Source organism: Rhizobium sp. TH2, from assembly GCF_024707525.1.
Taxonomy (GTDB): domain Bacteria; phylum Pseudomonadota; class Alphaproteobacteria; order Rhizobiales; family Rhizobiaceae; genus Rhizobium_E.
This window is the reverse complement of the sequence record NZ_CP062231.1, coordinates 2,260,607-2,486,765: the sequence shown is the minus strand read 5'-3', so window position 1 is coordinate 2,486,765 and position 226,159 is coordinate 2,260,607. Positions and strand designations below refer to the sequence as shown.

Here is a 226,159-nt window from a genome sequence, read left to right as displayed (position 1 = left end):
ACCAATTGCCGCCGTCAGCCGGAACAGCAAGCGATTGGATATCAAGGACTCGTCGGTGTCGGATGCGGTCGTCATCGTCATCATCCGTTGGTTGCCTGGCGGAAGTATCGTGCGTGGTGCCTGTGCCAGACTGACGCAAAAAATGCTGGCACGGCGCTTGCTCACCTCATGCTTTTGAGAAGCAACCAGTTTAGGGTTAACCAATGTTTAATGCCGGTGATCTTTTCGTTAGCGTCGTCGTCGGGCTCGCCCTGCCGCTTGCCATACTTGATGGCCTCAGGGCGTTTGTGGGAGCCCGCATGCCGGTGCAGCATGATGGATTCCAGATTGAGACGCGGCTTTCGCCGTGGCTGTTGGCGGTGATCGCAGGTCCGGGCCTGCTGGTCGAAAAGCTCATCGAGGGGTGGAAGGAACAGTCACTGGGTGCCGGCGATCTTCCCGCCGGCGCCTTCATCGCCGTCGGCTGGGCGACGATCTACGGCTATGTGGTGCTGCGCGGCGTGCAGTTCGTGCTGCCGGTCTAAGAAAATGCCGGTCCCGGGGGATACGGGACCGGCAAGCTGGGCTCGGCCGGGGACGGGGATACGGGGTGTGACCGGGCCCTTTAGGTGTGGCGGTTACTGCAGGCTACCAACCGCTGGCGAATGATCGTCCTCGATCTTGACCCACTGGGCAGCGTTCTTCGTCGATTGGCGCTTGAGATAGGTGTACTCCGTGTCCGACCAGAGCAGGACCTTGTTGCGCATATTGTCGAGCACGAAGTCGCCGCGATCGGTGCGCACGACAAGCACGGCATGACCATCGCCGTTCGGCTGCAGCACGACGGTGATCAGCAGGTCGGAGGGTGAAAATCCGCGCTCGACCAGCATCTTCTGCTTGAGGAGGACATAGTCCTCGCAGTCACCAACCGACTTGGGATAGACCCACTTCTCCTCTACGCCGTAGATTTCCTGGTCCGTCAACGGCTCGACCGAGCTGTTGGCGTTGTAGTTGACCTTGAGCAGCGTCTTCCACTTTGCTTCGGTCAATTGCATCGGACCGCCGTCATTGGTCGGTCCGCACTTGCCGGTATTGACCTTGCAGAATTCATAATGGCCGATCGGCGGGTTCGTCTTGCCGAGCGTGATCATATTGGCTGGCGTCGCATAGGCTGATGTAGCGAGGCCGAACAGTGCGGTCGTCAGAAGCCCCTTCAGGAATGTTCTTGTCATTTGGTGTCTCCCCGTTGTGGGAAGACAATGGCACACAGTTTTTTATCGCCCACCAATATTGATAGTAAAATCAAGTATTAAATAGAATAAAACAAATATAAAATGAAGCGAGAATTAGAGTGAAACTCTTTCTTTATTTGATGTGTATTTGATTATTGTTTGAGCTGAATTTGATGAAAATCTTAGGGAATAGGATCTCGGCAGATCGAGGCGGCTGCCTATGTTATTGAAAAATAGTTATGTTCTTGAATTGTTGTGAGCGATGAAAGGTTTGGGGGGTGCCGCCAGGATATCTGGAGCAAAGCGTCCATGGACTGGCCTAGCTCAATGCAGCTGCTTGTCTGTTTGGAAAATGCTTATGGAAAGGCCGCCGACAGCCGTGGAGACCTGTCCATTTGGGGCAGAATAAAGGCGCTGATTTGCGGGATTTGCGGCTTTTCTTGGTAAACAGAGGATTGCCAAACGGCAACCAACGCCCGGAAACGAAAAAGCCGGCATGGCGCCGGCTTGAAAACTCTGCTCTTTTGATGCCGTCAGACGAGCATCTGCAGGCCTTCGCGGGAAAGGACGTTGGCGAATTCGATCGCGACGCCTTCCTGGAAGTGGCGGACGACGCGGCCGCGCATATTGCCGAGCCTGACCGGTGTGCCCATGGCGGGGCGAACATCGATCTCCACCGCAGCGCCCGACATCGACAGGTCGATGATGCGGCAGGGATAGTTGCGGCCGTCGTCGAGGCTCAGTTCGGACGTGTTGTTGTTGGGCGCGACACGCTCGTGGCGGCGATCCTCGGGCAGGTTGAACTGATGCTTGTTGGCAAGCCAGGTCAATTGGGCGGCGAGTTTCTCGCGCTTGCGGTCGGTCGTGCTGATCTTGCAGACAAAGCCATGATCGACATGGCGGGTAACGGTGCATTCCAGCCTGCCGATATGATCGACATAGGCGACGATCCGTTCGCCGATCGCGGGAAATGCCGCGCACTGGAAGACGACTTCCGACGGCGACATTTCGACTGCCTTGCAATCGAATTCCGCGTAGCTGCTCGACAACATGAGACGACCGCTGAGATTGACAACCACGCGTTCGTTCGAGTTGTTCTGTATCTGGATGCGAGCGGCCGCGGGTGCTGTCGTCGAGAATGCCGGCATATTCGAGAATCCATTTTCGCCTATGGATTGAATAATAGGGCGGCGAGGTTAACGAAGCGTTTTTTGTGTGACAAAACTCCTACGGATTCAGCGCTCGTACGAACAAATCCGATTATCGATCATATATCGAGATTGTCGGCGAAAACCGCCCGTTCCTGGATGAACCGGAATCGTGCCTCGGGCTTGGTGCCCATCAGGCCGTCCACGGCTTCCCGCGTGCCTTCGAAGTCGATTTCGTCGATTTCGACTCGCAGAAGCGTGCGGCTCGCCGGATCCATCGTGGTTTCCTTGAGCTGACCGGTCGACATCTCGCCGAGACCCTTGAAACGGCCGATCTCCACCTTCTTGCCGCCCTTGAACTCGGTTTCCATTAATTGCGCCCGGTGCGCGTCGTCCCGTGCATAAAGCGTCTTTGCACCCTGGGTGATGCGATAGAGCGGCGGCACGGCAAGGAACAGATGGCCCTTCCGCACGAGTTCCGTCATTTCCTGGTAAAAGAAGGTGATCAGCAGCGACGCGATATGGGCGCCGTCGACATCGGCGTCGGTCATGATGACGATGCGCTCGTAGCGAAGGTCTTCGTCCCGGTATTTGCTCTTGGTGCCGCAGCCGAGTGCCTGGATGAGATCTGAGATCTGCTGGTTGGCGCCCATTTTCTCGCGGCCGGCAGAGGCAACATTCAGAATCTTGCCCCTGAGCGGCAGGATGGCCTGGTTGGCGCGGTTGCGCGCCTGCTTCGCCGTGCCGCCGGCCGAATCGCCTTCGACGATGAAGAGTTCGGCGCCGTCGGCTGAATTCTGCGAGCAATCGGCCAGCTTGCCCGGCAGGCGCAGCTTGCGCACCGCTGATTTGCGGTTGACTTCCTTTTCCTTGCGACGGCGCATGCGCTCGTCCGAACGCTCGATCACCCATTCGAGCAGTTTGTCCGCCTCATTGGGGTTATCGGCGAGATAGTGGTCGAACGGGTCGCGGATGACGTTTTCGACAATGCGCTGCGCTTCGACGGACGCCAGGCGATCCTTGGTCTGGCCGACGAATTCCGGTTCGCGGATAAAGACCGACAGCATGCCGGCCGCCGAGATCATCACGTCATCCGTCGTGATGTTGGCTGCACGCTTGTTGCCGGTGAGGTCTGCATAGGCCTTGAGGCCCTTGGCCAGCGCGATGCGGAAGCCCGCTTCATGGGTGCCGCCTTCGGGCGTGGGGATGGTGTTGCAATAGGAATGCAGCATCATGTCGCCGCCGTACCAGGTCACGGCCCATTCGACCGATCCATGGCCGCCACGCTCCGTCTTGCCGGAGAAGATTTCGCGGGTGACGGTAAATTCCTTGCCGATCTGTGCGGCGAGGTAATCCTTGAGGCCGCCGGGGAAGTGGAAGACCGCCTTGTCAGGTGTTTCGCTGCCTTCGACCAGCGCAGGATCGCAGCTCCAGCGGATTTCGACGCCGCCGAAGAGGTAGGCCTTCGAGCGCGACATGCGGAAGATCCGGCCGGCATCGAATTTCGCATGCGCGCCGAAAATCTGCGGATCGGGATGGAAGCGCACGCGCGTACCACGCCGGTTGTGGATTTCGCCCAGCTCCTCCAGCGGACCCTGTGGGACACCGCGCGAGAAACGCTGGCGATAGAGCCGCTTGTTGCGGGCGACCTCGACCTCGACGAAATCGGAAAGCGCATTGACCACCGATACGCCGACGCCGTGCAGGCCGCCCGACGTCTCATACGCCTTGCCGTCGAACTTGCCGCCGGCATGCAGCTTGGTCATGATCACTTCGAGCGTCGACTTGCCGGGAACCTGCGGATGCAGTTCGACCGGAATACCGCGACCATTGTCGCTGACCGTCAGGTAGCCCTCGGCATCAAGGCTGACTTCGATGAAATTGGCGTGGCCTGCCACCGCCTCGTCCATAGAATTGTCGATGACTTCGGCAAACAGGTGATGCAGCGCCTTTTCATCGGTGCCGCCGATATACATGCCGGGCCGCATGCGGACCGGTTCCAGGCCTTCGAGGACACGGATCGAGGACGCGCCATAGTCCTCGCCGGATTTTTCTGGCATGGACGTGGTTGTCGGCGGTGGCGGCGGAGGTGGCGACATATTGCCAGCAGCGGCGGGCTTCCGTTCGGGCTTTGGGGCCTCGGGCATATCGTCGAAAAGATTAAGGGCTTGGCTCATGTGTTCCAGTCGGCTCGTTCGTTCCGCGAATCATTGGATTCTGACAGATGGCACAATGATACGCGAACATATAGAGAATGGCGTGTCCGAGACTTGAATGGCAAGATATCGGGCCGAGATAGCGAGGATGGAGGCCTGATGTCCACAGTTCGTTTGCCGAGAAGGATGCTGATCGCTACTTTCTCAACGATTCTCATGCTGACTTCGGCTGCCGCTGGCGAACTCGCAAGCTTCAAGGACAAGCTCTTTGCCTATCCGGGCATTCTCGAACAGGCCGATGACGGTGCGTTCCTGAAGGTCGATTACGACAAGATGCGCGACATCCACAAGCGGGACGAGATCCTGGAGCGCCGGGTCAAGGGCGACTATGTTTCGCTCGGTGTCCGCTGGCGCCAGGATTTCGAGACCGTGGAGCATCAGGGCCGCTCCGTCGATGTCTTCCATATCGGCAAGCTGCGTTCGGCGCGCTTCGCGGTGATCTTCGTCCATGGCCGGGGCGGTGATCGCAAGCTGGGTGCCAACGATTTCACCTTCGGCGGCAATTTCAATCGCCTCAAAAATCTCGTGGACGAGAATTCGGGCGTCTATTTCGCGCCCTCGGCCAAGGATTTCCAAGACCAGGGGGCGGCGGACGTTTCGGCGCTTATCGATTATGTCCATGCCTCCGCGCCGCAGGCAAAGATCGTGCTGACCTGCGCGTCGATGGGCACCTCCATCTGCTGGAAGATCACTGATGACGCGACCGCGTCGGGCCAGCTTTCCGGCATGATGATCTTTGGCGGTCCCGCAAATCCAGCGTTCCCTAGGAGCGCTGCCTATGCCGCGAAGTTGCCGATGTTCTTCAGCCACGGTTCCGACGACAATGTCTATCGCTGGCAGGATCAATATGCGCTCTACAAGAGCCTGATCGGCAAACACTATCCGACGCGTTTTGTGCTTTTCAACACCGGCTCGCACGGCACGCCAATCCGCATGACGGACTGGCGCGTGACCCTGAACTGGATTCTCAAGTAGAGCCCCAGCATCAACCTGAGCGGAGCAGGACCTTGGTCGAATCCACGGCCAGGGAAATCTGCTGGTAATGGGCGTAGCGGCGTTCGGAATTCTCGGCCGAACGGAGGAGCTGTGTCGCGGCCTCCGAGACTGCGGCATTTGCCTCAGCCATCGCGCGCGGCAGGGCTTCCTGCTTCACGGCACGATAGGTACGGCGCTTCTTGAAGCGCGGATTGGCGTTGCGGGGAGCCACGAGCTTTGGCGCGTCGCGATCCTGATATTTGGAGACGATCGAGCCAAGGCGCTTGCTTGTCTTGCGGAGGATACGTTTGGCTTCAGTGTAGTCGCCGCCGTCCGGCATGGAAGCTACGACCATGTCGATGCCCTGACGCAGGCAATCGATGCGATAGACTTCGTCATAATTGCTGCATTCGCGGCGTACCAAGCGCAAATCCTGGATGATACGATCGGTCTCATACCGGCTTATGCGGAATTCCTCGCGCTCGCGACCCTCGTAATTGCCGCCCTGGCCGGGGCTGGTCTTGCCGCCGCCGCTGTCATTGCCGCCACCGTCACCAGGAGGATCGCCGCCGCCGTCGCCGCCGCCGGGATCGACCGTCTGGGCCTTGAACAGGAGGTCGATCGCGTTGAGATCCGGCGATGACAATGTCCGAGGTGCGGGGATGCCGGCATAGACAGGAACGACGCCTGAAAAGGCGATGCAAAACGCAAGGCACGTTCTCACCGCGAATGCCGTCGCTCTCATATACATATGTCCGTCCCCGTTATTCTACCGTTTCACCGAAAGCGATGCGCATGCTGCGCTGCGTGCCTTTGCCTATGGACCCGTCGATCTTGCCCGCATAGAGGCTGTTGCGGGCGAGTTCCGCCTGTAGTGCCTTGCGCGTTGCGGGCTTGAACTGATTGGGGTTGGTCTCGAGTTGTTCGAGCACATCCTTCACGCCCGAGCGAAGGGCGGCATAAAGATACTTCGCCGCATCGTCCGGCGTCTTGCCCTTGACCACGCCGTCATCGATCAATGCCGCGACATTGTACATGGCCTGCGGGTGACGCAGGTCGGCGGCTTGCAGGAAAAGCTCGACGGCCTTGGCCTGGTCGCGCTTCAGGCCGCTCGCTCCCTGGTAATAGAGGAAACCGAGATCGTTGATGGCGTCAGCAAAACCGAGATCGGCGGACTTCTGGTAAAGCTCAAGCGCCTTGGCGACGTCCTGCTTGGTGCCGATGCCCTTTTCATAGAGCTTGCCGAGCTCGAACATGGCTTCCGGGTCGCCTTCCGAGGCTGCTTTGGAGAACAGCTCGTAGGACTTCTCCGGGTTGAAGCGGGCCTTGTCGTTGGTGGACAGGGACATGTAGCCGAGGCCGATCATGGCGCGGACATTACCTTCGTCGGCGAGCGAGGCCAGCTGCAGCGCCTGGTCGGGCGCCAGCGAGCCCCACGCCTGCTTGCGATCGGTGAGCGAGGCGACATTCATGTCGGCCCCACCGAGGAAGAAGGGTACCCCAGACAGCGAGCCGTAGAAATGCGGCTCCTGCTTGTTCTTGGTTTCCTTGATGACGGCATCGCGCACCTGGCGGAACATCATGCCGATCTCGACATTACGTGCCGGCAGGTTTTCGATCAGCGCGCGGGCGAACGGGCTGTGACCGCCTTCGCCGTCGAGCGCCACTTCGCCATCCTTTGCCGCGTAGACGACCAGCATGCCCTTGTCGACCGATGGTGCCGACAGGCCGGCGCGCCTGATCGAACGGGTCGCATTGGAATCGAACTCCTCCGTGCCGGCCTTGGCGACTTCCTGCACGGGCCAGTCGGCGAAAGGATTGTTGCGGCAGGAATCGAGAATGACGATCCGGAGCTTGCGGGCATGCTCGACCGACGCCAGCAGATGCTTGAGCGTGATCGCCTGCGCGCCGATGTCGGACGGCTTGGCGATCTTGACGTCGACCGGGATCAGGAAGTTCTGGCCGTTGAGTTCGACACCATGGCCCGCATAATAGACGAGCGCGATATCCGATGTTTCGGACTTGAAGGAGAATGAATTCATCGTCGAGACCAGATCGGCGAGCGGCTGATCGATGGCCATATCGACCTCGAAGCCCAAGCCCTTGAGTTTCTCGGCGATGACGGTTGCGTCGTTGGTGGCATTGGCAAGCTGGGGAATGCTCTGGTATTTCGACATACCGATGACGAGCGCTACGCGGTTGGCCGCTTCAGCGGCAACGACCGAGATCGTGAGCAGCATGATCGCGATAAGGCCAACCAATGGCCGGCTGATGCGAATGTAGGCGGACATCCAGGTGTTCCTCGGTCCCGGCGGCAATTATATCGAATCCGCTGGAAAGATTGAAGTCGTTGAATCCGATACGGTCAATGTGATTGTTTTATTCTTAAGCCGGAATGTTGCGCGATGACGTCTTCTTAACTTTCGCTTGCGGAATTTTCAGGCTTTCTGGTAGTTCACCTCAGCAAATTCTGTTGGATGGGAAAAGACGATGACAACTCTGGGCATCCGGCCGCTGGTCGCGGGCAATTGGAAAATGAACGGTACGCGAGATTCACTCAATGAGTTGAAGGCGATGGCCGACGGTGCCCCGGCATTGTCCGGCAAGATCGATATGCTGATCTGCCCGCCCGCAACCTTGCTCTACGTCGCCACCGCGCTCGTCATCGACAGCCCACTGAAGATCGGCGCGCAGGATTGCCACACGGCACAGTCCGGCGCGTTCACCGGCGATATCTCGGCTGCGATGATCGCCGATTGCTTCGGCACCTTTGCGATTGTTGGCCACTCCGAACGTCGCACGCTGCATAAGGAAGGCGACGCTCTGGTTCGCGCCAAGGCGGAAGCAGCCATTGCCGCCGGGCTGACCGCGATCGTCTGCATCGGCGAGACTGAAGCCGAGCGCAAGGGTGGATCGACGCTCAATGTTCTCAGAACGCAGCTTGCCGGTTCGGTTCCGGATGGCGCGACGGCCGGGACCGTCGTCATCGCCTATGAACCGGTCTGGGCTATCGGCACCGGTTTGACGCCGACGACAGGCGATGTCGAGGAGGCGCATGCCTTCATGCGCGCCGAGCTCAAGACCCGCTTCGGCGGCGAGGGGGCCAAGATGCGCATTCTCTATGGCGGTTCGGTCAAGCCCTCGAATGCGAGTGAATTGATGGCTGTCGCCAACGTTGATGGTGCGCTGATCGGCGGTGCCAGCTTGAAATCATCGGACTTCCTCGCCATCTCTCGGGTCTATGGCGATCTGATCGCCTGACGACAGCGCCCGGAAGCGCCGCCAAAATCGCGCGCCGAGGGCTTTCAAATCCTCCAAGGCTCGTGTAATAGCGCGCCAACTCTAGACATTTGTCCGCCGCCCGGCGGGCGGGATTGGATATATGCAGACCGTTCTCATCGTAATTCATCTGATGATCGTGCTTGCGCTTGTCGGCGTTGTACTGATCCAGCGTTCGGAAGGCGGCGGCCTCGGCATCGGCGGCGGCTCTGGCTTCATGAGCGCACGCGGCACCGCCAACGCGCTGACGCGGACGACGGCCATCCTGGCTTTGTTGTTCTTCGTCACTTCGCTGGGCCTCGGTATCCTGGCGCGCTACGAATCCAAGCCCACCGACATTCTCGACCGGCTCCCGACCACGACGACGGGAGACAAGAATCTTCTCGATTCGCTGGCGCCCAAGACGGAGGAGAAGAAGGAAGTCCCGGCCGATCCCAACGCGATCCCGCTCGGCGGCGACAATACCAATGCCGCCGATCCTGCAGCCGACCAGAAGCCGGCCGACGCGACCACGACCGACGTCAAGCCGGCCGATCCGATCACCTCTACCGACACCAAGCCTGCGGACACCAAGACCAACACGACATCAGAGGAAAAGCCGGCTCTGCCGCAATAACCTCCTCGGCACAGGCATACAAAACCGGCGGGAATTTCCTGCCGGTTTTTTCATGGGCATGGCGTGCCCACGGGAAAACGTCAGCAACCAAGAATTTCTTCTGGCGGAATCATCCGCAAAGCAGTAGGGGGTAAAGCCCATGGCGCGATATGTTTTTATTACCGGCGGTGTGGTTTCTTCCCTAGGCAAGGGAATCGCATCCGCAGCACTGGGTGCACTGCTTCAGGCCCGCGGATACAGGGTCAGGCTCCGCAAACTCGATCCCTACCTCAATGTCGATCCGGGCACGATGAGCCCGACACAGCACGGTGAAGTGTTCGTGACCGACGACGGCGCAGAGACCGATCTCGATCTCGGACACTACGAGCGGTTTACCGGCCGTTCGGCGACCAAGACCGATAACATCACAACCGGCCGCATCTACAAGAACATCATCGACAAGGAGCGGCGCGGCGATTATCTCGGCGCCACGGTCCAGGTCATTCCGCACGTTACCAATGAAATCAAGAACTTCGTGACCGAAGGCAACGAAGGCTACGACTTCGTGCTCTGCGAGATCGGCGGCACGGTCGGCGATATCGAGGCGATGCCGTTCATCGAGGCGATCCGCCAGCTCGGCAACGAATTGCCGCGCAATTCGGCTGTCTTTGTCCATCTGACCCTGATGCCGTACATCCCGGCTGCCGGCGAGTTGAAGACCAAGCCGACACAGCACTCCGTCAAGGAACTGCAGGCGATGGGCATTCACCCGAATATCCTGTTGGTGCGCGCCGATCGCGAGATTCCCGAACCAGAGCGCCGCAAGCTTTCCCTGTTCTGCAATGTGCGGGAATCGGCCGTGATCCAGGCGCTCGATGCCGCCAGCATCTACGACGTGCCGATCGCCTATCACAAGGAAGGCCTCGACGACGAAGTGCTGGCAGCCTTCGGTATAGAGCCAGCGCCGCAGCCGCGCATGGAGCGTTGGGAAGAGGTTTCGCGCCGGATACACAATCCCGAGGGCGAAGTGACCATCGCCATCGTCGGCAAATATACCGGCCTCAAGGATGCCTATAAGTCGCTGATCGAGGCGCTCTATCACGGCGGCATCGCCAATCAGGTCAAGGTCAAGCTCGACTGGATCGAATCGGAAATCTTCGAGAAGGAAGACCCGTCGCCCTATCTCGAAAAGGTCCACGGCATCCTCGTCCCCGGCGGCTTCGGCGAGCGCGGTTCCGAGGGAAAGATCCAGGCGGCAAAGTTCGCCCGCGAGCGCAAGGTGCCGTATTTCGGCATCTGCTTCGGCATGCAGATGGCCGTGGTTGAAGCCGCGCGCAATCTCGCCGGCGTCGAGAAGGCCTCCTCCACCGAGTTCGGCAAGACATCCGAGCCGGTCGTCGGCCTGATGACGGAATGGGTGAAGGGCAACGAACTCGAAAAGCGCTCCGCAAGCGGTGATCTCGGCGGCACGATGCGTCTCGGCGCCTATCGCGCGGTGCTCAACAAGGGCACCAAGATCGCTGATATCTACGGCTCGACCGAGATTTCGGAACGGCATCGCCATCGCTATGAGGTGAATGTCGATTACAAGGAACGCCTGGAGGATTGCGGGCTGGTATTTTCGGGCATGTCGCCGGACGGCGTCCTGCCGGAGACGATCGAATATCCCGATCATCCGTGGTTCGTCGGCGTGCAGTATCACCCCGAACTCAAGAGCCGGCCGTTCGAGCCGCATCCGCTGTTTGCCAGCTTCATCGAAGCGGCGCTGGAGCAGAGCCGCCTCGTCTGAGGCGGCCCAAATCTTCTCTTGATCAAGCCTGTTCGAAGGCGCGCTGCTTGAGGGCGCGGTCCTTGTTGCGCACCGCGTAGCCAGCCTGCGGCGGCCAACTTGCGTAAGCGCCTTCCGAATGTTCGAGCGCAAGCCGTGCATGGACCGCCCAGTTTGGGTCGTCGAGTGCCGCACGTGCTATCGCGACCAGGTCGGCATCGCCATTCTCGATGATCGACTGGGCCTCGGACGGCTTGGTGATCAGCCCGACCGCGATAGTTGGAACGCCCGTTTCCTTGCGGATCGTGGTCGAGAAATGCAGCTGGTAGAGCGCTTTCGGATTGAACGCCGCGCCATCGAAGCCGCCCGATGAGCAATGGACCGCATCCACGTCCAGCGCCTTCAACTTGCCGACCAGAACGATACTGTCATCGATCGTCCATCCATCCGGATGATTGTCGGATGCCGAAATCCGTACGAAGAGCGGCTTCGCCCGCGGCCATGCGGCGCGGACTTCCTCGGTGAGTTCCAACAGCAGACGCATGCGGTTGTCGCGGCTGCCGCCGTATTCGTCCTGGCGCTTGTTGGCGAGCGGCGACAGGAACTGGTTGAGCAGATAGCCATGCGCCGAGTGGATTTCGACGACGTCGAAGCCCGCTTTTTCCGCACGAAACACCGCTTCCACGAATGAGGTTTTGAAGCGCTTGATATCCTCGATCGTCATTTCGCGCGGTTCCCTGAAACCAGGCGCGGTTGGCGAATGGATGACCGGGCTCGGCGCGATCGGCTGCCAGTCCTCGAAGGCAATCGCCGCCTTCTCCTCGTCGGTCGGGTTGGGGCGGAACGGCACCGGGGTCGAGGCCTTGCGGCCGGCATGGGCAAGCTGGATACCGGCCGCCGCGCCCTGCGAATGCAGGAAATCGACGATGCGGCGGAAGGGTTCGATCTGCTCGTCGCTCCATAGGCCGGTATCGCCGTAGGAAATGCGACCCTCTGGTGAAACAGCGGTCGCTTCGGCGGTCACCAGGCTGAACCCGCCGATGCCGAAGCGCGCGAGATGGGCGAAATGCCAGTCGTTGGCGAAGCCGTGCCGCGCCGTATACTGGCACATGGGGGCGACGGTGATGCGGTTCTTGAGTGTGAGTTCACGGAATGTGATGGGAGAAAATAGCTGGGACATGAACTGGCCTGCAATCTGATGTGAGGACACGTGCCGCGAGGCGGCGGTCTTGCCTTGCGAGGGCCATCACAAACTAGGTAATCAAAATCATGATTGCGAGGAATGATTTTCTAAATCAGCCTCAGCCCCTTGAGGCTTGCATGCCCTTCCTTGCCGATAATGATGTGATCATGAACGGAGATGCCGAGCGGTTTGGCCGTATTGATGATCGTATGGGTCATGTCGATATCGGCGCGCGACGGGGTCGGGTCACCAGAGGGATGGTTATGGACGAGAATGATGGCGGTGGCCGAGAGTTCCAGCGCCCGCTTGACCACTTCGCGCGGATAGACCGGCGTATGGTCCACCGTGCCGCGCTGTTGCACTTCGTCGGCGATCAGCTGGTTGCGCTTGTCGAGGAAAAGGATGCGGAATTGCTCCTTCGTCTCATAGGCCATGGCGGCGTGGCAATATTCGATGACCGCGGACCAGGAACTGAGCAGCTTCTTGCCGGTGATGCCGCTTTTCAGCGAGCGGTGCCCGACAGCGGCGATCAGCTTGATATCCGTGGCGACAGCCTCGCCGACGCCCTTGACCTCCTGCAGCAGATGGATCGGCGCACCAAGGACGGCGGCCAGCGAACCGAAGCGGTCGATCAGCGTCTTGGCGATCGGCTTGGTATCGCGGCGGGGGATCAAGCGGAAGAGCAGCAGTTCCAGCAATTCGTAGTCGGCTAGCGCGGTATCGCCGAGGTCGCGGAACTTGGCCCTCAGCCGCTCGCGGTGGCCGTGATAATGCGCCTCGGCGCCGTTGGCGTCCTTGAGAGGTGTTGATTTCTTGAGCGCATTCTTGCGCGGCATTGTTTCCGAGAAGAAGCCGCGTTCATCCTCGACCGGCTCACCTGCCCCTGAACTGTCCGGGTCCAGGGGATCGCGGGGAATGCCGGAGGAATTGCTCATCGATACCTCAGTTGGGGAGGCCGGGCTTGTCGAGCCCGCCGGGCGAAAGCGTGAAGATCTCGCATCCATCGGCCGTGACACCGACCGTATGCTCGTACTGGGCCGAAAGCGAGCGGTCGCGGGTGACGGCCGTCCAGCCGTCGGAGAGAACCTTCACATGCGGCCGTCCGAGATTGATCATCGGCTCGATGGTGAAGATCATGCCCTCTTTCAATTCCGGACCCTCGTTGGCCTGGCCGTAGTGAAGGATATTAGGCGCATCATGGAACAGCCGGCCGACGCCATGGCCGCAGAAATCGCGCACAACGGAGCAGCGTTCCGCCTCGGCGAACGACTGGATCGCATGTCCGATCGCACCGGTGCGAGCGCCGGGCCGTACGGCGCGCACGCCGCGCATCAGGCATTCGTGGGTGACTTCCATGAGCCGTTCGGCGGCGCGCTTGACCTCGCCGACGGGATACATGCGGCTCGAATCGCCATGCCAGCCGTCGAGGATGAAGGTGACGTCGATATTGACGATCTCGCCTTCGCGCAGCGGCTTGTCGTCGGGAATGCCGTGGCAGACCACGTGATTGATCGAGGTGCAGGAACTCTTGCGATAGCCGCGATAGTTCAGCGTCGCGGGCAGGGCATCGTTCTTCATGCCGAATTCGAAGACGAAGCGGTCGATCTCGTTGGTCGTGACGCCGGGCTTGATCAGCGGCCAGATCTCGTCGAGGCAGCGCGCCGTCAACTGGCAGGCCTTGCGCATGCCCTGGAATGCATCGGGTCCATAAAGACGGATGGCACCGGTGTTCTTCATGGGTGCGGCAAGGGCTTCGATATAGGTGACCATCAGGACCAATCAACTTTCAATACAGGCACGTTCAAGCGGTATTCCAACCTCTATGCTGGGAAAAGCACCTCGTCAAATACGAACCTTGACGTAGGAGCCGGGTGCTTCCTCGATCGGATTGAGCTTGTTGCCGCCCGGTTTCCGCGCATCGACCTTCTTGTCCGACTGGCTTTCGATCCAGGCATGCCAATGCGGCCACCAGGAACCCTCGGTCATTTCGGCCGCCGCGACCCAATCGTCGAAATCGCCCTTGGTTGGGCCGCCATGCCAGAACTGGTACTTCTTCCTGTCAGGCGGATTGACCACGCCTGCAATATGGCCGGAGCCCGACATGATATAGGTCACCGGCCCGCCAAACAGCTTCGAGCCAGTGAAAACGGATTTTGCCGGTGCGATATGGTCCTCGCGGGTGGCGAGGTTATAGACCGGGATCTTGATATCCTTGAGGCTGAGCGTCTTGCCCGCGATCTCCATCTTCCCCTGGGCGAGATTGTTGTCGAGGTAGCAATTGCGCATATAGAAGGAGTGGTTGGCGGCCGGCATGCGGGTGGAATCGGCGTTCCAGTAGAGCAGGTCGAAGGCCGTCGGCTCCTGCCCCTTGAGGTAGTTGTTGACGAAATAAGGCCAGATCAATTCCTGCGAGCGCAGCATGTTGAAGGCCATCGCCATCTTGGTGCCTTCAAGAAAGCCGTCCTCCTCCATGCTCTTCTCGATGCTGCGGATCTGGGCCTCGTCAGCGAACACTTTCAGGTCGCCGGCATAGGTGAAATCGACCTGGGTGGTGAACAGCGTGACAGACTTGATCCGCTTGTCGCCTTCCTGCGCATGTAGTGCTAGCGCTGCCGCCAGCAGCGTGCCGCCGACGCAATAGCCAATGGCGTTCACATCCTTCTCAGCCGTCGCCTTGGTGATCGTGTCGAGCGCGAAACCGATGCCTTCACGGGCATAATCTTCCCAATCCTTGTGCGCGTGGCGCTCGTCGGGGTTGACCCAGGAGACGACGAAGACCGTATGGCCCTGCTCGACGCACCATCTGATGAAGCTCTTCTGCGGGTTGAGGTCGAGGACGTAGAACTTGTTGATCCAGGGCGGCACGATGAGGAGAGGGCGCTTCAGTACCTCCTCGGTCGCGGCGTCATACTGGATGATCTGGCAGATATCGTTCTCGGCGATCACCTTGCCCGGCGTGACCGCCATGTTCTCGCCGACCTTGAATTTCGACGTATCGGTCTGGCGCAGGCGCAGGTCACCGCGGCCTGCCTTGATATCCTCGGCAAGCTTCTTCATGCCTTCGACGAGATTGGCGCCGTTCTGGGCGACGGTTTCCTTGTAGAGGACCGGATTGGTGACGATGAAATTGCTCGGCGAAAGCGCAGACGTGATCTGCTTGACATAGAATTCCGCCTTGTGGCGCGTATGCGGATCAAGTCCCTGGGCTTCCTGCACCAGCTTCTCGGCCCAGTCGGCGGTCACCAGATAAGTCTGCCGTAGGAAATCGAAGAACGGCGTTTCCTTCCAGTCATGTGCCGAGAAGCGTTTGTCCTCCCGCACCTCCGGTACCGCTGGTGCCTTGCCCGCCGCGCGGTTCATGGAATTCATCCAGATGCCGAAATAGGAACTCATCAGATGGGTCTGCGCCTCGAGCGTGCGCGAGGGGTCGGAGACCCAGTATTCGACGACCTTGGAAATGGTGGCGACGATATCGGTGAGCGGCTCGATATCGGCATTGGTCTTCTCGCCCTTTTCGCGCGGCTGCAGCCATTCGGAGGCGGCCTTGCCGAGGTTCTCAAGCGAGCGGGCGATATTCAGCGTCAAGGCCTCGGGATTCTTGACCACGAAGGGCTCGATCTTGGCCGGATCGAAACCGGGCAGGGCATCGCTGGGCGGCTCTTGCCTCGTGTCTCTGTCGGCCATCGTGCCTCGCTCCCCTTATTCTCATTTTGATTATTGACGGATAGATTGCATGAAACGCATTGCAATTTCCACCATTTAGGTGTCAGAAAAATGGGCGCCCCGGCCAAATGCCGAAATTCGATTTTCAGACGCGAGAACGGAATGCCCTCCGCACGGACCCTCAAAAACCTGATCGCACTTGCGGTGTTCTCCACTGGGCTGGTCGCCTGCTCCAGCGCGTCGCGGACAGAGACAGTGCATCCTGTGGATCATCGGCCGGTCCAATCGGACAGGTATCCCGATTTCTCCAAGCCGCTCGACTCGGCCATGCCGCAGATGACGGATGAGGACGCCGCGCGGATGGAGACGCAGCTCTCTGCGCTTGCGCGCCAGCGCAAGGCGGGAACGGTCTCGGAAGCGGAATACAGGCGCCGCGTCGAGGAACTTCAGGCCCTGGGCCGGACAACGGAGTAGTCGAATGCCGTCGCTCGCAAGCTTTCTCGCATTCTCGCTGATCGCATTCGGCATGGTGATCACACCGGGTCCGAACATGGTCTATCTCGTCTCGCGTTCGATCAGCCAGGGCAGGGGCGCGGCTTTCATCTCCCTGATCGGCGTCGGGGCTGGTTTTCTTTTCTACATGTTTTCGGCGGCTGTCGGCATCACGTCGCTGATGCTCGCCGTCCCCTATGCCTATGACGCGTTGCGTTTCGCCGGCGCGCTATACCTGCTCTATCTCGCGTGGCAGGTGGTTCGTCCCGGTGGCCGGTCGCCGTTTCAGGTCCGGGAACTGAAGCCCGACGGCCCGAGAAAACTGCTGGCTATGGGACTGGTGACCAACCTGCTCAATCCGAAGGTCGCGGTCATGTATCTGTCACTGCTGCCCCAGTTCATACATCCCGACGCGGGAAGCGTGATGACGCAACTGCTGGCGCTCGGCTTCACGCAGATCGCCATCAGCCTGACCGTCAACTCAGTGCTGATCATGATCGCCGGCTCGCTCGCGGTGTTTCTGACCAGCCGCCCGACCTGGATGCTGGTGCAGCGCTGGGTGATGGGAACCGTGCTCGCCGGCTTTGCGATGCGGATGGCAACGGAAGCGCAGCGCTAATATAGCCGTCGCGGATGCCCTTTTTGCCCTTGCCTTTCCCGGCGTTTGGACGCAAAGCGTGATTTGCGGCGCGGTGATGCCGCTATTAGCCCAAGAGGTCTATGATGGAAGAGTTTCACAAGGTCCGACGCCTTCCGCCTTATGTTTTCGAACAGGTCAACCGTTTGAAGGCCCAGGCGCGCGCGGCCGGTGCCGACATCATCGATCTGGGCATGGGCAATCCCGACCTGCCGACCAACAAGCTGATCGTCGACAAGCTGGTCGAGTCTGTGCAGCGGCCCGATACCCATGGCTACTCGTCGTCAAAGGGCATTCCCGGCCTGCGCCGCGCACAGGCCGGTTATTATGAGCGGCGCTTCGGCGTCAAGCTCAATCCCGACACGCAGGTTGTCGCGACGCTAGGTTCCAAAGAGGGCTTTGCCAACATGGCCCAGGCGATCACCGCGCCGGGCGACGTGGTGCTGTGCCCGAACCCGTCCTATCCGATCCATGCCTTCGGGTTCCTGATGGTCGGCGGCGTTATCCGCTCCATCCCGGTCGAACCGGATGCCGAGTTCTTCCGGGCGCTGGAACGCGCCGTGGCCCATTCCATCCCCAAGCCGATCGCGATGGTGCTCTGCTATCCATCGAACCCAACCGCGACCGTGGTCGATCTCGATTTCTACAAGGACGTGGTCGCTTTCGCCAAGAAGCACGGCATCTTCGTGCTGTCCGATCTCGCCTATTCCGAAATCTATTTCGACGGCAACCCTCCGCCGTCGCTTCTGCAGGTGCCCGGCGCGATGGATGTCGCGGTCGAATTCACCTCCATGTCGAAGACCTTCTCCATGGCCGGCTGGCGCATGGGCTTTGCCGTCGGCAACGAGCGGCTGATTTCGGCGCTGACACGGGTGAAGTCCTATCTCGATTACGGTGCCTTTACGCCGATCCAGGTGGCGGCGAGTGCTGCGCTCAACGATCCCGACGCCGACAAGCATATCGACGAGGTGCGGCAGGTCTACAAGCGCCGTCGCGACGTGATGGTGGAGAGTTTTGGCCGGGCCGGCTGGGATATCCCGGCGCCGAAGGCTTCGATGTTTGCATGGGTGCCGGTGCCGGAAAAATTCCGCCATCTTGGCAGCCTCGAATTCTCCAAGCTGCTCATCGAGAAGGCCGATGTGGCGGTGGCACCAGGTATCGGATTCGGCGAGCACGGCGATGACTATGTGCGCATTGCCCTGGTCGAAAACGAGCACCGGTTGCGGCAGGCCGCGCGCTCGATCAAGAAATTCTTCGGAACGGCTGATGAGACGCTCCACAACGTTGTCGCGCTGAAATCCGCCAGATAAACATTACGGAAACAGGAATTGAATATGGCTGATGCCCTCAGAATAGGCATTGCAGGCTTGGGCACCGTTGGTGCCGCGCTGATAAAGGTTCTCCAGACGCGCAGTGAACTGCTGACCGTGTCCTGCGGCCGGGCGATCGATGTCGTGGCTGTGTCGGCACGCGATCGGAGCCGTGATCGCGGCTTCGATGCGAGCGACTTCCAATGGTTCGACGATGCGACCGAACTCGCCCGCACGGCCGATATCGACGTCTTCGTGGAGCTTATGGGTGGCAATGGCGACCCCGCTTATTCCTCGGTGAAGGCAGCATTGTCGCGCGGCCTGCATGTCGTCACCGCCAACAAGGCGCTGCTCGCCAGGCATGGCGTCGAACTCGCCGGCTTGGCCGAACAGAACGGCGCGATCCTCAATTTCGAGGCGGCGGTCGCTGGCGGCATTCCCGTCATCAAGGCGCTTCGCGAGTCGCTGACCGGCAACACTGTCAACCGCGTCTACGGCATCATGAACGGCACCTGCAACTACATCCTGACCCGGATGGAGAAGGAAGGCCTGACCTTCGAGGCGTGCCTCAAGGAAGCTCAACGGCTTGGCTATGCCGAGGCCGATCCGGCCTTCGATATCGAGGGTAACGACACAGCCCACAAGCTATCGATCCTGACCACGCTGGCCTTCGGTACGCAGATCGCGGCCGACGATATCTATCTCGAAGGCATCACCAATATCTCGCTCGATGACATCTTGGCGGCGGCCGATCTGGGCTATCGCATCAAGCTGCTTGGCGTGGCGCAGAAGACGGCATCCGGCATCGAGCAGCGCGTGCATCCGACCATGGTGCCGCAGGATTCGGTGATCGCGCAGGTCGATGGCGTGACCAACGCCGTGGCGATCGAATCCGACGTGCTCGGCGAGCTCTTGATGGTCGGCCCCGGTGCGGGCGGTAACGCGACGGCTTCCGCCGTGATGGGCGACATCGCCGACATCGCCAAGAGCCATCCCGGCGCGCAGCTCGTGCCCAGCCTTGGCCGCCCGGCAAAACAGCTTGCACCCTACAAGCGCGGTGAAATCCAGAGCCACGAAGGCGGCTATTTCATCCGCTTGACGGTCGAGGATCGCACCGGCGTCTTCGCCAGCGTCGCTACACGGATGGCCGAGAATTCCATCTCGCTCGAATCCATCGTTCAGCGCCCCAAGAAGCATGACGACAAGGCCGAACGCCAGACGATCATTCTGGTTACCCATGCGACCACAGAGCAATCTGTTCGCCGCGCCGTCGGTGCGATCAAGACCGAGGGCTACCTGATCGGCGAGCCGCAGGTGATCCGTATCGAGCGGCCGAAGGCGGCCTGAGCGCGGCTTTGACTTCGCTAGTGTTTATCCCTACTTCTCAATATGTTGCGGGGAGTTGAGATGAACGAGCGCGTTGATCCGGTCGAAAGGGCCTTTCTCGGTGTCGAGCGCTCGGTGAGCGGCCAGCGCTGGCAGCAGCGCCTCGACCAGGCGGGGCTCAATCGCGCGCTCGCCATGTCCCAGACCCATGGAATGCCGGAATTGATCGCACGGGTGATCGCGGGCAGGGGCGTTGGCGTGGCCGATGCGCCGGCTTTCCTCGATCCGACGCTCCGTGACCTCATGCCCGATCCCTATACGCTCACGGATTGCGAAAAGGCTGCCGAGCGTATCGCGCGCGCCATCGACAGGGGCGAGCATGTCGCGATCTTCGGCGATTACGATGTCGATGGCGCTTCGTCGGCGGCCTTGCTTTACCGCTTCCTTTGGCATTTCGGCCTTGAGGCGACGATCTATATCCCCGACCGCATCTTCGAAGGCTATGGCCCGAACCCAGCCGCGATCAACCAGTTGATCGATGATGGCGCGCAACTCATCGTCACCGTCGATTGCGGTTCGACCAGCATCGACTCGCTGGCGGCGGCCGCGGCGCGCGACATCGATGTCGTCGTCATCGATCACCATCAGGTCGGCCATGAACTGCCGATCGCGCATGCCCTGGTCAATCCGAACCGCGAGGACGATCTGTCGGGGCAGGGGCATCTCTGCGCCGCCGGCGTCGTCTTCCTCGTGCTGGTGGCACTGCACCGCCTGATGCGCCAACGCAATGATCCCCGTGCAGCGAGCCTCGACCTTCTGTCCCTGCTCGATCTCGTGGCGCTGGCCACGGTCTGCGATGTTGTGCCGCTCAAGGGCCTGAACCGGGCTTATGTGGTGAAGGGGTTGATCGCCGCCCGCCATATGAGCAATCCCGGTCTGGCCGCGCTCTTCGTCAAGGCAGGCATCGGCGGGCCGGTGACGCCCTATCATCTCGGCTTTCTCGTTGGCCCTAGAATCAATGCCGGTGGACGGATCGGTGACGCGGCACTTGGGTCGCGCCTGCTGACCATCGATGATGCCGGCAAGGCCGCCGAGATCGCGGCAAAACTTGACGACCTCAATCGCGAGCGCCAGGAAATGGAGAAGATCATGCTGGCCGAGGCGGAGGCCGAGGCACTGGCCGAATACGGCACGGGCGAGGGCGCCTCTGTCATCGTCACGGCGCGCGACAAGTGGCATCCCGGTATTGTCGGGCTGATCGCGGCGCGCCTCAAGGAACGCTTCAGTCGTCCAGCCTTTGCGATAGCCTTCGATCCCTCGGGAAAAGGCACCGGTTCGGGCCGCTCGATCCCGGGCTTCGATATGGGCCGCATGGTGCGCGCTGCCGTTGACGAGGGGATCCTGCTCAAGGGTGGCGGCCATGCCATGGCAGCCGGCCTGACAGTGGAGCGCGGCAATCTCGGCCGTGTGCGGAGCTTCTTCGAGGAGATGGCCGGCAAGCAGGTGTCGGAGCTTGTCGAGGACCAGATGCTCGATATCGATGGCGCGCTCGGTGCCTCCGGTGCCACGTTCGACTTGATCGACCAGTTGGAGAAAGCGGGGCCTTACGGTTCTGGCCACCCGCAGCCGGTCTTCGCACTGCCGTTCCATCGGATCCTGGAATGCCGCTATGTCGGCACCAACCACATCCGCGTTTCGCTGCAGGCGATGGACGGTGCGCGCCTCGAAGCCATGGCCTTCCGCGCCGTCGATACCGATCTCGGGCGCTTCCTGCTCTCCTCGCGTGGCGACCAGGTGCATGTTACCGGGTCGCTCAGCGCGGATTACTGGCAGGGGTCGCGGCGAATCCAGTTCCGGATCACGGATGCGGCGAAGGCTGTGTGAGAAATTGGTACGCCCAAGGGGAATCGAACCCCTGTTCCCGCCGTGAGAGGGCGGTGTCCTGACCGCTAGACGATGGGCGCGCGGTGGACGCGAATATAAGCAAGCGCAAGGCCTGCTGCAAGCGTCATCGCAATGTCATGAAAATCATCGAAGTGGCACGCCCTAGGGGAGTCGAACCCCTCTTCCCAGAATGAAAATCTGGTGTCCTAACCGATAGACGAAGGGCGCGTGCGCTTCGATGGCGCCCTTATAGCAGCGGATTCGATTCACGCAAGCGGGCAGGCGCGGGATTTTCACAGAATCTTCAAAATCACATGAAGAAACGCATGCAATGCGTTCAAACGATTTCATATTCTTTGAAGGGGAGAAACGGTTGGCACGCCCTAGGGGAGTCGAACCCCTCTTCCCAGAATGAAAATCTGGTGTCCTAACCGATAGACGAAGGGCGCGCGAACGGGGCGTATATAGCCAGCTTGTTTGCACACCGCAAGCGCAAAATCCGAATTTCCGCCGGTAAATAAGCCGCATCCACCAAATGCGAAAAAGCAAAATCAGGGCAATGACTTAGGCATGGAATAGCTGGGCCGGGAGGATTGCGCCGGGTGGCCCGACGACTGGATATCAGCCGCGGGCGCGCTTTTTGCGGCGGCAGCGCCAGTTCCAGTCGCGTTCGCTGCCGATATCGATATGCACCGATTCCGTATGGCAATAGGTGCCGATGCCGCCACGGCCCGGCAGCGAGCGGAGATAATCGGCGAGTTCCCACTTGGAGACGCCCTGGACCTGGATATCGGCTGCCGCACAGAGCGTGTGCAGCGAATGGCGTACGCCGCCGGCACGCCTGTTGTGGCGCCGATCACGGAAGCCGGACGTGATGATGGCGGGACGCTTGTAGTGGTTCTCGACCTGGTGGATCAGGTCGACAAGCTGCGGCCTCAGGCAACGGACCTCGACCTTGTCGGTCTGGATATAAAGGCCGTTGGGAGAAAGGCGGGTCATAGATGGCAGCGAAGCCAGTTGCATCAGGCCGGCGGGCGCGTCTTCGTCGTCGCCTTCGTGTTCCTCGTCGTCTGATATGCTGTTCGTCGGGAACATGGCATTGACGTTGACGCCGGGCAGCGCGTTGTCGCTGAGCGCCGCTGTCTGCATGTTGGGGATGCCGCGCGTGAGCGTCTTCTTCTTGGCGAAGCGGTCGCCGTCGAAATCCTTGGAATCCTTCTTGCGGAAGAGGTCGGCGAGCGTGAGCGGCTTTTTCTCGGGCTGTTCTTCCATCTCCGCGGCGACAGGCCCGGCAAGATTTGCCTGCAGCGTATCGAGATCGGCAATCGCGGGATCGGCGGCGGCCAGCTCGGAATCCGGGCCGGTGGCCGTGTCGAGCGCATTGAGCGTCGGATTGGGGTCGAGCACCGGAATTTCGGTATCGGCCATGGCGACATCCTGCACCTGCTCGACGTCCTTGGCATCGGGCATCGGCACCGCCATTCGCTCGGCGAGGCTGTCGTAGCTCGGCAGCGCGTCGGCGGCCGATTGCTCAGCCTGGCTGTCGGCAGCAATGACGGCTTCGACGGAATTGTTGGCGTAGATGCTGGATTTGGTCGCGGCGACGGTTTCCGTGCCGGGCTCGACCTTCAACCGGCCGGTCTTGGGCACAAGACCTTGCTGGGTAAAATTGCCGTCCTGCGTTGAATAGATGCTGTTCTGCGTTGCGGCGATGTTCTTAGGCTGCGTCAACAGACCCTGATTCTGGTTCGCACTCGCATCGTCGGTCACCCCGAGGTCGGCGGAATCGAGCGACCGGACGTCCTGGTGTGCCTGGTTGGCGATCTCGGATTGCTCCTCGCTGGCGGCGGCTTTCTGCTGCGCGGCGAGTTCGATGAGATTGGCGGGACGGGTCGCGGCTGTGGTCTGGATCTGGGCAAGCTGGTCGGCGGGAGAAGACATGCAGCCATGGAGGCCGAGCATGGTGGCGGCAAGAAGCACGTAACGCATAGGTCCGGGTTTGGCTGTGCTGATCCGGTCGCTTGGCAAAATCCGTCCCCACGCTATTTGTATGATTTTCATCCCGGCGACCCTGTTTAGACAGAAAATCGCAAAATGTAAACCAAGGTAAAATTGTCGTGATCGCCGCTACGATGAACAGGGTTTGCAGCAAGTTCCGGGGCTGTCGCCAAGCCCCGGCACTGGATGCGTATCAAATGCGGCGAAAGCGTGTTCCGTCGCAGCCGGGCCTTTTGCCAAGCTTACCACTTTCCCGTATTCGGCATGGAAAGCCACGGTTCGGCCTGGGGCAGCGCTCCGCCCTTCTGCAAAATCTCGATCGAGATGCCGTCTGGCGAGCGGACGAAGGCCATCCTGCCGTCACGCGGTGGCCGGTTTATGGTGACGCCCTTTTCCTGCAGCGACGCGCAAAGGGTATAGATATCATCGACTTCGTAAGCCAGATGACCGAAGTTGCGCCCGCCGCTATAGTCCTCGGGGTCCCAGTTGAACGTCAGCTCGAGGGTCGGCGCGGCGGACGCCTTGGCGGCGTCGATATCGTCGGAGCTCGCGAGGAAGACCAGCGTGTAGCGGCCGGCCTCGTTTTCGATGCGGCGGACCTCGATCATCCCCATCTTGTTGCAATAGAAGTCGAGCGAGGCGTCGATATCGGTGACGCGAACCATCGTATGGAGATAGCGCATTGGGTCCTCGTTTTGGCTGATGTTTGGCGCAAATCTGGACAGAAAGCCAGCTTGAGGCAAGCCATTTATGCGAACACAAGCCATAGGTTTTTTAGCTACCGGGACTTGCATCTGTATCATTTCGGGATGTTAATCTCAGGAGTGAAGAATCAGTTAACCGGTATGTGGCGTAGTAGGGGCAAGACAGTATGGCGGATAGGATTTCTTCCAAGAGCATCTCCCTCTTCGAGGACATGGCTGCCGAGCCGGTTGACCTCCTCGAAATCACCGGCGTCATCAAATGGTTCGATGTAGCCAAGGGCTTCGGCTTCATCATCCCCGATAACGGCGAGGCCGACATCCTCCTTCACGTAACCTGCCTGCGCCGCGACGGCTACCAGACGATCCTCGAAGGCACGCGGGTTGTGGCGCTCGTCCAGAGGCGCGATCGGGGCTATCAGGCGTTTCGCATCCTCTCCATGGATACATCCACCGCCGTGCATCCCTCACAGATGCCGCCAGTGCGGACACATGTGCAGGTCACGCCGTCGAGCGGGCTCGAGCGGGCGATCGTCAAGTGGTTCAACCGCACCAAGGGTTTTGGTTTTCTGACGCGCGGCGAGGGCACCGAGGACATCTTCATCCACATGGAAACGCTGCGCCGCTACGGCATTACAGAACTCCGGCCCGGCCAGAGTGTGCTGGTCCGCTTCGGCGATGGCGACAAGGGGCTGATGGCGGCCGAAATCCATCCTGACATCATCAATCCGGGCAACCGGTCTCACTGATGCGTCGTGCTTTGCAGCGTCTCAATAAAAGCGCGCTTGCCGCGCTTTTTCTATTTGCTCTGGCCTCGGCCATGGCGTTCTCGGCTGGTTTCGAGACCGAAAAGCTTGTGATCCGCACCAAGGCGGGTAAGGAATTCCCATTCACGGTCGAACTCGCGATTGCCGCCGACCAGCGCCAACAGGGGCTGATGAACCGCGACGAGATGGCTGCGGACAAGGGCATGCTGTTCGATTTCGGCGAGACGCGGCGCATCTATATGTGGATGAAGAACACCTATCTGCCGCTCGACATGCTGTTCATCGGGCCGGATGGCCGGATCGCGCTTGTCAGGGCCGACACGATGCCGCTCTCCGAAGAGATCATCGATTCGCGCGATCCCGTGCGCTTCGTGCTCGAACTCAATGCCGGCACGGCGCAGAAGCTGGGAATCGCCGCCGGCGACATGATCGAGAGCGGTCAAATCGCGGCATCTGCGAAGAAGCCTTGAATCACATCACTTTAAGAGTTGCAGGGCAGGGACGACTTGTGTAAGTCCCTCGACATCGGAAGATACGGAGCGTAGCGCAGCCTGGTAGCGCATCTGGTTTGGGACCAGAGGGTCGGGAGTTCGAATCTCTCCGCTCCGACCACTTCCGAAGGGACATGGTCATTTGCTTGCCGTCAATCTTATGGCAGTATGCTTGACCATAAGTGCCAGACGAATTTGGGGTGAATCCAGCATGCCGGCAAAAATCTACCGTCCCGCCAAGACCGCGATGCAATCCGGCAAGGCAAAGACAAATCTCTGGGTGCTGGAATACGATCAGGAGCGCCCGCGCGTCATCGACTCGGTCACCGGCTATACCGGTTCGGGCGACATGCGCCAGCAGCTCAAGCTGATGTTCGAAACGCGCGAACTGGCCGAGGCCTATGCCAAGCGCGAGAATATCGAATACCGGGTCGTCGAGCCCAAGGAAGCCACCCGCAAGACGGTGTCCTACACGGACAATTTCAAATATACCCGCACGCAGCCCTGGACGCATTAGTCGTCACCCGGCTGCCTGAAGCCCTAGACTTTACGGCCTCCGGCCAGTGCGGCCCCTTAGCTCAGCTGGATAGAGCACCTGCCTTCTAAGCAGGTTGTCGCAGGTTCGAGCCCTGCAGGGGTCGCCATTCTTCCCGGGTCACCTCAACCGCCGCTCAATCCGGCCTGCTCACCCAGCCTGCTTCCTTCGAGCACGCTTCCTGGCCGTCCGCGTTCATCTTTTCCCATTCGGAACTGTCGATGTCCTTGCCGTAATTGTCCTGCATCATCTTTTCGTTGGCGCAGGCGCAATAGGTCGCGACGGCGTCCGTTGTCTGGCCCTCGTCGGCATTGTCCTCGAGGCACTGGCCGATAATGTCGCCCTCCGCGGCGGCGAGGGAATAGGTGGGGAAGGCGGATACAAGAAGGAGAATAGAAGCTGCTGCAAGCACGCGCATGAATGTCCTCCCAGACATGAAACCAAATTTCGGAAGAACATAACGTGCCGCGATGCGACACGCTAAGGCTGTTTTGACTTTATTTGGGGGGCAGCCGGCAGCCGGTACGCAACCGCACGGAAACCTTTTGCCACTTCGATCATTTCAATGTCAGCGGAAAAAGGGAGAGGGCCATGGACGATACACAAGACCACCCAATCCGGAAACGGGCCCACCAGATATGGGAAGAAGAAGGCCGCCCCGACGGCAAGCATGACGAGCATTGGCGGCGCGCCAAATCCGAGGTGCATGGTCTCGAAGACCTGCCGGCGTCCGACTCGGTGAAGAAAGCCGCGACCAAGCCAAAGACATCGGCTGGGCAGAAGCCGCGCGGGCTGAAATCAAAGACCTGATGCCAAGATACTTTTTTCACATTCGAACGGACGATGCCTTCATCCGCGATCCGGATGGAAGTGACCTGCCCGACCTTGAGGCCGCGCGTTCCGAGGCCGGGCAGTCGGCACGCGATCTCCTCGCCGATCTGCTGAGAGAGGGTGGCGTGCTCGACGGCCAGGTCTTCGAGATTTCGGACGAGGCTGGCACCGTGCTCGAACGCGTGCCGTTTCGCAGCGTGCTCAGGCTGCCGTGAAAATCACCGCGGCTCAATCATTGCATCGGCCCGATGAGGCGCTGGTATTCCTGTTCCGGCACGCCATAGGCATCGCCCGCGAAAAGTTCGAGCGCGCGGCGGTCGCGGATGGTGATCAGGTTGCGCTCGGAATAGACGAGGTGGTTGCCTTCCAGTACATGCAGTGCCGTGGTCACCGAGGATCGCCGGACCGCGAGCATCACGGACAGGAATTCATGCGTCAAAGCGATCTGGTCGCCGGGGGTGCGGTCATGGCACATCAGGATCCAGCGGGCGAGGCGTTCGTCGATGTGATGAACGGAGTTGGAAAGGCCGGTATAGGCGGTCTGGATCGACAGCGCATAGGCGTAGCGCGACAGGAGCTTGCGCAGGGTTTGGCTCTTTTCGATCGCCGCGCGTAGCGTGTCATTGGCGATGCGGTAGCCGTGGCCGGGAACCTGCATGAAGATGGAGTAGGGCGTCTGCGCGGTTTCGAGCACCAGGCTTGCCGGTGTCATGCCTTCGCGGCCGAAAATGCCGACCTCCGAACGCTGGCCCTGTGGTGTAATGGCGACGATCGAGCCGATGCCCGAGTCGATAAAGTAAGAAAATTCACTCGGCGTATTCGGGTCCGAAAATACAAAGGAGCGCGGGAGCTCGACCAGTTCTATGTCGTCGGCCACCATATTGAACGCATCGTCCGGCATCAGCGCCAAAAGACGGTTACGGACTTTCGCTTGCGATACCATTGCTCTTTCCGGTTCGGCCAGAGCATTGGAACTCCACAGCTTTTCTCCGCGAAATGTAGCCTGGTCTGTCATTTTTGTTCGATCCAATTTGCTTAAGGCCGCTTGAAGGCTCCCGCAAGACGATCGCCCCGGTTGGTGCGATTGCGTACATAACGAGCTTTTCCAATTGGACCGGTTATAACCAGCGGAGACCTTGACTGTGGATTCCCGAATTGCTGGCCGACTACCTGAAAACCATTCTCATCGTCGAGAACGAGCCGCTGATCGCCATGGATGTTGAATCCATGCTCAATGCTTTAGGCGCGGCCAAGGTTCACCATGCGATGACCTGCAGGGATGCCCTGGACTGGATCGACGGCAATCATCCCGATATCGCGATCCTCAACCTTCACCTGCGCGACGGGCCAGGGACGATCGTCGCCGAACGGCTCGCCGATCGCACGATCCCGTTCGTGATCTATTCAGGAGACACGCAGGCGTCTTCCGATCAGAACGACCTCATCACTCAGGCGGTATGGATCACGAAGCCCTGCACCCAGGACGAATTGGTGGACGCCCTCCAGCGCGCGTCAGGGTTTACCACGCGATAGGTCGCGGCCATTGATCGAAGCCGGCACTGCGATCTGTTCCGCCGTATCGCGCGGAAGCGGGATATCGACCTCCTCGGGAACCATCACATGTGCCGCCCCCAAGGCGATGTCCTCAATCGCGCATGCGGTACCGGTCTCATCGATCACATGCGGATGTGCTTTCCAGTAAGTCTCAATGTGTAACATGTCCCTTCCTCTTTTTAAGCGCGGGCGTGTGAAGGCGGCCGTCCGCTTACTGTACTCAACGGGTGGGATGGGATCGGGTTCCAATAAATTTTGAAGAAAATGATCGCACCCAGGAAGGCTGCAATCAGCCCGTCGCGAGGGTCTGGAAGTTGTCGTTGCCGCTCTCGGCTTCGTCCTGAAGACGGCGATAGAGGATGGCGTAGAGGCCGGCGCTGCGCTCCCATGAGAAGCGGGCGGTCATGCCCTGGTTCTGCAGGCGCTGCCACTGGTCGGGCAACTGGAACACCTCGATGGCACGGCGCACACCATGGCGAAGGCCTTCGGTGGTGATCGGATGAAACTGGAAACCGGTAGCGACGCCCGCACCCATGGCGGCATCGTTGGCATCGATCACGGTTTCGGCCAGTCCACCGGTGCGCGAGACGATCGGCACGGCGCCATAGCGCAGGCCGTAAAGCTGGGTCAGCCCGCAGGGCTCGAAGCGCGACGGCTGGATGATCGAATCCGAGCCGCTGTGAATGAGATGGGCGAGGCGCTCGTCATAACCGATATGCACCGCCACCCGTCCCGGAAACCGGTTTGCCTTCGCGGCAAGCAGGTCCTGGATCGCAGCGTCGCCCTGGCCGCAGACGATGAGCTTGCCGCCACGATAGACGATCTCTTCCGCCACGTCGGCGAGCATATCCATGCCCTTCTGCCAGGTCAGGCGGCTGACGCTGGCGAAAATCGGGCCTTCGTCCTCGTCGATGCCAAGTTCGCGGATCAGCGCGGCGCGGTTTTCCCGTCGCAGTTCCGGCGTCGCGGCGTCGAACGGGCGGGCGAGATAGGCATCCGTCGAGGGGTCCCAGACGTCATCATCTATTCCGTTGAGGATGCCCTTGAGCTTGTCGCGCCGGGCGTTCAGCACGCCCTCCATGCCCATGCCGAAACGCGGCGTGAGGATCTCGCGGCTGTAGGTCGGGCTGACCGTTGTGATCGCATCCGATGTCATCAGCCCGCCCTTGAGGTAGGACATATCGCCATAATATTCGAGGCAATCAAGGGAATAGGCACGCACCGGCAGATGCAGGTATGGAAACAGGCCCGCGGGATACTGGCCCTGGAAGGCGAGGTTGTGAATGGTCAGGACGACGGGTTTGTCGTTGCCCATCTCACGCATATAGACCGAAGTCAGCGCCGACTGCCAATCATGGGTGTGAACGATATCGGGCGTCCAGCCCGGAAGGATGCCGTCGGCGATGCGGGCCGCGGCCAGCGAGAGGGCGGCAAACCGTTTCCAATTGTCGGCATGATCGCGTCCGGCCTGGTCGACATAAAGCCCGCCGGGACGATCATAGAGCGTCGGGATATCGAGCACGAAATAGATCTGGTCCTCGGACTGGAAATGCCGGAGCGAGGCGGCTTCGCCGAGGATTTCATCGAAGACCAGAAGCGGTGCGCCGGCACGCGCCATGGGCAGCAGCGCGGGGTAGCCGGGGACGAGGGTGATGGTGCGGATGCCGAACTTCTGGAGGGCCTTCGGCAGTGCCCCGGTGACATCGGCCAGTCCGCCGGTCTTGGCGAACGGAAACACCTCCGATGTCACGGATAGTACCTTCATGCGGGCCGCCCAATCCTAGCCAGAATGCCACTCAAACTAGTCAAACTGTATTAATGCGCGCTTACCCAATCGCGTAACGCTAGAGCTAAATTTCAGTTCCTTGAATCGGGGTATGGCGACGCGGATTCTACGTCGTCGTTTCTGGGATGTTGCGCCGCGATAGAGGGAAAGTCAAAGTGTTTGTCGGGGCAAATTTGGCCTGTATCGAGGCCGTATGGCGGAACCAATTGAAAAGGCAGGGATTGGTCCAAAAACACAAGGAGATCACCATGCTGAATTTCATGGCACCCATGCCCGGCTACGACCCCGGCACAGGCAATCCGGTTCCGCCCATGCCGCCCGATGTCGATCCACCGATCAAGGAGCCCGAGCCCGACCGGCTGCCCGGCGAGGAGCCCTTGCCCAACCCGGACGAGAACGACAAGCCCGGCAAATATATGTGACGAGTGGGCCGGCCACGCCTCAAGGGATTATCCACAGAGGCAAAATTTCGTCTTGCGCTTCGGCCACGAACAGATTACATCCGCCGCACCCTCGGGTCCGGGGGCGATTAGCTCAGTTGGTAGAGCGCTTCGTTTACACCGAAGATGTCGGCGGTTCGAGCCCGTCATCGCCCACCATTTTTCATTAATTTCATTATCCTGTTATGACTTTGCGCCGTCATCCCGCCGCTCTATAATGCGCCAACCATCGCCCAGGAGTGCTCCATGAAAATCCACCCCGCCGGTTCGCGTCCGTCTTCCATTCCGTCCGCCGATTACTTCTCTGGCCGCGTGCGGCAGGATCCATTGGTCGAGGCGCCGGCTCCGGCGCGGGTGAGGGCGGCTTCGGTGACGTTTGAGCCTGGTGCGCGCACGGCTTGGCACACCCATCCGCTGGGGCAGACATTGGTGGTGACCTCGGGCGTCGGGCTTTGCCAGGTCTGGGGCGGCACGATGGAGACGATCCGGGCCGGAGACACGGTCTGGTTCGCGCCTGGCGAAAAGCATTGGCATGGTGCTTCGCCCTCGGTGGCGATGACCCATATCGCGATCCATGAAGCGCTTGATGGCAAGCATGTCGACTGGCTGGAACATGTGACCGACACGCAATATGCAGGCGAGGGCTGACGCCAAGCAAACACGATCGGTGCATCAGCAAATATCATCCGTGCGGGCGCTTTATCGCGGCTGCCTGGCATGCGATCCTCCGTGCCACTGAACGACGGAGAATGCTTCCATGAAGGCCATGTATTACGAACGCTACGGCGAGCGACCCGAGATCCGCACGCTGCCCGACCCGGTGCCGGAACCGCATGGCGTGGTGATCAAGGTTGAAGCATCGGGCGTCTGCCGCAGCGACTGGCACGGCTGGGTGGGCCATGATCCGGATATCGTGCTGCCGCATGTGCCGGGCCACGAACTGGCGGGCGTGATATCGGCTGTCGGCAAGGATGTGATACGGTTCAAGGTCGGCGAACGTGTCACCGTGCCCTTCGTGTCCGGCTGCGGCCGCTGCGAGGAATGCCATTCCGGCAACCAGCAGGTCTGCTCGCATCAGTTCCAGCCGGGTTTCACGCATTGGGGTTCGTTCGCGGAATTTGTCGGCATCCATTATGCCGATACCAACCTCGTGCACCTGCCCGATGATGTCGATTTTGCCACGGCCGCCAGCCTTGGTTGCCGCTTCGCCACCTCCTTCCGCGCGGTGGTCGATCAGGCGCGCACGCGGCCGGGCGAATGGGTCGCCGTGCATGGCTGCGGCGGCGTGGGCATGTCGGCGATCATGATCGCCTCGGCGCTCGGCGCAAATGTCGTGGCGATCGATGTGGCCGACGACAAGCTGAAATTCGCCCAATCGATGGGCGCGGTCGCCGGTATCAATGCGGCCAGCGTCGCCGACGTGCCCGAGGCGGTGCGGGAGATCACGCGCGGCGGCGCGCATGTCTCCATCGATGCGCTCGGCCATAAGGTCACCAGCTTCAACTCGATCGACAATCTCCGGCGTCGTGGCCGGCATGTGCAGGTCGGCTTGATGCTGGGCGATGACGCCACGGCGAGGATACCGATGGCCAAGGTGATCGGCCACGAACTCGAAATCTATGGCAGCCATGGCATGCAGGCCTGGCGCTATGGCGCGATGCTCGACATGATCGCCGCGGGCAAGCTCGCGCCCGCGAAGCTGATCGGCCGCACGATAACGCTGGAAGAGGCGGTGCCGGTGCTGATGGGCATGGAGACGTCGCGCGAGATCGGCATCAGCGTGATCACGCAATTTTAGGCACGATTCTTCCCACAGTTGTAGCGGTTTCCGGAATGCGCTAGGCTGTCCACCTTGGCTGAGAAGGAGGGGCAATCGATGGCAAATGATCTCGAAACCGCATCCGTTCTGTTCCGCAACGCGATGAGGGAAGCATTCAAGAAGCATTCAACCTGGTATCTGATTCAGGGGGCGTTGCTTGTTGTCGCCGGCATGCTGGCGATCATCTATCCGCTGATGTCGGCGGTTGCGGTGGTGGTGCTGATCGGCTGGCTTCTGATGTTCAGCGGCATCATCCAGGCCATCAGCCTGATCGGGGCGAAGCACGCGCCGCATTTCTGGCTGCAACTGATCTCGGCGATCCTCGCGATCCTGGTGGGTTTCCTGTTTGTCCGCGAGCCTGGGCAAGGCCTAGTTACCCTCACGCTGCTGCTGATCATCTTCTTCATGATCGAAGGCGTGTCCAAGATCGTCTTTGCGCTGACGATCCGGCCGATGCCGCAATGGGGTTGGGTGCTGGCCAGCGGCCTCGTCGGTGTTATCCTTTCGGTCCTGCTATTGGCGTTCCTCAAGGTGACGGCCATCTGGCTCGTCGGCCTGATGCTCGGCGTACAGTTGATCAGCATCGGCGCCGCGATCGCCAACATGGCGTGGCAAGCGCGCAAAAGCTGATCGGTCAGGTTTTTCGGAACAGCGGCAGCGCCACGAAGAGGGCGACAAGCGCCGGAAGTGCCATCGATAGATAGAGCCAGAAGCCTGCGCTGATCGCGCCCTCCGTTCCGCCTGGCGTGACGAGGCCCGAGGAATTGGCGACCACGCCTGCCACTGCCGCGCCGAATGCCGCACCTAGCGATTGGATGAGATTGATCGAGGCCGAGGCCTTGTCGGCCTCCGCATCGTCGGACCGGGTGAGTACCAGCGAGACAAGATGTGCCCAGCCGAGGCCCGTCCCGACGCCCATGCCGAATAGTAGGGCAGAGATCGCGACAACGATCCAGATATTGCCTGCTGCGTTGGCCTGGGAGATCACCAGCGCCAGAATGAAGGTCGAAGCGGACAAAACGATCGTTCCCGCAACGATCGCGGCGATAGCCTTGCGCCCCTGGAAAGAAGCAGTGCCGAGACCCGCTGCGGTCCAGCCCAGGGCGACGAGCGCCACGAGATAGCCGGCAACCAGCGGCGTCACGCCATGCAGGGTCTGGAGGAAATAGGGCGCGTAGATATCCGAATTCAGCGACACGATGACCAGGAACATTACGAGATAGACTTTGGCGAGCGGATGGCCCAGCCATGTCGCCTGGGTGGGGAAAAGCCGGGCGGCGGAGTGCCGCTCCCAGAAGAGCAGGGCTGCGATGGCCGCCAGCCCACCGCCGACGAGCACCGTGCGCCAGAGATGGGTCTCGGCCGTGCCGGCGAAGGAAATCGCCAGGATTGCGCCGAGGATCAGCAGGATCTGCGGAAGCGGCACATCTTCCGGCTCGCGGTCGTCCTCGCCCTCGGGCAGCCATTTCGGCGCGGCAAACGCCATGATCACGGCAAACGGGATGAGGATCAGGAACGCCCAGCGCCATTGGCTGCCATTCGCGAACATTCCGCCCATCGTCGGCCCGAGGAACACCGAGACGCCCCATAGCGATGTGTAGAGCGCCGACGCCGCATTCTGCAGGCCAGGCGGATAGACGAATCGGATGAACGAATAGGCCATGGTAACCAGCAGCCCGGCGCCAAACCCCTGCACGACGCGGCCGACCAGAACCATGATCATGTTCGGCGCCAGCCCGATGATGCCGCAGCCGACGGCGAAGAGCAGTGCGCCTGTGATATAGGTCTGGTTCAGCGTCATGTTGCGCGGCCGGATCACCACGCAGATCGATCCCAGCACGATGGCCGCGACGAACAGTGAGGCCGTCCAGGCGAGCAGTTCCAGCCCGCCGATATCGCGGACCATGGAGGGCATCAGGCTGGTCGTGACATAGAATTCCAGCGCCTCTAGACCGACGCCCGCGCCAAGCAGCAGCGTCGCCGGGGTGCGTGATCGCGTAAAGAGATCGCGCAGGCGCGGCGTTTCGATCTCTTGGCTCCCGATCTCCCGCTTGTCAGTCGTCATATGCAATCACCACATCAGGCAGGCGCTGCCGACCATTTTTGGGGCAATCGCATTCGGAATAAATCGGTCTTTGAATACGTCCTTCGATTCATATAGCTATTTCGAGCGAATATGAGGAGTGGGGACGATGCGTTTTTCAACTTTGGCGATACTTGCGGCGGTGGGGCTGATCTCTTCGGTGCAGCCTGCTTTGGCGGACGGCTGCTACGATCTCTGGTGGCAGCGCAACGAGATCTATAACCGCAACGGCTTCTGCTTCAAGACGCAGGACGGCATGGACGCGTTCGACAACAGCGATTGTTATACGGACGATCCGGATTTCACCCGTCGCGAGCAGAAGCAGATCCAGCAGATCAAGCGCCAGGAAAACAACATGGGTTGCTGACTGCGGGCGGCGTCACGCGACTGTCTCGCCGCCATCACAAACCAGGATCTGGCCGGTCACATAGGATGACCGGCTGGAGACCAGGAACAATATCGGTTCGGCGATCTCCTCGACATCGGCCCAACGGCCCATCGGCACGCGCCGCTTGATATAGGCCTCGATCTCGGCCCGGCCGCCGACCTGGCGGATAAACGGCTCGTTGAACGGCGTATCGACCCAGCCGGGGCAGAGCGCATTCACGCGTATACCGAATTTCGCATAGTCACCCGCCATCTGCCGCGTCATCGCGATCACCGCATGCTTGGTGGTGGTGTAGGCGATCATTTCCCGGTCATAGAGAATGCCGGAACTCGATGACGTATTGAGGATGACGCCACGCCCGGCCGCCTTCATGAAGGGCATGACGGCGCGAGCAGCGATGAAATGGGCGCGGACGTTCAAATCCCAGGATTTGTCGAAGCCCTCGACCGCGACATCCTCGAGATTGCCCTCGACCTGCGCGCCGGCGTGGTTGTGCAGGATGTCGATACGGCCTAGTCTCTGGTGGACGCCGGCAATGGTCTCGCCGAGCTTTGCATCATCCGTGACATCGACTTCGATCGCTTCGGCGTTGCCGCCAGACCCCACGATTTTCGATGCGGTTTCGGCAGCACCCGCGCCGTCACGATCCAACACGACGACAAGCGCGCCCTCGCGCGCCATGATCTCCGCGCCCGCTCGGCCGATGCCGGAACCCGCGCCCGTGACGATGGCGACCTGATCTTGAAGGATCATCTCATTCTCCGTCTGCACTCACGTGCTTTTTCTCGCGCATCAGCACGCGCGCCATGCCGATCAGGATCAGCGAGCCGACGAGGACCGATGTGGCAATGGCATTGATCTCGGGTGTCACGCCGCGCCGGATGGAGGCGAAGACATAGATCGGCAGCGTCGTCTCAGAGCCGGCGACGAAGAAGGCGATGATGAAATCATCGAAGGAAAAGGTGAACGCCAGCAGGAAGCCCGCGACGATCGACGGCATGATCTGCGGCAGCACGATCTTGCGGAATGTCGTGAGCGGCGTGGCGTTGAGGTCGGAGGAAGCTTCGACGATGTCACGGCCGAGTGTTGCCACGCGTGCCTTGACGATCATGGTCACCAGCGCCAGCGAAAACAGGCCGTGGGCGGCAATGATCGAGCCATAGCCCAACCCGAGTTTCGGCGGTGTTTCCGATGGCCAGAGGCTGGCGAGCGCCGGATTGACCGCGCCGAAGACGGCGACCAACGCCACCAGCGTCGCAATGCCGATCACCACGCCCGGCACGACGATGGCCGCGGCAAACATGCCGTCGAAAACGGCGCGGCTTCGCGCGCTCATCCGTTCCATGCCGAGTGCCGCCATGGTGCCGAAGACGGCCGCGAGGGCCGCGGAGGTGAAGGCGATGATCAGGCTGTTCTGCAAGGCGTCGGTGAGGAAGCGATTGGCAAAGGCCTTGCCATACCATTCGAGCGAGAAGCCAGTGAACTCGCTGGCATTGCGGCCGGCATTGAACGAGAACAGCACGACGAGTGCGATCGGCGCATAGAGGAACACATAGACCGCGGTGACCAGCGCTCTCATATCAAGTCCACCTGACGTGTTCCGGCGATGCGCCACGCGATCCGCATCGCGGCCATCAGGACGATGACCACGACGAACACCAGCGTCACCGCGATCGCAGAGCCAAAGGGCCAGTTTCGCGACTGGAGGAAGAGATCGACCAGCGCGTTGCCGATGAAGAACACCTTGCCGCCGCCGAGCAGCTGCGGAATCAGGTATTCGCCGAGCAGCAGGATGGTGACCAGCGCCACGCCGGTCATGACACCGGGCAGTGACAGCGGCAGCGTCACCTTGAAGAATGTGGTCAGCGGGTGGGCGCCAAGATCGGACGAGGCATCGATCAGTCGCCGGTCGAGCTTCTCCAGGCTGACATAGATCGGCATGATCATCAGCGGCAGGTAGCCGTAGACGATGCCAACCAGCACCGCGAAGGGCGTGTTGATCAGCCTGACATCATCGAGCCCGATCATGGCGAGCAGATTGGGTATGCCGCGCGAGCCGAGAATGAACATCCAGGCATAGGTGCGCACCAGAAGGCTGGTCCAGAAGGGCACGATGACCAGCGATACCAGCAGCAGCCGGTACCGCCGGTCGGCCTTAACAGCGAGATAATAAGCGACGGGATAGGCGACGACGAGGCAGACGAATGCGCCCAGCGGCGCCAGGATCAGCGTGTTCCAGAAGGCTGTCGCCCGCGATGGCAGCCTGCCGAACTGTTCGAGCGTAAAGGCGGCCTGATAGCCGCCCTCCGGCGCGCGTTCGCCGAAAGCGAAGACGAGCATGGCGATGAACGGCAGTACCAGGAAGACGAACAGCCAGATGGCGGCGGGCGCCATCAGCGCCGCCGTCACCAGGGTTTTTCGTCTCTGCATTGCCGCTGTCATCGTGGTCCTTTGGTTCGGTTTGAAGTCGGCGGCTGGGGTTTGCCCCTCATCTGCCTGCCGGCATCTTCTCCCCATCGGAACGGGGAGAAGGGAATCGTGGTGACGTTTAGTCTCCCGCTGACGGTGAGGCCCTTGGCAAAGTTCGTCGCCCCAGCTTCCTTCTCCCCGCTTGCGGGGAGAAGATGCCGGCAGGCAGATGAGGGGCTATCGCCAGCCCTTACGCCGACTTGAACCGTGCCATCACTTCCGCACGCGCCGGGTCGGTCAGGGTCACGGCGGCGCCGAATTCGAGCGGCGTCAGCGATGCCTCGTCGGGATAGACGATCAGGTTCGACGTCACGTCCTTGGGAAGCAGGCTGAAGATGCGGGAATCCGTGGTCGGCGCGCCGTTGAAAATGTGCTCCTTCTTGGCGACTTCCGGATCCATGAGGTAATTGAGCAGCGCGTAGCCGGCCGGCTTGTTGGCTGCGTCCTTGGGGATCGCGTAGAAATCGCACCAGATCTCGCCGCCATCCTTGCCGAGCACGAACTTGATGTCCGGTATGTCGCGGTTGAGCTGCGCACCGTCATTGGTCCAGCACATGGTCATCCAGGCATCCGTCGCGCGCATCGAGGGCTGGTAGTCGGAATTGATCGCGAAGAGATGCGGCTTGACCTTGATCAGCAGTTCCTCGGCCTTGGCGAGTTCATCCGCCTTGACGGAGTTGAACCCGAAGCCGAGCGCCTTGAGCGCGCTGCCGATCGTGGTGAGCTGATAGTCATGCACCATGACGCGGCCGGTGGCTTCGCCCTGCGCGACCTCGAAGAATTCCTTCCAGCTCGCAACCGGGGTCTTCATCTTTGCCGAGTTGAAGGCGATGCCCGTCGTGCCCCAGTTCTTCGGCACGGCATACGTCTTGCCGTCGATCTTGCCTTCATGGGTGAAGCGCTGGTTCTGGGTCGCATCCGAGAAATTCGGCAGTTTTGCGAGATCGAGCTCATCGATCAGGCCGAGCTTCTGGTAGGTCGAGATCGTGTAATTGGTCGGCACGAACAGATCCCAGCCCGAAGCGCCGGCCTGGAGCTTGGCCAGCATTTCCTCGTTGGAGCCGAAGACATTGACCTCGACGGCAACGCCGGTCTTTGCGGTGAAGGCCTCGAAGGTGGCGGGATCGTGGTAGTTCGGCCAGGTCGCGATCGACATCTGGGTGCCGAGTTCCTGCGCCTGTGCCTCTCCCGCGAGGGGGCCGAGATTGCGGCCGAGCACGGCCGTGGCAAGTCCCAGCCCGGTGACAGCGAGGAAATGGCGGCGGGTGACCGAGCCGCGCTTGTAGCGCATCAGTTCGTCGGCGAATTGGGCCTGCGTAAGCTTGTCATTGTCGATTTTCGTCATGGCACTGTTCCCTTTGGTTATTGTTGAACTGCAAAGACATGCGAGGCATTGGGTGCGATCGAAAGGTCAACCTCGGCGCCCGGCTCGAAGAGTTCGGCAGGCCCGCTCGCGCTCCGGCCGGAAAAGACCAGAATGCTGCCGATACCAGAGACTTCGATGGAGTATTCAGCCGATGCGCCGAGGAAGATGCGATGTGTCACGGCGCCGCGGATGGTTCCGCCGGCGCCCGGCCGAGATACGGAGATCGCCTCGGGCCGGATGGAAAGCGTTGCCTTGCCGTTGGCAAGTCCCGGTGCGGTGACAGGCAGTGCCGCGCCATTGGCGAGCGTCGCGATGCCGGACTTTCCATCGGACCCGGAAATGGTGGCGTCGATCTTGTTGGTCTTGCCGACAAAGTCGGCGACGAAGAGATCGGCGGGTTGATCGTAGATTTCCTGCGGCGAGGCGAACTGCACGATCCTGCCGGCATTCATCACGCAGACCCGGTCGCTCATCGAAAGCGCCTCTTCCTGGTCATGCGTCACCAGCAAGAAGGTGATGCCGAGATTGCGGTGCAGGTTCTGCAATTCCATCTGCATGGCGGTGCGGAGCTTCTTGTCGAGCGCTGCAAGCGGTTCGTCGAGCAGCAGCACGCGCGGCTTGTTGACGATGGCGCGGGCGAGCGCCACGCGCTGCTGCTGGCCGCCCGACATTTCATGGATGCGGCGCTTGGCGAAACGTTCGAGATGGACCATTTCCAGCGCATCGCCGACGCGTCGCATCACCTCGGCATCATCCAGGCGAGGGCGGATCTGCCGCAGGCCATAGGCGATATTCGTCTCGACATCGAAATGCGGAAACAGCGCGTAATGCTGGAACACCATGTTGACCGGCCGGCGATAGGGCGGCACGCCGGTCATGTCCTCGCCGCCGATCAGCACCTGGCCGGTGCTCGGCTGCTCAAAACCGCCGATCATCCTCAGGCACGTGGTCTTGCCACAGCCGGAAGGCCCCAGCAGCGCCACGAAGGAGCCGCGCGGAAGCTGGAAGTCGGTTTCCGAAACCGCGGTCACGTTGCCGAAACGCTTTGCGACCGCCCGGAATTCAACGTCGAATTCGGATCCAGTGCTCACTGATCATTCCCCGTGGCTCTTCGGTTTGTGCGGCAGTCTGTCGCTGCCTCATTAAGCCCCACTGGACGCGAGACTATTCAAATACCGCTTGCGGGGTATATACCCTCAGAGTGGTATTTCTGTAGAATTATTGCGTTTGGGGGAGTAGAGCAGGCGAACCATGCGGACGGATTTCGACCATTTGTTCGAGGCGGCAGCGGCCTTTGTCGGCGTGGCGGCACTTGCCGACGATGAGGCAGGCAAGGCTTTCGTCAATCTGATGAAGTCGCTGTTTCCGTTCGACTATTGTGTCATATTCGCCTATCGCGGAGCCGAGCGGCCAATCGATCTCTTCTCGACATTCGACGCCAGGGAATACGAGATCTTCGTGCGCATGTATCAGGACGGTCCCTACTTGCTGGACCCGTTCTTCTCGGCGGCTTCACTCCCCAAGCCGGGGGTATGGCGGATGCGGGCGCTGGCGCCCGATCGCTTCTTCGCCTCGGAATATTACCGCAGCTATTATGTGAAGACAGGGCTTTCCGAGGAGGTCGGCTTCTTCGTACCGGCGGGCGGGGGCGTCACGGTCGTTCTGTCGCTGATGCGCGGCGAGACGCTCGGCGTGTTCCGGGATGCCGAATATGGGTTGATGCGCAAGGCGGAGCCCTTCGTCGCGGCCATGGTTCGTCATGTCTGGGGCAGGCTCGGTCCGCGTTTCGATCGTGCGGTCACCGGAAGGAGACACGGCGCCTCCAGTGATGGAGCCAGTGCCCGCGCCCGTATCAGTGAGCGTCTGACCGCGCGGGAAACCTCCATCATCGAACTTGTGTTGCAAGGCCATTCCTCGGAATCGATCGGGCTGAGGCTCGGCGTGGCGACCGGTACGGTCAAGGTGCACCGCCGCAACATCTATCGCAAGCTCGGCATATCCTCGCAGGCGCAGCTGATGTCGCTCTATCTCGGACGGCCGAAAGTACCGGAATGATCACAACGCGGCTTTTCGTGACGCGCCCGAACCGCTATTCGTTTATCCCAAAGAATGAGGGAGGATCGCGTGGACCTGAACAACGAGATATTCGCAACGGGAACGTTCGTCGGCCGCGTCTGGTCGACCGAGGATGACGGGCCGGCTATCGTCCATCTGCGCCGTGGCATTCTGCATGACGTAACGTCGAAACAATCGCCGACAATGCGCGACCTTCTTGAGCGCGACGACGCCGTCGCATGGCTGAATGCACAGCCGGACAGGCCCTTGATGGCGCTGGCGGACGCGGCGGCGTCGGGTGTTCTGCTCGCACCCAATGACCTACAGGCAGTCAAGGCCTGCGGCGTCACCTTCGCCCGGTCGATGATAGAGCGCGTCATCGAGGAGAAGGCGGCGGGCAATCCGGACCTGGCCGAGACGATGCGCAAGAAAGTGACCGCGCTGATCGGCGACTCGCTTCGCAACCTGAAGGCCGGCTCGCCCGAGGCTGCGAAGGTGAAAGCGGCGCTGATCGAAGAGGGTATCTGGTCGCAATATCTCGAAGTCGGCATCGGTCCGGACGCCGAAGTCTTCTCCAAGGCCCAGCCCATGGCATCGGTGGGCTATGGTGCTGATGTCGGCCTGCACCCGATCTCGCGCTGGAACAATCCTGAACCCGAAATCGTGCTGGCGGTCAATTCCAGGGGCGAGGTCAAGGGTGCAGCGCTCGGCAATGACGTCAATCTCCGCGACGTCGAGGGCCGTTCGGCGCTGCTGCTCGGCAAGGCCAAGGACAACAACGCGTCCTGCTCGATCGGACCCTTCATCCGGCTGTTCGACGAGACCTATTCGATCGATGACGTGCGCAACGCCGATCTCGATCTGGCGGTAGAGGGCGAGGATGGTTTCAAGCTCTCAGGCAAGAGCTCGATGAAGGAGATCAGCCGCGATCCGCTCGATCTGGTCGCGCAGACCATCGGCAGGCATCATCAATATCCGGATGGCTTCATGTTGTTCATGGGCACGCTGTTCGCCCCGGTCGAGGATCGCGACCACAAGGGGCAGGGGTTTACCCATAAGCTGGGCGATGTCGTGACGATCTCGAACGGCCATCTCGGCAGCCTTGTCAACACCGTGCGCCTTTCGACGGAATGCGCCGCCTGGACGTTCGGGACACGCGCCCTGATGTCCAACCTCGCGCGCCGCGGCCTGCTTTGAATTGATCGCTCAAAAGCAAGAGGCGGGCTTTTGGCCCGCCTCCATAAAGATCGCAGACGTCTCTCGATATCAGAGCAGGAAGTCGCCCGCGTCGAGCTTGAAGCTGCCGTCGAGGATGAAGCTCATGTCCGCTTCGGAATTGCCGTCGATATCGAGATGAACGATGGTCTGGCCGTCGACGCGCTCGTAGTTGACCTGGCCGGCCTTGCCGGTGAAGTCAGCCGTGCCGAGGAACTTGAAGGCCTGGTCGCCGTCTTTTTCCGCGTTGGTATCGATCAGGCGCAGGTCGAAGCGATCCTGCTTGCCGTTGAAGCCGAGGATGTGGTCGGAATCTTCAAGGGTCGCGGAGGAATCGTCGAGATCGAAGATGAAGATGTCCTTGCCCTTGCCGCCGGTCAGCGTGTCGGTGCCGGCGCCGCCATCGATCTTGTCGGCAAACTTGGTGCCGACATAGGTGTCGTCATTCTCCGAGCCGATGAAATACTGCGCCTTGGCGTTGAAGATTTCATAAAGCGCCTGGATCGCGAGTTCACCGTTGGTGAGGGTTTGGCCGGTTGCGACCTCGTCGCTGTTGCCATCGCGGAGCAGGGTCATCAGGTCGTAGAAGTCGTTGCCCGTGCCAAAAGTTGAGCCGGCGCCAGCTTTTTCAAAGATATCGAGGCCCGAGATCTTGAGTTCCTGGAGCACGCCGATGAGAGTGGAGCGCTCCTCGGCGTTCTGGGAGAACAGGGTGTTGGCATCCCAATAACCCAAGGTCACGGAGTCCACGGAACCCGAATAGCTGCCATGGATGCCGACGATGCCGTCATATTGCAGATTCTCGCCTTCCATCAGCACCTGCGCATTGTTGGTGCTGGAAGCGTAGCGAATGCCGACCTGCGTGCCGTCATAATAGGTGTTCGGGCCCATTTGCATGTCGTAGTAGGTGCTGTCGTAATAGGTCGTCGCGCCTTTGGTCGTCGTGCCCATCGAAGCGAAGTAATTCGCGAGGTACGCGGCGTAATCGACGCCTGCCGCCGACTTGGAAGCGTCGATCGTCATAAACTTTTCTGCCATGTTCTTACTCCTTGATACCGGGCGAGGCGCGCCCTGTTGTCCCTCCGCCGGCCGCAAAAAGCACAGCGAAACACGCGCCGGCGGGATGCCAGCGAGCAACTGTCCGATTTGGGTACCGGGCCGACCTCAAGGAGATTTCAGCGGCGGATGCCTGAATGTTCGAGATTGAAAGGCGTTCTAGTAAACATGACAAAGCTAGTCAACAAACTAGATGTCGATTAAGACATTTTTCATGATTATTTTTGTCAAGATAAGCGATGTCGGGAATACATTGCACTTCGCTAATGCAGGAATGGTTGCTTTCTGCGGAACTTAGGGGCTGGACAACCGGCCTATCGCATCGATGAAAGCCCGTTGAGCGTCGTCGAGCGCACCGCTATTATCGACAGCAACAGATTTGCAGTCCGGCTGCCAGTCATGCGTCACGCGTGTCAGGCGCCGCTCGATCTCATCAGGCGTTTCCCGGCCGCGCAGCTTTAGGCGCTCAGCGATAACGTCGGGCCGTGCGGTCACTTCGATGACGGCGAGGGAAGCGAAAGCATCGGTGAATCCGGCCAAGGCGCCCCGTGAGCCGTTGGCGATCAATGTCCTTCCCGCTGCCAGTTCATCGCGCGTCTCAACGGGAATGCCATAGTGAAGACCATGCGCCTGCCACGAGACCGCGAAACGGCCGTCATGTTCCATGGCGGCAAAATCCTCGGGCGAGACGCTCCTATGATCTTCCGTCTCGCCATCAGCCGCCCGGGTGATGACCCGCCGGACGAATCCCACGTCGGGATCGTTGCGGAAATGGTCGCGCGCAGCATTGATCAGGCTGTCCTTGCCGGCACCGCTCGGCCCGACGACCACGATCATCGTGCCCTTCTGTTGCTCTCCGCCGTCCATCAGGCGACGCGCTGGCCTTCGCGCCAGACCGAGCGGACCACTGGTACGCCGCCGGTGTAGCGAACCCGCACGAGGTCGGCACGCAGGCCCGGCCTTATCGAGCCCCGGTCATCTAGGCCGACCGTGCGGGCGGGCGTCGAGGTCACCATGGCGATGGCCTGGGGCAGGCTGATCGCATCTTCGCCCTCGCTCAGCACGAAGGGCGCGTGGATCAGGCTCAGCGGCACGTAATCCGATGAGAGCACGTCGAGGATGCCGTGATTGGCGAGGTCGCGCGCCGAGATGTTGCCGGAATGAGACTTGCCGCGCACGATGTTGGGTGCGCCCATCAGCACGCTGAGACCGGCCTCGTGGGATGCGCGTGCCGCTTCGAGGCTGGTGGGGAATTCGGCCAGGCGAACCCCATACTCGATCGATTCCTCGACGTGATCCAACGTCGCATCGTCGTGCGAGGCGATTGTGATGGCGTGCTGGTTGCAGAAAGCGGCGATGACATCGCGATGGCGCTTGGCGTAGCGCGCCGATGCTTCCTGGCGAACCCTGCAGAACTCGGCAAACGCCTCATCCGACAGGCCGCGCTTGGTTTTGTAGTAGAACGTGTATTGTTCCATGGTCTGGAACTGTCGCTGGCCAGGCGCGTGGTCCATCAGCGACACGAGCCGGACCTGCGAATCCTTCTCGAAATCCGAGAAGTCGTCGAGCACGTTGGCAGCCGAGACCTCACAGCGGAGATGGATCAGATGTGAGGCCTTGAGCCGATCCTCGCTGGCGGCGTTGGCCAGGGCGTCGGCCATTTCCCGCATCTCACCGGCTGCGAAGCCGCCGTCCTCGTCGCTCCCCATGCGCAGACAGTCGAACACCGTCGTGATGCCTGACGACGCGACCTGCGCGTCATGCGCCTGGATCGCAGCGGTTGTCATCCAGCGGACGCCGGGGCGGGGTGAGTAATGCGCCTCAAGATGATCTGTGTGCAGCTCGATGAGACCGGGAATGATGTAGTCGCCGCCGAAATCCTCGCCTGTTGCCGAGTTTCCACGCGAAATCTCGGCGATCTTGCCGTCCCGGATCACGGCGCTGCCCTCGACGATCTCGTCGTCGAGAACGATGCGGGCATTGGAGAACACGGTTTCCTTTGTCATGTCAGGCGGTCTTTCTGATGGCGGGTTCTGGGAGTTGGACGAGGTGCTTCAGAATGAAGGGCGCTCCGCGTGCTGGTTCTACGAAAAGCGCGAGATGGCCGATGCGGCGCGGTGCCGATACATAGTCTCCGAAGAAGCTTTCGATCGCCGCGCGCATCGCCGGCTGTTCCGCCGGTTCGACCTGTCCGGTCAGCGTCATGTGGAAGCGAAAATCCTCGAAGACGTATGGGTATCCCCAGTTGACGAGGTTTTCGCGCCGCTCCGGTGTCAGTTGATCGGGGTTGCGGCGCGCGAAATCGCTCTCACTGAGCGGCGCGCGGAAACTGTCGAAACGGCTGACGCAATCGTCGGCGAGCATCTGCAGTTCCGCACTCCAGTCGGCGGGAATGAGCGCGAAGAAACGGCCGATCTGGCCAAGCACAAGCTCTGGAAGAGTGAAGCCCGAGGTGCCGGCCGAAAAATCATCGAGCGCAGCGATGAGTTCAGCCTCGGCTCGCCCATCAGCCAGCGCGAAGGGTGCCTTCATCGTGGCGTGAAAACCATAGCGGCGGGCATCGTCGGTCAGCGCCTTGAACGCGTCGGCACTAAAACCTTCGACGGCTGGCTGCTTGAGCGCCGCATCGGTGAATGCATCACGGCCGAGCCACTCGGCCGCCCGCCGCGTCAGCGGATCGTCCGCGGGCGGTGTGAAATAGATGGCATAACGCATGAATGATGCCGCGCGGGCGATTCCCGCCGCGTCCCTGATGTTGAGTGCAGGCTCTAACGCCGTATTATGACACTATCGTGATGAGGAGCCCATCAATCGAGAGCGCAGCATATTCGAAGCCGCGTCGAATATGTAGACCACGAGCAGGATGAGTACCACCATATAGGCGACGTTCTCCCAGTCGGAATTTGTTCGCATCGCTTCCCAGAGTTTCAGGCCGATGCCGCCGGCACCGACCGCACCGATAATGGTCGCCGAACGTGTGTTGGATTCCCAGAAATAGAGCGCCTGGCTGGCAAAGACCGGCAGCACCTGCGGCAGGACACCGAAGCGTTGCACGGCAATCGTCGATGCGCCGACGGATTTGACACCCTCGCGCGGCTTGTTGTCGATATTCTCCAGCGCCTCGGCATAGAGCTTGCCGAGCGTGCCGGTGTCGGTGAAGAAGATTGCCGAGATGCCGGCCAGCGGTCCCGGCCCGAAGGCGCGGGTGAAGAACAGCGCCCAGATCAGCATGTCGACCGAGCGCTGGAAATCGAAGAAACGCTTGACGACCTGGTTGGCGATCTTCGAGCGCGTGATGTTGCGCGCCGCAATGAAGGCCAGCGGGAAGGATATGATCGCGGCGAACAGCGTTCCGACGAACGCCATGACGATCGTCTGCAACAGCTTCGTCCAGACGTCGAGATGCTGCCAGGATGGATTGTAGAGAATGTCGTTGGCTGCGAGCGCGGCATTGCTTCGCGTGGGATCGAGGCGTTCGCCCGATGTGATCAGCGAGATGATTTCGCCCGTGGGTTTGCCGAAGAATTTCGAATTGGTGTCGAAGATGAAATTCGCCCAGCCGAAAAAGCGCTTGCGGATTCTGACGCGGTCCGGCTCGACCTCCATCCAGCCGGGCAAGCCGAAGCTGATGATGATCTTGCCGCCGGCATGCGGCTGGCTGGCCCAGGAGGGTAAAGGTGCGTCGAGCCTGATCTCGGTTCCACCCAGCGGGATGGTTAGCACCTCGCCATCGTGCGTAATGATTGCTCGCTGCGGCGTGACATCGGCGGTGGTCGATGCGCTGAATTCGACGACGGTATGGGAGGCAACCTGTTCGGTAATGTCGGCCTTCGCCGCAGGCTCGTTCGTCAGCGTCTTGTCGGCCGTATCCGGCGCCCCGAGAAAACTGAAGGCTGACTTCTTTTCGGCTTCGGCCGGTTGAGCCGCGTCCGGTGCAGCGACCGCGCTGTCGGCGGCGCGTGTGACCGTCGTCTCTTGCCTCTTCAGCCAATCCGGCCGCGGGTTCTTGCCGAGCGTGGAATTGTTGGGAAAGTCGATCCGCATGCCCTCGGGGGCGATGTCGATGTCGGGCCGTTCCTCATAGCTCACCCAGTCGGCGAGATAGCTGCCGGCAATCCCCCAGTTGGCGGTGCCGAGAACCTTGCCGATCGAAAAGAACCAGAAGCAGAAGATCACGTAGAGAATGGCGACCAGCGCGATCAGCGGAATGCGCAGCCGCTGATGCAGCGGCGCCGAGATCAGGTCCGGGTGGCGGGCGGCAAGTGCTTCCATGTCGATTGCGTTCATGTCGTCGCCCCTCAATGAACGAGCTGTAAGGCGTGGTCGCCGGTCAGCCGCTGGCGCAGCCAGGCGGAGAACTGATCGACCGAGATGATGGTGATGAAGAGCAGCAGCATGATCGCCAGCGTCTTGGCTTCATGGCCCTGGCTGATCGATAGCCTGAGCAGTTCGCCGATGCCGCCGCCGCCGACCGCGCCGATGATCGTGGAGGCGCGGACGTTGATCTCCAGCCGAAGCAGCGCATAGGAGGCGAAGTTGGGCATGACCTGCGGCACCATGCCGAAGCGCACCCGTTCGATCCAGTTGCCGCCCGATGCGCGCAGGCCCTCGTCGGGCTTCATGTCGGCGTTTTCGATGACCTCGTAGAACATCTTGCCGAGCGCGCCGATCGTGTGGATCGCCACCGCGATGATCGCCGGGATCGGCCCCAGGGACAGGATCGCCAGGAAGAAACCGGCGATGACCACCTCGGGGAAGGCGCGGAGCACTTCCATCACGCGACGGACAAAGCCGCGTACGAACGGATTCGGCATCATGTTCTTGGCTGCGAAGAAGCTTAGCGGAAAGCCGATGACGAGCCCGATCAGCGTCGAGAAGATCGCGATGTTCACCGTCTCGATCATTTTGTAGAAATATTCGGGAATGTAGATATTCGACGTGATGTAGTAGCGACCGTCGGGATAATTGTACTTGAAGCTGCCGTCGTCATAGGGCGAGGGCAGGTCGAACATCGCCCGGAAAATCTCCCACGGATCGCGCGGGATTAATTCGCCGATGAAATCGAAGAGATAGGGCAAGCGGTCGAGGAACTTGCCGGAATTGCTGTCATTGGCGAACCACAGCGAGCCGGAAAGCGCGATCGCGAAAATCACGAAGCCGATCAGCGTGTAGAGTCGGCGCTTGCCCGCGAGTTCGCGCCAGTGGCGCTCGATCAGCGCGCCGCCTTCGCCCAATGTCTGGGTGGTCGCCATGTTCATGAGATTCGTATCCCCGGTCGCAAGAAGAGCGCCGCGGGATTTCTCCGGCGGCGCTCACTCCTATTGGGCCTGTCAGCCGCCGATGGTTGCCTTGCGGGCGTCGATGATCGGCTTGTAGAAATCGACCGTCACTTCGGTGTAGCTCTTGAAATCGCCGCCCTGGATGGCGGAGAAGCAAGCGGCATCGGTTTCCGGCAGCTTGACCATATAGTCCTTGAACTTCTTCTTCATGTCGTCATTCATCGAGGAGCGGACGACGATCGGGCCGTTCGGGATCAGCGGCGACTTCCAGAGTTCGACCAGGTCATCCATGTTGAGGATCCCCTTGTCGACCATCTTGCGGAGGTTGCCGGAGGTGTAGCCGTCCTTGAAGTCGCCGACGCCCGAACCGAAGGTCGTGCCAGCATCGAAATTGCCCTTCAGGACTTCGAGAACAAGGTTCTCATGGCCGCCGCCGAAACCGGTTTCAGTGAAATATTCCTTCACTGGCGCGCCGGTCTTCTCGGGCAGGGTCACGAGCGGGACCAGGTAGCCCGAGGTGGAGTCCGGATCGGCAAAGCCGAGCTTCTTGCCCTTGATGTCGGCGAGCGTCTTATAGCCCTTGTCCTTGCGGGCGACCATGATGGAGTAATAGCCCATCGAGCCGTCGGTCTGGACGGTGGTCAGGATCGGCTCGACAGCCTTGGCATCGGCGAGATAGATCTTGGCAAAGCCGGAAGCGCCGAGTTCGGCGTAATCGAGCGTACCGCCGAGCAGGCCCTGCACGACGCCGTCATAATCGGCGGCCGGGAACAGCGAAACCTTTTCGACGCCGATGGCAGCCGGAAGCTGATCGACGAGGCACTGGTAGGACTTGAGGCGGTCGGCTTCGTTTTCGCCGCCGAGAATGCCGATGCGGAATTCCTTGAGGTCTTCGGCAGCAGCGGCGGAAGCCAGCGCGAGAAGCGCGGTGGCGGCAAGCAGGGTCTTCTTCAACATGGTGTCTCTCCTGGTCGGTCCGGTCAAACCGGATGTTCTTGTCGATTCGGGAACTGCCTTTGACGCGGGCGGGCGATCGGGTCGGGCGTCTCAGACGCCCAGCAAAACCAGTGGCTTCGGTACATTGTCCGGGACGGGCACGATTGCCGCCGCCGGAATATTGATGCTGGTGGAGGTCATCGACTCGTCAAGCGCGCCCTCGGAGCCGTAGATCGCCGATACGGCGTCGCGCGTGAGTTCATCTGGGCCGCCGTCGAACACGACCTTGCCCGCCGCCATGCCGATGATGCGCTGGCAATAGGCGCGCGCGGTGTCGAGCGTGTGCAGGTTGCAGATGACCGTGATGCCTTCGCGTTCGTTGATGTCGCGCAGTGCATCCATGACGATCTTGGCGTTGAGCGGATCGAGTGAGGCGATGGGCTCGTCGGCGAGCAGCACTTTCGGCTCCTGCATCAGCGCACGCGCGATGGCGACGCGCTGCTGCTGGCCGCCCGACAGCGTGCCGGCGGCTTGCAATGCTGACTGTTCGATGCCGAGCCGCTCGAGTGCGGCGATCGCCATGATCCGCTCTTCGCGGGTGAACATGTTGAGGATGCTGGTGACCGTGGAACGGTGGTTCAGCCGTCCGAGCAGCACATTGGTCAGCACATCGAGACGCGGCACGAGGTTGAACTGCTGGAAGATCATGGCGCAATCGCGCTGCCAGCGGCGCAGTTCGGCGCCCTTCAGGGACGACACTTCACGGCCATCGAAAATAATGGAACCGGCCGACGGGTCCGCCAGCCGGTTGATCATGCGAAGGAACGTGGATTTCCCGGCACCGGAGCGACCGATGATGCCGACCATCTGGCCCGCTGGGATGTCTGTTGTGACGCTGTCGACGGCGGTCTTCGATCCGAATCGTCGCGTGACATTCCTGAATTCAAACATTCCGCCAAATCCCTGTTTCGACTTTTCGCCGTTGTTGGGATCGGGTCTAGAGGGCTTGATTGAAGGTTCGGTGTCGAATTCATGACGGTTGGATGACAATCCACAGCCGGGATTGCCGGGGAGAGCCTATTCCGCAGCTCTTTGAGCGATCTGCTCGCGTTCGGACTCGACCTGGGTCGCCACGGCATCGGTGTGGAGCCATTCACGCCATATCGCGACCAGCAGCGCCATCAGCACCGGGCCGACGAAGAGGCCGAGAAAACCCATCGTCTTGACACCACCGATCAGGCCGAAGAATGTCGGCAGGAAAGGCAGCTTTATCGGCCCGCCGACGAGCTTCGGCCTGAGCGTCTTGTCGACGATGAAGAGTTCCACCGAACCCCAAATGAAGAGCGCCGCGCCGGCGACATGGGAGCCGCTCGCGACGAGATAGAGCGAAACCAGCGTGAAGCTCAGCGGCGCGCCGCCGGGGATGAGCGCCATGATGCCGGTGATCACGCCGAGCGTCACGGGCGAGGGGACGCCGGCGATCCAATAGGCGATGCCGAGCACGATGCCCTCGCCGATGGCGATAACGGTCATCCCCGTCACGGTTGAGCTGATCGTCAGCGGGACGATCCGCGACACGCGCTCCCAGCGTTCGGGAAGAATCCGTTCACCGATTCGATCGAGCTGAAGGACAAGGCCTTCACCGTTGCGATAGACGAAGAACAGCGTGATCAGCATGAAGAGAAGCGTGAGCAGCGCCTGGAAGGCGGTGGCGCCGAATGTGACGACGCCGCGATAGATATTGCCGATATTCGAGCCGCTGATCACCTGGACCAGTTCGCCGAGGCCGCCGGCATGGCCGGCATATCGCACCCATTGCTCGCTCAGCATTTCACCGGCGAAGGGCAAGCCCTGCAGCCAGACCGGAACCGGCGCTCCATGCTTGTTCGCCTCGATCGCCCAGAGCACCCAGACCTTGATTTCCTTCATCGCGTAGACGGTGGCGATCGTAATCGGGATGATGATGAAGGACAAAACCAGCAGCAGCGCGATCGTGGCGCCGAGCGTGCGATTGCCGCCGATGGCATTGAGAATCCGACGGTAGATCGGCCAACTGGCGAAACCGATCACCAGCGCGGCAAGCACTGGCACGATGAAGCCGTGGAAGAAATAGACACCGGCCAGAATCACAAGGACCAGAAGCACGCGCGCGACCGTCGCCGAGGGCACGAGCGCAAATCGCTCCCGCCGGGCAGTTTCTATGTCTGCCCGCTCGACGGTGGAATAGGGTCTGCCGCGGTTGCTCGAATGCATTCGGTCTCCGATATCTGGACCATTTATAGAACCGGCATGACGCCCATATTATGATGGACGTTTGTACGGCGAGCTATAGTCGAAATTGTTTTATCAGGAACCAGAAAAATGGCGGAGGGTAAATATCCGGGATTTGCGCCGGATTGATGATTACCAATCTGGCCCAGGCACCAAATTGCGCTATGATTGCTTCTCGAAACACTTATCGACCTGATCGACGATTATGGTGACCGGCATGATACGGGTACTCTGCGAATGGGATGAAGAGGCGAAAGTCTGGGTCGCGACAAGCACCGACATCGACGGGCTTGTGGTCGAGGCCGAGACCGTCGGTGCTGGCGGTGCTCAGTGACCTCGTCGAATTGAACGGCCGGCCGAAGGCCTTCTAAGCCGCCGCCGTCTCCATATCCTCATGCCGGTCGAGAAACGCCTCGGCGCTCAAATTCCGAAAATCATCCAGCGCCGCCCGCAGCCGGAGATGATCCCAGTCCCACCAAGCCAGTTTCTCGTAACGCTCGGCGACATCGCGCGAGAAGCGTTCGCGGATCGGCTTGGCCGCCACGCCGCCGACCACCATGTAGGGCTCGACATCCTTGGTCACCACGGCGCCGGCGCCGATGGCCGCGCCATTGCCGATCGTCACGCCGGGCAGGATGGTCGCGCCGTGGCCGATCCAGACATCATGGCCAATCGTGATCGCATGGTCGCGCCGCCAGCCGAAGAAGTCCTCGTCGGTGCCGGCATCCGGCCAATAGTCGCCGGAGCGATAGGTGAAGTGGTGCAGCGTCGGCCGCCAGAGCGGATGATTGGTGGCGTTGATCCGCACATTCGCCGCGATATTGGCGAATTTGCCGATCGTCGTGCACCAGATCATGCCGTATTCCATGACATAGGAATAATCGTCGATGGTTGTTTCGGAGATCCGGCAATGCTCGGCGATCTCGGTGTAACGGCCCAGTCTCGTATTGGTGACATTGGCGGTTTCGTGGACAAGCGGGGTTTCCGAGAGCTTGGTCATGCTGCCTGCTTTCGTGCGGAGAATGCGCCGACATCGACAATGCGGTCTGCGACCTGGCTGCGGACATCTTCGTCGTGGAAGATGCCGAGCAGTGCGACGCCATTTTCCTTCTTTTCCCGGATCATTTCGACCACCACGGCGCGGTTGGCGGCATCGAGCGATGCGGTCGGTTCATCGAGCAGCAGCACCGGATGATCGGTGATGAAGCCGCGCGCGATGTTGACGCGCTGCTGTTCACCGCCGGAGAAGGTCGCGGGCGGCAATTGCCAGAGCGCGTCCGGCAGGTTGAGCCGCGACAGCAGGATTGCTGCCGCTTTGCGAGCGTCTTCCACCGGGGTGCCGCGGGCGGTCAGCGGCTCGGCTACGATATCAAGCGCGCCGACGCGCGGCACGGTACGCAGGAACTGGCTGACATAGCCCAATGTACGGCGGCGTATTTCCAGCACCTGGCGCGGGCTGGCCGTGGCGATGTCGTGCGGTTCCCCATCATGCTTGATCAGGATCTCGCCGCGATCGACGGCATAGTTGCCGTAGATCATCTTGAGAATCGAGCTCTTGCCGATGCCGGAGGGGCCGCCGAGCACCACGCATTCGCCCGCGCCGACATTGAGCGAAGCGTTGGACATGACGGGCAGTTTCAGCCCTCCGCGCAGATGCATGGTGAAGGTCTTTTGGAGGCCGGTGACAATCAGGGGGGACGACATATCCATTCTCCTCAGACCTGCAGGATCGATGAAACGAGCAATTGCGTATAGGGCTCCTGCGGGTCGTCGAGCACGCGGTCGGTCAGGCCGTGTTCGATGACCAGCCCGTTCTTCATCACCATCATGCGATGCGAAATCAGCCGGGCGACCGCGAGATCATGCGTGACGATGATGACCGACAGGCCAAGATCCTGGACGAGGCCGCGCAGCAGGTCGAGCAGGCGCGCCTGTACCGAGACGTCGAGACCACCGGTGGGCTCGTCCATGAAGACGAGGCGCGGCGAGGTCACCAGGTTGCGCGCGATCTGCAGGCGCTGGCGCATGCCGCCCGAAAAGGCGCGCGGCTGATCGTCGATGCGATCCTCGTCAATCTCGACGCGGGAGAGCCAGTCGGTCGCGGTGGCGCGGATGTTGCCGTAATGCCGGTCACCCACTGCCATCAGCCGTTCGCCGACATTGGCACCGGCGGACACCGCCATCCTGAGGCCATCGGCCGGGTTCTGGTGCACGAAGCCCCAATCGGTGCGCATCAGGAAGCGGCGTTCAGCCTCACTCATCCGGGCGATGTCGCGGAAGGCATCGTCGCGCATGCGGTACTGAATCATGCCGCTATCGGCCTGCAAACGCGTCGAAAGACAATTGAGCAACGTCGTCTTGCCAGAGCCGGATTCACCGACAATGGCGAGCACTTCGCCGGGCCAGAGATCGAAACTGACATTCATGCAGCCGATGCGGCTGCCGTAGAATTTGGAAAGACCCTGGACTTTCAGAAGCGGTGTGTCGGTCATTCGGCGGCCTCCAGTCCGGCCTGTTCGCCCACATGGCCCTGCGCCCGGCGATCCTCGCAATAATCGGTGTCTGAGCAGACGAACATCCGCTTGCCCTTGTCGTCGAGCACCACTTCATCAAGGTAGACGCCGTGGGCGCCGCAGAGCGCGCAGGGCTTGTTGAAAGACTGCACCGTGAACGGATAGTCCTCGAAATCGAGGCTCACGACTTCGGTGAAGGGCGGGACGGCATAGATCCGCTTCTCGCGGCCGGCGCCGAACAGTTGCAGCGCTTCCGAACGATGCATTTTCGGATTGTCGAATTTCGGGATCGGCGAGGGGTCCATGACATAGCGGCCCTCGATCTTCACCGGATAGGCATAGGTCGTGGCGATCTCGCCGTTGCGGGCGATATCCTCGTAGAGCTTCACATGCATGAGGCCGTATTCCTCGAGCGCATGCATTTTGCGGGTTTCGGTCTCGCGTGGTTCGAGAAAGCGCAGGGGTTCGGGGATCGGCACCTGGTAGACCAGAGTCTGGCCGGCTTTCAGCGTTTCCTCGGGGATGCGGTGGCGCGTCTGGATGATGGTCGCCTCAGACGTTTTGGTCGTTACCGCGACGTTGGCGACCTTCTGGAAGAAGGCGCGGATAGACACAGCATTGGTCGTGTCGTCTGCACCCTGGTCTATGACCTTGAGTACATCGTCCGGCCCGATGATCGCGGCAGTCACCTGCACGCCGCCGGTGCCCCAGCCATAGGGCATCGGCATTTCGCGGGATGCGAACGGCACCTGGTAGCCGGGAATGGCGATCGCCTTGAGGATGGCGCGGCGGATCATCCGCTTGGTCTGTTCGTCGAGATAGGCGAAGTTGTAGCTGGCAATGGTTGTCATCTTGGCTTACCTTCTCGCCATGCGGGCGCGCCCGCCGAATAGGGGCTTTGGTGCATGGACAATATTGTCGTCGGGTTGGTCCTGATGGCCGTCATCGCGGCCGTCATAGGCTATTTCTTCTTCAAAGCTTCGAAGGCGAAGCGGGATCATGGCTCCCACACATCCGGTGATCCGGGTGGAGATGGACGAGGCTGGGACTACAGCCATGCCGATGGGGGCGCCGACGGTGGAGATTGAGGACGCCAGCTCATGACGGACAAAGAGATCACCGTGCTTCTCTTTATCGCCGGCTTTTGCGTGCTGGTCGCCGTCATAGGTATCGTGTTCCAGGACCGTCTCCCGGCAAATTTTGAATCGGGTCCCGACGGAGGCGACAGCGATGGAGGCGGAGACGGCGGGGGCGACTGAGGCCATCATTCCGCGGCCTCCTTGCGTTCGTCGTCACTGTCCTTGCGCCTACGCGCCGCCTCATAGTCTGAACGCATGCGGCGCACGAGATCGAGTTCGGCCTGGAAATCCACGTAATGCGGCAGTTTCAAGTGTTCGACGAAACCCGTCGCCTGCACATTGTCGGAATGCGAGATGACGAATTCCTCGTCCTGCGCCGGTGCCACGACATCCTCGTCGAACTCCTTGGCGCGAAGGGCGCGGTCGCAGAGCGCCATGGCCATCGCCTTGCGCTCGGACTGGCCGAAGACCAGCCCGTAGCCACGGGTGAATTGCGGCGGTTCCTTGGCCGAGCCCTTGAACTGGTTGACCATCTGGCATTCGGTTACCTGGATGCGGCCGAGCGAGACGGAGAAGCCGAGTTCCGGAATATCCATCTCGACCTCCACTTCGCCGATGCGGATCTCGCCGGCAAAAGGATGGGTCCGGGCATAGCCACGCTGGGTCGAATAGCCGAGCGCCAGCAGGAAACCTTCGTCACCACGCGCCAGTGCCTGCAGGCGTGAATCGCGTGTCATCGGAAATTCCAGCGGCGTACGCGTGATGTCGCCGGTCTGATGGTCGCCGGGCATGACGCCATCGGCCTCGATCAGGCCTTCCTGTGCGAGGATTTCGGAGACGCGCATCACGCCTTCTTCGGGCGCTTCCCGCTCGACCGGCATTTCCGGCTCGGTGTCGCCGGCAAGGGACGGATCGATCAGGCGGTGGGTATAGTCGAAGGTCGGTCCCAGCAGCTGCCCGCCGGGTAGGTCCTTATAGGTCGCTGACACACGTCTTGCGACCAGCATCTCCGCCGTATCGATCGGCTTGGTATAGCCGAAACGGGGCAGCGTGGTGCGATGGGCGCGCAGGATGAAGATCGCCTCGATCATGTCGCCGCGCGCCTGCTTCAGCGCGATGGCTGCCAGCGGGCGATCGTAGAGCGAGCCTTCGGCCATGACACGGTCGACGGCCAGGCCGAACTGCTCGACGATCTGTTCGATGGTGACCGAGGGCAGGTTGCGGTCGCCCCGCCGTTTGTCGGCCAGCAGCCGATGGGCATTGGCAATGGCTGTTTCGCCGCCTTTGACAGCTACATACATATCATGCCCCTCTCGTTGCGATTTTGGTTGCGCGCGGCAGGCAGAGAATGTCGGCGCCCGAGACCAGGACCAGATCGACGCCGCGCGGATAGAGCGCGGCATTTTCCCGCCACATGCTTTCGAAATGCGGCGGCAGGCCCTGCGGCGCGATGGTCGCTTCACCATCGATGCCCGGGCCGGAAAGCGTGAGCGTTGCGCCACCGACGAGATCAGGCAGTTCGGCGATAATGGTCGTCGAGCGATCCGGATATTCCTGCGAACCCGTCGAAAAGGTCGACAAGGCAGGGAGCACCGCTCCCTTTTCGAAAAAGGCGAAGGCGGCATCGGTGCGGTCTTCCGTCAGCAGCGATCCGGTCTGGAATGCCAGCCAGCCTTGCACGCCCGCGCCGATCAGCGCCGGTGACAGATAGACCGGCGTGTCGTGGTCGCAGAGCGTAAGCGCGATGGCGCCTGCGCCGGCACTCATGGGTGAGGGCGGCGCGGATGGCGCGCTGACGGTGGCGATGGTGCCGGGCCGGGCCATGCAATCCATCAATGTCTTGAACATCGACTGCGCTTCGAAGACCGGGTCGGCAAAACCGCCGGTGTAGGATTCGGTGCGATAGGCCATCAGTCTTCTCCCCTGACCATGGTGAAGAAATCGACGCGCGTCGCGGCGGTCTCACGGCGGCGGGTCTCATCTGCCTCGGCGATGCCCCGTTCGATATCGGCGGCGAGCGCACTGACAGCATCGTTTGTTTCCGGCCGCTGGCCGAGCGCATCGAAGATCGCGGCGAGTTCGGCCTTGCGTGGGGTCAGGCCGAGCGTCTGGCCGAAACCGATCTCGCCCGTGCCGAGCCGGATCGTCGCGCGGCTGATGCTGGCTTCACCGAGATTGAAAGGTGCGCCGCCGCCGCCGATGCGGCCGCGGATCATGACCAGGCCGGTCTCGGGTCCTCGCACGGCAAAGACATCAGGCTTGTCAGGCCATTCCTCCCAGGCGCTTTCGAGCCTGCTGTCATCCGCCTTTGCCAGAATCTCCATAATGTGCCGGCGCCGGTCATTCTGTCCGTCCAGGCCTGAACTTGAATTTTCCAGAGGCATTGAACATTCTCCAAATGTCTATTAGTCTAGATAACTAGACATCTACAACGGCAATTACGCCCTGACAATGACAGACATGTGACATGAACGAACATTTTCCCATCGATCGCCGGAGCGGCATCTCCGCCTGGAAACAGATCGCCGACCAGATCAGTCGCTCCATTATGTCAGGTGAATATGACGAGACGGGCATGGTGCCGCCGGAAACGGTTCTGGCCGAGCGTTTCGGCGTCAACCGCCACACGGTGCGCAACGCGATCGCGGCACTGGCCGAGGATGGCATGCTGCGCCGGGTGCAGGGCAGGGGCACGCTGATCGAGAAGCGGGAGAGACTGGTCTATCCGGTCGGCCGGCGGACGCGATTCTCCGATGGACTCGGCAGCCAAGCGCATGAACTGGAGATGCGGTTGCTCGGCGCGCAATCCGTCATGGCGCCCGAACAGGTCGCAGCAGCACTCGGTATTCCGGAGACCGCGTCAGTCCTGAAGCTCGAGACCCTGAGCATGGCCGATGGCGAGCCGATCTCGCTTTCAAGCCATTATTTCGACGAGCGTCGTTTTCCCGAGATGGCGATTCATTTCGAACGACACCATTCGATCACGCGTGCGCTGGCTGAACAGGGTGTCGAGGATTACGTCCGCATCTCGACGGAGGTGACGGGACGTCTCGCGACATCAGAAGAGAGTTCAAGGCTCCGGCTCTCGTCAACCTCGGTCGTCCTCGAAACACTGGCGGTGAATGCTGATTCCTCGGGGAGGCCCATCCAGTTCTCACGCACTATTTTCGCGGCCGAGCGCATCACGCTGAGGCTGGAAACACAGGGTGTTTGATCCGCGGGAGTGTATTTGTTCTGTCCAGGGAAACGGATTCGGCCATCTGGCCCCTAGAGCCCGAATTTCCCCGAAAGAGACCCGAGATTCGGGTGCGAGCGAGGCTGCAACGATAGGGCGTCGCCGTGATCGGCTATCGATTTCCCGATTGAAGACAATGGCTTGAAGGAAAATCCTCGAAAATCTCGGTGCCCTTTTCCATTTTGTCACAAAACCTGCTTGACACTTCCACCGGCACCCCTTAGTTAGCCGCTCACGAACGGCGAACAAGCCGTTCGGAAAGAAATGCGCGGGTGTAGCTCAGTTGGTTAGAGTGCCGGCCTGTCACGCCGGAGGTCGCGGGTTCGAGCCCCGTCACTCGCGCCATTTCTCTCTTCCAGATCAAAAGTTTGATCGGCTTGTCCTCAATTGAAAATCGACGAGCTTCGTGCGCTTAGCTCGCGACTGTCGCTCGGACAGCGTCCGCCAGCTCTTGCCATGGACCGATACGCCACGCGCCTGACGCAGCGCCGGATGTGGACGGCAGAACCCATATCGCCGTCTTCCCGATACTCTCTTCATGCTGTCCATAGTCGATCGACTTCCGGTCGAAGAAGGCCTGTGCCGCGGCTTTGCCGTTGAAGGCGAGAGCGCCAGGCTGGATCTCTTCCATGGCTGCCCGCAGGCGACCGGCGTCGAAGCAGTCGGCTGGCAGATCCTTGTCCATTCCGAAATGGTGCTTCGCCATATCGGTGAAGCCGATCCCGAACGCATCGAGCAACCGCCAGTCCTCCGGGGCGACGAGATGTGGGGTGAGGCCGATGACATGGATCGTGCGCCAGAACTTGTTTCCAGGACCGGCGTAATAGGCGCCGATCCGGGCCGATCGTGTGCCGGCCGCCGTTCCGCAAATCACGAGGCGCAGGTTGGGCCGGAGGAGGTCTTCGAGGATATGTATCATCGACGGCGTGCAATCGAGCCAGGCTTGGTTAGTCGTATCGTGGTCTTCGTGGCGGTGATTACCGACAGCGCCCTTTTCGAAGCCCTGTGGACTCATCCACGCCCAGTCAAGCTCTACTTGGTGTGGAAGTTGCCCTTCTGCCCGCCATATCTGCCCGTATCGTTGACCGAGCGATCTTTCGGACTGATAGGCGCGGCACCCTGGCAGCTCGCAAGTGTCAGCATCGCTATTGTGCCGGCTAGAAAAAACGCGAAACGCATCTCTCAGTCTCCTTAATAGGCATCAAGCCGGAGCGGCGACCGCGATTGATTGCGATCCACTCCTGCAACAGGAGATAGGTCGCGTCCAACACCATGTCAAATCGGCAATGATTACGTTGCCTGCCAAGGCAGCGAGCGATCGCATCTTCTTCCTAGGAGTCTTAATTTCAAATGACTTCAAACGTTTGAAACGCGCGAATTGACGCGGTCCGGGCAAATGTGGCGGCAATGCGTTGAAAATGGTTTCAACGTCTTGCTAATCACACATAGCTGCGCTAACCACGACTGCGATGCAACAAATTTCGGCCTGGCCAGGGACGGCTATCGCGCTTGCGAAACGCTCTCCGGCAAGCCAGGCAGGGACCAGGTCAAATGACTGAACTTCTCGGCTCCTACCTCCCGATCGCCATCTTTATCGGTATTGCTCTGGTGATAGGTCTGGCGCTTCTCGTCGCCCCCTTCATCGTGGCTTACAAGGCGCCCGACTCGGAAAAGCTCTCTGCTTACGAGTGCGGCTTCAACGCCTTCGACGATGCCCGCATGAAGTTCGATATCCGCTTCTACCTGGTCTCGATCCTCTTCATCATCTTCGACCTTGAGGTCGCCTTCCTGTTTCCGTGGGCCGTGTCTTTCGGCGCGATCGGCTGGTTCGGCTTCTGGTCCATGATGGTCTTCCTTCTCGTGCTGACCATCGGCTTTATCTATGAATGGAAGAAAGGAGCGCTCGAATGGGATTGACATCCTCCGACGCTACGCTCGTCGCCCCCCAGCCGAAGGGTGTTATCGACCCTTCCACGGGCAAGCCCATTGGCGCCAATGATGCTTTCTTCGGCGAGATCGACAACGAACTCGCCGACAAGGGTTTTCTGGTCACGTCGACCGACGAACTGATCACCTGGGCGCGCACCGGCTCGCTGATGTGGATGCAGTTCGGCCTCGCCTGCTGCGCCGTCGAAGGCCTGATGCAGGTCTCGGGTCCGCGTTACGACATGGAGCGCTTCGGCGTCGCGCCGCGCGCCTCCCCGCGTCAGTCCGACGTGATGATCGTCGCCGGCACGCTGACCAACAAGATGGCGCCGGCGCTGCGCAAGGTCTATGACCAGATGCCCGAGCCGCGTTACGTCATCTCCATGGGCTCCTGCGCCAATGGCGGCGGATACTACCATTATTCTTACTCGGTGGTGCGCGGTTGCGACCGCGTGGTGCCGGTGGATATCTATGTGCCGGGCTGTCCCCCCACGGCAGAAGCACTCCTCTACGGGGTGCTGCTTCTGCAGAAGAAAATCCGCCGCACCGGCACGATCGAGCGCTGAGGGCAGGGCATGTCGAATACACTCGAAGAGCTTTCGGTCTATCTCAGGGAGAGCCGCGGCGAGGCAATCGTCTCCGCGGAAATCGCCTGGGGCGAACTGAACGTCACGACAACGGTCGATAGCTATATCGCTCTCCTGACCTTCCTGCGCGACGATCCGCGTTGCCAGTTCATCAGCTTCATCGATCTCTGCGGTGTCGATTATCCGGAGCGCGAGAAGCGTTTCGACGTGGTCGTCCATCTGCTGTCGCCGAAGGCCAATACGCGCATCCGCGTCAAGGTAGCTGTCGGCGAGGATGAAACGATCGCCTCGGCTACGTCCGTCTTCGTCGGCGCCGACTGGTTCGAGCGCGAGGCCTACGACATGTACGGCATCCTGTTCACCGGCCATCCGGACCTCAGGCGCCTGCTGACGGACTACGGCTTCGAAGGCTATCCGATGCGCAAGGACTTCCCGACGACCGGCTATGTCGAGGTTCGCTACGACGATACGGTGAAGCGGGTGGTCTACGAGCCGGTACAGTTGCGCCAGGAATTTCGAAACTTTGACTTTCTCTCGCCATGGGAAGGGACGGATTACGTTCTTCCCGGTGACGAGAAGAAGAGTTAGCAGGCTGCCACAGGCTCAACTGCCTGAAGCTACGCCAGTATTCGCCTCCACTTCGGAGCACATGGAATGACAGAACATAACGTCCGCAACTTCACGATCAACTTCGGGCCGGAACACCCGTCCGCGCACGGCGTGCTGCGGCTGGTGCTCGAGCTCGACGGGGAAATCGTCGAGCGCGTCGATCCGCATATCGGCCTGTTGCATCGCGGCACCGAGAAGCTGATCGAGACCAAGACCTATCTGCAGGCAGTGCCCTATTTCGACCGGCTCGATTACGTCGCGCCGATGAACCAGGAGCACGCTTTCGCGCTTGCCGTCGAAAAGCTCTGCGGCATCGAGATCCCCAAGCGCGGGCAGCTCATTCGCGTGCTTTATTCCGAGATCGGCCGCATCCTGTCGCATCTGATGAACGTTACCACACAGGCGATGGACGTCGGCGCGCTGACGCCGCCGCTCTGGGGCTTCGAGGAACGCGAAAAGCTGATGGTGTTTTATGAGCGTGCCTGCGGCGCGCGCATGCACTCGGCCTATTTCCGTCCGGGCGGCGTCCACCAGGACCTGCCGCCGGAGCTCGTCGAGGATATCGGCAAGTGGTGCGACCAGTTCGACGAGAAATGCGATGATATCGAGGGCCTGCTGACCGGCAACCGTATCTTCAAGCAGCGCAATGTCGATATCGGGGTGGTGTCGCTGGCCGATGCATGGGCATGGGGCTTCTCCGGCGTCATGGTGCGCGGCTCGGGTGCCGCCTGGGATCTGCGTCGCTCGCAGCCTTACGAATGCTATTCGGAACTGGATTTCGAGATCGCGGTCGGCAAAAACGGCGATTGTTTCGATCGCTACCTGATCCGCATGTTCGAGATGCGCCAGTCCAACAAGATCATGAAGCAATGCGTCGAGCTGCTTCTCGGCAAGGAAAAGACCGGCCCGGTGTCATCCACCGACGGCAAGGTCGTGCCGCCGAAGCGTGGCGAGATGAAGCGCTCGATGGAAGCGCTGATCCATCACTTCAAGCTCTACACCGAGGGCTACCATGTGCCCGCGGGCGAGGTCTATGCCGCCGTCGAAGCGCCGAAGGGCGAGTTCGGCGTCTACGTTGTGGCGGATGGCACCAACAAGCCTTACCGCTGCAAGATCCGGGCACCGGGCTATGCACATCTGCAGGCGATGGACTTCCTCTGCAAGGGCCATCAGCTTGCAGACGTCTCGGCCGTGCTGGGTTCGCTCGATATCGTGTTCGGGGAGGTTGATCGCTGATGCAGAGGATCGCTCTGGCTTTGATGATCGGAATGCTCTCAACTGCCGCGATCGCGCAGGAGGAAGTTCCGAGTCTGACCAGCGGCGCTTCCATGGGACAACTCATTGCGCAAGGCTACGAAATCAAGGCGGCTGTTCCCAACGGCAAGTCCTTCGTTGTCTTCCTGCAAAAAGATTCAACAGGTTACGCATGCCAGATGACGACCTTGTCGCGCGCGGTATGCGGCAAGATAAATTGATAGGGCGCGAAAGAGAATGTCCGTACGTCGATTAGCCGATGACAGCGTCCAGCCGCCGAGCTTTGCCTTTAGCAAGGAAAATGCGGTCTGGGCCAAGGCAACGATCAAGAAATACCCGAAGGGCCGCGAGCAATCCGCGATCATCCCGCTGATGATGCGCGCCCAGGACCAGGACGGCTGGGTGACCAAGGCTGCGATCGAATCGATCGCCGACATGCTCGGCATGGCCTATATCCGTGCGCTCGAGGTCGCGACCTTCTACACGCAGTTCCAGCTGCAGCCGGTTGGCACACGCGCCCATATCCAGGTCTGCGGCACCACGCCCTGTATGCTGCGCGGCTCGGAAGAGCTGATCGCCGTCTGCAAGTCGAAGATCCATCATGATGCGCATCATCTCAATGCCGGCGGCACGTTGTCGTGGGAAGAGGTCGAATGTCTTGGCGCCTGCGTGAATGCACCCATGGTGGCGATCTTCAAGGACACCTATGAGGACCTGACGCCGCGCCAGCTCGAATATATCATCGAGCGTTTCGAAGCCGGCAAGCCGGGCGACGTGAAGACGGGCACGCAGATCGACCGTATCTTCTCCGCGCCCTTCGGTGGCCTGACATCGCTCAACGAGCCGGATCCGGTTGTTGCAAAGCCGAAGGCAGCACGTGCAAAGCCAACGGCTGCGGCTGTCGCCGAAGGCGCAAGTGTTCCGCCGTCCAATGCCGCCAAGCCTAAGACCGATGCGATCGAAACCAGCCCGGCGATTAAGTCGCCTGCCGATGGCAAGGTCGCCGAACCTGCGGCAAAGGCCGAAGCGAAAGCGGCTGAAGTATCAGCGGCATCAGCGGTTGCTGCCACGCCCGCTGCTGTCGTGTCGAAGCCTTCGCTCGAAGACGCTAGCCGCCCCAAGGGTATCGAAAAGCCGGCCACTCCCGATGACCTCAAGCTTATCTCAGGCGTTGGCCCGAAGATCGAGGGCATCCTGAATGGGCTGGGCATCTTTACCTATGTGCAGGTCGCAGGCTGGCAGCAGAATGAACGCGAATGGGTGGATGGCTACCTGAATTTCAAGGGCCGCATCGATCGCGACGATTGGGTGCGTCAAGCCAGGGCCTTGGCCGATGGCGGTGAAGCCGAGTATATTCGTGTCTTCGGCAAGAAGCCGAGATAGGATCAATCATGGCGGAAGTCACCAACGAACTGATATACGAAGTCTTGAAGCAGATGCAGGGTCGACTTACCAATATCGACCACAAGCTCGGTGAGGTGGACAATCGGCTCGCATCGATGACCACGCAACTGCGTGGTCTGTCTTCGAGCGTCGATGCAGCACATGGTGACACTGCCAATATCTACATTTCTCTGGGCCATCTCGACGGTCGCCTCAAGCGGATCGAGAAGCGCCTCGAAATAATCGATGAACCCGCGGAATGACGCCATGCTGACTGACAAGGATCGCATTTTTACCAACATCTACGGCCTCAAGGACAAATCCTTGAAGGGCGCGATGGCGCGTGGCCATTGGGACAATACCAAGGGCCTGCTCGAAAAGGGCCGCGACTGGATCGTCAACGAGGTGAAGGCCTCGGGCCTGCGCGGCCGTGGCGGCGCCGGCTTCCCGACCGGCCTCAAATGGTCCTTCATGCCGAAGGAGAACGACGGCCGTCCGCATTACCTCGTGGTCAATGCCGACGAATCCGAACCCGGTACCTGCAAGGACCGCGACATCATGCGCCACGATCCGCATACGTTGATCGAGGGTTGCGTCGTGGCTTCGTTCGCCATGGCCGCCCATGTCGCGTATATCTATGTGCGCGGCGAGTTCATCCGCGAGCGCGAGGCGCTGCAGGCGGCGATCGACGAATGCTACGAGGCCGGATTGCTGGGCAAAAACAACAAGCTCGGCTACGATATTGATATTTTCGTTCATCACGGCGCGGGCGCCTATATCTGTGGCGAGGAGACCGCGCTGCTCGAAAGCCTCGAGGGCAAGAAAGGCCAGCCGCGCCTCAAGCCGCCGTTCCCGGCCAATATGGGCCTCTATGGCTGCCCGACGACGGTCAACAATGTCGAGTCGATCGCGGTGACGCCGACCATCCTGCGCCGTGGCGCAACCTGGTTCGCGTCCTTCGGCCGTCCGAACAATGTCGGCACCAAGCTCTATTCGATCTCCGGCCACGTCAATCGTCCCTGCACGGTGGAAGACGCCATGTCGATCACCTTCGAGGAACTGATCGAGAAGCATTGCGGCGGCATTCGCGGCGGCTGGGATAACCTGCTTGCCGTCATCCCCGGTGGTGCCTCGGTGCCTTGCGTGCCGGGCGTCACCATGCGCGCCGCGGTCATGGATTTCGACGGCCTGCGCGAGCATGGTTCGGGCCTCGGCACGGCGGCTGTCATCGTCATGGATAAATCGACGGATATCGTCAAAGCGATCTGGCGCCTCTCGGCCTTCTACAAGCATGAGAGCTGCGGCCAGTGCACGCCGTGCCGCGAAGGCACCGGCTGGATGATGCGGGTGATGGAGCGCATGGTGCGCGGCCAGGCGCAGAAGCGCGAGATCGACATGCTGTTCCAGGTCACCAAGCAGGTGGAAGGTCACACGATCTGTGCGCTCGGCGATGCGGCCGCGTGGCCGATCCAGGGCCTGATTCGCCACTTCCGGCCGGTCATGGAAGCCCGTATCGACGAGTATACCCGCAATGCCAGCGCCCATGGCGCGGTTCTCGAAGCCGCCGAGTAAGGGATGATGATGGTCAAGGCCGGCAAACAGGATGACAAGAAGGGGGTGGCTGACGAAGCCGCCTCGTTCTCGAATCTTGCCGAGTCCTCGGCCAAGCTCTTCGCCGAACAGGCGGCTGCGATGACCGTGTTCACAGCGTATGGCATGAGTGTTGCCGCCCAGATGACCGGGATGATGCTCGGGGCTTTGCGCGGTCCGGCTCAAGCCGACGCGCCGACCAAGGCCGAGGTGAAGCCGCAGGCTGAAACCACGGGCAATGTCGTTCCGTTACGTCCTGTGCAGGAGACCAAGCCGCACGCGCCCGTTAAGTCGCCTGTTGCCAAAGCTCCCGTTGCAAAGGTACCGGCGCGTAAAGCTGCGACCGTCAAGCCTGTGGCCAGCAAAGTCGAAACCAAGCCTGTCGCCCCGAAAGTTGCAGCGGCGAAGGCGGAAATGGCTTCTGCGTCCGGCGACGACCTCAAGAAGATCCCGGGCATCGGCCCGCGGCTTGAAAAGGTTCTGAACGATCGCGGCATCGCTCGATTTGGCGACATCGCGGGCCTCAGCAAGGCGGCGCTGAAGAAACTCGATGGCGAACTCGGCCTCGAAGGCCGGGTGATGCGCGATGATTGGGCAGGGCAGGCGAAGGCACTTTCCGGAGGGAAGGGCTGATGCAGCTTGCGGAGTTCAATGTGGGGCACCTCCGTTATCCGATCGACGATCCGCGTGTGCGGCGTTTCGTGATGGCGCTCGACATGGTCAACGGGATTGCAGAACGCATGCCGGGCTTTGTCTGGCGGCTCAAGGGGGACGCCGGTAACGCCACTGACATTCAGGTCTACGACGACCCGAAGATCGTGCCCAATCTCAGTGTCTGGAGCGATATCGGTTCGCTCGAGAATTTCGTCTGGAAGACGGTGCACAAGACGTTCTACGAGCGTCGCGAACAGTGGTTCGAAGTGCTGGAAAAGCAGAATTTCGTGATGTGGCCGGTCGAGGACGGGCACGAGCCGACACTGGCGGAAGCCAAGGACCGGCTCGATCATCTCAATCAATATGGCGATAGCGACCAGGCCTTCGGCTGGTCCTATGTGCCGCAGGCAAGGCTCTGGCTTGAAGCGCGTTGTGCGTGAGGCGGGAAGGCGAATATGACGAAGCTGAAAGTTGACGGAAAAGAAATCGAAGTGCCGGATCACTTCACGCTGTTGCAGGCGTGCGAGGAGGCCGGTGCCGAAGTTCCGCGCTTCTGTTTTCACGAGCGGCTGTCGGTTGCCGGCAATTGCCGCATGTGTCTGATCGAGGTGAAGGGTGGACCGCCGAAGCCTGCGGCCTCCTGTGCCATGGGCGTGCGCGACGTCCGCGGCGGCCCGAATGGCGAGCTTCCCGAAATCTTCACCAACACGCCGATGGTCAAGAAGGCCCGCGAAGGCGTGATGGAATTCCTGCTGATCAACCATCCGCTGGATTGCCCGATCTGCGACCAGGGCGGCGAATGCGACCTGCAGGACCAGGCGATGACCTTCGGTGTCGATGCGTCGCGTTATTCCGAGAACAAGCGCGCCGTCGAAGACAAGTATATCGGACCGCTGGTCAAGACCGTGATGAACCGCTGCATCCATTGCACGCGTTGCGTCCGCTTCACCACCGAAGTTGCCGGTATCAGCGAGCTCGGCCTGATCGGCCGTGGCGAGGATGCCGAGATCACCACCTATCTCGAACAGGCGATGACCTCCGAGCTTCAGGGCAATGTCGTCGATCTCTGCCCGGTCGGTGCGCTGACCTCCAAGCCGTTCGCGTTCACGGCGCGTCCCTGGGAGCTCAACAAGACCGAATCCATCGACGTGATGGATGCGCTGGGCTCCGCGATCCGCATCGACAGCCGTGGCCGCGAGGTCATGCGCATCCTGCCGCGCGTCAACGAGGACATCAACGAGGAATGGATTTCCGACAAGACCCGCCACGTGGTGGATGGCCTCAGGACCCAGCGTCTCGACCGGCCCTATGTCCGCAAGGACGGCCGTCTGGTGCCCGCGACCTGGGCGGAAGCCTTCTCGACCATCAGGTCGGCGGTGGCGAGCACGACGGGCGACAAGATCGGTGCCATCGCCGGTGACCTTTCGACCGTCGAGGAAATGTATGCGCTCGGCGAACTGATGAAGGCGCTCGGCTCCGAAAATGTCGATTGCCGGCAGGATGGCTCAGCGATCGATCCGTCCTTCGGCCGTTCGAGCTACATCTTCAACCCGACCATCGCGCGGATCGAAGAGTCCGACGCGCTGCTCATCATCGGCGCCAATCCGCGCTGGGAAGCGGCGATCCTCAACGCCCGCATCCGCAAGCGCTGGCGTCGTGGCGAATTCCCTGTTGGTCTGATCGGCGAACAGGCGGACCTGCGCTACGATTACGAATATCTCGGCGCCGGCCCGGAAACGTTGACCGAAGTGGTCGATGGAACGTCGAAGTTCTTCTCAAAGCTCAAGCGCGCCAAGAAGCCGATGATCGTCGTCGGGCAGGGCGCTCTATCGCGCAATGATGGTAAGGGCGTTCTGGCAAGCATCGCCTCGCTTGCTTACGCGGCAGGCGCGATCAAGGATGGCTGGAACGGCCTGGGCGTGCTGCACACGGCAGCCTCGCGTGTCGGTGGTCTCGACATCGGCTTCGTGCCGGGCGTGAACGGTGTGGATGCGGCAACGCAGGTCACCACGATGGACGTCCTCTTCCTCCTCGGCGCCGACGAGATCAACCTTTCCAAGAAGGGCGCGAACCTCACCGTCTATATCGGCTCGCATGGCGACAATGGCGCATCGAACGCCGATGTCATCCTGCCGGGTGCCGCCTACACGGAAAAGTCGGGCATCTTCGTCAATACCGAGGGCCGGGTGCAGATGAGCCAGCGCGCCAATTTCGCGCCGGGCGATGCAAGGGAAGACTGGGCTATCATCCGGGCGCTCTCCGACACGCTCGGCAAGCGCTTGCCCTTTGATTCGCTTTCGCAATTGCGCTCGAAACTCTATGCCGCGTTCCCGCATCTCGCTGATGAGGACGAGATCAAGCAGGGCGGAGCCGACGAAATTGCCGCAGTGGCGAAAAAACCGAGGAAAATGGGCAAGTCCGGGTTTGCTTCTCCGGTCAAAGACTTCTATTTGACGAACCCGATAGCGCGCGCTTCGGCCGTCATGGCGGAGTGCTCTGCGCTGGCCCGCAACAACTTCAAAGCTGCGGCGGAATAGGCTGAAGGCAAGGGATTATGGACGCATTCATTTCAACCTATGTCTGGCCGCTTCTGATCATGGTCGCGCAGTCGCTGCTGCTGCTCGTGACCCTTCTGATCTTCATCGCCTTCATCCTGCTGGCCGACCGCAAGATCTGGGCCGCCGTGCAGTTGCGCCGGGGACCGAACGTGGTGGGTCCGTTCGGGCTTTTCCAGTCCTTCGCCGATCTGATCAAGTTCGTGCTCAAGGAGCCGGTCATTCCTTCGGGCGCCAACAAAAGCGTATTCCTGCTGGCCCCGCTGGTGGCCGTGACGCTGGCGCTTGCGACCTACGCCGTCATCCCGCTCAACAATGGTTGGGTGATCGCCAATATCAATGTCGGCATCCTTTACGTCTTCGCTATTTCCTCGCTCGAGGTCTATGGCGTGATCATGGGCGGCTGGGCGTCGAACTCCAAATATCCGTTCCTCGGCGCGCTGCGCTCTGCGGCACAGATGGTATCCTATGAAGTCTCGATCGGCTTCGTCATCGTTTGCGTGCTGCTCTGCGTCGGTTCGCTGAACCTGACCGACATAGTGCTCGCACAGCAGGATGGCCTCGGCACCAAGCTCGGCCTGATCCCGTCCTTCCTGGATTGGCATTGGCTGTCGCTGTTTCCGATGTTCATCGTGTTCTTCATTTCGGCGCTTGCAGAGACCAACCGCCCACCTTTCGACCTTCCGGAAGCGGAATCGGAACTGGTCGCGGGCTTCATGGTCGAATATGGCTCGACGCCATACATGATGTTCATGCTCGGCGAATACGCGGCCATCGTGCTGATGTGCTCGCTGACCACGATCCTATTTCTTGGCGGCTGGCTGCCGCCGGTGGATTTCTGGCTGATCAACTGGGTGCCTGGCATCGTTTGGTTCCTTCTCAAGGTGTGCATGTGCTTCTTCATGTTCGCCATGGTGAAGGCCTTCGTGCCGCGCTACCGCTACGACCAGCTGATGCGCCTGGGCTGGAAGGTGTTCCTGCCGCTCTCGCTGGCCATGGTCGTCATCACTGCATTCGTACTTAAATTGACGGGGTGGGCATAATGGCCGGTCACGATCACGCTGTCGCTTCGACGCCTGCCGCGAGTTCTGGCATGAGCACGATCAAGCAATCCATCCGCTCGCTGTTTCTCCTGGAGTTCATCGGCGCGTTTTTCCTGACGATGCGCTATTTCTTCAAGGCCAAGGCGACGATCAATTATCCCTTCGAAAAAGGCCCGCTCAGCCCGCGTTTCCGTGGCGAGCATGCGTTGCGCCGCTACCCGAACGGCGAGGAACGCTGCATTGCCTGCAAGCTCTGCGAAGCGATCTGTCCTGCCCAGGCGATCACCATCGAAGCCGGGCCGCGCCGCAACGACGGCACCCGCCGCACGGTGCGTTACGACATCGACATGGTGAAGTGCATCTATTGCGGCTTCTGCCAGGAGGCGTGCCCGGTGGACGCGATCGTCGAGGGTCCGAATTTCGAATTCGCCACCGAAAGCCGCGAGGAGCTCTACTACGACAAGGAGCGGCTTCTTGAGAACGGCGACAGGTGGGAGCGGGAAATCGCCCGCAACATCGCTATGGATTCGCCTTACCGCTGATCCGTCGAACATGAGATTGCCCGGTTCGCGCCGGGTGGAATTCTAAGGAAGGCCACGGCGGCGGACAAAGCATCCGCTCCGGGCAAGGACAGGGCAGGGCCGTCAGGCCTCATCGCCCGGGGACGAAAAAGGCGCCATTATGGGTCTGCAGGCTCTGTTTTTCTATCTGTTCGCGTTCGTCGCAGTGGCGTCGGCGTTCATGGTCATCTGGGCGAAGAATCCGGTTCACTCCGTGCTCTTCCTGATCCTGACCTTCGTCAATGCGGCGGGGCTGTTCCTGCTGACCGGCGCCGAATTCCTGGCGATGATCCTGCTCGTCGTTTATGTCGGCGCCGTGGCGGTTCTGTTCCTCTTCGTCGTCATGATGCTGGATATCGATTTCACCAAGCTTCGCGCGACTGCGCTGGACTACGCGCCAATCGGCGTGCTGATCGGCCTGATCCTCGCCGCCGAACTGGTCATCGTGATCGGCGGCTCGAGCTTCACGCCGGAGATCGCCAAGACCATTGCGATGCCGATCCCACCCGTTACCGAACGAACCAATACGGCTGCTCTCGGCGACGTGCTCTATACGCACTACGTCTATTTCTTCCAGATCGCCGGGCTCGTTCTGCTGGTCGCCATGATCGGCGCGATCGTGCTGACGCTCAAGCATCGCACCGACATCAAGCGCCAGAATATTTCCCGCCAGGTGGCGCGCACGCCTGAAACCGCGATCGCGGTTGTCAATCCGAAACCCGGTGAGGGCCTCTGAGGCGAAGGACAAGTCAAATGGAAATCACTCTCGGCCATTACCTCACCGTCAGCGCCATCCTGTTCATGCTGGGCGTCTTCGGCATCTTCCTGAACCGCAAGAACGTCATCATCATCCTGATGTCGATCGAGCTCATGCTGCTCGCCGTCAACATCAACATGGTGGCCTTCTCGTCCTTCCTGAACGACATCACCGGCCAGGTGTTCGCTCTGTTTATCCTGACCGTTGCGGCTGCGGAAGCTGCGATCGGTCTTGCAATTCTCGTCGTCTTCTACCGCAACCGCGGGACGATCGCCGTCGAAGACGTCAATATGATGAAGGGCTGAGGACGCTATGCTCATCTATAAACTCATCGTCTTCCTGCCTCTTCTCGGCGCGTTCATCGTCGGTCTCGGCGGTTCGTCGATCGGCGCCAAAGCTTCTGAATATATCACGACCGGCTTGATGCTGATCGTGGCGGTGCTGTCGTGGTACGTCTTCTTCGACGTTGCGATGAGCGAGAACGGTCAGCATATCACCGTTCCCGTCATGCGCTGGGTCCAGTCCGGCGGCGTCGATGTCGAATGGGCGTTGCGCATCGATACGCTGACCGCCGTGATGTTCGTCGTCGTCAACTCGGTGTCGAGCCTCGTGCATGTCTATTCGATCGGCTACATGCACCACGATCCGCACCGGCCGCGCTTCTTCGCCTATCTCTCGCTCTTCACCTTCGCCATGCTGATGCTGGTGACCGCTGATAATCTGCTGCAGATGTTCTTCGGCTGGGAAGGCGTCGGTCTCGCGTCCTATCTGCTGATCGGCTTCTGGTACAAGAAGCCGTCGGCCAATGCCGCCGCAATCAAGGCCTTCATCGTCAACCGCGTCGGTGACTTCGGCTTCGTGCTTGGTATCGCGGGTTGCTTCGTACTGTTCGGCTCGATCAACCTGGAATCGATCTTCGCGGCCGCCGCGACCTATGTGCCGGCTGCCGCCGAGCATGGTGCGGAAGCCGCAGCCACCGCCGAAGGTGCGGCGCATGTCGCAGGCGATACGGTACTGACCCTGTTCGGCTATCATCTCGACAAGGCTGGCGCGGTCACCGGCGTCTGCCTGCTGCTCTTCATGGGCGCGATGGGCAAGTCGGCGCAGTTCCTGCTGCACACCTGGCTGCCTGATGCAATGGAAGGCCCGACCCCGGTCTCGGCCCTCATCCATGCCGCGACCATGGTCACCGCCGGCGTCTTCCTCGTCGCCCGCATGTCGCCGTTGTTTGAACATTCGCATACGGCGCTCATGGTCGTGACGTTCGTGGGCGCCATCACCGCCTTCTTCGCGGCCTCGGTCGGGCTCGTGCAGAACGACATCAAGCGCGTCATCGCCTATTCGACCTGCTCACAGCTCGGCTACATGTTCGTGGCGCTCGGTCTCGGTGCCTATGGCGCGGCGATCTTCCACCTGTTCACGCACGCCTTTTTCAAAGCGCTGTTGTTCCTTTGCGCCGGCTCGGTCATCCACGCCGTCTCCGACGAGCAGGACATGCGTTACATGGGCGGCTTGCGCAAACATATCCCGAAAACTTTCTGGATGATGATCATCGGTACGATCGCCATCACTGGCGTCGGTATTCCCGGCACGCTGATCGGCACATCGGGCTTCTTCTCGAAGGACGCGATCATCGAGTCGTCCTGGGCAGCCCACAGCCCGCTCGCCGGCTTCGCCTTCTCGCTGCTGGTCATCGCCGCCGTGTTCACCAGCTTCTATTCCTGGCGTCTGATCTTCATGACCTTCTTCGGCAAGCCGCGTGCGTCGCATGACGTGATGCATCACGTCCATGAATCGCCGAATGTCATGCTTGTGCCGCTCTACCTGCTCGCCATCGGCGCGCTGCTCGCCGGCGTGATCTTCCACGGCAACTTCTTCGGCGAGGAATATGCTGGTTTCTGGAAGGGCGCGCTGTTCACTGCGCCCGGCAATGAAATCCTAGAGCACTATCACCACGTCCCGCTGCTGGTGAAATGGTCGTCCTTCATCGCCATGGTGATCGGATTGGCGGTCGCCTACCTCTTCTACATCCGTTCTCCGGAGTTGCCGGGCTACTTCGCCCGCCAGCAGAGCGGTCTCTACAAGTTCCTGCTCAACAAGTGGTATTTCGACGAACTTTACGACTTCCTGTTCGTCCGTTCCTCGAAATGGCTGGGCCGGTTCCTGTGGAAGCAGGGTGACGGCACCGTCATCGATGGGCTCGGGCCGAACGGTATTGCCGCGCGCGTCGTCGATGTCACCGGCCAGGTTGTGCGCGTGCAGACCGGTTACCTCTATCACTACGCCTTCGTGATGCTGATCGGTATCGCCGGCCTTGTTACCTGGATGATGCTCGGGAGTTCCTTCTGATGACCGATTGGCCACTTCTTTCAACGGTCACCTTCCTGCCGATGGTCGGCGTGGCGATCCTGCTCGCCATGCGCGGCGACGGCGAGAGCGGACGCCAGAACGTGCTCTATATCTCGCTGTTCACGACGGTTGCCACCTTCCTTCTGTCGCTGGTCGTCTGGATCAGCTTCGACAATGCCAATGCCGGCTTCCAATTCGTCGAGAAGATGAATTGGCTGAACACCGGAATTTCCTACCATCTCGGCGTCGATGGCATCTCGATGCTGTTCGTGGTGCTGACCACGTTCCTCATGCCGTTCTGCGTGCTGGCGAGTTGGACCTCGATCGAGAACCGGCTGAAGGAATACATGATCGCCTTCCTGCTGCTCGAAACGCTGATGCTCGGCGTCTTCGTGTCGCTCGATATCGTGCTGTTCTACGTGTTCTTCGAAGCCGGCCTGATCCCGATGTTCATCATCATCGGTGTCTGGGGCGGCAAGGACAGGGTCTACGCATCCTACAAGTTCTTCCTCTACACTCTGCTCGGCTCGGTGCTGATGCTGCTCGCCATCATGGCGATGTACTGGGATGCCGGCACGACCGACATCACGGCGCTCCTGGCGCACAAGTTCCCGCCGCAGATGCAGACATATCTGTGGCTCGCCTTCTTCGCCTCTTTCGCGGTGAAGATGCCGATGTGGCCGGTTCATACCTGGCTGCCGGATGCGCACGTCCAGGCACCGACGGCGGGCTCCGTCATTCTGGCGGGCATCCTGCTAAAACTCGGCGGATACGGTTTCCTCCGCTTCTCGCTGCCGATGTTCCCGCTGGCATCTGAGTATTTCGCACCCTTCGTCTTCGCGCTCTCCATCATCGCGATCATCTACACTTCGCTGGTGGCGATGATGCAGGAGGACATGAAGAAGCTGATCGCCTATTCCTCGGTCGCCCATATGGGCTATGTGACGATGGGCATTTTCGCCGCCAATGTGCAGGGTGTACAGGGCGCATTGTTCCAGATGCTGTCGCACGGCATCGTCTCTGGCGCGCTCTTCCTCTGCGTCGGCGTGATCTACGACCGCATGCATACCCGCGACATCGACGCCTATGGCGGCCTCGTCAACATCATGCCGAAATACGCCGTCGCCTTCATGGTCTTCACCATGGCCAATGTCGGTCTGCCCGGCACGTCCGGTTTCGTCGGCGAGTTTCTGACCCTGCTCGGCGCCTTCCGCGCCAACACCTGGGTGGCAATCTTCGCGACATCCGGCGTGATCCTTTCGGCGGCCTATGCGCTCTGGCTCTACCGACGGGTGATCTTCGGGGCGCTGGAGAAGGAAAAGCTGAAGGCGATGCTGGACCTCAGCCCGCGCGAGCAGTTGATCCTCTATCCGCTTGTTGTGCTGACCATCTTCTTCGGCGTCTATCCCGCGCCGGTCTTCGATGCGACCGCGGCGTCCGTCGATCTTCTCGTCAACAATTACACGGCGGCCATCCAGGCAGCCCATGATGTCGCGTCCACGGCGCACTAGGATACTGCAAAATGACCGTTGAAAGCACAATCCTTGCAAGCTTCACACTCTCGGCGCCGGAGTTGATCCTCGCTGTCGGTGCGCTCTTGCTGCTCATGGTCGGCGTGTTTGCAGGCGAGAAATCCTCGGAACCCGTGTCCTGGCTCGCAGTGCTGGTCATCATCATGGCGGGCGGCTGGATCCTGTTCAATCCGGCCGATGGCGGCGCCTATGGCAATGCCTTCATCTCCGATGGCTTCGGCCGCTTCATGAAGATTCTGGTGCTGGTCGGCTCGGCGGGTGCGCTGATCATGTCGATCGCCATGGCCCGGGCCGAGAAGATCGACAAGTTCGAATATCCGGTGCTGATCGTGCTTGCCACGCTCGGCATGCTGCTGATGATCTCGGCCAACGACCTGATCTCGCTCTACATGTCGCTCGAGCTGCAATCGCTCTCGCTCTATGTCGTCGCCGCGATGAACCGGGAGTCCGCCAAGTCGACGGAAGCGGGCCTGAAATACTTCGTCCTCGGTGCATTGTCCTCGGGCATGATGCTCTACGGCATGTCGCTGGTCTATGGCTTCACCGGCCATACTGCTTTCCCACAGATCGCACAGGCGCTCGCCGCCGAAACCCGTTCGCTCGGCCTGGTCTTCGGCCTGGTCTTCGTTTTTGCCGGCCTCGCATTCAAGATCTCCGCAGTGCCGTTCCACATGTGGACGCCGGACGTCTATGAAGGCGCGCCAACCCCGGTCACCGCCTTCTTCGCAGCAGCCCCCAAGGTCGCCGCCATGGCGATGACGGTTCGCATCTCGATCGACGCCTTCCAACCCGTCTTCGCCGATTGGCGGCAGATCGTGGTGTTCATTTCGATCGCCTCGATGGTGCTCGGCTCTTTCGCCGCCATCGGCCAGACCAACATCAAGCGGCTGATGGCTTATTCCTCGATCGGCCACGTCGGTTACGCGCTGGTCGGCCTTGCCGCCGGCAATCAGGAAGGCGTGTCGGGCGTCGCGCTCTACATGGCAATCTACATGGTGATGACGCTCGGCTCCTTCGCCGTCATCCTGTCCATGCGCACGCCCGAGGGCGAAGCGCTGGAACGGGTCGATGACTTGGCCGGCCTCTCGACCACCAATCCCGTGATGGCGACGGTATTGACGATCCTGATGTTCTCGCTCGCCGGCATTCCGCCGCTGGCAGGGTTCTTCGCCAAGTACTTCGTCTTTGTCGCCGCCATAAAGGCCGGGCTCTACGCGCTTTCGGTCATCGGCGTGCTCGCCTCCGTCGTCGGCGCTTATTACTACCTCCGCATCGTCAAGCTGATGTGGTTCGACGCTTCGACGATCACGGTCGGCCGGGCACCGGGTACGCTCAAGCTGGTCTACGGCCTGTCAGGCCTGTTCGTCGTCGGTTATGTCGTGTTCGGCGGACGCATCGGTGCCGCGGCCGAGGCGGCGGCGGCATCGCTGTTCTGATGGCGAATTCCGCGGGCGCACACGCGCCGGAGACGTTCCGGCACATTGCCCTCGATGACGTCACATCCACCAATACGGTGTGTTTCGAACATGCCCGCGCCGGGGATCCGGGCAAGCTCTGGATCACCGGGCGGCGGCAACTCGGCGGTCGTGGCCGCCGTGGCCGCGTCTGGGTGTCCGAGCCCGGCAATCTTTATGCCTCGCTGCTGCTGATCGACCCCGCGCCGCAGGCCGAGCTGGCATCGCTGCCGCTCGTCGTGGCGCTGGCGCTCTATCGCGCGATCGTTTCGGAGATGCCTTATGGCGGGGACCGGGTGGCAATCAAATGGCCGAACGACATCCTGGTCGATCGCCGAAAGGTATCCGGCATCCTCATCGAGGCCGAGACTCTTGCGGACGGCAGGAGCGCCGTGGTTATCGGCTGCGGCGTTAATATCGCCCACAAGCCCGACAATCCGCTCTATCCGGCGATCTCGCTTTCCGAGGCCGGCGTCTCGACCTCTCCAGACACGCTTTTCGCCCATCTGATGATAGAACTCGCTGGTGCGCTCGACGTCTGGGATCGTGGGGAGGGCGTTTCGGAGATCGTTTCGCAGTGGAAAGCGCTCGTCCATGGCATCGGCCAGCCGATCACGGTCAATTTGCCAGACAGGTCGATTTCCGGCATATTTGCCGGCATCGACAAGGACGGATTGCTCGCGCTCCGGCTCGATTCCGGCGACACAATGCGCATTGCCTCGGGCGATGTCTTTTTTTCTCGAAATGATGGATCACATTGATGGCGGGCACGGACGAACTGGTATTCTTGCCATTGGGCGGCGTCGGCGAAATCGGCATGAATCTGGCGCTCTACGGTTTCGGCCCAGCGCAGAAGCGCCAGTGGATCATGGTCGATTGCGGCGTGTCCTTCCCCGGTCCTGATCTGCCCGGCGTCGATCTCGTGCTGCCTGATATCCGCTTCATCATCGGCGAGAAGCATAACCTGCTCGGCATGTTCATCACGCATGCGCATGAAGACCATTACGGCGCGGTCAAGGACCTGTGGCCGAAGCTCCGCGTGCCGCTCTATGCCTCGCCCTTCACCGCCGGGCTGCTCGAAGCCAAGGGCGACTACGACGATTCCGGCGATCCGATCCCGGTCAAGAATCTGCAGGTCGGCATGAAGGTGACGGTCGGGCCGTTCACCATCGAGCCGGTCGAGGTCGCCCATTCGATTCCCGAACCGATGGCGCTGATCATCCGCACGCCGCTCGGCAACGTCGTCCATACCGGCGACTGGAAGATCGATCCCGGCCCGACCATGGGTAAGGGCACCGACGAAAAGAAGTTCCGCGCCATCGGCGACGAGGGCGTGCTGGCGCTTGTCTGCGATTCCACCAATGCGCAGCGCGAAGGCGAGTCGCCATCCGAACTCGAGGTCTCCAAGGGACTGCAGGATATTATCGAGCGCGCCGAGGGCAGGGTGGCGATCACCACCTTCTCGTCGAATGTCGGCCGCATCAAGTCGATCGCCATGGCCGCCGAAAAGGCGGGCCGCGAGGTTCTCCTGCTCGGCACATCGATGCGGCGGACCACCCAGGTGGCGGGCGATCTCGGCCTGATGGAGGGTATCAAGCCTTTCGTTGCCGAGGATGAGTTCGGCTTCCTGCCGCGCGAAAAATCCGTCGTGATTCTCACCGGCAGCCAGGGCGAGGCGCGTGCGGCGCTTGCCAAGATTGCCCGCGACGAGATGCGCGGTATCGGCTTCACCAAGGGTGACACTTTTGTCTTCTCCTCACGCACCATCCCGGGCAACGAGAAGGCAATCCTCGATATCAAGAACGCGCTGATCGACCAGGGCATGATCGTCATCTCCGATACCGATGCGCTGGTGCATGTCTCCGGCCATCCCCGGCGCAACGAGCTCAAGCGCATGTATGAATGGGTGCGGCCGCAGGTGCTGGTGCCGGTGCATGGCGAGGCCGCCCATCTCGTGGCGCAGGCCGAACTCGGACGCTCTGTCGGTATTCCGCAAGTCGCCGAGGTCCGCAACGGTTTCATGATGCGGCTGGCTCCCGGCCCCGCCGAGATCGTCGATGAAGCGCCGCATGGCCGCATCTTCAAGGATGGCAAGCTGGTCGGCGAATTCGACGAGATGGGCATCGGCGACCGTCGCAAGCTCTCCTTCGTCGGTCATGTCGCGGTCAATGTCATTCTCGACACCCGCTACGAGTTCGTCGACGATCCTGACGTCACGGCCATCGGCCTGCCGGCCTTCGACGAGGAAGGCGAGGACATGGAAGACCTGCTGTATGACGCCATTCTCGGCGCGGTCGAAAGCATTCCGCGCGTCCGGCGCAAGGATCTCGACATGGTCAAGGAAGCGGTGCGGCGATCGGTCCGGGCGGCAGCGAACCACAGTTGGGGTAAGAAGCCGGTTGTAACGGTTTTCGTCACCCGAGTCTAAGAACCAATGGTCAGCTTCATTTCCATCTTCGCCGAGTATTTCATCTGTTGGTGGATCACGCTCTTCATGGTCCTGCCGATCGGCCTGCGCACGCAGGCGGATGAGAACGAGGTCGTCAACGGCACGGTGAAAAGTGCGCCGGCGCGATTCCGGTTCTGGCGGATATTCCTCATGACGACGGCCATTTCGGCCGTCATCTATGCCGGCTGGTACACCTTGATCAACGTCTATGGCCTCAATGCCATGTCGCTGCCGCGTTTCGTGCCCGACTTCAAATAGAGTCGGGCCATAGCCGATTTTCACAAAACTGTCACAAGCAGACGATAGATGACAGGGCTGAGAGAGCCCGCATAAAGCCGGACTCCGGGCAAAAAAAAACAAGGCTGAAAGCCTTGTTTTATAGGTAATTTCGCGTGATCCATTCCCAATTAAGGGCGGCGGCGAATGAACGCGCCTAAGATCCCATCCTCCCAAGACTTGACCGCGAAGAATGGCTTGGAGTTGACCTCCATGCCTCTTTTATGACCTGACCGTAGCTTAAAGAATAAGCGCTGTCACCCGTTTTTTTGCAAAAATGAGACAGTATCGGTAAATTTTTTCGTTGACAAAAGAATTTTGGGAAGTGTAGCGGATGTGTTCCATGTGCCACACTGGTTGGGGCAAAGTACCTCAAATTGTTGACAAATTTCAAACGGCGGTTTGGCGTGTTTTGCGAGTGGGCAACTATTCCTAGAGTTAAGCAATCGCTCGCGACCGGAAACGTTTCCATTCCGGCGCATACTTCCGCCACAATTGCCTGATCGGCCCGATGCCGGGTTTTCTTCATCGAAATAAGCCGATATGAACGCCTCATAATTCCGTGCCGATGCGGCGATTCCAGAGACCTTACAGCGAATTGGACATTCCATGCGCCTTTCCCGTTATTTCCTGCCCATCCTGAAAGAGAACCCCAAGGAAGCCGAGATCGTGTCGCACCGGCTGATGTTGCGCGCTGGCATGATCCGCCAGCAGAGCCAGGGCATCTATTCGTGGCTGCCGCTGGGCAAGCGCGTGCTGGATAAGGTCAACAAGATCATCCGCGAGGAGCAGAACCGCTCGGGCGCGATCGAGCTCATCATGCCCACTTTGCAGTCGGCCGATCTCTGGCGTGAAAGCGGCCGTTATGACGCCTATGGCAAGGAAATGCTGCGCATCAAGGACCGCCAGGACCGCGACATGCTCTATGGTCCCACCAATGAGGAAATGATCACCGAGATCTTCCGCTCCTACGTCAAGTCCTACAAGGACTTGCCGCTCAATCTCTATCATATCCAGATCAAGTTCCGCGACGAGATGCGTCCGCGCTTCGGCACGATGCGCTCGCGTGAATTCCTGATGAAGGACGCCTATTCCTTCGACCTGACCAAGGAAGGCGCCGAGCATTCCTATCGCAAGATGTTCACGGCCTATCTCCGCACCTTCGACCGGCTGGGCCTGCGCGCCATCCCCATGCGGGCCGATACCGGTCCGATCGGCGGCGATCTCAGCCACGAATTCATCATCCTGGCCGATACCGGCGAGTCGGAAGTCTTCTCGCACCGGGATTTCGTGAATTTCGACATTCCCGGCGTCGATACCGATTTCGATGATGTTGCCGGCCTGAAGGCGATCTTCGACAAATGGACGTCGGTCTATGCCGCTACATCGGAAATGCATGACGCGGCGGTCTTCGACGCCATTCCCGAGACCGACCGGCTTTCGGCGCGCGGCATCGAAGTCGGCCACATCTTCTATTTCGGCACCAAGTATTCCGACCCCATGGGCGGGACGGTACAGGGGCCCGACGGCAAGCAGCATGCGGTGCATATGGGCTCCTACGGCATCGGCCCCACGCGCCTTGTTCCAGCCATCATTGAAGCCTCACATGACGAGAACGGAATCATCTGGCCGAAATCCGTGGCGCCCTTCGATGTCTCGATCATCAATATGAAGGTGGGCGATCAGGCCTGCGATGCGGCGAGCGAGGGGCTCTACGCGTCACTCTCCAAGGCGGGGCTCGACGTGCTTTACGATGACACCGACGACCGTGCCGGCGCGAAGTTTGCGACGGCCGATCTCATCGGCGTGCCGACACAGATTGTGGTGGGGCCGCGCTCGGTGGCATCAGGCGAGGTCGAACTCAAGGACCGCAAGTCTGGCGCACGCGAGACGCTGTCTATTGAGGCCGCAATCAACAAGATCACGGCAGCCGATTGAACGGAGCGGGTATGGTGAGCGAAACGGCCGATGCGGGGACAGCCGCCGAGGAGCGAGATGAGGCGCCGAGGCCCTCTGCTCGTCCGTTCTCGACCTTCGAGCGCATGGTCGCACTGCGATACCTGCAGCCGCGCCGCAAGGAAGCGTTCATTTCGGTGATCGCGATCTTCTCGTTCATCGGCATCGTTCTCGGCGTTGCGACGCTGATTATCGTGATGGCCGTGATGAACGGCTTCCGCACCGAGCTGATCACCCGCATTCTCGGCATCAACGGCCATATGATCGTGCAGCCGATCGACGGCGTACTCGACAATTACGCCGACCTCGCCAACCGGTTCTCCAAGATCCCCGGCGTCAGGGAAGCGATCCCGTTGGTCGAGGGCCAGACGCTTGCATCGGGCAAGGCGGGCGCTGGCACAGGTGCGCTTGTGCGCGGCGTGCGCGCCGATGATTTCGGCAAACTCAAGATGGTGGCCGACAATATCAGGCAGGGCGACCTGATCCCCTTTGCCGCCGGCGAAGGCGTGGCAATCGGCACCCGCATGGCCGAACAACTCGGGCTCTCCGCCGGCGACACGATCACGCTGATCTCGCCCGAGGGCGACGTGACGCCGCTGGGCGTCAATCCCCGCGTCAAATCCTACAAGGTCTCGGCGATCTTCGAGATCGGCATGTCGGAATACGACGCCTCGATCATCTTCATGCCGTTCGAGGAAGCGCAGCTCTATTTCAACGCCGAAGGCATCGCGCAGTCGATCGAGCTTTTCCTCGATCATCCCGAGGCGATTGACGAGATGCGGCCGCTGATAGAGCAATCGGCGGAACGGCAGATCTTCATCACCGACTGGCGGCAGCGCAACCGCACCTTCTTCTCGGCGCTTTCCGTCGAACGCAACGTGATGTTCATGATATTGACGCTGATCGTGCTGGTCGCGGCGCTCAACATCATCTCGGGCCTGATCATGCTGGTGAAATCCAAGGGGCCGGATATTGCGATTCTCCGCACGATGGGCGCGACATCAGGCGCCATCATGCGGATATTCTTCATGACGGGGGCGACAATCGGGATCGTTGGGACGTTTGCCGGTGTCATCCTGGGCGTCATCGTCTGCCTCAATGTCGAGAGTATCCGGCAATTCTTCTCGTGGCTGTCGGGTACGACGATCTTCAACCCCGAACTCTATTTCCTCAGCCAGTTGCCGGCGGAAATGAACCTCAGCGAGACCGTCACCGTCGTTGTCATGACGCTGACGCTTTCTTTTATCGCCACCATCCTGCCAGCCTGGCGGGCATCCACCATCGATCCTGTGCAGGCTCTCAGATATGAATGAACTGACTGCCGACGTCCTTCAGATCCACAATGTGTCGCGTCATTTCGGTGAGAACGAGCAACGTCTCGACATTCTCAAGGATGCGAACTTCACCATGCGGAAGGGTGAAATCGTCGGTCTTGTCGCGCCTTCGGGCACCGGCAAGTCGACCCTGCTGCATCTCGCGGGCCTCTTGGAAAAGCCGGATAGCGGCCGGGTTCTGGTCAATGGCGTCGATTGCGGCTCGCTGTCCGACAAGGACCGCACGGCGATCCGACGGATGGAGATCGGATTCGTCTATCAGTATCATCACCTGCTGCCGGAATTCTCCGCCGCCGAGAACGTGATGATGCCGCAGATGATTGCCGGCCTACCGCGCAAGGAGGCCGAGCAGCGCGCGGCCCAGCTGCTCGATTATCTCCGCGTCGGCCATCGCGGCCATCACCGTCCGGCCGAGCTTTCGGGTGGCGAACAGCAGCGGGTGGCGATTGCGCGTGCGGTGGCAAATGCACCGCTCGTGCTCCTCGCCGACGAACCGACCGGCAATCTCGATCCGGTGACCGCGCATTATGTCTTCGATGCGTTGGAAGCGCTGGTGCGCCAGTCCGGTCTGGCGGCCCTCATCGCCACGCACAATCATGAGCTTGCAGCCCGCATGGACCGCCGCGTGACGCTCGAAGAGGGCAGGGTCGTCGAGGTTTGATTATTTCAGTTTGAATCGTTGTTCGATGCTCGAACTCTTTTTCGAGTTCACATCGTTGAACGTGTATTTCAGCACATAGTCGCCGGCCGGCACGGCGGATACATCCAGCGTCAAGGGCGTGTAGATCTCGAACAGCGGTTCGCGGCTCTCGACCTTGAAATTGCCGAAGGCCTTCTGCTCGGCGAGAATTTCTCCGGCGGGGTTGCGCAGTTCGAAGTCGACGGTGAAGGCGCTCTTGACGCCGTCTCCATCAGCAACCCAGGCAAGCCCGATCGGCTCGGCATAGGTGATCAGCGACGAGCCCTTGGGGAATTCGTTGCTGGCGACGCGCTTGTAGCTGCCGAAGATCAACGGTTTCTCGCTGACGAAGAATGCCTTGCGGATATCGAAGGGAATGGTGTCGGAGACGGCCGCCAGCGATTGGCGTATCTTGTCATAGGCCGCCGGGCCATCGCCCTTGCCGATCAGTTCCTCTGCCTCGGTGGCGAGATCGGTGACCTGGCCGGCGAATGTCAGTCCGGGCGCTGCTATCATCATCGCTGCCGCAAGAAGCTGGGATATCTTCAACGTCTTCTCCGCCGGGAATCATCTGCTGTCAGGCAGAATAAGAGACGGGCCTTATGGCAGGGTCAAGGAAGGTGCCGCTCAAGATTGCGTCAACGCGGCAGTTCGAGCGTTTCCCTAAGCCAGCTTGCGACCAGTCCGGCGAGTTGAACCGTTGTGCCGGGCGACATTGCATCGCCGGCGAGGACATGGTGGTTTGGATCCTCGACGCCATCGACCTGGATGAGATTGTGCGGGCCGCCCCAGCGTTTCTCGATGTCGCGGGTGATGGCGGGTCGGACGACCTTGTCATCCGCTGAGATCAGGAACAGAGCCGGCTCTGAGATGGTCTCGACCGGTGCGTTGACGGCCATCTTGACGGTTTCCGCCATCGGTAGGAGCGCCTCGACGGGATAGCTCGTGGTCCAGAAGACCCGCTGGCGCTCGGTGCCGGGCTCGAAGGAACGGGTCTCGCCAAGTACGAGGCGGGAGAGTTCGCGGGCGAAAGGCACGGTCAGCAGCGAGGAGCCGAACGCCTGGACGCCATAGTTCGGCGAGAAGAAGACTGCTGCATGGATGCGGTTCTTGAATTCCGGTCGCGTCAGGGACCAGGTCGCAAGTGCGCCGCCGGTGGACGTGCCCATCACGACGACGCGTTCGCCGAGCCGTTCGCCGATCGCAACGGCTTCTGCGAAGTCGTTGATCCAGGCGTTGACGCTGACGTCAGCCATGGCGTCGGTCGTCGTGCCATGCCCTTTGAGGCGGGCGAAATAGAGATTGGCCCTGAGGTTTCCGGCGACGATGTCGGGCAGTGGCCGCATCTCTCCTGGAGAGGCCGAGAAGCCGTGGATGTAGATGATCGAGATCGGGGTCCTGGTCTTGGTCTCCGCATCGGCCCAGACGATGTCCTTGTGCTGGTTGGGCTGGATGCCGCGGATTTTCGCTTCGGCCTTGTCGAGATAGGAGTCGAGATCGTCGCCGATTGTCGCCGGATCGAAAGTGATGGTCGTATCGACGGGGGTTCGCGGGCCGAACAGCCATGCCGCGCCGAGAAGCAGGATCACAATGGCCAGGAGGATTGCGATGGGAAATACGATCTTGGATGCCCTCATCTGCCGCCGCCTCCCACAGCGGAATGTACCGATGCATGGGGCCATTCTAGCATGCGAATGAGGCTTCCTTGACCGAAATCGCTATGCTAGAGCAATCTTATGGCAGGATTTCTTTCAAAATTGTTTGGATTTGGCGGCGGCGATGCCGCTGCTCCCACTGGCGGCAAGCAGCGGATGGAGCGGATCGGCGAATATGCCGTCTATGCGACGCCGATGAAGGAGGGTGGCCAGTGGCGGCTGGCCGGCCGGATCGAGAGCGATACGCCCGACGGTATCAAGGTCCGCAAGTTCATCCGCGCCGACATTTTCTCCAGCGAAGACGATGCGGTGGAGACCACGTTCCGCAAGGCCAAGCAGATTATTGATCAGCATGGTGCGGGATTGTTCGGCGATGGTGCCGCCGAGCGGCAGGTCTGAGCTCGTCGCGTATTTGTTCAATGAAATCGGCCCCTTGCGGGGCCGTTTTTGTTTCTGGAATCAGTTCAGATAATCAGGCTCCTGCTGTTCGAGCAGGATTTTCAGGTCGGCAAGGTGGCGTTCGCACTGGCCGGGATAATCCTCGATCTCCTGGGCGACCTTTTCGGCGACGTCATCGGATAGGACGCGGAGCTTCTGGCCCGTCTGCAGCGCCTTGATATAGGTCTCGGCGGCGCGCTCGAAATAGTACATGCGGTTGAAGGCATCGGCGACGTCCTTGCCGAGCACCAGCACGCCGTGATTGCCCATGATCAGGACTTTGTGCTTGGGATTCTTGAGCAGGCGGGCGCAGCGTTCGCCCTCGTCCTCGAAGGCGAGACCGCCATAGCTGTCGTCGATCGCATAGCGGTTGAAGAAGGTGGCACAGTTCTGGTCGATCGGCAGCAGGCGCGAGTCGGCGAGGGAAGCCAGCACGGTCGCATAGATCGAATGGACATGCATGACGCAGCGGGCGTGCGGCAGATGGCGGTGGATCGAGCCGTGCAGGCCCCAGGCCGTGGGGTCGGGCGCATCGGGCTGGTCCATGGTCTTCGGATCGTTGGCATCTAGCAGCAGCAGCGACGAAGCCTTGATCAGGGAAAAGTGGACCTGATTCGGGTTCATCAGGAAGCGGGTGCCTTCGTCGTTGACGGCGAGCGAGAAGTGGTTGGCGACGGCCTCATGCATGTTGAGGCGTGCCGTCCAGCGGAAGGCGGCAGCGAGATCGACACGCTCTTCGTAGAAGGGCAGGTTGGTCAGTTTCGGCATCGAAGCAACGTTGGCGGACATCGGGTTCTCCCTGAATTCGTGTGACGCCAAAATGCGCTGCCTGCGTCGTCGGGTCAATGCGCCGGGCGGCAATGGCTGCCGCCCGACGCTCAAATTATTCCGTGTCAGAGGGTCATGCGGAATTTCGCGAAGCCATCGGCGCCTTCGCCGGCATCCTCGATTTTCGCGCCCTTGACGTCAGCCATGAAGGAGCGGGCCTTGGGGCCGGTTTCGAAGAGCACGGTCGTGCCGGCCATCGGCTTGAACGTCCAGTTGGCATCGGCGGACGGATTGATCGTGCCCTGGTCGATGATGTAGCGCACCAGCACGTCGCGGTTGGTATCAGGCGCGACCAGCACGACCTTGTCGTCCTTGATGTCGGGGAAATTGCCACCGCCGCCGGCGCGGTAGTTGTTCGTCGCGACGACGAATTTTTGAGCGGGATCAATCGGTTTTCCGTCATAGCTCAAGTTCTGAATCCGGCTTGACTCCGCGCTGATCACATTGCCGTCCTTGTCGTATTTCGGCTTTTGGCTCAAGTCGATCTGGTAGGTCACACCGTCGATGACATCGTAATTGTAGGACGGGAAATCGGGGTTGATCAGGATGGCGTCTTTCGCGCCGGCCTCGACATGGTTGAAGATTCCAGCCGACATTTCGAGCCAGTTCTTGACCTGCTCGCCCGTGATGACGACGGCACGCAGCGTGTTGGGATAGAGGTAGAGGTCGGCGACATTCTTGATCGCCACGGCGCCCACAGGCACATCGGTGTAATATTCGGCGCCGCCACGGCCACCGGCCTTGAAAGGTGCGGCGGCCGAGAGGATGGGAAGATCCTTGTATTCGGTTTTCGCCATCAGGTCCTTGACGTACCAAAGCTGGGCCTGGCTGACGATCTGGACTGATGGATCATCGGCGACCAGCGCGAAATAGGAATAGAGCGGTGCCGAGGTCTTGCCGACGGGCCGGCGGACATAGGCCAGCGTCGCTTCATGCTCTTCCTTCACTGAATCAAGGACTTCGGCCTTGTCCTTGACGTCGGGAATCACCTTTTTCTCCTCGCGGTGATAGATGCCGCGCGCCTCGGTGGTGAAATCGACGATCTTCCATTTGCCGCCATCCATCTCGATCAGAAGGTCGATCAGGCCGAGATGCGAGCCCCAGAAGCCGCCCATGACGGCGGGCTTGCCCTGTAGCGTGCCCTTGACCGGATCGGCGCCGGCAATGCCATCCCAGCCCTTGGGTCCCGGGAAGACGAGATGCTGGTGGCCGGTGAAGATCGCGTCGATGCCCTCGACGCCGGCGAGATAGAGCGAGGCATTTTCCATGCGCTCCTTTTCGCCAGCGCCATCGATGCCGGAATGGGAGAGGGCGATGATGATATCCGCACCGTCCTCTTTCATCTGCGGCACCCAGGCCTTGGCAGCCTGCACGATATCGCGGGTATTGGCCTTGCCCTCGAGATTCTTCGAATCCCAGACCATGATCTGCGGCGGCACGAAGCCGATAAAGCCGACTTTGATCGTGCTCTCAGCGCCCGAACCGTCCTTCACCGTCTTCTCGATGATCATGTAAGGCTTGAGGAAGAGCTCATCCTTGCGGGCGTCCTCGGCGAGTTGGCCCTTGGTCAGGTTGGCGCAGACGTAAGGGAAGTTCGCGCCCTTCGTGACCTTGAACAGATAATCGAGGCCGTAGTTGAATTCGTGATTGCCGAGCGTGCCGCAATCGTAGCCGAGCGTGTTCATCGCCTTGATCACGGGGTGGATATCGCCATTGTTCATGCCGCGCTCATAGGCGATGAAATCGCCGAGCGGATTGCCCTGCAGGAAATCGCCATTGTCGATCAGCATGGAATTGCCGGCCTCGGCGCGGATCTTGTCGATGATCGAGGCGGTGCGCGACAGGCCGAGCTTGTCGTCTGGCGCATCGGCATAATAGTCGTAGGGGTAGACGGCGACGTGAATACGGGTGGTTTCCATGATCCGGAGATGGGCCTGGTTGGCTTGGGCGTGGGCTGCGAAAGGATGAAGCATGACAAGCGCCGAGCTTGCCGCCATGCCCTTGAGCAGCGAACGGCGGGTGGATGTGATGTCCAGAATTTGGCTCATGATGTTCTCCTCTGGTGTCGCTTATGGGTGGGCGTTTTCTGACGCACGCTACAGCCGCTACATGGCGTTCATGACAGATTTTTTACCAGATGATAAAAACTCTTCGTTCGCCAATTGGCAATCCTAAAGTTGCAGGCGCAGTTTCTCGTTCACGCGGCGGGATTCCGTCCGTGGTGTGAGGCATTCTGGTTCCCGATCCCTTTGTCTGGACAACGAGGATCGGCCGGGGCACGTCTCCGTGCCAAGTTATATGGCCGCTTTCGCGGCCGTTAAGACACGTCGCCGTGCCCCGTTAAACGGTGTCTCCATCCCCGAACTCGCCAGCACTGCCCCCGTTGTCCCGCAGCCTTTGAGGAGCCTTGGGGAACGATCATGTGTGCGCTACAGCGCACGTCCGGGGCGAAACTCAGCGTCTCCGCTGCCGTCCCCAGAGGACTGGCCCTTCTCGCGGACGCCCCGCATGGAGACTTACGTCGCTTCTCCATGAAGGTCACCGGTCCCGCCTCGCCCTGACGCCTCAGGGTGTAGCCGATACGGAACGGGGATGATTATAAGGCGGCTGGAGAGCGTGTGGATTTTTTGACGCAAGCGATTGATATTGAACGATAATGATCTGAGGAAATGCATCAAACTCTGCGAAACGATGAATTATTTCCCTGCACTTCTGATAAGTAATTGATTTTGCTGCGAAGAAATTGACGTTAGCCCAAAGAGCACCCCTCACCAAGCGCGTCCATGCGTTCGCTGAAGCTCACGCGGACTTGCTATCCTCTCCCGCAGGGGGAGAGGTAAAACTCGTGGCACCGCCTCGCCTGAAGTGAAGGGCGAGCGCGTGGCACTTTACCTCTCCCCTTGCGGGAGAGGATACGCAGGCCGCGAGAGGCGATAGCCGATCGCCGATCGCTTGGCCGAAGTTGGTGAGGGGTGAACTCGACTGTCAAGAGCAGTGACCAATCCTCGATCTTTACCCAAACGCCGCGACGTTCGGCCGATCGATGATCTCACGCAATGCGAAGCTCGAATTGATCTTCACCACATGGGGCAGGGCCGAGAGCCAGTCGCGGTGGATGCGCTCGTAATCCTCGAGATCCTTGCAGGCGACGCGCAGGATGTAGTCGTATTCGCCCGACATCAGGTAGCAGACGAGGATATTTGGCACGCGTTTTACCGCGGCTTCGAATTCGGCGAGCGTCTTGGCGAACTGGCCGGACAGGGAGATGTGGACGATGGCGATCATCTTGTAGTCGAGCGCCTTATGCGACACCTGGGCATAATAGCCCGATATGACGCCGGATTTTTCGAGGATGTCGAGGCGGCGCGAGCAGGAGGACGGCGACAGGCCGACCTTGCCGGCAAGGTCGGCATTGGAGATGCGGCCATCCTGCTGCAGAGTCTTCAAGATGGCGAGATCGATTTGATCCAGCTTGTCCATTCGCACGTCCTTCGAATTAATCGTTTTGACTTGCAATAATATTCGAATGGTGGCTGTCCGGCAATGCAACTTTGCAAGGACATTTCGTGGGCTTTGCAGTCTAATCCCGCGCATATCGAAACCCGCCCAGAACATCAAAGACAGGGGAATATCCATGCGCGTCGGTTGCCCGAAGGAAATCAAGAATCACGAATACCGCGTCGGCCTGACGCCTGCCTCCGTCCGCGAATATGTGGCGCATGGCCATTCCGTTCTCATCGAGACCAATGCCGGTGCCGGCATCAGCGCCTCGGACGCCGATTATATCGCCGCCGGCGCGAAGATCGCCGCAACCGCCTCTGAAGTCTTCCAGAATTCCGACATGATCGTGAAGGTCAAGGAGCCGCAGCCGTCCGAATGGGTGCAGCTGCGCGAAGGCCAGATCCTCTATACCTACCTGCACCTGGCTCCGGATCCGGAACAGACCAAGGGCCTGCTCGCTTCGGGCGTCACCGCCGTTGCCTATGAGACCGTGACCGACGATCGTGGCGGCCTGCCGCTGCTCGCACCGATGTCGGAAGTGGCCGGACGCCTGTCGATCCAGGCCGGCGCGGTGGCACTCCAGAAGGCCTATGGCGGCCGTGGCGTGCTGCTCGGCGGCGTGCCGGGCGTGCTGCCGGGCAAGGTCGTCGTCATCGGCGGCGGCGTCGTCGGCCTGCATGCGGCCAACATGGCGGTCGGCCTCGGTGCCGACGTTACCATCCTCGACCGTTCGCTGCCGCGTCTGCGCCAGCTCGACGATATCTTCGGCGGCCGGGTTCATACCCGCTTCTCGTCGATCGACGCGCTGGAAAGCGAAGTCTTCTCGGCCGATCTCGTGATCGGCGCGGTGCTGATCCCCGGTGCCGCTGCTCCGAAGCTGGTGACGCGCAAGATGCTCGGCGGCATGAAGAAGGGCGCTGTGATCGTCGACGTTGCGATCGACCAGGGCGGCTGCTTCGAGACCTCGCATGCGACGACGCATTCGGACCCGACCTACGAGGTTGACGGCATCATCCACTATTGTGTCGCCAACATGCCGGGCGCCGTGCCGGTGACCTCGGCGCATGCGCTGAACAATGCCACGATCTTCCACGGCCTGGCGCTTGCCGACAAGGGCATCAAGGCGATCCTCGCCGACAAGCACCTGCGCAACGGCCTCAACGTCCACAAGGGCAAGATCACCAACCTGCCGGTGGCGGAAGCGCTTGGCCTGCAGATGCATGAGGCGGAAGCAGCACTCGCTGCCTGATTGGGCACGCTCAAAAATTCAAAGGCCGGCGGAGCGATCCGCCGGCCTTTTTCGTTCGGGATATGCGGGTCCAGCGTTAGCGCGGGACGCAATAATCCCAATAGCCGCTGGTCTGGCCGTTGTTCGACCAGTACCAGCACAGATCCGGATCAGGCTGCACCGGCACGCGCGATGCGCCCACGACGATGACCGTGCCGAGCGCCACGCCGGCGACGACGCTGCCGTAGTACGGCCGCCGGTTCCAGGCCCTGTAGCCGTGGTTGTAGCGGTTGTTATGATATCTGTTGTTGTTGTTGTAGTTCTTTTTGGTTGTCTTTTTCGTCTTCGTGGTTTTCTTCGTCGTCTTGCCGTTCTTATTTGTCTTCTTGACCGTCTTCTTCTTCTTGACGGTCTTCTTCTTCTTGGCGACAGTGACGAACAGTCCGTTGTCGCTCGACACCGTCGGGTGCGACGGCGCCTGCAGCGGACCGGCTATGGCGGTCCCCATCGACAGGGCCACCGCGGCTGCGATGAGGATGAGAAATGGCTTTCGCATGTTGGCATCTCCGTAGGTAACTCACACCGGGTGCCGCCCGGATCGGTATCAGGGAAGGCGGCCGGTCAAGCCACTATCCGCAGCGCTCGGAATGCTTGTTGAAACATGCTTGTCCCCCCTCGGTTTCTCGGGCGGGTATGTCTGCCGCCCATAGCGAGGTAGCCTGTCGAAAAGAATGGTGTCCCGCAAGTACGTTACAGTAAATGCCGGGGATATACGACCCGCCAACTGGGAGTCAGCGGGTTGACCAAAAGCCTCGGTGATACGGCTTTTCAAGGCGCGTTCACGCCCGGTCGATGCGGCACTGGTAGCAGCTGTTGCGGGCGGAGCGGACGTGGACATAGGCGATATCGTCACGGACGAAAAGCGCCTCGGAATAGCTTGGAATATCTGCAATCGGCGTGACCTTGCCGGTGCCGTAGACGATTCTGTTCTCTTCGTTATAACCGCGCAGGATGAAATCCGGGCTGGTGGCGAGGATGGCGGGGCTGACCTCCTCGGCGGCATAGCGCTTACAGGGTTTGGCGTGCAGGAAGATCGGGCCGGTCTCGGCAAATGCCTGGACTTCAGGGAAGGGCCGGTAAGCGAAGACCAACAGTTTCTCACCCTCGTCGATATTGGCGAGGCAATGACGGCAGGGATGGCCGGGGCCGTCGGACACCATGGTGTCGGGCGTGAGGCCGTAGGCATCGGTGCCGCCGTTCCAGAAGGCTTCGGCGTCTTTGGTCGGCATGGCGGTGAAATGTATGGACATGACAGGCTCCTCGGTTGGTGATGTATCTTCATGATCCACCCGCGCCTTAGCTTCCACCCGGAACTTGTAAAAGCGAACCTGCCGGCACAGGGCGCTGAGTCCGGTGGGAGCTTTGAAATGCAGCAGTCCGTCCCAGCATCAGTCGATGTAACGCGCGGGATTTAGCCGGGAAACCCTGATGGCAATGACATCGCGCTTGGCTACTGGCTGGCCGGTCTCATTTCTTGCCCCCACCAATCACCCTGAATGCGATCGGCTGTCCATCATCCTATCTCACTCTCAGCGGATCATGGAGCGAAGCGAGGATGGTAATTTGATCGGGAATCCTGTGGGCCGGATAGTCAGGACGGAGCCGGAGCCAACGTCTTCCGAGATGAACCTGATGATCGGCGGGCGATCGATAGTGAAAGTCAATACGAGCCCAGGTTATGATATCGGCTCTATCATCACTGGTTTCTCTGAGCCGTTGCAGCACTTCCGCACAAGATGCGACTTTCGATTTGATGGTCCGATGCTTCGGCCGTCTGAGGCTTAGTCGATACCGATTTCTCTCAGTGCTGCACATGACTTCGACGTGCTCGACAGCAACCGCCATGGAAACGTAGTTATGCTTGCGATCCCATATCAGGAATGCGGGGATGGCGGCGCAGCCTAAAAGGAGAACCAAGCAAAAAGAGATAACGAGTCGTTTGACCATGCCGAGCACAACGTGAGATTTCATTCACAATCGGCCAAAGCAATTCAGATATGATTAAACGATGAGATAGAATCCTAATCGTCATTGATCCGGCTTCACGAAGTCAGCCTGCTTGCTGGATAGGCGGACCGTGATGCGGCTGCCGACCTGGATCGGCTGGCCGGCATCGTCCTTTTCACGGACGATCTTGGTGCCGTGGACGTTGCCATCGGCGGGCGAGGTGTAGTCGAAGGAGACGAAGGTCTGCTCGCGGATTTCTGCCGTTGCGTTGCTTCCATACTCGGTCCGGATTTCATCGCATGGGCCGACTTCGCGCGGCACGGGGCTGTCTTCATCGAACGCAGTGCAGAGCGTTTGGACCGATTTGACCTCGACGGTCTGGGTCTCGAAATTCAACCAGTCGTCGATCGGCTCCCAGAAGAACAGAATGGCAGCCGCGATGATGATGAGGGCGTACTGCCAGCGGAACCTCCGCCTGACGACAACCGGTTGGCCCTCGGTATTCATTCGTCAGCCACCCTTATGCATTCTCAGGATCTCGTCGTCGCTGAGCGGGCGCACCAGTGCGTCTGACGTGGAAACGGGCGAGAAGCCGAACATCTGGTATAGCTGCAGCGCGCGGGGATGGTCGAGATTGTTGGTGGTGACCACGACCTTCTTCGGCTCATGCGCCCAGGCCGCATAAAGGGTCTGCAGCAGGAACCACTTGCCGACGCCGAGGCCGCGCGCATGCTCCATCAGACCGAAATGGCGGAGTTCGACGGTGTCCCCGTCCTCGCAGAAGAATTCATAGAAGCCCGCCGGCGCGCCGTTGACGTAGAGCACCGTGACTTCGGTGCGCTTGTCGCGCAGGAGTGCCGTCAAGGCTTCGTCGCTCATCCTGAGCCGGTCGACCCAGTGCCAGCGGCGGCCGACCTGATCGTAGAGGTAACGATAATAGGCGAGCGGAATGTCAGGAACGCGCATCACGGCCGTATGCAGATTAACCGGGAGCGCGATACTCTGGCGCGGTGGCGCGGTCATTTCCAGCCGTGTGATATGCGCCTTGAGTGCCCGCGGCGTCTTCCGTGATGTAATTTTCAAATCTCAATCCTTGCCGGTGACGACGGGCGTATCGTCAAGGCCGCCCCATTCGGTCCAGGAACCATCATAGAGCGTGTTGTCGGCATGGCCAAGCGATGTCAGCGCCAGCGTGATGATCGCCGCTGTTATCCCCGAGCCGCACGACGTGACGATGGGCTTCGAGAGATCGATGCCGGATGCCTCGATGGTCTTCCTGAGTTCCGGCAGCGACTTGAACTTGCCGTTTTCGGCGAAGATGCCCGATGGCAGGCTTTTCGCGCCGGGCATATGGCCGGAGCGCAGCCCGGCGCGGGGCTCGGGATCGACCCCAGTGAAGCGGCCGGCGCTGCGGGCATCGGCGATCTGGATCTTGCCGGCGTCGACGATCCTGCGCATGGCGTCGAGCGTGGTGACCTTCGAGGCGTCGTAGTTCGGCTTGAAGGTTGCGGGTGCAGGTTCGGGCAATTCGGATGTCACCGGGCGGCCATCGCGCTTCCAGCCATCCATGCCGCCGTCGAGCACATAGACATTCCTGGCGCCCATGACCCGGAACAGCCACCAGACGCGGGGCGAGGCGAACATGCCGATGCCGTCATAGACGACGATCGTGTCCGTCTCCGAGATGCCGATCCGGCCGACCTCTTCAGCGAAATATTCGGGCGAGGGGATGGTATGGGCGAGGCTGGACGATTGATCGGCGATCTTGTCCTGGTCGAACAGCACGGCGCCTGGAATGTGCGCCTCGGCATATTCCTCCGCCGCGTTGCGCTTCTGCGCCGGCAGGTAGAAGGAGCAATCGACGATTCTGAATTCGGGCGCGCCGAGGTTTTTCTCGACCCAATCGGCGGAGACGATGAAGCGGCTTCTCTCTTCGGACATAATAGTCTCCTCCCGGTGACTTGACGTTAGGTAAGATCAGGCCTCGGGCGTGCCAAACCTTATCCGGAAGCGCCTGTTTTCCTTGCCCTTCTTCTCGATCCTGGCGATGTGGATATCGCCGACCTCCTGGGTCTCGGAGACATGCGTGCCGCCGCAGGGCTGGCTGTCGATGGCGGCGTTTTCACCAATGCAGACGAGGCTAACCCGGCCGAGGCCCATGGGTGGCCGAACATTCTTGGATTTGACGATGCCTGGATTGGCGGCGAGTTCGGCGTCGGTGATCCATTGCAGATAGACGGGATGGTTGGCGCGGACGATCTCCATCATATCAGCCGTCACCGCGTCCTTGTCGATGGTTTCGGCCATGTCGAAATCGACGCGGCTCTCATCCTCGCCGACTGCGGCGCCGGTGATCGGATACTGGCAGACGACTGAGAGGATGTGGCAGGCGGTGTGCATGCGCATGAGCTTGTAGCGGCGCGGCCAGTCGACGTGGATCGTCAGCTTCTCACCGATCTCGGGTGTGGGTTGGCCCTCGAGCGGGACATGCAGGATGACGCTCTTGTCCTCGCCGTTGACGGTGACGCCGAGTTCGATCCTGGAACCGTCGGCGCGCTCCAGAAAGCCTGTGTCGCCGGGCTGGCCGCCCGACGTGGCGTAGAAACAGGACTGGTCGAGTTCGATCGCTCCGGTTTCCCGTACCGCCGTGACGGTCGCCTCCGCTGTCGAGAGATAGAAATCGTCACGGAAAAGCGGAAGCGTGGGCATGAATTACTCGGCTGTTTCGTAAGGCGGCTTGATAGTGGACTTGCGCGCGATCCATTCGGGGACCGGCAGGCCCTTGGAGCTAAGGAATTCCGGGTTGAACAGCTTGGACTGATAGCGGTTGCCGTAGTCGCAAAGCACGGTGACGATGGTATGGCCCGGGCCGAGGTCCCTGGCAAGGCGGATCGCGCCGGCAATATTGATGCCGGAGGAGCCGCCGAGGCAGAGGCCCTCATGCTGGATGAGGTCGAAGACCAGCGGTATCGCCTCCGAATCCGGGATTCTATAGGAAAAATCAGGCACGAAGCCTTCGAGATTGGCGGTGATGCGGCCCTGGCCGATTCCCTCAGTGATCGAGGAACCGGGCGATTTGAACTCGCCCGATGTGTAATATTCGTAGAGCGCGGCGCCTTCCGGATCGGCGAGGCCGATCTTGATATCCGGGTTGAAACCCTTGAGACCGGCCGCGACACCCGCCAGCGTGCCGCCGGAACCGACGGCGCAGACGAAGCCATCAACCTGGCCTGACGTATCCGACCATATCTCGGGCGCGGTGGTTTCGATATGGGCCTGGCGGTTGATCGTGTTGTCGAACTGGTTGGCCCAGATCGCGCCGTTGGGCTCGGTCTTGGCCAGTTCATCGGCAAGGCGGCCGGAGAGCTTCACGTAATTGTTGGGGTTCTTGTAGGGAACGGCCGGGACTTCCACCAGTTCGGCGCCGAGCAGCTTCAGGGCGTCCTTCTTTTCCTGGCTCTGTGTCTCGGGGATGACGATGACGGTGCGGTAGCCGAGCGCCTGGGCGACCATGGCGAGCCCGATGCCGGTATTGCCGGCCGTGCCTTCGACAATGACGCCACCGGGCTTGAGCAGGCCCCGCTTCTCGGCATCCCTGATGATGTAGAGCGCCGCGCGATCTTTGACCGACTGGCCCGGGTTCATGAACTCGGCCTTGCCATAAATGGCGCAGCCGGTCAGCTCCGAGGCGCGGTTGAGCTTGATGAGCGGCGTGTTGCCGATGGCTTCGAGGACATTGTCATGCGTGGGCATCGGATCATTCCGTTTTCGTGGCGTGAAACTATGCCGCGTCTATTTCATCGGCAAGGGTTCGAGCGCAAGAAATATGTTGCTGCCCGAAGTTGAGGGTGGAGAAAACATTTCCCAGAGCGTTTCAAAACGACTGATTGGAAGGCTTTCAGTCGTCTTCGCGGTCCTGACGCGTGGCGCGGAACGCAGCAAGTGCTGCGTCGCGGGCCTCAGCGTGATCTACGATGGTATGGGGGTAGGTTTTGCCCAGCGTCACTCCTGCTTCTTCCAAGACTTCCCTCGGTGCTTCGAAAGGCTTGTGGATATAGTGGTCCGGCAGGTCTGTGAGTTCCGGGCAGAAGCGCCTGACGTAGGCTCCCTTGGAATCGAATGTCTCGCCCTGTCGAATGGGATTGAAGATGCGGAAGAAGGGCGAGGCATCCGCGCCGCAGCCGGCGACCCATTGCCAGTTGAAGGCATTGCTGGCGCGGTCGGCATCGAGCAGCGTGTCGCGGAACCAGCGTTCGCCCTCACGCCAGTCGATCAGCAGGTCCTTGATCAGGAACGAGGCGACGATCATCCGGACGCGATTGTGCATAGTGCCGGAATGCCAGAGTTCGCGCATGCCGGCATCGACAATGGGGTAGCCGGTCATGCCGCGTTGCCAGGCTTCAAGTTTCTTCGGGGCATGTTTCCAGCCGAAACGGTCGAAGCGGCGGTCGAGATTGGTGTCAGCCATGTCTGGATTGTGAAAATAGACGTGCCAGGCGAATTCGCGCCAGACGATTTCCTTGCGGAAGCGCTCGATATCGCCGGCAGGCGACTTGGAGCCGATCGTTGCGCGCCACAGGGCATGTGGCGAGATTTCACCGAAGGCGAGATGGGGCGACAGGCGCGAGGTGGCTGGCGTCGCCGGAAAATCGCGCTGGTCGCCATAGTCCTGAAGTTGATTGGCAATGAACTCTGCCAGGCACTTATGTGCGCCAGCTTGGCCGGGTTGCCAGAGATCGGCGAATCCCTTTGCCCAGTCGGGCTTTGTCGGCAACAGGTGCCAATCCTTCAGCGACTCGCTTTCGATTTCTTGCCCAGCAGCCGGAATGGACTTCGGAGCCGCTATGGGCGAGGGCGGTTCGTAAGACGCGGAGAATGCTTTCCAGAAGGGCGTGTAGACGGCGTAGCGCTTACCCTGCTTAGTCTGGAGCACGGCAGGATCGTGCATGAGAAAGCCCGAGCAGCTTTCGGCGCGGATGCCCGCCTTGCGGAGTTCGGCCTTGATCTCGGTATGGGTTTGGCGGCCTTGGCCATCATAGCGGCGATTCCAGAAGACAGCTTGCGCACCAGTCTTCGCGGTCAGCCATTCGATGAGATGACGGGGGTCGCCGGTGAGCAGCAGCAGGCGATTGCCCCGCGCCCGGAGTTCCGCATCCAGCGCCACTAGGGAATGGTGCAGCCACCACGCCTGCGCCGCACCACTGGCGCCGGCATGGGGATCGTTCGGCTCGCGGATATAGAGGCAGATGACCGGGGCTCCGGTCGATAAAGCCTTCTCGAGTGCGGGATTGTCGGCCAACCGGAGGTCCCGGCGGAACCAGAGGATGGCGGGCGAGTGCGGGTGGGCTTCATGCGGCATGCTGCGATTCCATTGCGGTCGCAGTTTGATACGGCTTGGCGAAGCAAAAGTTCATTTTGGTGGCGTGGATAATGGATGAAGGGTATAGTCCAACCACGTGAAATGCCTGCTATCCCCGCTTTTCCGCAGAATCTTCAAAAAATCGCTTGGCAAATCGGGAAAGCATTTGTATTAGGCCACCCAACGCTGCGGCAACGCAGACATTCCCTGGTAGCTCAGCGGTAGAGCATTCGACTGTTAATCGACAGGTCGCCGGTTCGAATCCGGCCCGGGGAGCCAAATTCTAAAGGCCTTTGCAGAAATGCAGAGGCCTTTTTCTATGTAAATCAATACGTTACGCTTCCTCCTTCTAAGCGCATCAATCTGGCTGCGGATTTATGCTATACATTTTGCTGTACATTCTGCCTATCCAAGGTATGCTGACCAAGAAAGTGACGCTTCCTTGGACATATGGGCCTCATGAAACTCGTTCTCCGAAACAAGACATGGCAGATAATCCGCCGAGTTCCGAAGCGCTATGCGTCGGTCGAGCCGCGCACCCAGGTATGGATTAGCCTCCACACCGACTCGCAGACCATCGCACAGCAGAAAGCGCCGATTGCATGGGCGCAGATGATCGAAGGATGGGAAGCGGCGCTTGCGGGCGCGACCGACGATGCGGAGCGCCGGTTTGGGGCGGCAAAGGAATTGGCCGCAGTACGCGGCTATAGCTACCTGCCAGCTGATCGCGTGGCGCGGCTGCCGAAAGAGGAGCTGTTGGCACGCATCGAGTCGGTCACGAAGCTTTCCGGGGAGGCTGCCACTATCGAGGCCCGTGCCGTCCTCGGCGGTGCACGTCAGCCAGACATGACCATCAGCAAGGCGCTGGAAACCTATTGGACGCTGGCGAAACAAGATACCCTCGGCAAGAGCGAGGATCAGGTCCGCCGCTGGGAACATCCGCGTCGGCGAGCCATCACCAATTTGATCGAGCTGCTGGGCGACAAAGATATCTCCGATATCAGCCCGGACGACATGCTGGATTTTCGTCAGTCGTGGATGGACCGTATTGTTGCAGGGGAAGCTCAGCCCGATACCGCCAATAAGGATTTGCAGCACATTGGCAACATCCTGAAAACCGTTGTGAAGATGAAGAGGCTCGGCCTTGTTCTGCCGCTGGATGGCCTGACCTTTAAGGCAGACAAAAATCGCACCCGCCCGACGTTTTCGGTTGAGTGGATCAAGACCAAGCTTCTGGCATCGGGGGCGCTCGCCGAATTGAACAAGGAAGCGCGTTGCATCGTTCTGGGCATGATCAACACGGGATATCGCCCCGGCGAGGCCGCGGGCCTCCTGCCGCATCATATCCGGCTCGACGTGGACTTGCCTCATATCTCGATTGAGCCGGAAGGCCGACAACTTAAGAACAAGGTTTCGGAGCGGGTCATTCCTTTGGTCGGCGTAAGCCTAGAGGCGTTCAAGGAATGCCCTAATGGGTTCCCCCGCTATCAGACCTCTAGCGCCAGCCTTAGTGCCACTGTTAACAAGTTTCTGCGCCAACACGGGCTACTCGAAACGGAGGACCACGTTCTGTACAGCTTGCGACACACATTCGAGGATCGCATGCTGGCGGCGGGAATAGATGAACGTATCCGGCGTGACCTCTTCGGCCATTCGCTTGGCCGTGAGCGATACGGCGAAGGTGCTACACTGGCGCATAAGCGCGACGTGCTTCAAGCCATCGCGCTCTGAGTAGCAACAATTGCCCGAGCGCGGGCGAGGGGGTCACCCTTCGCCTCTTCTGCCGCTATCTCATTCTCGAGCCGAATAAATATCGGCGCATAGATCGGGTCTTCCTCCAGCAGTTGCGCGACCGTCACGCGGGCGGCTTTAAGCCGTTCCAACGTGAAGTCACGCTCGCTGTGTTTGTGACGAGAATGAAACATTCTATGCACGTCGCCCGCTGCTCTTTAATATTGTCGCCAATGTGCAAAGTAGATGTTGACGAAAACTTCGTATATTGCTAGATCAATTGTATAAACAGTAACATGAAAAGACTGGAGCGCGCAATAAGTGTCGCCTCTTGTGCCGTAAATTTGTCTCCTGAAAATTTTATTTTACCCATGGATATCCTCCCACCTCGGGACCTTCCCAAAATCGTAAACGCCTTCAATCAAAGAAGAGGAAGATGGCTCAGCTATGTTTCTTTCTTGAAGATCATACTTGGCGCGCAAGGCGTCCTTCTCCCTAAGTTCTGCCTCGACCTCCTCTCGATATTCCTGCTCGCGCCTCTGACTTGCCTCGCGCCGTATTTCCATCGCGCGCTGCGACTTGGGATGTATCGGCAAGGCTCCGTATCGTTTCGCGTCCTCCTGCATACGCAGTGCTGAGTGATATTTTTGGGATGCTGCCAATTCGACCGCATTGTTCTTCTCCCACATCCGGCTCACGGCGCGTTTTTCGGCGATCTTCATGCGGGCCTCTTCCTGGGTCAAGCCACCCTTGAGGGTTAGACGGGCAAACTCAGCCTTTTCGTGATCCTTGATCGAGCGTAACCACCCTTCCGTCATGTCGGAAGCATAAGCTTTGCGGAAGTGCGCCAGCATTGAAATCAGGAACGAAAGCGTCGGGATTTCCGGGCGGTCATGCTTTACCCAGGAGAAGCGATAGGACATGATCTGTGTCCAGTTGGTGACCGCCCAGCGCAAGAACTCGTGCAAATCTTCGGGTTTTCTCTCCCATTTTTTGATCAGGGCGTTGTTGACTATGGCACGTTCTTTCCCGGTCCAGCCTACCCAGATTGCGCCGGGATAGTCCCGGAAGGCATCATCGAATGCAGCGCGGAACGTTTCCTCAATTGCACCCGGTTTCACTTTTTGCTGTGCCTGGGTGGGCCGATCATGGGTCTTGCGCAGTTCCTTAGTGGGGGTGCCGGTTGGCACTTGGGGCGACGAGGAACTCTGCGGAGCTGGAGGTTCTTGCGCCGAGGGTGAGGCAGGCTCCACTTCCTCAATAAAATTAAAATCGGAAGAACCGATCACTCGGTTCTGCGAAGCGGGAGCCGAGTAAAATGCTTCTCCTCTTATTTCTTCTTCTCGTACATCTTCTTCTCTTATGGGTGACATCCCTGTCACTGCCGGGGGTGACATCCCTGTCACTGGACGGGTGACACGCGTGTCACCCATTTTCCTTGTCGGTGCCTTTTTTCGGTCCTCATACGCACGCCGCTGACCGGGTTGGGGTCTCCAGTTCAGATTGAATGTTATCTGAACACCCTTGGGATTGGGTTCCTTGATGATAACTCCGATCTCTGCCAGTTGCGCCACGAGGCGTTTAGCTGTTCGTTCGTCGCAGCCGACGCCGTTAGTCATGGTGTCGCCTTTGGCTATCCTCATGTAGGTAAACCCCCAACTGTCTCGGCCCATTTGAATTGTCTGGTCGAAGAGGTGGCGAAGCATAGAGTAAACGTTGAGATCGAAGTAATCTCGAAGTTGGCGATCAAAAAAGCGCGATAAATCCATCTGACACTTGGGATTTCCCTTGTCGGCATACCAAGCGCGGGCGAGCCCGCCCAGCGGGTCTTGCTCGCTCATCTCATGAATAAGGGCGTGCGAAGTCAGTCGGCCGAAATTGGGCCGTAGTACGTTTTCCATTTGAAACCCTTTTATACCCGATGCGCCGATGCCCGTTCAAAGGGCAAAAGTCGGGCATCGGCGTCACTCTGCAACACAACCGTCGTCGTGATCACGTCTTGAAAACGCGATAGTACACACTAACAAAAAAATGCGCTCCGAGCAATACTATGAGCAGCATAACGGTGTTGGAGAAAAGAGTGTCGATAACTATTTCGCGTGAACAGAAAGCAACATAAAAGTATATTTTGAAACTTGTTGTAGGATAACGTGAGAGCGTTCGATCATGGATTTTAATAGGCCTGGTGTGCTGAATACATGTTATCGATTTACACTATGATGCGCGAAACTGGTTTCCAAAAATTTCATCAGAAACGCTGCCGTAGTATCAAAATGTTCGTGCCAGGCGTTGCTGAGAAGAGCCGCTGGCAGATTGCGTTTAGTCATGGGGATTTCTCTCAGACGGGGCGAGAGCTTAAATTTGGCAGATTGTATCGGGAAGGGCGTTTTCCCGATGATTTGAGCCCTGTACAGAAATAGTGAAACCGGGTGCAAAAATTTCGGATGTTGATGCGGAGGAGCAGTCCGCGTTTGCTATCGATTGAAGCGTCCCGAGTTGACCCGTGGTGAGCGCTTGGCGGCTTTGCGGTCCTATTATCACCGGACAACGAGAGCTTCCCAATAGCATTGCGTTCTTCCCGTTACGCCATGAGAGAATTTTCCCGTTATACGCCAGAGAAATGCCCCGATTATTCCCGCATTTCCCCTAACGTTTAAAAGCTCTTGCTCGACCGCCGCTAGGGATCATTCCGCTAGGTTTGGCAAGGGGTTAGCGGTTGCCACTGTTTTCGATTTCACGCGTCACAGCGGGAGAAATTCGGCGATATCACTGCTCGCCCATGTCGGCACCAAATGCCGGTTCGTCGGTGACTGGGTATTAATGATAATTAGAAAGGGTGAATAGCCTGACATCATGAAATCACACTGCATGGGCTGGTTCATTATGAGTATGCTTCCAATGAACCAGACCTGCGCTGGTTCAATAAATGGTGTTTGACCATTCAAAGTAAACCACTTATATGTAGACCATCCTAATTAAACTTTCGGGGAATTTTCGAATGCTTGCAAGACTCTACCTTCGGGCTTCTACGAATGAACAGGATGCAAGCCGAGCCCGTGCCGAGCTTGAGGCATTCGCCACAGAACGTGGGCTAACCATCGCCGCAGCCTATGCTGAGAATGAAAGCGGATCGACACTCTCCCGTCCCGAACTCTTCCGACTGCTTTCCGACGCGCGCCCCGGCGACGTGCTATTGATCGAGCAAGTGGACCGCCTGTCACGCCTTACCGCCGCCGACTGGCAGAAGCTCCGCGTCCAATTGGACGCCCGACAGGTCCGCGTCGTCGCGATGGACCTTCCGACCTCTTGGATGCTCACCGCCGTCTCCACAGATGATTTCACCGGGCGCATGTTCTCGGCGATAAATGGTATGATGCTGGACGTCCTCGCTGCTGTCGCGCGGAAGGATTATGAGGACCGCCGACGCCGACAGGCTCAGGGTCAAGCCAAGGCCAAGGAGGAGGGACGGTATCGAGGCCGGATCGAAGACGTAAAGCGGAACGAAGGTATCGCTTCCATGCTGAAAGCAGGGATATCATGGACGCAAATACAAAATGCAACTGGCGCATCTCGTGCAACTGTTGCAAAAATCGCGAAAAGGAAAATTTGAACCCGGTTTCATTTTTGAAAGAAATTGCAGGAGACCGAGAGTGGCCGCGATTGGTAAATTCGATCCCCCATTTAGCCTCCACGCTAATCTTGTGTGTCTGAAAGCATAGCGAACTGGCGGCTCTTATATTGGCCGCACCGCTTGCGCTCGCGATCTGCTAAAATGCCACTGCATCGTTACGACTAAACGTTCGCTAAGAAACTTGGAGGTCCCGAGCCCGCGATCTTATTGCCGAGCCGATCGTAGACACCAGCGACATCTTCAAGTGTACCAATCTCCACTTCCAGCACACCACCGGCGGCGATAGGAGGACCGCTACCAGGGTCCAGCACCAAGCGAACCTCTCGCTGATAGGCATATCGCATTAATTTATGACGGACTGCGGACATCCTTTCTGCGGGTGGGTTGTACGGATCGAAATAAATATTTCGAACCGTTTCGAACGTAGTTCCTGGTGCTGCTCGGAAAAGCAGTGGTACCGCTCTATGGACAAAAGCTGCAACGTCAAAGATGACCAGGGCGGCGTCTTCGATAGGGTCATTGCTTGGAAGATCGTCAAAAATTCGGGGGTCCAGATCGCTGCTGAAGGACATCATCCAGTAAGGCCGGTCGACAAGAGAACCTGAAAATTCAACGCGCCTTTCTGTTGCAAACCTCACGTCCCCAATCGGATTTATCGAGTTGCCATCCGTCGTGGTGATCCGAAGCGCGTTGCCGGGTCGGATGTAGCCCTTACTCATCTCGTCATCGGCTCTCGCTTCATTTAGGGCACTGTTTTGATATGCAGCAGCGGGAGAAAATCGCAATTTACCCAGCGTCAGCGCATCTAGCAGCCACTGTCTGCGGCTGACCCTAACGAGCAACTCGGTTCCGCCTGCGTAGGCGCCTCGAAATAGCGGAAGAAGCGTTGGTGCTGGCGCGAGTTCACGACTCTGTTCAGGAACCATATGGCGGCGTTGGAACTCTAATAGCGTCCAATGTCGTGCACGGTACCACCACCAGGGAGAGCCCCACCCTCCGTTGTGATCACGATCTTGATAGTCACTTACGCCGTCATCCAAGTATTGGATATTAAGCTCGATCTGTGCCAGCCTCTTTACGAGATCATTTGGGGTCATCTGATGCAATCGACTACCACCGTGTTGCTGGGAGTCAACCAAATCCATAAAATCCCACACCTCTGTATCGAAGCGTTTGGTGTCTGACTTCCGAATGGTGATGAGTTCTTGAATTAAGGTCATATGTGATGACGTAGCGAACTAGTGTTTGAGTCTCAATATAGGTTCAGCTACTTGCGCGTTTCGGCTCGTATAAATTTCCCTTCGAGACGTACCGCCTCAGCCGACAGCGACGCAAAGTCGGATCGAAGCATCGAAGGCCGCTTTACGAACGACATGTGCGCGCTAGTAATCTTTCCCCTAGAGTTGACTCCAATCTCGATCAGACGGACACGATCTTCCCTGAGTGCCATTGCGAGAGCCTCGGTTTCAAATATCAAGTCCCGACGGGCGTTGCGGGCGTCTTCCCTTATCACGCCGAAAACCGCACCCGCGTCACCGGATGTTGCGAAATACGTAAAAGGCTTCGCTCTCAGGTTAGGCAAAGCACGCTCGAAACTATCTTGTATTTGGCGTCTGCCAACGTCATCCAAATCCCTGATGAATTCGTCCGCCGCCAGCCAAAGCGGTGCAGCCGCCAGTTCAAGAGCCTCTAGAAGCTCAAGGACAATCGGCGGATAATCTTGCTTTGGCTTTTTGGCGTTAGGCCAATCGGCATCCGAAAAGTAAGGACCGATGATGTCTTGATCCATTCCGTCAAGCCAAAGGTAGTCCGCTTCATGTTCACTGAGCATTTCCTTGATGCGGAGATCGGCGCGGTTCTGTGAGATGTATGCTCCTAAATGATCCATTTCATCGAAAAGCATCGCGTTTTTGATACCTGCGAGCCCCTGTCGGACAGCGAGGTAGTGCAAGAACTCTCCCGTACCGCTCAATATCCGCCGCACAACCAAGAGATCATCCATTGAAATTGAAATGAAGTCGTAACGATCTGCAATCGCGACTACTGATGCATTCTCCTTAATAGAGGAAGAAAATGGAGTGAACGCTTCAACAGTAAGCCCAATAGGAAATACGTGTCGAAGTTCCGAGTGTCTTATTCGAGCAATTTCTTCATGTTTTCCGTCAGGCAGCCGTCGATAAATCGGCGCCTCAGGCTTCTGATGGACATAATCGAGAAATCTTTTTGTCTGCCGATAAGCGCTCTCAATGAGTTCTTCGATCTGTTTAACGTGGCGTGCTAGGTTTTCGGCAGGCGCACTTAAGGCTTCCGCACCCGCCTTGGCTTCCACATTAATCAATACATCGTTTATAAGTATCACGCAGTCAGTCTCGGCCCATTGGTTCTTTCCAATGGGATAATAAACATCCTTGAACACACGGGCACCCTTAAGGTGCGCTGCCATAATGTCGGCAAATGCGTCCTCGGACATTCGTTTCTGCCGCTTGTTCCATTCTTCGCGATATGTGGGCTTCCGAGTAACCAGCGCTCGCTGGATGGCGCGGTAGGAGGCGTCACGAACAAAGTTGGGATCTGTGCAATAGTAATCTGCCCCAAGCTTAATGAATGGCTTTACCCGAGCGGGCAGGGTCATGAATGGCGTCCCGCCAATTTTGGACCCTTTGTCAAAATCGCTATTCTCGCCCGGTTGAAACGAGAGATCCTCAAGCAGTTTTTGCGGAATTGAGCTATGTTTGGTTACATTGAACAAACCACCCAGAAATAGGTCGTCGAATATTGCTTTTAACTCCCCGGCTAATTCGGGTTTTTTCTTGTTCGCACTTTCGATCGCCGCCTGCATGTCGATGCCGTTTTTACCGATCCCCGACCTTATCTCAAGAAATATTTGCATCATTCTAGTCTGGGCCTTATCGAAACCGGCACGAATGGCATCCGCTACCTTTTGAATTTCATTTGCGAGCTCAAACGACGAAATGCCGTAAGTAGACTGGATTTGATCGTTATGCGGAGCTAACACATAGGAAAAAAACTCCTGTTCCAAAACCTGAAACCTACGACCCCTTATTAGTATCCAGTTAGTAAGTATCTGAAAGGCCAACTTTTTATCGACCGTAGGTAAAGCAGAAGCGTCTAACGCCGTGTCGACCATCGCATATTGAAAGCACAGGCCCTTTGCTTTTTCAGATAGGTCAACGATCTGCTTGGCGATTGCCTCGTCGACCTTATTTTCAGTTTCGGCGAGGCCGTCTACCACAACGGTCGCATGGATGTATTCCATGGCGAACATTATCGTGTTCTCATCGGTGGACACATTTGGCAATTGCGCCTTCTTCGGACTTGATGACGATTTGCCAAGAAGCGACATCAGCACTTGCGCCCAAAGATAACCTATGAGGGCTTTTGGCGACTGAGTTCGGACCAGCCTCCGAATTTCTAGGCAGGTACCCCTGAGTTCTGCCAAAACTTTCTCAGCAGAATTGCCGTCAGGCAGTGCAATCATCGCGTTGTCTAGATCCTATTTGGTTGAGAGACCCGATCGGCAACCATACATTGCCGATATTGCCTCTGCAAGCGCGGGCCACGGTTTGTGCCTAGCTAGGCTAACTTCATCCGTATGCTCGACGTTCGATGCCTGCGGGGTGCAGGATGTCGGCAACCCAGTTTGAGATTGATCGGAGGAAGCTGAGTGCGCCGCATTTCGATCGATTAGCTCGATATCAGCAACGGGGTCAGCTACATCGGATCGGGTCAAAAGCGGGCATTGTTTGAACCGGGATTTGGGGCTGTGAGGCGATGATTACACGTAGCGGGCTATCGCTTAGACGCTGATAGCGATGGTGTGGGCTGCGAGTAGCCGTCATACGCACATCGACGGCAGGTCTGAAATTTTTGCACCCGGTTTCAAAAAGAGGCGGGTGGGCAAGCGTCTCCGGAAATCATTGCGGCGTGAACGCTCGCTCGGCGCCAAATGCTCCTCGGATACATCGCTTCCGCTCTGCCGAGCGGCGCTCCGATCTGGCGATGAGCCCGCTCTTGCGTCGAGGGACGTTCACACCCGTCGTTTCATCTTCTTCTTCAAGGTGACCACATCAATCAAGTCGTTATGACGATGAACCATTCTATGACAATTTGAACATAGAACGGTGAAGTCGTTCTTGATGTCATATTCAACGGGAGCCCCTTCAATCAGAGAAGAAAGTGGTTTGATATGGTGAGCTTCGATATAGTGTTTGCCCCGATCGCCATATTCTTCAGCAAAATCGAATTCGCAACATTTGCAAACGTAGCCGTGTACTTTCTTCGCCTCCTTTGATGCTTTTGGATTTCGTTCAATTCGCTTATGTAGGCGATAGGCACGAACCTCGGTAAGGGTTTTTTTTGAACCCGCCGGGTCCGGTTTTTGGTCTTCGAAGTCGAGCCCCCCTCGAAAAATAAGAGTTCGATACACCTTCATCAAATGCTGAAGATCCGCCTCGATTTCACCGAGGCCGGGAAGGTTTTCCCCTTCATAGGTTCGTCCCACAATATGCCCGGCCGCGTAGTTTGTTGCGAGAGAGCTGTTGTGCCCGAAGGTTATTCGAGTCGTATCAAACCCGGTAGAAACATCGGAAATCTTGCGTCGCATTAGTGCCGCTCGATCCAAGAGCACTTCGGTCGCCCTGAACTTGAATTCTTGTTGCACCGAATACGTGCCTTGATTGAGGCTCAGGTGCACCGCTTTGCGCGGTGCATCGAACAGATACACGACGTAATATCCGTGCATTGCACCGGCGGATGCTAAGGGATCATAGACCGCAAGCCACGGAACATATGCCCAATCATCTTGGCCAGGACTGCCCTTTGTTGTCGTGAAATTCGACTGGCCTAAGGCGACACAGTCATAGAGTACTTCTGCTGCTTCGTTGCGGATGAGCGATGCCAGTTGATGCCCAACGTAGTTTCCCGGCTCCTTCGGTCGAGATTTAGTGGCTGCTATATCTCTGATGGCGATGGAGTGGTATGTGGTACTGATCGCGTGAAGAACGTCTCTTAAATTCATACTCTTGCCCTCAATGTCTTGAGAGTTTTGAAGGCCCGAGGTTGAAAATCCGTAAATCAATGGCGCAATCTTTGCGGGCAGCGCGCTACCAATTTTCCATTCAAGCGCACCTGACGGAAAAGCACTATCGTTACGCTGCGCCGGATCGGTGTTATAGCTTCAGTGGCCACTCTACTCCGTCAAGCCGAGCGCTTTGGCTATGGATCAATGCTAAGCCCTGCAATGGAACTTCCGATGACTGAACCGCAAGTGCAAGGCCGTTCACTAAGGACTTTGCTTGAAACGGGGAACGAGGGGATGGCGCAAGTACACGGAGCGGGATTGTAGCGACAAAGAGATACGAAATTTTGCACCCGGTTTCAAAAAAAGCGACGGGCTCATGCCGCTAATTTGCCCCTGACTCGATTTTTCCGCTGCTCAGCTCAACTGCCCTAGCTAGGTGCGCCCAATCTGACTACTCTCACAGCATTTGTGGCGGAGATTTAACGTGGCGAAATCGAAAGAACTTGTTCCTACGCTTGCAGCAATTGATCCGCCAGTTCAAGAGGCGCTAACCCCTCCCCAGCGTGTCGCACAGTATCGCCGCAACATCTTTCCTCACAATGTGGTTTTATCCGCCGACGACCTCTATGAGTTCACTCAAATTCTGTCGAAAGCCAATGATAGGGCCCGAGTCATCGAGTACAACGCCCTCGACATTGCCTCTTTTGATACTCCAGAATTGGCAAGAGCGCGGGTGGAAGAATTCGTCGCAATCGAATACGAGTACACTGCGGCGTCAGACGATATCACGCAGGGGCGAGGCATGCCTAATACAAGAGACCTGGAGTTTCCCGACGATCTGAAGGGGTTCTTTGTTTCGAACGCCACGTACGCACAGCGCGCGATAAACACGCGCCCCTTAAATGTTGTGGACGCATTTTTAAGCTTTGAGAAGCCATCATTGAAGATCGATTGGCAGACCGTGCCGTCAAACGCCACCGCGAACCGTAGCGTGATAAATATCTATGGGCGCGATGAAGATTGGGTCATCTCGACGGAAGCTCGTATCCAAGACTTTCTTAGAAGGAAGAAGTCGTACAGACCAGCAATACACGGCTCTGGCACCTACGACTATCTCGTTTACTTGGTCTTTCTACCGACATTGATCTGGCTCTACCACCAGAATTCGGGATTTTTCGGTGACTGGCTTCGTACGCAGACAACTTTCATTAACGTCATCATAGGAATATACGCGCTACTTTTATCGTTACTGTTCATACGTTTCGTGTTCCAGTACGTGCGCTGGCTATTCCCACCGATGGAATTCTACAAGACGAGCCGCTGGCGTGCGTACTTACATCGTACCGTTGCCGGCTTGGTGCTTTCGACTGTTGTGTTGAACGCGATCTATGACATGGGAAAATCTACTGTCATCGGATGGTTTGGTCCCTGATCGCCCAGGCTGTTCGCGCCGACCGACCAGCAAATTATTTCCACCAACACTGGTCACTCCGTCTTTTCTGGCGGATAAGCTTGCATATGCAGCAGCCCGTCCTCTGCAATCTTTGCCATAAACGCCTGTCCTCCGCCGAGGGTCCCTCCGTTTCGAGCGGCCGACATATAATTGAATATCAATATTTCTTCCCACCGGTCTCCGTCGAGATCGGCTCTCATCAACTCCCGAAGCGTCACATCGAGACCGTGGTGAACAATGAAACTGACCTCGTGATCTTCGAGACTTTCGACCTTACAGAGGCCTGCGTCGACCACATCCGAGATAGTCTTAAGTCCAGCGATTTTTTCCAAGTCATCATGATCAACGAGGCCGCCGGCCACCCATTCTGCCGCCCAACGGTCCAAATGTCTTAGCTTCACGATCGGCTCACGCAACTCGGACTCATCAGCGAACGTGGAGTCTCGGATGGCCCGCAACGCCTCAGTTGTCTCACTGGCCATGCTGGCAATCTTGATATCCGTCTGGGTTAAGGCGAAGTAGCCGAGTTGTTGAGCCCGAATGAATTCGTTGCTCGTAGTGCAAGTTAGCGAATGGCCGTTCGATGAATGCACGATGACCTCGGTCACCGTTCCTCCACCCAAGGCAAAGGGCCTGTCCATCAGTGTGGCGGCCACAGATGAATTGGCGGTAGCGAGATTTGCCCCTTCGATTGCTGGAGTGATACGAAGGGTGACGGCGCCCTCGGCTCGATGAGCGAAAACGGTAAGCATTTCCTCAAGCGAAACGTCATTCTTCTCGGATGCGGCCTTCAGATCGAGGTAGGCTTTAAGCTCAGCGTTCGACCTGTATCGCGCTGCAAGACGCCTCTGGATTTCTGGCTTTTTCTGCCGGGCCAGCTCAAGATAATAGACCAAGGCATTCTCCTCCATCTGCTTAGCGGATTTTCCTTGGTTTTGGAAATTGGCGGAGGGAAGCAGGTTTTCGAAGCCATTAATATCGAAGTCAGCTGGGGCTAGCCTCTTGCTTTGAAGGTCCGCCAGCAGTTTTGGCTTCTTGACAGGAATGACGTGGTCGACATGCAAATTTGGCCACGCCACCGGCTCGCCCGTATAGGCCGACTTCTTATCCCAAGCTTCCCAGATCGCCTGTCTAACTTCAGTTGAAGGCTGCTTTCTCTCTCCACTCATGCGCCCTTAACCCTACCTTGCTTCATCGTTTGTCCTGACGGCGCACTTACCTACGAACAGCACCTTAGCGTTGCTCTAGGGTTCGGCGCTATCCATGCCTATCTGGAAATCGGCATAGAAATCTGAAAGCGGCTTGGTGGCGTCATCTAAGGCGCTCGACGCTTCGTTGCTCACCTTTCCGTAAAGCTCACCCAGTTTTTCGCCGGTCGATTTCTGGCTCTCGGCATATCGGTTCTCCGCAGCCTTGACATATCCGGTGCACCGTTCCTCATGGGCGGCAACGGAGCCCATGTGCTTTCCGAATGCGCGATATAGGTAGCCGTATTGATCGCGATATCTGCCGAGCTTCTCTTCGCGGTCCGCACCCTTCAAAGTCTCGTACGCAGAAGAATAACTCCGACAATCGTTATCCAGAACCTTTTCAAGGATACCGCCCGGTATGGGCTTCGAAATCTGAAACGGGCCTTTGAGATAGCGGTCTAGCCTGATGATTATCGGCTCCATCTTTCGATCATTGTAAATCCGAGAAAAGGACGAGCTGTTGTAGTAATTGGTGATTGTCTCGAATTCTCGGACCGAAGCTTCACTCGCGGTCGTAATCTGGTCAAAACGATCGAGCGCGATTTGATCCTGTCGGGTCTGCTCTTGTGCTCGTTGCTTACTGACTTCACTCTGCCGCCAAATCATAATGCCAATAACGGAAACAACGACGGCAGCGACAATCCGCGACCTCGTCCAGAAAGTAGCGTTCGTCTTCATTACGGTCGCTCCTAAATTCTGGGCCAGATGGTGAAGTAGGTCTGGATTGCCGCCAGCGCCAATGCGGCATACGCAATGATGCGGGTTTCCAATTGGAGTTTGATCGCCACGCCGTGGGTCCGATTGTGGATAATATCGCGAAGGACACCGACGTGCGAGGCAAAGCCCAACTCGTTCTCGTAGCGGCGAACGGCGCTCTCAAGGTCTTCAACTGTTCCCCACATTGCGCGAATTCGGAGAGGAGTAGTTCCCTCATTTTTGCGAAGTTCAAATGCCATGTAGCCTTCCCCCAAGCTGCTTGCATTTCGGCTTAAACCAGCCCAATCCACGATCAGCGCTCAGTTGCACCTGATCAGGGGCCGGTCCCATCCGATAGCTAATGACACCCCGAAAGCCCGAAGTATGCGCGGCTTTGATTTCAACCGCAAGGACACGCCAACAGAAGACAGAGAGAGCCGTAAGGGGTTTTGTAGGCCTTTTCTCTGCTTATTGTTGCTCGTAGCGCTGATCAATAATGGGAGCCTCTCCCACATGCGCATGAGGAAGGCTGATGCGATCATCCACCCGGACTGGGGTCCGATTTGCAACCGGGTTCAAAAGGCGCGCTGTGACCTGCGTTTGGTTCCAACATTGGTTCCAACATTGCGAAAAATAACGTTGATTTTATTAGATAAAAACGTGTTGGTTGCCCTCCCTCCGGGCCCACTTACGTGGCGACTGCGACGCTCGCGGCTGTGCTTTTGTGAACCCGGGTGCAAAATCGACAAGATGCCCCTTCAACGGTACGCCGGGTCTTTGCAATTGTGCGAGGGAGAGAATACGGGAGGCTCGCGTTCTAAGCCCCAAATCTTGTTGCCAGCTCGTTTGGGGTTGGCGCGAAAATGCGCATTTCTTTCCGCAAAGTACCTGTCAATCGCGCGCACGGCGGCGTCAGCGGTCTCATAGCTGCTGTTATGAATAATGGCCCTTGCCATTCCGCTGAAGACCGACTCTATCACGTTCAAGAACTGCGCGCCCGCCGGAAGTGGAACTAGCTCGACCATGGGACATCGGCCTGATTTGGCATCGCGGTTATGCGCCTCAACTGTACCCAAAAGCTTCTTCGACATGTGCCATGATGCAGCATCCCAAGACAGAAAAATGCGAGAATACCCCTGATACTGGTCGGCGAGAAGGCGCAACATCTTGATCATCTCGTCGGTGTCCTTTTTCAAGCTGTAGAAATGTGCGACCTGATTTTCCGATAACTCAAGGGCCGCCGTCAAAATCAGGCATCCCCGAGACTTTTGCCATTGATCCACGGATGGCGCCTTACCCGGCGGCGCCAAAACGCGGCCAGGCTTCGTTTTCACTGCGAATGGCCCAAACTCGTCAACCGAAAAAAATGCCTCGTCTGGCCTCAGATTGCGTAAAATGTGCTGAAGTTTTGCTAGCTTGACCGCGTATTCTGGATCACTCGAAGTTAGTACAATTCTTGCCTTTCGCCATTTGTAGCCGGCCTTTTTAGTGATTTCTCTAATTACGGCTAAACACGCGGGCGTACCTTTCACTGACAAGACCTCCGCTAAGTCCTCCATCCGCCACGACGTTCTATTAAGCCCGTACGCAGATGGCGGCTCATGGAGCACGCTAAAGACATTTTCACAAAGTGTTCGATCCTCACTTTTTCGACTGCGTCGGCGCTGTCTGGTGAACAGATTGTCCGCACCTCCCTCTCCATAGGCGCGGTTGTACACGAGATAAGTATGCCTATTCAGGCCAAGGAATTTGCATGTCACGGCTCCAGGTATACCTTGCACTTTTGCCAATACGGCTAGCGCCTTCTTGCGGTCGCGGAGGTCGCCGGTGCGCATTCGTTGTGTGATCTGAGCAAGGTCGGTCAACTGACGCATTTGCTCATTAGGTTCCTCGTCGCCGCTCCGAGAACTCAGAACCTCAAGCAACCATCCAATTGCCCGCCGACCCGCGTCATTTCCGTACTGAAGCCGGATCAATGGCGTCTCAGCACGCCGCCTGAACCCGTCTGATGGAAAGGCCTCGCTGCCCCGGAGCCTTTGGATGTTAGTTGTCTCTCGCAAGAAGGCAATCGCGTCCGCTCGCCTCAAGCCTAAGATATGGTCAAGGGCAACACCCCAGATCGTCTCGTCCAAACATATGGAACGGACAGCTCGCCTCACGGAGCTGTAGCTTCCTTCGTATCCGCGTAGGGTTTTCAGCTGATGGTAAATGGCAGTCACGTTTTGACGCTCACCGTCACGACGTAGGCTGAGCAGCTTCATAAGATATTCATTGTGGTCACCCATCACCGTATGCGCGACGGAACACCTCTTATATGGCCGAGGCTTTCCGGTCCTTAGAATTTTTCTGACTGTGTTCCGGGAAATACCTTCCTCCCGAGCCACCTCCCGCATACTCTTTTGTCCGACTAGGACCGACCGTTGTATTCGCAACCAAAAAGCAGCATCGTACATCGCGACCTCCAGTTAGCGGGTAATATGTAGCACAGCGAACACCCGCACTAACAAGCAATAGGTCTGAATAGCCCCTAGATTTGTAGACGCCTTCTTTCCTAATTTTGAGGCAAGAAGAGCACCATGAACAAATCGAATTTCAGCGAAGATTTTAAGCGCGACGCCGTGCGTCAGATCACGGAGCGAGGCTATCCGGTTGCGGAGGTTTCTCAGCGCCTCGGCGTGAGCCAGCATTCCCTGTATGAATGGAAGAAGAAGTTCGCGGCGTCTAACGCCAAGGGCAACGACGAGGCCGAGGAGATCAGGCGGCTGAAGAAGGAACTGGCTCGCGTCACCGAGGAGCGAGACATCCTAAAAAAAGCAGCCGCGTATTTCGCCAGGGATGCAAAGTGAAGTACGCGTTCATTGCTTTGCATCGCTTGCAGTTTTCGGTGCGGACGATGTGCCGCCTTCTGCGGGTTCACCCGAGTGGATTTTACACCTGGCTGAAGACCCCGCTGAGCAGGCGAGCCAACGAGGACAAGCGACAGACCGAGTTGCTCCTGAAGGCATGGGAAGAGAGCGGCAAAGTCTACGGTTATCGCAAGCTGCACGACGACCTTCTCGATCAGGGAGAGATGTGCTGCCCGAACCGGGTCGCGCGTCTGACGCGTCTCGCCGGGATCAAGGCGCAGATCGGCTACAAACGCCGTCCCGGCATCTATGGCGGCAGGCCTGCCGTCGCTATCGACAACACACTCGACCGGCAATTTGGCGTAGCGGCTCCGGACAAGGCCTGGGTCACGGACATCACTTACATCCGGACCTGCGAGGGTTTTGCCTATCTCGCCGTCGTCATCGATCTCTATTCGCGCCGGGTCATCGGTTGGGCGATGCAGAGCCGCCAGACCACGGACGTCGTGCTGCAGGCTCTGCTCATGGCGGTGTGGCGACGTAAGCCAAGGAACCAGGTGCTGATCCATTCGGACCAAGGCTCGCAATTCACGAGCATGGACTGGGCCGCGTTCCTCAAGCACCACAATCTGGTTCACTCGATGAGCCGACGCGGCAACTGCCATGATAATGCGGTGGCCGAGAGCTTCTTCAATCTTCTGAAGCGAGAGAGAATACGCCGCAGGGTCTACCGTTCACGAGATGAAGCTCGACAGGACGTGTTCGACTACATCGAGATGTTCTATAACGCGAAACGCAAACACGTCAGGAACGGGATGCTGTCGCCCGTCGAGTTCGAAAAGCAGCAGAAAATCTAACCCGAGGGTGTCTACGAAACTCGGGGCTATTCAGTCTGCTCTTGGGCGCCGGTTTCAACATTGCTTTCAACATCGCCTTATTATATGTTGATATTATTAGACAAATTCGACTGGGTTCTCCTCCCGTCATCCGCACCAACTCGGCACTAAATAGGGGCGATGGAGACCGAGCGCGAGGATCGAGCTTGACGCAGCGATGGAAGACACCTGTAAGTTATTGCAACCAGTTTTACAGCAGAGTGACCGATGCCAAGCCGACAAGTCCAGAGCATTACGGAGCGACTGCCCTATTCTTTGAGAGAAGGTGTGAACGGCTACGTTGACGCCGTTGCCGCAGTAGTTCCTGATATCGCGAGGGACGCCCGCGTCGAGATCAACGGTGACAGACTGGACCAGTTCCTGCTTATTGTCGCCATCCGTCGGATCTGGTCCGCTGTAAACAGCCAGTTCTGGATAATGAACGACTGCATCAGCATTGCAACGCGAACAGCTCCAGGATCGGAAGGTCCGCCTCAAACACGCGGCTTCCGCATCGGGCGAGACGAAATCAGCCAAAATTCCTCGGCAGTCACTGAGGGTAGAAACCTTCGTCAGGAACTCTACATGTTGATAGATAAGCTCGACATCGAGGACCTAGTTGTGGAAAGCGGTAGTCTCAGTGATGTGGCCGCGATGATGTTTGCGAGAGAACGTTGAACGTCGCCGATATCGAGAAGGAGCTTAAAGCCTTCATCAGTAAGCACTCCGTTCAATTCGAGCACCTAGCGGTTAGAGAGACCGCACTTCTAGAGTTGGGCGCCCTCACCATGGCGACCGAACACTACCGGCTGGCAGGGTTCACGGTAACGGTGGAGAACGCGATTAATGGCCTCTTTGTGGCCAAGCTGTCGTCTCGTGGTTACCCTTATAATTTCTCATGGTTCAAGTGTGTCAAAGCTGATGAGCTTTACGAGATACATTCCAACCTCGCGGTGATGGGGGGCCACAAGGATGAGGCAGTCTATGTTGTGGACGTGGCCGTCGTTGTAGGCGACGACAAGGTGCCAAAGGCGAAAGCAAAGCAAAAATGGGTGGCGCTGGACAATAACGCGCTGGCGACGTTCGCTGAAGTGAAAAAGCTGGTAGTCTACCCGATGCTGCTCGCTCAGTTCATCGGAATTGTGCACGAAATTGCGCCATCCAGGCTAAAAAAGCTTAAAGCAGGGCTACCTGCCGACGACCACTTCCCACCTTCTCTGATCACGCTTGGTTATCTAACCGCAACCTCAAGTAAAGCGCTGAAGGGGTTTGCAAAAAGAAAGTTCAGGGTTTGCGTCCTTCACAACTTCGATATGTATCTCTCGCAGATGAGGCGTGGCGAGGCATCGAAGTCGCCGTTCGTGATGATACAGACAATCCTTTAATAGAAAGCAGCCTGAAGGGTTGTCCCAGTCAAATCGGCGCAAGAAGGGACTGGCACGGGACACATCGCGCGCGCTGAAAGGACATCCAAATCGAACTATTCCAAGTCGGCCGCACTCAAGGCAAATTTCAAGGCGTTGCTGGGTAAGCCGACGGCTGGCCTCATTGAGGCTGCGGTGTTGGAGGCGCGGGTCATTTCAACGTCCTTTCGAGCGGTTTGCATCCGGTCGAGATAGCTTACCAGGATGACCGTTATCGCCACCAATCGGCCGTGACGTCGTCTCAGTGATGCGCCCATACTGCGGCCACCCATTTCTTTTACCCTCAGGCGCTCCCGCCCTGGCGCCGTCAAGGAATTGTTGGAGTTGACGGAACGCGAACGCATAATCGAGGAGGTTCAAGCGGCTCGCACGGTCGTGGAGAACGGCGCGCAAACTCCTATAATTCGCACCGGATGTCAGGATCGAGTTCGCCGGCTTTCCCCGGAAGAAGTTCTGTGATCAAGCTGCCTTTCGATTTCGGACACTCGAACCAAACAGGCGAAATCCACTTGAAAGACGCTCCGCTAGGAAACAATCCAGAAGCTTCTACGGATCTATACCGCGAGTCCCTGACCGAGCTTATCCTCCGGAACGTCGAGGAGATGGCGTTCCCAGCTACGCAGGCGGAGGCGGATGCTTTAACGGAAGTCCTTGCGCTCCCAAGGGTGGCGGTTACGCGACCCCCGAGAGACCATCTGCTGAAAATTGGGATGGTTCCTTACAACTGCCATGTGAACTGTGCGCAATACGCCGCAGGCGACCCGCAAGGATTGACCCGCCACGTTTGGGGTTGGATCATTCTCCACTCAGTTGTCCAGAGGGAGGGGCTCTGGCGTTGCCTAACGCCGCAGCTAATCGATGTCCCCGAACACTTCATCTTCATACCAGACCCAAATATTCTATGGGTGGACACGGCTGACGGGACTAGTGAGCCCTTTCGTGGCGGCGCGAAGCTGCCGTCTGCACTTCGGAAACATCCAGAAGACCATATCCTGATGCGGGATCGGTTTAGCGAACTTGTGTCGTCAGGGATGTCGCCGATCGACGCCCGAGCCATGGTCGCCCGCACGTTGGGCGCCGAACTCGCAGTGAAGAGATTCCCAGTCTAAGTCCCTCCGCCCACGCCTCTCGTGTGCGCGGTCCCGGATACCGATACCCGCTAGGGCCTGTTTCTCCGGATAGTAGTCCCGTGGTTTTGCGCTCGGTTCAATAAATGACGACGTGGCAACAGCGGTTCCAACACTAGTTCCAACATCGTTGAATTTCTTATTGATTTTATTGGATAATTTGACTTAGGTTGCCTTCCCTTGATCCCCACAAGTGCCTGAATACCTAAGGTTATTTTTTCCTCGAAACTTTGCACCCGGGTGCAATGTTTGAATGGCCGCGCTTTGCGCCAAAATATAGAAATGGAGCGCGTTGAGCGGGGACCGATATGGAGCCGAATCCAGACCGACCGCTTTGCGGCACCTATAGTCGAGCACCTCGCTCTTCTCCTTTGAGCCCCTAAACTTCTTCCAAACTTTGGTTGAGTCCCTCAGCGGTATGCCGCGACACCTACCATACCAAGGTATCGCCGATACCATCGTGCAATAGATTTTCCGCTGCTGACGGTCGATTTATCCCCCAACCAAACGGGGTCGAGTAAATCGAGGAGGACGTTATGTCAGCAGCATTCTCAATTCTCAATCGGCAAGGATTGTTGGCCGCGACGATTGCAACTGGCGCCATCAAGCTCCTCCCCGAAGCAGCGCAAGCAGCGACTGAGGGTTCTTTAATTCGACCGTTCACCATCAATATCCCGGAAGAAGACATCGTCGACCTCCGCCTGCGCATCGCGGCGACACGTTGGCCCGATCGTGAAACGGTCGATGACCGGTCACAAGGAATTCAACACGCCAGTCTACAGGAGATACTTCATTACTGGAGGACCGAATATGACTGGCGCAGGGCAGAGGCGACGCTGAATGCTCTCCCGCAGTTCATCAGCGAGATCGACGGGCTCGACATCCACTTCATCCATGTTCGGTCGAGACATCCCAATGCGCTGCCGCTGATCATGACGCATGGCTGGCCGGGCTCTGTATTCGAATTGCTCAAGACCGTCGGTCCCCTCACTGACCCGGCGGCGTTCGGCGGTCGAGCGGAAGATGCTTTCGACCTGGTTCTGCCCTCGATGCCGGGCTTCGGATTCTCTGGAAAGCCAAAGGGCAAGGGCTGGAATCCTGATCGCATCGCCCACGCTTGGGCAGAACTCATGCAGCGCCTGGGCTACGAGCATTATGTCGCTCAGGGCGGCGACTGGGGCTCGCCTGTTTCCAGCGCGATGGCGCGGCATGAGGCGAAGGGCCTGGCAGGTATTCACATCAACCTGCCCGCGACCATAACGCCCGACATCGCGGCAGCGCTCGCCGGCGGAGGCCCGGCGCCGGCTGATCTCAGCGAAAAGGAGCGCACTGCGTTCAATGCGCTTGGCACTTTCTACAAGAAGTATCGCGCCTATGCGGCAATGATGGGAACGCGGCCACAGACCATCGGCTACACCCTGACGGATTCTCCTGTCGGGCTTGCCGCATGGATGTACGACTACAACAATGCTGAACCCGAGCGCTTCCTGACAAAGGACGAGATGCTCGATGATGTCACGCTCTACTGGTTGACGAACACCGCCACATCCGCGGCCCGGATCTATTGGGAAACCATGGGGCAGAGCGTGCTTCTCTCCACGGCGCAGAAGACCGCAGAAATTTCATTGCCGGTCGCCATCACCGTATTTCCCGACGAGGTCTATCGAGCGCCCGAGACGTGGGCGCGGCGCGCCTATCGCAACCTGAGTTATTTCAACGAGGTGGACAAAGGCGGGCACTTCGCCGCGTGGGAAGAGCCGGAACTCTTCTCCGCCGAATTGCGCGCAGCTTTCCGGCCGCTTCGGATGCCTCTCTGACCAATGTGAAACGAAAGGAAGATCCACATGAAAGCCATCCTTCTCATCTCGGCGACCGCACTGCTCGTCGGCAGCAGTCTGTTGCACGCGGCGCAATCACACTCGGAAGTGAAGCGCACCGATCTTGTGCGGCAGGACCTAGACGCGGCGGACCGTGAAGTCATTCAGGTGCGCGTCGATTTCCCCCATGGCGTGGCTTTCCCCCCGCACAGCCATCCCGGCGTGGAAATAGCGTACGTCATCGAGGGAGAGTTCGAATACCAGTTTAAGGGTCAGCCACCCGTGACACTGAAAGCTGGTGACTCCCTGTTCATTCCGGCCGGAACGATCCACTCGGCGAGGAATATCGGAGACGGCAACGCGTCCGAGCTGGCCACCTACATCGTCGAGAAGGGAAAACCCCTCCTCAAGCTCAATGAGCCGGCCCCGGCTAACTGAGCGAAAGCTTGTGTGATTCCAGACAACCAACAGAGCAAAGGAAACTAGCCGTGAATCAGATCGTGATTGAGAGAGACGTCGCACACTCCGCAGCAACGGGCGACATGAAGCTTGAGGTCGTTGTTGTCCCCATTTCGAACCCCGACCGCGCCAAGCGCTTCTACAGCAACCTGGGCTGGCGGCTCGACGCAGATTTCGCCGTCGGGGACGATTTTCACGTCATGCAGTTCACGCCTCCCGGCTCGCCGGCCTCGATCCACGTCGGCAAGGGCATGACATCGGACGCTCCGGGATCGGCGCGCGGAATGTTTCTTGTCGTATCCGACATCGTCGCAGCCCGCGCCGAACTCGTCAGGCGTGGGGTCGAGGTGGGCGAAATATTCCATCGGCCCGGTCCGGGAAAGCCGGCTGTCAATGGTCCGGATCCCGAGCGTCGCAGCTACTTTACCTACGCGACGTTCAGCGACCCCGACGGCAACGAATGGCTATTGCAGGAGGTCACCAACCGGTTCCCGGGGCGGATCGACTCGAATGTCACAAGCTTCGCCTCGGCATCAGATCTGGCAAGCGCCTTCCGGCGCGCGTCCACCGCTCACGGCGAGCATGAGGCACGGAATGGCGGCCAGCGGGACGAAAACTGGCCGGACTGGTATGCCGCTTACATGGTGGCTGAGCAGTCGGGCAAGCCGCTGCCGCTTTGAACAAACGGTTGCGACGCCATCGTCGCCACCGAAACGCCGTGCTGCAAATCGGCACGTGCGTCCTCGATGACACGTGAGGTCCAACTCCGCCGTTGAGGACGACGCACGGTAGCAGCCAACGACCACAATCTTAGCGCGGATCCTGACGTCGCATATGCGACGGCGGCCGGGATTTCTTCCCGCCGCTCAGTGATTGCATTCGAAACCGAGGAGGATGACATGTCATCGACATCACTATCGCCGACACGGCGACAACTGCTTGCCGCCACCGCTACTGTTGGCGCCGCCAGCCTGCTGCCCAAGACTTTGCTCGGGGCAACGAACCGCGACGCGGTTCGTCCCTTCATCATCAACATCCCGGGCGAAGAGCTCACCGAGCTTCGCCGACGGATTGCTGCTACGCGCTGGCCCGACCGGGAGACGGTCGCGGACGCAACGCAAGGCGTGCAACTCGACGTGATCGAGAATCTTGCCCGCTACTGGGCCACGGAATATGACTGGCGCAAATGTGAGGCAAAGCTGAATGCTCTGCCTCAGTTCATCACCGAAATCGACGGGCTCGACATCCATTTCATTCATGTCCGCTCGAAGCACGAGAATGCGCTGCCGCTTATCGTCACGCATGGCTGGCCCGGCTCCATCGTCGAGCAGTTGAAGATCATCGATCCGCTCACCAACCCAACCGCGCATGGCGGGAAGGCGTCGGATGCTTTCGACGTGGTGATCCCGTCGCTGCCGGGTTACGGCTTCTCCGGCAGGCCGACCACGACCGGCTGGGATCCTGTCCATATCGCACGGACGTGGACTGTGCTCATGAAGCGCCTCGGCTACCGAAAATTTGTCGCGCAGGGCGGCGATTGGGGGGCGGTCATCACGGAGCAGATGGGCGCACAGGCGCCGGAGGAGCTGCTTGGGATCCACACCAACATGCCGTCTGCCGTGCCGGCGGAAATTTTCAAGGCACTCGCCGGTCACAAGCCGCCGCCAGGTCTCTCTGCTGACGAACGATACGCATTCGAACGGCTCGACGTGTTCTTCTCGCATGGCGTGGCTTACGCTCAGCAGATGGGTAGCCGGCCGCAGACGCTATACGGGATTGCGGATTCGCCGGTCGGACTGGCCGCCTGGTTCCTCGATCACGACGTCCGCAGTTACGAACTCATTGCGCGCGCCTTCGACGGGCAGCCCGAGGGTCTCACGCGAGACGACGTTCTCGACAACATCACGATCACCTGGCTGACCAATACGGCACTCTCCGGGGCTCGTCTCTACTGGGAGAACAAGCTTCCCTTCTTTGCCGCGATGGGCGTCACCATCCCTGTGGCCGTGAGCGCATTTCCCGACGAGCTCTATCAGGTGCCGCGGAGCTGGGCAGAGCGGGCCTATCCCAATCTGATCTACTACAACAGGCTCGAAAAGGGCGGACACTTTGCGGCCTGGGAACAGCCGCAGATCTTTTCCTCCGAGCTCCGGGCTGCGTTTCGACCGCTACGGCAATCAATCTGAAGCGGATGGGGCGGCAACGCCGCCCTGTCACCTCCCGAGCGTGCCGATGCCGCCGTTCACTCGAAGAGGGCAACGTTAAAATTCGCCTTTTTGAATATTCAATTGCCTTCCATTTCTTTCATCTCAGCGACCATCGCTTGATTTGGTCATAGCGCTTCAGGCGTTCAAGGCGCACTGAGCGCCGAACTTAGCGCCTCGAGAAGTGCCGTATCGCTGAATGGCTTGAACAGGCACTCGACAGCACCCTGCTCCATCAGGCGCGGACGAATGGTGTCGTCCGCATTCGCCGTGATGAAGACGATCGGGATCGACTCGCCCCGGCGGGCCAGTTCGCGCTGCAGCTCGGGACCTGTCATTCCTGGCATTGCGACGTCCAGGACCAGGCATCTTGTCGTGCCGACACTATCGGAGGCGAGAAATTCTTCGGCAGAAGCGAACGTCTTCGCGCTGAAGCCGAACTCGTTGAGCAGATCGGGTAGTGACTCGCGTACGGACTCGTCGTCATCGACGATTGATACGGCTGGATGCGTTACTTTCATAAAGTCTCCGCTAGCCCATTGGGCAGTGCTGACAACGACGTCCGTGCGGCGTCAATATTTTGCGCGGGCGCCTGATCCATTGAATATGTGGGGACAGAGAACGAGAACGTGGCCCCGGCACCATCACTGGATGATGCCCACAGGCGGCCGCTGTGGTTCTCGATTATCGATCGACTGACGAACAAGCCGATCCCCATGCCGTCGCTCTTAGTCGTGTAAAACGCGTCGAAGAGCCGACCCAGATCCTCTGTTCTGAACCCGACGCCGGCGTCCTGCACGGACAAACGCACATGATCGTCCTCATCCAGTTCGGTACTTACCAGCAACCGTCTGGGGCGATCGCCGACATCGCCCATGGCATCCGTAGCGTTGCGGAGCAAGTTCATGATCACCTGCTGAAGCTGGACGCGGTCGCCGCTGACGAACGGAAGGTTGTCGGCAAAAGCCGTGCGGAGAACCACGCGGTTTGCTTGGAGATCGCTCCACAACAGCTCGATGACCTCTCGAACCGCTGCGTTAAGATCAACCGGTCGGACCGTGGTTCTCTTGCTGAAAAGTGCGCGCAGGCGTTTGATCACATCGGCGGCACGATTGCCGTCGCGGATGGTGCGCCGTGCCGTCTCGCGCGCGCCGTCCATGTTTGGTGGGTCTGCCGCCAGCATGCGAAGGCAGGTGCCGGCATTTGTTATGATTCCGGAAAGCGGCTGATTGACTTCATGCGCGATCGACGCCGTCAGTGCCCCGAGGCTCGTGATCCTCGCCACGTGGACAAGTTCGGAGCGAGCCTTGCCGAGTGCCTCATCCGCGAGGCGGCTTGCGGTTACGTCCTGTACCGCGGCCAGGCACTCCAGCCGGCCGTCCTGATGGCAAATCACCTGGCCAAAAGTACGAAGGTATTTTACCCTATTGTCCGGCATCATGAGACGGATTTCATAACCGGAATAGTCGTGGCCGGCACGCACCCGATCCAATTGCGCTGCCACAAGAGACATATCTTCCGGATGCACGCGCGTACGAAACAGCTCGAGGGTTATCGCGGTGCCCGCGTCGAACTCGAAAATATTATGGAGCTCTTCTGAAAACGTGATCTCGTCCGTGTCCACTCGCCATGAAAATGTCCCTGTCGCACTGAGCCGCTGACCTTCCGCGAGAAGCGTCTCGCTGCGCTTGAGCGCTGCCTCGGTTCGCGACCGCTCAATGGCGATGCTTGCGATGTGGGACGCGTGCGCAATAAGATTTTGGTGATGAGCCGAGGGCGTCGCCGGGCTGCGTTGATAGACACAGAAGGTGCCGAGGACGCGCCCGTCCTTTGCGCAAATCGGCGTGCTCCAGACCGACCTGAGACCGTGCTGCAGAGCATGGGTTCGAAGATCTGACACCTGCCAGCGCGAGTCCGTTTCGAAGTCCTCCGTGACTACCTGCACTTTCTGACGCGCAGCGACCGCGCAGGGCAAATCATCACCACGGACCGATAGTCCCGCGATCAGATCGGTGTAGGTTTTAGGAAGCGTGGAGGACACGCTATATTCGATGGTCTGATCGCTCCAATTCATTGGGTGGACATCGCAAAAGCAATCGGGGGCAAGCTCTTCGACCATCCGGCAGAGCGCGCCGAGGACATCGCGAAGCGGACTTCCGGAAACAATCATCTCCAATAGATGTTTTTCGCTGGCGAGGTTGGTCTCCGCGCGCTTGCGGTCGTCAATATCAGCATTCACCCCATACCAGCTGAGAATGTTCCCGGATGCGTCGAGCAAAGGACTGACGCGGAACAGAAACCACCTGAACTCGCCGTCGAAACGGCGCAGCCTCGCTTCGGACTCTCCTTGTTTTCCAGATGCAATGATCGCTTGCCAGGTGGCCTTCAACGTCTCCTGATCGTCGGGATGAACGGCAGAGGTCCAACCCCAGCCCTGGGCATTCTCAGCCGAAAGACCGAGATAGTCGAGATAGTGCTGGTTGATGAATTCAACCGAGCCGTCGGGACGAGCCGTCCAGGCCAGCGCGGGAATGGTGTCGATGGTTAGCTTGAAGTTGCGCTCGCTCTCGCGAAGTGCCTCCTCGGCGCGCTTCTGATCGTCGAAATCGGTGCACGTGCCATACCATTTGACAACACTGCCGGCGGCGTCGAGCAGCGGGTTTACGCGAAACAGAAACCACCGATACTTGCCGTCGTATCGGCGGAGTCGTGCTTCCGCCTCTCCAGACTGACCAGAAGCCAATATAGCCCGCCAGGTCGCAGCAAGTATGTTCACGTCATCGGGGTGGATGGCAACGGTCAGATCCCAGTATTCCGACATCGCCGCCGTCCAGTCCCAATCCCGCTGCTCACCAAGGGATAGTCCGACGTAGTTGAGATACTGCTGGTTAAAATACTCGGCGGACCCGTCAGGGCCTGCCGACCAGGCCATGACAGGAAACGTATTGATGATAAGGCCAAGATTGTTCTTGCTGATCTGCAGGGCTTCTTCGGCGCGCTTCCAGTGGATTTCCTCGGAGCGACGAAAATCGTCCACATCCGTTCCGACAACGAACCACTTGCTGACACGTTGGAGATCGTCGCGCATCGGACTGCACTGGAAGACGAACCACCGATACTGTCCATCGAAGCGTCTTATGCGCGCTTCCATCTCGCCCGCCTCGCCGGACGCAAGAATTAGGCGCCAACGTTCGAGCAATCGTGCCAGATCATCCGGATTGATTGCGGCCTGCCATGTCCGATCGCGAGCCTCGTCGAGACGAAGACCGGTATATTCAGACCAGCATCGATTGACAAAATCGACGCTTCCGCCAGGTTGCGCAGTCCACACCATGACCGGCAGCACATCCAGGACGGCGCCAAGATACGTCTCCATTGCCGTCCTTCTCATAAATATCCCGGCGCGAGCATGCTCTGGCTCAGCCAGGAAATCTATTGTGCGATGGTATCGGTTTCGATCCTATGGCCTTCAGTCCCGATCTGGTTCAGGTGAACCACGCGGATCGGCGGACGGCCTTCGCCGTCGGCATCATTGGCGTTCGTATTCCATACCGCAGTGAAGAATGTCGCCGAACTGAGCCTCAACGCGCACATTGACACCGAAGCACAATAGACCAGGAACCTCGCAGTATCCGCTGCGAAAAGAGCTCAACATTGCGGCCTGACCAGTATTGGGCAGTCGCGTGCTTGCGTCTTGTGGGCAGCGAATTGGAGGAGTACAACGCGATATACGCGGACTTATGGCTGCATTCGGCGACCGAACGAGGTTATCATCCCATGTCGCAGGGTACCCCTATCGTATTTGTCGTCGATGACGATATCTCCGTTCGTGAATCGCTTGAGCTGCTCATCAGTACTGCGGGCTGGCGCCCGCAATTGTTCGCCTCCGCCGAGGAATTCCTCGATCATCCCAGGCTGGAGGGCCCGACCTGCCTGGTCCTCGATGTCAATCTGCCGGATCTCAATGGACTTGGTCTACAGGAACTCGTGTCCTCGGAGCGTTCCGATATGCCGGTTATTTTCGTCACCGGTTACGGCGATGTGCCGATGACTGTGAGGGCGATGAAGGCTGGAGCGGCGGAGTTCCTGACCAAACCCTTCAACGACGATGAACTGCTTGGCGCGATCACCAACGCGCTGGAGCGCAGCAAAGCTTCGTTTACGCAGGTCTCGGAAATCCGGACGCTCCGAAATCGCCATGCGTCGCTCAGCCGTCGTGAGCGAGAGGTCATGGCACTCGTCGTCTCCGGGTTGCTGAACAAGCAAGTCGCCTACGAGCTCGGCATCAGCGAGATCACCGTCAAGGCGCATCGCGGCCAGGTGATGCGGAAGATGGAGGCCCGTTCGCTTCCCGATCTGGTGAACATGGCCGCCAAACTCGGCACCGCGCATTAGCGCGACACGCGAACAATTGTCAGGCGCCTGCGCGTCGCCAGCGCTTCAATCCTCTGACACAGCCGGTCAGCCTGTTTATCTCGTTCGCAATTCGGGGCAATATCTCCAAGAAAGAGATCATTATACCGAAAAGCGACGGGATCATGGACAGAATTGACGCGATGAAGGTGTTCATAGCCGCGATCGACGAGGGCAGCCTCGCCGGCGCGGCGCGGCAGTTGAAACGATCGCCAACGGCGGTCAGCCGGGCGCTGAGCTTCCTGGAAGCCCATGTCGGCATGGAACTGCTGCATCGAACGACGCGCACGCTCAAGCTGAGCGAAGCCGGCCAGCGCTATGCCGCAGCATGTCGCCGGGTCCTCATCGACCTGGAGGAAGCAGACATGCTCGTCGGCGGCGAACGCGCAGCACCACGCGGCATGCTGACCATCTCCTCGCCGCCTGTCTTCGGCGAGGAGGTCTTGCGCCCCATCCTCGACGCCTTTCTCGATCTCCATCCGGCCGTTTCGGCACGGCTTCTCATGCTGGATCGCTTCGTCAATCTGGTCGATGAAGGGGTCGATCTCGCCCTGCGCATCGGTCATCTTCAGGATTCCTCGCATGTCTCCACGCGGCTCGGTGGTGACGTTCGCCGCGTCGTCGTCGCTTCCCCGCGCTATCTCGCCGAAAACGCTCATATCGAAGAACCTGCTGATCTGGCAAAACACAAGATCGTTGCCTTCAGCAATTTCGGTCTCGATTCCTGGGGCTTCGCGCCGGGGCCGGGCTCTTCGATCCCGCGAACCGTTCATTTCACGCCACGGTTCATCGTGAACAATGTCCGAGCGGCTGCTGCTTCGGCCGCCGCGGGCATCGGGCTGACCCGGCTCTACTCGTATCATGTCGCGGAATATGTGCGCGACGGGCGGCTCAAGATCGTGCTGGCGAATGCCGAACATCCGCCTTTGCCTGTACATCTGCTCGCTCCGCACGGCCGCATGTCGGTGCCCAAGGTCCGCGCCTTTGTCGATTTCGCGGCACCGCGCCTGCGCAAGGAGTTCTCGCGTCTGGCGGCAGAGGCCGGCATCCTCTTCTGATTATGCCGATATCCGGTGGACTGTTCGCCAAATCGCATCCATTCTCCCGATGATCGAACAGATCTAAATCAGTTGCACCGAAGCCGAGGGCCTCGGGGCGGTCGCCGAAAAACGGGGCTGCAACCGAAAGAGGATCTCATCATGAGCAATGAACAGAAAGTCGCTATCGTCACCGGCGCGTCACAGGGAATCGGTGCCGCCCTGGTCCAGGCTTATCGTGACCGGAATTTCCGCGTCATCGCCACATCCCGGTCAATCAAGCCCAGTGCCGATCCGGACGTACTGGCCGTGGCGGGCGACATCGGCAAGCCGGAGACTGCGGAACGGATCGTTCGCGAGGGCCTGGAGCGCTTCGGCCGTATCGATACGCTGGTCAACAATGCCGGCGTCTTCCTGGCCAAGCCGTTCGCGGAATTCACTCAGGCGGACTACGACAACAACATGAGCGTCAATGTCGCCGGCTTCTTCAACATCACGCAGCGGGCGTCGACTGAGATGCTCAAGCAGGGCTCGGGCCACATCGTCACGATCACCACCAGCCTGGTCAACCAGCCGATATCAGGCGTGCCCGCCGTGCTCGCCTCGCTCACCAAAGGCGGCCTGAATGCGGCCACCAAGGCGCTTGCCATCGAGTTCGCCAAGAGCGGCGTTCGGGTCAACGCGGTATCGCCCGGCATCATGAAGACCCCGATGAACCCGCCGGAAACGCATGCTGCGCTTTCGACCCTGCATCCGGTCGGCCGCATGGGCGAGATCAGCGATGTCGTCGATGCCGTGCTCTATCTCGAGGGGGCGAATTTCGTCACCGGCGAGATCCTGCACGTCGATGGCGGCCAGAACGCCGGCCGCTGGTGAACAACGACCCACAGACAAGCGCGCGACTGCGCAACCATTCAAATCGGAAAGTTCGAAAGGATAACTGCAATGCCCATCGTCACCGTCCAGGTTACCCGCGAGGGAACCACACCGGACCGCAACTCGGTTTCATCGGAGGAGAAAGCCGCCATCATCAAGGGTGTCAGTCAGGTGCTCCTCGATGTCCTCAACAAGCCGCTTGAATCGACCTATGTGGTGATCGAGGAAGTCGATCTCGACAACTGGGGCTGGGGCGGACTGCCGACGCAGCAGTATCGCCAGATCCGCGCCGCGGCAGCGGCAAAGTCCTGAGGTTGCTACCAAAGGTCCGCCGCCTGCATGTCGCAAGGCGGCGGACCTTCGCATCGGCATCTATACCTACAGGAGCTTCAGAAGCTCCCGGGCTGCCGAGCCCGACGACGACGGGTTCTGGCCGGTTATCAGGCGTCCATCGACGATGGTAAAATCCGCCCAATCGGCAGCCTTCTCATAGAGGCCGCCCAGGCGCTTCAATTCATCCTCGACCAGAAACGGCACAACCTTCGTCAGCTGAACGGCTTCCTCCTCACTGTTGGTGAAGCCGGTGACGCGCTTGCCCTTGACGATCGGCTGACCTTGGTACGTCACGTTTTTCAGCACCGCCGGCGCGTGACAGACGGCCGCGACGGGCTTGCCTGCGTTGTAAAAACGCTCGATCAGGGAAATCGAGTGTCTGTCATCGACGAGATCCCACATCGGGCCGTGTCCGCCGGGATAAAACACCGTATCGAAACCATCGGCCTTGATGTCGCTGAGCCTGATGGTGTTGGCCAGCGCCTTTTTCGCCACAGGATCGTTCTTGAACCGGATCATCGCCTCGGTCTGGCCAGCAGGATCATCGCTCTTGGGATCGATCGGCGGTTGGCCGCCTTTCGGCGACGCCAGAGTCACTTCAGCGCCGGCCTCCGTGAAGACGTAATAGGGTGCGGCGAACTCCTCGAGCCAGAAGCCGGTCGGCTCGCCTGTGTTGCCGAGCTTGTCGTGTGAAGTCAAAACCATCAGGATTTTCATCGTCTTTCTCCGCATGTTTAGGGTTCTGTTCCGCAAGGGTGTCGAAGATGAGCCTATAGGCCACACAGGTCTATTGTGCCTTGGTGTCGGTCGCGCTGCATAGTCGAAACAGGCAATCCGAAAGTACTGCCGATACCATCGTGCAATAGCTTTGGCTCTGCTCCGGGCCTAGCCACTACGCATCTGAACAGCGGCAATCCCACAGGAGGAAGTCATGCCCCCATTCCCGTCGAAGCTTACATACGCTGCAGCGATCATCGTCGCATTGGCAAGCGCCATGCCGGCATCATCAGAATCTGCGCAGCCGAATACTGTCGCTGTCAACAAGGATTCCGGCGCGGATGACGCAAAGTCGTCGGAGCGGCAAATTCGCGTCGAGCGCCGCACACCCGCTTACTGGCGGGTCACCTTCGACAACCCGCCCTTCAACATCTTCGGACCCGAAACCATACCGCAGCTCGAGGCAGTTATCACGGCAATCGAAAACGACCCGCTTCTCAAGGTGGTTGTCTTCGACAGTGCCGTGCCTGATTTCTTTCTCACGCACTACAATTTCATTCCTCCCCTCTCAGATTCCACGGGTCTGCGGGCCGGCCCGACAGGGCTTCATCCGCTTCCCGACATGCTGGTTCGGTTGAGCCGCTCTCACGTCGTGTCGATTTGCCTGATCCGAGGCCGTGCAACGGGTGTCGGTAGCGAACTTGCACTGGCCAGCGACATGCGGTTTGCAAGTCGTGAAAAGGCGGTCCTGTCGCAGTGGGAGGTCGGCGCTGCGCTCGTGCCGGGCGGAGGGCCGATGGCAAGGCTCCCCAGGCTTATGGGCCGGGGCCGCGCGCTCGAAATCCTGCTGGGTGCAGATGGTATCGATGGCGAGCTTGCGGAACGGTACGGCTATGTCAATCGCGCGCTTCCCGATGACCAGCTCGACAGTTTCGTCCAAGCACTCGCTATGCGCATCACGAAATTCGACGGAAAGGCCATAGCGGAAACGAAACGGCTCGTCGACCAAGCAAGCCTGCCTCACGATGCGGAGATTGCCGCAGGGTGGGACGCGTTCATAGCGTCGGTTCAGCGTCCCGAGGCGCAGTCCAGAATTCAGCAGCTCATGACGCTTGGACTTCAGACCAAGGACGACGTCGAGCGCAGGCTTAATTGGTATACCGAGACTCTCCGGGCACCTTGACTGGTCTAACGCTTCGCCCTGGATCGAATGAGGCGACGGAGGGTTCCCGGCCCTTCGCTCGATCGTAATAGTACACCGTCAGGAAACACGATGGATCATTGGCGCAAGCTTCTCAATTCCCGAGCATGGTTCTGGCTCTTCGCACCTGCTGTGGGTGCGATGGCGGGCCTCGTCTATTCGCAGATTTTCAACGTCGAGGCTTTATCTGCGGCGATGAGAGGAGCGTTCATTGCGGCGCCGATACTACTCTACGAGCGCGGGAACATGCTCATCCGGTGGCGCGACATTGTCCGAAAAGCTGCGACGCCGGTCTTCGTTCTGGCCACGATCGCAACCTACATTCTTATGATCCTGATCGGCAACGCGGCGGCCGGGACCGTGCTTCACCACCTCTTCGGACATATGCGGACGGCGCGCGAGGCGATGGCTTTGTCAGAATCCGGTCTCGCCTATGCGCTAAGCGCATCCGCTTTGATCACATTCATATTCCGTGTGCGCGATCTAATTGGTCCCAGTCTTTTCACCAGCTTGCTCCTCGGTCGCTATCACCGCCCCACCGAGGAAGAGCGCATATTCCTGTTTCTGGATGTCGCCGGCTCTACGCATTTTGCAGACCGGTACGGCGACTTGGAGACGCAAGCTTACCTGGGACAGATATTCAGCGCACTTTCGCTGCCTGTCCGGCGCTCCAGAGGTTCGATCGACGACTATATCGGCGATATGGCGCTTGTTACATGGCCGCTGCATCGTGGGGTACGGGAGGCAGCTTGCCTTCGTTGCGTCTTCGACTTCGCAGCTCTGCTACAGCAGCAGGCGCCAACCTGGCAGGCTCGTTTCGGGCAGGTGCCCGAGTTCCGGGCCGTGTTGCATTGCGGATCGGTCGTCACTGCGGAAATCGGCCTTGAGCGGCACAAAATCGCCTACTTCGGGGACGTCGTGAACACCACCGGGCGGCTTGAGTGTCTCTCCAAGAGCCTCAATGAACGCGTGTTGGTCTCGGCTGACCTCCTCAGCGCCGTTCGAGCGCTGCCAGGACATCTCGAAGCGGCGAATCTAGGGTTTCACGCGATGAGAGGACGGGCCGAACCGCTTGAAGTGTCCGCAATCCGGCTGCGATCCGACCAGTTGACGTGAGGGCCTCGCTCGCTTAGCGCGATGTGACCGTGACGATCGCTTCAGCAAATTCCACAGGTGCTTCCTGCGGCAGGTTGTGGCCGATACCGCCGGTCAGAAGCCGGTGCTCGTAGGGGCCGGAGAACTTGCCAGCATAGGCTGACGGCTCTGGATGAGGCGCGCCATTCGCATCGCCCTCCAGCGTGATCGTCGGAACCTTAATCATCGGGCCGAGCGCCAGTTTCTGTCAAACGCCTCATAGCGTTGTTCGCCTTCCGCTATCCCCAGCCGCCAGCGATAATGATGGATCACGATGTCGACATGATCAGGATTGTCGAAGGCAGCCCGCTGTTCGTTCGAAGGTCGCGACGTCGAACGTCCATTTCGGGGAGCCTGTCTGCCAGATCAGCCGGGTAAAGTCGCGCCGGTTGTCTTCGTAGCCCTTCCGTCCGCGCTCCGTGGCAAAATAGAACTGATACCACCAGGCGAGCTCGGCCTTGGGCGGTAGCGGCATCGCATTGGCTCGTGTCCCCGATACTATGGGATTGGTTCGAAAGATTGGGATCCGGCTCGGGGAGTGAGAGAACCCATCGAGAGCCGATAACTGAGGTCGAGTGTCCCACACACTCGGGGCTGCTTTTGAACTCAACTTACCAAGCTGTCCTAGACGTCGTCGGACATCCTGGGAACCGGGATTGTCGGCTATACGCGAACTTTGGCCGTTCAGTAACCGGCAGATCTTGAGGTGGCCTAGGGTTAGAAGGGGACGCAGATTTTTTGCACCCGGTTTCAAAATTCGAGCAGTAACTGTCTTCAGTTCCAACATCGGTTCCAACATTATGAATTTTCTCATTGATTTTATTATATAATTTATATGAGGTTGCCCTCCCTCCAGGCCCACGCGACGGAGTAAGTCCGATGATCTGCGATATCGGTCAACGCACCAGAGCCATCGTCAAGCGAGCAATATCGGTTACATCCCGATCCCATATCCGTTCCTCCCCCTCATCTCGGAACGAGGTGCAATCATCCCAACATTCGTCATGGAATGGTTCAAGCTTGTACCGCGCTTTTAGGGCATTCTTATCCACCACTAGTATCCCCGCCATCTCGCCTGAAACGTCACGGGGCATGAGCGCCCAGTAGGCAGCAACTTCCGGGGATCTCGAGAAACAAATTGCTCGATCACCTGTCCTGCCCGCCTTCAAAACATTCGTAGCAATAATTTCGGCCGGAAATCGCGTGCCGTGAAAAACGACGTTTCGCCCACGTTGTATTTTTCGCGCTGCAAGTACGAGGCGCTCATACTCTTTTCGCTCTTCACCTTCGAAATCAACATTGAAAACCTTTACCATTACCCTAAATCCTCTCTTTGCTTTGATTATAATCCACACGTCAGGCGTAGTGAAGATCTCCGCTTACTTTCAACAGGTTTAAACCGTTGTCGAGGGCGGTCTAACGCCATGGACAATTTATAATATTTGATGCGTTGTGAATTTGAACCCGGGTTCAAAATTTCCGATGGGTGAGGATTCAGCGGGCAGGGGACACTGGAGCTCGAGGCGTCGGTCACTACCGGAAGCGTAGGTCAGAAGCCGTCGTGGGGCGCTGCGACGGATGACAGACTTGGGGCCGGGAGCAGACCGTCCACTGCTAGGATACCAAACGAGAAGGCGGACGAGTGGGTAGAGGGCGCCAAGGGTGAGATTGCCCCACAACGCCATCGCCCCAACAGCCGGTCAGAATTGTGGCCTAATAGCTTCGCACCCATCTCTGTCAAGGTGATCAGTTCTTGCGTGCGGCTGGTTTGCTCATCATTGTTCAAGGTGGTTGAGCACTAAAACTGAGCGTGGGGTGCCGGCCGGCCCTCGACATGGTAAGAAAAACGCGCTCGCTTGCGAGATTGGGAGGTGTTCAGAATATGGAGAGGCGGCTAACAGCGATACTGTCTGCCGACGTGGTCGGCTATAGCCGCCTGATGGGAGAGGATGAAGGCGGGACGCTGGAGCGATTGAAGGCCTGCCGAAGGGACTTGATCGATCCAGCGATAGAAGAGTTCCACGGCCGGATCGTCAAGCTCATGGGTGATGGTGCGCTGGTTGAATTTGCTAGCGTTGTTGACGCCGTTCAGTGCGCCGCTGTGATCCAGCGGAAGATGGCCATTCGCGAGCAGGGCGTCTCCGAGCCACAGCGAATTCAGTTTCGTATAGGCGTCAATCTCGGGGACATAATTGTCGAAGGCGATGATATCTACGGCGACGGCGTCAACATAGCCGCCCGCCTGGAGGGTATCGCCCAGCCTGGTGAAATCTGTATATCGGGCACAGCTTTCGACCACGCGGTACACAAAGCCGATGTCGGCTTCTTAGCGCTAGGTGAGAAGCGACTAAAAAACATTGCCGATCCAGTTCGCGTGTATCAAGTTCTGCTGACCCCCTCTGAGGCAGGCAAGGTCGTCGCCGCCCATAGGCAGCCCCGTGGTCGGGTAATGCTAATGGGTACGCTCGCCGCCCTTCTAATTACAAGCACCGCAGTGATGTTCGCCTGGTATTCGCCGTCTGCGCCGCGACTTCCATCTGTCGCGGTGCTTCCTTTTGCCAATTTGAGTGGCGATCCGGGCCAAGACTATTTCGCCGATGGCATTACCAACAATCTGATTACCGATCTCGCCCGACTTTCCGGCGTTGAAGTTATCGCCCAAAATGCGGTGTTTGCCTACAAAGGCAAACACCGCGTTTTGGCCGACATCGGACGCGAACTCGGCGTGCGCTTCGTCGTTGAGGGCAGCGTACAACGGATCGGCGAGCAAATCCGCGTCAATGCTCAACTGATCGATGTCGCAAATGGCGACCATCTGTGGGCCAACCGGTTTGCCCGCAGCGGGGCGGACGTGTTCGCTGTTCAGGACGAGCTGAGCCAACAGATAGCCGAAGCGCTCGGTCTAGAGCTTACTCCATCCGAGACCGAGCGGATCGCCCGGCCACCGACCGCCAACCTTGAAGCATACGATTACTACCTGCGTGCCGAGCAGGCGACACGAACCGGCCGCCGTTCGCAGATGCTTGAGGCACTGGCCCTGTATGACAAGGCGGAGACGCTTGACCCCGGGTTTGCCGTGGCTTTCGCCGCTGACGCGCGCGCCACCGCCTATGTGTGGCGAAGCGCCTATGACGATGTTCTGCAGAGCGCGCTTGCGCGAAGAAGGGCTTACGACAAGGCAAGTCGCGCACTGGCCCTCGACCCTGCCCTTTCATCACCGTACGCCGTTCTTGCCGTCATGCAGGTCGTTGATCGCCGTTACGAGCAAGCGACTATTTCGGCACAGAAGGCAGTGTCGCTCGGTCCCGCCGATGCCGAAGCTCATATGGCGTCAGCGTATGTGCAATTGGTCTCCGGTCATCATGCCGAAGCCGCAGCTACGGTGGAGGCCTTACTCAAGCACGATCCAACCCTCGCCGCCATCGACCGGTACACTGCTGGCCTGGTTTTCTATCTGCATCGCGACTACGCGAAGGCCATCGAAAATTTCGAACGCGCGCGCATCGATTCACCGGGGAACGGCGAATTTGTCACCGCACTCGCCATGGCGTATGTGCGTGCCGGACGCCTCGGTGACGCTAGAGCAACTGTTGCAGAGGGAGTCCGCCTTCACGCTTCGCCCCTCGCGACTTGGCGCCTTAACCTTGCCCACCTACGCCCGCAGGACTTGGCCTCTATTCTCGATGCACTGCGCGAGGCCGGCCTGCCGGAATGGCCGTTCGGTTTCAGCGGAGACGAGCGTGATAGATTGAAGGGTGACGAGATCGCAAGCACTGTCATGGGCAAGCTCCTGCGAGGCAAGACCGGGCCTATGGGAAAACCGGCACTGATGCAAATTGGCCTTGATGGCAAGGCGGCATTCCGATCAGCGACGCAATTGACCACTGAATCGGTTTTCGTCAAGGACGACATGCTCTGCGAACAGAGTGAAAACGCGTTTGGTCGAGCCGATTGCGGCCCAGTCTACAGGCTTCGAAACTCGCATGACGGAACTAGCTACGCCTATGTAAACTCAACCAGGCTCTTCTATTTCTCTCCTGTCAAATAGACCGCGCCCAGCCTGCGATTAGTGATATTGATCCAGCTCGAGATCCGCCGCGACTTTCGGCCAATTCTCATCCGCCATCGTCACGGTTTCTGCCGCATTTGCGGCGAACCACTCTGCCGATCCCTTGTCGTAGATCAGGTACAGCTTTCCGTCGATAATCTTGAACGCTTCGGGATCATTGTTGATCGTGACCGAACCGTGAGTCACCTCGCCGGCACAGTAACCGCCGTATTGTGGCGCATATCTGATAGGGTCGCTAATAAACATTTCGCGGTGTTTGGCATTGGCAAAGTGCCACGGTGTCCCCAGCCACTCATATGAAAATTTCTCTGACCCCTTCGTCGCTTTTCCTTCAGTGAAGTAGGCGACTGTGTCGTATCCCATGATGGCCACGCCGCCGAAGTATCCCGTGTTTACCGAATCGTCGGCGACGGCAGGTGACCCAATTAAAGCTCCTGCCACAGCCAGTACAAAGCCCGTCGTAGGCCAATCAATGCGTCTTTCTCCGCTTCTGCTCCCTGTCATCTGAGCCTCCCGTTCAATCGCGAATTTTCGTGCACTTTGTGTATTCTTTCTCGCCAATTCTGCTGACGGGAGGGCAGCTTGCGCCATGCAGCTTGAATAGCCGCACAACGTCTGTGTTGCCTTTCCAGATCGCCCGCGTGATTGGCGTGTAGCCGTGAACCTCAGGGTGCTCGACGTCAGCCCCCTCAGACAGAAGAAAGGCGGCGAGAGCTACGTGATTTTCCTCACCCGCCACCATCAGCGGTGTCACACCAGCCTTATTGGTCGCGTCGTCGAGTGACGCGCCACGGTGGAGAAGCAGCTTGCTTATCGGCAGGCTGCCGGAAAAGGCAGCGGCATGAAGTGGTGTAAAGCCGCCCGAATTCCGAGCCATAATATCTGCGCCTTTGCTTATCAGCAACTCGGCAACATCGAATTTAGCTTGGAGCGCGGCTTTGATAAGGGGCGTTGCCTGATCGCGTTCACGGCTGTTGACATCGGCACCGGCCGCCAGCAGCTGCTCGATCGCGGCGGTATTTCCGTCTGCAACGGCTTCGAACAAAGAGCTTCCAGCGGCTGCCACCGTCGCCATGAAAATCCACGCTACCGATGTAAGTAGCCCACGCATGTTTCACCTTCGACGTTTCTAATAAAATAGCATGGGAACCAGACTTTGGATAGCCAGCACGCTGAGGAGGCGGCGCTCGTGCAGGAGGACTACTCGGACCGCTGACGTTGCCAGCGTGAGGATTTGAACAGACTATAAGCGCCATCGAGATTTTGGCGCTGATTCATCGGTTTTGCCGATGGGCAATCTTTAGATCGCCCGTTACGAATCTCGTTGGATGATGTTTGGGATGGCGGCCGCGGGACGTCAGATCGTCAGATATATGTCGTCGCCTTCGAGGGTGACCGGAATGGTCCTCGCCCTCACGTTGCTATCGACCAGAAAGCGTCCTGTTCTGATGTCGAATTCCCAGCCATGCCAAGCGCAACGCACCAACTCGCCCGCACGCTCATACACGAAGTCGCGGGCGTCGGTTTCGCGCACGGTGCCGCAGATCGGGCCCTCGCAGAGGGCCGCGCCCTTGTGCGGGCAAACATTGAGAAGGGCGTAAAAACCGTCATCGAGCTTGAACACGCCGACTGATAGCCGGCCGAAGGGGACGATTTTTGCTGCGTCGGAACCAACCTCCGAGGTCTTACATGCGAAATGCTTCGATGCCATGTCGTGTCTCCCTCACTCGGCCGCTGCGGCCATGGGGCGCGGAATGCGTTTATAAACATCAAGTGCATTAAGGCCGAGAATCTTCTCGCGCCACGCTGGGGGAATGTGGAGCTTGGTCACATCATCATAATCCCAATGAGGATAGTCGGAGGCGAAGAGGAGTGTGTTCTCGCCGTCCATGGCCTCAAGCGTCGCCCAAAGATGCTGAATATTGGCGGGCTGCTCCAAAGGCTGGGTCGACATGCGGATGTTGCTCTTGAAGTATTCTGATGGAAGCCGTTTCAGCCAAGGTGTTTCCTTGCGCAATGCGCGATAGTTTGAATCCAGCCGCCAAAGCACAGACGGCACCCAGGCGACGCCGCACTCGATGATAACCACCTTGAGGTCAGGCCATTTCTCGAAAACGCCCTGGGCGATCAGCGACGCCATGTGCGTCATCGCCGACTGCGGCAGGATGGCGTGCGTTTCCCAGAAGAAGGTCGAAGGACCAGCAGCAATTGCCGTCGAATTGAGGCCGCCTTGGCCACCGAGATGCATAGCGAAGGGAAGGCCCATTTCCGCGCAGGCTTCAAAGATCGGATGGTAGAAGGGGTCCCCATATGGCCTATGAGCCCCGTGGCTGACCAGGACCTGTACGACGCGCGGATGGGAACCCACGCGGCGGATTTCCTCAGCGGCAAGCCTAGGGTCCTGCGGAGCCACGACGATCGATCCCCAGAAGCGGTCGTCCTTCGGAAGCCAGTAATCAATCATGTAATCGTTGTACGCCTTGCAGAGCGCATTGGCGTAGTAGGGATTGGCAAGCGTGGAAGCCTCGATAGGCTCGTCGCCCGTCAGGATCGCGACGTCGATATTGTACTTGTCGAGGTGCTTCTCCTTCATGATCAGATAGTTGTCATCCTCCACGACCGGATTGATGTCATGGCGGGAAAAACCTTCTGGATGAAACCACGGGCGGTGGCCGTGGGGGAAAGCGCCGCGCGGCCCGGTCTTTTCGCCGCGGACGAACATATCCTTGAACACACCCTCCATATACGGTTCCAGGACGGTGGCGCTGCACCAGTAGTTATGACAATCGGTGTCGAGAATGAACATTGTTTGGCTCCTGCTTAACGCGGGACCGTCGGGCCAGCCGCAACTGCCATAACCATATTGACAGCCATTCAATCGGAAAATATCACTTGACCAAGATTATTGATCGATATTTTCGAACGAGCCACAATGAACGAAACGCTGGTGATGACTTTTCTCGACGTGCTCGAGACGGGAAATTTCAAGAGAACTGCTGAACGCATGAACATCATGCAATCGACAGTCAGCGCTCGCATCAGACAGCTTGAAGAGATGGTAGGCATTCGCTTATTCGAACGCGGGCGGGGAGGAGCTGAGGCCACTCCGGCGGGTCGACGATTCGAGGGGCATTGCCGCGCATTCCTCACGCTGTGGGGGCATGCCAGGCGGGATGTCCTTAGCGGAGCGTCGGCCAGCAGCCATAGGCTTCACGTATCGTGTCAGTACAGCCTCGTCAGGGCGTATCTCCTAGACTGGGTCGATAGGCTGCACAGCAGGGACGATCTCAGCCTGCATGTGGAGATCAACTTCTCCTCCCAGATTCAGCGCGACGTCGTTTCCGGCGAGACCGATATCGGCATCATGTTTGCGCCGCAGTTAACTCCCGACGTTCGCATCGGTGACCTAGGCACGGCGGAGTTCGTCATGGTGTCGACCGATCATGACTCGTTTGAGGCTATCGAATTCGGCCGTTACATCAAGGTCGCTTACACCACGGCCTTTGAGCGCGCGCTCGACGACTCCATTCCCAAGTTCGCGTTTCCGAAACTGGTCATCGGCAGCGACGATCTTGCCATGGAGCTGCTGGCGCGGCACGGCGGGGCGCTGTATCTCCCCCGGTTCGCCATACCGAGCGCACTCGCTAAGGTGCCGCACCTGCGCATTGTAGAGGGCGCACCGGTCATTCCCCAGCCCGTTTTCTCCGCGGTTCACGTTCGACGGCGATCCGATCCTCTGGTCGTCTGGGCTTTGAAGCAGCTGCGCGAGGCTATGGTTACGCCATGAGCGTCCTGGATGCTGGTATCGACGGCTCGGTTGATGACGACTTCTACGCGCTTGCATCGAGCAGCGGCTGGCTTGCCTAATAGGGGAGCGTAGCCACGGCGGGCGGCCCTCAGTTCCCACTCGGGGCCGCCTAGCCTTTGAACGCGCTTCCACTCCTATTTCTGAGCAAGTCCTCAGCCATCGCGAAGCCTTTCAATCGCCTCCGCGATCTGTCGCTCTGTTTCGCCAACAGCGGCATTGGCCCGCGTGAAATCGTAAAACAGCACTATGAGCGTCGCGGTGATGTAAGCGTTCGACCAGCCGGCTGTGCGGCCCTCGTTGACGATGGCAGTCACCCGAGACTCCAAAGCCTCCTGGCTGCGGGAACCGCCGCCTTGGCTACGCGCGAGCATTGGAATTTGCCGCGGTCATTTCGGCCGGAGGTTCCTTGGAGAGGTACACGCAGTAATCGTCACAAGCATCCGCAAGAGCCAGCGCCGCCTCGCTCTCCCGCCAACCGGCGATCACCATTTGGACGACCACTTGCCTGACAATCGATTGAGCCTCTTTTTGACAAGTGATGGGCCTCACGACCGATGACGGCGCAGCTTTAGGCTCTCGGAATTCAATCCTCTCCAGCACAACAGTACTCCTCCAGTTGCGCGCCACTCAGCCGACTATTAACCCCTGAAATTCGAGGGGGATCCACAATATTTTAAATTGGTACGAAAACGGACAGAGGTGGTCGAACCGGCGAGCCGTGGTACAGATCGCCCGACAACTTTGATTTGCCCGGTCGGTCCGGGTATCCGGCGCCGTCATCTCCAGTCCAGGCGTTCACGGCCATGAAAGACCTGCTCAAAGGTGAGACGAATCGATCAGCCGATTGAGTAGTCGTTCTAAGTGGCGGCCGACGCCTTTTGGGGGAGGCGGCGACCGCCGGGGGGCGCAATCTATGGTGGATTGCAATCTTAGTAGGAGCTTAAACGCGGTTCATTTTCTATATTTGGCGCGGGATTGTACGTTTCAGTCGGACCGCTGTTCGCCGGTTCATCCCCGTCGTCCTCCCATGGCGACACGACACCCGTCCAATGCTCCCTACTCGGCGCGTGATTCCCTGAAGTTGTAACTGCCCCGTCCTAATGACGAGGCTTTTTCTATATGAAGAACCGGCCGCGAGGGCCGGTCAGTTGTCGTGGTGTCGTTTTGATAATGGACTTGTGCCACTAAGGCGCGACGCGCGGGAAAGTTCCGGATAAAAAAGAGCCGGCCGACTGAGGGCGAATGGCGCGCTTGGGAACCAGCGGGACCATAGCGTGGTTAGTGATCCCGGAAGACCAAACTCGGAGCGAGCCCTGACCACGAACACTATCATCATAATTTTCTTGGACGTCGCCATGCTGGCATTGATCGCTTTTTCAATGGCGGGCCGCCTCACGTCAGTACCGGGACCCGCAACTACGATCGCCGATGCCATGCAGCCCGCGGCCAACACGCAGTAATGCAGATACAGAGGGCGCATGAAAAAGCCCGCCGATGACAAGCTCTACGGCGGGCAGGCGGACTCGCGCCTTGACACTAAGTCGTTAGGCCTTCGGGTATCGGTACGTCTGCGGCCGTCATGACCTTTAGCCCTGATGGAGGGCTTCGCGAAGTCGGTCCACTGACCGTCGCGAGGGAAGTGGAATCGCTTCGCAAACGTGCCGCAGGAGAGTATTCGTGGTCGGGATTTGTGCTCGGCTCGAGTTCGATGCGGAGAAGCCTGGCCGCAAAGGCGAGCCATTCCAGACGCCCAGCGCGGGTCTTCTCAGAGCGCTCCTTGATCTCACCCAGCCAGTGGCGAGCGCTGCCGGACTTGGCCTGTCTACCGTGGAAAGAATAGGCGCGTTGTTTCAGATGACGCTATCGCCGCCATCCGCGCCGCCCTAGAATCCGCCGACATCATCTTCACCGCGCCAATGGGAACGGTCCTGGCGTGCGCCTTGGAGATCGCAAATGAACTGGGTTTTCGCAGCTGGCCTGGCATTGTTCCTGATGCTGGCCGCCTTGCTGGTCTTCAGCGATTTCGCCGACGTGCCCTGCCAGGACGGCGTTTGGAAATCAGCCCAAGCAAAGGTGCGTGCCGACGTAGGAGGGGGCCGCCTGGCCTGATGGTTTGAGGGAAGCCAGACGGCCCTGTCGATCAGGAGATACGACGGCGTATGAACGCCTGTTCAGTTGTCTGGTTCCCGTCTACCAAATATCCCTCTACTCTGTACGAAACAGACTAAAGAGCTCCTTGTAGGTGCTCACATTTGAAATATATTTTGCGTCGGAACTGGTCCAATACGGGGGTTTGCGGTGAGTGTTTCTGGCGTATATCAACCAAGTGAGTTTGAGGTGGTGCACGATGTCTTCAAGCGCATCGCGCGGGAGACGTGGTTCGACCGGACCATTGCCCGTCAGCGTGATTTCGCTGCATTCTGTCTGCGCGCGTATCAGTCGGGCGTGACCGATCCCGACCGGCTCTTTGAAGAATGTGAAAGGGTGGCGCGTGCGCGATATGCGTGGCCTACCTAACGGCCGCCTGGCGACAATTTCTGAAAGAGGATCGCCAGACGGCCGCCTCAACAGGAGACATGACCCGCAGCAAACTATAATGTCCGCGATGGGTTCCCGGTGCGGAAACGTACCGAGCATTCTAAGGCCGACCGCAGTGTGCATTATTCCTGTTGGACTGCAGTAGGTGCGCCACGCCACCTGCAGTCCCTCGTGAGCGCACCCATGCCGCTCCGCTAAAATCCCGATCGGCGTTGGGAGGCGCCGGTCGGGTTTTGCATGTGATCAAGCCAACCATATCAGGCGTGCCGACACGAACGGCCCGACTACACCCACATCAGCCGGGCGGCCTCGGTCGCTCGGGAGGACGAGGCCGCGTGAACGTGCTGCCCGGCGGCTGGTTCCCCAATTGTCATTTTCGTACAAAGCCGTTTTTCTCGCCGCAATTGGAGTAAACTAGGATGTTTCCCTTTTCGTCAAACAGACCAAGGGAGGAGGAAATGGATAGGGATGACACGTTCTGGACAAAGCCTCTGACAATGCGCCTTCAAACCGGCTTTGCGCGCACTTTTCATTCAGTCGACGAGGCGATCGATTTCATGGAAAATGAATGGCCAACGCGGCGTTAGTAGTCGAAATGGCTGCCTGTTTTCCAATTGAACGGGTGAAGGCGCGTTTATTTTCAAGAAGTGTCCACCGCTTTGAAGAGTCTGTGCTCATAGGCACGGGCAGGGCGCTAGTTTCAAGAATGAGTTCTTGACTGGAAAGTCCATCTTTTGAAATTGTTGGGTTATTTCTCGCTGTTTCTCCGCGTATCGGCCTAAGTTTGTCAAAGATTTTCGACGCGCGCGCCGATGTGAGAAGGCTGCTGACGTCCGAACGCGGCCGCCCACAACTCCGCTGACGCGAAAAGGCCTCGAATTCGCTAAACATTATGCTATACATTACACTCTTCATCTCTTTATAATGCATTGAATCAATTGATAAAAAGAATTAGATTGGCTCCGGCCCGGGGAGCCAAATTTCCGCCACGCATTTTTGCCTGGTTATTTTGAGGCGCTTCGCACGGACACATCAGTGTTCATCACGGAGCGCCTTTTATTTTGCGCGAAGTTCAGTCGTCAAGCAGCGCTGCGATTGGAGTTTGCCGGCAGCACGACGCGCTTTGGTTTCTCCGCGAGATACATGCAATAATCATCGAACGCGTCGGCGAGTGCGAGGGCGGCTTCGGATTCTCGCCAGCCGCTTTGTACGAACTGGCTGATCACCTGCCGCGCCACTACCGTGGCTTCCTGTTGGCACTGCGTGGTTCGACGGGGATCCGATGGGCTGAAATCGGGACCATTCACTTCAATCTGGATACGCATAGCCATTCTCCCACGCAGGAATCCCTCGCCCTTCGACGCAGCACGCCGCGATGAATCAGGATTCTTACGAGCATCGGGTTCCAAAAGTTTAGTTGGAGGGCGATTATTGATACGAGAGCGGCTGTCACGATGAGCACGCCCATTCATCGATTGCCGTACGATCAGGAGACGGCGGGCATGGATGTAACGGCATTCATGAATGACGATGCACCGACGATGCCGAGTACACGCAGCGTGGCCAAGATATAGCGGGTCATGACGAAATCCGAGTGTTGAGATTGAATCCAGTACGGCCTTGGTCGACGCTTTATTCATGCGGCGCGCGTGCGATTCAACGGTTCTCGATACTGGGCTCTTGCCCTTCCTCACCGGGCACTTGTAGGGGTCGAAACGGTAACGGTTCGACCCCTGATTTTTTCCTGTATGGGTTGGGGTCGATCAGTCGATCGAAACCTTGCCCTTGATGATCAGATTCGGATCGCGCCTTTCCTTGATCACCACGTCGGGGCTGCTTTCCCGGACGATGACCTTCTGCTTTGGCTGGCGCTCCTTGTCGACGATGCCGCCTGTCGTGTCGGGGTCGCGCTTGATGATCGTGACATCATCCGCCGCCGCAAAAGAACCGGCGGAAAATGCGGCGAGAACGCCAAATACGATTGCTGTCTTTCTCATCGTGGAAATCCTCATTCCTTTTCTTCGATGATCGGCAAACGCGTGGTTTTGGAGAAGGTACCGCCCTTGGATTCAGCCGATGGACCCGAAAACGGTCGCGCGAGGAACGGGCCCACGGGGCTTTTTACAAAGATTCCAAAATCGCCTTGCGAAGGTCAAACCTTCCTGTTAGAAGCCCGCCACACCGCAAGGGTATTTGCTTGAAATGCCCGGCAGGGAACGGAGAATTAAGCATTCTGGCTTATCCGTTTTCGAGATGAGGCCTCGTGGCGGAGTGGTTACGCAGAGGACTGCAAATCCTTGTATTCCGGTTCGATTCCGGACGAGGCCTCCACTCTCCTTATTCTTGCTTTGTTCCCCTTTGGAATCGCTAGAGAATTTGCAAGGTGTGGCAGAACGGAACGCCACCCGTCTCAAAGATGTGGCAGCTCGTTATGCGCCTGATCGGTGGCGAGAGGCATCGTCGCGGTGGTGGACATCGGCGCCTTTGTCGCTTCATATTTCCGACGCTCACGCCAATATTCCTCTAGCCACTATGACAGCGCAACCGAGAAAATCTATCCTGTGTTGATGTTGTCATATATTCAAGTTAAAGTTGATTCTCAATTTGAGACCAAGCCATCTCTTTAGACCTTACCGGCACAGTGAACGTGTCGCCTTGACAGGGGGGTTCAGTACTGGCAAAGCGGCCCCGTTTATTCAGGGGCTCTAATGTTTGAAATCAATATCGACGGTCGTCACAGGAATGCACATCGGGGAACAGGCTTGGATATCTTGGTCGGGACGACTGAAGATGACGAGTTCATTTTCAACTCTGCTGCTATGCCAACGTCGCAGAACAAATCCGCAGCCAGGCCGAACCCAGATCTCGTGGAACACCCGGGGAAGATCGGTATCGGCACCTGGGACCTCGACGGGCTAGGCACAGCGTTATCCGATCTCAGGCAGTTCGATTTCAGCTGGTACACAAACTGGGGTCACCATCGTCTCTGGTCGGCCGGTGGGGCTGGCAGGAATGATGAGCGTTTCGTACCGATGATCTGGGGCAGGGATGAAATCGCGACTGCCAACTTCGAGCGGCTTGCCAACGCGCCGTCCGGCTATCTGCTTGGATTCAACGAGCCAGACAATGCGGGTCAGTCCAATCTCAGCGTCGGAGAGGCGCTTAAGCTTTGGCCAAAGCTGATGGACAAGAACCTGGAGCTCGGCTCCCCGGCTTGCACGCAGACAGAGACGCTCGGTGACGATTCATGGCTTGGCAGGTTCATGGATAAGGCGGACCGCAGAGATTATCAGGTAGATTTTGTCGCTGTGCATTACTATTCCGACGACGGCAGCGTTGCGGATTTCAAGGCATTTCTGAAGGACGTGAGGCAGGAATATCACAAGCCTGTATGGGTGACTGAATGGGCTCTCGTCGATTGGGCGGATCGGGACCGGTTCACGGCCGACGAAGCAGCCGATTTCGCTGCCGAAGCGATCCAGATGATGGATGATCTGAAGTTCGTGAAGCGTCATGCCTGGTTCGGTGCCTATGAGGCCGCCGACGGCTGGAACTTCAACATTAACACCGAACTCATCGATGCCGCTGGCAACTTGACACCCGTTGGTCACGTGTTCCAGGAACTGACGATGTAAATCGCCCCGATCAACAGTCCCTCCATGTTCACATCATGTCGCACGTTCGGGCTGCTATCATTTTGAAATTCTGAGTAACTTCGGAGCACGGACATTCTACGAGCGGAGGCGAGAGATAAAGGCGGGCACCCCTGGAATCATTCGCAAAGTATTTTGTTGCAGGTTACTCCATCTCGGCAGAAAGCAGGGTGTGGCGGCGGCGGATTGGCAAACTTCGATCGCCCAATTCGGGGCGAGGCCTTCATTCGATCTAGCCGGTAGATGCAGACAGATAGTATTGCGGGCGGGGCGCCCGGTGGCGCTCCATGATGCTCTGGAGGCGCGCGCGACGGCAAACAGCGCCAGCCAAGCGTTTATCAAGGCTTCGCGCGAGGCAAATATCCATATCCGATCGACGATCGACCCGCGCAAGAGGGCCAGCAATCGCAGGCATGACGTCAGCGAACGGGCGCAGTTTAGCGCTCTCTATCGTCCACTTTCACGGGGTTGGTCATCATAGTAATAGCCATCGTTGTACCCGCCGTAATAGCCCGGTGCGACGACAATGACTCTTGGTCCCCAGTATCTACCGTATCGGCGCCCGTGATAACGGCCATAGTAGCGGCCATGACGATAGGCGTAACGATTGCCGCGCCAGCCACGATGGTTCCAGCCATGATGATGGCCACCATTGCGCCACTTCCATCCACGATGTCCTGCTTCCGCTACGGCGGGGGCAAACGAGGTCGCCGCAAATATGGCCGCGACGCTAACGAGTAAGAACTTCTTCATTGGAACTCTCCGTTCCTGGTGCATACGCCCGACAAGCGTATATGCTTTGAAGTGAATGTAATATGAATAAGTGGCTTGTGGGCTGGCCAATCGCAAGCGGATGTCGATTCCGGACGACACCTCCTCGCTTCTTCCATTCATCTCATGATCCTCGCCCTAATTTCCCGCTGCTGCGTTTTGCCGCTTGAAAGCCGGTCAGCGGCCAATTATGACCGGATCACAGAATTCTATCGAGAAGGCCCCCGGTATGGCGACGACAATGGATTATGCAGCGCTCCGCATGAAGATGGTCGATGGCCAGATCCGGACGACCGATGTCACCAACCATCCCATTCTGAACGCCTTCATCGCCGTCAGGCGCGAGGATTTCGTGGCCGAGCGGCTGAAGCCCGTTGCCTATATCGACAATGACATCGAAATCGCACCGGGCCGCTACATGATGGCGCCTTCGCCACTTGCCAAGATGCTGCAACTCCTCGAAATCCGGCCGACCGACCATGTGCTCGATCTCGGCTGCGGCGCGGGATATGCGACGGCGCTTCTGGCACATTTCGCCGGATCGGTCGTGGGCCTGGAAAGCGATGCGGCGCTCGCGGCGCAGGCGAAGGCAAATCTTGACGCGATCGGGCTTTCCAACGCGACGATCGTGGAGGGCGATCTTGCTGCTGGCTGTTCCGCCAAGGCGCCCTATGACGTTATCCTGATCAACGGCGCGGTTGAGACGATTCCCGAGGCATTGTTTTCCCAGCTCAAGCAGGGCGGCAGGCTGGTCGCCGTCGTCGGGCGCGGCCAGTCGTCGGGCACGCATATCTTCGTGCGCGAGGGCAACAGCCATTCGGAACGCTTCGCCTTCAACGCCTCGGTGCGGATGCTGCCGGGCTTCGAGAAGGTCGCGGAATTCCTGTTCTGAACTGGCCGAAACGTATATTTTGATTATCTAAAATTGTTGCTGATCCGCAACGAGGCTTTTCATTCGCCCCTCGCGGCGCTATTGGCGATTGCCCGGATCGCTGTCGGCAGTCATATTCCGCGTGACAGACGATCGACTAGCCGTGCTTTCGGGCCAGGGCGCGGTGCTGATCGATTCAGCAGAACCAAGACGGGCCCAAGCCCGCGGACGGACGGCATGATGCCGAAGGCAGGGTGATAAGCAGTGCTGAAGTTGAGAATGGCGTTTCTGGCCGCGTTCGTGGTGCCGGTGTTGCTTGCGGCGCCGGCAGCGGCCGAGACGATTTTCGACGCCATGGCCAAGGCTTACGACAACAATCCCGACCTCAATGCTGCGCGGGCCGGACTGCGTGCAACGGACGAGGGCGTGACGATCGCGAAGGCCGGCTGGCGGCCGCAGATCTCGGCTTTCGCGCAGAATACCCAGACCTGGTACGACAATAGCGGCGCGACGTTTCCGAGTGGCGAGGTAAACGAGTTCGGCCAGCCAATACCGACCGACCGTATAAAAGCGACATCACACCAGCGCGGCCTGACCATCACGCAACAGATTTTCGATGGCTTCCAGACGCTGAACAACGTCCGCGCGGCAGAGTCCACGGTGTTTTCGGAGCGCGCGTCGCTGCGGGCACGGGAGATCCAGATCCTGCTTTCCGCCGCCGAAGTCTATGCCAATATCGGCCGCGACCAGCAGATCATAGTCTTCCGGAAGCAGAATATCGCCTTTCTTCGCGAGCAGGTGAGTGCCGCCAAAACCCGTCTCGATCTCGGCGACGGGACCACTACGGATGTCAGTCTCGCAGAAGCCGATCTTGCGCGAGCCCAGGCGCTGGTGGCCGCCGCTATATCGCAGCTCAAGCAGAGCGAGGCGGTTTATGTGCAAATTGTTGGCGACGCACCAAAGGACGTGCGCCCGGCCAAGCCAGTGAGCAAGCTCCTCCCCAAGAATATCGATACGGCGGTCGCAACCGGCTGGCGCGAGCATCCTTCGATCCTCTCCACCATGCATGCGATCGACGCGGCCGGATTCCAGGTGAAATCGGCGGAGGGTGCCATGCTTCCCGGCGTCGTCGTCCAGGGCCAGATCCAGAGCACGGAAGGCACCGTAGGCGTCAGCTCGCTTTCCAACTACAATTCCTCGTCGATCACCGCGCGCCTCAACGTGCCGCTCTACCAGGGCGGTGCCGAATACGGCCAGATCCGCCAGGCGAAGGAGCGGCTTGGCCAGCAGCGGATCCTGCTCGACTCGGCGCGGCTGGAAGTGCAGCAGACTATCGTCTCGGCCATGGCGCAATATGAAGCGGCGCTCGCCATCATCGACGCCAACAATACCCAGCTTAAGGCTGCGAACGACGCACTGGCGGGGGTTATCGAGGAGCGGGCGGCTGGGCAGGCGACCCAGCTCGACGTGCTGACCGCACAGGCCGTGGTGCTCAACGCCAAGGAAAGCCTGGCTGTCGCCCAGCGCGACGCGGTCGTGGCAAGCTTTTCCATCCTCGCCTCGATGGGACGGCTCACGGTGGAAACCCAGAACCTGCAGGTCACCGAATACAAGCCGGAAGTCCATTACAACAAGGTCAAGGACGCCTGGTTCGGACTTCGCACGGTCGATGGCCGCTGAGGCCAGACGCTCCCCCCGAGTCATCGCGACACATCCCCCGCTAATTTCGGGGATTCATCTTGCCGATAAATCTGTGCATCATGGTCGTAATTTGATTCGCAGCCGTTTTTTCCGTCCGGGCGATGACGTAAGTTGTCCGCGCGGGTCAGACGGGCGGCTTGAAAAGAATGCGGCAATGCGGGGAAGACTATGGCTCAGCCAAATGTAGTGCGTGAACCTTCCATGGATGAGATCCTGGCATCGATACGCCGGATCATCGAGAGCAATGACCCGGTTCCCCAGCCTGGCCTCGCGACCGGGATGGCCGAGCCCGAGGGCTTCTCGGGCGATGCGGCCAATGACGATACGGAAGAAGTGCCGCTGACGGTCGACGAGATTTTCGCGCAGCAGCAGGAGGCGGATGCCAGGCTGGCGCGTGAAACCTACGAGGACCGCCTGCAAGAGCCGACGCTCGAAGCGCCATTGCACGCTCCGGAACTACCAGCCGCCCAGCCGCAGAAATCACTGTCGCTTGCCGATGTCGCCGCGCGTGTACGTGCAGCATCCGAGCGCAATCCGGGCCTTCGCGAGCTGACGCCGAAGCCGGCCGAGCCGGTGGAGGAGGCTACGAGCCCCCTGATGACGAACCGCATGACGCTCGTAGGCGGTGCGAGTGCCGTGGTCGAGCCGGAGCTGGTGCCGGAACCGGCCTGGGTCGTTCCGGTGACGGAAGAGCATCTGGAAATCGGCGAGGACCTGATGCCGGCGCCTGAAGTGGTGGAGGAGATGATCGCGGCACCGAGCCTGATCTCCGCAGGCACCGGCCAGCAGGTCGCCCGCGCATTCCAGGATCTGGCCGCAGCGGTCGATAGCGCGGAACGACGGTCGTTCGACGAGATCGCCGAGGACCTGCTGCGCCCCATGCTGCAGGATTGGCTGGACGACAACCTGCCGACGCTGGTGGAGCGGCTGGTGCGTGAGGAAATCGAGCGCGTGGCGCGCGGCCCGCGCCGCTGAGATCGCCGACATCGCTTCGAAGAGCCGCCGCGAGGCGGCGTTTTTGCGTTCCGCATTGACTTCCAAACCCGCAAGCGATTACGGAAAGCAGCAAAATTTCAGTGAGTGGTAATGTCAGATGCTCGATAAAACCTACGATTCCGCCGCAATCGAACCCCGGATCGCCAAGCAATGGGAGGATGCGCGCGCGTTCGCTGCCGGCGCCAATGCCGAGCCCGGCGCGGAAACGTTCTGCATCGTGATCCCGCCGCCGAACGTGACCGGCTCGCTGCATATGGGCCACGCGCTCAACAATACGCTGCAGGACATCATGATCCGCTTCGAGCGGATGCGAGGCAAGGACGTGCTTTGGCAGCCCGGCATGGACCATGCCGGCATCGCCACCCAGATGGTGGTCGAGCGCCAACTGATGGAGCGCCAGCTGCCGTCACGCCGCGACATGGGCCGCGAGGCCTTCGTCGAGCGCGTCTGGCAGTGGAAGGACGAATCCGGCGGCATCATCTTCAACCAGCTCAAGCGCCTGGGCGCCTCCTGCGACTGGTCGCGCGAGCGCTTCACCATGGACGAGGGACTTTCCGAGGCGGTGCTGGAAGTCTTCGTCCAGCTCTACAAGGAAGGCCTGATCTACAAGGACAAGAGGCTGGTCAACTGGGACCCGAAGCTCTTGACCGCGATCTCGGACCTCGAGGTCGAGCAGATCGAGGTCAAGGGCAATCTCTGGCACCTGCGCTATCCGCTCGAGCCGGGTGTCACCTATGAACATCCCGTTGCCTATAACGAAGAGACGCAGACCTCGGTCACCGAGACGCGCGACTACCTGGTCGTCGCGACGACGCGGCCGGAAACCTATCTCGGCGATACCGGTGTCGCGGTCAGCCCCGAGGATACGCGCTACCAGTCGCTGGTCGGCAAGCATGTGATCCTGCCGGGCGTCGGACGCCGCATTCCGATCGTCGCCGACGAATATCCCGACCCCGATGCCGGCACCGGCGCGGTGAAGATGACGCCTGCGCATGACTTCAACGACTTCGATGTCGGCAAGCGCACCGGGCTCCGGATGGTCAATATCCTGACCGTCGATGGCCGGGTTACGCTCGACGAGAACGAGGAATTCCTGGAAGGCCTGCCGCAGACCGACGCGCTTTCCAGCCTGATCAAGGCGGTCGATGGTGCCGATCGTTTCGCCGCGCGCAAGACAATCGTCGCGCTGTTCGAGGAATGGGGCCTGCTCGACAAGGTCGAGCCGCATACGCATACGGTGCCGCATGGCGACCGTGGCGGCGTGCCGATCGAGCCGCGCCTGACTGAGCAATGGTATGTCGATGCCGCGACGCTGGCCAAGCCCGCGATCGAATCGGTCCGCGAGGGCCGGACAAATTTCGTACCGAAGAACTGGGAAAAGACCTATTTCGAATGGATGGAGAACATCCAGCCCTGGTGCGTGTCGCGGCAGCTCTGGTGGGGTCACCAGATCCCGGCCTGGTACGGCCCGGATGGAACCGTCTTCGTCGAGAAGACGGAGGAGGAAGCACTGCACGCCGCCATCCAGCATTATCTCAGCCACGAAGGCCCGATGAAGGCTCTGGTCGAGGATCTCCTCGAAAACATGAAGCCCGATCAGATTTTGACCCGTGACGAGGACGTGCTCGATACGTGGTTCTCGTCGGCGCTCTGGCCGTTCTCGACGCTCGGCTGGCCGGAAAAGACGCCGGAGCTTGCCCGCTATTACCAGACCGACGTGCTGGTGACCGGCTTCGACATCATCTTCTTCTGGGTCGCCCGCATGATGATGATGGGCCTGCACTTGATGAAGGACGGCGCCGGCGTGCCGATCGAGCCTTTCCATACCGTCTATGTCCATGCCCTGGTGCGCGACAAGAACGGGCAGAAAATGTCGAAATCCAAGGGCAATGTCATCGATCCGCTGGAACTGATCGACGAATATGGCGCCGACGCGCTGCGGTTTACGCTGGCGATCATGGCGGCGCAGGGCAGGGACGTGAAGCTCGATCCGGCGCGTATTGCCGGCTACCGCAATTTCGGCACCAAGCTTTGGAACGCGACGCGCTTTGCCGATATGAACGGCGTCAAGCACGATCCGGATTTCCGGCCGGAAAATGCCAAGCTCACCGTCAACAGGTGGATCCTGACGGAACTCGCGGAAACCGTCGGCGCGGTCACCACGGGAATCGAGCAGTTCCGTTTCAACGAGGCGGCGGGTGCGCTTTATCGCTTCGTCTGGAACCAGTTCTGCGACTGGTATCTCGAACTTCTGAAGCCGATCTTCATGGGCGACGACGAGGCCGCCAAGGCCGAGGCGCAGGCCTGCGCGGCCTACGTGCTCGACGAGACCTACAAGCTGCTGCATCCGTTCATGCCGTTCATGACGGAAGAACTCTGGGAACACACATCGTCGCGGGCAAAGCTGCTCTGCCACGCCGACTGGCCGAAGCCGGGCTTTGCCGACAAGTCAGCAGCTGACGAGATCAACTGGCTGATCGAGGTCGTCACCGGAATCCGTTCGGCCCGCGCCGAAATGAACGTGCCGCCGGCCGCCACCGCGCCGCTGGTGATCGTCGGAGCAAGCGATGTCACGCGGTCGCGTGCCGAGCGTCAGGATGGTGCGATCAAGCGGCTGGCGCGCGTGGAAGCGATCAGCTTTGCCGATACTGCACCCAAGGGCGCGGCACAGATTGTCATCGGCGAGGCGACGGCCTGCCTGCCGCTCGGTTCGCTGATCGATCTCAATGCTGAGCAAAGCCGGCTCGAAAAGGGCCTTGGCAAGGCGCAAGCCGAAATCGACCGCATCAACGGCAAGCTCGGCAACGAAAAATTTGTTGCCAATGCCAAGCCCGAAGTGGTGGAGGCGGAACGCGAGCGTCTGGCCGATCTGGAGCGCGAAAAGGCCAATCTGGAGATCGCCCTGAAGCGCATTTCCGAGATTTGAATCATCCCGCAAATATCGGGACTTTCTTATGAATCTATCCTTGGCCGGGGCGTTTTGCCCCGGCTTTTGCATTTCTGCGGCCGTTTTTGCTCTTGTGACGATTTGGCAACACATTTTCCGTTATTATCCGGGCGGTGCGGGATGTATGGAAAATCGGTCCATTTCCTGCCACAAAACAGGCGCAGCGATTGCTGCATGAGAACGTGACGGATTTATCGTGTCGTTGCGTCAAGGACAGAATGAACGGATCTGCTTGGGAAATCGCCAGTCGTTAAATCGGAGTTCGGAGGAGTGGAAGCTCTCCCCGAAGACGGCACGTCTGACCGCACTTTCCCAGGGAACCGATGAGAATGGCATGCTGCGCGGGAAGGCAGTCTCCTTCCCCTTTGAAAGATACCGAGTATATGCCGAATCTTGCGTTGAATAGATTGAGTGGGATGGTACTGGGCGCAGCGCTGATCGTGCTGGGCGCTGCGGGAAGTGCGATGGCGCTCGACCCCAATGCCAGTGTTTCCAAGGAGCGCGGCCCGTTCGACCTGTTCAAGCTGGGCTTCAAGGCCTATCGCGAGGGCAACAAGCAGGAGGCCGTCGAGGCCTATCGCTACGCCGCCGAGAAGGGCCATACCGGTTCGCGCTGGGCACTTGCCACCATGTATGCCGACGGCGACGGCGTGGTGAAGGATGATTTCGAAGCCTTCAAGATCTATTCCGAGATTGCGACCCAGGGCGTCGAGCCGGGCTCGAACGATACCGGGTTCTTCGTCAACGCGCTGATGGCGCTGGCCGACTATTATTCGCGCGGTATTCCGGAAAGCCCGGTTTCGCCAGATCTCAGCCAGGCCCGGCAGCTCTATTTCCAGGCGGCATCCGCCTTCGGTAATGCCGAGGCGCAGTTCCGGCTCGCCAAGATGCTGCTCTCGGGCGAGGGCGGCGAGGTCAACATCCGCCAGGCCAAGAAGTGGCTGAACCATGCCCGCCGCGAGGGCCATGCCGGCGCCATGGGCGTGTTCGGCAACGTGCTCTTCGAAGAGGGGCAGACCGTGCGCGGGCTCGCCTATATGACGGCGGCACTCGATACCTGCGAGCCGCGCGACCGCGAATGGCTGCAGCAGATGCAGGAACAGGCCTTCTCGCTGGTGAACGAAGACGAGCGCCGCACGGCGCTGGCGCTTTCGGCCGATATCCGCAAGGGCGCTGACTGAACGACGCAGTATTTCCTATTTCATGTCGCCGGCCATGTGCCGGCGATTTGCATTTGTGCTAGTGTCTTTAGCCGTACCGGATCGCGCCTTGATGCTAGTGACACAATTTCCCATTTGCGATACGACCGCTGAAAACCGGGGATAATCCGGTCATATGTGAGGAAACGACCATGCCTGTTTATCGCTCGAGAACCACCACCCATGGCCGCAACATGGCCGGCGCGCGCGGATTGTGGCGCGCCACCGGCATGAAGGACAGCGATTTCGGCAAGCCGATCATTGCCGTGGTCAACTCGTTCACCCAGTTCGTGCCGGGCCATGTGCATCTGAAGGATCTCGGCCAGCTGGTGGCGCGCGAAATCGAGGCATCAGGCGGCGTGGCCAAGGAATTCAACACGATCGCGGTCGATGACGGTATCGCCATGGGCCATGACGGCATGCTCTATTCGCTGCCGTCGCGCGAACTGATCGCCGACAGCGTCGAATATATGGTCAACGCCCACTGCGCCGACGCCATGGTCTGCATCTCCAATTGCGACAAGATCACGCCAGGCATGCTGATGGCGGCGCTGCGCCTCAATATCCCGGCCGTCTTCGTCTCCGGCGGCCCGATGGAAGCCGGCAAGGTGATCATGCATGGCAAGAAGGTCGCTCTCGATCTGGTCGATGCCATGGTTGCCGCCGCCGATGACCAGGTCAGCGACGAGGACGTCGATGTCATCGAGCGCTCGGCCTGTCCGACCTGCGGCTCTTGCTCGGGCATGTTTACCGCAAATTCCATGAACTGCCTGACCGAGGCGCTGGGCCTGTCGCTGCCGGGCAACGGCTCGACGCTCGCCACCCATGCCGACCGCAGGGAGCTTTTCCTGCAGGCCGGCCGCACCGCCGTCGATCTCTGCAAGCGCTACTATGAAGGCGACGACGAGACCGCGCTGCCGCGCAACATTGCCAGCAAGGGCGCTTTCGAAAATGCCATGGCGCTGGATATCGCGATGGGCGGCTCGACCAATACGGTTCTTCACATTCTTGCCGCGGCGCATGAAGGCGAGATCGATTTCACCATGGACGACATCGATCAGCTGTCGCGCCGGGTTCCCTGCCTTTCCAAGGTCGCGCCGGCCAAGAGCGATGTGCACATGGAAGACGTGCACCGCGCCGGCGGCATCATGGCGATCCTCGGCGAACTCAACCGCGCCGGCCTGATCAATGCCGATCTGCCGACCGTGCATGCCAAGACGCTCGGCGATGCGCTGGCGCAGTGGGATATCGCGGTGACCGACAATCCGGCGGCGCTCAAGCTTTTCAGTGCAGCACCCGGCGGCGTGCCGACCCAGGTTGCCTTCAGCCAGGAAGCGCGCTGGGAAGACCTCGATCTCGATCGCGAGAAGGGCGTCATCCGCGATGCACAGCACCCGTTCTCCAAGGACGGTGGCCTGGCGGTACTCAAGGGCAACCTTGCGCTCAACGGCTGCATCGTCAAGACGGCGGGCGTCGACGAAAGCATCCTGAAATTCTCAGGCCCCGCCAAGGTGTTCGAGAGCCAGGACGCGGCGGTCAAGGGCATCCTCAACAACGAAGTGGTCGAGGGCGACGTCGTGGTCATCCGCTATGAAGGCCCGAAGGGCGGACCGGGTATGCAGGAAATGCTCTATCCGACCAGCTATCTCAAGAGCCGCGGCCTGGGCAAGGCCTGCGCGCTGATCACCGATGGCCGCTTCTCCGGCGGCACGTCGGGCCTGTCGATCGGCCACGCCTCGCCGGAAGCAGCCAATGGCGGCACGATCGGGCTGGTGCGCGAGGGCGACATGATCGATATCGACATCCCCAACCGCACGATTTCGCTGCGCGTCGACGAGGCGACGCTCGCCGAGCGCCGCGAAGAGCAGAACGCACTGGGCTGGAAGCCGGCCGCACCGCGCAGGCGCAACGTGACGACGGCACTCAAGGCCTATGCGGCCTTCGCGACAAGTGCCGACCGTGGCGCGGTCAGGGATTTGAACGCGTACGGCAAGTAAGCACTGAACACAGAAAAGGGCGCGGAACGTGCCGGTTCCGCGCCCTTTGTGATCCTGGTTTGTCGTCAGTGGAGGATCTGGCTGAGGAACAGCTTGGTCCGCTCGTGCTGCGGATTGTCGAAGAAACTGATCGGATCGTTCTGCTCGACGATCTGGCCCTGATCCATGAAAATCACGCGGTTGGCGACCTGGCGGGCGAAGCCCATTTCGTGGGTAACGCAGAGCATGGTCATGCCTTCCTCGGCGAGGCCCACCATGGTGTCGAGCACTTCCTTGACCATTTCAGGATCGAGCGCCGAGGTCGGCTCGTCGAACAGCATGATCTTCGGGCGCATGCAGAGCGCGCGGGCGATCGCGACGCGCTGCTGCTGGCCGCCCGAGAGCTGGCCCGGATATTTCTTCGCCTGTTCCGGGATCTTGACGCGGGTGAGGAAATGCATGGCGATTTCCTCGGCCTGCTTCTTCGGCATCTTGCGGACCCAGATAGGTGCCAGCGTGCAGTTTTCCAGGATCGTCAGATGCGGGAACAGGTTGAAGTGCTGGAACACCATGCCGACTTCGCGGCGCACTTCGTCGATCTTCTTGAGGTCATTGGTGAGTTCGATGCCATCGACGACGATCGAGCCCTTCTGATGCTCCTCGAGGCGATTGATGCAGCGGATCATCGTCGATTTGCCGGAGCCCGACGGGCCGGCAATGACGATGCGTTCGCCCTTCATGACCTTGAGGTTGATGTCGCGAAGCACGTGGAACTCGCCGTACCACTTGTTCATGCTATTCATTTCCACCGCCACATCGGTGCTGGAAACGGTCAATTTCTGTGCGGCGTCAGCCATGTTGTTTTTCCTTTTTATTGTTATCGCTTGTGGCCGGTGTCGAGGCGCCGTTCGATGAAGGCGGAATAACGCGACATGCCGAAGCAGAAGATCCAGAATGTGAAGCCCGCGAAGATCAGGCCAGTGAGTGGTGTGACCGGCGTCTGCCAGCCGGAATCGCCGAAGCTCGCCTTCACGATGCCGAGCAGGTCGTACATCGAGATGATGGTGACGAGCGACGTGTCCTTGAACATGCCGATGAAGGTGTTGACGATGCCGGGAATGACCAGCTTGATCGCCTGCGGCAGGATCACGAAGGTCATCTTCGTCGTGTAGCCGAGGCCAACCGCGTCGGCTGCCTCGTACTGTCCCTTCGGGATCGCCTGCAGCCCGCCGCGGATCACTTCGGCCATGTAGGCCGAGGCGAAGATCGACACGCCGACAAGCGCCCGCAGGAACTTGTCGAAATGGGTGCCCGGCGTCAGGAAGAGCGGCAGCAGCACGCTCGCCATGAAAAGAACGGTGATCAACGGCACGCCGCGGATCAGTTCGATAAAGACGATGCAGACCGTTTTCAAGATCGGCATCTGCGAACGCCGGCCGAGCGCCAGCAGGATGCCGAAGGGCAGGGATATCGCGATGCCGACGTAGGAGATGATGAGCGTCACCATCAGCCCGCCCCAGAGCGAGGTCTCGACATGGGCGAGGCCGAACCAGCCGCCGAGCAGGAGCACGAAGGACACGGCCGGGAACGCGACGAGGAGCAGGAGGGCATTGAGCCCCTTGCGCGGCACTTTCGGCATCAGGAACGGGATCAGCAATCCGACGAACATGGCGACGACCAGGAGAGGTCTCCAGAGCTGGTCACGCGGATAGGAGCCGAACATGAACTGCCCGAAGCGGTTTCCCACATAGGCCCAGCAGGCGCCGCTCCAGCCCTCGGGCAGCGCGCCGCCCTGTACGGTCGTGAGGCAGGCCGTACGATCCGTGCCGAACCAGACCGCCTTGATGAACAGCCAGTTGAGGAGCCCCGGCAGGAAATAGAGCAGCACCGCGATCGCCACGAGCGACATGATCGAGTCGGTGACCGACGCGAAGAGATTCTTGCGCGCCCAGCCGATCACCGTGCTCTCGGAGAGAGGCGCCTTTTCAGGAGCGACGAACTGGTGGCGGACGTAGGAAATGTCGGTCATGTCAGCGCTCCACCAGTGCCATCTTGGCGTTGAACCAGTTCATGAACAGCGAGGTGAGCAGGCTGATCGAGAGATAGACCAGCATCCAAATCGAGATGATCTCGATCGATTTGCCCGTTTGATTGAGGATCGTGCCTCCCACCGCGACCAGATCGGCATAACCGACGGCGACCGCGAGGGATGAATTCTTGATCAGGTTGAGATATTGCGAGGTCAGCGGTGGAATGATGATCCGGAGCGCCTGCGGCAGGACCACGAGCCGTGTGGTCAATCCCGGCCGGACGCCGAGCGCGTAGGCGGCTTCCGACTGGCCCTTGGAGACGCCCCTTATGCCGGCGCGCACGATCTCGGCAATGAAGGATGCCGTGTAGAGCGACAGCGCCAGATAGAGTGCCAGGAATTCCGGTCCGATCACCATGCCGCCCTTCATGTTGAAGGAACCGGGGATGGCGTAATCGAGTGTCAGTGGCATGCCCATGACGAAGAAGACGAGCAACGGAAACAGGATGATCAGCGCCAGATTGACCCAGAGCACCGGCGGGCGTTTACCGGTTGCGAGCTGGCGTCGATTGGCCCAGATCGTGAAGGCGATCGCGAGCGCGATGCCCAGGAGGAACGCCGCCACCACGATGCCGAAGCCTTCGCCGAAGATCGGCGCGGGCATATAGATGCCGCGGTTCGAAACGAAGAAGATGGCGCCCGGGTTGTCCTTCACATGCTGGAAGATCGTGCGGATCGCCGGCAGCAGGGCGAGAACGCCGAGATACCAGAAGAAGATGACCAGCAGTGGCGGGATATTGCGGAAAATCTCGACATAGACGGTGCAGAGTCGCGAAATCAACCAGTTGGGCGACAGGCGGCCGATGCCGACGAGAAGGCCGACGATCGTGGCCGTGATGATGCCGAAGAAAGCGATCACGAGCGTATTGATCAGGCTGACCTGCAGAGCCCTGAAATAGGTCGAGTCGCTTGAATAGGCGATGAGGGTCTGGGCGATGTCGAAACCGGCGCGGCTGTTGAGGAAGCCGAAACCCGCCTGCATATTGGCCCGCGCGAGGTTCGCGGCCGCATTGGTCCAGGCATACCAGACCGCCCAGACGATGACGATGATCGTGATCGCCTGATAGGCGTAGCTCCTCAGAGCCGGGTTATACAGTAGCGATACCTTTGGTTCAGCATCGCCGCCCCGCAATCGGGCGTCGGTTACAGCCATCAAAATTCCCCTGTTGTTCCGTCACCCTTTTTGCCGGGTGTTTTTTCCGGAAAGGGAAGGCGGGTCACCCCGCCTTCCCGAAACCCCAGTCGATCGCGTCTTAGCGGATCGGCGGTGCGTATTGCAGGCCGCCCTTGCTCCAAAGAGCATTCAGGCCGCGCTGGATCTTGAGCGGCGAGCCGGCGCCGACATTGCGCTCGAAGGATTCGCCGTAGTTACCGACAGCCTTGACGATCTGCACGGCCCAATCCTTCGGCAGACCGAGGTCGGCACCGATGGTGGAGTCGGCTTCTTCACCGAGGAAGCGCTTGATGTCAGGATTTTCCGACTTCTTCATTTCCTCGACATTGGCCTGGGTGATGCCCATTTCCTCGGCGGTCACCATGGCGTAATGCGCATAGGACACCACGTCGAACCACTTGGAGTCGTTCTGGCGAACGGCCGGGCCGAGCGGCTCCTTGGAGATGATTTCCGGCAGAACGATATGGTCGTCCGGGCTGGCCATCTTCAGGCGGATCGAATAGAGGCCCGAGGCGTCCGTCGTATAGACGTCGCAACGGCCGGCGTTGTAGGCGGCGTCGGCTTCATCCTGCGCTTCGAACACGACGGGCTTGAATTCCATCTTGTTGGCGCGGAAAAAGTCGGCGAGGTTGAGTTCGGTCGTCGTACCCGACTGAACGCAGACGGATGCGCCGTTGAGCTCGAGAGCCGACTTCACGCCGAGTTCCTTCTTCGCCATGAAGCCCTGGCCGTCATAATAGTTGATGGCGCGGAAATCGAAGCCGAGCTGGCTGTCACGGCTGGCGCTCCAGGTCGTGTTGCGCGCGAGCATGTCGATTTCGCCAGACTGCAGGGCCGGGAAGCGGTCCTTTGCCGAGAGCGGGGTGAATTTCACCTTGGTCGCATCACCGAACACTGCCGCTGCAACAGCCTTGCAGAGGTCGATATCGAGGCCGGACCAGTTGCCGGACGAATCCTGGGCGCCGAAACCTGCGAGGTTCGAACCGTTGACGCCGCACTGCACGAAGCCCTTCGCCTTGACGTCATCGAGCGTGCCGGCATGCGCCGCGGACGCACCGATGGCAATGATTGCGGCGCCAATGGCACCGGTCAGAATCTTGCTTGTCATTTTCTCCAACCTTTTTCGAGATTTGTTGTCGTTGTCGTTCCCCGCCGATCCCCCTTCGGAACGTCAGGCGCCGAGCCGGTTTCCCTGCCGGCCTGGACGAATGCTTAAGACAGTATCAAAAAGCCCGTTAGTCAAGACCAACCTTCGTCTTTGCCAAAAAATTTGCGGGGAACACCTGAAATGCGAAAAAACCGGCAAGGCCGCGCTGCCAAATGAAGCATTTTGGCGAATAATTTTGCGCGCTCGGCGGATTTCGTGTCCCTGTGACAAATCAGAATTTGCGTTTGCGATCAAAGAGGCTCTAAGAATGCGCTCTCACCCGCTACACGATACGGACATCACACATGATCGATGACAGGAAGGATGCCGGCGAACTCGGCATTAATACTCGGCTGACCCATGGCGGCTACAATCCGCGCGACTACCATGGCTTCGTCAACCCGCCGGTGGTGCATGCTTCCACGGTGCTGTTTCCGGATGCCGCGACGATGGACAAGCGGGCGCAGAAATACACCTACGGCACGCGCGGAACGCCGACCACCGACGCGCTGGCCGAGGCGATCGACGAACTTGAAGGGTCGGCCGGTACGATCCTGGTGCCATCGGGCCTTGCTGCGGTAACGGTGCCGTTCCTCGGCTTCGCGAAAGCTGGCGACCACGTCCTGGTCGTTGATTCTGTCTATCACCCGACGCGGAATTTCTGCGACACGATCTTGAAGCGGCTCGGCGTCGAGACCGAATATTACGACCCGCTGATCGGCGCAGGCATTAGCAAGCTGATGCGACCGAACACCTCGATCGTGCATACCGAGGCGCCCGGTTCGAACACGTTCGAGATGCAGGATATCAGGGCGATCGCCGATGCGGCGCATGCGGGTGGCGCCGTCGTGATGATGGACAATACCTGGGCGACGCCGGTCTATTTCAAGCCGCTCGATTTCGGCGCCGATATCTCGATGCATGCGGCGACCAAATATCCGTCCGGCCACTCGGACGTGCTGTTCGGCACGGTTTCGGCCAATGCCCGGCATTGGGACCAGTTGCGTGAAGCCAATATCACCCTCGGCGTCTGCGCGTCGCCCGACGACAGCTATCAGATCCTGCGCGGGCTCCGGACGATGGGATTGCGGCTCGAGCGGCACCAGGAAAGCGCGCTGGCGCTGGCGCAATGGCTGGAAGGTCACGAGGACGTCGCCAAGGTGCTGCATCCGGCCCTGCCGAGCTTCGAAGGCTACGACATCTGGAAACGCGACTTCAAAGGCGCGTCCGGGCTGTTTTCCATCGTATTGAAGGAGAGCGATCCAGAGAAATACAAGCCGCGCGCTTTTGCCTTCCTCGATGCGTTGAAATTCTTCGGGCTCGGCTATTCCTGGGGCGGCTATGAAAGCCTCGCCGTCATGCCCATTCTCAGCGACCGCAAGATCGCCAAGGCGCCCGAAGGCGGACCGGTGATCCGGCTGCAGATCGGGCTCGAGGATGTTGTCGATCTCAAGCGCGATATCGAAGGTGGACTTGCAGCGGCGAGGGCAGCGGGCTGAGCGGTTCGCTCAGTCCTTACCCTTGCGCCTTGTAGCCGTAGAGCCAATCGAGGTCTGCGGCGACATGCTCCGGCTTGCGGATCTTCAGTACGAAGTCGCGGGCGAGCCGTATAGGCCCGCGTGCGTGATAGGCGAACTTGTTGAAGGCGCCGCGCGAGCGGACGCGGGAGACGCGGTGCTGGCGGTTGCGCTCGAAGAACAGCAGCGCATCGGAAAGTGCCGCATTGCCGGTCGAGACGCCGGCGAGTTCATAGGCATCCTCGATCGCCATGGCGGCGCCCTGGGCCGCGAACGGCGTCATTGCGTGGGCGGCGTCGCCGATCAGGATGCGGCTCTGGCCATCGGTCCAGCGGCCGTTCGAGACACCGAACAGCGGCCACCAGGTGGGCTTCGGCGCATAGGACAGAAGCGTGCGGATATCGCGGTGCCAGTTGCAAAACTGCGAGGTCATCTCGGAGCGGAAGGTTGGATTGCAATCGGCCGCCCAGGTCTCGCCGGGATTACGGCCGGTCGAGAGCGCCACGACGTTGAACGCGCCGGCATCTTTCAGCGGATAGGCGACGATATGGGCGTGTGGGCCGACAAAGGCGGTGACATTGCGCGGATTGAGGAAAGACGGCGCATCGCGCTCGGGAATGATGAAGCGCCAGGCGACCATGCCTGAGAATTCCGGCGTTCCGGCCTGCGGCACGAACTGGCGGAATTTCGACCAGACGCCGTCGGCGCCGATCGTGAGGTCCGGTGTCTCGCCGATGAGTTCGTGGATTTCGCTCTCGTTCTTCGCTTCGACATCGAGATTGAGCGAGATCAGCGGCTCGGCCTTGACGCGCTCGATCAGCACCTTCTGCAGGGTGGCGCGATGGATCGAGGCGTAGGGTGCGCCCCAGCGTTCGCGCGCCAGGGTCTTTGTGGCGATCGAAGTGATGGGGGCAAGCGTCTGGCCGGAAACCAGACAGATATTGTCGGGCTCGCGCCACAGGCCTGAAAGCTCATCCGACAGGCCGAGCTGGCCAAGCACATAGGTGGCATTGGGCGAAAGCTGGAGGCCGGCGCCGACTTCCTGGAGCACGGAGGCGCGCTCGAGAATCACGGACCGGACGCCTTTGCGCGCAAAGGCGAGCGCGCTCACAAGGCCGGCAACGCCGGCGCCCATAATAGCAACGGATTTCATTTGTTCTGTCCTTGGCCCATCCGGGCCTTCGCGCAACTACGCGGCGCGATCAACGAAGACACAGCCAGCCGGATCAGACTGGTTGGCTTTCAAAGCGGGTTTATACGTGTAGAGCGTCGAGCAATAAGAACAGATCTTCTCATTGTCATCGCCCATGTCGATGAAGATATGCGGATGATCGAAGGGAATCGACGCACCGGTGCACATGAATTCCTTGACCCCGATCGCGATCGTCTTATATCCGCCATCGTTCTGGAAATGTGGGATGCTGTGTCCGGCCATGCAAGTCTCCGACCATATTTGTTGTGGCGCAACATAGTGTGGTTCACAGCAAAAGTGTAGAGCCAAAACGCGCCTGTCTCATGAGATTGGTGCATAACTGACATGCGGGAGACGATCGCTAAAATGCATCTCAACAGCCCTGTTTTCTCGACGTTCTCGCACGATGGCCTCGAATTCTCATATTTCGATGCCGGCCACGAGGACGGTCCGCCGACGCTGCTTATCCACGGATTCGCATCCTCGGCCGTGGTCAACTGGGTGCAGCCGGGCTGGCTGCAGACGCTCGGCCAGGCGGGCAGGCGGGTGATCGCGATCGACAATCGCGGCCATGGAGGAAGCTCCAAGCCGCATGATCCCGCCGCTTATCATCCGTCGCTGATGGCCAGGGATGCCACTGCTCTGCTCGATCATCTCGGCATCGAGCGCGCCGGTGTCATGGGCTATTCGATGGGAGCGAGGATTTCGACCTTCATGGCGCTCGAGCATTCCGAACGCGTCCGCTCGCTGGTGCTTGGGGGCTTGGGAATCGGGCTCGTCCATGGGGTAGGAGATTGGGACCCGATCGCCGAGGCACTGCTTGCGCCTTCGCTCGACGATGTTAGCCATGAGCGGGGCCGGATGTTCCGCGCCTTCGCCGACAAAACCCAAAGCGACCGGCAGGCGCTGGCGGCCTGCATTTCCTCCAACCGGGCACTGGTGAGCGAGGCGGAATTGGCGCATGTCGTGCAGCCGGTTCTCATCGGCGTCGGAACGAAGGACGATATCGCGGGTTCCCCCCATGAGCTGGCGGACCTGCTTCCGGATGCGCGGGCGGTGGATATTCCCGGTCGCGATCACATGCTGGCAGTGGGCGACAGGGTGTTCAAGGCGGCGGTGCTGGACTTCTACCAGGAGATCGGCGCGGCCCATTCCTAAAGCGCCAGACATACATTATACTGATGGACCTCAGGCATGAATGAAGGAGAGCGGCTATGGCCGTAAAGAGTGAAATCAGGTCCGCCGAGCACCTGTCATCCGTGGACCCGATCTGGGATACGCTGAAGAGCGAGGCGCGCATTGCCGCTGACCATGACCCCTATATGGGGACCTTTCTCTATTCGACCGTCATCAACCACAAGAGTCTTGAAGACGCCGTGATCTACCGGATCTGCGAGCGACTCGACCACCCCGACATGCCGGCAGTGCTGCTGCGCCAGACCTTCGAGGAAATGTGCGGCGACCACCAGGGTTTCAGTGCCGCAATCCGCGCCGATATCCAGGCCTATTACGACCGCGATCCCGTCTGCACCCGGTTCATCGAGCCGGTGCTCTATTTCAAGGGTTTTCACGCGATCCAGACCTATCGGCTGGCCAACTGGCTTCTGAGGCAGGGCCGCAAGGATTTTGCGCTTTATCTCCAGAGCCGTTCGTCGAGCGTGTTCCAGACCGACATCAATCCGGCGGCCAGGATCGGCAAGGGCTTCTTCCTCGATCATGCCACGGGCCTGGTCGTCGGCGAGACGGCGTCGATCGGTGACAATGTCTCGATCCTCCAGGGTGTGACGCTCGGTGGTACCGGCAAGGAAGCGGGCGACCGTCATCCCAAGATCGGCAACGGCGTGCTGATCGGCGCGGGCGCAAAGGTGCTCGGCAATATCACGGTCGGCGATTGCTCGCGCATCGCTGCCGGTTCGGTCGTGCTCAAGCCCGTGCCGCGCAACACGACGGTTGCCGGTGTGCCGGCGAGAATCGTCGGCGAGGCGGGATGCTCCGAGCCGTCGCGTTCGATGGACCAGGTGCATCTGCCGTCCATCGACTGAGCGACGTGGCAAAGCGGGCCGGGATGGCGGCCCGCCTGTCTGCGGGGTTTACAGCCCGTACCCAAGATGGCAAAAGCGGCGCAAATCACATGAACCCCGATGGAGACGCCAACGTGAAGCCCGAGGAACTCAAGAAGCTCGACGCCTATTTCAAGCGCACGCTGAACCCCAACATCATCGTCAAGGCTCGTCCGCGCAAGAATGATTCGGCGGAAGTCTATATCGGCGACGAATTCCTTGGCGTCATCTATCGCGACGACGAGGATGGCGATCTTTCCTACAATTTTTCCATGGCGATCCTCGACGTCGATCTTACCTAAAAAGGCGAGCGCCGCACCTGTTTCGATCCCGCCATTCGGCGGGATTTCTTTTTTGCGGCGCACAAGTCCAGTTGACTTTTTGTGCGCTGCACCTATATTTTAGAGATGTCACAACAAACACGACGGGACACCACCATGTTTAAATTTGATGACAGCAATCTCTACGGGAAAGAAGCCGTGGACTCCGTGCTGAAGAGCTATTCCACGGCCGCCAAGGGCTTCCAGGCAATCGCTTCGGAAACCGCCGAATACTCCAAGAAGGCATATGAGGCCAATGTGGCCCATCTCGAGCAGCTGATGTCGGTCAAGAGCTTCGAAGCGGTGATCGAACTCAACACCTCCTTCGCCAAAACAGCGATGGAAGGCTATCTCGCCGAACTCAACAAGCTCGGCGAACTCTATTCCGACATCGCCAAGCAGACCTATGAGCCGGCGCAGGCCGCTGCCGCCAAGGCGACCGAAGCGGTGAAGTCGAATGTTTCCAAGGCCGCTGCCGCCGCAGCCGCCTGATCCGCCATCGGCAAACCTTTCAAAGAACCGGCTGCCCGCGGGGTGGCCGGTTTTTTCATTCCGGGACAAGGGCATCGCCGCCGCTATTTTGTCTCCATTTCTGGGCAAGTTAATGCGATTAGTGTTGCTACCCAGAAAAAGGCTCTTAAAATACTGCTTTGCGATACCACATAAGGCGTCTGGTTTCCCTGGTGAACAGCACGCGGAACCAAAAGGTAGAATGGCAGGCATGAGCGAATACGTATACCGGATGCAGGGCGAAGACGAAGGTGGCGGCGTCACTGGAGGCCGAGGCACCTCGGTGATCACGCGCATCCAGCCGAAGGTCAAAAAGCCGAGCCTATACCGTGTGCTGCTCCTGAACGACGACTATACGCCTATGGAATTCGTGATCCATACACTGGAGCGCTTCTTCCAGAAGGACCGGGAAGCGGCGACGCGGGTCATGCTGCAAGTGCACAATCACGGTGTCGGCGAATGCGGCGTCTTCACCTACGAGGTCGCCGAGACGAAGGTGATGCAAGTCATGGATTTCGCCCGGGAACACCAGCATCCGCTGCAATGTGTTATGGAAAAGAAATGAGGTTCTGATCGTGCCCACATTTTCGTCAAGCCTTGAAAAGGCCCTTCATCGGGCACTCACGCTCGCCAACGAGCGGCGACACGAATACGCTACTCTCGAACATCTCCTGCTCTCGCTGATCGACGACAACGACGCCGCAGCCGTGATGCAGGCCTGCAATGTCGATCTCGACAAGCTCAAGAAGGCCGTCAGCGACTATGTCGACAACGACCTGGCCAACCTGGCAACGGGCTATGACGAGGATTCGAAGCCGACATCCGGCTTCCAGCGCGTCATCCAGCGCGCGGTGATCCATGTGCAATCCTCGGGCCGCGAAGAAGTGACCGGCGCCAACGTGCTTGTCGCGATCTTCGCCGAACGCGAGAGCCATGCCGCATATTTCCTGCAGGAGCAGGACATGACCCGCTACGACGCGGTCAACTACATCTCCCACGGTATTGCCAAGCGCCCCGGCGCTTCCGAGACGCGCGCTCCCAAGGGCGTCGAGGAAAGCGAGCAGGAAGCCAAGCCCACCGGAGCCAAGGACAGCGAAGACGGTCAGAAGAAGCCGCTCGACGCGCTCAAGGCCTATTGCGTCAATCTCAACGAGAAGGCCAGGAACGGCCGCATCGATCCGCTGATCGGCCGCATGGCCGAAGTCAACCGGACGATCCAGATCCTGTGCCGCCGTTCGAAGAACAATCCGCTCTATGTCGGTGACCCCGGCGTCGGCAAGACGGCGATCGCCGAAGGCCTTGCCAAGCGCATCGTCGAAAAGCAGGTTCCCGAGGCGTTGCAGAACGCGACGATCTTCTCGCTCGACATGGGCACGCTGCTCGCCGGCACCCGCTATCGCGGCGATTTCGAAGAGCGCCTGAAGCAGGTCGTCAAGGAACTCGAGGATTTCCCGGGCGCCGTGCTGTTCATCGATGAGATCCACACCGTGATCGGTGCCGGTGCGACATCGGGTGGGGCCATGGACGCCTCCAACCTCCTGAAGCCCGCGCTCTCCTCGGGTGCGATCCGCTGCATCGGTTCGACCACCTACAAGGAATACCGCCAGTTCTTCGAAAAGGACCGCGCACTGGTGCGCCGGTTCCAGAAGATTGATGTCAACGAGCCGTCAATCGACGACGCGATCGACATCATGAAGGGCCTCAAGCCGTATTTCGAGGAATTCCACCATCTTCGCTACACGAACGACGCCATCAAGGCGGCGGTCGAGCTTTCGGCGCGCTATATCACCGATCGCAAGCTGCCCGACAAGGCAATCGACGTGATCGACGAAACCGGTGCGGCCCAGATGCTGCTGCCGATCTCGAAGCGGCGCAAGCTGATCACCGAAAAGGAGATCGAGGTAACCATCGCCACCATGGCGCGGATACCGCCAAAGACCGTTTCGCGGGATGACGAAGCGACGCTGGCCAATCTCCAGACGGAGCTTGCCGCGGTGGTCTATGGCCAGGAACTGGCGATGGAGGCCTTGGCGTCCGCGATCAAGCTGGCACGCGCCGGCCTGCGCGAGCCCAACAAGCCGATCGGTTCATACCTGTTCTCAGGCCCGACCGGCGTTGGCAAGACCGAGGCGGCAAAGCAGCTTGCTGGCTCGCTCGGTGTCGAACTGCTGCGCTTCGACATGTCGGAATATATGGAACGCCATACGGTTTCGCGCCTGATCGGTGCGCCTCCGGGCTATGTCGGCTTCGACCAGGGCGGGCTTCTGACCGACCAGGTGGACCAGCATCCATATTGCGTGCTTCTGCTCGACGAAATCGAGAAGGCGCATCCGGATATCTACAACATCCTGCTTCAGGTGATGGATAACGGCTCGCTGACCGACAACAACGGCAAGAAGATCGACTTCCGCAACGTGATCCTGATCATGACCACCAATGCCGGTGCGTCCGACGCGCAACGTGCGGCAATCGGTTTCGGCTCGACAAAACGCGAAGGCGACGAAATCGAGGCGATCACCAAGCTGTTCACGCCGGAATTCCGCAATCGTCTCGACGCGATCATCCCGTTCTCGTCGCTGCCGATGTCGGTTGTCCACAAGGTGGTGCAGAAGTTCGTCATGCAGCTGGAAAGCCAACTTGCCGAACGTCATGTCACCTTCGAACTCACAGACGAGGCCACCAAGTGGCTGTCCGAAAAGGGTTACGACGACAAGATGGGTGCGCGTCCGTTGGCTCGCGTGATCCAGGAGAACATCAAGAAGCCGCTCGCCGAGGAAATCCTTTTCGGCAAGCTCAAGAAGGGTGGAATCGTTCGCGTCACGGTCGGGACGAAGGCCGATGGCAAGCAGGGCATCCTGCTCGAAAGCCTGCCTGATAACGTGAAGGTCAAGCCGAAGGACGAGGCGGAAGTCGCCGCCACGACCAAGGCGCCGAAGAAGGCCAAGGTCGAGCCGGTGGTGGTGACTGCCTCCGCCGAGCCCGAAGATGAGGCGCCCAAGCCGAAGAAGCGCGTGCCCAACGTGCCCAAGAAGGGCTAGAGAGGCAGAGCTTGATTGAAACAGCTTCGGCAGCTATATTGCCGGAGTGATGGGCGAGGCGGTAACCCCGCCCATCGTTTGTTAGCTGTAGAATTGAACCCGGACGGTCACTGACCAGCTCGTCCGGGTTTTTCTTACAGCAAACGTCAGACTAAATGGCTTCCACCACATAGTCGACCTCCTTCTTCGAAGGCGAGGCACTCGCCTGATGTCAGCGTGGCCAATCCTCGCCGACGCGCCGCTGGTCTCGACGCTTTCTGCTTCCGCCCCCGAATTTCCGACGAATAGCACCTAAACGCCATCGCCAGTAGCAATTATTGTGGCTGCGGTTGCATGTCCCGGCAAACACCAAAACCGATACCTTTTGGCTGGCGATCAGCCAAAAACCCCTGTATCAATTCCTTGCCGAAAGGCGCCATGCAACCGGAGGGCGGGACGGGGATGCGGATTTTCTCCTATGTATTCAACTACAAGGCCGTTCCCTATGCCGAGATTCGGGCGTTCTGCGTACACCTGCTGACAGCCTCAGGCTCGTTTCTCGCTTTTCTGGGTGTGGTCGCCGCGGCAGAACATCGCTTCGTCGATATGTTCTGGTGGCTGGGCCTGGCGCTGGTGGTTGATGGCATCGATGGCCCGATTGCGCGCAAGGTGCGCGTCAAGGAAGTGCTGCCGAACTGGTCGGGCGATACACTCGACAACATCATCGATTACGTGACCTACGTACTGCTGCCGGCCTTCGCGCTCTACCAGAGCGGCATGATCGGCGAGCCATGGTCGTTCGTCGCAGCCGGGATCATCGTCGTGTCCTCGGCCATCTACTATGCCGATATGGGCATGAAGACGGATGAGTATTTCTTTTCGGGCTTCCCCGTTGTCTGGAACATGGTCGTGTTCACGCTCTTCGTCATCAAGCCGAGCGAGAACGTCGCATTCGTCGTCGTCGTCGTCTCGGCCATACTATCCTTCTTCCCGATCTGGTTCCTGCATCCCGTTCGCGTCAAGCGGCTGAGGCTGGTCAATCTCGCCGTCTTCGCAGTCTGGGCGGTTCTGTCCGGCATCGCCCTGCTCAAGCATTTCAATTCGCCGGACTGGGTCGTCTGGGGCGTGGTGGCGACGGGACTTTATATGTACTGCATCGGCTTCGTGCTGCAGATCTTCCCCAATCTCGGACGGAGTGAGTGACATGAAAAGCAGGGCAATTCTCATCCGCAGCTATGGCGGCCCCGAAGTGTTGGAGTTGGCCGAGATCGACGTACCGCTTCCCGGTCCGGGCGAGGTGCAGATCCATCACACCGCGATCGGTCTGAATTTCGCCGACACTTACTATCGCACCGGTCTCTACAAGCCGGCCGGCGGCTTGCCCTTCGTCGCGGGCAGCGAAGGTGCCGGCACCGTCGTCGCTGTGGGCGAGGGGGTGGACGACTTCCGCATCGGCGACCGGGTCGCCTATCCCAACAACGACGGCGCCTATTGCGACTATCGCAATATCCGCGCGAGCGCCCTGGTGGCGCTGCCCGACGACATTCCTTTCGAAGTCGCCGCCGCGATGATGACCAAGGGTATGACCGTGGAGTTCCTGCTCAACCGTACCTATCAGGTGGGGCCCGAAACGGTCCTGCTCTGGCATGCGGCCGCCGGCGGCGTCGGCCTTATTGCCTGCCAATGGGCCAAGGCTCTGGGTGCCACAGTGATCGGAACGGCCGGCAGCGCGGACAAGGTCAAGCTGGCGCTGGAGCATGGCTGCGACCACGTGATCAATTATCGCGAGGAGGACTTCGCCGCGCGCGTCAAGGAACTGACCGCCGGCAAGGGCGTGGACGTGGTCTACGACTCGGTCGGCAAGGATACGTTCCCGATGTCGCTGGATTGCCTCAAGCCGCGCGGTCTCTGGGTCACGTTCGGCAATGCATCGGGACCGGTCGAGCCGCTTGCACCATTGGTTCTTCTTCAGAAGGGTTCGCTTTTCATGACGCGGCCGACGCTCGGCCACTATATCGCGACGCGGCAAGAGCTTAACAAATGTGCAGAGGCGCTTTTTGCTATTGTGCGAGGCAACAAAGTGGTTATCAATGTCAACCAGACCTACCCATTGGCCGACGCCGCAAGAGCGCATGCCGATCTGGAGGCAAGAAGAACGAGTGGAACAACATTGCTGATACCCTAATAAAAACAATGGGATCAGTGCAAGGCTGGGGAAATCGGTGACGGAGAATGCCGCGGGCGACTTAAGCCCGCTCCTTGAGGTGCGAAATATCACCAAGCTCTTCGGGTCGTTCGCGGCCTGCAGCGGGATCGACCTCAAGATCGCGCCCGGTGAGATTCATGCATTGCTCGGGGAGAACGGCGCCGGCAAATCCACCCTGGTGAAGATGTTGTTCGGCGTTCTGACGCCGAGTTCCGGCGAGATTTTCTGGAATGGCGCGCCTGTGACGATCGGCAGCCCCGGCGAAGCGCGCAAGACCGGCATCGGCATGGTGTTCCAGCATTTCTCGCTGTTCGAAGCGCTGACCGTCGCCGAGAATATCGCGCTCTCGCTTGACGCGAATATCCCACTTTCAAAGATCGCACAGGAAGCGGAGCAACTATCGAAAGCTTATGGGCTGCCGCTTGATCCCAATTCGCATGTTGCCGATCTCTCGGTCGGCGAGCGCCAGCGTATCGAGATTGTCCGCGCGCTGCTGCAGAACCCGAAACTCATCATCCTTGACGAGCCGACCTCGGTGCTGACGCCGCAGGAGGCCGACAAGCTGTTCGAAACACTGATGAAGCTGAAGGCCGAGGGGCGTTCTGTGCTCTATATCAGCCACCGGCTCGAAGAGGTGCAGCGGATCTGCGACAAGGCGACCGTGCTGCGCCACGGCAAGGTCACGGGCGCCTGCGACCCGCGGCAGGAAACGCCAGCATCGCTGGCGCGCATGATGGTGGGTTCGAACGTCGCGGCGGTCGAAAAGACCGTTTCGGATGCCAGTGGCCCGATCGGGCTGGAAACGCGGTCGCTCAGTGCTGCGGGGCGTTCGCCCTTCGCGGTTGCTCTCAAGAATGTGTCGCTCGATGTTCATGCCGGCGAGGTCCTGGCGATTGCCGGTGTCGCGGGCAACGGGCAGGGCGAGCTTTTCGATGTGCTCTCCGGAGAATATACCGTGCCCGACAACGACGCCGTGAAAATTCGCGGCACGTCCGTCGGCCGGGCCGGCATCTCGGCGCGTCGGCTGCTGGGCGCCGCCTTCGTGCCCGAGGAACGCCATGGTCACGGCGCGGTGACCGCCATGAGCCTCTCCGACAACATGGTCCTGTCGCGCAATGTGTCGGACCGGAAAGCGTTCCTGGCCGGCGGAGCACTTAGGATCATCCGGTCATCGACGATCAAGGCGGCCACCAAGCGCATCTGCGAGGCGATGGATGTGCGCAAGAGCGGCGAAGATCCGGCGGCGGGCTCGCTCTCGGGTGGCAATCTGCAGAAATTCATCGTCGGCCGCGAACTCGACAGGCAGCCAAACGTGATGGTGGTCAACCAGCCGACCTGGGGCGTGGATGCAGGTGCCGCAAGCCGCATTCGCCAGGCGCTGGTCGATCTGGCGAAGGCGGGTTCGGCGGTGCTGGTGATCAGCCAGGACCTCGACGAGATTTTCGAGGTCGCCACCCATGTCGCGGTCATCCATGACGGCAAGCTCTCGACGGTGTATCCCGCGGCAGAGATGGACCGCGAGAAAATCGGCCTGCTGATGGGCGGCATGGACGCGCACCGGGAGCCGGTCAATGCACATTGAACTGGAAAAACGCCCGAACGCGTCGAAGCTCTTCACGTTTCTCTCGCCGTTCATTGCGTTGCTGCTGACGCTGATCTGCGGCTTCATCCTGTTTGCCGCACTCGGCAAGGATCCCTGGCAGGCGCTCTATCTGTTCTTCATCGATCCGCTGCGCGAGGAATGGTCGCTGCATGAACTGGCGATCAAGGCTGGGCCGCTGATCCTGATCGGCGTCGGGCTCTCGATCTGTTATCGTGCCGGCAACTGGAATATCGGTGCCGAGGGCCAATTCATCTTCGGCGGAATATTTGGCTCGGCGATACCCGTTCTGTTCCACACATGGACGGGGCCGTGGCTGCTGCCGCTGATGATGCTGATGGGCATGGTTGGCGGCGCATTTTATGCCGCGATCCCGGCGCTGCTGAAGACGAAATTCAACACCAACGAGATCCTGACCAGCCTGATGCTGGTCTATGTCGCACAGCTCTTCCTCGACTGGCTGGTGCGCGGGCCCTGGCGCAATCCCGAGGGCAACAATTTCCCGGAAACGCGAATGTTCGATCCGTCCGCCGTGCTGCCAGCGATCTGGGAGAGTTCGGGCCGTGCGCATTGGGGCTTTGTCTTTGCCATTGTCGCGGCGGTCCTGCTCTGGTTCATGATGGAATTCACCCTACGCGGCTATGAGGTCAAGGTGCTCGGCCAATCGTCGCGGGCAGGGCGGTTTGCGGGCTTCTCGGCCTCCGGCATGGTGTGGTTCTCGTTTCTGCTTTCGGGTGCGCTTGCCGGATTGGCGGGCATTGCCGAAGTCTCGGGCGCGATCGGCCAGCTCAGGCCGTCGATCTCACCGGGCTACGGCTTCACCGCCATCATCGTTGCATTCCTCGGCCGGCTCAGCCCGATCGGTATTATCGTCTCGGGTTTGATACTGGCACTCACCTATCTCGGCGGCGAGGCGGCACAGCTGTCGCTCGGTGTTTCGGAGAAGGTCACGCGGCTGTTCCAGGGCCTGCTGCTGTTCTTCGTCCTCTCATGCGATACGCTGATCATGTACAAGATCCGGTTTAACTGGACGCGGCTGACGGGAGCCCGGCCATGACCGTTTTCGAATCGATCCTGATCACCATCATCACCGCATCGACACCCTTGCTGCTCGCCTCCATCGGTGAATTGGTCACCGAGCGCGCCGGCGTGCTCAATCTCGGCGTCGAAGGCATGATGGTGATGGGCGCCGTCGTCGCCTTTGCGGTGACGCAGATGAGTGGTTCGCCCTATATCGGGGTTTTCGGGGGCATTGCCGCAGGCGTGCTGATGTCGCTGCTTTTCGGTTTTCTGACATTGACACTGGTGGCCAACCAGGTCGCGACGGGTCTTGCGCTGACCATCCTGGGGCTTGGACTGTCGGGCATGGTCGGCGAGCCGTTCGTCGGCGTCCAGGGTATCAAACTGCCGGCGTTGCTGCCGACCTGGCTCAGCGATGTTCCCTACGTGGGGCGCGTCATCCTAGGACAGGACTTGATCTTCTATACTTCAATTGCGCTGGTCTTCGGCGTCAGCTGGCTTCTGTTCCGCACCCGGTCAGGCCTCGTGCTCCGCTCTGTCGGTGACAATCACGCCTCGGCGCATGCGCTGGGCTTGAACGTCATCGGCATCCGCTATCTCGCCGTGATGTTCGGCGGCGCTTGCGCAGGATTGGCGGGCGCGCATCTCTCCCTCGTCTATACGCCGCAATGGGTAGAGAACATGACGGCGGGACGTGGCTGGATCGCGCTCGCGCTGGTGGTCTTTGCCTCGTGGCGGCCCTGGCGACTGCTGATCGGCGGCTATCTCTTCGGCGCTGTCTCCATCGGACAGCTCCATGCGCAGGCCTTTGGAATTGCCGTTCCGGCGCAGTTCCTCTCGGCTTTGCCTTATGTGGCGACAGTGCTCGTGCTGATCGTCATTTCGCAGAATCGGCGGCTCACGCTGATCAACACGCCTGCATCGCTCGGGAAGAGCTTCGTTCCCGACCGGTGAACCAACTTGTAAGAGTACCAACCACAGGGGTTTAACAATGAAAAAAATGATCCTCACACTCGCGGCGACCGCCGCCGTCCTGGGCTTCTCGGTCAGTGCGCAAGCCGCCGACAAGCTGAAAGTCTGCTTTCTCTATGTCGGCTCGAAGACCGATGGCGGCTGGACGCAGGCGCACGACATCGGCCGCCAACTGCTCGAAAAGGAACTTGGCGACAAGATCGAGACGCAATATCTCGAAAACGTGCCCGAGGGTCCCGACGCCGAGCGCGCCATCGAACGCTTCGCCCGTTCGGGCTGCGGTCTCGTCTTCACGACCTCGTTCGGCTTCATGGACCAGACCGTCAAGGTTGCCGCCAAATTCCCTGACGTGAAGTTCGAACACGCCACGGGCTACAAGACTGCACCGAACCTGACGGCGTATAATGCGCGCTTCTATGAAGGCCGCTACATTCTCGGCCAGATCGCCGCGAAGATGTCGAAGACGGGCACGGCTGCCTACATCGCCTCCTTCCCGATCCCCGAGGTCGTGCAGGGCATCGACTCCTTCGTGATCGGCGCGCGCTCGATCAACCCGGAATTCAAGCTCAAGGTCATCTGGGTCAACACATGGTTCGACGCCGGCAAGGAAGCCGATGCGGCCAAGGCTGCGATCGACCAGGGCGTCGATATCATCACGCAACACACCGACTCGACCGGCCCGATGCAGATTGCCGAAGAACGCAAGATCCACGCCTTCGGTCAGGCATCCGACATGATCAAGGCCGGTCCCAACGCGCAACTGACGGCGATCGTCGATAACTGGGGCGCCTATTACGTCGAGCGCGTCAAGGCGGCACTGGATGGAACGTGGAAGACCCAGATGAGCTGGGAAGGCCTGGCCCAAAACACGCTCTTCATGGCGCCCTACACCAACATGCCTGACGACGTGAAGAAGATGGCCGAGGAAACCGAGGCCAAGATCAAGTCGGGCGAGTTGAAGCCTTTCACCGGCCCGCTCAAGAAGCAGGACGGTTCCGAATGGCTGGCGGCCGGCGTATCCGCCGATGACGGCGTGCTCGGCGGCCTGAACTTCTTCGTCGAAGGCGTCGAAGGCGAATTGCCGAAGTAAGCGGCCACGATACTAACAGAAGAAGACCCCGCCTTTTAACCTGACCCCCGGGGAGTTGGATATCCAACCTCGGGGGTTTTGCATCTCCAAGTACAGCCTGTCGTTCAAACAGATCAGTACGGCAGCGCGATCTCGTCCTTGACCGGCCCGATGACAACGCTCGTTTCTATGCCGAATACACCGGGCAGCTCGGACAGCACTGAGCGCAGGAAATTGTTGTAAGTATCCATGTCGGGCATGCGCATTTCGAGCACATAGTCATGAGCCCCCGTCACCAGATTGCACGTCGTCACTTCGGGCAGTCGACGAATGCGGTCTTCAAAATCGGCAATCGTCGGACGATCGCGGCTCTGCAGCTTGATGAAGGCGAAGAGCTGGAGCCCGTAGCCGCAGGCCTTCATATCGACATCCAGCGTATAGCGGCGGATGATGCCTTCGTCTTCCAGCCGCCGGATGCGTCGCCTGACCGGGGTCGCCGACCGGTTCACCTGCTCGGCCACGCGCTCGACGCTTTGCCGCGCATCCTGGCTGAGAACTTGGAGGATTTTGGCGTCTGTTTTGTCAAGTGTAGTCATTATCGACTAATAGCTTCATTATTTTGACCAAAACAAGTGGGATTTTTTGCACGCCTGCGCAGATGATGAGTGGAGAAATCCACAGCTGGGAGCGTGACGTGGCAAAGAATTTCCGACGCACACATATTGACGGTCATCCGCTACACCCATCCACCCAGATGACGGCCTTCGGCTATGATCCCTCTCTGTCCGAAGGTGCCGTCAAGCCGCCGGTGTTCCTGACCTCGACCTTCGCTTTCGCCAGTGCCGAGGAAGGCGCTGATTTCTTCGACGTCGTCGCCGGCCGCAAGCCCGCACCCGAGGGCATGGGCGCCGGAGGCCTCGTCTATTCGCGCTTCAACCATCCGAACCTCGAAATCGTGGAAGACCGGCTGGCAATCTACGACCATGCGGAAAAGGCGCTGGTGACATCGTCGGGCATGGCCGCGATCAGCGCCGTCGCCCTGGCCTACCTGCGGCCGGGCGATGCGCTGGTGCACTCCACGCCGCTCTATGGCGGCACAGAGACGCTCTTCCGCAAGGTTTTCACCCAGTGGGGAATCAAGCCCATCCCCTTCGTCGATGGCACCGAGGACGAATCCCTGGTCTACATGCTTGAGAAGGCCGCGCGGCACGGGCCGGTCAAGATGGTCTACCTCGAAACGCCCGCCAATCCGACCAATGCGACGATCGATCTTCAGCTCATCCGCAGCACAGTCGACAACTGGTCGCGCGCCACCGGCCAGAAGCCCATCATCGTCTGCGACAACACCATGCTCGGACCAGTGTTCCAGACCCCGCTCGATTTCGGCATCGATATCTGCGTCTATTCGCTGACCAAATATGTCGGCGGCCATTCCGACCTGGTTGCAGGCGGTATCACCGGTTCGCGCGAACTGTTGGCGCCGGTGCGCCAGGCTCGATCGGCCTATGGATTCCAACTCGATCCGCATTCGTGCTGGATGCTGTCGCGATCGATGGAAACGCTGGCGCTTCGCATGGAGCGCGCTGCGGAGTCAGCCCGGAAGGTCGCGGACTGGCTGGCCGGCAATCCATTCATCCCCGCCAGCGTGCTTCACGTCGATCACGACGTGCCGGAGGCTGAAAAGGCGGTCCATGCGCGCCAGTGCTCGGGCGCGGGCTCGACCTTTTCCTTCGTCATCCCCGACGACCGCGCACTCGCCTTCCGTATCCTCAACAACCTCAGCATCTTCAAGCTGGCGGTTTCGCTCGGCGGCTCGGAATCGCTGGCCTGCCATCCGGCCTCGACAACCCATTCCGGTGTCCCGATCGAAGCGCGCAGCCAGACAGGCGTCAACGAGGGGCTGATCCGGCTTTCGGTCGGGCTTGAGCACCCCGACGACCTGATCCACGATCTGGAACAGGCTTTCCGGCGCGCGGTGGCGGGGAATGGTTGATAGAGATACTCGCGGCCAGTTCGACCGCTCGGACGGCTTACGGCGGTTCGTCGCAGTCATGCATCCGACGCCGCAAATTGGGTCTAGGGATCAACGACCGCTGTGATCCAGACACATACGGCCATGACCCAAAGTACAGTGCTACCCAAGTACAGAGGGTTTGTTGCGATGATGCCGACGGTTTCCATGGCGCCCTCCGATTGCCGATGATTCGGATAGGCTATGATAGCGCTGTCGGGCCAATCCAAGGGAAAAAAAGATTGCTGAAATAGGGAACAGGTGCACTGTTGCGGGCGCCGATCTCTAAGATTGGAATCATTATTCGGGGTATTTGAAAATACTATAACTTAGCGGTGCGTTAAAAAATAAGGCGTAGTTATGTAACTGCAGAGCAACGCGCGCCATGAGCGCCACGAATGGGAGTTACACATGCCGATGCTACTTCGACGTTTTCTCGCAGATGAATCCGGCGCAACGGCTATCGAATATGGCCTGATTGCAGCTTTGATCTCCGTGGCACTCATTACCGGTGCGACGACGCTGGGCGGTGCCTTGAACAACCAGTTCACAAACCTGTCCACGAAGCTGAACGTGAACTAATCCTTGGCGCTTTACCGTCGCCCGGTCACGTCGGGCGAAACGGATGGAGTTTCGTTAGCAGCCTCTGCATAACCAAAGTTATGCAGAGGCTGCTCTTTTAACGCGATACAAGAATAGACGCGATACGGATTGAAGGCGCTCGATGGGTCTCCTGGTTGTGCCCGAAGTGTGGTCTGAGTAGCGGGCTGGTAGTAACACGCTCGCGACAATCGTGACTGCCGAGGGCTGGCTTTAAGAAAACTACCGATGATCCAGTCTTTTTTCGACTGTATGCCAGTCATTCCGAAATTCTCATGAGAGACTTCCGCGCGGCCGTGTATATGTAATGAAAATGTTGTGTATTTCGTTGCATATCCGAATTTATTGGTGGAATTCTGTCACCCAGCAGCTATCCTCTGCGAGCTTGGCACGGGGGGACACGTGATGAGGCTTCAGGCGTACATTCTAGGTGCAGAACTTCTTATCATAACTTGGCTAGCGATAATCTACGTTATCTCATGGCTGGTAGGCTGATCGAGAGGTGAGGCCAGTCATGTGGCTCGCGTAAGGTCCTAGAGCGTTTCATTGTTAAATGGAAGCAGTTCTGCCGGAGCAGATTTTCGTCAGGACCAAGGCGGCTGGCGAGCGTCGTACCCATAGGTACGGCCGAGGCCGGCGCCGCAGGTCATGGCGGAAAGATCGCGCTTTATTTCGTATGCCTCGGAGCGTTCGGCCGTGATCACATGACTGATTTTGACATAATATGAGTTGCTTCCGACGCCACGTTATTGACGGCGTAATAGTTCGCCGTCACGCCAGCGCAGAGCTCCATAACTGGCCGGCTTCTCGATCTGTTCCCGGCATGTGACAACAAGGCGAGGGGAGTTTGCCATCGGCAACGGCCTCCCGGCCGGTTCCATTTCGGATGCCAGCCGGACCAAGGAAGAGTCGTGACGCTGCATCGGAGATGCAGCGTCACGGTTTTCGTTACATCAGCGTGTCCGATGAGGCTATGGATAGCGCCCTCAGGAATGCTGCGCTATCGGCATCATGGGCGACGGCAAAGCCGTTGACGGTTCCGTTGTTGTTGTACTCGTCAAGCGCGCTGTGGATGTTCTTGCCCGCGGCTATCTCCAACTCGGCATCCGCATCCGTGTTGATGCCGAGCTGCCAGGCGTTCGAGCTGGTCTTCACCGCATTGCCCAAAAGCGCATCGGGTCCGTCCAGCTTGCCGTTATTCCTGGTGCCGTCCGTCCAGTCCAGCCAGTCGACAGCTTCATCAATAAAGCGTCGGGCAGTGTTGGCCGAACCGTCGCCGATGGAGTTCCCGGCCAGGAAGTTCAGCCAAGTGGCAACCACATCGCGTCCGATCATGTAGCGGCCGTCCTGCTGTTGCTTTTGCGAAGCATCGATCAGAGTCTGGGCAAGCTTGATCGAGACGAAGATCGTGTCTCCACCGTCATCCTCCAGGCCGTTTTTATTGTAGTCTCCGATCAGCAGACCCTTCTTGTCGAGCACGCCGTCGCCGTTGCAATCGACTTTGTAGAGCAGTTCGCCATCGGCGAAGCCCGGCGTTCCGGCTTGTTTGGGCTCATTGCCGATGATTCCATCCCAGAATCTGAAGCCAAGATTGGACCAGAAACCGGGAGTCCTGACGCCCGGCCCGTCATTGATCAGGCCGAAATAATGGGCATCGTCGGAATCCTGCACAGTGCCCTCGCTGTAGCTTCCGACGGCGGTGCCCGTGTTCTTATGCTGGCCGGCCTGCCACGCCGCAGTGGTGAAGTCGAAAGTGACTGTCGCCCCGATGGCAAGGCTGTTGATGGTATAGGCATTGTCTCCTCCGACGGCATCGCCGGCGAGACCATCCAGATTGTACTTCGAGTCGGTGACCAGCACGTTCGTCAGGGTGACATTGCCCTCATTCTTGACGACGAAGCGGAAGTCGATGTCGGCGCCGAGTTCCGCCACCTCCGGGCCGGTCGGCACGTCGGCATCCTCGGGCGTGCCACCGTTGATGATCACGAGTTTCTCGACATCGATATCGGCATTCTGGTCGACGGGCACGACGGCGTCGTCGTTGTCGGTGGGGCCTTCCTGGGTGGTGACCGTGGCGATGTTGTCGATATCGCCGTCGCCGCCGCCATTATTGTCGAGTTCGGCCTGGGTGACGGTGTGGGTGGCATTGTAGGTCCAGGTCTCGCCGACATCGAGCTTGTTGTCGCCATCGGTGTCGCCACTGGCGTAGAGGACGCTGCCGGGATCGGCATTGTTATCGGTGACCAGCACGCTGGTCAGGGCGATGTTGCCGGTGTTCCTGACGGTGATGGTGTAATCGAGTTCCTCGCCGGCGGTGTCGGCGATCTGGCCGGCGGTGGCGGTCTTGATCAGCTCGATGCCCGGATTCTGGTCGACGGGCACGACGGCGTCGTCGTTGTCGGTGGGGCCTTCCTGGGTGGTGACCGTGGCGATGTTGTCGATATCGCCGTCGCCGCCGCCATTATTGTCGAGTTCGGCCTGGGTGACGGTGTGGGTTGCATTGTAGGTCCAGGTCTCGCCGACATCGAGCTTGTTGTCGCCATCGGTGTCGCCACTGGCGTAGAGGACGCTGCCGGGATCGGCATTGTTGTCGGTGACCAGCACGCTGGTCAGGGCGATGTTGCCGGTGTTCCGGACGGTGATGGTGTAATCGAGTTCCTCGCCGGCGGTGTCGGCGATCTGGCCGGCGGTGGCGGTCTTGATCAGTTCGATGCCCGGATTCTGGTCGACGGGCACGACGGCGTCGTCATTGTCGGTGGGGCCTTCCTGGGTGGTGACCGTGGCGATGTTGTCGATATCGCCGTCGCCGCCGCCATTATTGTCGAGTTCGGCCTGGGTGACGGTGTGGGTGGCATTGTAGGTCCAGGTCTCGCCGACATCGAGCTTGTTGTCGCCATCGGTGTCGCCACTGGCGTAGAGGACGCTGCCGGGATCGGCATTGTTGTCGGTGACCAGCACGCTGGTCAGGGCGATGTTGCCGGTGTTCCTGACGGTGATGGTGTAATCGAGCTCCTCGCCGGCGGTGTCGGCGATCTGGCCGGCGGTGGCGGTCTTGATCAGCTCGATGCCCGGATTCTGGTCGACGGGCACGACGGCGTCGTCGTTGTCGGTGGGGCCTTCCTGGGTGGTGACCGTGGCGATGTTGTCGATATCGCCGTCGCCGCCGCCATTATTGTCGAGTTCGGCCTGGGTGACGGTGTGGGTTGCATTGTAGGTCCAGGTCTCGCCGACATCGAGCTTGTTGTCGCCATCGGTGTCGCCACTGGCGTAGAGGACGCTGCCGGGATCGGCATTGTTGTCGGTGACCAGCACGCTGGTCAGGGCGATGTTGCCGGTGTTCCGGACGGTGATGGTGTAATCGAGCTCCTCGCCGGCGGTGTCGGCGATCTGGCCGGCGGTGGCGGTCTTGATCAGCTCGATGCCCGGATTCTGGTCGACGGGCACGACGGCGTCGTCGTTGTCGGTGGGGCCTTCCTGGGTGGTGACCGTGGCGATGTTGTCGATATCGCCGTCGCCGCCGCCATTATTGTCGAGTTCGGCCTGGGTGACGGTGTGGGTGGCATTGTAGGTCCAGGTCTCGCCGACATCGAGCTTGTTGTCGCCATCGGTGTCGCCACTGGCGTAGAGGACGCTGCCGGGATCGGCATTGTTGTCGGTGACCAGCACGCTGGTCAGGGCGATGTTGCCGGTGTTCCGGACGGTGATGGTGTAATCGAGTTCCTCGCCGGCGGTGTCGGCGATCTGGCCGGCGGTGGCGGTCTTGATCAGTTCGATGCCCGGATTCTGGTCGACGGGCACCACGGCGTCGTCATTGTCGGTGGGGCCTTCCTGGGTGGTGACCGTGGCGATGTTGTCGATATCGCCGTCGCCGCCGCCATTATTGTCGAGTTCGGCCTGGGTGACGGTGTGGGTGGCATTGTAGGTCCAGGTCTCGCCGACATCGAGCTTGTTGTCGCCATCGGTGTCGCCACTGGCGTAGAGGACGCTGCCGGGATCGGCATTGTTGTCGGTGACCAGCACGCTGGTCAGGGCGATGTTGCCGGTGTTCCGGACGGTGATGGTGTAATCGAGCTCCTCGCCGGCGGTGTCGGCGATCTGGCCGGCGGTGGCGGTCTTGATCAGTTCGATGCCCGGATTCTGGTCGACGGGCACCACGGCGTCGTCATTGTCGGTGGGGCCTTCCTGGGTGGTGACCGTGGCGATGTTGTCGATATCGCCGTCGCCGCCACCATTATTGTCGAGTTCGGCCTGGGTGACGGTGTGGGTGGCATTGTAGGTCCAGGTCTCGCCGACATCGAGCTTGTTGTCGCCATCGGTGTCGCCACTGGCGTAGAGGACGCTGCCGGGATCGGCATTGTTGTCGGTGACCAGCACGCTGGTCAGGGCGATGTTGCCGGTGTTCCGGACGGTGATGGTGTAATCGAGTTCCTCGCCGGCGGTGTCGGCGATCTGGCCGGCGGTGGCGGTCTTGATCAGTTCGATGCCCGGATTCTGGTCGACGGGCACGACGGCGTCGTCATTGTCGGTGGGGCCTTCCTGGGTGGTGACCGTGGCGATGTTGTCGATATCGCCGTCGCCGCCGCCATTATTGTCGAGTTCGGCCTGGGTGACGGTGTGGGTGGCATTGTAGGTCCAGGTCTCGCCGACATCGAGCTTGTTGTCGCCATCGGTGTCGCCACTGGCGTAGAGGACGCTGCCGGGATCGGCATTGTTGTCGGTGACCAGCACGCTGGTCAGGGCGATGTTGCCGGTGTTCCGGACGGTGATGGTGTAATCGAGCTCCTCGCCGGCGGTGTCGGCGATCTGGCCGGCGGTGGCGGTCTTGATCAGTTCGATGCCCGGATTCTGGTCGACGGGCACCACGGCGTCGTCATTGTCGGTGGGGCCTTCCTGGGTGGTGACCGTGGCGATGTTGTCGATATCGCCGTCGCCGCCACCATTATTGTCGAGTTCGGCCTGGGTGACGGTGTGGGTGGCATTGTAGGTCCAGGTCTCGCCGACATCGAGCTTGTTGTCGCCATCGGTGTCGCCACTGGCGTAGAGGACGCTGCCGGGATCGGCATTGTTGTCGGTGACCAGCACGCTGGTCAGGGCGATGTTGCCGGTGTTCCGGACGGTGATGGTGTAATCGAGTTCCTCGCCGGCGGTGTCGGCGATCTGGCCGGCGGTGGCGGTCTTGATCAGTTCGATGCCCGGATTCTGGTCGACGGGCACGACGGCGTCGTCATTGTCGGTGGGGCCTTCCTGGGTGGTGACCGTGGCGATGTTGTCGATATCGCCGTCGCCGCCGCCATTATTGTCGAGTTCGGCCTGGGTGACGGTGTGGGTGGCATTGTAGGTCCAGGTCTCGCCGACATCGAGCTTGTTGTCGCCATCGGTGTCGCCACTGGCGTAGAGGACGCTGCCGGGATCGGCATTGTTGTCGGTGACCAGCACGCTGGTCAGGGCGATGTTGCCGGTGTTCCTGACGGTGATGGTGTAATCGAGTTCCTCGCCGGCGGTGTCGGCGATCTGGCCGGCGGTGGCGGTCTTGATCAGCTCGATGCCCGGATTCTGGTCGACGGGCACGACGGCGTCGTCGTTGTCGGTGGGGCCTTCCTGGGTGGTGACCGTGGCGATGTTGTCGATATCGCCGTCGCCGCCGCCATTATTGTCGAGTTCGGCCTGGGTGACGGTGTGGGTGGCATTGTAGGTCCAGGTCTCGCCGACATCGAGCTTGTTGTCGCCATCGGTGTCGCCACTGGCGTAGAGGACGCTGCCGGGATCGGCATTGTTGTCGGTGACCAGCACGCTGGTCAGGGCGATGTTGCCGGTGTTCCGGACGGTGATGGTGTAATCGAGTTCCTCGCCGGCGGTGTCGGCGATCTGGCCGGCCGTGGCGGTCTTGATCAGCTCGATGCCGGGACGCGGCACGAAGTTGCCGATCGGATCGACCACGGCTGTTTGGCCTATGGTCGTGACGGTGACCGTTTCGAAGGCCCCGGTTGTCTGGGTCGCACCCGCAGGCACCACTTCATCGATCTGGTACGTTCCAAGCGGAACACCAAAGAAGGTATAGTTGCCGTTGGCGTCGGTGACGGTCGATCGCTCGCCTGCGTCAAGCACACCGTCCTTGTCCGTGTCGATGAAGATGGTGACGCCGCCCATACCGGGCTCGCCGGCATCCTTGATGCCATCATTGTCGAGGTCTTCGAACTTCGTCCCGGTCAGGCTGCCGGCCGACTGAAGATTCCACTCTTCGAAGCCGCTCTGCGCAGCATAGTCGCCGCCCTTGAAGCCCATCCCGACCTGGAGATACATGTAGGTCGTCGCGGGATCGGCGCCTGCGAAACTCGACACCGGGACCAGCACCGCGTAGTCATCTGTGCCGCTGCCGGTGGAAACCTCGCTCAGCAGCAGCGTCTTGTCACCGCCGGCGTCCATGTCATATGCGACCGTCTGCGTCTGGAGCGTCGCCAGGTCCTGGATACCGCCGTTGGTCGAAGAGTAAATTTTGAACGTATCGAGCGAAATCTGCCCGTTGGGATTGCTGTTGGCCTCATTGAGATCGACGCGAAACTCGTAATACTGGACGCCGTTGACAATGATGACCGGAACCGTGGACAGCAGAACCGTGTGGGTCTTGGAATGGTCGATGTCCCCGTTGGAGCCGTCGATCGGCGGTGTATCATCCGTTGTGAAACCTGTTTCGTTGCCGTCGTTATCGCCAATGGCAAGGATTGTATTGTAGTTGCCCGTTCCAGATCCGATATTCGCGGAATCGAAAAATATTGCGCCGTTGATGGTCGTGGACGCGCCGGCTGCGGTAAGGTTGATGTCGACCATTGTATCCTCCCATGAAGTTGTTGAGTCCGTATGCTTTTTGCGCACAGACGTTGTCTACTGAGAGCGTTTCCGTTCCCATCGTTGTTAAAGCTATTCCGGGATCCACTGGCCTGAATTCATCGGAGACGACTGGCATCTGGCCCTGCGGACGCCGGTTTCGGCTCGCTGGGGAATTGCGCCTCCGTTCAAACAGACCATTTCTCCTCCCAGAGCATGATCGAACAATTTCGCCCTTTGGGAACGGTCGTGTGTATTTCCGTGTTTTCAGGAAACAGAAAGCCCCCCGGCCATAGACGTGTCAGTCCGGCCGGCCGTAAGGTGCTAGAAATGTTTCCTAATTCCCATGCGAAGCAACTTGAGATGAGCGCAGGGACAGCTCAGCCTCAGTGTGGTCTTTCTACGTTACTCTCGTAAATTGCTTCATGCGGTGCCACGCAACTACACTCCACTCCCAAATGGCAAGAACATAAAACAATACTCCTATTTCTATTTGAATCAATAGATGAGATTAACGTTTTTTTTACCAAAAGATTTCACGGTTTTTCGATCCTTTTATTACTATCACTTATTTTTACTGCGCTGCCTTGGAAAGAGGATAGCAATCGGAGATTGAATCTTGCAGTCTATTCAGATGGCAGAACACAGCTAGATTGAACGTATGCTTTGCATTATTTGTAGATTGTGCGACTTCGCATCATTTGATTTTACCAAGACGGTGAAAACTTCAGTTTGCTTGGACGAATTAAGATTAAGCAAGTTGGCTTCACGCCACCCAAGCGAGAATATTGGCGGGTCTGATGGGATAGCGGTTTCCTTGAACTTAAATGCCTGCTCCCAACTTGACGCGCGACCCACTCCCCGAGGCGGCCGCTATACATCTCATCTCGGGCGTCTTTCGCGCCTGTATGAAGGCACTGCGCGCCGGTTTAGTATCGAGTCATCTTCGTGGAAGGTGAGACCAGATCAGCGAGTGGAAACGGAATGCGTTTTTTTCGAAGGTCAGTGGCCGGCCAATTCTGGTCGCTTATCGCGCGGCTTGGGAGACGATCATGATTCCTGTGCGAAAGGCATATCCGCCTGCTAGCCATTTGCTTGCCGACCGGACTCTACGGGCATTTAAATAGAGACAACCGTTGATTTTATGGTGAGAGCGATGGGATTCGAACCCATGACCTACTGATTAAAAGTCAGTTGCTCTACCAGCTGAGCTACGCTCTCCCAAGCGGGGCGAACGCGCGATGCGGCCCAGGGAAGTGTGGCGATACATAGTGTATCGGGCTTTTGCCGGTCAACCCTGAAAACGCGTGTCTAATCAGGAAAATGCGGCAAAACCGCCGCTCAACAAAAGGTGACTGGCGCGGCCACCCGGCCTTGATTAAACAAAGCGGCGAAATTCAGGGCGAATGGAGAATGGGTTGGCCGTAGCCGAAGTGTCATATCTGAGCGCGCTCGGCGCCGGCGCGCTGTCGTTCTTGTCCCCTTGCGTCCTGCCCCTGGTGCCGCCCTATCTCTGCTACATGGCGGGTGTTTCGGTCGAGGAGTTCCGCCATCCGCATCTCGCGGGCGGGCCGGGTGCGGCCTCGCGCAAGGCGGTGCTTTTCGCATCCCTGTTCTTCACGCTCGGCTTTGCCACCGTCTTCGTCGCACTCGGCGCGTCCGCGACCTCGATCGGCATGATGCTGCGCACCCATCTCGATATCCTCGCCCAGGTCGGCGGCGTGATCATCATCCTGATGGGCCTGAACTTTCTCGGCCTGCTCAAGATCCCGTTCCTGTCGCGCGAGGCGCGTTTCCAAACGGGCGGCGAGCCCGCGACGCTGACCGGCGCCTATGTCATGGGCCTCGCCTTCGCCTTTGGCTGGACACCCTGCATCGGCCCGATCCTCGGCGCCATCCTGGCGGTCGCGGCGTCGCAGCAGACCGTGGGGCAGGGTGCTTCCCTGCTCGGCGTCTATTCGCTCGGCCTTGCCGTGCCCTTCTGGCTGGCCGCGGCATTCTCCGGCCTGTTCATGGCATTCCTGGTGCGCTTCCGCCGCCATCTCGGGCTGATGGAGAAGATCATCGGCGTGCTGCTCATCCTCACGGGGCTCGCCTTCATTTTCGGCTATGTCGGCGATATCTCGGCCTGGTTCCAGCAGACCTTCCCGGTGCTCATGAAAATCGGTTGATCAAGCGTTCAATAATTAGTCTTATGCGAACGCATTGGGGACCTTGCGCGCTTGTGGGGCGTTTCTCCTCCGTCTAAATCGGCAAAACCGATAGATAGAGGACTACCCCCAGCGCATGGCCGAAATCTCGCAACTCGTTCTGCCCTTCTTCGGCCTCATCCTTCTCGGCTATCTGGCCGCCAAATGGCGCAAGCTCGATGAATCCGCGCTCGGTTGGCTCAATATCTTCATCATCTACATCGCGCTGCCGGCTCTGTTCTTCAAGATCATCGGCAAGACCCCGCTCGAGGAACTGGCGCGCTTCGATTTCATCGCCACCAGCCTGGCTGCGACCTACACCATCTTCGCGCTCGTCTTCCTGCTTGGAAAACTCGGCACCAGAAGCACCACCGGCGAAGCGACGGTGCAAGGCCTGGCCGGCGCTTATGGCAATATCGGCTATCTCGGCCCCGGCATCGCGCTGGCCGCTTTCGGCGAGGCGGCCGCCCTGCCGCTGGCGCTGATCTTCGCCTTCGAGAACATCGTGCACTTCTCGGTGGCGCCCGCCTTCATGGCCTTCGACGGCAAGGACAAGCGCACGCCGCTGGTGTTGGCGCGTGACGTGGTGGTCAAGATCGCTACACACCCTTTCATCATAGCGACGTTCGTCGGCTTCCTGGCCGCCGCAACCGGCTTCACACCGCCCGTCTTCGCCCAGACGATGATCGACAACCTCGCGCAGGCCGCCGCACCCTGCGCGCTGTTTGCCATGGGTGTGACGTTGGCGCTGAGGCCTTTGAAGCGCGTGCCGGCGGAAATCCCTTATATCGTGCCGGCCAAGCTGATCGTGCTGCCGGCGCTGATGTATGTCTATCTCAGCCTCACGGGAAACTACCCGCCCATCTGGGTCGCCACCGCGCTGCTGCTCTCGGCGCTGCCGACCGCCACCAATGTCTTCGTCATCGCCCAGCAATATGGCGTCTGGCAGGAGAGGGCGTCGGCGACGGTGCTGATCACCACGGTGCTCTCGGTCGTCACCGTTTCAGCACTGCTCTACCTGATCAAGTCAGGCATGCTTCCGGCGGATCTCTTTCCGTAGGAAATCGGGAAATGAACTGAAGCCGCGGCCCGGTGCTACGCCCTCGTGCATGGCGAGATATCTGAGCGGCGGGACGGCCGACAGCATGTGCATGCCGACGGCGCGCAGCATCTGCACCGGCAGGAAGCCCGAGAGCAGCGAACGGTTGAGCAGGTCGATGGCTGCCGTGCGGCTCCAGATATCGGCCCTGCGCTTGCGATCATAGGCATCGCCGATGGCGAGCCTGGCGCCGGTCTTGCGCGCAACGAGCGCAAGCTCCAGCGCGCTTTCGATATCGCGCAGGCTGAGATTCAGCCCCTGCGCGCCGATCGGCGGAAACACATGCGCCGCTTCCCCGATCAGCGCCACTTGGCCTTTGCCGAAGCGCGTGGCGGTGGCGGCCGACAGCGGCCACGCCTGAGCGCCGCCTTCCACCGTCACCCTGCCGAGAATCGATTGCATCCGGTCCTCGACACGGCGGTTGAGCACGTCGGCCGGCAGTTGCAGAATTTCGACCGCCTCTTCCGGCTTCACCACCCAGACCAGGCTGGAGCGCTGACCCGGCAGCGGCACCTGGGTGAAGGGGCCGGTCCTCGTATGGAATTCGGTCGAGACATTGTGATGCGGCCGGTCATGGGCGAAATTCAGCACCACAGCCGTCTGCGGATAGGCGTGGCTCTTGGCATCGATGCCAGCCGCATCGCGGATCAGCGACTTGCGCCCATCGGCGGCGATCACCAGCCCGGCCGCGACGTCGGTACCGTCGGCCAGATGCAGCATCGCGAGCTCGCTGGAGAGATCGGCGCGCTCGACGCTTGTCGTGAGCATCGTGACATTCGGCAGTTCGCCAAGCGCCGCGCTCAGGATCGCGAGGAACGGCGCGTTGGGAATGTTGTAGCCGAAGGCCTCGAGCCCGATCTCGGACGCCCTGAAGGTCACCGGCGGCGCATGCAGCAAGCGCTCGGTGGCATCGATAATCTGCATGGTGGAAAGCGCGGCAGCCTCAGGCCTCACCCTGTCCCATATACCGAGCGAGGTCAGGAAACCCAGGGAATGGTCCATCAGCGCCGTCGTGCGCTGGTCCGTCCGTCCGTCGTCCGGTGCGATCAGCACGGTCGAAAAACCGTTTCTGGCAAAGGCGAGCGCCGCGATCTGCCCCGCAAGCCCACCACCCGCGACCGCCACATCGAAAACCGCCATGACCGCACTCCTTGCCGGGACCGGATATGATCCTTTCCGACAATAGGGTGTTTCCATGGCGGTTTCAAATGGTTGGACGGCTGCCGCGACGATCTGTCAGGCGATTTTCCGTCAGTTCCGCTTGCCGCCTTCAAATACCCTGAGATGGGTAATCCGGTTGACGAGGCCGCCGAAACCGGAGGCGACCACGGTCTGCGGCTCGCGATCGACGAGATATGGACGCTTGCCGCTGACGCCCGCATCGACCGGCACGAAGGCGAGGTCGGATGGAAGCAGCAGGCGAGGGTAGGGCTCGATCGTCAGGCCCGGCTCGATCGCAACCAGCGAACCGAAAATCCGGTCGCACCTGTCTTTCTGCGAATAGAGCGGCAGCAGAAGCATTTCGAGCGCGAAACTCTCCTCGTCGTCGGCTGCGGTCTCGACGGCGATTTCCAATGCATTCTGGTTGGCGAGGACGGTGTCGGCAGCGAGCTTGATCTTGTGGCGCGCGCTGGGCTCCCACGCCTCGGCGAATTCCCGATTGCGAACTTCCTGCCCCAGAATGAAACACACCCGCGTCCCGGCAAGCCGGAATCGGACGATGCCGTCGCGGCCGCGTTCGAGGATGAAAAGATCCGGCAGCACCGTCTTGAGGGCGGCCGGATCGATCTCCGTGCGCATGGGAGCGGCTCTGCCGGCCCGTAAGTGATTGAAATAGTCGAAAACCGCTTCGGTCGTTCTATGGCGCATTGGCTTTTTCCTATTCTTCTTGGGCCAGCATACTCTCGCCGATTATGGCGATTTCCGACGAGCTTCACACTCAATGAGCGAAATCCATGCCAAGCGGATAGGGTTCCCCACGGGTAGCGAGCGTTAAGGTTAATTTTTGGTTTCGATTGAGATCCAGCCAGGAAAATGGCAAAAACAATCCATAGGAAGGGTCGTCCCTTCAGCACCAACTAAAACCGGTCAGACCTCCATTTCGTCGATCGTGCCGTCCCGCAAATCATTTGCTGGACGGCATTTTTTTTGCTGCTATGACGGCATGGCTGGTGGATTGAGAGGCCGTGCGATTGACACTTGAAGAAAATAGAGGTCCTGAGCCGGCGAACGATTGGAGTCCGCCGCGCGAGCCCATCTTCAACATTCCGGCCGTCCTTATCGTTCTTGTGGCGCTGATGTTCGCGATCCATCTGGTCCGCACCTATTTGCTGACGACCGAACAGGATCAGACGGTAATCTACCACGCCGCTTTCATCTCCGCCCGCTATCTCCATCCGTTGAGCGAACAGGATTATCTCGGCTATTTCGGCGGCCCTGTGACCTATTCGCTGCTCCACGGCGGCTGGTTGCATCTGATCTTCAATTGCATATGGCTCGTGGCCTTCGCGACGCCTCTCGCCGTGCGCATCGGCGCTTTTCGTTTCGTCGCGTTGTGGATCGTCTCCGCCGTGGCGAGCGCCTTCTTCCAGGGCGTTCTGACGGGCTTCGAAATGTCGGTCCTGATCGGCGCTTCGGGCGTGGTCTCGGCGACAGTTGGTGCTGTATGCCGCTTTGCCTTGCCGTTGTCCGGAACGCGCCAAATGCGCTCGGCGGCTTACGCACCTCGGCTTGGGCCGCTGGAGGCATTGACCTACCGCTCGGTGATATCGTTCATCGTGGTCTGGGCGCTCTCCAACATCTTGTTGGTCGGTGTTCTCAGCGGCGCCAGCAATATCGCCTGGCAGGCCCATCTCGGCGGCTTCCTGTTCGGCTATTTTGCCTTCGCTATCTTCGATCCGCCGCTGCGGCGTTAATATAAGACATCGCTTTTCCTTGCATTTGCCGGTTTTCAAGGGCACCATACTCATGTCGTCAGCGGAGGCTGGCGGAGGCGGGCTTTGACATCTCACAACGGAGGAGACGTGCATGCATGTAAGAGCCATACTCGATGAGAAGGGCCGCAAAGTCCTCACGATCAGGCCGGATGCTTCGCTGCAGGATGCCGCAAAGATGCTTCACGAAAACAAGATCGGTGCTCTCGTTGTTGTCGGCGTGAATGAGCAGATCAAGGGTATTTTGTCCGAGCGCGATATCGTCAACGCCGTCGCCCGTAACGGCTCTGATGCGCTTCAAAAGACCGTTTCGACCGCCATGACAGCCAATGTGTTCCGCTGCACCGAGGATACGACGCTCGATGGCCTGATGACGCTGATGACCGAGAAGCGCTGTCGCCATATTCCCGTGGAAACGGATGGCAAGCTCGGCGGCATGATTTCGATCGGCGACGTCGTCAAGTCCCGCATCCGCGAGATCGAATTCGAGGCCGAGGAAATCAAGGCCTATATCGCAGGCTGACCGACTAGGACCGACCGAGATTCAGCTCAGGCAGCGGCGAAAAAGGCGGTTTTCGAGAACCGGAGCGTACTTAAGGTACGCGAGCACCGGAAGCGCAGAAAATCACCATTTGCAGACCGGCTGAATGTCGATCGGTCCTGGGGCCGGTTACCAGCCGGCCCTAACGGCATCCTGCATGCGCTTGATTTCGTCGATCTTGGCCGTCGTTTCCACATAGCCGCGGTCGATGGCCTCGGCTGCGCGGTGGAATTCCGAGAGCCCGATATCGGCGAGCCGCGGCTGTAATGCGAGATCAGGCGGATCGCCGGCAAGGCGCGCGCGCGAAATCCTGTCCTGGATGATGTTGAAGGCCTCGACCATCACCCCGGTCAGCCCGATATTGCCGGGCTTCAAGTTCTCGTTCTGGTTCTGCAACTGTTTCTCGATCGGCGAGGGCGGGCTTGCCACATGCTTGACCACGGCCGAGCGGCCGTAAAGGTCGTAATGCAGGTTCACCGCGACCACGAGCGGCTGTTCATAGGCGCGGCAGACCGAAACCGGTACCGGATTGACCAGCGCGCCATCGACCAACAGGCGGTTGCCGCATTGGACGGGTTCGAAAATGCCGGGGAGCGCATAGGATGCGCGCAGCGCCGTGATCAGCGAGCCGGAATCGATCCACACTTCATGGCCCGTGCGGATTTCCGTCGCCACCGCCACGAAACGTCGGTCGAGGTCCTCGATATTGAGGCCCTGGAGGTGTTCCTGCATACGCTTGGTCAGCCGCATGCCGGCGAACAGCCCGCCGCCGCCGATGGTGAGATCGAGGAGGGCCGCGATGCGGCGCATGGAAAGCGAACGGGCGAAGCTCTCGAGTTCGTCCAGCTTGCCGGCGATATAGCATCCGCCGACCAGTGCGCCGATCGAAGTGCCCGCGATCATGCCGATCTTGATGCCCGCCTCATCGAGCGCCTTGAGCACGCCGATATGCGCCCAGCCGCGCGCGGCACCGCCGCCCAGGGCGAGCGCGATCTTTGGCTTGGGAGGCTTGGGCTGGGTTGTGATGGCTGCGTCCGCTGGCTGTCCGGGTGTACCGGCTATCGTCGAAACCCCGTTTTCAAGCGAGGTTTCCGGTTCGCTATTGCGAGAGAAATTCCAGTTCAGCATCACGCCCATCCTGTACACGTTGGATAACGTTTTTGGATTTCCTATTGATGCACGGCGCGGTTAAGAAAAGTCAAAGAAATTTTGCCGGAGTACAGAATTGAGGCATTTGCCTAGATTTTGTAAACTTCGGCGGGATCGAAATGCCTGTGTTCATCGACGGGCTTTAGTTGCGCTGCACCATTTTCTACTTGCACTGCACGATAAAAGCAGGACCGCCGGCCGGTATGGCACGTCGCGGCATGGCCGCCGACCGTGACCTTGACCAGCAGCGCATCCTGGTCGCAATCAACAAGGATTTCCGTCACTGTCTGCAGATTGCCTGAGGTCTCGCCCTTCTTCCACAGGCTCTTGCGCGAGCGGCTGTAATAGTGGGCGATACCGGTTTCGAGCGTCAGCGCCAGCGCTTCGGCATTCATATGCGCCACCATCAGAATCGCACCGTCGCCCGCATCGGACACCACGGCCGTGATCAGTCCGTGGGCATCGAATTTCGGCGTGAAGACCGCGCCTTCTTCAAGCACGGCCTTGTCTGATGCGGGAGCGTCGAACGCGATTATCATGCCGGATAATGATGGCCGCGCAGCATCGACATGAAGCGGGCCTGTTCGCGCGCATCGTTCTTGAAGGCGCCGGTGAAGGTCGTCGTCATCGTTGACGAGCCGATCTTCTGTACGCCGCGCATCGCCATGCACATATGGTCAGCCTCGATGAGCACAGCGACGCCCTTGGGCTGCAGCGTCTCGTCGATGGCATTGGCGATCTGCGCCGTCATGGTTTCCTGCGTCTGCAGCCTGCGCGCAAAAATATCCACCGTGCGGGCGATCTTCGAGAGCCCCAGCACCCGGCCATCGGGCAGATAGGCGATATGCGCCTTGCCGATGATCGGCACCATGTGGTGCTCACAATGCGAGAAGAACGGAATATCCTTGACCAGCACGATATTGTCGTAGCCAGCGACCTCCTCGAAGGTGCGGCCCAATACGTCCTCGGGATCCTGGTCGTAGCCGCCATAGAGCTCGGAATAGGACTTCACCACGCGGCGCGGCGTGTCCTTCAGGCCCTCGCGGTCGGGATTGTCGCCGATATAGCGCAGCAGCGTGCGCACCGCTTCCTCGGCCTCTTTCTGGCTTGGGCGGCGGGCACTGATATCTTCAACCGGAAACGGCTTTACAATTGCATCCATGAATGGCCTCTTTCGTTCCGGGCTCAACACCCGGAGGTTCAATCGGACTCTCGCCGCTGGCCATTCACCTGTCCCTGCAGGCATGGGTTCCGTTGGCGGGCTCCGGGGCTTCGGCGTCCGTCGTCTCAGTGACGAAGGCCTCCGCACGGTTTCCCAGACAACAGGCGACCCGATTGCACTTGCAATAGTGTCGCCCCATCGCGACATAACATATAGGAAGCAGGTGGGGCTGGCAAAGGGTGGCCTTGATGTTTTTCCGTGATACGATGGAAAATCATACCCGGCATTGAACACCAGGTAAAATTTTTGCGACAGAAGCGCGTGCCCATGGACGACATCTACAATTCAAAGATCCTCGAATTCGCCGGCAATATCCCGCTCACGGGCAGCCTTGATGACGCCGACGCATCCGCCCAGGCGCATTCGAAACTCTGCGGCTCCAAGGTCAAGGTCTGGCTCAAGATGGACGGCGACCGGGTCACAGGGTTTGCCCACGACGTCAAGGCCTGCGCGCTCGGCCAGGCCTCGTCCTCGATCATGGCCCGCCACGTCATCGGCGCCACATCGGATGAACTCAAGCAGGCCAAATCCGACATGTTCGCCATGCTGAAGGACGGCGGCGAGGGACCCGCGGGCCGCTTCGAGGACATGCGCTACCTGCTGCCCGTCCGCGACTACAAGGCCCGCCACGCCTCCACCATGCTGACATTCGACGCGGTGGTCGATTGCGTCGGCCAGATCGAGGCCAGGCGGCTGGCCGCGGTGGGATGAGGGTGCGGCAAGATACCCCCCTCTGCCCTGCCGGGCATCTCCCCCTCAAGGGGGGAGATCGGATGCTGGACGACCTCCACTCCACCGACACGCTTCGCCTGTCGCAGAGGCGCTGCAACGAGTCTCCAATCTCCCCCCTTGAGGGGGAGATGTCGCGAAGCGACAGAGGGGGGTGGCAACGGCCCGACATCCGGGGAGCCACCTGATGTGCAACGCCCCCGACTGCCAACACAACGCGCCAAGAATCTCCGGCTACACCGGCCCCACCCGCAACTGGTCCGGCCCGTTCCCCAAAACCCCGACGCGCCTTCTCGGCATGGCGCTCATCCGCGCCTACCAGCTGACGCTGTCGAGCCTGATCGGCAATGCCTGCCGCCATACGCCGACCTGCTCGGAATACGGCTATGAGGCCGTAGCCCGCCATGGCCTATGGCCCGGTTTCTGGATGTCGCTCTTCCGTTTCGTCCGCTGCGGCCCGGGCGGCACCTGGGGCATCGATCCAGTGCCCGATAGCCTCGATACAGGCCTGAAATGGTATCTCCCCTGGCGCTACTGGCGCGTCTCGAAGGCGACGAGAGCCAGATGACCACCTATGTCGCACTCCTCTATTCCATCGTCATCGACCAGACCCGCCGCGTCGTCATGTCCGATCTCCGCCGGCTTGCGGAAGATCTCGGCCACGAGAACGTCCGCACGCTGGTCTCCTCCGGCAACCTCGTCTTCGAAAGCGGCGAAACCTCCATCCCCAAGCTTGAAGCCGATCTCGAAAAATCCTTCGCCGCCTTCCACGGCAAGCATGTCGATATCATCATCAAGAGCGCCGAGGAGTGGCGGGTCCTCGTCGCGTCAAATCCCTTTCCCGAGGAAAGCCAGGCCGACCCCGACCAGGTCACCGTCCGCATCATGCGCGACCCGGCGGACGAAAAGCTGCTCGATTTCTTCAAGCCCTACCAGAGCCAGGGCGAGCGCGTGGCTATCATCGACGGCCACGTCTGGGTCCATTTCCAGGGCCGCCCCAGCCTCTCGAAACTCGCCGGCCAGCTGACCCCGAAGCGCATGGGCGGCGTGGGAACGGCGCGCAACTGGAACACGGTGAGAAGGCTGGGCGAGATGGTGGGGGAGTAGCGGATTTTACTTGCGGTTGCGCGAGGCGGACGCTAGCAATTGCATAACGTCTGCTCATAGTGGTTCCACATGTTCTTCCGCCTTGCTTCTGCTTTGCTCTTTCTGAGCTGCGTCTCCCATCAAACAGTCCAGGCTGCCGAACAGCCGAACGCCCAGTTGACGTCGGTCAGGCAGTCGTGCCGTGCCGCGGCGCATGACGAACATTGGGAAACGAACCGGGCCTTCTGGCAGGAGGCTGCCCGGCTCTGCGAGAAATACAGGCAGGCTGCTCCCGGCGCGATCGATGCGCGCTATCTGCATGCCAAGTCACGGATCATGGCCCTGGAATTCGTGCCCGCGATGCTGGAGATGCGCAGGCTCGCGGAAAAAGAGAAATATCCGCCGGCCGTGATGATGTTGGCACGCGCGCATTACTACGGCCTTGGCGCATCGCAGGACAGCAAGCGCGCCTTCGAACTGGCGATGGACGCCCATCGGCTCGGCAGCCTCGCCGCCACGAATCTCGTCGGCGAATTCTACGGCTATGGCGTCGGCACCGCTCAGAACCTGTTTGAGGCCAAGCGCTTTTTTCAGGATGCCGACCGGCGCGGCAGCGTCACGGCCGCGATGAGCCTCGCCACGCTCCATGCAAAAGGGTGGGGGGTGAAAACGGACCCCGCCAAGGCCAGGGATTATTTTCTCAAGGCCGAGCACATGGGCGCGCGCTACGCCACCATATATATCGGCTACATGGCCCTGCGCGGCGATGATGGACGCGTTGATTATCCCGAGGCCGAGCGGCGTTTCCGCGCCGTGGTGAAAACAGGATCGACGCGTGCGCTCGTCGCTCTCGGCGACTATCTCTCGCGCCGCGGAGCGACAAGGCAGGAGCGCAAGGAAGGCGCCGAGCTTTTCCGCAAAGCCGCCGATCTCGGCGAAGCAATAGCGATGGTTCGCCTGGCCGGTCGCCATTTGCGCGGCGACGGCGTGGCAAAGGACGTCGAGGCCGCCGAACGGTTGCTCGAACTGGCTGCCAGACAACGCAATGCCAATGCCTATCAGGAACTCGGCCTGCTTTATTACAAAGGGAAATACGTCACCAGCGACACGGCGCGCGCATTCAACTATTTCAAGGATTGCGCGCGCCTCGGCTCGTCGCTCTGCATGTACCATGCCGGCCTGATCCACGCGGAAAGTGCCGATTCCCTCGCCGATGACGCCAAGGCGATCGACTATTTCAGGCGCGCAGCTTCGCTCGGCGAGGTGCCCGCCCAGGCAATGCTTGGCCGCTTCCTCGCCACCGGGCGAGGAGGATTGAAGGACGACGTGGCCGCAATCCGTTGGCTGGAGAAGGCCGCCGAGGCAAAGAATATCGATGCAATGATGACGCTCGCAACCTTCCATGAGGGCCTGATCGGCGGCAAGGAGGATCCCGACAAATCCTTCGCCTGGTACAAGAGGGCGGCCGAGGCCGGCTCCGCTGAAGCCATGAACAAGGTCGGCAACATCCTCTACAATGGCTGGGGCCGCGATCGGGATTATGCCGGGGCGCTCGTCTGGTATCGCCAGGCTGCACTGAAGCTGTGGCCGGAGGCGATCTTCTCCGTGGTCTACATGCATGAGTTCGGCGAGGGCACGGCGGTCGATCATGCGACAGCCATGGGCTGGTATCTCGGCGCTTCGGGCCAGGGTTCGGCCGATGCCATGTACCGCATCGGAGACATGTTCAGGAACGGCACCGGCCGTCCGGTCGACGATGCATTGGCATTGCAATGGTTCCGAAAGTGCGCCGATCTCGACAATCACCGTTGCATGACGGCCGCGGCAAGTCTTATCGAAGCCGGGCGGGGCGCCAAGAAGGATCTGGGCGAGGCGGCTGGCTTATACGAGCGCGCCGGCAACCGGGGCTCGGCCGAGGCGCTTTACTGGCTCGGCAATATCTATCTCGGCAACACCGGCGCCAAGGTGGATTATCCCAAGGCGCTTGCAGCATTCGAAAGAAGCTCCGATCTTGACGATGCGGATGCGAAGTTCATGGTCGGCCGCATGCATGAAGGAGACCTTGGCATTCCCAAGGACGACCAGCTCGCCCTGACATGGTATCGCAAGGCGGCGGATGGCGGCTCCGCCTCCGCGATGAACGCCATCGGCTATTTCTATCGCAACGGGATCGCCGTTCCGATTGACGCCCAGATGGCCATGGATTGGTTCGTCAGGGCGATGGAGAAGGATAATTCCAGTGCCTATCTCAACGCCGGCGACCTCTACGAAAAGGGTGCCGGGGTAGCGGTCAACCTCAAGAAGGCGTTCGAGCTCTACAAGAAGTCGGCGGAACTTGGCTCCGCCCAGGGCATGTTCGCGCTCGGCCGGATGTATGACGGCGTCTTCTTCGACCCCGACAACGACGCCGAGGCGTTGAAATGGTACCTCAAGGCGGTCGATGCCGGCTACGAGGGCGCATCCTCGACGCTTGCTTGGCTCTATGACGAGCTCTACCAGTCCGACAAGGCGGCCGAGAACATCCTGAAGACCGTCAGCGAGGGCGACGCGTACCGGCGCGATCAGTTGAAGCAGTTCAATGCGTTGACGCTGCGCGCGCTGAAGAAAACCCTGCGCAAGGAAGGCGTCTACAAGGGCGGCCTTTCGGGTGCCGTCGATCGCAGGCTGGAGAAGGCTCTCGCCGAATACGCAAGCCGGAAGGTCGCCGCGAAGCAGAACTAATATTGGATTGTCGCCGGTCCAAAAGCAGCGATTCCCTGCAAACCCAGCCTTTCACGCGAATAGAATTGGGCGCCCGCCGTCTTGGTCTCAGACACTCTCTTTGAGGCTCATGTCGCGGTACATTCTGGCAACGCTGTTCGTATTCGGAATTCTCGGTGCCTCGCTCTGCATGAACGCGGTGACCTCGATGCCGGCGGTTTCCTGAGGCCTCAGCCCACTAAAGTAGATCGCGAGGCATCGGGAACACCACAAGAACGCTACGGATGGTGACGGGCAAGTGAAACTGAGCAGGTATGGATACGTGGAGTTCTCGCTGTTCATCGCAGTTCAATCCGGGGCGCCTAAACCACTTCGAAATCTCTAAACGCGATGTCTGTGGAGAAAGTAGCTATAATGACCGGCGCGTCACTGCCGGTGCCGTCGCTATCGAAGTAAAGCACGTTGGTGTCCTGCCTGAAAATGAACTGAGCTTTTTCGCCCGCAGGGTTTGTGTCCGAAGGTCGGATCGAAAACTCATCCAGATTTAGAAGGCTGCCAATGCCAAATTCACGTCCTTTGATCCGAATGATATCAACACCGGTTTCGAAATTGCTGATAAAGTCTTCCCCCTTGCTCAACTGTAGCCAGAATGTATCAACAACGGCTGCCGCACTCGCATCCCCGAAGAGACTGTCGTTTCCCGCATCGCCCCGAATGACGGAACCCGGAGCAAAGATCGTGTCGTTGCCCTTGCCGCCATACACGTATCCGCTCAGTAAGATATCGTTGTAAAAGCCAAAAAAGTCGTTGGCGCCCGTCCCGATGTAATTTTCTACGCCAATATAACTGTCGCCAAGTGCGTCTCTGGCGCCCAGCGCAATTTTTGGATCATAGCATGTTATGGAAACTCCAGCTGTGCTGCTGAAGTTTGCAAAGCTAACCGTATCGATACCCTTGCCGCCGTCTACCGCGTCGTACCCGCCTTTGCCAGGCAAGAGCAAATCGTTGCCATTGCCACCTAGCAGTTCGTCGTCACCAAGCGCGCCGTCGAGAGTATCATTCCCGCCACTACCCAAGAGCGTGTCGTTTCCGTTCAAACCCTTGAGTACATCGTTGCCGTTCGTGCCCTTCAGGATGTCGTCATGCTTGGTGCCTTGCTTCTTGCTCATCGTCATCCTCCAAGCGTGCAGGAAGCCTAATGCAGAATCTTCTCATGGAGAAGTTTCATACGGCCTGTGCGGCCAGCTAACGTGGTTGCGCTATTCGTAACGAGAATGACACTTATCACCAAGAATGTCACGTCGGAGCCGCCGCCGCCGTCGAGTAAGTCATTGCCTTGCTGTAGTGATCAACGCTGTAAAGCGTGGCGCTTCACGCCCCCATACCACACTTCCCACCCCCGGGGACGATCTCACCCAAAATAAATATTTTCTCCTAACAAAATCAATCCCTTATCATTTTCTCGCATCCCATTTCATCCCCGCTCTCCCGCCCCATGCCATCATAGCCCCGTTCCCGTCTCCGGAGTGTATCGCGAGACATCACGTACAGGCGGGAGCGGGCGCTTTCATCGGTTTCCAGAATGTGTGGGGGCGGATGGAAGAGATGCGGGACGCTGCGGCATTTGCCGTTGCGACGGTTTCCCCCGGCGGCCGCCCAGCCGCCGGTTTGGGTCCTCCATGCAAGCGGAAGCGAAAATGCTCCGTGCAGCGAAACAGGACCGCATCTGAAGGAGGCGCGGGCCGCTTCCGAAGAACGCCCCAAGGCCGCGCGAAAGCGAAGCCACACTAACCCTTACCCCCGAGGCGACGCTTTCGCGCGGCTTCTCCGGATCGAATTGTTCATATCCCGGCGGGTTTTCCCGCGCGGCAGCGAAGAGGTGTGTCCGCATGAATGAGATAGCAATGCTAGAGAATCTCACCGACGAGGAATGGTTCGCTCTGCCGGAAGAGACGAGATTCGCCCAATACCTGCCATTGATGCACGCAGCATGCACCGACCTTCAAAACTGGCGTCACTGCAGGCTGCCAAGGTGTCGCCGCGCCAGGGCCTGCAATGGCGCGGCCAAACTCCACCGTCCCTACGAGGGCTTTCCGCCCTGTAGTATCGGCAACGACGAGCATGGGCGCCTCCTGGAGGCGATGCATCGTTGGGCGGATGCGGTGCTCGAAGGCGACCAAGGTTGAATGGTCAAAGCCGTAAGGAATCATTTAACCGTTGGATCGGAACCAAGCGGACGCATGGCGGTGAAACCGCTAATGCTGTCCCGAAGTCCTGCCGCACCGAATGATATCGACGAATGGGAGTGTCCATGTCCACTTACCGAAGAGCCGCAGCGGCACCGGAAGCCGCCAACTGGGGCTACCAGCTCCAGGGCCGACAGGCCGACGAATACGAACTCGACCCCGATACGCTGGCGCTTGCGCCGCATGACATGCTGGTCATCGATCCCTCGCGCAACGGCAGGAATTCCGGCCGTTTTGACCAGGATGAAGTCGCCGATATGAAGGGCGACCGTTCGATCCTCGCAGCTTACGTCTCGATCGGCGAGGCCAACGACTTCCGCGACTATTGGGACAAGGACTGGACCACCAATGGCAAGGCGAACGGCAGACTGACCGACGAGGCGCCGGACTGGCTCGGCCCGATCAATCCCGATTGGCCGGAAGGCCGCAAGGTGCGCTACTGGGACGAAGGCTGGCGGGACATCGTTTTCAACGACAAGGGTCCGAACGGCGAGGGAACGGGCGAACTCGACTCCATCGTCAGGCAGGGTTTCGACGCCGCCTATCTCGACATCGTCGATGCCTATTATTTCTGGGGCGCCGAGGTGAAGAAAAGCCAGCGCGAGAAGGGCGATCCCCGGAATGAATCGCAGGCTGCCATTCGCATGGCCGATTTCATCGCCGACATGGCCGACCATGCCCGGGAGACGAACGAGGATTTCTTCCTCATCCCGCAGAACGGCGCCTACATCGTCGATGCGATCAAGGACGCGGGTGGTCACGGTGCGCTACTCGAGCGCTTCTACGGCGCCATCGGCGGCATCGCCATCGAGGATCTCTATTTCTACGGCAACAAGGACGAGAACAACAGGTTCAATCCGGACGATCCGCAGATCAAAATCCTGCAGCGCGACTTCGTAGCCAAAGGCATCCCGGTCTATGTCGTGGATTACATAACCGGCGACCATCGCATCGACAAATTCGAGCGGATGGCCATCCGGGATGGTTTCATCCCCTATGCCGCGCCCGACCGCGATCTCGATCGCATGGCGGGACCGCTGGATTCAGCCGCCGCGGCCGACTTCCTGATGTAGCCGAAAGTACCGTTGCGCGAGGCTGGCGCAGCCAATGTGCCCGACTTTACTCACGCCCGGAAATCCCTTATCACGCGCCCGTTCAAGGCCGGGCGTTCCGGTCTTTTTGATACCACCCGCATTCGTTGGCGGGATTGGATAGGAGAAAAAGAATGTCCGACCAGATTTCCCTTACATTTCCCGATGGTTCGATCCGCGATTACCAGCCCGGCACGACCGGCCGCGATGTCGCCGAATCCATTTCCAAGTCGCTGGCCAAGAAGGCCGTCGCCATCGCGCTCGACGGCACGGTCCGCGATCTCTCGGACCCGATCGTGCCAGGTAGGATCGAGATCGTCACCCGCGACGATTCCCGCGCGCTCGAACTCATCCGCCACGATGCGGCCCATGTCATGGCCGAGGCAGTGCAGGAGCTGTGGCCGGGCACGCAGGTGACCATCGGCCCGGTGATCGAGAATGGTTTCTATTACGATTTTGCCAAGAACGAGCCCTTCACGCCCGAGGACCTTCCCGTCATCGAAAAGAAGATGAAGGAGATCATCGGCCGCAACAAGGCGTTCACCAAGCAGGTCTGGTCGCGCGAAAAGGCCAAGCAGGTGTTCGCCGACAAGGGCGAGGCCTACAAGGTCGAACTCGTCGATGCGATCCCCGAGGGCCAGGACCTCAAGATCTATTACCAGGGCGACTGGTTCGACCTCTGCCGTGGCCCGCACATGGCTTCGACGGGTCAGATCGGTAACGCCTTCAAGCTGATGAAGGTCGCGGGCGCCTACTGGCGCGGCGATTCCAACAACGCGATGCTGACCCGCATCTACGGCACGGCCTGGGCCGAGCAGTCCGAGCTGGATGCGTATCTGCACAAGCTGGCCGAGGCTGAAAAGCGCGACCATCGCAAGCTCGGCCGTGAGATGGATCTCTTCCATTTCCAGGAAGAAGGCCCCGGTGTGGTCTTCTGGCACGGCAAGGGCTGGCGCATGTTCCAGTCGCTGACAGCCTATATGCGCCGCCGGCTCGCCGCCGACTACCAGGAAGTCAACGCACCGCAGGTGCTCGACAAGTCGCTTTGGGAAACCTCCGGTCACTGGGGTTGGTATCGCGACAACATGTTCAAGGTCACGGTCGCCGGCGATGATACAGACGACGAACGCGTCTTCGCATTGAAGCCTATGAACTGCCCCGGTCACGTGCAGATTTTCAAGCATGGCCTGAAATCCTATCGCGAACTGCCGATCCGCTATGCCGAATTTGGCAACGTCCATCGCTACGAGCCCTCGGGTGCGCTGCATGGCCTGATGCGCGTGCGCGGCTTTACCCAGGACGATGCGCATATCTTCTGCACCGACGAGCAGATGGCCGAGGAATGCCTCAAGATCCATGACCTGATCATGTCGGTCTACAAGGATTTCGGCTTCGAGGAGATCATCATCAAGCTCTCGACCCGGCCAGACAAGCGCGTCGGCGACGATGCGCTGTGGGATCGCGCCGAAAGCGTGATGATGAAAGTGCTGGAACAGATCCAGATGCAGTCGAACCAGGTCAAAACAGGCATCATGCCGGGCGAGGGCGCCTTCTACGGCCCAAAGTTCGAATATACGCTGAAGGACGCGATCGGCCGCGAATGGCAGTGCGGCACGACGCAGGTCGATTTCAACCTGCCGGAACGGTTCGGCGCCTTTTACATCGACCAGCATTCGGAAAAGACCCAGCCGGTGATGATCCATCGTGCTATCTGCGGATCGATGGAGCGTTTCCTCGGCATCCTGCTCGAGAACTTCGCGGGCCACATGCCGCTGTGGTTCGCACCGCTGCAGGTCGTCGTCGCGACGATCACCTCGGATGCCGACGATTACGGCCTCAAGGTGGCGGAGAAACTGCGCGCCGCGGGCCTGTCGGTCGAGACCGACTTCCGCAACGAGAAGATCAACTACAAGGTCCGCGAACACTCGGTGACCAAGGTGCCGGTCATCGTCGTCTGCGGCAAGCGGGAGGCCGAGGAAGGCACGGTCAACATCCGCCGCCTCGGTTCGCAGAACCAGACGTCGATGACGCTCGAAGAGGCGATCGCAAGCCTTTCCGATGAAGCAACGCCGCCCGACGTCAAGCGGGCACGCGCGGCTTGAGGCAACGAAAAGGTGGACAGCCGCGTTTGCATGGCGCGGCTGTCTTCATATTGTTACACTGGTTTCATATGGCCTGTACCAAAGGCATCTAAAGAGCGCACCCCGTGAGATTCAAGGAACTGTCCTACGCCAATGAGACCGACCCGCTGCTCAAGCGGCTGGTCATCCATACAGTCGAAAATCTCTCCGGCCGGAACAAATATGTCGAGGTCTACAAGATCTGGCGTTCGGAAGTGGTCGGCAAATCCGACCGGGTCTTTTCCAGGATGCTGGAACTCATCGACATCGACCTGTCGGTAAAGGGCAACTGGCCGCCGAAGGATTTGCCGGCTGGTCCGATCGTCATGGTCGCCAACCATCCCTATGGCATCGCCGATGGCATCGCGGTGCTGGCGCTTGCCGAGCAGCTCGGCCGTCCGTTCAAGATCCTGATCAACGATCAGCTTTTGAAAGTGCCCGAGATGCGGCCGTATTCTCTGCCGATCTCCTTCGAGGAAACCCGCGAAGGCCTGGCGATCAACCTCGCAACCCGTAACGAGGCTTTGCGGTTGCTGAAGGACGGCGTCACCATTGTGATCTTTCCCGGCGGCGGCGTCGCCACCGCGCCCAAGGGATTCGGTCAGGCCGAAGACCTGCCGTGGAAGATGTTTCCGGCAAAGCTCATCCAGGCTGCCAAGGCCAGCGTCCTGCCGGTCTATTTCGAAGGCCAGAACGGCTGGATGTTCCATTTGGCAAGCCGGTTCTCGCTGACGCTCAGGCTGTCGCTGCTGATCCGCGAATTCTGTCGCCTCTCCGGCCGCACGATCTTCTCCAGCATCGGCATGATCGTGCCGTGGGAAGACATCGCGCCGATCACCGACCGCAAGGCGATCCTGCAATATCTCTACGATACCGTGTTTGCGATGGGCGCCGTCGCGCCTCGGCCGAAAGCCGCCTAATCCGGCAGCATGACCTCGACATCCTGATTGCGGCCGGATGTGACGGTGAAGTCGCGCTGGTAGATCTTGTCCTTATGCCGCGCGATGGCGGTATATTTACCCTCGGCGAGAATGATCACCGGAAAAGCGCCGACGCTTTCCGACACCGAGTCGCCGGCGGCCGTCAGGATCGACCACGCCGTATCGGCGATAGCCTCGCCACCTTCCTGCGACACGAGCTTCAGCGTGATCTTTGCCGCGCGGTGCTGGATGACGGCCTGCGTCAGTTCGCCCGCCTTGATTTGGATGTCGGCGCGGATCGTGGCGTTGACGTCGCCGTAGTTGGAGACGACGTGATAGATCCCGGCATTGAGGCGCACCACCTCGTCCGGCTTGACGTCGTCCATGATCAAGCCGCGCTCGCCATCCTCCCGGACTTCCGAGGAATAGATGCTAAATGTCAGCTCGCCGGGCGGAATCCGGACATTGCTGCCCGAGACCGCATTGAGGACCATGCCGCCGGCATCGAGTACCAGCGTTTGTGGTTCCGGATCGGCGCTGGCAAGTATCCTGAGCTTCTTGGTCGCACCAGCCCGGCCGAAGGCGACGTGGACGAAGTATTCGCCGGGTTCGAGTTCGAAATTTGTCGATCCGCCTTCGGATGATGCGAGCATCGGCAGCTTGCCATCGGTTCCGGGAATCGGCCGGAACACTCGCCACGAGAGCCCGTATTTCATCGGCGGGCTCTTCTCGGTGAGGCGAGCCTCGAGATGCACCGTCTTGCCGCGATGGGCCTCCAGCGTCGGCTGCTCGATGATCGGTGAGAAACTGTTGAGCTTGGGATCGTCCAGCGGCTTGACCGGATCGGTGACGGAGAACGGATCCTGCGCATGCGCCATCCCAGTCATCAGGCTGATCAAAATGGCGGCGAGGCCGGGCAGGGCGCGGTGCAGGCAGGACAATCCGGTACTCGTAAAGGTGATGGGTTGACTCTTGAAATCTTGCGGCCCACTTGTCCCGCAAGCTTAGAGCCTTTCATTGTTAAATGGAAGCAGTTCTGTTGGCTCAAGCGGAGTCGGATGGTCGACCGGCCGGCGCGCGTCGTAGCCAAAGCATACGGCCAAGCCGGCCGGTCGATCAGCCGGCCCGTTTCAGCCAACCCGAAGGGCCGGGCATCTTTCCGCCAGGCTCAGAGGCGATCGTCTCGGCCGTACATCTGGGTATGTCCTTCGCCAATCGCCTCTGCCCTGACGAAAATCTGCTCCGGCAGAACTGCTTCCATTTAACAATGAAAGGCTCTACGGCAAATTCAAGACTGAAATTATCGTACGTTAGAGGACCGCATGCCGCGCAATGAATCACTGATCGAATATCTCAAGACCCGCCGCTCCATGCCGGCTTTCCAGATGAAGGAACCCGGACCTTCGAAAGCTGAAATCGAGGAAATCCTGACGCTGGCCACCCGCGTGCCCGACCACGGCAAGCTCGCCCCCTGGCGCTTCATCGTGATGAGGGGCGACGAGCGGCAGCGTATCTCGCTGGCCCTTTCCAAGATCGCCCGGGCCGAGAAGCCCGATCTCAGCGAGGAGATGATCAAGGTCGAGGAAACCCGCTTCACCCGCGCACCTGTCGTCATCGCCGTCGTTTCGAGGGCCGCGCCGCACGTCAAGATCCCGGAATGGGAGCAGTTGATGTCGGCCGGCGCCGTCTGCCTCAACATGGTGATATCAGCCAATGCGCTCGGCTATGTCTCCAACTGGCTGACCGAATGGATGGCCTATAGCGAAAAGGCCTACGAGATCATCGGCGTGAAGCCGGGCGAGAAGATCGCCGGCTTCGTACACATCGGATCGACGGATTTTCCGGTCACCGAGCGGCCGCGCCCGGAACTCTCCAAGATCGTGACCTGGGCCGGTTGAAAGCCGCATGGTTAACGCTCCGCGAAGGAACATGGTGAACGAATATTAAACGATTTGTCGCTAGCTTCGATTCACAGGGTATGTGAGTCAAGGACAGCGCAGCGTGATCATTCAAAGCTTCCTTCGTTGGGCGGACACGGCAAAGGCAGGCGACAGGGCAAGGGCAGCCAATGCGTTGGGCCGGGCCTGGCTTGAATCAGAGATGACTTCGGACGAGCGCGAGGCGGCCCTGATGGCCATGACCTGGTTGCTCGACGATCCCTCGCCGAAAGTGCGGCTGGCACTCGCGGACTCGATCGCCGATGCCGAGGACGCGCCGCGTGCCTTGATCCTGCCACTTGCCCAAGACCAGCCGGAAATCGCCTGCCAGATTATCGCCCGCTCGCCGGTGCTCTCGGACGTCGATCTGGTGGATCTCGCCGGTCGTGGCGATGAAGTCACCCGCGTACTGATCGCATCGCGCTTCATCGTCAGCTTGCCGGTCTGTGCGGCCATCGCCGAAATCGGCGGTGAGGCCGAGATCGAGGCGATGCTCGACAATCCCGGCGCGCTTGTCAGCCGCCAGTCGCTCCGCCGCATCGCCGAGCGTCATTCCCATTCCACGACGATTCGCGAAATGCTGCTCTCGCGCGAGGAACTGCCCGGCGATGCCCGTCACATCCTCGCACTCAGTGTTTCCGACGCGCTGGCAGAATGCAGCTTCGTTCAAAGCGTCATCGGCGCTCGCCGGCTCGACCATATCAAGCGCGAAGCCTGCGAAGGGGCGACCGTCACTTTGGCTGGCACGGCACCTCAGGAAGACATCCCCGCTCTCGTCGAGCATCTCCGCCGCAACGGTGGTCTGACGCCGGGCTTCCTGATGCAGGCGCTCTGCTCCGGCAAGCTTGATTTCTTCGCCAATGCGATCGTCAATCTTTCGGGTCTGGCGGAACGCCGGGTGCGGTCGATCATTTCCGACGGCCGGTTCCATGCCATGCGGGCGCTCTACGAATCGGCTGGCCTCACGCGCGACGTCTCGGAAATCTTCGTGGAAGCCACGATGCTTTGGCGCCGAGCCGACCGCGGGCACGAACCCGGCCTGTTCGGCGGCCTGACTGGACGTCTCGTGTCGCGCTTCAGGAGCGTGGCGAAGCCGGATGGCGTAGCGTCCGAACTCATCGACATGGTCGAGAAACTGCATATCATCGAGCACAGGCAATCGGCGCGCGCTTACGCATCGTTCCTCGCGATCGAGGCCGCCTGAGGCCCGATCAGTCGGTGATCTTCCTGGCGACCCAGGAATAGGTGTCGGTCACGAAATGCACCGGTGTCGTCACCGTTTGCTTCAAGCCCTGCCTGGTTGGAATGGCGTCCTTGACCAGAGCGATCGCACGCGTCGTGATGCCGGTGCGTGTTTCCGCCTCCTCATCGACAGGCTTGGGAATACGCGCGATTGAGCGGCTTGCACTCTCAAAACCCGCGACGTCGTCCTCGGAATCGCTCAGTGCTGTCGTGTCGGCGGTCTGGCAAACCGCCACGACCATTGGGTAATTGATGTTGACGTATTTCGCGAGATGGGTTTCCGAAGACGCGTCGCAGGCTGCGATCGTCTGCCATTGTTGCTCGATGGATGCGACCGGCAGGCAATTTGCGCCGGAATCGTCACAGCCGAGAATGCTCATCACGATGAATGCTGCCTTCATGCGAGATATCCCCTGAGAAGTTATCGCTTGGTGGCATCCGATCGTGGTTATTTCATGAAATGAACTTCAGCGCCTCGCGGATCATCTCGGCATTGTGAGCGAGATGGCCACCGTCTTCTGGCTTTCTGGCATGGATCTGGAGATCGACGCCGTCATAGGTCGGGATCACGTGGAAATGCAGATGAAACACGGTCTGGCCCGAACCGACTTCGTTGAATTGCACGATCCGGACCCCATTCGCGTGGAAGGCTCTCTTCGCCGCCCGCGCGATCTTCTGTACAGTCGGCATCAGCCACATGAACGTCGTGGGATCGGCATCGAAGATATTGCGGGAAGGGGTCTTGGGAATGACCAGTGTGTGTCCTTCGGACTGTGGCATCACATCCATGAAAGCCAGCGTATGTTCATCCTCATAGATGGCATGGCAGGGGATTTCACCGCGCAGGATCTTGGCGAAGATGTTGTCCGGATCGTACGGCGTCCCTTGCATGGATGAATCTCCCTCGGCCTGTTTTCATGCAGCTTGAACCGAAAATCCATGTCTTTCAAGTCTTTCAGCCCATTCGACGAATTGCCCGGACGTTTCAGTCCTGCTCGAGCTGTTCGCCACGGCGGAAAGGGCTGTGCTCGCGGAGATATTCGCCGACTGCTTCGACATCGGCGCGCTCCTGACGGAGATATTCGTCGATTGCCCGGCGCAGGCCCGCATGCGCGATGAAATGCGCTGAATGGGTGATGACAGGCATATAGCCGCGCGCCAGCTTGTGCTCGCCCTGTGCGCCGGCCTCAACGCGGTCGAGCTTGTTGGCGATCGCATAGTCGATCGCCTGGTGGTAGCAGATCTCGAAATGCAGGAAGGGGTGATCTTCGATGCAGCCCCAATGGCGGCCGAACAGCGCGTCCGAGCCGATGAAGTTGATGGCACCCGCGATATAGCGGCCGTTCCGCTTGGCCATGACGAGCAGGATGTCTTCCGGCATGCGCTCGCCGATCAGCGAATAGAATTCGCGCGTGAGATACGGCCGGCCCCATTTGCGGCCGCCGGTATCCATGTAGAAGGCGAAGAACTGGTCCCAGATGTCTTCCGTCAGGTCGCTGCCGGTCAACCATTCCACGGTGATGCCGTTTTCGAGGGCGGCACGGCGCTCCTTGCGCAGCGCCTTCCGTTTGCGTGAGGCCAGCGTTTCGAGAAAGTCGTCGTGGCTTCCATATCCGTGATTGAGGAAATGGAACTGCTGGTCGGTGCGGTGGAGATAACCCTCGGCCTCCAGCGCCTGCCATTCGCCATCCCGAAGGAAGGTGAAATGTGCCGACGACAGATTGAGTGAAACGGTTTCCTGCTTCACGGCCAGGGCGAGAATGGCGTTGTATTTCGCCTTGCTTTCATCCCGAGCGACGAGCAGGCGGGGGCCCGTGGCGGGCGTGAAGGGAACTGTGTGCTGGAGCTTGGGATAGTAGCGGCCACCAGCGCGCTCATAGGCGTCAGCCCAGCCGTGGTCGAACACATATTCTCCCTGGCTGTGGCTCTTGGCATAGCCGAACGTCGCGGCCTTCAGCCTGCCGTCTTCCTCGACGAGAACGTGTCGCCCCTGCCATCCGGTGCGCGGAACGGCAGATCCGGATTCTTCGAGCGCCGAGAGATAAGCGTGTGAAATGAACGGATTATAATAATTGTCTAATTTAGTATGTGAAGTCCCGGAAAGCCGGTTCCAGCTTTCCGGATCGATTTCCCTAAAAGACGAGACAATGCGTATGTTCAATATCGTTCCTAGGGTGAGAACCTAGCTCGGGTCGAAACCTTCGAAGGTGATCTGATCGGCATTGGCAGCGCTGTGGGCGGCCTGTTTGGCGTTGCGCACCGTCCAGCTGATCACCGGAATGCTCTTGCTGCGCTGCAATGTAATATAGTCGTTCGGTAAATGCATGATGTGGTAGGAAATAAAATCGAGCCCGAGGCGCATGACCTGCTCATGAGCGGTAAAATCCTCGGGTTTCACGCCCTCGGCGGTCAGCCCCACGGGACGAGGGGATTCCAGCTCCTTGAGATTCCTGAGCAGCCAGTGGTCGAAGCTCATCAGTGCCACCGGGCCCTCATAGTCTTCGAGTTCTTCCAGAACGGATGAGGCGAAGCCTTCGTCGTCGCCTTCGCGGCCCTTGAGTTCCAGCACCAAAGGGACACGACCCTTGACCAGCCGAAGCAGTTGTTTGAGCGAAGGTATCTTGTCCTTAGTACCACCGATCGAGACGAGGCCGAGTTCGCTCGAGGACTTGACCCGAACATCGCCCTTCATGTTGCAGAGACGCTCCATGTCGTCGTCGTGGAAGACGACAGGGGTGGCGTCCGCCACATATTGCAGGTCGCATTCGATGGCGAATCTGCCGTCGATCGCTGCTTGGAAGGCGGACAATGTATTTTCCCAGACCGTCTTGTTGCCGTCATGCCGCCCGCGATGGGCGATCGGCTGGCGGATCAGCGCCTTGAGATCATCATGCATCAGGCGACTTCCATGATCGCATCGATCTCGACGGATGCGTTGAGCGGCAGGGATGCCATACCGACGGCGGCGCGCGCGTGCTTTCCTGCATCGCCCAGCACGTTGGCGAGCAGGTTGGAGGCGCCGTTGGCGACCAGATGCTGCTCGTAGAAATCAGGCGTCGAGGACACCAGTACCGTGATCTTGACGACGCGCTTGACGCGGCCGAGATCGCCGAGTGCGGCCTGGGCCTGGGCGAGGATGTTGATCGCACAGAGTTCGGCGGCGCGCTGACCCTCCGGCGTATGGATGCCGGCACCCAGCTGGCCGGTGGAGGAGAGCTTGCCGTTCTCCATGGGAAGCTGGCCGGAGATGAACAGCTGGTTTCCGGTCTGGACGAAGGGCACGTAATTTGCGGCCGGTGCCGCGGCAACCGGCAATGTGATACCCAGCGAAGCGAGTTTCGCGTCGATTTCAGCGCTCATGGACCGTCTCTCCCGAAGATTTTTCTTTTACACCGGTGGCGGATCGGATATTTCGCCACTTTGTGCTTCTAATTAGCGGCATTGACGGCAGGTGCAACAGGAGAATTGGATGATTTCCGGACGGAACTTGATTGCCATATCCTTCGCGAGCCTCATGGCCAGCGCTGGCCTTCCATCGGCGGCGCAGGCATTGTCCAATCTCGTTCCCCATCGCGCCGTCTACAATCTCGAACTCAAGGATTCCGCTGAGAAATCAGGCATCACCTCGATGAACGGCCGTATGGTCTATGAGTTCACGGGATCGGAATGCGAGGGATACAAGGTCAATTTCCGTTTCGTGACGCAATCGGATGTCGGCGGCGAGAAGCGCGTCTCCGACCAGCAGAGCATGACATTCGAGGACACCCGCGCCGGCCGCTTCGAATTCGAATCGAAATCCTACACCGACGAACGACTCGACAAGGAAGTGCAGGGCCATGCCGAGGACCTGAAGGACAAGCTCACCGTCGAGCTGATGGAGCCGAGCGAAAAGCAGGTCGAGCTTCAACCGGGCCGGTTTCCGACGGAACACATGCTGGAACTGATCAAGCGCGCGCGCAGCGGCGAGCATTTCTTCGAGGCGCGGGTCTTCGATGGTTCCGATAACGGCGACAAAACAGTCTATACCACAACGATTGTTGGCACGCCGGTCGGCGTATTGCCCGGTGACCCCGATGCTGATTCCGCTGGCAAGCTCAAGACCGAGAAAACGTGGCCGGTGACGATCGCCTATTTCAACGACGACGAGAAGGTCGATGGCCTGCCGACGTATCGCATGTCTTTCAAGCTTTATGAGAATGGCGTATCGCGCGACCTGACCATGGACTATGGCGATTTCGCGCTGACAGGACGTCTCGTCAAGCTCGACTTCCTGCCGGAAACCACCTGCCTGCCGCATTGATCCCCGAAATCGGTGTGAGCAAGTAACGCGCCATTTTACGATCCCGGCCGCATATTTTTCGCCGCCGGGGTTGCTTTCGAGCGGTCTTCGGTTTAAGGCCGCGCTCATTCCACACGTGAAGTCTGGGGCTTTCCGGGAGAAATCCGGCTCGCTCCACCCGGTGGCAGGTATCAAAACCTGCTTCAAGCTTCACGGAGGTTCAACCGGAAAAAGGATAACAAGGCATGGCATTGCCCGATTTTTCTATGCGCCAGCTTCTCGAGGCAGGCGTTCACTTCGGCCACCAGACTCACCGCTGGAACCCGAAAATGAAGCCCTACATCTTTGGTGATCGTAGCGGCATCCACATCATCGACCTCGCACAGTCCGTCCCGATGCTGCATCAGGCGCTCAAGGTCATCAGCGACACCGTCGCCGGTGGCGGCCGCGTTCTGTTCGTCGGCACCAAGCGCCAGGCATCCGACCTGATCGCCGACGCTGCCAGGCGTTCCGCCCAGTATTATGTCAACTCGCGTTGGCTCGGCGGCATGATGACCAACTGGAAGACGATCTCAAACTCGATCCAGCGCCTGCGCAAGGTCGACGACATCCTCGCTTCCCAGGGCACGGGCTATTCCAAGAAGGAACGCCTGAACCTCGAGCGCGAACGCGAAAAGCTTGAAAAGGCCCTCGGCGGTATCCGTAACATGGGCGGCACGCCGGACCTGATGGTCGTCATCGACACCAACAAGGAAAAGATCGCCATCGATGAAGCCAAGCGCCTGGGCATCCCGGTCGTCGCGATCATCGACTCCAATTGCGATCCCGACCTGATCGATTACGCGATCCCTGGCAACGACGACGCTTCGCGCGCCATCGCGCTTTATTGCGATCTCTTCGCCCGCGCAGCCCTAGACGGCATTTCCCGTCAACAGGGCGGCTCCGGTGTCGATCTAGGTGCTGCTGCCGAGCCGATCGCCGAAGAGACGCTGACCGCCGAATAAGGCATAGAGGAGCAGGGGCTTTACCGCCTCCGCTCCCATCGATATCAGGGGCAGGGCTGCAGTAATTTCTGGCGCGGCCTTTGCCCTTGGACCGATCGACTTTCGGCTGATGCCGGTCTGCAAATGGCGATTTTCCGCGCTTCCGGTGCTCACGTACGTTAATTACGCTCCGCTCCGGTTCTCGAAAACCACCATTTTCGCCGCGGCCTGAGCCGAAAGTCGATCGGTCCGAGACTATCCAGACCGCAGGTCATGAGCCTGTCACATGACTGTTACGCATCTGGATACACTCCGTCCCCAGTTCCGGCGGAAAGAGCGGCCCGGCTGATCCGGTCCCGCGCTTAGCGGACATAAAGAGGTTTGAAATGAGCACTATTACGGCTGAAATGGTCAAGATCCTGCGTGAGCGCACCGGCGCGGGCATGATGGACTGCAAGAAGGCGCTAACCGAGACCAGTGGCGACATGGAAGCCGCTGTCGATTGGCTGCGCGCCAAGGGCATTTCCAAGGCCGAGAAGAAGTCCGGCCGCACAGCGGCTGAAGGCTTGATCGGCATCGCTCCGGGTGGCCACAAGGCTGTCATCGTCGAAATCAATTCCGAGACCGACTTCGTTGCCCGCAATGAGGCCTTCCAGGATCTCGTTCGCGGTGTCGCCGCTGTCGCGCTCAACACCGACGGCAAAGTCGAGTCGGTCGCAGCCGCGACCTATCCGGCGACCGGCAAGTCCGTCGCTGACACTATCACCGATGCGATCGCGACGATCGGCGAGAACATGGCTCTGCGCCGCTCGGCCCTGCTCGAAGTGCCGCATGGTACGGTTGCGACCTATATGCACAACGCTGCCGGCGACGGCATCGGCAAGCTCGGCGTTCTCGTCGCGCTGAAGTCGGAAGGCGACAAGGAAGTGCTCTACTCGATCGGCCGTCAGGTCGCGATGCATATAGCAGCCACCAACCCGCTGGCGATCCGTCCGGAAGAAGTCGATCCGGCTGTCGCCGAGCGCGAACGGAACGTGTTCATCGAACAGTCCCGCGCCTCGGGCAAGCCCGAAAACATCATCGAGAAAATGGTCGACGGCCGCATGCGCAAGTTCTTTGAGGAAGTCGCACTTCTCTCGCAGGCCTTCGTCATGAACCCCGACGTCACCGTCGGCCAGGCGATCAAGGATGCCGAGAAGCTTGCCGGCGCCTCGATCGAAGTCACCGGCATGGCCCGCCTGCTGCTGGGCGAGGGCGTCGAGAAGGAAGAAACCGATTTCGCGGCTGAGGTTGCCGCCGCGGTGAAGAAATAAGCCTGTCTGTTTGATTAACCAGGCATGATGAATCGACAGGGCACCGCGTGACAACGCGGTGCCCTTCGTGTATCCGCGACAGCAAGAGCAATCGATTCCTCTTCGCAGGCGCCCGGAACGCGCATCATGTTCCGGCGGATCGACGAAAATCCGTCTGCCGGCGCTTTGCCGCCGCAATTGACTTGCAGGTGATCGCTGCCATCCCATATCCGGGCGCTGGGCCCATTTTATTGAATGCCGAGACGGGAGATACCATGACATCGAGCGCCATCTACAAACGTGTGTTGTTGAAATGCTCCGGCGAAGCGTTGATGGGGAGTCAGGGGTTCGGCATCGATGTCGCGGTTGCCGACCGCATTGCGGCTGACATCGCCGAGGCGAGGGCGCTTGGCGTAGAGGTCGGCGTCGTCGTCGGCGGCGGCAACATTTTTCGCGGCGTCGCCGTCGCATCCAAAGGTGGCGACAGGGTGACCGGCGACCATATGGGCATGCTCGCGACCGTCATCAATGCACTCGCGCTGGCGACATCGCTTCGCAAGCTGGACATCGATACCGTGGTGCTTTCGGCGATCGCAATGCCCGAGATCTGTGAGAGCTTCTCCCAGCGCGCGACGCTCTATCATCTCTCGCTCGGCCGCGTGGTGATCTTCGCAGGCGGCACCGGCAACCCCTTCTTCACCACGGACTCCGCAGCGGCTCTCCGCGGCGCGGAAATGGGTGCGGAGGCGATCTTCAAGGGCACCCAGGTCGACGGCATCTACTCGGCCGATCCGAAGAAATACCCGGATGCCACGCGTTTCGACAGCCTGACGCATACCGAAATGCTCGAGAAGGGCCTCGCGGTAATGGATGTCGCGGCCGTTGCGCTGGCGCGCGAGAACCACATCCCGATCATCGTGTTTTCCATCCACGAAAAGGGTGAATTCTCGAAAATCTTGACCGGCAGCGGCCGCCGGACCATCGTAAAAGACAATTGACAGAAAATGGCCTGATTCCCGGGCAACTGACGGGAGCAGGTGTCGGGGACAGGAGTTGGCGATGAGCAGTATCGAACTTACGGAAATCAAGCGGCGCATGGACGGCGCGATCAGTGCCTTCAAGAGCGACATAGCGAGCCTGCGTACGGGCCGCGCATCCGCCAACGTGCTCGATCCCGTCACGGTCGAAGCCTATGGCGCGCGCATGCCGCTGAACCAGGTCGCCAACATAACCGTTCCAGAGCCGAGGATGCTGTCCGTTTCTGTCTGGGACCGGTCGATGGTCAAGGCGGTCGAGCAGGCGATCCGCGAATCCAACCTGGGCCTCAACCCGATCGTCGAAGGCCAGAACATGCGCATACCGTTGCCGGAGCTCAACGAGGAGCGCCGCAAGTCGCTCGTCAAGGTCGCCCATGAATATGCCGAAAAGGCCAAGGTCGCCGCCCGCCACGTGCGCCGGGATGGCATGGATGGCTTCAAGAAGGCTGAGAAGGACGGCAAGATGAGCCAGGACGACAGCCGGGTGAATTCCGACAAGGTGCAGAAGATGACGGATGATACGATCACCGAAATCGATCGCTTGCTTCACGACAAGGAAAAGGAAATCATGCAGGTGTAAGTATTTCGAAAGATCGCGTGGTCATTCTTGGCCGAGTGTCATCGGAACTGCGATAGACTTGCAAAGCGGACATCCTCAATGATCAACAGACAATTGGTTCGGATCCCAGAGCATGTTGCCATCATCATGGATGGCAATGGCCGCTGGGCCCAGCAGCGAGGACTGCCGCGTGCCATGGGGCACCGCAAAGGAGTCGAGGCCGTTCGCGACGTAGTGCGCGTCGCAGGCGAGGTTGGTATATCCTATCTCACCCTGTTTGCTTTCTCCTCTGAAAACTGGTCGCGGCCCGAAGCAGAGGTCACCGACCTGATGGGCCTGCTCAAGGCCTTCATCCGCCGCGATCTGGCGGACCTTCACAGCCAGAACGTCCGCATCCGGGTGATCGGTTCGCGCGACAACCTGCGTAGCGACATCCTGCCATTGCTTATCGAGGCGGAAGAGACGACGCGCCACAATACCGGTCTGACGCTGGTCATCGCATTCAACTACGGCGCCCGCGACGAGATCGTACGTGCGACGAAGAAGCTGGCCGAAAAGGTTGCGCGCGGTGAGATCGCCGCTGCCGATATCGATTCCCAGGCGATCGAGAATCAACTCGATACAAACGGCATTCCGGATCCGGATCTCGTCATCCGCACATCGGGCGAAGAGCGGCTTTCGAACTTCCTGCTTTGGCAGGCAGCCTATGCCGAACTGCTGTTCGTGCCCGAATTCTGGCCCGATTTCAGCCGGGACATTTTTCACGCCGCACTTGAGACCTATGCGCGCAGAGACCGGCGATTCGGCGGCGTTGCGCCCGTGGCAACGGCTGCGGTCTCCTGATGAACCCGGAACTGCGCCTGCGAATCGTCTCCGGCATCGTGCTTGCCGCAGTGGCACTTGGTGCGACCTGGCTCGGCGGCATCGTATTCACGATCTTCGCGGTCGTGATCGGACTCCTCATCTTTTACGAATGGTCCACGATTACAGGACACGAACCGAAAGATCGCTACACGTTGTTCGGCTGGGCGAGCGTGCTGGTCGTCCTCGGCCAATTGCTGCTGGACGGTGCACGGCAGGGAGCATTGGTGAGTCTTTATCTCCTAGTCGGATTTACGGTCGTTGCCGCCCTGGTCGCGGCGATCAGAGGCAGATCCTACTGGCTCGCCGGCGGCATTTTCTACGCTGGCCTGTCCGGGATTTCCCTCGCCGCGCTCAGGGACAGTTATGGAATTGTCGCGATCGTCTTCATCTTCGCAGTCGTATGGGGAACTGACATCCTCGCATATTTTGTCGGACGCGCGGTTGGTGGCCCGAAGCTGGCGCCGCGTATTTCGCCAGGCAAAACCTGGTCCGGCGCCATCGGCGGCACGCTCTCCGGCGTCATTGCGGGCTGTCTTGTCGTCTGGCTCGCCGGCGAGCATTTGCATGTCGGTCTGGTGGTGTTCACCATTCTTCTATCGATCTTCTCGCAGATCGGCGATCTGTTCGAATCCTATATCAAGCGGCGCTTCGGCGTGAAGGATTCGAGCCATCTGATTCCCGGCCATGGCGGAGTCATGGACCGCGTGGACGGGCTTGTTTTCGCCTGTTTCCTGGCGTTTCTGGGCGGCTTGGCGGTTGCCGTGGCGAGCGGACAGTTGGCGACAGCTACGGGCTAGCTTATATCAGGCATATGGTCCGCGCTGCCTGCGGCAAAATCTAGGACGTTTTCTGAATGACCGGACTACTGAGCAACCAATGGGCCCTGATGGTGCCGGCATTCCTGCTGGTGATCTCGCTGATCGTGTTCATCCATGAGATGGGCCATTATCTCGTCGGCCGCTGGAGCGGCATCCGGATCATGGCCTTCTCTTTTGGATTCGGGCCCGAACTCTGGGGCTTCACCGACAAGCACGGCACGCGGTGGAAGATTTCCGCCATCCCGCTGGGTGGCTATGTGCGATTCTATGGCGACGCGGACGCGGCCAGCACACCCGATTTCGAGGCGCTCGACGAGTTGCCGCCCGAGGAGCGCGCGAGGACCTTCACCGGAGCAAAGCTTTGGAAGCGTGCGGCGACCGTGGCGGCAGGTCCGATCGCCAACTTCCTGCTGGCGATCGTCATCCTGTCAGGCATTTTCATGGCCTATGGCAAGTTCGTCGCCGATCCGGTGGTGGCGCAGGTGAATAAGGACAGCGCGGCCGCAGCGGCGGGAATCATCCCGGGCGACCTGCTCGTCAGCATCGATGGCAACCCGATTGTGACCTTCGACGATGTCCAGCGCTATGTCAGCATCCGGCCGAGTGTGCCTATGACGTTGACGGTCAAGCGCCAGGGCGAAGCTATCAACATTCCGATCACACCGAAGCTGACCGAGATCAAGGATCGGTTCGGCAACAAGATCGAGCTGGGAATCATCGGCATCGTTGTCGACAAGAATGGCGGCAATCTACGCGTCGTGCATTTCACGCCTCTTGAGGCAGTGGCGGAGGCGGTGCGGGAGACCGGACACATCGTCACGGGCACGTTCCGCTATATCGGCAACATCTTTGCCGGCCGCATGAAGGCCGACCAGCTCGGCGGGCCGATTGCTGTCGCGCAAGCCGCGGGGCAGGTGGCGACGCTTGGAATTATTGCGCTTTTGCATCTGGCCGCGGTTCTTTCGGTTTCGATCGGATTGCTCAACCTTATGCCGGTTCCGGTACTTGATGGCGGCCATCTAATGTTTTATGCGGTAGAGGCGCTCAGGGGAAAACCGGTCGGGGAGACCGCGCAGGGGGTCTTGTTCCGGGTCGGGATGTTCCTCGTGCTGTCGCTGATGGTTTTCGTGACGTGGAACGACATCACCAGGAACATTTCCAACTGGCTCGGGTGATAACGAACTATTACAAGACAAGGAAATATTTACCTTAATTCGGTGTTGGCGTGGCCATTACGTCACGCTTCGGAACGAAGTAAATAGAATTTAACCAACTCACTTGCTTGTATGGGAAAAGCGGTTAAAACGGCGGAGTGGCCTGGATGGGGTGCCTTAGCGGCTGTCCGGGTAACGGGAAAAGGGTATGAAGTTAATGAATGGTAGTTCGAGATTTCTGAACGCGGCGTCTGCGATCGCGATGACCGCCGGTGTTTTGACATCTGCCGGAACAATGGTGCTGGTCAATCCCGTTACAGCCCAGGCGGCGGTGATCCGCAACATCTCGGTTCGTGGCGCTGAACGCACGGGCGACGATACGGTACGGTCGAGCCTGACGATCGTTCCCGGCAAGGACTTCTCGAACGCCGATATCGACCTGTCGATCAAGCGCCTTTATGCAACCGGTCTTTTCTCCGATGTACGGATCACCGTGTCCGGTGGCACGCTCGTCGTCGTCGTCAACGAGAATCAACTGGTCAATCAGGTCGTTTTCAACGGCAACCGCAAGATCAAGGACGACAAGCTCATCGGGATGGTGAAGACGCAGCCGCTCGGACCCTACAGCGAATCGCTGATCGAGGCGGATTTGCAGTCGTTGCGCCGGGCCTATGCGGCGATCGGGCGGTCTGATGTCGAGATCACCACGCAGACCGCCCCTGTCGGCGAAGGCCGCGTGAACGTTGCCTTCGTTATAAACGAGGGCGGCCGAACCAAGATCGATACGATCAATTTCGAGGGCAATGAGCACTACAGCGATTTCCGCCTGCGCGCAGTCCTCACGACGAAGCAATCGGGCTGGTTCTCGTTCCTCACCCGCAAGGACATCTACAACGAGGACAAGCTGCGCGCCGACGAAGAAGCGCTGCGCCTGTTCTACTACAATCACGGCTATGCCGACTTCCGGGTGCTTTCATCCGATGCGACGCTCGATCCGGCGACCAATACCTATGTCGTGACAATCAATGTCGATGAAGGCCAACGCTACGAATTCGGTCCCGTCAATGTCGAGAGTACCGTCGATGGCGTCGATCCCGAGGAACTCAAGGGCCTTACGGAATCGCGCGAAGGCAAGATCTATCGGGCCCGTGACGTGCAGGATTCGATTACTGAAATTTCAAAGCGGGTTGCGGCTGCCGGTTACCCCTTCGCCCGCGTTGTCCCGCGCGGCAATCGCGATATGGCCAGCAAGACGATCGCGGTCGATTATCTCGTCGATCAGGGCGAGCGCGCCTATGTCGAGCGGATCGAGATTCGTGGCAACACCGCCACTCGCGATTATGTCATCCGTCGCGAGTTCGACATGGCGGAAGGCGATGCCTTCAACCAGGAACGTGTCGCCGAAGCCAAGCGCCGTCTTGAGCGTTTAGGCTACTTCCAGAAGGTCGACATCTCCACGCAACCGGGCAGCGCGCCCGATCGCGTCGTCGTGGTCGTCGATGTCGTCGATCAGTCGACCGGCAGCTTCGGCATTGGCGGCGGTTATGCGACGGGTGGCGAAGGCTTCATCATCGAAGCGTCGATCGAGGAGAAAAACTTCCTCGGCCGCGGCCAATATATCCGCGTGTCGGCGAGCGGTGGTGCGGAGACGCGCAACTATTCTATCTCGTTCACCGAGCCCTATTTCCTGGGCTACCGCCTTGCCGCGGGCTTTGATCTGTTCAAGTCGTCCAGCTCGATCGAGAATAACTACGCGTACGAGGACCAGGGCTTCTCGCTGCGTGTCTCGGCGCCGATCACCAACGATCTATCGACGACGTTCCGCTATAATTACAAAGAGGTGAAATATACCAGTGACGCCTATGGTAGGCTTTCGGCACCCTACAAGGACGTTGTCGATGGAAGCCCCTGGGTTCAGTCCTCGGTTTCCAACTCCTTGACCTACAATACGCTCGACACGGCGGTGCTGCCACATGAGGGCATCCTGGCCTCGCTGACCCAGGAATTTGCCGGGCTCGGCGGTGATTCCGACTTCTACAAGATCAGCGGTCGTGCTCGCGGCTACTATACCGTGTCGGACGACATGGATCTCGTCGGTTCGCTTTCGGCATCCGCGGGCCATGTGATCTCGACAACGGGCGGCCATCTGAACTTGTTTGATCAGTTCTCCCTGGACTCAAATGATATCCGCGGCTTTGCCGACTCCGGTATAGGTCCGCGCATGCGCGGCGACGCCATCGGCGGCACGACCTATGCCACGGCTTCCGCCGAAGCATCATTCCCGTTGCCGGGCATCTCTCAGGATGCCGGCTTCCGCGGCGCCTTCTTTGTCGATACCGGTACGCTCTTCGGTAACGACGTGAAGATTCGTCAACCGTCAAAGGGCAAGTTGACTGGCGCCGCCATGGATTGGCGGGTAGCGACGGGTGCCAGCTTGATCTGGGCGTCGCCATTCGGCCCACTGCGTATTGACTATGCGATCCCGGTCATCAAGCAGGACAAGGACATCATCCAGAACCTGAAGTTCGGCATCTCGACCGCCTTCTGATGAACATACGGTCCGGTGCCGCATCCGATGCGGCACTGGGATGGAGCATGATGATCCGTTCGGAATTCTTTCCTCCTCACAAGGGCATGCGGCTTGCCGACTTCGCTGCGTCACTCGATCTGAGTCTCGTTGACAGCCGTGCATCCGACAAGCTCGTAAACGCCGTCTCGCCGATTTATCGCGGCATCGAGGGCGACGTTTGCTACATGCTGAGCCGCAAGAGCCGCGTCGAACTGGAGACTTGCAACGCCACGGCGATCATTTGTGCCGAGCCGCTAGCCTCCCTCGTACCCAGCCATATCACGGTCCTGATCTCCACCAATCCGCATCTGGCTTTCGCGCGTGCGGGCGCGCTTCTGCATCCAGACGCGCTAAAGCCGGCGGCCAACGTGCAAACGGAGGGCGTCAGCCCTCAGGCGATCGTGCATCCGAGTGCCAAACTGGAATCCGGTGTTGTCGTCGAACCCTTCGCGATTATCGGCGCACATGCGTCGATCGGCGAAGGCTCGCGTATCGGGGCGGGCGCCGTGCTGGGCGAACATGTCAAGATCGGCCGGGATTGTTCGATCGGGGCGCATGCAAGCGTGCTGTGCAGCTATGTCGGCAACAGCGTCATCATTCACAACGGCGCGCGCGTCGGCCAGGATGGTTTTGGCTATGCGCCAGGCCCGCGTGGAATGGAAAAGATCGTGCAGATCGGCCGGGTCATTATCCAGGATCATGTCGAGATCGGCGCGAACTCGACGATCGATCGCGGCACGATGGACGATACGATCATCGGCGAAGGCTCCAAGATCGACAATAGCGTGATGATCGGCCACAATGTGAAGATTGGCAGGCATTGCGGCATCGTCGCCGGCGTCGGGATTGCCGGCAGCACCAGGATTGGCGATGGCGTATTGATCGGCGGCAAAACCGGCATTACTGGGCACATCACGATCGGCGACGGCGTGCAGCTTGCGGGGATGACGGGTGTTGCCACCGACCTGCCGGCGGGTGGAAAATACGGCGGCATTCCAGCAAGGCCGATCAAGGACTTCCTGCGGGACTCGGTCGAAATGCTGGCCAAGACGGAGCTGAACCGGAGAAAGGGAAAGAAGACACATGAGTGAGGATACGAAAACCACGCTCGGAACAGCGGATATCATGGAGATCATGAAGCTCCTGCCGCATCGCTATCCCTTCTTGCTCGTTGACAAGATCATCGAGATCAACGGCGACGACTCCGCCATCGGCATCAAGAATGTAACGGCTAACGAGCCCCAGTTCATGGGCCACTTTCCCGGCAATCCAATCATGCCCGGCGTGCTGCTCATCGAGGCGATGGCGCAGACGGCCGGGGCCATTTGCGCGCGCAAGGTCGTGGGCGAAACCAGCCTCGTCTATTTCATGACGATCGACAATGCCCGCTTCCGCAAGCCGGTCGTGCCAGGTGACCGGGTTGAGTTCCACGTGACCAAACAGAAGCAGCGCGGCAATATCTGGAAGTTCCATTGCGACGCGATGGTCGATGGCCAGAAGGTCGCGGAAGCTGACGTCGGCGCCATGATGGTCCCTCAGGGTCGGGAATAATGGCAATCTCGAAAACCGCCCGCATTCATCCGCTCGCCTTCATCGAGGACGGCGCGGTGATCGGCGACAATGTAATGATCGGGCCGTTCTGCCATATTGGGCCGAAGGTGACGCTCGGTGCCGGCTGCGAACTCATCAGCCATGTCGTGGTGACGGGCCGCACGACAATCGGCAACGGCTGCAAGATTCATCCGACCGCGGTGATCGGCGGCGATCCGCAGAGCGTGCACCATGCCGGCGAAGAGACCACCCTCGACATCGGCGACAACTGCACCATGCGCGAAGGCGTCACGATCAACACCGGCACGTCAGGTGGCGGCGGTCGCACCACTATCGGCAACAACAACCTGTTCCTTGCCTGCTCGCATGTCGCGCATGATTGCCATCTCGGCAACGGCATCATCATGTCGAACGCCGTTCTGCTTGCCGGCCATGTGACGATCGAGGATCGCGTCATTCTCGGCGGCGGCTCCGCTGTCCATCAGTTCACACGCATCGGCCGCCAGGCTTTCGTCGGCGGCTTGTCGGGCGTCGCCTATGACGTGATTCCCTATGGCATGCTGAACGGCAATCCCGGCGCGTTGGGCGGGCTGAATGTCGTAGGCATGACGCGCGCCGGCATGGATCGGCCGACGATCCATCGCGTGCGCAAGGCCTATAAGGAAATATTCGACGGCGAGGGTTCCGTCCGTTCGAATGCCTCCCGCATCAGGGATGATTTTCTTGATTGCCCGCCGGCGCTGGAAATCCTGGATTTCATCGCCGCGGATGCGGATCGGGCGCTTTCCACGCCCAATCGAACAAAATCCTGAGGTGACGCGGCGGGACAACCAGGGCCGGTTGGCGATCGTCGCGGGCAGCGGCAGGCTGCCGCTCTATGTCGCCGAGGCGGCGCGCAGCCGCGACGACGAGCCGTATATCTTTGCGATCAAGGGCGAATCGACGGCCGACTGGTCGGCTTTCGACCATACCGATCTTGGCATCGGAGACATTGCGGGCCTCAAGCGGATTTCGGCCGAAAAGCAGGTCGGCCGGATCGTCCTATCCGGTGGCGTGCGGGTGCGGCCCGCATGGAACGAAATCCGGCTGAACCTCGGCACGATCTGGCGCCTTCCAAAGCTCGTGAGCACGCTGATGCATGGTGGCGACAATCTGGTGCTGACCACGGCGATCGGCCTTCTCGAAGGCGACGGACGCCGGGTGATCGGTGCC

General features: G+C 59.5%; 216 protein-coding genes, 10 tRNA genes and 1 pseudogene (2 of these 227 cut by a window edge). 128 read left to right on the top strand and 99 right to left on the bottom strand.

Annotated features, from left to right (window positions below; all coding sequences use genetic code 11):
• On the bottom strand, window positions 1–75 hold the start of the coding sequence (locus tag IHQ71_RS12440) for a hypothetical protein (protein WP_258162258.1). 645 nt of this gene lie to the left of the window's left edge; 75 of the gene's 720 nt are visible here — the first part of the coding sequence; the start codon lies at window positions 73–75; its stop codon lies off the left edge, out of view.
• Window positions 76–203: 128 nt separating this feature from the next.
• Here IHQ71_RS12440 and IHQ71_RS12435 point away from each other — a divergent pair, with 128 nt between their 5' ends.
• Window positions 204–524: a DUF6949 family protein gene (locus tag IHQ71_RS12435; RefSeq protein ID WP_258162257.1), complete on the top strand. Its 321-nt coding sequence runs from the start codon at window positions 204–206 to the stop codon at window positions 522–524.
• 93 nt (window positions 525–617) lie between these two features.
• Here the strand turns inward: IHQ71_RS12435 and IHQ71_RS12430 are convergent, their stop codons facing one another.
• From IHQ71_RS12430 to parE, 3 genes are all read right to left on the bottom strand, one after another.
• Window positions 618–1,211, bottom strand: a complete 594-nt coding sequence (locus IHQ71_RS12430) for a transglutaminase-like cysteine peptidase (protein WP_258162256.1) — start codon at window positions 1,209–1,211, stop codon at window positions 618–620.
• Between the two features lie 533 nt (window positions 1,212–1,744).
• Window positions 1,745–2,359, bottom strand: coding sequence for a PilZ domain-containing protein (locus IHQ71_RS12425; RefSeq protein ID WP_258162255.1), 615 nt, complete (start codon window positions 2,357–2,359; stop codon window positions 1,745–1,747).
• Between the two features lie 119 nt (window positions 2,360–2,478).
• Window positions 2,479–4,536 (bottom strand): DNA topoisomerase IV subunit B, encoded by a 2,058-nt coding sequence (parE, locus tag IHQ71_RS12420; protein ID WP_258162254.1) that lies wholly within the window; start codon window positions 4,534–4,536, stop codon window positions 2,479–2,481.
• Between the two features lie 138 nt (window positions 4,537–4,674).
• On the opposite strand from parE, the gene IHQ71_RS12415 reads away from it, so the two are divergent.
• Window positions 4,675–5,550, top strand: coding sequence for a S9 family peptidase (locus tag IHQ71_RS12415; RefSeq protein ID WP_258162253.1), 876 nt, complete (start codon window positions 4,675–4,677; stop codon window positions 5,548–5,550).
• A gap of 10 nt (window positions 5,551–5,560) precedes the next feature.
• Here IHQ71_RS12415 and IHQ71_RS12410 read toward each other — a convergent pair whose 3' ends face one another.
• Together IHQ71_RS12410 and IHQ71_RS12405 are read right to left on the bottom strand one after the other, a co-directional pair.
• On the bottom strand, window positions 5,561–6,301 hold the full coding sequence (locus IHQ71_RS12410; protein ID WP_258162252.1) for a hypothetical protein: 741 nt from the start codon (window positions 6,299–6,301) through the stop codon (window positions 5,561–5,563).
• A gap of 13 nt (window positions 6,302–6,314) precedes the next feature.
• Window positions 6,315–7,841: a caspase family protein gene (locus IHQ71_RS12405; protein WP_258162251.1), complete on the bottom strand. Its 1,527-nt coding sequence runs from the start codon at window positions 7,839–7,841 to the stop codon at window positions 6,315–6,317.
• Between the two features lie 199 nt (window positions 7,842–8,040).
• On the opposite strand from IHQ71_RS12405, the gene tpiA reads away from it, so the two are divergent.
• The 3 genes from tpiA (at window position 8,041) to IHQ71_RS12390 (ending at window position 11,213) form a co-directional block, all read left to right on the top strand.
• The gene (gene tpiA, locus IHQ71_RS12400) at window positions 8,041–8,811 is read left to right on the top strand and encodes a triose-phosphate isomerase (protein WP_258162250.1); all 771 of its coding nucleotides are present in this window, start codon (window positions 8,041–8,043) and stop codon (window positions 8,809–8,811) included.
• Between the two features lie 121 nt (window positions 8,812–8,932).
• Entirely contained in the window at window positions 8,933–9,445 is a 513-nt protein-coding gene (gene secG, locus IHQ71_RS12395) for a preprotein translocase subunit SecG (protein ID WP_258162249.1), read from the top strand.
• Between the two features lie 139 nt (window positions 9,446–9,584).
• On the top strand, window positions 9,585–11,213 hold the full coding sequence (locus IHQ71_RS12390) for a CTP synthase (protein WP_258162248.1): 1,629 nt from the start codon (window positions 9,585–9,587) through the stop codon (window positions 11,211–11,213).
• Window positions 11,214–11,235: 22 nt separating this feature from the next.
• Here the strand turns inward: IHQ71_RS12390 and IHQ71_RS12385 are convergent, their stop codons facing one another.
• The 4 genes from IHQ71_RS12385 to IHQ71_RS12370 form a co-directional block, all read right to left on the bottom strand.
• Window positions 11,236–12,372 (bottom strand): NADH:flavin oxidoreductase/NADH oxidase, encoded by a 1,137-nt coding sequence (locus IHQ71_RS12385; RefSeq protein WP_258162247.1) that lies wholly within the window; start codon window positions 12,370–12,372, stop codon window positions 11,236–11,238.
• Between the two features lie 110 nt (window positions 12,373–12,482).
• Entirely contained in the window at window positions 12,483–13,310 is an 828-nt protein-coding gene (gene radC, locus IHQ71_RS12380; protein ID WP_374989984.1) for a DNA repair protein RadC, read from the bottom strand.
• 7 nt (window positions 13,311–13,317) lie between these two features.
• On the bottom strand, window positions 13,318–14,145 hold the full coding sequence (map, locus tag IHQ71_RS12375; RefSeq protein WP_258162823.1) for a type I methionyl aminopeptidase: 828 nt from the start codon (window positions 14,143–14,145) through the stop codon (window positions 13,318–13,320).
• Window positions 14,146–14,217: 72 nt separating this feature from the next.
• A complete protein-coding gene (locus tag IHQ71_RS12370; protein ID WP_258162246.1) occupies window positions 14,218–16,059 on the bottom strand; it encodes an alpha/beta hydrolase in 1,842 nt (613 codons plus the stop codon).
• 141 nt (window positions 16,060–16,200) lie between these two features.
• Here IHQ71_RS12370 and IHQ71_RS12365 point away from each other — a divergent pair, with 141 nt between their 5' ends.
• From IHQ71_RS12365 to recJ, 5 genes are all read left to right on the top strand, one after another.
• Entirely contained in the window at window positions 16,201–16,512 is a 312-nt protein-coding gene (locus IHQ71_RS12365; protein WP_258162245.1) for an SHOCT domain-containing protein, read from the top strand.
• A gap of 4 nt (window positions 16,513–16,516) precedes the next feature.
• Window positions 16,517–17,149: a LysE family translocator gene (locus IHQ71_RS12360; RefSeq protein WP_258162244.1), complete on the top strand. Its 633-nt coding sequence runs from the start codon at window positions 16,517–16,519 to the stop codon at window positions 17,147–17,149.
• Between the two features lie 104 nt (window positions 17,150–17,253).
• Window positions 17,254–18,477, top strand: coding sequence for an LL-diaminopimelate aminotransferase (locus IHQ71_RS12355; protein WP_258162243.1), 1,224 nt, complete (start codon window positions 17,254–17,256; stop codon window positions 18,475–18,477).
• 24 nt (window positions 18,478–18,501) lie between these two features.
• On the top strand, window positions 18,502–19,824 hold the full coding sequence (locus IHQ71_RS12350) for a homoserine dehydrogenase (protein ID WP_258162242.1): 1,323 nt from the start codon (window positions 18,502–18,504) through the stop codon (window positions 19,822–19,824).
• A 60-nt stretch (window positions 19,825–19,884) separates the two neighbouring features.
• Complete coding sequence (recJ, locus tag IHQ71_RS12345) at window positions 19,885–21,687, top strand: single-stranded-DNA-specific exonuclease RecJ (protein WP_258162241.1); 1,803 nt, start codon at window positions 19,885–19,887, stop codon at window positions 21,685–21,687.
• A 5-nt stretch (window positions 21,688–21,692) separates the two neighbouring features.
• Here the strand turns inward: recJ and IHQ71_RS12340 are convergent.
• The 5 genes from IHQ71_RS12340 to IHQ71_RS12320 all read right to left on the bottom strand — a co-directional run bounded on the left by IHQ71_RS12340 (window position 21,693) and on the right by IHQ71_RS12320 (window position 24,368).
• Window positions 21,693–21,767 (bottom strand) — tRNA-Glu (locus IHQ71_RS12340).
• Window positions 21,768–21,840: 73 nt separating this feature from the next.
• Window positions 21,841–21,915 (bottom strand) — tRNA-Glu (locus tag IHQ71_RS12335).
• A gap of 146 nt (window positions 21,916–22,061) precedes the next feature.
• A tRNA-Glu gene (locus tag IHQ71_RS12330) sits at window positions 22,062–22,136 on the bottom strand.
• Window positions 22,137–22,308: 172 nt separating this feature from the next.
• Complete coding sequence (locus IHQ71_RS12325) at window positions 22,309–23,676, bottom strand: D-Ala-D-Ala carboxypeptidase family metallohydrolase (protein ID WP_258162240.1); 1,368 nt, start codon at window positions 23,674–23,676, stop codon at window positions 22,309–22,311.
• 251 nt (window positions 23,677–23,927) lie between these two features.
• Entirely contained in the window at window positions 23,928–24,368 is a 441-nt protein-coding gene (locus tag IHQ71_RS12320) for a VOC family protein (protein WP_258162239.1), read from the bottom strand.
• A 188-nt stretch (window positions 24,369–24,556) separates the two neighbouring features.
• Between IHQ71_RS12320 and IHQ71_RS12315 the strand changes: the two genes are divergently transcribed.
• The 5 genes from IHQ71_RS12315 to IHQ71_RS12295 all read left to right on the top strand — a co-directional run bounded on the left by IHQ71_RS12315 (window position 24,557) and on the right by IHQ71_RS12295 (window position 26,288).
• Window positions 24,557–25,135, top strand: a complete 579-nt coding sequence (locus IHQ71_RS12315) for a cold-shock protein (protein WP_258162238.1) — start codon at window positions 24,557–24,559, stop codon at window positions 25,133–25,135.
• Complete coding sequence (locus IHQ71_RS12310) at window positions 25,135–25,623, top strand: DUF192 domain-containing protein (protein WP_258162237.1); 489 nt, start codon at window positions 25,135–25,137, stop codon at window positions 25,621–25,623. Before IHQ71_RS12315 ends, IHQ71_RS12310 begins: the two co-directional genes overlap by 1 nt.
• A 65-nt stretch (window positions 25,624–25,688) precedes the next feature.
• Window positions 25,689–25,765: transfer RNA gene (locus IHQ71_RS12305), tRNA-Pro, on the top strand.
• A 90-nt stretch (window positions 25,766–25,855) separates the two neighbouring features.
• Window positions 25,856–26,161 carry an ETC complex I subunit gene (locus tag IHQ71_RS12300; protein WP_258162236.1) on the top strand — a complete coding sequence of 102 codons (306 nt, stop codon included), beginning with the start codon at window positions 25,856–25,858 and terminating at the stop codon, window positions 26,159–26,161.
• A gap of 50 nt (window positions 26,162–26,211) precedes the next feature.
• Window positions 26,212–26,288 (top strand) — tRNA-Arg (locus IHQ71_RS12295).
• 27 nt (window positions 26,289–26,315) lie between these two features.
• On the opposite strand, the gene IHQ71_RS12290 is transcribed toward IHQ71_RS12295, so the two are convergent.
• Window positions 26,316–26,597, bottom strand: a complete 282-nt coding sequence (locus tag IHQ71_RS12290; protein ID WP_258162235.1) for a hypothetical protein — start codon at window positions 26,595–26,597, stop codon at window positions 26,316–26,318.
• Between the two features lie 173 nt (window positions 26,598–26,770).
• Between IHQ71_RS12290 and IHQ71_RS12285 the strand changes: the two genes are divergently transcribed.
• Complete coding sequence (locus IHQ71_RS12285; RefSeq protein ID WP_258162234.1) at window positions 26,771–26,989, top strand: DUF2934 domain-containing protein; 219 nt, start codon at window positions 26,771–26,773, stop codon at window positions 26,987–26,989.
• Window positions 26,989–27,225: a DUF6894 family protein gene (locus IHQ71_RS12280; RefSeq protein ID WP_258162233.1), complete on the top strand. Its 237-nt coding sequence runs from the start codon at window positions 26,989–26,991 to the stop codon at window positions 27,223–27,225. Before IHQ71_RS12285 ends, IHQ71_RS12280 begins: the two co-directional genes overlap by 1 nt.
• A 17-nt stretch (window positions 27,226–27,242) precedes the next feature.
• Here the strand turns inward: IHQ71_RS12280 and IHQ71_RS12275 are convergent, their stop codons facing one another.
• On the bottom strand, window positions 27,243–27,953 hold the full coding sequence (locus IHQ71_RS12275; protein WP_258162232.1) for a Crp/Fnr family transcriptional regulator: 711 nt from the start codon (window positions 27,951–27,953) through the stop codon (window positions 27,243–27,245).
• Between the two features lie 212 nt (window positions 27,954–28,165).
• Between IHQ71_RS12275 and IHQ71_RS12270 the strand changes: the two genes are divergently transcribed.
• Window positions 28,166–28,543 (top strand): response regulator, encoded by a 378-nt coding sequence (locus IHQ71_RS12270; protein WP_258162231.1) that lies wholly within the window; start codon window positions 28,166–28,168, stop codon window positions 28,541–28,543.
• Here the strand turns inward: IHQ71_RS12270 and IHQ71_RS12265 are convergent.
• Window positions 28,523–28,729 carry a hypothetical protein gene (locus IHQ71_RS12265; protein WP_258162230.1) on the bottom strand — a complete coding sequence of 69 codons (207 nt, stop codon included), beginning with the start codon at window positions 28,727–28,729 and terminating at the stop codon, window positions 28,523–28,525. The two genes, IHQ71_RS12270 and IHQ71_RS12265, sit on opposite strands and share 21 nt — an antisense overlap.
• Window positions 28,730–28,853: 124 nt before the next feature.
• Window positions 28,854–30,329: a glycogen synthase GlgA gene (glgA, locus tag IHQ71_RS12260; RefSeq protein WP_258162229.1), complete on the bottom strand. Its 1,476-nt coding sequence runs from the start codon at window positions 30,327–30,329 to the stop codon at window positions 28,854–28,856.
• A gap of 269 nt (window positions 30,330–30,598) precedes the next feature.
• On the opposite strand from glgA, the gene IHQ71_RS12255 reads away from it, so the two are divergent.
• The 5 genes from IHQ71_RS12255 to IHQ71_RS12235 all read left to right on the top strand — a co-directional run bounded on the left by IHQ71_RS12255 (window position 30,599) and on the right by IHQ71_RS12235 (window position 33,239).
• A complete protein-coding gene (locus IHQ71_RS12255; RefSeq protein ID WP_258163018.1) occupies window positions 30,599–30,772 on the top strand; it encodes a hypothetical protein in 174 nt (57 codons plus the stop codon).
• Between the two features lie 101 nt (window positions 30,773–30,873).
• A tRNA-Val gene (locus IHQ71_RS12250) sits at window positions 30,874–30,949 on the top strand.
• Window positions 30,950–31,036: 87 nt separating this feature from the next.
• Entirely contained in the window at window positions 31,037–31,438 is a 402-nt protein-coding gene (locus IHQ71_RS12245; protein WP_258162228.1) for a cupin domain-containing protein, read from the top strand.
• A 109-nt stretch (window positions 31,439–31,547) separates the two neighbouring features.
• On the top strand, window positions 31,548–32,588 hold the full coding sequence (locus IHQ71_RS12240; RefSeq protein ID WP_258162227.1) for a zinc-dependent alcohol dehydrogenase family protein: 1,041 nt from the start codon (window positions 31,548–31,550) through the stop codon (window positions 32,586–32,588).
• A gap of 78 nt (window positions 32,589–32,666) precedes the next feature.
• Window positions 32,667–33,239, top strand: a complete 573-nt coding sequence (locus IHQ71_RS12235; RefSeq protein ID WP_258162226.1) for an HdeD family acid-resistance protein — start codon at window positions 32,667–32,669, stop codon at window positions 33,237–33,239.
• 4 nt (window positions 33,240–33,243) lie between these two features.
• On the opposite strand, the gene IHQ71_RS12230 is transcribed toward IHQ71_RS12235, so the two are convergent.
• Complete coding sequence (locus IHQ71_RS12230; protein ID WP_258162225.1) at window positions 33,244–34,674, bottom strand: MFS transporter; 1,431 nt, start codon at window positions 34,672–34,674, stop codon at window positions 33,244–33,246.
• 127 nt (window positions 34,675–34,801) lie between these two features.
• Here IHQ71_RS12230 and IHQ71_RS12225 point away from each other — a divergent pair, with 127 nt between their 5' ends.
• Complete coding sequence (locus tag IHQ71_RS12225) at window positions 34,802–35,059, top strand: YARHG domain-containing protein (protein ID WP_258162224.1); 258 nt, start codon at window positions 34,802–34,804, stop codon at window positions 35,057–35,059.
• A 12-nt stretch (window positions 35,060–35,071) separates the two neighbouring features.
• On the opposite strand, the gene IHQ71_RS12220 is transcribed toward IHQ71_RS12225, so the two are convergent.
• The 5 genes from IHQ71_RS12220 to IHQ71_RS12200 form a co-directional block, all read right to left on the bottom strand.
• Window positions 35,072–35,833, bottom strand: a complete 762-nt coding sequence (locus tag IHQ71_RS12220) for an SDR family NAD(P)-dependent oxidoreductase (protein ID WP_258162223.1) — start codon at window positions 35,831–35,833, stop codon at window positions 35,072–35,074.
• Window position 35,834: 1 nt separating this feature from the next.
• Window positions 35,835–36,659, bottom strand: a complete 825-nt coding sequence (locus tag IHQ71_RS12215) for an ABC transporter permease (protein WP_258162222.1) — start codon at window positions 36,657–36,659, stop codon at window positions 35,835–35,837.
• Window positions 36,656–37,510, bottom strand: a complete 855-nt coding sequence (locus IHQ71_RS12210; protein WP_374989983.1) for an ABC transporter permease — start codon at window positions 37,508–37,510, stop codon at window positions 36,656–36,658. Before IHQ71_RS12210 ends, IHQ71_RS12215 begins: the two co-directional genes overlap by 4 nt.
• 229 nt (window positions 37,511–37,739) lie before the next feature.
• Window positions 37,740–38,894: a spermidine/putrescine ABC transporter substrate-binding protein gene (locus IHQ71_RS12205; protein ID WP_258162220.1), complete on the bottom strand. Its 1,155-nt coding sequence runs from the start codon at window positions 38,892–38,894 to the stop codon at window positions 37,740–37,742.
• A 17-nt stretch (window positions 38,895–38,911) separates the two neighbouring features.
• Window positions 38,912–40,006: an ABC transporter ATP-binding protein gene (locus IHQ71_RS12200; RefSeq protein WP_258162219.1), complete on the bottom strand. Its 1,095-nt coding sequence runs from the start codon at window positions 40,004–40,006 to the stop codon at window positions 38,912–38,914.
• Between the two features lie 160 nt (window positions 40,007–40,166).
• On the opposite strand from IHQ71_RS12200, the gene IHQ71_RS12195 reads away from it, so the two are divergent.
• Both IHQ71_RS12195 and IHQ71_RS12190 read left to right on the top strand, forming a co-directional pair.
• Window positions 40,167–40,970, top strand: a complete 804-nt coding sequence (locus IHQ71_RS12195) for a helix-turn-helix transcriptional regulator (protein ID WP_258162218.1) — start codon at window positions 40,167–40,169, stop codon at window positions 40,968–40,970.
• A gap of 69 nt (window positions 40,971–41,039) precedes the next feature.
• The gene (locus IHQ71_RS12190; protein ID WP_374989982.1) at window positions 41,040–42,167 is read left to right on the top strand and encodes a fumarylacetoacetate hydrolase family protein; all 1,128 of its coding nucleotides are present in this window, start codon (window positions 41,040–41,042) and stop codon (window positions 42,165–42,167) included.
• A 69-nt stretch (window positions 42,168–42,236) separates the two neighbouring features.
• Here IHQ71_RS12190 and IHQ71_RS12185 read toward each other — a convergent pair whose 3' ends face one another.
• The 9 genes from IHQ71_RS12185 to IHQ71_RS12145 all read right to left on the bottom strand — a co-directional run bounded on the left by IHQ71_RS12185 (window position 42,237) and on the right by IHQ71_RS12145 (window position 51,709).
• The gene (locus tag IHQ71_RS12185; protein WP_258162216.1) at window positions 42,237–43,223 is read right to left on the bottom strand and encodes a M10 family metallopeptidase C-terminal domain-containing protein; all 987 of its coding nucleotides are present in this window, start codon (window positions 43,221–43,223) and stop codon (window positions 42,237–42,239) included.
• Window positions 43,224–43,535: 312 nt separating this feature from the next.
• The gene (gene phnN / locus IHQ71_RS12180) at window positions 43,536–44,078 is read right to left on the bottom strand and encodes a phosphonate metabolism protein/1,5-bisphosphokinase (PRPP-forming) PhnN (RefSeq protein WP_258162215.1); all 543 of its coding nucleotides are present in this window, start codon (window positions 44,076–44,078) and stop codon (window positions 43,536–43,538) included.
• A gap of 29 nt (window positions 44,079–44,107) precedes the next feature.
• Complete coding sequence (locus tag IHQ71_RS12175; RefSeq protein WP_258162214.1) at window positions 44,108–45,247, bottom strand: alpha-D-ribose 1-methylphosphonate 5-triphosphate diphosphatase; 1,140 nt, start codon at window positions 45,245–45,247, stop codon at window positions 44,108–44,110.
• A 1-nt stretch (window position 45,248) separates the two neighbouring features.
• A complete protein-coding gene (locus tag IHQ71_RS12170; RefSeq protein ID WP_258162213.1) occupies window positions 45,249–45,956 on the bottom strand; it encodes a DUF1045 domain-containing protein in 708 nt (235 codons plus the stop codon).
• A gap of 72 nt (window positions 45,957–46,028) precedes the next feature.
• A complete protein-coding gene (gene phnE, locus IHQ71_RS12165; RefSeq protein ID WP_258162212.1) occupies window positions 46,029–47,528 on the bottom strand; it encodes a phosphonate ABC transporter, permease protein PhnE in 1,500 nt (499 codons plus the stop codon).
• Between the two features lie 11 nt (window positions 47,529–47,539).
• Entirely contained in the window at window positions 47,540–48,499 is a 960-nt protein-coding gene (phnE, locus tag IHQ71_RS12160) for a phosphonate ABC transporter, permease protein PhnE (RefSeq protein WP_374989980.1), read from the bottom strand.
• Between the two features lie 72 nt (window positions 48,500–48,571).
• Window positions 48,572–49,477 (bottom strand): phosphonate ABC transporter substrate-binding protein, encoded by a 906-nt coding sequence (phnD, locus tag IHQ71_RS12155; protein WP_258162211.1) that lies wholly within the window; start codon window positions 49,475–49,477, stop codon window positions 48,572–48,574.
• 90 nt (window positions 49,478–49,567) lie between these two features.
• Window positions 49,568–50,407: a phosphonate ABC transporter ATP-binding protein gene (gene phnC, locus IHQ71_RS12150; RefSeq protein WP_258162210.1), complete on the bottom strand. Its 840-nt coding sequence runs from the start codon at window positions 50,405–50,407 to the stop codon at window positions 49,568–49,570.
• Between the two features lie 126 nt (window positions 50,408–50,533).
• On the bottom strand, window positions 50,534–51,709 hold the full coding sequence (locus IHQ71_RS12145) for an AI-2E family transporter (protein ID WP_258162209.1): 1,176 nt from the start codon (window positions 51,707–51,709) through the stop codon (window positions 50,534–50,536).
• Between the two features lie 235 nt (window positions 51,710–51,944).
• Here IHQ71_RS12145 and IHQ71_RS12140 point away from each other — a divergent pair, with 235 nt between their 5' ends.
• Entirely contained in the window at window positions 51,945–52,061 is a 117-nt protein-coding gene (locus IHQ71_RS12140; RefSeq protein WP_258162208.1) for a DUF1902 domain-containing protein, read from the top strand.
• 33 nt (window positions 52,062–52,094) lie between these two features.
• Here IHQ71_RS12140 and IHQ71_RS12135 read toward each other — a convergent pair whose 3' ends face one another.
• The 4 genes from IHQ71_RS12135 to IHQ71_RS12120 are packed head-to-tail and all read right to left on the bottom strand — an operon-like array spanning window position 52,095 to window position 55,091.
• The gene (locus IHQ71_RS12135) at window positions 52,095–52,727 is read right to left on the bottom strand and encodes a DapH/DapD/GlmU-related protein (RefSeq protein ID WP_258162207.1); all 633 of its coding nucleotides are present in this window, start codon (window positions 52,725–52,727) and stop codon (window positions 52,095–52,097) included.
• Window positions 52,724–53,431: a phosphonate C-P lyase system protein PhnL gene (gene phnL / locus IHQ71_RS12130; protein ID WP_258162206.1), complete on the bottom strand. Its 708-nt coding sequence runs from the start codon at window positions 53,429–53,431 to the stop codon at window positions 52,724–52,726. The genes IHQ71_RS12135 and phnL overlap by 4 nt, the downstream gene beginning before the upstream one ends.
• Before the next feature lie 11 nt (window positions 53,432–53,442).
• Window positions 53,443–54,219: a phosphonate C-P lyase system protein PhnK gene (gene phnK / locus IHQ71_RS12125; protein ID WP_258162205.1), complete on the bottom strand. Its 777-nt coding sequence runs from the start codon at window positions 54,217–54,219 to the stop codon at window positions 53,443–53,445.
• Window positions 54,216–55,091: an alpha-D-ribose 1-methylphosphonate 5-phosphate C-P-lyase PhnJ gene (locus tag IHQ71_RS12120; RefSeq protein WP_258162204.1), complete on the bottom strand. Its 876-nt coding sequence runs from the start codon at window positions 55,089–55,091 to the stop codon at window positions 54,216–54,218. Before IHQ71_RS12120 ends, phnK begins: the two co-directional genes overlap by 4 nt.
• Before the next feature lie 54 nt (window positions 55,092–55,145).
• Between IHQ71_RS12120 and IHQ71_RS12115 the strand changes: the two genes are divergently transcribed.
• Together IHQ71_RS12115 and IHQ71_RS12110 are read left to right on the top strand one after the other, a co-directional pair.
• Window positions 55,146–55,328, top strand: coding sequence for a hypothetical protein (locus IHQ71_RS12115; RefSeq protein ID WP_258162203.1), 183 nt, complete (start codon window positions 55,146–55,148; stop codon window positions 55,326–55,328).
• A gap of 12 nt (window positions 55,329–55,340) precedes the next feature.
• A complete protein-coding gene (locus IHQ71_RS12110) occupies window positions 55,341–55,499 on the top strand; it encodes a hypothetical protein (protein ID WP_258162202.1) in 159 nt (52 codons plus the stop codon).
• 5 nt (window positions 55,500–55,504) lie between these two features.
• On the opposite strand, the gene IHQ71_RS12105 is transcribed toward IHQ71_RS12110, so the two are convergent.
• Genes IHQ71_RS12105 through phnG form a run of 3 tightly spaced genes read right to left on the bottom strand, consistent with a single transcriptional unit; the run spans window position 55,505 to window position 57,703 of the window.
• Window positions 55,505–56,620, bottom strand: coding sequence for a carbon-phosphorus lyase complex subunit PhnI (locus IHQ71_RS12105; RefSeq protein ID WP_258162201.1), 1,116 nt, complete (start codon window positions 56,618–56,620; stop codon window positions 55,505–55,507).
• A gap of 1 nt (window position 56,621) precedes the next feature.
• The gene (phnH, locus tag IHQ71_RS12100; RefSeq protein ID WP_258162200.1) at window positions 56,622–57,230 is read right to left on the bottom strand and encodes a phosphonate C-P lyase system protein PhnH; all 609 of its coding nucleotides are present in this window, start codon (window positions 57,228–57,230) and stop codon (window positions 56,622–56,624) included.
• A complete protein-coding gene (gene phnG / locus IHQ71_RS12095; protein WP_258162199.1) occupies window positions 57,230–57,703 on the bottom strand; it encodes a phosphonate C-P lyase system protein PhnG in 474 nt (157 codons plus the stop codon). The genes phnH and phnG overlap by 1 nt, the downstream gene beginning before the upstream one ends.
• An 83-nt stretch (window positions 57,704–57,786) precedes the next feature.
• Here phnG and phnF point away from each other — a divergent pair, with 83 nt between their 5' ends.
• A complete protein-coding gene (phnF, locus tag IHQ71_RS12090) occupies window positions 57,787–58,533 on the top strand; it encodes a phosphonate metabolism transcriptional regulator PhnF (protein WP_258162198.1) in 747 nt (248 codons plus the stop codon).
• A gap of 289 nt (window positions 58,534–58,822) precedes the next feature.
• Window positions 58,823–58,899, top strand: a tRNA-Asp gene (locus IHQ71_RS12085).
• A 67-nt stretch (window positions 58,900–58,966) separates the two neighbouring features.
• Here IHQ71_RS12085 and IHQ71_RS12080 read toward each other — a convergent pair.
• Both IHQ71_RS12080 and IHQ71_RS12075 read right to left on the bottom strand, forming a co-directional pair.
• The gene (locus IHQ71_RS12080) at window positions 58,967–59,569 is read right to left on the bottom strand and encodes a mismatch-specific DNA-glycosylase (RefSeq protein ID WP_258162197.1); all 603 of its coding nucleotides are present in this window, start codon (window positions 59,567–59,569) and stop codon (window positions 58,967–58,969) included.
• A 17-nt stretch (window positions 59,570–59,586) separates the two neighbouring features.
• Complete coding sequence (locus tag IHQ71_RS12075) at window positions 59,587–59,733, bottom strand: hypothetical protein (protein ID WP_258162196.1); 147 nt, start codon at window positions 59,731–59,733, stop codon at window positions 59,587–59,589.
• Between the two features lie 372 nt (window positions 59,734–60,105).
• Between IHQ71_RS12075 and IHQ71_RS12070 the strand changes: the two genes are divergently transcribed.
• The 24 genes from IHQ71_RS12070 to IHQ71_RS11955 all read left to right on the top strand — a co-directional run bounded on the left by IHQ71_RS12070 (window position 60,106) and on the right by IHQ71_RS11955 (window position 83,483).
• Entirely contained in the window at window positions 60,106–60,471 is a 366-nt protein-coding gene (locus tag IHQ71_RS12070; RefSeq protein ID WP_258162195.1) for an NADH-quinone oxidoreductase subunit A, read from the top strand.
• The gene (locus tag IHQ71_RS12065; RefSeq protein ID WP_258162194.1) at window positions 60,462–61,046 is read left to right on the top strand and encodes an NADH-quinone oxidoreductase subunit B family protein; all 585 of its coding nucleotides are present in this window, start codon (window positions 60,462–60,464) and stop codon (window positions 61,044–61,046) included. Before IHQ71_RS12070 ends, IHQ71_RS12065 begins: the two co-directional genes overlap by 10 nt.
• A 9-nt stretch (window positions 61,047–61,055) precedes the next feature.
• Entirely contained in the window at window positions 61,056–61,655 is a 600-nt protein-coding gene (locus IHQ71_RS12060; RefSeq protein ID WP_258162193.1) for an NADH-quinone oxidoreductase subunit C, read from the top strand.
• A gap of 66 nt (window positions 61,656–61,721) precedes the next feature.
• Window positions 61,722–62,912, top strand: a complete 1,191-nt coding sequence (locus IHQ71_RS12055; RefSeq protein ID WP_258162192.1) for an NADH-quinone oxidoreductase subunit D — start codon at window positions 61,722–61,724, stop codon at window positions 62,910–62,912.
• A complete protein-coding gene (locus IHQ71_RS12050) occupies window positions 62,912–63,151 on the top strand; it encodes a hypothetical protein (RefSeq protein WP_258162191.1) in 240 nt (79 codons plus the stop codon). The genes IHQ71_RS12055 and IHQ71_RS12050 overlap by 1 nt, the downstream gene beginning before the upstream one ends.
• 16 nt (window positions 63,152–63,167) lie before the next feature.
• A complete protein-coding gene (locus IHQ71_RS12045; RefSeq protein WP_258162190.1) occupies window positions 63,168–64,313 on the top strand; it encodes an NADH-quinone oxidoreductase subunit E in 1,146 nt (381 codons plus the stop codon).
• An 8-nt stretch (window positions 64,314–64,321) separates the two neighbouring features.
• Entirely contained in the window at window positions 64,322–64,576 is a 255-nt protein-coding gene (locus IHQ71_RS12040; protein WP_258162189.1) for a hypothetical protein, read from the top strand.
• A 4-nt stretch (window positions 64,577–64,580) separates the two neighbouring features.
• Complete coding sequence (gene nuoF, locus IHQ71_RS12035) at window positions 64,581–65,885, top strand: NADH-quinone oxidoreductase subunit NuoF (RefSeq protein ID WP_258162188.1); 1,305 nt, start codon at window positions 64,581–64,583, stop codon at window positions 65,883–65,885.
• A 9-nt stretch (window positions 65,886–65,894) separates the two neighbouring features.
• A complete protein-coding gene (locus IHQ71_RS12030) occupies window positions 65,895–66,536 on the top strand; it encodes a hypothetical protein (protein ID WP_258162187.1) in 642 nt (213 codons plus the stop codon).
• A complete protein-coding gene (locus IHQ71_RS12025; protein ID WP_258162186.1) occupies window positions 66,536–66,997 on the top strand; it encodes a DUF3291 domain-containing protein in 462 nt (153 codons plus the stop codon). Before IHQ71_RS12030 ends, IHQ71_RS12025 begins: the two co-directional genes overlap by 1 nt.
• Before the next feature lie 15 nt (window positions 66,998–67,012).
• Window positions 67,013–69,094, top strand: coding sequence for an NADH-quinone oxidoreductase subunit NuoG (gene nuoG / locus IHQ71_RS12020; protein WP_258162185.1), 2,082 nt, complete (start codon window positions 67,013–67,015; stop codon window positions 69,092–69,094).
• Window positions 69,095–69,111: 17 nt separating this feature from the next.
• Complete coding sequence (gene nuoH / locus IHQ71_RS12015; protein ID WP_258162184.1) at window positions 69,112–70,155, top strand: NADH-quinone oxidoreductase subunit NuoH; 1,044 nt, start codon at window positions 69,112–69,114, stop codon at window positions 70,153–70,155.
• Between the two features lie 50 nt (window positions 70,156–70,205).
• A complete protein-coding gene (gene nuoI / locus IHQ71_RS12010) occupies window positions 70,206–70,697 on the top strand; it encodes an NADH-quinone oxidoreductase subunit NuoI (protein ID WP_258162183.1) in 492 nt (163 codons plus the stop codon).
• Between the two features lie 139 nt (window positions 70,698–70,836).
• Complete coding sequence (locus IHQ71_RS12005) at window positions 70,837–71,451, top strand: NADH-quinone oxidoreductase subunit J (protein ID WP_258162182.1); 615 nt, start codon at window positions 70,837–70,839, stop codon at window positions 71,449–71,451.
• Between the two features lie 17 nt (window positions 71,452–71,468).
• Window positions 71,469–71,777, top strand: a complete 309-nt coding sequence (gene nuoK / locus IHQ71_RS12000) for an NADH-quinone oxidoreductase subunit NuoK (RefSeq protein WP_258162181.1) — start codon at window positions 71,469–71,471, stop codon at window positions 71,775–71,777.
• 7 nt (window positions 71,778–71,784) lie between these two features.
• A complete protein-coding gene (gene nuoL / locus IHQ71_RS11995) occupies window positions 71,785–73,821 on the top strand; it encodes an NADH-quinone oxidoreductase subunit L (RefSeq protein ID WP_258162180.1) in 2,037 nt (678 codons plus the stop codon).
• Window positions 73,821–75,332, top strand: coding sequence for an NADH-quinone oxidoreductase subunit M (locus IHQ71_RS11990; RefSeq protein WP_258162179.1), 1,512 nt, complete (start codon window positions 73,821–73,823; stop codon window positions 75,330–75,332). Before nuoL ends, IHQ71_RS11990 begins: the two co-directional genes overlap by 1 nt.
• A gap of 11 nt (window positions 75,333–75,343) precedes the next feature.
• On the top strand, window positions 75,344–76,789 hold the full coding sequence (gene nuoN, locus IHQ71_RS11985; protein WP_258162178.1) for an NADH-quinone oxidoreductase subunit NuoN: 1,446 nt from the start codon (window positions 75,344–75,346) through the stop codon (window positions 76,787–76,789).
• A complete protein-coding gene (locus tag IHQ71_RS11980; RefSeq protein WP_258162177.1) occupies window positions 76,789–77,568 on the top strand; it encodes a biotin--[acetyl-CoA-carboxylase] ligase in 780 nt (259 codons plus the stop codon). Before nuoN ends, IHQ71_RS11980 begins: the two co-directional genes overlap by 1 nt.
• Window positions 77,568–79,235 carry a ribonuclease J gene (locus IHQ71_RS11975; protein ID WP_258162176.1) on the top strand — a complete coding sequence of 556 codons (1,668 nt, stop codon included), beginning with the start codon at window positions 77,568–77,570 and terminating at the stop codon, window positions 79,233–79,235. The genes IHQ71_RS11980 and IHQ71_RS11975 overlap by 1 nt, the downstream gene beginning before the upstream one ends.
• Before the next feature lie 6 nt (window positions 79,236–79,241).
• A complete protein-coding gene (locus IHQ71_RS11970; protein WP_258162175.1) occupies window positions 79,242–79,514 on the top strand; it encodes a DUF1467 family protein in 273 nt (90 codons plus the stop codon).
• A gap of 627 nt (window positions 79,515–80,141) precedes the next feature.
• A complete protein-coding gene (proS, locus tag IHQ71_RS11965; protein WP_258162174.1) occupies window positions 80,142–81,470 on the top strand; it encodes a proline--tRNA ligase in 1,329 nt (442 codons plus the stop codon).
• A gap of 11 nt (window positions 81,471–81,481) precedes the next feature.
• Window positions 81,482–82,801, top strand: a complete 1,320-nt coding sequence (locus IHQ71_RS11960; RefSeq protein ID WP_258162173.1) for a lipoprotein-releasing ABC transporter permease subunit — start codon at window positions 81,482–81,484, stop codon at window positions 82,799–82,801.
• Window positions 82,794–83,483: an ABC transporter ATP-binding protein gene (locus IHQ71_RS11955; RefSeq protein WP_258162172.1), complete on the top strand. Its 690-nt coding sequence runs from the start codon at window positions 82,794–82,796 to the stop codon at window positions 83,481–83,483. Before IHQ71_RS11960 ends, IHQ71_RS11955 begins: the two co-directional genes overlap by 8 nt.
• On the opposite strand, the gene IHQ71_RS11950 is transcribed toward IHQ71_RS11955, so the two are convergent.
• The gene (locus IHQ71_RS11950; protein ID WP_258162171.1) at window positions 83,484–84,050 is read right to left on the bottom strand and encodes a hypothetical protein; all 567 of its coding nucleotides are present in this window, start codon (window positions 84,048–84,050) and stop codon (window positions 83,484–83,486) included. It abuts the gene before it with no gap.
• A gap of 89 nt (window positions 84,051–84,139) precedes the next feature.
• Window positions 84,140–85,138, bottom strand: a complete 999-nt coding sequence (locus tag IHQ71_RS11945) for a carboxylesterase (RefSeq protein ID WP_258162170.1) — start codon at window positions 85,136–85,138, stop codon at window positions 84,140–84,142.
• A 99-nt stretch (window positions 85,139–85,237) separates the two neighbouring features.
• Between IHQ71_RS11945 and IHQ71_RS11940 the strand changes: the two genes are divergently transcribed.
• Window positions 85,238–85,555: an HlyU family transcriptional regulator gene (locus tag IHQ71_RS11940; protein ID WP_258162169.1), complete on the top strand. Its 318-nt coding sequence runs from the start codon at window positions 85,238–85,240 to the stop codon at window positions 85,553–85,555.
• Window positions 85,556–85,615: 60 nt separating this feature from the next.
• Here IHQ71_RS11940 and IHQ71_RS11935 read toward each other — a convergent pair whose 3' ends face one another.
• The 3 genes from IHQ71_RS11935 to IHQ71_RS11925 form a co-directional block, all read right to left on the bottom strand.
• Window positions 85,616–86,383, bottom strand: a complete 768-nt coding sequence (locus IHQ71_RS11935) for a class II aldolase and adducin N-terminal domain-containing protein (protein WP_258162168.1) — start codon at window positions 86,381–86,383, stop codon at window positions 85,616–85,618.
• A gap of 104 nt (window positions 86,384–86,487) precedes the next feature.
• On the bottom strand, window positions 86,488–88,470 hold the full coding sequence (locus IHQ71_RS11930; protein ID WP_258162167.1) for a bifunctional 2',3'-cyclic-nucleotide 2'-phosphodiesterase/3'-nucleotidase: 1,983 nt from the start codon (window positions 88,468–88,470) through the stop codon (window positions 86,488–86,490).
• 964 nt (window positions 88,471–89,434) lie between these two features.
• Entirely contained in the window at window positions 89,435–89,902 is a 468-nt protein-coding gene (locus IHQ71_RS11925; protein ID WP_258162166.1) for an Lrp/AsnC family transcriptional regulator, read from the bottom strand.
• 154 nt (window positions 89,903–90,056) lie between these two features.
• On the opposite strand from IHQ71_RS11925, the gene ald reads away from it, so the two are divergent.
• Window positions 90,057–91,172 carry an alanine dehydrogenase gene (gene ald / locus IHQ71_RS11920; protein WP_258162165.1) on the top strand — a complete coding sequence of 372 codons (1,116 nt, stop codon included), beginning with the start codon at window positions 90,057–90,059 and terminating at the stop codon, window positions 91,170–91,172.
• A gap of 76 nt (window positions 91,173–91,248) precedes the next feature.
• Here ald and IHQ71_RS11915 read toward each other — a convergent pair whose 3' ends face one another.
• The 8 genes from IHQ71_RS11915 to IHQ71_RS11880 all read right to left on the bottom strand — a co-directional run bounded on the left by IHQ71_RS11915 (window position 91,249) and on the right by IHQ71_RS11880 (window position 98,517).
• Window positions 91,249–91,707, bottom strand: coding sequence for a hypothetical protein (locus IHQ71_RS11915; RefSeq protein ID WP_258162164.1), 459 nt, complete (start codon window positions 91,705–91,707; stop codon window positions 91,249–91,251).
• A 283-nt stretch (window positions 91,708–91,990) separates the two neighbouring features.
• Window positions 91,991–92,461 carry a DUF1203 domain-containing protein gene (locus IHQ71_RS11910; protein WP_258162163.1) on the bottom strand — a complete coding sequence of 157 codons (471 nt, stop codon included), beginning with the start codon at window positions 92,459–92,461 and terminating at the stop codon, window positions 91,991–91,993.
• Window positions 92,462–93,239: 778 nt separating this feature from the next.
• A complete protein-coding gene (locus tag IHQ71_RS11905) occupies window positions 93,240–93,665 on the bottom strand; it encodes a hypothetical protein (protein WP_258162162.1) in 426 nt (141 codons plus the stop codon).
• 3 nt (window positions 93,666–93,668) lie between these two features.
• Entirely contained in the window at window positions 93,669–94,181 is a 513-nt protein-coding gene (locus IHQ71_RS11900; RefSeq protein WP_258162821.1) for a GNAT family N-acetyltransferase, read from the bottom strand.
• 63 nt (window positions 94,182–94,244) lie between these two features.
• The gene (gene sseA / locus IHQ71_RS11895; RefSeq protein WP_258162161.1) at window positions 94,245–95,099 is read right to left on the bottom strand and encodes a 3-mercaptopyruvate sulfurtransferase; all 855 of its coding nucleotides are present in this window, start codon (window positions 95,097–95,099) and stop codon (window positions 94,245–94,247) included.
• Between the two features lie 36 nt (window positions 95,100–95,135).
• Window positions 95,136–95,867, bottom strand: coding sequence for an alanyl-tRNA editing protein (locus IHQ71_RS11890; RefSeq protein ID WP_258162160.1), 732 nt, complete (start codon window positions 95,865–95,867; stop codon window positions 95,136–95,138).
• A 3-nt stretch (window positions 95,868–95,870) separates the two neighbouring features.
• On the bottom strand, window positions 95,871–96,911 hold the full coding sequence (locus IHQ71_RS11885) for a cysteine synthase A (protein WP_258162159.1): 1,041 nt from the start codon (window positions 96,909–96,911) through the stop codon (window positions 95,871–95,873).
• Between the two features lie 145 nt (window positions 96,912–97,056).
• Window positions 97,057–98,517, bottom strand: coding sequence for a deoxyribodipyrimidine photo-lyase (locus IHQ71_RS11880; RefSeq protein WP_258162158.1), 1,461 nt, complete (start codon window positions 98,515–98,517; stop codon window positions 97,057–97,059).
• 204 nt (window positions 98,518–98,721) lie between these two features.
• On the opposite strand from IHQ71_RS11880, the gene IHQ71_RS11875 reads away from it, so the two are divergent.
• Window positions 98,722–98,796: transfer RNA gene (locus tag IHQ71_RS11875), tRNA-Asn, on the top strand.
• Window positions 98,797–98,976: 180 nt separating this feature from the next.
• Window positions 98,977–100,248 (top strand): tyrosine-type recombinase/integrase, encoded by a 1,272-nt coding sequence (locus IHQ71_RS11870; RefSeq protein WP_258162157.1) that lies wholly within the window; start codon window positions 98,977–98,979, stop codon window positions 100,246–100,248.
• On the opposite strand, the gene IHQ71_RS11865 is transcribed toward IHQ71_RS11870, so the two are convergent.
• Together IHQ71_RS11865 and IHQ71_RS11860 are read right to left on the bottom strand one after the other, a co-directional pair.
• The gene (locus IHQ71_RS11865) at window positions 100,230–100,442 is read right to left on the bottom strand and encodes a hypothetical protein (RefSeq protein WP_258162156.1); all 213 of its coding nucleotides are present in this window, start codon (window positions 100,440–100,442) and stop codon (window positions 100,230–100,232) included. The genes IHQ71_RS11870 and IHQ71_RS11865 overlap by 19 nt on opposite strands.
• 171 nt (window positions 100,443–100,613) lie before the next feature.
• Window positions 100,614–102,149: a hypothetical protein gene (locus IHQ71_RS11860; RefSeq protein ID WP_258162155.1), complete on the bottom strand. Its 1,536-nt coding sequence runs from the start codon at window positions 102,147–102,149 to the stop codon at window positions 100,614–100,616.
• Window positions 102,150–103,246: 1,097 nt separating this feature from the next.
• On the opposite strand from IHQ71_RS11860, the gene IHQ71_RS11855 reads away from it, so the two are divergent.
• Entirely contained in the window at window positions 103,247–103,858 is a 612-nt protein-coding gene (locus IHQ71_RS11855; RefSeq protein WP_258162154.1) for a recombinase family protein, read from the top strand.
• Window positions 103,859–104,040: 182 nt separating this feature from the next.
• Here IHQ71_RS11855 and IHQ71_RS11850 read toward each other — a convergent pair whose 3' ends face one another.
• The 3 genes from IHQ71_RS11850 to IHQ71_RS11840 all read right to left on the bottom strand — a co-directional run bounded on the left by IHQ71_RS11850 (window position 104,041) and on the right by IHQ71_RS11840 (window position 108,917).
• Window positions 104,041–105,099 carry a hypothetical protein gene (locus IHQ71_RS11850; RefSeq protein ID WP_258162153.1) on the bottom strand — a complete coding sequence of 353 codons (1,059 nt, stop codon included), beginning with the start codon at window positions 105,097–105,099 and terminating at the stop codon, window positions 104,041–104,043.
• Between the two features lie 47 nt (window positions 105,100–105,146).
• A complete protein-coding gene (locus tag IHQ71_RS11845) occupies window positions 105,147–107,378 on the bottom strand; it encodes a hypothetical protein (protein WP_258162152.1) in 2,232 nt (743 codons plus the stop codon).
• A gap of 549 nt (window positions 107,379–107,927) precedes the next feature.
• Window positions 107,928–108,917, bottom strand: a complete 990-nt coding sequence (locus IHQ71_RS11840; RefSeq protein WP_258162151.1) for an MrcB family domain-containing protein — start codon at window positions 108,915–108,917, stop codon at window positions 107,928–107,930.
• A 487-nt stretch (window positions 108,918–109,404) separates the two neighbouring features.
• Here IHQ71_RS11840 and IHQ71_RS11835 point away from each other — a divergent pair, with 487 nt between their 5' ends.
• The gene (locus IHQ71_RS11835) at window positions 109,405–110,352 is read left to right on the top strand and encodes a hypothetical protein (RefSeq protein WP_258162150.1); all 948 of its coding nucleotides are present in this window, start codon (window positions 109,405–109,407) and stop codon (window positions 110,350–110,352) included.
• A gap of 53 nt (window positions 110,353–110,405) precedes the next feature.
• On the opposite strand, the gene IHQ71_RS11830 is transcribed toward IHQ71_RS11835, so the two are convergent.
• The 4 genes from IHQ71_RS11830 to IHQ71_RS11815 all read right to left on the bottom strand — a co-directional run bounded on the left by IHQ71_RS11830 (window position 110,406) and on the right by IHQ71_RS11815 (window position 114,604).
• Window positions 110,406–111,542, bottom strand: a complete 1,137-nt coding sequence (locus IHQ71_RS11830; RefSeq protein ID WP_258162149.1) for an HNH endonuclease — start codon at window positions 111,540–111,542, stop codon at window positions 110,406–110,408.
• A gap of 75 nt (window positions 111,543–111,617) precedes the next feature.
• A complete protein-coding gene (locus tag IHQ71_RS11825; RefSeq protein ID WP_258162148.1) occupies window positions 111,618–112,301 on the bottom strand; it encodes a hypothetical protein in 684 nt (227 codons plus the stop codon).
• 11 nt (window positions 112,302–112,312) lie between these two features.
• A complete protein-coding gene (locus tag IHQ71_RS11820; protein WP_258162147.1) occupies window positions 112,313–112,579 on the bottom strand; it encodes a hypothetical protein in 267 nt (88 codons plus the stop codon).
• A gap of 498 nt (window positions 112,580–113,077) precedes the next feature.
• A complete protein-coding gene (locus tag IHQ71_RS11815) occupies window positions 113,078–114,604 on the bottom strand; it encodes an IS630 family transposase (RefSeq protein ID WP_258162146.1) in 1,527 nt (508 codons plus the stop codon).
• 291 nt (window positions 114,605–114,895) lie between these two features.
• On the opposite strand from IHQ71_RS11815, the gene IHQ71_RS11810 reads away from it, so the two are divergent.
• The 7 genes from IHQ71_RS11810 (at window position 114,896) to IHQ71_RS11780 (ending at window position 123,053) form a co-directional block, all read left to right on the top strand.
• Window positions 114,896–116,022, top strand: a protein-coding gene (locus IHQ71_RS11810; protein WP_258162145.1) for an IS3 family transposase whose coding sequence is annotated in 2 segments (ribosomal slippage) — window positions 114,896–115,136 and window positions 115,136–116,022 — 1,128 coding nt in all. Because the reading frame shifts where the segments join, the coding sequence is not laid out codon by codon here.
• A 306-nt stretch (window positions 116,023–116,328) separates the two neighbouring features.
• Complete coding sequence (locus tag IHQ71_RS11805; RefSeq protein WP_258162144.1) at window positions 116,329–116,718, top strand: hypothetical protein; 390 nt, start codon at window positions 116,329–116,331, stop codon at window positions 116,716–116,718.
• Window positions 116,715–117,425, top strand: a complete 711-nt coding sequence (locus IHQ71_RS11800; RefSeq protein WP_258162143.1) for a hypothetical protein — start codon at window positions 116,715–116,717, stop codon at window positions 117,423–117,425. Before IHQ71_RS11805 ends, IHQ71_RS11800 begins: the two co-directional genes overlap by 4 nt.
• A gap of 1,702 nt (window positions 117,426–119,127) precedes the next feature.
• The gene (locus IHQ71_RS11795) at window positions 119,128–120,408 is read left to right on the top strand and encodes an epoxide hydrolase family protein (RefSeq protein ID WP_258162142.1); all 1,281 of its coding nucleotides are present in this window, start codon (window positions 119,128–119,130) and stop codon (window positions 120,406–120,408) included.
• A 27-nt stretch (window positions 120,409–120,435) separates the two neighbouring features.
• Window positions 120,436–120,846, top strand: a complete 411-nt coding sequence (locus tag IHQ71_RS11790) for a cupin domain-containing protein (RefSeq protein ID WP_258162141.1) — start codon at window positions 120,436–120,438, stop codon at window positions 120,844–120,846.
• 104 nt (window positions 120,847–120,950) lie between these two features.
• The gene (locus tag IHQ71_RS11785) at window positions 120,951–121,547 is read left to right on the top strand and encodes a VOC family protein (RefSeq protein ID WP_258162820.1); all 597 of its coding nucleotides are present in this window, start codon (window positions 120,951–120,953) and stop codon (window positions 121,545–121,547) included.
• A gap of 219 nt (window positions 121,548–121,766) precedes the next feature.
• Window positions 121,767–123,053, top strand: a complete 1,287-nt coding sequence (locus IHQ71_RS11780; RefSeq protein ID WP_258162140.1) for an epoxide hydrolase family protein — start codon at window positions 121,767–121,769, stop codon at window positions 123,051–123,053.
• A gap of 164 nt (window positions 123,054–123,217) precedes the next feature.
• Here IHQ71_RS11780 and IHQ71_RS11775 read toward each other — a convergent pair whose 3' ends face one another.
• Window positions 123,218–123,592, bottom strand: a complete 375-nt coding sequence (locus IHQ71_RS11775) for a response regulator (RefSeq protein WP_258162139.1) — start codon at window positions 123,590–123,592, stop codon at window positions 123,218–123,220.
• On the bottom strand, window positions 123,589–126,447 hold the full coding sequence (locus tag IHQ71_RS11770; protein WP_258162138.1) for a PAS domain-containing protein: 2,859 nt from the start codon (window positions 126,445–126,447) through the stop codon (window positions 123,589–123,591). The genes IHQ71_RS11775 and IHQ71_RS11770 overlap by 4 nt, the downstream gene beginning before the upstream one ends.
• A 401-nt stretch (window positions 126,448–126,848) precedes the next feature.
• On the opposite strand from IHQ71_RS11770, the gene IHQ71_RS11765 reads away from it, so the two are divergent.
• The 4 genes from IHQ71_RS11765 (at window position 126,849) to IHQ71_RS11750 (ending at window position 129,709) form a co-directional block, all read left to right on the top strand.
• On the top strand, window positions 126,849–127,466 hold the full coding sequence (locus tag IHQ71_RS11765; RefSeq protein ID WP_258162137.1) for a response regulator transcription factor: 618 nt from the start codon (window positions 126,849–126,851) through the stop codon (window positions 127,464–127,466).
• 143 nt (window positions 127,467–127,609) lie between these two features.
• Window positions 127,610–128,542 (top strand): LysR family transcriptional regulator, encoded by a 933-nt coding sequence (locus IHQ71_RS11760; RefSeq protein WP_258162136.1) that lies wholly within the window; start codon window positions 127,610–127,612, stop codon window positions 128,540–128,542.
• A gap of 141 nt (window positions 128,543–128,683) precedes the next feature.
• Entirely contained in the window at window positions 128,684–129,397 is a 714-nt protein-coding gene (locus IHQ71_RS11755; protein WP_258162135.1) for an SDR family NAD(P)-dependent oxidoreductase, read from the top strand.
• Between the two features lie 69 nt (window positions 129,398–129,466).
• Window positions 129,467–129,709: a 4-oxalocrotonate tautomerase family protein gene (locus tag IHQ71_RS11750; protein ID WP_258162134.1), complete on the top strand. Its 243-nt coding sequence runs from the start codon at window positions 129,467–129,469 to the stop codon at window positions 129,707–129,709.
• 66 nt (window positions 129,710–129,775) lie between these two features.
• On the opposite strand, the gene IHQ71_RS11745 is transcribed toward IHQ71_RS11750, so the two are convergent.
• A complete protein-coding gene (locus IHQ71_RS11745) occupies window positions 129,776–130,447 on the bottom strand; it encodes a type 1 glutamine amidotransferase domain-containing protein (RefSeq protein WP_258162133.1) in 672 nt (223 codons plus the stop codon).
• A 214-nt stretch (window positions 130,448–130,661) separates the two neighbouring features.
• Between IHQ71_RS11745 and IHQ71_RS11740 the strand changes: the two genes are divergently transcribed.
• Complete coding sequence (locus IHQ71_RS11740) at window positions 130,662–131,630, top strand: enoyl-CoA hydratase/isomerase family protein (protein ID WP_258162132.1); 969 nt, start codon at window positions 130,662–130,664, stop codon at window positions 131,628–131,630.
• Window positions 131,631–131,720: 90 nt separating this feature from the next.
• Complete coding sequence (locus IHQ71_RS11735) at window positions 131,721–132,764, top strand: adenylate/guanylate cyclase domain-containing protein (RefSeq protein ID WP_258162131.1); 1,044 nt, start codon at window positions 131,721–131,723, stop codon at window positions 132,762–132,764.
• A 13-nt stretch (window positions 132,765–132,777) separates the two neighbouring features.
• On the opposite strand, the pseudogene IHQ71_RS11730 reads toward IHQ71_RS11735, so the two are convergent.
• Both IHQ71_RS11730 and IHQ71_RS11725 read right to left on the bottom strand, forming a co-directional pair.
• Window positions 132,778–133,266: pseudogene (locus tag IHQ71_RS11730) on the bottom strand (alpha/beta hydrolase); the annotation flags it as partial.
• Window positions 133,267–133,678: 412 nt separating this feature from the next.
• Window positions 133,679–134,098 (bottom strand): hypothetical protein, encoded by a 420-nt coding sequence (locus tag IHQ71_RS11725; protein ID WP_258162130.1) that lies wholly within the window; start codon window positions 134,096–134,098, stop codon window positions 133,679–133,681.
• A 566-nt stretch (window positions 134,099–134,664) separates the two neighbouring features.
• On the opposite strand from IHQ71_RS11725, the gene IHQ71_RS11720 reads away from it, so the two are divergent.
• The gene (locus tag IHQ71_RS11720; protein WP_258162819.1) at window positions 134,665–136,830 is read left to right on the top strand and encodes an adenylate/guanylate cyclase domain-containing protein; all 2,166 of its coding nucleotides are present in this window, start codon (window positions 134,665–134,667) and stop codon (window positions 136,828–136,830) included.
• 18 nt (window positions 136,831–136,848) lie between these two features.
• Here IHQ71_RS11720 and IHQ71_RS11715 read toward each other — a convergent pair whose 3' ends face one another.
• The 4 genes from IHQ71_RS11715 to IHQ71_RS11700 form a co-directional block, all read right to left on the bottom strand.
• Window positions 136,849–137,355, bottom strand: coding sequence for a YHS domain-containing (seleno)protein (locus IHQ71_RS11715; protein ID WP_258162129.1), 507 nt, complete (start codon window positions 137,353–137,355; stop codon window positions 136,849–136,851).
• A 13-nt stretch (window positions 137,356–137,368) separates the two neighbouring features.
• Window positions 137,369–137,962: an ankyrin repeat domain-containing protein gene (locus IHQ71_RS11710; protein ID WP_258162128.1), complete on the bottom strand. Its 594-nt coding sequence runs from the start codon at window positions 137,960–137,962 to the stop codon at window positions 137,369–137,371.
• 246 nt (window positions 137,963–138,208) lie between these two features.
• Window positions 138,209–138,562, bottom strand: a complete 354-nt coding sequence (locus IHQ71_RS11705) for a Rieske (2Fe-2S) protein (RefSeq protein WP_258162127.1) — start codon at window positions 138,560–138,562, stop codon at window positions 138,209–138,211.
• 12 nt (window positions 138,563–138,574) lie between these two features.
• Complete coding sequence (locus tag IHQ71_RS11700) at window positions 138,575–139,657, bottom strand: amidohydrolase family protein (protein WP_258162126.1); 1,083 nt, start codon at window positions 139,655–139,657, stop codon at window positions 138,575–138,577.
• Window positions 139,658–139,783: 126 nt separating this feature from the next.
• Between IHQ71_RS11700 and IHQ71_RS11695 the strand changes: the two genes are divergently transcribed.
• Complete coding sequence (locus tag IHQ71_RS11695; RefSeq protein ID WP_258162125.1) at window positions 139,784–140,638, top strand: LysR family transcriptional regulator; 855 nt, start codon at window positions 139,784–139,786, stop codon at window positions 140,636–140,638.
• Window positions 140,639–140,811: 173 nt separating this feature from the next.
• Here the strand turns inward: IHQ71_RS11695 and IHQ71_RS11690 are convergent, their stop codons facing one another.
• Window positions 140,812–140,973, bottom strand: a complete 162-nt coding sequence (locus IHQ71_RS11690; RefSeq protein ID WP_258162124.1) for a hypothetical protein — start codon at window positions 140,971–140,973, stop codon at window positions 140,812–140,814.
• Between the two features lie 1,639 nt (window positions 140,974–142,612).
• Between IHQ71_RS11690 and IHQ71_RS11685 the strand changes: the two genes are divergently transcribed.
• Window positions 142,613–142,768, top strand: a complete 156-nt coding sequence (locus IHQ71_RS11685; protein WP_258162123.1) for a hypothetical protein — start codon at window positions 142,613–142,615, stop codon at window positions 142,766–142,768.
• 189 nt (window positions 142,769–142,957) lie between these two features.
• The gene (locus IHQ71_RS11680; protein ID WP_258162122.1) at window positions 142,958–143,176 is read left to right on the top strand and encodes a hypothetical protein; all 219 of its coding nucleotides are present in this window, start codon (window positions 142,958–142,960) and stop codon (window positions 143,174–143,176) included.
• 1,100 nt (window positions 143,177–144,276) lie between these two features.
• On the opposite strand, the gene IHQ71_RS11675 is transcribed toward IHQ71_RS11680, so the two are convergent.
• Window positions 144,277–144,522, bottom strand: a complete 246-nt coding sequence (locus tag IHQ71_RS11675) for a hypothetical protein (RefSeq protein ID WP_258162121.1) — start codon at window positions 144,520–144,522, stop codon at window positions 144,277–144,279.
• A gap of 438 nt (window positions 144,523–144,960) precedes the next feature.
• The gene (locus IHQ71_RS11670; protein WP_258162120.1) at window positions 144,961–145,194 is read right to left on the bottom strand and encodes a hypothetical protein; all 234 of its coding nucleotides are present in this window, start codon (window positions 145,192–145,194) and stop codon (window positions 144,961–144,963) included.
• Between the two features lie 260 nt (window positions 145,195–145,454).
• On the opposite strand from IHQ71_RS11670, the gene IHQ71_RS11665 reads away from it, so the two are divergent.
• Window positions 145,455–145,528: transfer RNA gene (locus IHQ71_RS11665), tRNA-Cys, on the top strand.
• A 431-nt stretch (window positions 145,529–145,959) separates the two neighbouring features.
• A complete protein-coding gene (locus tag IHQ71_RS11660) occupies window positions 145,960–146,832 on the top strand; it encodes a glycoside hydrolase family protein (protein ID WP_258162119.1) in 873 nt (290 codons plus the stop codon).
• A 465-nt stretch (window positions 146,833–147,297) separates the two neighbouring features.
• On the opposite strand, the gene IHQ71_RS11655 is transcribed toward IHQ71_RS11660, so the two are convergent.
• Window positions 147,298–147,603, bottom strand: a complete 306-nt coding sequence (locus tag IHQ71_RS11655; RefSeq protein ID WP_258162118.1) for a hypothetical protein — start codon at window positions 147,601–147,603, stop codon at window positions 147,298–147,300.
• 259 nt (window positions 147,604–147,862) lie between these two features.
• On the opposite strand from IHQ71_RS11655, the gene IHQ71_RS11650 reads away from it, so the two are divergent.
• The 6 genes from IHQ71_RS11650 to ilvD all read left to right on the top strand — a co-directional run bounded on the left by IHQ71_RS11650 (window position 147,863) and on the right by ilvD (window position 157,332).
• On the top strand, window positions 147,863–148,513 hold the full coding sequence (locus IHQ71_RS11650) for a protein-L-isoaspartate O-methyltransferase (protein ID WP_258162818.1): 651 nt from the start codon (window positions 147,863–147,865) through the stop codon (window positions 148,511–148,513).
• 258 nt (window positions 148,514–148,771) lie between these two features.
• On the top strand, window positions 148,772–150,172 hold the full coding sequence (locus IHQ71_RS11645) for a TolC family outer membrane protein (protein ID WP_258162117.1): 1,401 nt from the start codon (window positions 148,772–148,774) through the stop codon (window positions 150,170–150,172).
• 222 nt (window positions 150,173–150,394) lie between these two features.
• The gene (locus IHQ71_RS11640) at window positions 150,395–151,168 is read left to right on the top strand and encodes a PopZ family protein (RefSeq protein WP_374989978.1); all 774 of its coding nucleotides are present in this window, start codon (window positions 150,395–150,397) and stop codon (window positions 151,166–151,168) included.
• 118 nt (window positions 151,169–151,286) lie between these two features.
• Window positions 151,287–154,115 carry a valine--tRNA ligase gene (locus tag IHQ71_RS11635; protein ID WP_258162115.1) on the top strand — a complete coding sequence of 943 codons (2,829 nt, stop codon included), beginning with the start codon at window positions 151,287–151,289 and terminating at the stop codon, window positions 154,113–154,115.
• 437 nt (window positions 154,116–154,552) lie between these two features.
• Window positions 154,553–155,317: an exopolysaccharide production regulator ExoR gene (gene exoR, locus IHQ71_RS11630; RefSeq protein WP_308737945.1), complete on the top strand. Its 765-nt coding sequence runs from the start codon at window positions 154,553–154,555 to the stop codon at window positions 155,315–155,317.
• 170 nt (window positions 155,318–155,487) lie between these two features.
• A complete protein-coding gene (ilvD, locus tag IHQ71_RS11625; protein WP_258162113.1) occupies window positions 155,488–157,332 on the top strand; it encodes a dihydroxy-acid dehydratase in 1,845 nt (614 codons plus the stop codon).
• A 65-nt stretch (window positions 157,333–157,397) separates the two neighbouring features.
• Here the strand turns inward: ilvD and IHQ71_RS11620 are convergent, their stop codons facing one another.
• The 4 genes from IHQ71_RS11620 to IHQ71_RS11605 all read right to left on the bottom strand — a co-directional run bounded on the left by IHQ71_RS11620 (window position 157,398) and on the right by IHQ71_RS11605 (window position 161,682).
• Window positions 157,398–158,168 (bottom strand): amino acid ABC transporter ATP-binding protein, encoded by a 771-nt coding sequence (locus tag IHQ71_RS11620; RefSeq protein WP_258162112.1) that lies wholly within the window; start codon window positions 158,166–158,168, stop codon window positions 157,398–157,400.
• Window positions 158,169–158,188: 20 nt separating this feature from the next.
• Window positions 158,189–159,340 carry an amino acid ABC transporter permease gene (locus IHQ71_RS11615; protein WP_258162111.1) on the bottom strand — a complete coding sequence of 384 codons (1,152 nt, stop codon included), beginning with the start codon at window positions 159,338–159,340 and terminating at the stop codon, window positions 158,189–158,191.
• 1 nt (window position 159,341) lies between these two features.
• Entirely contained in the window at window positions 159,342–160,553 is a 1,212-nt protein-coding gene (locus tag IHQ71_RS11610; protein ID WP_258162110.1) for an amino acid ABC transporter permease, read from the bottom strand.
• Window positions 160,554–160,653: 100 nt separating this feature from the next.
• A complete protein-coding gene (locus tag IHQ71_RS11605) occupies window positions 160,654–161,682 on the bottom strand; it encodes an amino acid ABC transporter substrate-binding protein (RefSeq protein ID WP_258162109.1) in 1,029 nt (342 codons plus the stop codon).
• 344 nt (window positions 161,683–162,026) lie between these two features.
• Here IHQ71_RS11605 and IHQ71_RS11600 point away from each other — a divergent pair, with 344 nt between their 5' ends.
• Window positions 162,027–163,220 (top strand): cystathionine beta-lyase, encoded by a 1,194-nt coding sequence (locus tag IHQ71_RS11600; RefSeq protein ID WP_258162108.1) that lies wholly within the window; start codon window positions 162,027–162,029, stop codon window positions 163,218–163,220.
• A gap of 16 nt (window positions 163,221–163,236) precedes the next feature.
• Here IHQ71_RS11600 and IHQ71_RS11595 read toward each other — a convergent pair whose 3' ends face one another.
• Together IHQ71_RS11595 and IHQ71_RS11590 are read right to left on the bottom strand one after the other, a co-directional pair.
• On the bottom strand, window positions 163,237–164,391 hold the full coding sequence (locus tag IHQ71_RS11595) for an FAD-dependent monooxygenase (protein WP_258162107.1): 1,155 nt from the start codon (window positions 164,389–164,391) through the stop codon (window positions 163,237–163,239).
• Between the two features lie 36 nt (window positions 164,392–164,427).
• Window positions 164,428–164,673 (bottom strand): zinc-finger domain-containing protein, encoded by a 246-nt coding sequence (locus IHQ71_RS11590; RefSeq protein ID WP_258162106.1) that lies wholly within the window; start codon window positions 164,671–164,673, stop codon window positions 164,428–164,430.
• Between the two features lie 123 nt (window positions 164,674–164,796).
• On the opposite strand from IHQ71_RS11590, the gene IHQ71_RS11585 reads away from it, so the two are divergent.
• The 12 genes from IHQ71_RS11585 to IHQ71_RS11530 all read left to right on the top strand — a co-directional run bounded on the left by IHQ71_RS11585 (window position 164,797) and on the right by IHQ71_RS11530 (window position 177,225).
• Window positions 164,797–165,588 carry an alpha/beta fold hydrolase gene (locus tag IHQ71_RS11585; protein WP_258162105.1) on the top strand — a complete coding sequence of 264 codons (792 nt, stop codon included), beginning with the start codon at window positions 164,797–164,799 and terminating at the stop codon, window positions 165,586–165,588.
• A gap of 56 nt (window positions 165,589–165,644) precedes the next feature.
• Entirely contained in the window at window positions 165,645–166,472 is an 828-nt protein-coding gene (gene cysE / locus IHQ71_RS11580) for a serine O-acetyltransferase (RefSeq protein WP_258162104.1), read from the top strand.
• Window positions 166,473–166,585: 113 nt separating this feature from the next.
• Window positions 166,586–166,792: a DUF3126 family protein gene (locus IHQ71_RS11575; protein WP_258162817.1), complete on the top strand. Its 207-nt coding sequence runs from the start codon at window positions 166,586–166,588 to the stop codon at window positions 166,790–166,792.
• A gap of 135 nt (window positions 166,793–166,927) precedes the next feature.
• The gene (locus IHQ71_RS11570; RefSeq protein WP_258162103.1) at window positions 166,928–167,302 is read left to right on the top strand and encodes a phasin family protein; all 375 of its coding nucleotides are present in this window, start codon (window positions 166,928–166,930) and stop codon (window positions 167,300–167,302) included.
• Window positions 167,303–167,531: 229 nt separating this feature from the next.
• Window positions 167,532–167,885 (top strand): ATP-dependent Clp protease adapter ClpS, encoded by a 354-nt coding sequence (clpS, locus tag IHQ71_RS11565; RefSeq protein WP_374989977.1) that lies wholly within the window; start codon window positions 167,532–167,534, stop codon window positions 167,883–167,885.
• A gap of 10 nt (window positions 167,886–167,895) precedes the next feature.
• Window positions 167,896–170,358: an ATP-dependent Clp protease ATP-binding subunit ClpA gene (clpA, locus tag IHQ71_RS11560; RefSeq protein ID WP_258162102.1), complete on the top strand. Its 2,463-nt coding sequence runs from the start codon at window positions 167,896–167,898 to the stop codon at window positions 170,356–170,358.
• A 441-nt stretch (window positions 170,359–170,799) separates the two neighbouring features.
• A complete protein-coding gene (gene pcsA / locus IHQ71_RS11555; RefSeq protein WP_258162101.1) occupies window positions 170,800–171,540 on the top strand; it encodes a phosphatidylcholine synthase in 741 nt (246 codons plus the stop codon).
• A gap of 1 nt (window position 171,541) precedes the next feature.
• On the top strand, window positions 171,542–172,522 hold the full coding sequence (locus tag IHQ71_RS11550; RefSeq protein ID WP_258162100.1) for a quinone oxidoreductase: 981 nt from the start codon (window positions 171,542–171,544) through the stop codon (window positions 172,520–172,522).
• A gap of 37 nt (window positions 172,523–172,559) precedes the next feature.
• Entirely contained in the window at window positions 172,560–174,125 is a 1,566-nt protein-coding gene (locus tag IHQ71_RS11545; protein ID WP_258162099.1) for an ABC transporter ATP-binding protein, read from the top strand.
• On the top strand, window positions 174,115–175,200 hold the full coding sequence (locus IHQ71_RS11540; RefSeq protein WP_258162098.1) for an ABC transporter permease: 1,086 nt from the start codon (window positions 174,115–174,117) through the stop codon (window positions 175,198–175,200). The genes IHQ71_RS11545 and IHQ71_RS11540 overlap by 11 nt, the downstream gene beginning before the upstream one ends.
• Entirely contained in the window at window positions 175,197–176,117 is a 921-nt protein-coding gene (locus tag IHQ71_RS11535) for an ABC transporter permease (RefSeq protein ID WP_258162097.1), read from the top strand. The genes IHQ71_RS11540 and IHQ71_RS11535 overlap by 4 nt, the downstream gene beginning before the upstream one ends.
• Before the next feature lie 37 nt (window positions 176,118–176,154).
• The gene (locus IHQ71_RS11530) at window positions 176,155–177,225 is read left to right on the top strand and encodes a BMP family ABC transporter substrate-binding protein (protein ID WP_258162096.1); all 1,071 of its coding nucleotides are present in this window, start codon (window positions 176,155–176,157) and stop codon (window positions 177,223–177,225) included.
• A 113-nt stretch (window positions 177,226–177,338) separates the two neighbouring features.
• Here the strand turns inward: IHQ71_RS11530 and IHQ71_RS11525 are convergent, their stop codons facing one another.
• A complete protein-coding gene (locus IHQ71_RS11525; protein WP_258162095.1) occupies window positions 177,339–177,800 on the bottom strand; it encodes an Lrp/AsnC family transcriptional regulator in 462 nt (153 codons plus the stop codon).
• A 158-nt stretch (window positions 177,801–177,958) separates the two neighbouring features.
• On the opposite strand from IHQ71_RS11525, the gene IHQ71_RS11520 reads away from it, so the two are divergent.
• Both IHQ71_RS11520 and IHQ71_RS11515 read left to right on the top strand, forming a co-directional pair.
• Window positions 177,959–179,197, top strand: a complete 1,239-nt coding sequence (locus IHQ71_RS11520) for a cystathionine gamma-synthase family protein (protein ID WP_374990020.1) — start codon at window positions 177,959–177,961, stop codon at window positions 179,195–179,197.
• A gap of 429 nt (window positions 179,198–179,626) precedes the next feature.
• Window positions 179,627–179,797, top strand: a complete 171-nt coding sequence (locus IHQ71_RS11515) for a Flp family type IVb pilin (RefSeq protein ID WP_258162093.1) — start codon at window positions 179,627–179,629, stop codon at window positions 179,795–179,797.
• Window positions 179,798–180,763: 966 nt separating this feature from the next.
• Here the strand turns inward: IHQ71_RS11515 and IHQ71_RS11510 are convergent.
• Together IHQ71_RS11510 and IHQ71_RS11505 are read right to left on the bottom strand one after the other, a co-directional pair.
• On the bottom strand, window positions 180,764–186,640 hold the full coding sequence (locus IHQ71_RS11510) for a hypothetical protein (protein ID WP_258162092.1): 5,877 nt from the start codon (window positions 186,638–186,640) through the stop codon (window positions 180,764–180,766).
• A 1,142-nt stretch (window positions 186,641–187,782) separates the two neighbouring features.
• Window positions 187,783–187,858, bottom strand: a tRNA-Lys gene (locus IHQ71_RS11505).
• 197 nt (window positions 187,859–188,055) lie between these two features.
• Between IHQ71_RS11505 and IHQ71_RS11500 the strand changes: the two genes are divergently transcribed.
• Complete coding sequence (locus IHQ71_RS11500) at window positions 188,056–188,808, top strand: cytochrome c biogenesis CcdA family protein (RefSeq protein ID WP_258162091.1); 753 nt, start codon at window positions 188,056–188,058, stop codon at window positions 188,806–188,808.
• A gap of 115 nt (window positions 188,809–188,923) precedes the next feature.
• Window positions 188,924–189,886, top strand: coding sequence for an AEC family transporter (locus tag IHQ71_RS11495; RefSeq protein ID WP_258162090.1), 963 nt, complete (start codon window positions 188,924–188,926; stop codon window positions 189,884–189,886).
• Here IHQ71_RS11495 and IHQ71_RS11490 read toward each other — a convergent pair.
• Both IHQ71_RS11490 and IHQ71_RS11485 read right to left on the bottom strand, forming a co-directional pair.
• Window positions 189,854–191,065 (bottom strand): UbiH/UbiF family hydroxylase, encoded by a 1,212-nt coding sequence (locus tag IHQ71_RS11490; protein WP_258162089.1) that lies wholly within the window; start codon window positions 191,063–191,065, stop codon window positions 189,854–189,856. The two genes, IHQ71_RS11495 and IHQ71_RS11490, sit on opposite strands and share 33 nt — an antisense overlap.
• Window positions 191,066–191,176: 111 nt before the next feature.
• Window positions 191,177–191,794 (bottom strand): PAS domain-containing protein, encoded by a 618-nt coding sequence (locus tag IHQ71_RS11485; protein WP_258162088.1) that lies wholly within the window; start codon window positions 191,792–191,794, stop codon window positions 191,177–191,179.
• 323 nt (window positions 191,795–192,117) lie between these two features.
• Between IHQ71_RS11485 and IHQ71_RS11480 the strand changes: the two genes are divergently transcribed.
• Both IHQ71_RS11480 and IHQ71_RS11475 read left to right on the top strand, forming a co-directional pair.
• Entirely contained in the window at window positions 192,118–192,840 is a 723-nt protein-coding gene (locus IHQ71_RS11480) for a rhomboid family intramembrane serine protease (protein WP_258162087.1), read from the top strand.
• 112 nt (window positions 192,841–192,952) lie between these two features.
• On the top strand, window positions 192,953–193,381 hold the full coding sequence (locus tag IHQ71_RS11475) for a CBS domain-containing protein (protein ID WP_258162086.1): 429 nt from the start codon (window positions 192,953–192,955) through the stop codon (window positions 193,379–193,381).
• A gap of 147 nt (window positions 193,382–193,528) precedes the next feature.
• Here the strand turns inward: IHQ71_RS11475 and IHQ71_RS11470 are convergent, their stop codons facing one another.
• The 3 genes from IHQ71_RS11470 to folE form a co-directional block, all read right to left on the bottom strand.
• A complete protein-coding gene (locus IHQ71_RS11470) occupies window positions 193,529–194,527 on the bottom strand; it encodes a patatin-like phospholipase family protein (RefSeq protein ID WP_258162085.1) in 999 nt (332 codons plus the stop codon).
• Window positions 194,528–194,637: 110 nt separating this feature from the next.
• Window positions 194,638–195,087 carry a phosphoribosyl-AMP cyclohydrolase gene (gene hisI, locus IHQ71_RS11465; RefSeq protein ID WP_258162084.1) on the bottom strand — a complete coding sequence of 150 codons (450 nt, stop codon included), beginning with the start codon at window positions 195,085–195,087 and terminating at the stop codon, window positions 194,638–194,640.
• Window positions 195,084–195,710 carry a GTP cyclohydrolase I FolE gene (folE, locus tag IHQ71_RS11460; protein ID WP_258162083.1) on the bottom strand — a complete coding sequence of 209 codons (627 nt, stop codon included), beginning with the start codon at window positions 195,708–195,710 and terminating at the stop codon, window positions 195,084–195,086. The genes hisI and folE overlap by 4 nt, the downstream gene beginning before the upstream one ends.
• Before the next feature lie 327 nt (window positions 195,711–196,037).
• On the opposite strand from folE, the gene IHQ71_RS11455 reads away from it, so the two are divergent.
• From IHQ71_RS11455 to IHQ71_RS11440, 4 genes are all read left to right on the top strand, one after another.
• A complete protein-coding gene (locus tag IHQ71_RS11455; RefSeq protein WP_258162082.1) occupies window positions 196,038–196,481 on the top strand; it encodes an iron-sulfur cluster assembly scaffold protein in 444 nt (147 codons plus the stop codon).
• Between the two features lie 205 nt (window positions 196,482–196,686).
• Window positions 196,687–197,067 (top strand): membrane protein insertion efficiency factor YidD, encoded by a 381-nt coding sequence (gene yidD, locus IHQ71_RS11450; RefSeq protein ID WP_258162081.1) that lies wholly within the window; start codon window positions 196,687–196,689, stop codon window positions 197,065–197,067.
• Window positions 197,064–197,606: a DUF1697 domain-containing protein gene (locus IHQ71_RS11445; RefSeq protein ID WP_258162815.1), complete on the top strand. Its 543-nt coding sequence runs from the start codon at window positions 197,064–197,066 to the stop codon at window positions 197,604–197,606. Before yidD ends, IHQ71_RS11445 begins: the two co-directional genes overlap by 4 nt.
• Window positions 197,607–197,675: 69 nt before the next feature.
• Window positions 197,676–200,306 (top strand): tetratricopeptide repeat protein, encoded by a 2,631-nt coding sequence (locus IHQ71_RS11440; RefSeq protein ID WP_258162080.1) that lies wholly within the window; start codon window positions 197,676–197,678, stop codon window positions 200,304–200,306.
• 341 nt (window positions 200,307–200,647) lie between these two features.
• Here the strand turns inward: IHQ71_RS11440 and IHQ71_RS11435 are convergent, their stop codons facing one another.
• A complete protein-coding gene (locus IHQ71_RS11435) occupies window positions 200,648–201,454 on the bottom strand; it encodes a calcium-binding protein (RefSeq protein ID WP_258162079.1) in 807 nt (268 codons plus the stop codon).
• A gap of 720 nt (window positions 201,455–202,174) precedes the next feature.
• Between IHQ71_RS11435 and IHQ71_RS11430 the strand changes: the two genes are divergently transcribed.
• The 4 genes from IHQ71_RS11430 (at window position 202,175) to IHQ71_RS11415 (ending at window position 206,662) form a co-directional block, all read left to right on the top strand.
• Complete coding sequence (locus IHQ71_RS11430) at window positions 202,175–202,471, top strand: hypothetical protein (protein WP_258162078.1); 297 nt, start codon at window positions 202,175–202,177, stop codon at window positions 202,469–202,471.
• A 125-nt stretch (window positions 202,472–202,596) separates the two neighbouring features.
• Window positions 202,597–203,604, top strand: a complete 1,008-nt coding sequence (locus tag IHQ71_RS11425; protein WP_258162077.1) for an endo alpha-1,4 polygalactosaminidase — start codon at window positions 202,597–202,599, stop codon at window positions 203,602–203,604.
• 152 nt (window positions 203,605–203,756) lie between these two features.
• Entirely contained in the window at window positions 203,757–205,724 is a 1,968-nt protein-coding gene (gene thrS / locus IHQ71_RS11420) for a threonine--tRNA ligase (protein WP_258162076.1), read from the top strand.
• Between the two features lie 104 nt (window positions 205,725–205,828).
• Window positions 205,829–206,662, top strand: coding sequence for a lysophospholipid acyltransferase family protein (locus IHQ71_RS11415; protein ID WP_258162075.1), 834 nt, complete (start codon window positions 205,829–205,831; stop codon window positions 206,660–206,662).
• On the opposite strand, the gene IHQ71_RS11410 is transcribed toward IHQ71_RS11415, so the two are convergent.
• Window positions 206,659–207,549 carry a hypothetical protein gene (locus tag IHQ71_RS11410; RefSeq protein WP_374990019.1) on the bottom strand — a complete coding sequence of 297 codons (891 nt, stop codon included), beginning with the start codon at window positions 207,547–207,549 and terminating at the stop codon, window positions 206,659–206,661. The two genes, IHQ71_RS11415 and IHQ71_RS11410, sit on opposite strands and share 4 nt — an antisense overlap.
• 435 nt (window positions 207,550–207,984) lie before the next feature.
• On the opposite strand from IHQ71_RS11410, the gene IHQ71_RS11405 reads away from it, so the two are divergent.
• Window positions 207,985–208,560: a nitroreductase gene (locus IHQ71_RS11405; protein WP_258162074.1), complete on the top strand. Its 576-nt coding sequence runs from the start codon at window positions 207,985–207,987 to the stop codon at window positions 208,558–208,560.
• 103 nt (window positions 208,561–208,663) lie between these two features.
• On the top strand, window positions 208,664–209,803 hold the full coding sequence (locus IHQ71_RS11400) for a DUF2336 domain-containing protein (RefSeq protein ID WP_258162073.1): 1,140 nt from the start codon (window positions 208,664–208,666) through the stop codon (window positions 209,801–209,803).
• 7 nt (window positions 209,804–209,810) lie between these two features.
• On the opposite strand, the gene IHQ71_RS11395 is transcribed toward IHQ71_RS11400, so the two are convergent.
• The 5 genes from IHQ71_RS11395 to IHQ71_RS11375 form a co-directional block, all read right to left on the bottom strand.
• Complete coding sequence (locus IHQ71_RS11395) at window positions 209,811–210,242, bottom strand: hypothetical protein (protein WP_258162072.1); 432 nt, start codon at window positions 210,240–210,242, stop codon at window positions 209,811–209,813.
• Between the two features lie 52 nt (window positions 210,243–210,294).
• On the bottom strand, window positions 210,295–210,732 hold the full coding sequence (locus tag IHQ71_RS11390; RefSeq protein ID WP_258162071.1) for an HIT family protein: 438 nt from the start codon (window positions 210,730–210,732) through the stop codon (window positions 210,295–210,297).
• Window positions 210,733–210,826: 94 nt separating this feature from the next.
• Window positions 210,827–212,002 (bottom strand): GNAT family N-acetyltransferase, encoded by a 1,176-nt coding sequence (locus tag IHQ71_RS11385; RefSeq protein WP_374989976.1) that lies wholly within the window; start codon window positions 212,000–212,002, stop codon window positions 210,827–210,829.
• A 21-nt stretch (window positions 212,003–212,023) separates the two neighbouring features.
• A complete protein-coding gene (locus IHQ71_RS11380; protein ID WP_258162070.1) occupies window positions 212,024–212,737 on the bottom strand; it encodes a glycerophosphodiester phosphodiesterase in 714 nt (237 codons plus the stop codon).
• Complete coding sequence (locus IHQ71_RS11375; RefSeq protein WP_258162069.1) at window positions 212,737–213,201, bottom strand: RidA family protein; 465 nt, start codon at window positions 213,199–213,201, stop codon at window positions 212,737–212,739. The genes IHQ71_RS11380 and IHQ71_RS11375 overlap by 1 nt, the downstream gene beginning before the upstream one ends.
• A gap of 109 nt (window positions 213,202–213,310) precedes the next feature.
• Between IHQ71_RS11375 and IHQ71_RS11370 the strand changes: the two genes are divergently transcribed.
• The 13 genes from IHQ71_RS11370 to IHQ71_RS11310 form a co-directional block, all read left to right on the top strand.
• Window positions 213,311–214,141: a cell envelope integrity EipB family protein gene (locus IHQ71_RS11370; protein WP_258162068.1), complete on the top strand. Its 831-nt coding sequence runs from the start codon at window positions 213,311–213,313 to the stop codon at window positions 214,139–214,141.
• Between the two features lie 224 nt (window positions 214,142–214,365).
• Window positions 214,366–215,124: a 30S ribosomal protein S2 gene (gene rpsB, locus IHQ71_RS11365; protein ID WP_258162067.1), complete on the top strand. Its 759-nt coding sequence runs from the start codon at window positions 214,366–214,368 to the stop codon at window positions 215,122–215,124.
• A gap of 365 nt (window positions 215,125–215,489) precedes the next feature.
• Window positions 215,490–216,416 carry a translation elongation factor Ts gene (gene tsf / locus IHQ71_RS11360; protein ID WP_258162066.1) on the top strand — a complete coding sequence of 309 codons (927 nt, stop codon included), beginning with the start codon at window positions 215,490–215,492 and terminating at the stop codon, window positions 216,414–216,416.
• A gap of 254 nt (window positions 216,417–216,670) precedes the next feature.
• Window positions 216,671–217,393 (top strand): UMP kinase, encoded by a 723-nt coding sequence (gene pyrH, locus IHQ71_RS11355; RefSeq protein WP_258162065.1) that lies wholly within the window; start codon window positions 216,671–216,673, stop codon window positions 217,391–217,393.
• A 61-nt stretch (window positions 217,394–217,454) separates the two neighbouring features.
• Window positions 217,455–218,012: a ribosome recycling factor gene (frr, locus tag IHQ71_RS11350; protein ID WP_258162064.1), complete on the top strand. Its 558-nt coding sequence runs from the start codon at window positions 217,455–217,457 to the stop codon at window positions 218,010–218,012.
• Window positions 218,013–218,090: 78 nt separating this feature from the next.
• Window positions 218,091–218,834: an isoprenyl transferase gene (locus IHQ71_RS11345; protein WP_258162063.1), complete on the top strand. Its 744-nt coding sequence runs from the start codon at window positions 218,091–218,093 to the stop codon at window positions 218,832–218,834.
• Window positions 218,834–219,652, top strand: a complete 819-nt coding sequence (locus IHQ71_RS11340; RefSeq protein ID WP_258162062.1) for a phosphatidate cytidylyltransferase — start codon at window positions 218,834–218,836, stop codon at window positions 219,650–219,652. Before IHQ71_RS11345 ends, IHQ71_RS11340 begins: the two co-directional genes overlap by 1 nt.
• 56 nt (window positions 219,653–219,708) lie before the next feature.
• On the top strand, window positions 219,709–220,848 hold the full coding sequence (gene rseP / locus IHQ71_RS11335; RefSeq protein WP_258162061.1) for an RIP metalloprotease RseP: 1,140 nt from the start codon (window positions 219,709–219,711) through the stop codon (window positions 220,846–220,848).
• Between the two features lie 196 nt (window positions 220,849–221,044).
• Window positions 221,045–223,375 (top strand): outer membrane protein assembly factor BamA, encoded by a 2,331-nt coding sequence (gene bamA / locus IHQ71_RS11330; RefSeq protein ID WP_258162812.1) that lies wholly within the window; start codon window positions 221,045–221,047, stop codon window positions 223,373–223,375.
• Window positions 223,376–223,425: 50 nt separating this feature from the next.
• On the top strand, window positions 223,426–224,487 hold the full coding sequence (gene lpxD, locus IHQ71_RS11325) for a UDP-3-O-(3-hydroxymyristoyl)glucosamine N-acyltransferase (RefSeq protein WP_258162811.1): 1,062 nt from the start codon (window positions 223,426–223,428) through the stop codon (window positions 224,485–224,487).
• Window positions 224,480–224,947 (top strand): 3-hydroxyacyl-ACP dehydratase FabZ, encoded by a 468-nt coding sequence (gene fabZ / locus IHQ71_RS11320; protein WP_258162060.1) that lies wholly within the window; start codon window positions 224,480–224,482, stop codon window positions 224,945–224,947. Before lpxD ends, fabZ begins: the two co-directional genes overlap by 8 nt.
• The gene (gene lpxA / locus IHQ71_RS11315; protein ID WP_374989975.1) at window positions 224,947–225,759 is read left to right on the top strand and encodes an acyl-ACP--UDP-N-acetylglucosamine O-acyltransferase; all 813 of its coding nucleotides are present in this window, start codon (window positions 224,947–224,949) and stop codon (window positions 225,757–225,759) included. The genes fabZ and lpxA overlap by 1 nt, the downstream gene beginning before the upstream one ends.
• Before the next feature lies 1 nt (window position 225,760).
• Window positions 225,761–226,159, top strand: the beginning of a protein-coding gene (locus IHQ71_RS11310; RefSeq protein WP_258162059.1) for an LpxI family protein. It continues 474 nt past the right edge of the window; only the first 399 of its 873 coding nucleotides appear in the window; its start codon is at window positions 225,761–225,763; the stop codon falls past the right edge of the window.

Bases quoted from the DNA above. Each gene is read 5' to 3' on its own strand.
- IHQ71_RS12435 (WP_258162257.1), top strand. From the start codon at position 204: ATGTTTAATGCCGGTGATCTTTTCGTTAGCGTCGTCGTCGGGCTCGCC.
- IHQ71_RS12430 (WP_258162256.1), bottom strand. From the start codon at position 1,211: ATGACAAGAACATTCCTGAAGGGGCTTCTGACGACCGCACTGTTCGGC.
- IHQ71_RS12425 (WP_258162255.1), bottom strand. From the start codon at position 2,359: ATGCCGGCATTCTCGACGACAGCACCCGCGGCCGCTCGCATCCAGATA.
- parE (WP_258162254.1), bottom strand. From the start codon at position 4,536: ATGAGCCAAGCCCTTAATCTTTTCGACGATATGCCCGAGGCCCCAAAG.
- IHQ71_RS12415 (WP_258162253.1), top strand. From the start codon at position 4,675: ATGTCCACAGTTCGTTTGCCGAGAAGGATGCTGATCGCTACTTTCTCA.
- IHQ71_RS12410 (WP_258162252.1), bottom strand. From the start codon at position 6,301: ATGTATATGAGAGCGACGGCATTCGCGGTGAGAACGTGCCTTGCGTTT.
- IHQ71_RS12405 (WP_258162251.1), bottom strand. From the start codon at position 7,841: ATGTCCGCCTACATTCGCATCAGCCGGCCATTGGTTGGCCTTATCGCG.
- tpiA (WP_258162250.1), top strand. From the start codon at position 8,041: ATGACAACTCTGGGCATCCGGCCGCTGGTCGCGGGCAATTGGAAAATG.
- secG (WP_258162249.1), top strand. From the start codon at position 8,933: ATGCAGACCGTTCTCATCGTAATTCATCTGATGATCGTGCTTGCGCTT.
- IHQ71_RS12390 (WP_258162248.1), top strand. From the start codon at position 9,585: ATGGCGCGATATGTTTTTATTACCGGCGGTGTGGTTTCTTCCCTAGGC.
- IHQ71_RS12385 (WP_258162247.1), bottom strand. From the start codon at position 12,372: ATGTCCCAGCTATTTTCTCCCATCACATTCCGTGAACTCACACTCAAG.
- radC (WP_374989984.1), bottom strand. From the start codon at position 13,310: ATGAGCAATTCCTCCGGCATTCCCCGCGATCCCCTGGACCCGGACAGT.
- map (WP_258162823.1), bottom strand. From the start codon at position 14,145: ATGGTCACCTATATCGAAGCCCTTGCCGCACCCATGAAGAACACCGGT.
- IHQ71_RS12370 (WP_258162246.1), bottom strand. From the start codon at position 16,059: ATGGCCGACAGAGACACGAGGCAAGAGCCGCCCAGCGATGCCCTGCCC.
- IHQ71_RS12365 (WP_258162245.1), top strand. From the start codon at position 16,201: ATGCCCTCCGCACGGACCCTCAAAAACCTGATCGCACTTGCGGTGTTC.
- IHQ71_RS12360 (WP_258162244.1), top strand. From the start codon at position 16,517: ATGCCGTCGCTCGCAAGCTTTCTCGCATTCTCGCTGATCGCATTCGGC.
- IHQ71_RS12355 (WP_258162243.1), top strand. From the start codon at position 17,254: ATGGAAGAGTTTCACAAGGTCCGACGCCTTCCGCCTTATGTTTTCGAA.
- IHQ71_RS12350 (WP_258162242.1), top strand. From the start codon at position 18,502: ATGGCTGATGCCCTCAGAATAGGCATTGCAGGCTTGGGCACCGTTGGT.
- recJ (WP_258162241.1), top strand. From the start codon at position 19,885: ATGAACGAGCGCGTTGATCCGGTCGAAAGGGCCTTTCTCGGTGTCGAG.
- IHQ71_RS12325 (WP_258162240.1), bottom strand. From the start codon at position 23,676: ATGCGTTACGTGCTTCTTGCCGCCACCATGCTCGGCCTCCATGGCTGC.
- IHQ71_RS12320 (WP_258162239.1), bottom strand. From the start codon at position 24,368: ATGCGCTATCTCCATACGATGGTTCGCGTCACCGATATCGACGCCTCG.
- IHQ71_RS12315 (WP_258162238.1), top strand. From the start codon at position 24,557: ATGGCGGATAGGATTTCTTCCAAGAGCATCTCCCTCTTCGAGGACATG.
- IHQ71_RS12310 (WP_258162237.1), top strand. From the start codon at position 25,135: ATGCGTCGTGCTTTGCAGCGTCTCAATAAAAGCGCGCTTGCCGCGCTT.
- IHQ71_RS12300 (WP_258162236.1), top strand. From the start codon at position 25,856: ATGCCGGCAAAAATCTACCGTCCCGCCAAGACCGCGATGCAATCCGGC.
- IHQ71_RS12290 (WP_258162235.1), bottom strand. From the start codon at position 26,597: ATGCGCGTGCTTGCAGCAGCTTCTATTCTCCTTCTTGTATCCGCCTTC.
- IHQ71_RS12285 (WP_258162234.1), top strand. From the start codon at position 26,771: ATGGACGATACACAAGACCACCCAATCCGGAAACGGGCCCACCAGATA.
- IHQ71_RS12280 (WP_258162233.1), top strand. From the start codon at position 26,989: ATGCCAAGATACTTTTTTCACATTCGAACGGACGATGCCTTCATCCGC.
- IHQ71_RS12275 (WP_258162232.1), bottom strand. From the start codon at position 27,953: ATGGTATCGCAAGCGAAAGTCCGTAACCGTCTTTTGGCGCTGATGCCG.
- IHQ71_RS12265 (WP_258162230.1), bottom strand. From the start codon at position 28,729: ATGTTACACATTGAGACTTACTGGAAAGCACATCCGCATGTGATCGAT.
- glgA (WP_258162229.1), bottom strand. From the start codon at position 30,329: ATGAAGGTACTATCCGTGACATCGGAGGTGTTTCCGTTCGCCAAGACC.
- IHQ71_RS12255 (WP_258163018.1), top strand. From the start codon at position 30,599: ATGCTGAATTTCATGGCACCCATGCCCGGCTACGACCCCGGCACAGGC.
- IHQ71_RS12245 (WP_258162228.1), top strand. From the start codon at position 31,037: ATGAAAATCCACCCCGCCGGTTCGCGTCCGTCTTCCATTCCGTCCGCC.
- IHQ71_RS12240 (WP_258162227.1), top strand. From the start codon at position 31,548: ATGAAGGCCATGTATTACGAACGCTACGGCGAGCGACCCGAGATCCGC.
- IHQ71_RS12235 (WP_258162226.1), top strand. From the start codon at position 32,667: ATGGCAAATGATCTCGAAACCGCATCCGTTCTGTTCCGCAACGCGATG.
- IHQ71_RS12230 (WP_258162225.1), bottom strand. From the start codon at position 34,674: ATGACGACTGACAAGCGGGAGATCGGGAGCCAAGAGATCGAAACGCCG.
- IHQ71_RS12225 (WP_258162224.1), top strand. From the start codon at position 34,802: ATGCGTTTTTCAACTTTGGCGATACTTGCGGCGGTGGGGCTGATCTCT.
- IHQ71_RS12220 (WP_258162223.1), bottom strand. From the start codon at position 35,833: ATGATCCTTCAAGATCAGGTCGCCATCGTCACGGGCGCGGGTTCCGGC.
- IHQ71_RS12215 (WP_258162222.1), bottom strand. From the start codon at position 36,659: ATGAGAGCGCTGGTCACCGCGGTCTATGTGTTCCTCTATGCGCCGATC.
- IHQ71_RS12210 (WP_374989983.1), bottom strand. From the start codon at position 37,510: ATGCAGAGACGAAAAACCCTGGTGACGGCGGCGCTGATGGCGCCCGCC.
- IHQ71_RS12205 (WP_258162220.1), bottom strand. From the start codon at position 38,894: ATGACGAAAATCGACAATGACAAGCTTACGCAGGCCCAATTCGCCGAC.
- IHQ71_RS12195 (WP_258162218.1), top strand. From the start codon at position 40,167: ATGCGGACGGATTTCGACCATTTGTTCGAGGCGGCAGCGGCCTTTGTC.
- IHQ71_RS12185 (WP_258162216.1), bottom strand. From the start codon at position 43,223: ATGGCAGAAAAGTTTATGACGATCGACGCTTCCAAGTCGGCGGCAGGC.
- phnN (WP_258162215.1), bottom strand. From the start codon at position 44,078: ATGATCGTGGTCGTCGGGCCGAGCGGTGCCGGCAAGGACAGCCTGATC.
- IHQ71_RS12175 (WP_258162214.1), bottom strand. From the start codon at position 45,247: ATGACAAAGGAAACCGTGTTCTCCAATGCCCGCATCGTTCTCGACGAC.
- IHQ71_RS12170 (WP_258162213.1), bottom strand. From the start codon at position 45,956: ATGCGTTATGCCATCTATTTCACACCGCCCGCGGACGATCCGCTGACG.
- phnE (WP_258162212.1), bottom strand. From the start codon at position 47,528: ATGAACGCAATCGACATGGAAGCACTTGCCGCCCGCCACCCGGACCTG.
- phnE (WP_374989980.1), bottom strand. From the start codon at position 48,499: ATGAACATGGCGACCACCCAGACATTGGGCGAAGGCGGCGCGCTGATC.
- phnD (WP_258162211.1), bottom strand. From the start codon at position 49,477: ATGTTGAAGAAGACCCTGCTTGCCGCCACCGCGCTTCTCGCGCTGGCT.
- phnC (WP_258162210.1), bottom strand. From the start codon at position 50,407: ATGTTTGAATTCAGGAATGTCACGCGACGATTCGGATCGAAGACCGCC.
- IHQ71_RS12145 (WP_258162209.1), bottom strand. From the start codon at position 51,709: ATGCATTCGAGCAACCGCGGCAGACCCTATTCCACCGTCGAGCGGGCA.
- IHQ71_RS12140 (WP_258162208.1), top strand. From the start codon at position 51,945: ATGATACGGGTACTCTGCGAATGGGATGAAGAGGCGAAAGTCTGGGTC.
- IHQ71_RS12135 (WP_258162207.1), bottom strand. From the start codon at position 52,727: ATGACCAAGCTCTCGGAAACCCCGCTTGTCCACGAAACCGCCAATGTC.
- phnL (WP_258162206.1), bottom strand. From the start codon at position 53,431: ATGTCGTCCCCCCTGATTGTCACCGGCCTCCAAAAGACCTTCACCATG.
- phnK (WP_258162205.1), bottom strand. From the start codon at position 54,219: ATGACCGACACACCGCTTCTGAAAGTCCAGGGTCTTTCCAAATTCTAC.
- IHQ71_RS12120 (WP_258162204.1), bottom strand. From the start codon at position 55,091: ATGACAACCATTGCCAGCTACAACTTCGCCTATCTCGACGAACAGACC.
- IHQ71_RS12115 (WP_258162203.1), top strand. From the start codon at position 55,146: ATGGACAATATTGTCGTCGGGTTGGTCCTGATGGCCGTCATCGCGGCC.
- IHQ71_RS12110 (WP_258162202.1), top strand. From the start codon at position 55,341: ATGACGGACAAAGAGATCACCGTGCTTCTCTTTATCGCCGGCTTTTGC.
- IHQ71_RS12105 (WP_258162201.1), bottom strand. From the start codon at position 56,620: ATGTATGTAGCTGTCAAAGGCGGCGAAACAGCCATTGCCAATGCCCAT.
- phnH (WP_258162200.1), bottom strand. From the start codon at position 57,230: ATGGCCTATCGCACCGAATCCTACACCGGCGGTTTTGCCGACCCGGTC.
- phnG (WP_258162199.1), bottom strand. From the start codon at position 57,703: ATGCCTCTGGAAAATTCAAGTTCAGGCCTGGACGGACAGAATGACCGG.
- phnF (WP_258162198.1), top strand. From the start codon at position 57,787: ATGAACGAACATTTTCCCATCGATCGCCGGAGCGGCATCTCCGCCTGG.
- IHQ71_RS12080 (WP_258162197.1), bottom strand. From the start codon at position 59,569: ATGAGTCCACAGGGCTTCGAAAAGGGCGCTGTCGGTAATCACCGCCAC.
- IHQ71_RS12075 (WP_258162196.1), bottom strand. From the start codon at position 59,733: ATGCGTTTCGCGTTTTTTCTAGCCGGCACAATAGCGATGCTGACACTT.
- IHQ71_RS12070 (WP_258162195.1), top strand. From the start codon at position 60,106: ATGACTGAACTTCTCGGCTCCTACCTCCCGATCGCCATCTTTATCGGT.
- IHQ71_RS12065 (WP_258162194.1), top strand. From the start codon at position 60,462: ATGGGATTGACATCCTCCGACGCTACGCTCGTCGCCCCCCAGCCGAAG.
- IHQ71_RS12060 (WP_258162193.1), top strand. From the start codon at position 61,056: ATGTCGAATACACTCGAAGAGCTTTCGGTCTATCTCAGGGAGAGCCGC.
- IHQ71_RS12055 (WP_258162192.1), top strand. From the start codon at position 61,722: ATGACAGAACATAACGTCCGCAACTTCACGATCAACTTCGGGCCGGAA.
- IHQ71_RS12050 (WP_258162191.1), top strand. From the start codon at position 62,912: ATGCAGAGGATCGCTCTGGCTTTGATGATCGGAATGCTCTCAACTGCC.
- IHQ71_RS12045 (WP_258162190.1), top strand. From the start codon at position 63,168: ATGTCCGTACGTCGATTAGCCGATGACAGCGTCCAGCCGCCGAGCTTT.
- IHQ71_RS12040 (WP_258162189.1), top strand. From the start codon at position 64,322: ATGGCGGAAGTCACCAACGAACTGATATACGAAGTCTTGAAGCAGATG.
- nuoF (WP_258162188.1), top strand. From the start codon at position 64,581: ATGCTGACTGACAAGGATCGCATTTTTACCAACATCTACGGCCTCAAG.
- IHQ71_RS12030 (WP_258162187.1), top strand. From the start codon at position 65,895: ATGGTCAAGGCCGGCAAACAGGATGACAAGAAGGGGGTGGCTGACGAA.
- IHQ71_RS12025 (WP_258162186.1), top strand. From the start codon at position 66,536: ATGCAGCTTGCGGAGTTCAATGTGGGGCACCTCCGTTATCCGATCGAC.
- nuoG (WP_258162185.1), top strand. From the start codon at position 67,013: ATGACGAAGCTGAAAGTTGACGGAAAAGAAATCGAAGTGCCGGATCAC.
- nuoH (WP_258162184.1), top strand. From the start codon at position 69,112: ATGGACGCATTCATTTCAACCTATGTCTGGCCGCTTCTGATCATGGTC.
- nuoI (WP_258162183.1), top strand. From the start codon at position 70,206: ATGAGCACGATCAAGCAATCCATCCGCTCGCTGTTTCTCCTGGAGTTC.
- IHQ71_RS12005 (WP_258162182.1), top strand. From the start codon at position 70,837: ATGGGTCTGCAGGCTCTGTTTTTCTATCTGTTCGCGTTCGTCGCAGTG.
- nuoK (WP_258162181.1), top strand. From the start codon at position 71,469: ATGGAAATCACTCTCGGCCATTACCTCACCGTCAGCGCCATCCTGTTC.
- nuoL (WP_258162180.1), top strand. From the start codon at position 71,785: ATGCTCATCTATAAACTCATCGTCTTCCTGCCTCTTCTCGGCGCGTTC.
- IHQ71_RS11990 (WP_258162179.1), top strand. From the start codon at position 73,821: ATGACCGATTGGCCACTTCTTTCAACGGTCACCTTCCTGCCGATGGTC.
- nuoN (WP_258162178.1), top strand. From the start codon at position 75,344: ATGACCGTTGAAAGCACAATCCTTGCAAGCTTCACACTCTCGGCGCCG.
- IHQ71_RS11980 (WP_258162177.1), top strand. From the start codon at position 76,789: ATGGCGAATTCCGCGGGCGCACACGCGCCGGAGACGTTCCGGCACATT.
- IHQ71_RS11975 (WP_258162176.1), top strand. From the start codon at position 77,568: ATGGCGGGCACGGACGAACTGGTATTCTTGCCATTGGGCGGCGTCGGC.
- IHQ71_RS11970 (WP_258162175.1), top strand. From the start codon at position 79,242: ATGGTCAGCTTCATTTCCATCTTCGCCGAGTATTTCATCTGTTGGTGG.
- proS (WP_258162174.1), top strand. From the start codon at position 80,142: ATGCGCCTTTCCCGTTATTTCCTGCCCATCCTGAAAGAGAACCCCAAG.
- IHQ71_RS11960 (WP_258162173.1), top strand. From the start codon at position 81,482: ATGGTGAGCGAAACGGCCGATGCGGGGACAGCCGCCGAGGAGCGAGAT.
- IHQ71_RS11955 (WP_258162172.1), top strand. From the start codon at position 82,794: ATGAATGAACTGACTGCCGACGTCCTTCAGATCCACAATGTGTCGCGT.
- IHQ71_RS11945 (WP_258162170.1), bottom strand. From the start codon at position 85,138: ATGAGGGCATCCAAGATCGTATTTCCCATCGCAATCCTCCTGGCCATT.
- IHQ71_RS11940 (WP_258162169.1), top strand. From the start codon at position 85,238: ATGGCAGGATTTCTTTCAAAATTGTTTGGATTTGGCGGCGGCGATGCC.
- IHQ71_RS11935 (WP_258162168.1), bottom strand. From the start codon at position 86,383: ATGTCCGCCAACGTTGCTTCGATGCCGAAACTGACCAACCTGCCCTTC.
- IHQ71_RS11930 (WP_258162167.1), bottom strand. From the start codon at position 88,470: ATGAGCCAAATTCTGGACATCACATCCACCCGCCGTTCGCTGCTCAAG.
- IHQ71_RS11925 (WP_258162166.1), bottom strand. From the start codon at position 89,902: ATGGACAAGCTGGATCAAATCGATCTCGCCATCTTGAAGACTCTGCAG.
- ald (WP_258162165.1), top strand. From the start codon at position 90,057: ATGCGCGTCGGTTGCCCGAAGGAAATCAAGAATCACGAATACCGCGTC.
- IHQ71_RS11915 (WP_258162164.1), bottom strand. From the start codon at position 91,707: ATGCGAAAGCCATTTCTCATCCTCATCGCAGCCGCGGTGGCCCTGTCG.
- IHQ71_RS11910 (WP_258162163.1), bottom strand. From the start codon at position 92,461: ATGTCCATACATTTCACCGCCATGCCGACCAAAGACGCCGAAGCCTTC.
- IHQ71_RS11905 (WP_258162162.1), bottom strand. From the start codon at position 93,665: ATGAATACCGAGGGCCAACCGGTTGTCGTCAGGCGGAGGTTCCGCTGG.
- IHQ71_RS11900 (WP_258162821.1), bottom strand. From the start codon at position 94,181: ATGACCGCGCCACCGCGCCAGAGTATCGCGCTCCCGGTTAATCTGCAT.
- sseA (WP_258162161.1), bottom strand. From the start codon at position 95,099: ATGTCCGAAGAGAGAAGCCGCTTCATCGTCTCCGCCGATTGGGTCGAG.
- IHQ71_RS11890 (WP_258162160.1), bottom strand. From the start codon at position 95,867: ATGCCCACGCTTCCGCTTTTCCGTGACGATTTCTATCTCTCGACAGCG.
- IHQ71_RS11885 (WP_258162159.1), bottom strand. From the start codon at position 96,911: ATGCCCACGCATGACAATGTCCTCGAAGCCATCGGCAACACGCCGCTC.
- IHQ71_RS11880 (WP_258162158.1), bottom strand. From the start codon at position 98,517: ATGCCGCATGAAGCCCACCCGCACTCGCCCGCCATCCTCTGGTTCCGC.
- IHQ71_RS11870 (WP_258162157.1), top strand. From the start codon at position 98,977: ATGAAACTCGTTCTCCGAAACAAGACATGGCAGATAATCCGCCGAGTT.
- IHQ71_RS11865 (WP_258162156.1), bottom strand. From the start codon at position 100,442: ATGTTTCATTCTCGTCACAAACACAGCGAGCGTGACTTCACGTTGGAA.
- IHQ71_RS11860 (WP_258162155.1), bottom strand. From the start codon at position 102,149: ATGGAAAACGTACTACGGCCCAATTTCGGCCGACTGACTTCGCACGCC.
- IHQ71_RS11855 (WP_258162154.1), top strand. From the start codon at position 103,247: ATGCTTGCAAGACTCTACCTTCGGGCTTCTACGAATGAACAGGATGCA.
- IHQ71_RS11850 (WP_258162153.1), bottom strand. From the start codon at position 105,099: ATGACCTTAATTCAAGAACTCATCACCATTCGGAAGTCAGACACCAAA.
- IHQ71_RS11845 (WP_258162152.1), bottom strand. From the start codon at position 107,378: ATGATTGCACTGCCTGACGGCAATTCTGCTGAGAAAGTTTTGGCAGAA.
- IHQ71_RS11840 (WP_258162151.1), bottom strand. From the start codon at position 108,917: ATGAATTTAAGAGACGTTCTTCACGCGATCAGTACCACATACCACTCC.
- IHQ71_RS11830 (WP_258162149.1), bottom strand. From the start codon at position 111,542: ATGAGTGGAGAGAGAAAGCAGCCTTCAACTGAAGTTAGACAGGCGATC.
- IHQ71_RS11825 (WP_258162148.1), bottom strand. From the start codon at position 112,301: ATGAAGACGAACGCTACTTTCTGGACGAGGTCGCGGATTGTCGCTGCC.
- IHQ71_RS11820 (WP_258162147.1), bottom strand. From the start codon at position 112,579: ATGGCATTTGAACTTCGCAAAAATGAGGGAACTACTCCTCTCCGAATT.
- IHQ71_RS11815 (WP_258162146.1), bottom strand. From the start codon at position 114,604: ATGGGTGACCACAATGAATATCTTATGAAGCTGCTCAGCCTACGTCGT.
- IHQ71_RS11795 (WP_258162142.1), top strand. From the start codon at position 119,128: ATGTCAGCAGCATTCTCAATTCTCAATCGGCAAGGATTGTTGGCCGCG.
- IHQ71_RS11790 (WP_258162141.1), top strand. From the start codon at position 120,436: ATGAAAGCCATCCTTCTCATCTCGGCGACCGCACTGCTCGTCGGCAGC.
- IHQ71_RS11785 (WP_258162820.1), top strand. From the start codon at position 120,951: ATGAAGCTTGAGGTCGTTGTTGTCCCCATTTCGAACCCCGACCGCGCC.
- IHQ71_RS11780 (WP_258162140.1), top strand. From the start codon at position 121,767: ATGTCATCGACATCACTATCGCCGACACGGCGACAACTGCTTGCCGCC.
- IHQ71_RS11775 (WP_258162139.1), bottom strand. From the start codon at position 123,592: ATGAAAGTAACGCATCCAGCCGTATCAATCGTCGATGACGACGAGTCC.
- IHQ71_RS11770 (WP_258162138.1), bottom strand. From the start codon at position 126,447: ATGGAGACGTATCTTGGCGCCGTCCTGGATGTGCTGCCGGTCATGGTG.
- IHQ71_RS11765 (WP_258162137.1), top strand. From the start codon at position 126,849: ATGTCGCAGGGTACCCCTATCGTATTTGTCGTCGATGACGATATCTCC.
- IHQ71_RS11760 (WP_258162136.1), top strand. From the start codon at position 127,610: ATGGACAGAATTGACGCGATGAAGGTGTTCATAGCCGCGATCGACGAG.
- IHQ71_RS11755 (WP_258162135.1), top strand. From the start codon at position 128,684: ATGAGCAATGAACAGAAAGTCGCTATCGTCACCGGCGCGTCACAGGGA.
- IHQ71_RS11750 (WP_258162134.1), top strand. From the start codon at position 129,467: ATGCCCATCGTCACCGTCCAGGTTACCCGCGAGGGAACCACACCGGAC.
- IHQ71_RS11745 (WP_258162133.1), bottom strand. From the start codon at position 130,447: ATGAAAATCCTGATGGTTTTGACTTCACACGACAAGCTCGGCAACACA.
- IHQ71_RS11740 (WP_258162132.1), top strand. From the start codon at position 130,662: ATGCCCCCATTCCCGTCGAAGCTTACATACGCTGCAGCGATCATCGTC.
- IHQ71_RS11735 (WP_258162131.1), top strand. From the start codon at position 131,721: ATGGATCATTGGCGCAAGCTTCTCAATTCCCGAGCATGGTTCTGGCTC.
- IHQ71_RS11725 (WP_258162130.1), bottom strand. From the start codon at position 134,098: ATGGTAAAGGTTTTCAATGTTGATTTCGAAGGTGAAGAGCGAAAAGAG.
- IHQ71_RS11720 (WP_258162819.1), top strand. From the start codon at position 134,665: ATGGAGAGGCGGCTAACAGCGATACTGTCTGCCGACGTGGTCGGCTAT.
- IHQ71_RS11715 (WP_258162129.1), bottom strand. From the start codon at position 137,355: ATGACAGGGAGCAGAAGCGGAGAAAGACGCATTGATTGGCCTACGACG.
- IHQ71_RS11710 (WP_258162128.1), bottom strand. From the start codon at position 137,962: ATGCGTGGGCTACTTACATCGGTAGCGTGGATTTTCATGGCGACGGTG.
- IHQ71_RS11705 (WP_258162127.1), bottom strand. From the start codon at position 138,562: ATGGCATCGAAGCATTTCGCATGTAAGACCTCGGAGGTTGGTTCCGAC.
- IHQ71_RS11700 (WP_258162126.1), bottom strand. From the start codon at position 139,657: ATGTTCATTCTCGACACCGATTGTCATAACTACTGGTGCAGCGCCACC.
- IHQ71_RS11695 (WP_258162125.1), top strand. From the start codon at position 139,784: ATGAACGAAACGCTGGTGATGACTTTTCTCGACGTGCTCGAGACGGGA.
- IHQ71_RS11685 (WP_258162123.1), top strand. From the start codon at position 142,613: ATGAACTGGGTTTTCGCAGCTGGCCTGGCATTGTTCCTGATGCTGGCC.
- IHQ71_RS11675 (WP_258162121.1), bottom strand. From the start codon at position 144,522: ATGCGTATCCAGATTGAAGTGAATGGTCCCGATTTCAGCCCATCGGAT.
- IHQ71_RS11670 (WP_258162120.1), bottom strand. From the start codon at position 145,194: ATGAGAAAGACAGCAATCGTATTTGGCGTTCTCGCCGCATTTTCCGCC.
- IHQ71_RS11655 (WP_258162118.1), bottom strand. From the start codon at position 147,603: ATGAAGAAGTTCTTACTCGTTAGCGTCGCGGCCATATTTGCGGCGACC.
- IHQ71_RS11650 (WP_258162818.1), top strand. From the start codon at position 147,863: ATGGATTATGCAGCGCTCCGCATGAAGATGGTCGATGGCCAGATCCGG.
- IHQ71_RS11645 (WP_258162117.1), top strand. From the start codon at position 148,772: ATGGCGTTTCTGGCCGCGTTCGTGGTGCCGGTGTTGCTTGCGGCGCCG.
- IHQ71_RS11640 (WP_374989978.1), top strand. From the start codon at position 150,395: ATGGATGAGATCCTGGCATCGATACGCCGGATCATCGAGAGCAATGAC.
- IHQ71_RS11635 (WP_258162115.1), top strand. From the start codon at position 151,287: ATGCTCGATAAAACCTACGATTCCGCCGCAATCGAACCCCGGATCGCC.
- exoR (WP_308737945.1), top strand. From the start codon at position 154,553: ATGGTACTGGGCGCAGCGCTGATCGTGCTGGGCGCTGCGGGAAGTGCG.
- ilvD (WP_258162113.1), top strand. From the start codon at position 155,488: ATGCCTGTTTATCGCTCGAGAACCACCACCCATGGCCGCAACATGGCC.
- IHQ71_RS11620 (WP_258162112.1), bottom strand. From the start codon at position 158,168: ATGGCTGACGCCGCACAGAAATTGACCGTTTCCAGCACCGATGTGGCG.
- IHQ71_RS11615 (WP_258162111.1), bottom strand. From the start codon at position 159,340: ATGACCGACATTTCCTACGTCCGCCACCAGTTCGTCGCTCCTGAAAAG.
- IHQ71_RS11610 (WP_258162110.1), bottom strand. From the start codon at position 160,553: ATGGCTGTAACCGACGCCCGATTGCGGGGCGGCGATGCTGAACCAAAG.
- IHQ71_RS11605 (WP_258162109.1), bottom strand. From the start codon at position 161,682: ATGACAAGCAAGATTCTGACCGGTGCCATTGGCGCCGCAATCATTGCC.
- IHQ71_RS11600 (WP_258162108.1), top strand. From the start codon at position 162,027: ATGATCGATGACAGGAAGGATGCCGGCGAACTCGGCATTAATACTCGG.
- IHQ71_RS11595 (WP_258162107.1), bottom strand. From the start codon at position 164,391: ATGAAATCCGTTGCTATTATGGGCGCCGGCGTTGCCGGCCTTGTGAGC.
- IHQ71_RS11590 (WP_258162106.1), bottom strand. From the start codon at position 164,673: ATGGCCGGACACAGCATCCCACATTTCCAGAACGATGGCGGATATAAG.
- IHQ71_RS11585 (WP_258162105.1), top strand. From the start codon at position 164,797: ATGCATCTCAACAGCCCTGTTTTCTCGACGTTCTCGCACGATGGCCTC.
- cysE (WP_258162104.1), top strand. From the start codon at position 165,645: ATGGCCGTAAAGAGTGAAATCAGGTCCGCCGAGCACCTGTCATCCGTG.
- IHQ71_RS11570 (WP_258162103.1), top strand. From the start codon at position 166,928: ATGTTTAAATTTGATGACAGCAATCTCTACGGGAAAGAAGCCGTGGAC.
- clpS (WP_374989977.1), top strand. From the start codon at position 167,532: ATGAGCGAATACGTATACCGGATGCAGGGCGAAGACGAAGGTGGCGGC.
- pcsA (WP_258162101.1), top strand. From the start codon at position 170,800: ATGCGGATTTTCTCCTATGTATTCAACTACAAGGCCGTTCCCTATGCC.
- IHQ71_RS11550 (WP_258162100.1), top strand. From the start codon at position 171,542: ATGAAAAGCAGGGCAATTCTCATCCGCAGCTATGGCGGCCCCGAAGTG.
- IHQ71_RS11540 (WP_258162098.1), top strand. From the start codon at position 174,115: ATGCACATTGAACTGGAAAAACGCCCGAACGCGTCGAAGCTCTTCACG.
- IHQ71_RS11535 (WP_258162097.1), top strand. From the start codon at position 175,197: ATGACCGTTTTCGAATCGATCCTGATCACCATCATCACCGCATCGACA.
- IHQ71_RS11530 (WP_258162096.1), top strand. From the start codon at position 176,155: ATGAAAAAAATGATCCTCACACTCGCGGCGACCGCCGCCGTCCTGGGC.
- IHQ71_RS11525 (WP_258162095.1), bottom strand. From the start codon at position 177,800: ATGACTACACTTGACAAAACAGACGCCAAAATCCTCCAAGTTCTCAGC.
- IHQ71_RS11520 (WP_374990020.1), top strand. From the start codon at position 177,959: ATGACGGCCTTCGGCTATGATCCCTCTCTGTCCGAAGGTGCCGTCAAG.
- IHQ71_RS11515 (WP_258162093.1), top strand. From the start codon at position 179,627: ATGCCGATGCTACTTCGACGTTTTCTCGCAGATGAATCCGGCGCAACG.
- IHQ71_RS11510 (WP_258162092.1), bottom strand. From the start codon at position 186,640: ATGGTCGACATCAACCTTACCGCAGCCGGCGCGTCCACGACCATCAAC.
- IHQ71_RS11495 (WP_258162090.1), top strand. From the start codon at position 188,924: ATGGCCGAAATCTCGCAACTCGTTCTGCCCTTCTTCGGCCTCATCCTT.
- IHQ71_RS11490 (WP_258162089.1), bottom strand. From the start codon at position 191,065: ATGGCGGTTTTCGATGTGGCGGTCGCGGGTGGTGGGCTTGCGGGGCAG.
- IHQ71_RS11485 (WP_258162088.1), bottom strand. From the start codon at position 191,794: ATGCGCCATAGAACGACCGAAGCGGTTTTCGACTATTTCAATCACTTA.
- IHQ71_RS11475 (WP_258162086.1), top strand. From the start codon at position 192,953: ATGCATGTAAGAGCCATACTCGATGAGAAGGGCCGCAAAGTCCTCACG.
- IHQ71_RS11470 (WP_258162085.1), bottom strand. From the start codon at position 194,527: ATGCTGAACTGGAATTTCTCTCGCAATAGCGAACCGGAAACCTCGCTT.
- hisI (WP_258162084.1), bottom strand. From the start codon at position 195,087: ATGATAATCGCGTTCGACGCTCCCGCATCAGACAAGGCCGTGCTTGAA.
- folE (WP_258162083.1), bottom strand. From the start codon at position 195,710: ATGGATGCAATTGTAAAGCCGTTTCCGGTTGAAGATATCAGTGCCCGC.
- IHQ71_RS11455 (WP_258162082.1), top strand. From the start codon at position 196,038: ATGGACGACATCTACAATTCAAAGATCCTCGAATTCGCCGGCAATATC.
- yidD (WP_258162081.1), top strand. From the start codon at position 196,687: ATGTGCAACGCCCCCGACTGCCAACACAACGCGCCAAGAATCTCCGGC.
- IHQ71_RS11445 (WP_258162815.1), top strand. From the start codon at position 197,064: ATGACCACCTATGTCGCACTCCTCTATTCCATCGTCATCGACCAGACC.
- IHQ71_RS11440 (WP_258162080.1), top strand. From the start codon at position 197,676: ATGTTCTTCCGCCTTGCTTCTGCTTTGCTCTTTCTGAGCTGCGTCTCC.
- IHQ71_RS11435 (WP_258162079.1), bottom strand. From the start codon at position 201,454: ATGAGCAAGAAGCAAGGCACCAAGCATGACGACATCCTGAAGGGCACG.
- IHQ71_RS11430 (WP_258162078.1), top strand. From the start codon at position 202,175: ATGAATGAGATAGCAATGCTAGAGAATCTCACCGACGAGGAATGGTTC.
- IHQ71_RS11425 (WP_258162077.1), top strand. From the start codon at position 202,597: ATGTCCACTTACCGAAGAGCCGCAGCGGCACCGGAAGCCGCCAACTGG.
- thrS (WP_258162076.1), top strand. From the start codon at position 203,757: ATGTCCGACCAGATTTCCCTTACATTTCCCGATGGTTCGATCCGCGAT.
- IHQ71_RS11410 (WP_374990019.1), bottom strand. From the start codon at position 207,549: ATGACTGGGATGGCGCATGCGCAGGATCCGTTCTCCGTCACCGATCCG.
- IHQ71_RS11405 (WP_258162074.1), top strand. From the start codon at position 207,985: ATGCCGCGCAATGAATCACTGATCGAATATCTCAAGACCCGCCGCTCC.
- IHQ71_RS11395 (WP_258162072.1), bottom strand. From the start codon at position 210,242: ATGAAGGCAGCATTCATCGTGATGAGCATTCTCGGCTGTGACGATTCC.
- IHQ71_RS11390 (WP_258162071.1), bottom strand. From the start codon at position 210,732: ATGCAAGGGACGCCGTACGATCCGGACAACATCTTCGCCAAGATCCTG.
- IHQ71_RS11380 (WP_258162070.1), bottom strand. From the start codon at position 212,737: ATGCATGATGATCTCAAGGCGCTGATCCGCCAGCCGATCGCCCATCGC.
- IHQ71_RS11375 (WP_258162069.1), bottom strand. From the start codon at position 213,201: ATGAGCGCTGAAATCGACGCGAAACTCGCTTCGCTGGGTATCACATTG.
- IHQ71_RS11370 (WP_258162068.1), top strand. From the start codon at position 213,311: ATGATTTCCGGACGGAACTTGATTGCCATATCCTTCGCGAGCCTCATG.
- rpsB (WP_258162067.1), top strand. From the start codon at position 214,366: ATGGCATTGCCCGATTTTTCTATGCGCCAGCTTCTCGAGGCAGGCGTT.
- tsf (WP_258162066.1), top strand. From the start codon at position 215,490: ATGAGCACTATTACGGCTGAAATGGTCAAGATCCTGCGTGAGCGCACC.
- pyrH (WP_258162065.1), top strand. From the start codon at position 216,671: ATGACATCGAGCGCCATCTACAAACGTGTGTTGTTGAAATGCTCCGGC.
- frr (WP_258162064.1), top strand. From the start codon at position 217,455: ATGAGCAGTATCGAACTTACGGAAATCAAGCGGCGCATGGACGGCGCG.
- IHQ71_RS11345 (WP_258162063.1), top strand. From the start codon at position 218,091: ATGATCAACAGACAATTGGTTCGGATCCCAGAGCATGTTGCCATCATC.
- IHQ71_RS11340 (WP_258162062.1), top strand. From the start codon at position 218,834: ATGAACCCGGAACTGCGCCTGCGAATCGTCTCCGGCATCGTGCTTGCC.
- rseP (WP_258162061.1), top strand. From the start codon at position 219,709: ATGACCGGACTACTGAGCAACCAATGGGCCCTGATGGTGCCGGCATTC.
- bamA (WP_258162812.1), top strand. From the start codon at position 221,045: ATGAATGGTAGTTCGAGATTTCTGAACGCGGCGTCTGCGATCGCGATG.
- lpxD (WP_258162811.1), top strand. From the start codon at position 223,426: ATGATCCGTTCGGAATTCTTTCCTCCTCACAAGGGCATGCGGCTTGCC.
- fabZ (WP_258162060.1), top strand. From the start codon at position 224,480: ATGAGTGAGGATACGAAAACCACGCTCGGAACAGCGGATATCATGGAG.
- lpxA (WP_374989975.1), top strand. From the start codon at position 224,947: ATGGCAATCTCGAAAACCGCCCGCATTCATCCGCTCGCCTTCATCGAG.